At 72.8% G+C, this 226241-nt stretch carries 200 protein-coding genes, 2 tRNA genes, 2 pseudogenes and 2 riboswitches (2 of these 206 only partly in view); of the genes and pseudogenes, 127 read left to right on the forward strand and 77 right to left on the reverse strand.

The genetic code is table 11. The features are described from left to right. The 3 genes from ACIQU4_RS09885 to recQ all read left to right on the forward strand — a co-directional run. Window positions 1–1045, forward strand: the 3' portion of a protein-coding gene (locus tag ACIQU4_RS09885) for a phytoene desaturase family protein (RefSeq protein WP_403727842.1). 374 nt of this gene lie to the left of the window's left edge; only the last 1045 of its 1419 coding nucleotides appear in the window; the start codon falls outside the window, past its left edge; the stop codon is at window positions 1043–1045. After that, complete coding sequence (locus ACIQU4_RS09890) at window positions 1045–1557, forward strand: O-acetyl-ADP-ribose deacetylase (protein WP_403727844.1); 513 nt, start codon at window positions 1045–1047, stop codon at window positions 1555–1557. Before ACIQU4_RS09885 ends, ACIQU4_RS09890 begins: the two co-directional genes overlap by 1 nt. Window positions 1558–1632: 75 nt before the next feature. Next, the gene (gene recQ / locus ACIQU4_RS09895; protein WP_403727846.1) at window positions 1633–3642 is read left to right on the forward strand and encodes a DNA helicase RecQ; all 2010 of its coding nucleotides are present in this window, start codon (window positions 1633–1635) and stop codon (window positions 3640–3642) included. Window positions 3643–3675: 33 nt separating this feature from the next. Here recQ and ACIQU4_RS09900 read toward each other — a convergent pair whose 3' ends face one another. Then, a complete protein-coding gene (locus ACIQU4_RS09900; RefSeq protein WP_403727848.1) occupies window positions 3676–4587 on the reverse strand; it encodes a hypothetical protein in 912 nt (303 codons plus the stop codon). Window positions 4588–4720: 133 nt separating this feature from the next. Between ACIQU4_RS09900 and ACIQU4_RS09905 the strand changes: the two genes are divergently transcribed. The 22 genes from ACIQU4_RS09905 to ACIQU4_RS10010 all read left to right on the forward strand — a co-directional run bounded on the left by ACIQU4_RS09905 (window position 4721) and on the right by ACIQU4_RS10010 (window position 36341). Continuing rightward, window positions 4721–5317, forward strand: coding sequence for a DUF4255 domain-containing protein (locus ACIQU4_RS09905; RefSeq protein ID WP_403727850.1), 597 nt, complete (start codon window positions 4721–4723; stop codon window positions 5315–5317). Continuing rightward, window positions 5314–6207, forward strand: coding sequence for a hypothetical protein (locus ACIQU4_RS09910; RefSeq protein WP_403727851.1), 894 nt, complete (start codon window positions 5314–5316; stop codon window positions 6205–6207). Before ACIQU4_RS09905 ends, ACIQU4_RS09910 begins: the two co-directional genes overlap by 4 nt. A 23-nt stretch (window positions 6208–6230) precedes the next feature. Beyond that, a complete protein-coding gene (locus ACIQU4_RS09915; RefSeq protein ID WP_403727853.1) occupies window positions 6231–8105 on the forward strand; it encodes a phage tail sheath family protein in 1875 nt (624 codons plus the stop codon). 27 nt (window positions 8106–8132) lie between these two features. Further along, complete coding sequence (locus ACIQU4_RS09920) at window positions 8133–8588, forward strand: phage tail protein (protein WP_030155191.1); 456 nt, start codon at window positions 8133–8135, stop codon at window positions 8586–8588. Continuing rightward, the gene (locus ACIQU4_RS09925) at window positions 8585–10594 is read left to right on the forward strand and encodes a phage tail sheath subtilisin-like domain-containing protein (RefSeq protein WP_403727855.1); all 2010 of its coding nucleotides are present in this window, start codon (window positions 8585–8587) and stop codon (window positions 10592–10594) included. The genes ACIQU4_RS09920 and ACIQU4_RS09925 overlap by 4 nt, the downstream gene beginning before the upstream one ends. A 7-nt stretch (window positions 10595–10601) precedes the next feature. Further along, on the forward strand, window positions 10602–11195 hold the full coding sequence (locus ACIQU4_RS09930; protein ID WP_403727857.1) for a phage tail protein: 594 nt from the start codon (window positions 10602–10604) through the stop codon (window positions 11193–11195). Beyond that, window positions 11192–12526, forward strand: a complete 1335-nt coding sequence (locus ACIQU4_RS09935; RefSeq protein WP_403727859.1) for a hypothetical protein — start codon at window positions 11192–11194, stop codon at window positions 12524–12526. Before ACIQU4_RS09930 ends, ACIQU4_RS09935 begins: the two co-directional genes overlap by 4 nt. Next, window positions 12523–12705, forward strand: a complete 183-nt coding sequence (locus ACIQU4_RS09940; protein ID WP_030155182.1) for a hypothetical protein — start codon at window positions 12523–12525, stop codon at window positions 12703–12705. The genes ACIQU4_RS09935 and ACIQU4_RS09940 overlap by 4 nt, the downstream gene beginning before the upstream one ends. Next, window positions 12698–13783 (forward strand): phage late control D family protein, encoded by a 1086-nt coding sequence (locus ACIQU4_RS09945; RefSeq protein ID WP_403727862.1) that lies wholly within the window; start codon window positions 12698–12700, stop codon window positions 13781–13783. Before ACIQU4_RS09940 ends, ACIQU4_RS09945 begins: the two co-directional genes overlap by 8 nt. Beyond that, window positions 13783–14448, forward strand: coding sequence for a phage baseplate assembly protein V (locus ACIQU4_RS09950; RefSeq protein ID WP_403727863.1), 666 nt, complete (start codon window positions 13783–13785; stop codon window positions 14446–14448). The genes ACIQU4_RS09945 and ACIQU4_RS09950 overlap by 1 nt, the downstream gene beginning before the upstream one ends. Next, window positions 14445–16013 (forward strand): hypothetical protein, encoded by a 1569-nt coding sequence (locus ACIQU4_RS09955; RefSeq protein WP_403727865.1) that lies wholly within the window; start codon window positions 14445–14447, stop codon window positions 16011–16013. Before ACIQU4_RS09950 ends, ACIQU4_RS09955 begins: the two co-directional genes overlap by 4 nt. Before the next feature lies 1 nt (window position 16014). Beyond that, window positions 16015–18687, forward strand: a complete 2673-nt coding sequence (locus ACIQU4_RS09960) for a hypothetical protein (RefSeq protein ID WP_403727867.1) — start codon at window positions 16015–16017, stop codon at window positions 18685–18687. A gap of 68 nt (window positions 18688–18755) precedes the next feature. Next, on the forward strand, window positions 18756–19223 hold the full coding sequence (locus tag ACIQU4_RS09965) for a GPW/gp25 family protein (protein ID WP_403727869.1): 468 nt from the start codon (window positions 18756–18758) through the stop codon (window positions 19221–19223). 18 nt (window positions 19224–19241) lie between these two features. Next, window positions 19242–21416, forward strand: a complete 2175-nt coding sequence (locus ACIQU4_RS09970; RefSeq protein ID WP_403727870.1) for a putative baseplate assembly protein — start codon at window positions 19242–19244, stop codon at window positions 21414–21416. Beyond that, entirely contained in the window at window positions 21416–23557 is a 2142-nt protein-coding gene (locus ACIQU4_RS09975) for a phage tail protein (RefSeq protein ID WP_403727871.1), read from the forward strand. Before ACIQU4_RS09970 ends, ACIQU4_RS09975 begins: the two co-directional genes overlap by 1 nt. Beyond that, window positions 23554–25197 carry a hypothetical protein gene (locus tag ACIQU4_RS09980; RefSeq protein WP_403727873.1) on the forward strand — a complete coding sequence of 548 codons (1644 nt, stop codon included), beginning with the start codon at window positions 23554–23556 and terminating at the stop codon, window positions 25195–25197. Before ACIQU4_RS09975 ends, ACIQU4_RS09980 begins: the two co-directional genes overlap by 4 nt. Beyond that, window positions 25190–27289: an ATP-binding protein gene (locus ACIQU4_RS09985; protein WP_403727875.1), complete on the forward strand. Its 2100-nt coding sequence runs from the start codon at window positions 25190–25192 to the stop codon at window positions 27287–27289. Before ACIQU4_RS09980 ends, ACIQU4_RS09985 begins: the two co-directional genes overlap by 8 nt. Further along, entirely contained in the window at window positions 27286–28728 is a 1443-nt protein-coding gene (locus tag ACIQU4_RS09990; RefSeq protein WP_403727876.1) for a hypothetical protein, read from the forward strand. The genes ACIQU4_RS09985 and ACIQU4_RS09990 overlap by 4 nt, the downstream gene beginning before the upstream one ends. Further along, complete coding sequence (locus ACIQU4_RS09995) at window positions 28725–30062, forward strand: hypothetical protein (RefSeq protein WP_403727878.1); 1338 nt, start codon at window positions 28725–28727, stop codon at window positions 30060–30062. Before ACIQU4_RS09990 ends, ACIQU4_RS09995 begins: the two co-directional genes overlap by 4 nt. 98 nt (window positions 30063–30160) lie before the next feature. Beyond that, window positions 30161–30955, forward strand: a complete 795-nt coding sequence (locus tag ACIQU4_RS10000) for a BTAD domain-containing putative transcriptional regulator (protein WP_403727880.1) — start codon at window positions 30161–30163, stop codon at window positions 30953–30955. A 20-nt stretch (window positions 30956–30975) separates the two neighbouring features. Beyond that, entirely contained in the window at window positions 30976–34200 is a 3225-nt protein-coding gene (locus ACIQU4_RS10005; protein ID WP_403727882.1) for a DUF3376 domain-containing protein, read from the forward strand. A 74-nt stretch (window positions 34201–34274) separates the two neighbouring features. Then, window positions 34275–36341 carry a SpoIIE family protein phosphatase gene (locus tag ACIQU4_RS10010; RefSeq protein WP_403727884.1) on the forward strand — a complete coding sequence of 689 codons (2067 nt, stop codon included), beginning with the start codon at window positions 34275–34277 and terminating at the stop codon, window positions 36339–36341. A gap of 97 nt (window positions 36342–36438) precedes the next feature. On the opposite strand, the gene ACIQU4_RS10015 is transcribed toward ACIQU4_RS10010, so the two are convergent. Together ACIQU4_RS10015 and ACIQU4_RS10020 are read right to left on the reverse strand one after the other, a co-directional pair. Next, window positions 36439–39237 carry a SpoIIE family protein phosphatase gene (locus ACIQU4_RS10015; RefSeq protein ID WP_403727886.1) on the reverse strand — a complete coding sequence of 933 codons (2799 nt, stop codon included), beginning with the start codon at window positions 39235–39237 and terminating at the stop codon, window positions 36439–36441. Between the two features lie 18 nt (window positions 39238–39255). Further along, a complete protein-coding gene (locus ACIQU4_RS10020) occupies window positions 39256–40233 on the reverse strand; it encodes a GlxA family transcriptional regulator (protein ID WP_403727888.1) in 978 nt (325 codons plus the stop codon). 81 nt (window positions 40234–40314) lie between these two features. Between ACIQU4_RS10020 and ACIQU4_RS10025 the strand changes: the two genes are divergently transcribed. Beyond that, window positions 40315–40926, forward strand: a complete 612-nt coding sequence (locus tag ACIQU4_RS10025) for a cysteine hydrolase family protein (protein WP_403727890.1) — start codon at window positions 40315–40317, stop codon at window positions 40924–40926. Here ACIQU4_RS10025 and ACIQU4_RS10030 read toward each other — a convergent pair. After that, window positions 40881–41384: a GNAT family N-acetyltransferase gene (locus tag ACIQU4_RS10030; RefSeq protein ID WP_403727892.1), complete on the reverse strand. Its 504-nt coding sequence runs from the start codon at window positions 41382–41384 to the stop codon at window positions 40881–40883. The two genes, ACIQU4_RS10025 and ACIQU4_RS10030, sit on opposite strands and share 46 nt — an antisense overlap. A gap of 174 nt (window positions 41385–41558) precedes the next feature. Next, the gene (locus ACIQU4_RS10035; protein ID WP_403727894.1) at window positions 41559–42707 is read right to left on the reverse strand and encodes a glycerate kinase; all 1149 of its coding nucleotides are present in this window, start codon (window positions 42705–42707) and stop codon (window positions 41559–41561) included. 143 nt (window positions 42708–42850) lie between these two features. Here ACIQU4_RS10035 and ACIQU4_RS10040 point away from each other — a divergent pair, with 143 nt between their 5' ends. From ACIQU4_RS10040 to ACIQU4_RS10050, 3 genes are read left to right on the forward strand one after another with little or no spacing between them, the layout of a single operon-like run. After that, complete coding sequence (locus ACIQU4_RS10040; protein WP_403727895.1) at window positions 42851–44554, forward strand: BCCT family transporter; 1704 nt, start codon at window positions 42851–42853, stop codon at window positions 44552–44554. 32 nt (window positions 44555–44586) lie between these two features. Next, complete coding sequence (locus tag ACIQU4_RS10045) at window positions 44587–45087, forward strand: NUDIX domain-containing protein (RefSeq protein WP_403727896.1); 501 nt, start codon at window positions 44587–44589, stop codon at window positions 45085–45087. A gap of 35 nt (window positions 45088–45122) precedes the next feature. Further along, on the forward strand, window positions 45123–45551 hold the full coding sequence (locus tag ACIQU4_RS10050) for a hypothetical protein (protein WP_403727897.1): 429 nt from the start codon (window positions 45123–45125) through the stop codon (window positions 45549–45551). A gap of 1 nt (window position 45552) precedes the next feature. Here ACIQU4_RS10050 and ACIQU4_RS10055 read toward each other — a convergent pair whose 3' ends face one another. The 11 genes from ACIQU4_RS10055 to ACIQU4_RS10105 all read right to left on the reverse strand — a co-directional run bounded on the left by ACIQU4_RS10055 (window position 45553) and on the right by ACIQU4_RS10105 (window position 58759). Then, window positions 45553–46050 (reverse strand): methylated-DNA--[protein]-cysteine S-methyltransferase, encoded by a 498-nt coding sequence (locus tag ACIQU4_RS10055; protein WP_403727899.1) that lies wholly within the window; start codon window positions 46048–46050, stop codon window positions 45553–45555. Between the two features lie 15 nt (window positions 46051–46065). Next, the gene (locus ACIQU4_RS10060) at window positions 46066–47547 is read right to left on the reverse strand and encodes an AlkA N-terminal domain-containing protein (RefSeq protein WP_403727900.1); all 1482 of its coding nucleotides are present in this window, start codon (window positions 47545–47547) and stop codon (window positions 46066–46068) included. 131 nt (window positions 47548–47678) lie between these two features. Next, window positions 47679–48503 carry a CDP-diacylglycerol--serine O-phosphatidyltransferase gene (gene pssA, locus ACIQU4_RS10065; RefSeq protein WP_385586011.1) on the reverse strand — a complete coding sequence of 275 codons (825 nt, stop codon included), beginning with the start codon at window positions 48501–48503 and terminating at the stop codon, window positions 47679–47681. A 34-nt stretch (window positions 48504–48537) separates the two neighbouring features. Beyond that, window positions 48538–49194, reverse strand: a complete 657-nt coding sequence (locus tag ACIQU4_RS10070) for a phosphatidylserine decarboxylase (protein ID WP_030868027.1) — start codon at window positions 49192–49194, stop codon at window positions 48538–48540. Window positions 49195–49380: 186 nt separating this feature from the next. Then, a complete protein-coding gene (locus tag ACIQU4_RS10075) occupies window positions 49381–50586 on the reverse strand; it encodes an acyl-CoA dehydrogenase family protein (RefSeq protein WP_048476593.1) in 1206 nt (401 codons plus the stop codon). A 2-nt stretch (window positions 50587–50588) separates the two neighbouring features. Continuing rightward, the gene (locus ACIQU4_RS10080; protein ID WP_030155134.1) at window positions 50589–51101 is read right to left on the reverse strand and encodes a MaoC family dehydratase; all 513 of its coding nucleotides are present in this window, start codon (window positions 51099–51101) and stop codon (window positions 50589–50591) included. A gap of 5 nt (window positions 51102–51106) precedes the next feature. Beyond that, entirely contained in the window at window positions 51107–52099 is a 993-nt protein-coding gene (locus tag ACIQU4_RS10085) for an HpcH/HpaI aldolase/citrate lyase family protein (RefSeq protein WP_403727902.1), read from the reverse strand. Continuing rightward, on the reverse strand, window positions 52096–54147 hold the full coding sequence (locus tag ACIQU4_RS10090; RefSeq protein ID WP_403727903.1) for a protein meaA: 2052 nt from the start codon (window positions 54145–54147) through the stop codon (window positions 52096–52098). The genes ACIQU4_RS10085 and ACIQU4_RS10090 overlap by 4 nt, the downstream gene beginning before the upstream one ends. Before the next feature lie 49 nt (window positions 54148–54196). Next, window positions 54197–55534 (reverse strand): crotonyl-CoA carboxylase/reductase, encoded by a 1338-nt coding sequence (gene ccrA / locus ACIQU4_RS10095; protein ID WP_403727904.1) that lies wholly within the window; start codon window positions 55532–55534, stop codon window positions 54197–54199. 401 nt (window positions 55535–55935) lie between these two features. Next, on the reverse strand, window positions 55936–56757 hold the full coding sequence (locus ACIQU4_RS10100) for a TetR family transcriptional regulator (protein WP_403727905.1): 822 nt from the start codon (window positions 56755–56757) through the stop codon (window positions 55936–55938). A gap of 187 nt (window positions 56758–56944) precedes the next feature. Next, complete coding sequence (locus ACIQU4_RS10105; protein ID WP_403727907.1) at window positions 56945–58759, reverse strand: 3-hydroxyacyl-CoA dehydrogenase family protein; 1815 nt, start codon at window positions 58757–58759, stop codon at window positions 56945–56947. Between the two features lie 370 nt (window positions 58760–59129). Here ACIQU4_RS10105 and ACIQU4_RS10110 point away from each other — a divergent pair, with 370 nt between their 5' ends. Further along, entirely contained in the window at window positions 59130–59726 is a 597-nt protein-coding gene (locus ACIQU4_RS10110) for an adenylosuccinate lyase (RefSeq protein WP_403727909.1), read from the forward strand. A 23-nt stretch (window positions 59727–59749) separates the two neighbouring features. Here the strand turns inward: ACIQU4_RS10110 and ACIQU4_RS10115 are convergent, their stop codons facing one another. The 3 genes from ACIQU4_RS10115 to ACIQU4_RS10125 all read right to left on the reverse strand — a co-directional run bounded on the left by ACIQU4_RS10115 (window position 59750) and on the right by ACIQU4_RS10125 (window position 64004). Next, window positions 59750–61150: an acyltransferase family protein gene (locus tag ACIQU4_RS10115; protein ID WP_403727911.1), complete on the reverse strand. Its 1401-nt coding sequence runs from the start codon at window positions 61148–61150 to the stop codon at window positions 59750–59752. A gap of 108 nt (window positions 61151–61258) precedes the next feature. Further along, complete coding sequence (locus ACIQU4_RS10120; RefSeq protein ID WP_403727913.1) at window positions 61259–62851, reverse strand: alpha/beta hydrolase; 1593 nt, start codon at window positions 62849–62851, stop codon at window positions 61259–61261. Between the two features lie 112 nt (window positions 62852–62963). Beyond that, the gene (locus tag ACIQU4_RS10125) at window positions 62964–64004 is read right to left on the reverse strand and encodes an Rv2578c family radical SAM protein (RefSeq protein ID WP_403727914.1); all 1041 of its coding nucleotides are present in this window, start codon (window positions 64002–64004) and stop codon (window positions 62964–62966) included. A gap of 201 nt (window positions 64005–64205) precedes the next feature. Between ACIQU4_RS10125 and ACIQU4_RS10130 the strand changes: the two genes are divergently transcribed. The 4 genes from ACIQU4_RS10130 to ACIQU4_RS10145 all read left to right on the forward strand — a co-directional run bounded on the left by ACIQU4_RS10130 (window position 64206) and on the right by ACIQU4_RS10145 (window position 69154). Further along, the gene (locus tag ACIQU4_RS10130) at window positions 64206–64649 is read left to right on the forward strand and encodes an SRPBCC family protein (RefSeq protein ID WP_053689660.1); all 444 of its coding nucleotides are present in this window, start codon (window positions 64206–64208) and stop codon (window positions 64647–64649) included. Between the two features lie 237 nt (window positions 64650–64886). Next, on the forward strand, window positions 64887–65720 hold the full coding sequence (locus ACIQU4_RS10135) for a M55 family metallopeptidase (protein WP_385585889.1): 834 nt from the start codon (window positions 64887–64889) through the stop codon (window positions 65718–65720). Window position 65721: 1 nt separating this feature from the next. Beyond that, window positions 65722–67080, forward strand: a complete 1359-nt coding sequence (locus ACIQU4_RS10140) for a M20/M25/M40 family metallo-hydrolase (protein WP_403727917.1) — start codon at window positions 65722–65724, stop codon at window positions 67078–67080. A gap of 28 nt (window positions 67081–67108) precedes the next feature. After that, window positions 67109–69154, forward strand: coding sequence for a prolyl oligopeptidase family serine peptidase (locus ACIQU4_RS10145; protein ID WP_403727919.1), 2046 nt, complete (start codon window positions 67109–67111; stop codon window positions 69152–69154). On the opposite strand, the gene ACIQU4_RS10150 is transcribed toward ACIQU4_RS10145, so the two are convergent. Further along, window positions 69151–70467 carry a serine hydrolase domain-containing protein gene (locus ACIQU4_RS10150; protein ID WP_403727921.1) on the reverse strand — a complete coding sequence of 439 codons (1317 nt, stop codon included), beginning with the start codon at window positions 70465–70467 and terminating at the stop codon, window positions 69151–69153. The genes ACIQU4_RS10145 and ACIQU4_RS10150 overlap by 4 nt on opposite strands. A gap of 99 nt (window positions 70468–70566) precedes the next feature. Continuing rightward, entirely contained in the window at window positions 70567–71310 is a 744-nt protein-coding gene (locus ACIQU4_RS10155; protein WP_403727923.1) for a hypothetical protein, read from the reverse strand. A 35-nt stretch (window positions 71311–71345) separates the two neighbouring features. Here ACIQU4_RS10155 and ACIQU4_RS10160 point away from each other — a divergent pair, with 35 nt between their 5' ends. Together ACIQU4_RS10160 and ACIQU4_RS10165 are read left to right on the forward strand one after the other, a co-directional pair. Further along, window positions 71346–71903 (forward strand): GNAT family N-acetyltransferase, encoded by a 558-nt coding sequence (locus ACIQU4_RS10160; protein WP_403727925.1) that lies wholly within the window; start codon window positions 71346–71348, stop codon window positions 71901–71903. Window positions 71904–71992: 89 nt separating this feature from the next. Beyond that, window positions 71993–73960 (forward strand): DUF5107 domain-containing protein, encoded by a 1968-nt coding sequence (locus ACIQU4_RS10165; protein ID WP_403727927.1) that lies wholly within the window; start codon window positions 71993–71995, stop codon window positions 73958–73960. 93 nt (window positions 73961–74053) lie between these two features. On the opposite strand, the gene ACIQU4_RS10170 is transcribed toward ACIQU4_RS10165, so the two are convergent. Beyond that, window positions 74054–74881 (reverse strand): methyltransferase domain-containing protein, encoded by an 828-nt coding sequence (locus tag ACIQU4_RS10170; protein WP_403727929.1) that lies wholly within the window; start codon window positions 74879–74881, stop codon window positions 74054–74056. A 194-nt stretch (window positions 74882–75075) separates the two neighbouring features. Between ACIQU4_RS10170 and ACIQU4_RS10175 the strand changes: the two genes are divergently transcribed. The 3 genes from ACIQU4_RS10175 (at window position 75076) to ACIQU4_RS10185 (ending at window position 78251) form a co-directional block, all read left to right on the forward strand. Continuing rightward, entirely contained in the window at window positions 75076–75648 is a 573-nt protein-coding gene (locus ACIQU4_RS10175) for a TIGR03086 family metal-binding protein (RefSeq protein ID WP_403727931.1), read from the forward strand. A gap of 122 nt (window positions 75649–75770) precedes the next feature. Then, on the forward strand, window positions 75771–76988 hold the full coding sequence (locus ACIQU4_RS10180) for an aminotransferase class I/II-fold pyridoxal phosphate-dependent enzyme (protein WP_403727933.1): 1218 nt from the start codon (window positions 75771–75773) through the stop codon (window positions 76986–76988). A gap of 132 nt (window positions 76989–77120) precedes the next feature. Then, window positions 77121–78251 carry an MBL fold metallo-hydrolase gene (locus ACIQU4_RS10185; RefSeq protein WP_403727935.1) on the forward strand — a complete coding sequence of 377 codons (1131 nt, stop codon included), beginning with the start codon at window positions 77121–77123 and terminating at the stop codon, window positions 78249–78251. A 344-nt stretch (window positions 78252–78595) separates the two neighbouring features. Here ACIQU4_RS10185 and ACIQU4_RS10190 read toward each other — a convergent pair whose 3' ends face one another. After that, window positions 78596–79540, reverse strand: coding sequence for an alpha/beta hydrolase family protein (locus ACIQU4_RS10190; protein ID WP_403727937.1), 945 nt, complete (start codon window positions 79538–79540; stop codon window positions 78596–78598). A 162-nt stretch (window positions 79541–79702) separates the two neighbouring features. Between ACIQU4_RS10190 and ACIQU4_RS10195 the strand changes: the two genes are divergently transcribed. Beyond that, on the forward strand, window positions 79703–80293 hold the full coding sequence (locus ACIQU4_RS10195) for a TetR/AcrR family transcriptional regulator (RefSeq protein WP_403727938.1): 591 nt from the start codon (window positions 79703–79705) through the stop codon (window positions 80291–80293). A gap of 27 nt (window positions 80294–80320) precedes the next feature. Here the strand turns inward: ACIQU4_RS10195 and ACIQU4_RS10200 are convergent, their stop codons facing one another. Further along, window positions 80321–80938 (reverse strand): DedA family protein, encoded by a 618-nt coding sequence (locus ACIQU4_RS10200; protein WP_385586002.1) that lies wholly within the window; start codon window positions 80936–80938, stop codon window positions 80321–80323. A 47-nt stretch (window positions 80939–80985) separates the two neighbouring features. After that, window positions 80986–81762, reverse strand: a complete 777-nt coding sequence (locus ACIQU4_RS10205; RefSeq protein ID WP_403727940.1) for an MBL fold metallo-hydrolase — start codon at window positions 81760–81762, stop codon at window positions 80986–80988. Between the two features lie 319 nt (window positions 81763–82081). Between ACIQU4_RS10205 and ACIQU4_RS10210 the strand changes: the two genes are divergently transcribed. The 4 genes from ACIQU4_RS10210 to ACIQU4_RS10225 all read left to right on the forward strand — a co-directional run bounded on the left by ACIQU4_RS10210 (window position 82082) and on the right by ACIQU4_RS10225 (window position 86826). Continuing rightward, window positions 82082–82486, forward strand: a complete 405-nt coding sequence (locus ACIQU4_RS10210; protein WP_403727941.1) for a hypothetical protein — start codon at window positions 82082–82084, stop codon at window positions 82484–82486. Window positions 82487–82644: 158 nt separating this feature from the next. Further along, window positions 82645–84846 (forward strand): phage holin family protein, encoded by a 2202-nt coding sequence (locus ACIQU4_RS10215; protein WP_403727943.1) that lies wholly within the window; start codon window positions 82645–82647, stop codon window positions 84844–84846. Between the two features lie 76 nt (window positions 84847–84922). Further along, window positions 84923–86332: an amino acid permease gene (locus tag ACIQU4_RS10220; protein WP_403727944.1), complete on the forward strand. Its 1410-nt coding sequence runs from the start codon at window positions 84923–84925 to the stop codon at window positions 86330–86332. A gap of 53 nt (window positions 86333–86385) precedes the next feature. Then, entirely contained in the window at window positions 86386–86826 is a 441-nt protein-coding gene (locus ACIQU4_RS10225) for an SRPBCC family protein (protein ID WP_403727946.1), read from the forward strand. Window positions 86827–86892: 66 nt separating this feature from the next. On the opposite strand, the gene ACIQU4_RS10230 is transcribed toward ACIQU4_RS10225, so the two are convergent. Both ACIQU4_RS10230 and ACIQU4_RS10235 read right to left on the reverse strand, forming a co-directional pair. Continuing rightward, complete coding sequence (locus ACIQU4_RS10230) at window positions 86893–88485, reverse strand: RNA polymerase sigma factor (RefSeq protein WP_403727948.1); 1593 nt, start codon at window positions 88483–88485, stop codon at window positions 86893–86895. Window positions 88486–88711: 226 nt separating this feature from the next. After that, on the reverse strand, window positions 88712–89473 hold the full coding sequence (locus ACIQU4_RS10235; RefSeq protein ID WP_403727950.1) for a class I SAM-dependent methyltransferase: 762 nt from the start codon (window positions 89471–89473) through the stop codon (window positions 88712–88714). A gap of 108 nt (window positions 89474–89581) precedes the next feature. Beyond that, window positions 89582–89680: riboswitch (ZMP/ZTP riboswitch) on the forward strand. Between the two features lie 93 nt (window positions 89681–89773). Between ACIQU4_RS10235 and ACIQU4_RS10240 the strand changes: the two genes are divergently transcribed. Then, the gene (locus ACIQU4_RS10240) at window positions 89774–90619 is read left to right on the forward strand and encodes a bifunctional 5,10-methylenetetrahydrofolate dehydrogenase/5,10-methenyltetrahydrofolate cyclohydrolase (protein WP_403728514.1); all 846 of its coding nucleotides are present in this window, start codon (window positions 89774–89776) and stop codon (window positions 90617–90619) included. 193 nt (window positions 90620–90812) lie between these two features. Next, on the forward strand, window positions 90813–92066 hold the full coding sequence (locus ACIQU4_RS10245) for an NADH:flavin oxidoreductase/NADH oxidase family protein (RefSeq protein ID WP_403727952.1): 1254 nt from the start codon (window positions 90813–90815) through the stop codon (window positions 92064–92066). Between the two features lie 65 nt (window positions 92067–92131). Here the strand turns inward: ACIQU4_RS10245 and ACIQU4_RS10250 are convergent, their stop codons facing one another. The 4 genes from ACIQU4_RS10250 to ACIQU4_RS10265 all read right to left on the reverse strand — a co-directional run bounded on the left by ACIQU4_RS10250 (window position 92132) and on the right by ACIQU4_RS10265 (window position 96420). Beyond that, complete coding sequence (locus ACIQU4_RS10250) at window positions 92132–93292, reverse strand: MAB_1171c family putative transporter (RefSeq protein ID WP_403727954.1); 1161 nt, start codon at window positions 93290–93292, stop codon at window positions 92132–92134. Further along, a complete protein-coding gene (locus ACIQU4_RS10255; RefSeq protein ID WP_403727956.1) occupies window positions 93289–94731 on the reverse strand; it encodes an NAD(P)/FAD-dependent oxidoreductase in 1443 nt (480 codons plus the stop codon). Before ACIQU4_RS10255 ends, ACIQU4_RS10250 begins: the two co-directional genes overlap by 4 nt. 109 nt (window positions 94732–94840) lie before the next feature. Further along, window positions 94841–95404 (reverse strand): toxin-antitoxin system, toxin component, encoded by a 564-nt coding sequence (locus ACIQU4_RS10260; protein ID WP_403727958.1) that lies wholly within the window; start codon window positions 95402–95404, stop codon window positions 94841–94843. After that, window positions 95401–96420, reverse strand: a complete 1020-nt coding sequence (locus ACIQU4_RS10265) for a hypothetical protein (protein WP_403727959.1) — start codon at window positions 96418–96420, stop codon at window positions 95401–95403. The genes ACIQU4_RS10260 and ACIQU4_RS10265 overlap by 4 nt, the downstream gene beginning before the upstream one ends. Window positions 96421–96715: 295 nt before the next feature. Here ACIQU4_RS10265 and ACIQU4_RS10270 point away from each other — a divergent pair, with 295 nt between their 5' ends. Further along, window positions 96716–97141, forward strand: a complete 426-nt coding sequence (locus ACIQU4_RS10270) for a hypothetical protein (RefSeq protein WP_403727960.1) — start codon at window positions 96716–96718, stop codon at window positions 97139–97141. Here the strand turns inward: ACIQU4_RS10270 and ACIQU4_RS10275 are convergent. Both ACIQU4_RS10275 and ACIQU4_RS10280 read right to left on the reverse strand, forming a co-directional pair. After that, complete coding sequence (locus tag ACIQU4_RS10275; protein WP_403727961.1) at window positions 97127–97948, reverse strand: helix-turn-helix domain-containing protein; 822 nt, start codon at window positions 97946–97948, stop codon at window positions 97127–97129. The two genes, ACIQU4_RS10270 and ACIQU4_RS10275, sit on opposite strands and share 15 nt — an antisense overlap. A gap of 36 nt (window positions 97949–97984) precedes the next feature. Further along, complete coding sequence (locus ACIQU4_RS10280; protein WP_403727963.1) at window positions 97985–99793, reverse strand: FAD-dependent oxidoreductase; 1809 nt, start codon at window positions 99791–99793, stop codon at window positions 97985–97987. Between the two features lie 214 nt (window positions 99794–100007). Here ACIQU4_RS10280 and ACIQU4_RS10285 point away from each other — a divergent pair, with 214 nt between their 5' ends. After that, window positions 100008–100313, forward strand: coding sequence for a 4a-hydroxytetrahydrobiopterin dehydratase (locus tag ACIQU4_RS10285; RefSeq protein WP_385588755.1), 306 nt, complete (start codon window positions 100008–100010; stop codon window positions 100311–100313). A 30-nt stretch (window positions 100314–100343) separates the two neighbouring features. Here the strand turns inward: ACIQU4_RS10285 and ACIQU4_RS10290 are convergent, their stop codons facing one another. The 7 genes from ACIQU4_RS10290 to ACIQU4_RS10320 all read right to left on the reverse strand — a co-directional run bounded on the left by ACIQU4_RS10290 (window position 100344) and on the right by ACIQU4_RS10320 (window position 110512). Next, window positions 100344–100769: an RICIN domain-containing protein gene (locus tag ACIQU4_RS10290; RefSeq protein WP_403727965.1), complete on the reverse strand. Its 426-nt coding sequence runs from the start codon at window positions 100767–100769 to the stop codon at window positions 100344–100346. A gap of 7 nt (window positions 100770–100776) precedes the next feature. After that, complete coding sequence (locus ACIQU4_RS10295; protein WP_403727967.1) at window positions 100777–101625, reverse strand: aldo/keto reductase; 849 nt, start codon at window positions 101623–101625, stop codon at window positions 100777–100779. A gap of 196 nt (window positions 101626–101821) precedes the next feature. Continuing rightward, window positions 101822–102598, reverse strand: a complete 777-nt coding sequence (locus ACIQU4_RS10300) for an ABC transporter ATP-binding protein (protein ID WP_403727968.1) — start codon at window positions 102596–102598, stop codon at window positions 101822–101824. After that, window positions 102595–105492: an ATP-binding cassette domain-containing protein gene (locus tag ACIQU4_RS10305; protein WP_403727970.1), complete on the reverse strand. Its 2898-nt coding sequence runs from the start codon at window positions 105490–105492 to the stop codon at window positions 102595–102597. Before ACIQU4_RS10305 ends, ACIQU4_RS10300 begins: the two co-directional genes overlap by 4 nt. Before the next feature lie 10 nt (window positions 105493–105502). Then, complete coding sequence (locus tag ACIQU4_RS10310) at window positions 105503–106777, reverse strand: ABC transporter substrate-binding protein (RefSeq protein ID WP_403727972.1); 1275 nt, start codon at window positions 106775–106777, stop codon at window positions 105503–105505. 113 nt (window positions 106778–106890) lie between these two features. Further along, window positions 106891–108714, reverse strand: coding sequence for an AMP-dependent synthetase/ligase (locus tag ACIQU4_RS10315; protein WP_403727974.1), 1824 nt, complete (start codon window positions 108712–108714; stop codon window positions 106891–106893). Window positions 108715–108898: 184 nt separating this feature from the next. Beyond that, on the reverse strand, window positions 108899–110512 hold the full coding sequence (locus ACIQU4_RS10320) for a serine/threonine-protein kinase (protein WP_403727976.1): 1614 nt from the start codon (window positions 110510–110512) through the stop codon (window positions 108899–108901). A gap of 409 nt (window positions 110513–110921) precedes the next feature. Here ACIQU4_RS10320 and ACIQU4_RS10325 point away from each other — a divergent pair, with 409 nt between their 5' ends. The 8 genes from ACIQU4_RS10325 (at window position 110922) to ACIQU4_RS10360 (ending at window position 115769) form a co-directional block, all read left to right on the forward strand. After that, entirely contained in the window at window positions 110922–111119 is a 198-nt protein-coding gene (locus tag ACIQU4_RS10325) for a hypothetical protein (protein ID WP_403727978.1), read from the forward strand. Then, a complete protein-coding gene (locus tag ACIQU4_RS10330) occupies window positions 111103–111630 on the forward strand; it encodes a DUF6879 family protein (RefSeq protein WP_403727979.1) in 528 nt (175 codons plus the stop codon). The genes ACIQU4_RS10325 and ACIQU4_RS10330 overlap by 17 nt, the downstream gene beginning before the upstream one ends. Then, on the forward strand, window positions 111627–112457 hold the full coding sequence (locus ACIQU4_RS10335; protein WP_403727980.1) for a helix-turn-helix domain-containing protein: 831 nt from the start codon (window positions 111627–111629) through the stop codon (window positions 112455–112457). Before ACIQU4_RS10330 ends, ACIQU4_RS10335 begins: the two co-directional genes overlap by 4 nt. A 65-nt stretch (window positions 112458–112522) precedes the next feature. Further along, complete coding sequence (locus ACIQU4_RS10340) at window positions 112523–112735, forward strand: hypothetical protein (RefSeq protein WP_403727982.1); 213 nt, start codon at window positions 112523–112525, stop codon at window positions 112733–112735. A gap of 363 nt (window positions 112736–113098) precedes the next feature. Beyond that, entirely contained in the window at window positions 113099–113539 is a 441-nt protein-coding gene (locus ACIQU4_RS10345; RefSeq protein WP_403727984.1) for a hypothetical protein, read from the forward strand. A 121-nt stretch (window positions 113540–113660) separates the two neighbouring features. After that, window positions 113661–114032 carry a hypothetical protein gene (locus tag ACIQU4_RS10350; RefSeq protein ID WP_403727986.1) on the forward strand — a complete coding sequence of 124 codons (372 nt, stop codon included), beginning with the start codon at window positions 113661–113663 and terminating at the stop codon, window positions 114030–114032. 153 nt (window positions 114033–114185) lie between these two features. Next, entirely contained in the window at window positions 114186–114554 is a 369-nt protein-coding gene (locus tag ACIQU4_RS10355; RefSeq protein WP_403727988.1) for a hypothetical protein, read from the forward strand. Between the two features lie 273 nt (window positions 114555–114827). After that, window positions 114828–115769: a tyrosine-type recombinase/integrase gene (locus ACIQU4_RS10360; protein WP_403727989.1), complete on the forward strand. Its 942-nt coding sequence runs from the start codon at window positions 114828–114830 to the stop codon at window positions 115767–115769. Window positions 115770–115845: 76 nt separating this feature from the next. Here ACIQU4_RS10360 and ACIQU4_RS10365 read toward each other — a convergent pair. Together ACIQU4_RS10365 and ACIQU4_RS10370 are read right to left on the reverse strand one after the other, a co-directional pair. Beyond that, a tRNA-Leu gene (locus ACIQU4_RS10365) sits at window positions 115846–115933 on the reverse strand. A 144-nt stretch (window positions 115934–116077) separates the two neighbouring features. Then, the gene (locus ACIQU4_RS10370; protein WP_403727990.1) at window positions 116078–116539 is read right to left on the reverse strand and encodes a hypothetical protein; all 462 of its coding nucleotides are present in this window, start codon (window positions 116537–116539) and stop codon (window positions 116078–116080) included. Window positions 116540–116690: 151 nt separating this feature from the next. Here ACIQU4_RS10370 and ACIQU4_RS10375 point away from each other — a divergent pair, with 151 nt between their 5' ends. Further along, window positions 116691–117872, forward strand: a complete 1182-nt coding sequence (locus ACIQU4_RS10375; protein ID WP_403727992.1) for a low temperature requirement protein A — start codon at window positions 116691–116693, stop codon at window positions 117870–117872. Here ACIQU4_RS10375 and ACIQU4_RS10380 read toward each other — a convergent pair. Continuing rightward, the gene (locus tag ACIQU4_RS10380; RefSeq protein ID WP_387288149.1) at window positions 117856–118797 is read right to left on the reverse strand and encodes a beta-ketoacyl-ACP synthase III; all 942 of its coding nucleotides are present in this window, start codon (window positions 118795–118797) and stop codon (window positions 117856–117858) included. The genes ACIQU4_RS10375 and ACIQU4_RS10380 overlap by 17 nt on opposite strands. 217 nt (window positions 118798–119014) lie before the next feature. On the opposite strand from ACIQU4_RS10380, the gene fdhD reads away from it, so the two are divergent. After that, on the forward strand, window positions 119015–119851 hold the full coding sequence (fdhD, locus tag ACIQU4_RS10385) for a formate dehydrogenase accessory sulfurtransferase FdhD (RefSeq protein ID WP_403728516.1): 837 nt from the start codon (window positions 119015–119017) through the stop codon (window positions 119849–119851). 137 nt (window positions 119852–119988) lie between these two features. Here fdhD and ACIQU4_RS10390 read toward each other — a convergent pair whose 3' ends face one another. The 3 genes from ACIQU4_RS10390 to ACIQU4_RS10400 are packed head-to-tail and all read right to left on the reverse strand — an operon-like array spanning window position 119989 to window position 121906. Continuing rightward, window positions 119989–120399 carry a hypothetical protein gene (locus ACIQU4_RS10390; protein ID WP_403727994.1) on the reverse strand — a complete coding sequence of 137 codons (411 nt, stop codon included), beginning with the start codon at window positions 120397–120399 and terminating at the stop codon, window positions 119989–119991. Window position 120400: 1 nt separating this feature from the next. Next, entirely contained in the window at window positions 120401–120844 is a 444-nt protein-coding gene (locus tag ACIQU4_RS10395; RefSeq protein WP_403727996.1) for a (2Fe-2S) ferredoxin domain-containing protein, read from the reverse strand. A 9-nt stretch (window positions 120845–120853) separates the two neighbouring features. Beyond that, a complete protein-coding gene (locus ACIQU4_RS10400; protein ID WP_403727998.1) occupies window positions 120854–121906 on the reverse strand; it encodes a bile acid:sodium symporter family protein in 1053 nt (350 codons plus the stop codon). A 153-nt stretch (window positions 121907–122059) separates the two neighbouring features. Here ACIQU4_RS10400 and ACIQU4_RS10405 point away from each other — a divergent pair, with 153 nt between their 5' ends. Continuing rightward, window positions 122060–122911 carry a LysR substrate-binding domain-containing protein gene (locus ACIQU4_RS10405; protein WP_387288157.1) on the forward strand — a complete coding sequence of 284 codons (852 nt, stop codon included), beginning with the start codon at window positions 122060–122062 and terminating at the stop codon, window positions 122909–122911. A 527-nt stretch (window positions 122912–123438) separates the two neighbouring features. On the opposite strand, the pseudogene ACIQU4_RS10410 reads toward ACIQU4_RS10405, so the two are convergent. Beyond that, a pseudogene (locus tag ACIQU4_RS10410) lies at window positions 123439–124158 on the reverse strand (IclR family transcriptional regulator C-terminal domain-containing protein); the annotation flags it as partial. A gap of 773 nt (window positions 124159–124931) precedes the next feature. Further along, window positions 124932–125528 carry an RNA polymerase sigma factor gene (locus ACIQU4_RS10415; protein WP_403728000.1) on the reverse strand — a complete coding sequence of 199 codons (597 nt, stop codon included), beginning with the start codon at window positions 125526–125528 and terminating at the stop codon, window positions 124932–124934. 593 nt (window positions 125529–126121) lie between these two features. Between ACIQU4_RS10415 and metG the strand changes: the two genes are divergently transcribed. From metG to ACIQU4_RS10430, 3 genes are all read left to right on the forward strand, one after another. Further along, entirely contained in the window at window positions 126122–127837 is a 1716-nt protein-coding gene (gene metG / locus ACIQU4_RS10420) for a methionine--tRNA ligase (protein ID WP_403728002.1), read from the forward strand. Window positions 127838–128031: 194 nt separating this feature from the next. Next, on the forward strand, window positions 128032–128616 hold the full coding sequence (locus ACIQU4_RS10425) for a hypothetical protein (RefSeq protein ID WP_403728004.1): 585 nt from the start codon (window positions 128032–128034) through the stop codon (window positions 128614–128616). 82 nt (window positions 128617–128698) lie between these two features. Next, complete coding sequence (locus tag ACIQU4_RS10430; RefSeq protein ID WP_403728006.1) at window positions 128699–129478, forward strand: hypothetical protein; 780 nt, start codon at window positions 128699–128701, stop codon at window positions 129476–129478. Window positions 129479–129552: 74 nt separating this feature from the next. Here ACIQU4_RS10430 and ACIQU4_RS10435 read toward each other — a convergent pair whose 3' ends face one another. From ACIQU4_RS10435 to ACIQU4_RS10445, 3 genes are all read right to left on the reverse strand, one after another. Continuing rightward, window positions 129553–130740, reverse strand: coding sequence for an MAB_1171c family putative transporter (locus ACIQU4_RS10435; protein ID WP_403728008.1), 1188 nt, complete (start codon window positions 130738–130740; stop codon window positions 129553–129555). Further along, window positions 130737–131294, reverse strand: a complete 558-nt coding sequence (locus tag ACIQU4_RS10440) for a toxin-antitoxin system, toxin component (RefSeq protein WP_119094920.1) — start codon at window positions 131292–131294, stop codon at window positions 130737–130739. Before ACIQU4_RS10440 ends, ACIQU4_RS10435 begins: the two co-directional genes overlap by 4 nt. Window positions 131295–131361: 67 nt before the next feature. After that, window positions 131362–132027, reverse strand: a complete 666-nt coding sequence (locus ACIQU4_RS10445) for a helix-turn-helix transcriptional regulator (protein WP_030162198.1) — start codon at window positions 132025–132027, stop codon at window positions 131362–131364. Between the two features lie 335 nt (window positions 132028–132362). Between ACIQU4_RS10445 and ACIQU4_RS10450 the strand changes: the two genes are divergently transcribed. The 3 genes from ACIQU4_RS10450 to ACIQU4_RS10460 all read left to right on the forward strand — a co-directional run bounded on the left by ACIQU4_RS10450 (window position 132363) and on the right by ACIQU4_RS10460 (window position 136876). Then, window positions 132363–133235 carry a helix-turn-helix domain-containing protein gene (locus ACIQU4_RS10450; RefSeq protein WP_403728010.1) on the forward strand — a complete coding sequence of 291 codons (873 nt, stop codon included), beginning with the start codon at window positions 132363–132365 and terminating at the stop codon, window positions 133233–133235. Between the two features lie 119 nt (window positions 133236–133354). Further along, window positions 133355–134710, forward strand: coding sequence for a 6-phospho-beta-glucosidase (locus ACIQU4_RS10455; protein ID WP_403728012.1), 1356 nt, complete (start codon window positions 133355–133357; stop codon window positions 134708–134710). A gap of 51 nt (window positions 134711–134761) precedes the next feature. Then, window positions 134762–136876: an MDR family MFS transporter gene (locus tag ACIQU4_RS10460; RefSeq protein WP_403728013.1), complete on the forward strand. Its 2115-nt coding sequence runs from the start codon at window positions 134762–134764 to the stop codon at window positions 136874–136876. Window positions 136877–136889: 13 nt separating this feature from the next. Here the strand turns inward: ACIQU4_RS10460 and ACIQU4_RS10465 are convergent, their stop codons facing one another. Next, window positions 136890–137150: a hypothetical protein gene (locus tag ACIQU4_RS10465; protein ID WP_403728014.1), complete on the reverse strand. Its 261-nt coding sequence runs from the start codon at window positions 137148–137150 to the stop codon at window positions 136890–136892. Beyond that, window positions 137137–137409, reverse strand: coding sequence for a DUF6400 family protein (locus ACIQU4_RS10470; RefSeq protein ID WP_403728015.1), 273 nt, complete (start codon window positions 137407–137409; stop codon window positions 137137–137139). The genes ACIQU4_RS10465 and ACIQU4_RS10470 overlap by 14 nt, the downstream gene beginning before the upstream one ends. Before the next feature lie 146 nt (window positions 137410–137555). On the opposite strand from ACIQU4_RS10470, the gene ACIQU4_RS10475 reads away from it, so the two are divergent. Both ACIQU4_RS10475 and ACIQU4_RS10480 read left to right on the forward strand, forming a co-directional pair. After that, on the forward strand, window positions 137556–138566 hold the full coding sequence (locus ACIQU4_RS10475) for an NAD(P)/FAD-dependent oxidoreductase (protein ID WP_403728017.1): 1011 nt from the start codon (window positions 137556–137558) through the stop codon (window positions 138564–138566). A 104-nt stretch (window positions 138567–138670) separates the two neighbouring features. Beyond that, complete coding sequence (locus ACIQU4_RS10480) at window positions 138671–140098, forward strand: NAD(P)/FAD-dependent oxidoreductase (RefSeq protein ID WP_403728019.1); 1428 nt, start codon at window positions 138671–138673, stop codon at window positions 140096–140098. Here ACIQU4_RS10480 and ACIQU4_RS10485 read toward each other — a convergent pair. Further along, a complete protein-coding gene (locus ACIQU4_RS10485; RefSeq protein ID WP_403728021.1) occupies window positions 140056–141129 on the reverse strand; it encodes an ATP-dependent DNA ligase in 1074 nt (357 codons plus the stop codon). The genes ACIQU4_RS10480 and ACIQU4_RS10485 overlap by 43 nt on opposite strands. Before the next feature lie 75 nt (window positions 141130–141204). Between ACIQU4_RS10485 and ligD the strand changes: the two genes are divergently transcribed. The 3 genes from ligD (at window position 141205) to ACIQU4_RS10500 (ending at window position 143398) form a co-directional block, all read left to right on the forward strand. Beyond that, window positions 141205–142224: a non-homologous end-joining DNA ligase gene (gene ligD, locus ACIQU4_RS10490; protein WP_030162219.1), complete on the forward strand. Its 1020-nt coding sequence runs from the start codon at window positions 141205–141207 to the stop codon at window positions 142222–142224. Window positions 142225–142280: 56 nt separating this feature from the next. Next, complete coding sequence (locus ACIQU4_RS10495) at window positions 142281–143075, forward strand: VOC family protein (protein WP_403728023.1); 795 nt, start codon at window positions 142281–142283, stop codon at window positions 143073–143075. A 77-nt stretch (window positions 143076–143152) separates the two neighbouring features. Beyond that, window positions 143153–143398 (forward strand): WhiB family transcriptional regulator, encoded by a 246-nt coding sequence (locus tag ACIQU4_RS10500; protein ID WP_030162223.1) that lies wholly within the window; start codon window positions 143153–143155, stop codon window positions 143396–143398. Window positions 143399–143517: 119 nt separating this feature from the next. Here the strand turns inward: ACIQU4_RS10500 and ACIQU4_RS10505 are convergent, their stop codons facing one another. From ACIQU4_RS10505 to ACIQU4_RS10520, 4 genes are all read right to left on the reverse strand, one after another. After that, a complete protein-coding gene (locus tag ACIQU4_RS10505; RefSeq protein ID WP_403728025.1) occupies window positions 143518–144489 on the reverse strand; it encodes an acyl-ACP desaturase in 972 nt (323 codons plus the stop codon). Window positions 144490–144713: 224 nt separating this feature from the next. After that, the gene (locus tag ACIQU4_RS10510; RefSeq protein WP_403728026.1) at window positions 144714–146354 is read right to left on the reverse strand and encodes an ABC-F family ATP-binding cassette domain-containing protein; all 1641 of its coding nucleotides are present in this window, start codon (window positions 146352–146354) and stop codon (window positions 144714–144716) included. A 211-nt stretch (window positions 146355–146565) separates the two neighbouring features. After that, the gene (locus ACIQU4_RS10515; protein WP_403728028.1) at window positions 146566–146982 is read right to left on the reverse strand and encodes an SsgA family sporulation/cell division regulator; all 417 of its coding nucleotides are present in this window, start codon (window positions 146980–146982) and stop codon (window positions 146566–146568) included. 178 nt (window positions 146983–147160) lie between these two features. Further along, window positions 147161–147577, reverse strand: a complete 417-nt coding sequence (locus ACIQU4_RS10520) for a (4Fe-4S)-binding protein (RefSeq protein WP_387291416.1) — start codon at window positions 147575–147577, stop codon at window positions 147161–147163. A 95-nt stretch (window positions 147578–147672) separates the two neighbouring features. Here ACIQU4_RS10520 and ACIQU4_RS10525 point away from each other — a divergent pair, with 95 nt between their 5' ends. Next, entirely contained in the window at window positions 147673–148740 is a 1068-nt protein-coding gene (locus ACIQU4_RS10525; RefSeq protein ID WP_403728029.1) for a WD40/YVTN/BNR-like repeat-containing protein, read from the forward strand. Window positions 148741–149413: 673 nt separating this feature from the next. Continuing rightward, window positions 149414–149950, forward strand: a complete 537-nt coding sequence (locus ACIQU4_RS10530) for a DoxX family protein (protein ID WP_403728031.1) — start codon at window positions 149414–149416, stop codon at window positions 149948–149950. 578 nt (window positions 149951–150528) lie between these two features. Here the strand turns inward: ACIQU4_RS10530 and ACIQU4_RS10535 are convergent. Further along, entirely contained in the window at window positions 150529–150828 is a 300-nt protein-coding gene (locus ACIQU4_RS10535; protein WP_403728033.1) for a YciI family protein, read from the reverse strand. Window positions 150829–150854: 26 nt separating this feature from the next. On the opposite strand from ACIQU4_RS10535, the gene ACIQU4_RS10540 reads away from it, so the two are divergent. Continuing rightward, window positions 150855–151532, forward strand: a complete 678-nt coding sequence (locus ACIQU4_RS10540) for an endonuclease V (RefSeq protein ID WP_403728034.1) — start codon at window positions 150855–150857, stop codon at window positions 151530–151532. Window positions 151533–151544: 12 nt separating this feature from the next. Here ACIQU4_RS10540 and ACIQU4_RS10545 read toward each other — a convergent pair whose 3' ends face one another. Together ACIQU4_RS10545 and ACIQU4_RS10550 are read right to left on the reverse strand one after the other, a co-directional pair. Beyond that, window positions 151545–152816 carry a saccharopine dehydrogenase family protein gene (locus ACIQU4_RS10545; RefSeq protein ID WP_403728036.1) on the reverse strand — a complete coding sequence of 424 codons (1272 nt, stop codon included), beginning with the start codon at window positions 152814–152816 and terminating at the stop codon, window positions 151545–151547. 125 nt (window positions 152817–152941) lie between these two features. Beyond that, window positions 152942–154555, reverse strand: coding sequence for a PKD domain-containing protein (locus ACIQU4_RS10550; RefSeq protein ID WP_403728038.1), 1614 nt, complete (start codon window positions 154553–154555; stop codon window positions 152942–152944). Window positions 154556–155030: 475 nt separating this feature from the next. Here ACIQU4_RS10550 and ACIQU4_RS10555 point away from each other — a divergent pair, with 475 nt between their 5' ends. The 6 genes from ACIQU4_RS10555 to ACIQU4_RS10580 all read left to right on the forward strand — a co-directional run bounded on the left by ACIQU4_RS10555 (window position 155031) and on the right by ACIQU4_RS10580 (window position 162373). Further along, window positions 155031–155447: an MmcQ/YjbR family DNA-binding protein gene (locus ACIQU4_RS10555; protein ID WP_403728039.1), complete on the forward strand. Its 417-nt coding sequence runs from the start codon at window positions 155031–155033 to the stop codon at window positions 155445–155447. Between the two features lie 107 nt (window positions 155448–155554). Then, complete coding sequence (locus ACIQU4_RS10560; protein ID WP_403728041.1) at window positions 155555–156727, forward strand: CaiB/BaiF CoA transferase family protein; 1173 nt, start codon at window positions 155555–155557, stop codon at window positions 156725–156727. Beyond that, window positions 156727–157752, forward strand: a complete 1026-nt coding sequence (locus ACIQU4_RS10565; protein ID WP_403728043.1) for an LLM class F420-dependent oxidoreductase — start codon at window positions 156727–156729, stop codon at window positions 157750–157752. The genes ACIQU4_RS10560 and ACIQU4_RS10565 overlap by 1 nt, the downstream gene beginning before the upstream one ends. Before the next feature lie 9 nt (window positions 157753–157761). Further along, window positions 157762–158904 carry an acyl-CoA dehydrogenase family protein gene (locus tag ACIQU4_RS10570; protein WP_403728045.1) on the forward strand — a complete coding sequence of 381 codons (1143 nt, stop codon included), beginning with the start codon at window positions 157762–157764 and terminating at the stop codon, window positions 158902–158904. Between the two features lie 30 nt (window positions 158905–158934). Then, window positions 158935–160149 carry an acetyl-CoA C-acetyltransferase gene (locus ACIQU4_RS10575; protein ID WP_403728047.1) on the forward strand — a complete coding sequence of 405 codons (1215 nt, stop codon included), beginning with the start codon at window positions 158935–158937 and terminating at the stop codon, window positions 160147–160149. A 52-nt stretch (window positions 160150–160201) separates the two neighbouring features. Further along, a complete protein-coding gene (locus ACIQU4_RS10580; RefSeq protein ID WP_403728049.1) occupies window positions 160202–162373 on the forward strand; it encodes a 3-hydroxyacyl-CoA dehydrogenase NAD-binding domain-containing protein in 2172 nt (723 codons plus the stop codon). A 46-nt stretch (window positions 162374–162419) separates the two neighbouring features. Here ACIQU4_RS10580 and ACIQU4_RS10585 read toward each other — a convergent pair whose 3' ends face one another. Then, a complete protein-coding gene (locus ACIQU4_RS10585; protein ID WP_403728051.1) occupies window positions 162420–163157 on the reverse strand; it encodes a MerR family transcriptional regulator in 738 nt (245 codons plus the stop codon). Window positions 163158–163242: 85 nt separating this feature from the next. On the opposite strand from ACIQU4_RS10585, the gene ACIQU4_RS10590 reads away from it, so the two are divergent. Both ACIQU4_RS10590 and ACIQU4_RS10595 read left to right on the forward strand, forming a co-directional pair. After that, window positions 163243–165093 carry an AMP-dependent synthetase/ligase gene (locus ACIQU4_RS10590; protein WP_403728053.1) on the forward strand — a complete coding sequence of 617 codons (1851 nt, stop codon included), beginning with the start codon at window positions 163243–163245 and terminating at the stop codon, window positions 165091–165093. Between the two features lie 55 nt (window positions 165094–165148). Then, window positions 165149–166801 carry a bifunctional aspartate transaminase/aspartate 4-decarboxylase gene (locus tag ACIQU4_RS10595; RefSeq protein WP_403728054.1) on the forward strand — a complete coding sequence of 551 codons (1653 nt, stop codon included), beginning with the start codon at window positions 165149–165151 and terminating at the stop codon, window positions 166799–166801. Between the two features lie 125 nt (window positions 166802–166926). Here the strand turns inward: ACIQU4_RS10595 and ACIQU4_RS10600 are convergent, their stop codons facing one another. Further along, window positions 166927–169374, reverse strand: coding sequence for a Tex family protein (locus tag ACIQU4_RS10600; RefSeq protein WP_403728055.1), 2448 nt, complete (start codon window positions 169372–169374; stop codon window positions 166927–166929). Window positions 169375–169526: 152 nt separating this feature from the next. Next, entirely contained in the window at window positions 169527–170390 is an 864-nt protein-coding gene (locus ACIQU4_RS10605; RefSeq protein WP_403728057.1) for a hypothetical protein, read from the reverse strand. A 95-nt stretch (window positions 170391–170485) separates the two neighbouring features. Here ACIQU4_RS10605 and ACIQU4_RS10610 point away from each other — a divergent pair, with 95 nt between their 5' ends. Together ACIQU4_RS10610 and ACIQU4_RS10615 are read left to right on the forward strand one after the other, a co-directional pair. Further along, window positions 170486–170956, forward strand: a complete 471-nt coding sequence (locus tag ACIQU4_RS10610) for a hypothetical protein (protein ID WP_403728058.1) — start codon at window positions 170486–170488, stop codon at window positions 170954–170956. A 255-nt stretch (window positions 170957–171211) separates the two neighbouring features. After that, complete coding sequence (locus ACIQU4_RS10615; RefSeq protein WP_403728060.1) at window positions 171212–172717, forward strand: M1 family metallopeptidase; 1506 nt, start codon at window positions 171212–171214, stop codon at window positions 172715–172717. Between the two features lie 39 nt (window positions 172718–172756). Here the strand turns inward: ACIQU4_RS10615 and ACIQU4_RS10620 are convergent, their stop codons facing one another. Beyond that, window positions 172757–173650: an oxygenase MpaB family protein gene (locus ACIQU4_RS10620; protein WP_403728062.1), complete on the reverse strand. Its 894-nt coding sequence runs from the start codon at window positions 173648–173650 to the stop codon at window positions 172757–172759. Window positions 173651–173779: 129 nt separating this feature from the next. Here ACIQU4_RS10620 and sph point away from each other — a divergent pair, with 129 nt between their 5' ends. The 6 genes from sph to ACIQU4_RS10650 all read left to right on the forward strand — a co-directional run bounded on the left by sph (window position 173780) and on the right by ACIQU4_RS10650 (window position 178924). Beyond that, a complete protein-coding gene (gene sph / locus ACIQU4_RS10625; protein ID WP_403728064.1) occupies window positions 173780–174769 on the forward strand; it encodes a sphingomyelin phosphodiesterase in 990 nt (329 codons plus the stop codon). A 213-nt stretch (window positions 174770–174982) separates the two neighbouring features. Next, window positions 174983–175804, forward strand: coding sequence for a GAF domain-containing protein (locus ACIQU4_RS10630; RefSeq protein ID WP_403728065.1), 822 nt, complete (start codon window positions 174983–174985; stop codon window positions 175802–175804). 22 nt (window positions 175805–175826) lie between these two features. After that, the gene (locus tag ACIQU4_RS10635) at window positions 175827–176231 is read left to right on the forward strand and encodes a hypothetical protein (protein ID WP_403728067.1); all 405 of its coding nucleotides are present in this window, start codon (window positions 175827–175829) and stop codon (window positions 176229–176231) included. A 205-nt stretch (window positions 176232–176436) separates the two neighbouring features. Beyond that, window positions 176437–176940, forward strand: a complete 504-nt coding sequence (locus ACIQU4_RS10640) for a hypothetical protein (RefSeq protein ID WP_134069802.1) — start codon at window positions 176437–176439, stop codon at window positions 176938–176940. Then, window positions 176927–178126 (forward strand): MAB_1171c family putative transporter, encoded by a 1200-nt coding sequence (locus ACIQU4_RS10645; RefSeq protein ID WP_403728069.1) that lies wholly within the window; start codon window positions 176927–176929, stop codon window positions 178124–178126. The genes ACIQU4_RS10640 and ACIQU4_RS10645 overlap by 14 nt, the downstream gene beginning before the upstream one ends. Window positions 178127–178141: 15 nt before the next feature. Then, on the forward strand, window positions 178142–178924 hold the full coding sequence (locus ACIQU4_RS10650; protein WP_403728071.1) for an SDR family NAD(P)-dependent oxidoreductase: 783 nt from the start codon (window positions 178142–178144) through the stop codon (window positions 178922–178924). Window positions 178925–178938: 14 nt separating this feature from the next. On the opposite strand, the gene ACIQU4_RS10655 is transcribed toward ACIQU4_RS10650, so the two are convergent. After that, window positions 178939–180576, reverse strand: coding sequence for an ABC-F family ATP-binding cassette domain-containing protein (locus tag ACIQU4_RS10655; protein ID WP_403728073.1), 1638 nt, complete (start codon window positions 180574–180576; stop codon window positions 178939–178941). A 93-nt stretch (window positions 180577–180669) separates the two neighbouring features. On the opposite strand from ACIQU4_RS10655, the gene ACIQU4_RS10660 reads away from it, so the two are divergent. Both ACIQU4_RS10660 and ACIQU4_RS10665 read left to right on the forward strand, forming a co-directional pair. Further along, complete coding sequence (locus ACIQU4_RS10660) at window positions 180670–181641, forward strand: GlxA family transcriptional regulator (RefSeq protein ID WP_403728075.1); 972 nt, start codon at window positions 180670–180672, stop codon at window positions 181639–181641. A 78-nt stretch (window positions 181642–181719) separates the two neighbouring features. After that, window positions 181720–182358, forward strand: a complete 639-nt coding sequence (locus tag ACIQU4_RS10665) for a DJ-1/PfpI family protein (protein ID WP_403728077.1) — start codon at window positions 181720–181722, stop codon at window positions 182356–182358. On the opposite strand, the gene ACIQU4_RS10670 is transcribed toward ACIQU4_RS10665, so the two are convergent. Continuing rightward, window positions 182333–183115 carry an enoyl-CoA hydratase/isomerase family protein gene (locus tag ACIQU4_RS10670; protein WP_403728079.1) on the reverse strand — a complete coding sequence of 261 codons (783 nt, stop codon included), beginning with the start codon at window positions 183113–183115 and terminating at the stop codon, window positions 182333–182335. The genes ACIQU4_RS10665 and ACIQU4_RS10670 overlap by 26 nt on opposite strands. 78 nt (window positions 183116–183193) lie before the next feature. On the opposite strand from ACIQU4_RS10670, the gene ACIQU4_RS10675 reads away from it, so the two are divergent. Both ACIQU4_RS10675 and ACIQU4_RS10680 read left to right on the forward strand, forming a co-directional pair. Next, complete coding sequence (locus ACIQU4_RS10675) at window positions 183194–183895, forward strand: HdeD family acid-resistance protein (protein WP_403728081.1); 702 nt, start codon at window positions 183194–183196, stop codon at window positions 183893–183895. A gap of 130 nt (window positions 183896–184025) precedes the next feature. Then, window positions 184026–184514, forward strand: a complete 489-nt coding sequence (locus ACIQU4_RS10680) for an ATP-binding protein (protein WP_403728518.1) — start codon at window positions 184026–184028, stop codon at window positions 184512–184514. Between the two features lie 13 nt (window positions 184515–184527). Here ACIQU4_RS10680 and idi read toward each other — a convergent pair whose 3' ends face one another. Next, window positions 184528–185127: an isopentenyl-diphosphate Delta-isomerase gene (gene idi / locus ACIQU4_RS10685; protein ID WP_403728082.1), complete on the reverse strand. Its 600-nt coding sequence runs from the start codon at window positions 185125–185127 to the stop codon at window positions 184528–184530. A 317-nt stretch (window positions 185128–185444) separates the two neighbouring features. Here idi and ACIQU4_RS10690 point away from each other — a divergent pair, with 317 nt between their 5' ends. From ACIQU4_RS10690 to ACIQU4_RS10760, 15 genes are all read left to right on the forward strand, one after another. Continuing rightward, complete coding sequence (locus tag ACIQU4_RS10690) at window positions 185445–187226, forward strand: DUF5941 domain-containing protein (protein ID WP_403728519.1); 1782 nt, start codon at window positions 185445–185447, stop codon at window positions 187224–187226. Beyond that, the gene (locus ACIQU4_RS10695) at window positions 187223–187975 is read left to right on the forward strand and encodes a sugar phosphate nucleotidyltransferase (protein ID WP_403728084.1); all 753 of its coding nucleotides are present in this window, start codon (window positions 187223–187225) and stop codon (window positions 187973–187975) included. The genes ACIQU4_RS10690 and ACIQU4_RS10695 overlap by 4 nt, the downstream gene beginning before the upstream one ends. Beyond that, the gene (locus ACIQU4_RS10700) at window positions 187963–189024 is read left to right on the forward strand and encodes an iron-containing alcohol dehydrogenase family protein (RefSeq protein ID WP_403728085.1); all 1062 of its coding nucleotides are present in this window, start codon (window positions 187963–187965) and stop codon (window positions 189022–189024) included. The genes ACIQU4_RS10695 and ACIQU4_RS10700 overlap by 13 nt, the downstream gene beginning before the upstream one ends. Continuing rightward, window positions 189002–189781, forward strand: a complete 780-nt coding sequence (locus ACIQU4_RS10705) for a CDP-alcohol phosphatidyltransferase family protein (RefSeq protein WP_403728086.1) — start codon at window positions 189002–189004, stop codon at window positions 189779–189781. Before ACIQU4_RS10700 ends, ACIQU4_RS10705 begins: the two co-directional genes overlap by 23 nt. A gap of 8 nt (window positions 189782–189789) precedes the next feature. Beyond that, window positions 189790–190671: a glycosyltransferase family 2 protein gene (locus ACIQU4_RS10710; protein ID WP_403728521.1), complete on the forward strand. Its 882-nt coding sequence runs from the start codon at window positions 189790–189792 to the stop codon at window positions 190669–190671. Window positions 190672–190801: 130 nt separating this feature from the next. Then, window positions 190802–191737, forward strand: coding sequence for an ABC transporter permease (locus tag ACIQU4_RS10715; protein ID WP_403728088.1), 936 nt, complete (start codon window positions 190802–190804; stop codon window positions 191735–191737). Continuing rightward, on the forward strand, window positions 191730–192512 hold the full coding sequence (locus tag ACIQU4_RS10720) for an ABC transporter ATP-binding protein (protein WP_385580757.1): 783 nt from the start codon (window positions 191730–191732) through the stop codon (window positions 192510–192512). Before ACIQU4_RS10715 ends, ACIQU4_RS10720 begins: the two co-directional genes overlap by 8 nt. A 343-nt stretch (window positions 192513–192855) precedes the next feature. Further along, a complete protein-coding gene (gene hpnC, locus ACIQU4_RS10725) occupies window positions 192856–193800 on the forward strand; it encodes a squalene synthase HpnC (protein WP_403728523.1) in 945 nt (314 codons plus the stop codon). Further along, window positions 193797–194768: a presqualene diphosphate synthase HpnD gene (gene hpnD / locus ACIQU4_RS10730; protein ID WP_403728090.1), complete on the forward strand. Its 972-nt coding sequence runs from the start codon at window positions 193797–193799 to the stop codon at window positions 194766–194768. The genes hpnC and hpnD overlap by 4 nt, the downstream gene beginning before the upstream one ends. A 109-nt stretch (window positions 194769–194877) precedes the next feature. Further along, complete coding sequence (hpnE, locus tag ACIQU4_RS10735) at window positions 194878–196257, forward strand: hydroxysqualene dehydroxylase HpnE (protein ID WP_403728092.1); 1380 nt, start codon at window positions 194878–194880, stop codon at window positions 196255–196257. A 50-nt stretch (window positions 196258–196307) separates the two neighbouring features. Continuing rightward, complete coding sequence (locus ACIQU4_RS10740; RefSeq protein WP_403728094.1) at window positions 196308–197408, forward strand: polyprenyl synthetase family protein; 1101 nt, start codon at window positions 196308–196310, stop codon at window positions 197406–197408. Window positions 197409–197525: 117 nt separating this feature from the next. After that, complete coding sequence (shc, locus tag ACIQU4_RS10745; RefSeq protein WP_403728096.1) at window positions 197526–199496, forward strand: squalene--hopene cyclase; 1971 nt, start codon at window positions 197526–197528, stop codon at window positions 199494–199496. Next, complete coding sequence (locus ACIQU4_RS10750) at window positions 199496–200185, forward strand: 1-hydroxy-2-methyl-2-butenyl 4-diphosphate reductase (protein WP_403728098.1); 690 nt, start codon at window positions 199496–199498, stop codon at window positions 200183–200185. The genes shc and ACIQU4_RS10750 overlap by 1 nt, the downstream gene beginning before the upstream one ends. 5 nt (window positions 200186–200190) lie before the next feature. Further along, entirely contained in the window at window positions 200191–201219 is a 1029-nt protein-coding gene (hpnH, locus tag ACIQU4_RS10755; RefSeq protein WP_403728099.1) for an adenosyl-hopene transferase HpnH, read from the forward strand. Beyond that, window positions 201216–202598 carry an aspartate aminotransferase family protein gene (locus ACIQU4_RS10760; RefSeq protein ID WP_403728101.1) on the forward strand — a complete coding sequence of 461 codons (1383 nt, stop codon included), beginning with the start codon at window positions 201216–201218 and terminating at the stop codon, window positions 202596–202598. The genes hpnH and ACIQU4_RS10760 overlap by 4 nt, the downstream gene beginning before the upstream one ends. Window positions 202599–202626: 28 nt before the next feature. Here the strand turns inward: ACIQU4_RS10760 and ACIQU4_RS10765 are convergent, their stop codons facing one another. After that, window positions 202627–203445: a tyrosine-protein phosphatase gene (locus ACIQU4_RS10765; RefSeq protein ID WP_403728103.1), complete on the reverse strand. Its 819-nt coding sequence runs from the start codon at window positions 203443–203445 to the stop codon at window positions 202627–202629. 278 nt (window positions 203446–203723) lie between these two features. Further along, window positions 203724–203932: riboswitch (cyclic di-AMP (ydaO/yuaA leader) on the forward strand. A 4-nt stretch (window positions 203933–203936) separates the two neighbouring features. Between ACIQU4_RS10765 and ACIQU4_RS10770 the strand changes: the two genes are divergently transcribed. From ACIQU4_RS10770 to ACIQU4_RS10810, 9 genes are all read left to right on the forward strand, one after another. Then, window positions 203937–204947 carry a peptidoglycan DD-metalloendopeptidase family protein gene (locus tag ACIQU4_RS10770; protein ID WP_403728104.1) on the forward strand — a complete coding sequence of 337 codons (1011 nt, stop codon included), beginning with the start codon at window positions 203937–203939 and terminating at the stop codon, window positions 204945–204947. A 166-nt stretch (window positions 204948–205113) separates the two neighbouring features. After that, window positions 205114–205899: an SGNH/GDSL hydrolase family protein gene (locus ACIQU4_RS10775; RefSeq protein WP_385580785.1), complete on the forward strand. Its 786-nt coding sequence runs from the start codon at window positions 205114–205116 to the stop codon at window positions 205897–205899. A gap of 195 nt (window positions 205900–206094) precedes the next feature. Continuing rightward, window positions 206095–207294: an MBL fold metallo-hydrolase gene (locus tag ACIQU4_RS10780; RefSeq protein WP_403728106.1), complete on the forward strand. Its 1200-nt coding sequence runs from the start codon at window positions 206095–206097 to the stop codon at window positions 207292–207294. A gap of 240 nt (window positions 207295–207534) precedes the next feature. Then, the gene (locus ACIQU4_RS10785; protein ID WP_403728108.1) at window positions 207535–209463 is read left to right on the forward strand and encodes an ATP-binding protein; all 1929 of its coding nucleotides are present in this window, start codon (window positions 207535–207537) and stop codon (window positions 209461–209463) included. 35 nt (window positions 209464–209498) lie between these two features. Continuing rightward, the gene (locus ACIQU4_RS10790) at window positions 209499–209927 is read left to right on the forward strand and encodes a roadblock/LC7 domain-containing protein (RefSeq protein WP_403728525.1); all 429 of its coding nucleotides are present in this window, start codon (window positions 209499–209501) and stop codon (window positions 209925–209927) included. A 23-nt stretch (window positions 209928–209950) separates the two neighbouring features. After that, complete coding sequence (locus tag ACIQU4_RS10795) at window positions 209951–210340, forward strand: DUF742 domain-containing protein (protein WP_403728527.1); 390 nt, start codon at window positions 209951–209953, stop codon at window positions 210338–210340. Beyond that, a complete protein-coding gene (locus tag ACIQU4_RS10800) occupies window positions 210318–210950 on the forward strand; it encodes a GTP-binding protein (protein WP_403728110.1) in 633 nt (210 codons plus the stop codon). Before ACIQU4_RS10795 ends, ACIQU4_RS10800 begins: the two co-directional genes overlap by 23 nt. After that, window positions 210947–211498 (forward strand): GAF domain-containing protein, encoded by a 552-nt coding sequence (locus ACIQU4_RS10805; RefSeq protein WP_403728112.1) that lies wholly within the window; start codon window positions 210947–210949, stop codon window positions 211496–211498. Before ACIQU4_RS10800 ends, ACIQU4_RS10805 begins: the two co-directional genes overlap by 4 nt. An 84-nt stretch (window positions 211499–211582) precedes the next feature. Beyond that, window positions 211583–211939, forward strand: a complete 357-nt coding sequence (locus tag ACIQU4_RS10810) for an MmcQ/YjbR family DNA-binding protein (RefSeq protein WP_403728114.1) — start codon at window positions 211583–211585, stop codon at window positions 211937–211939. Here the strand turns inward: ACIQU4_RS10810 and ACIQU4_RS10815 are convergent. Next, window positions 211936–212844 (reverse strand): transketolase family protein, encoded by a 909-nt coding sequence (locus ACIQU4_RS10815; RefSeq protein ID WP_403728116.1) that lies wholly within the window; start codon window positions 212842–212844, stop codon window positions 211936–211938. The two genes, ACIQU4_RS10810 and ACIQU4_RS10815, sit on opposite strands and share 4 nt — an antisense overlap. Before the next feature lie 12 nt (window positions 212845–212856). After that, window positions 212857–213558, reverse strand: a complete 702-nt coding sequence (locus tag ACIQU4_RS10820; protein WP_403728118.1) for a transketolase — start codon at window positions 213556–213558, stop codon at window positions 212857–212859. A gap of 137 nt (window positions 213559–213695) precedes the next feature. On the opposite strand from ACIQU4_RS10820, the gene ACIQU4_RS10825 reads away from it, so the two are divergent. From ACIQU4_RS10825 to ACIQU4_RS10840, 4 genes and pseudogenes are all read left to right on the forward strand, one after another. Continuing rightward, window positions 213696–213772, forward strand: a tRNA-Pro gene (locus ACIQU4_RS10825). 340 nt (window positions 213773–214112) lie between these two features. After that, window positions 214113–214396, forward strand: a pseudogene (locus tag ACIQU4_RS10830) (ABC transporter permease); the annotation flags it as partial. Continuing rightward, window positions 214393–215445, forward strand: a complete 1053-nt coding sequence (locus ACIQU4_RS10835; RefSeq protein WP_403728120.1) for an ATP-binding cassette domain-containing protein — start codon at window positions 214393–214395, stop codon at window positions 215443–215445. The pseudogene ACIQU4_RS10830 and the gene ACIQU4_RS10835, both read left to right, overlap by 4 nt. Beyond that, on the forward strand, window positions 215406–215567 hold the full coding sequence (locus ACIQU4_RS10840; protein ID WP_403728122.1) for a hypothetical protein: 162 nt from the start codon (window positions 215406–215408) through the stop codon (window positions 215565–215567). The genes ACIQU4_RS10835 and ACIQU4_RS10840 overlap by 40 nt, the downstream gene beginning before the upstream one ends. A 15-nt stretch (window positions 215568–215582) precedes the next feature. Here ACIQU4_RS10840 and ACIQU4_RS10845 read toward each other — a convergent pair whose 3' ends face one another. Beyond that, complete coding sequence (locus ACIQU4_RS10845; protein WP_403728124.1) at window positions 215583–215711, reverse strand: hypothetical protein; 129 nt, start codon at window positions 215709–215711, stop codon at window positions 215583–215585. 154 nt (window positions 215712–215865) lie between these two features. On the opposite strand from ACIQU4_RS10845, the gene ACIQU4_RS10850 reads away from it, so the two are divergent. The 4 genes from ACIQU4_RS10850 (at window position 215866) to efeU (ending at window position 219355) form a co-directional block, all read left to right on the forward strand. Next, window positions 215866–216237 carry a BlaI/MecI/CopY family transcriptional regulator gene (locus ACIQU4_RS10850; RefSeq protein ID WP_403728126.1) on the forward strand — a complete coding sequence of 124 codons (372 nt, stop codon included), beginning with the start codon at window positions 215866–215868 and terminating at the stop codon, window positions 216235–216237. Next, the gene (locus tag ACIQU4_RS10855; protein ID WP_403728128.1) at window positions 216234–217175 is read left to right on the forward strand and encodes a M56 family metallopeptidase; all 942 of its coding nucleotides are present in this window, start codon (window positions 216234–216236) and stop codon (window positions 217173–217175) included. The genes ACIQU4_RS10850 and ACIQU4_RS10855 overlap by 4 nt, the downstream gene beginning before the upstream one ends. A gap of 161 nt (window positions 217176–217336) precedes the next feature. Continuing rightward, the gene (gene efeO, locus ACIQU4_RS10860) at window positions 217337–218488 is read left to right on the forward strand and encodes an iron uptake system protein EfeO (RefSeq protein ID WP_403728130.1); all 1152 of its coding nucleotides are present in this window, start codon (window positions 217337–217339) and stop codon (window positions 218486–218488) included. Between the two features lie 21 nt (window positions 218489–218509). Next, window positions 218510–219355, forward strand: a complete 846-nt coding sequence (gene efeU / locus ACIQU4_RS10865; RefSeq protein ID WP_403728132.1) for an iron uptake transporter permease EfeU — start codon at window positions 218510–218512, stop codon at window positions 219353–219355. Between the two features lie 397 nt (window positions 219356–219752). Here the strand turns inward: efeU and ACIQU4_RS10870 are convergent, their stop codons facing one another. Next, on the reverse strand, window positions 219753–220490 hold the full coding sequence (locus ACIQU4_RS10870) for a response regulator transcription factor (RefSeq protein WP_403728133.1): 738 nt from the start codon (window positions 220488–220490) through the stop codon (window positions 219753–219755). 22 nt (window positions 220491–220512) lie between these two features. Next, the gene (locus tag ACIQU4_RS10875; RefSeq protein ID WP_403728135.1) at window positions 220513–221364 is read right to left on the reverse strand and encodes an ABC transporter permease; all 852 of its coding nucleotides are present in this window, start codon (window positions 221362–221364) and stop codon (window positions 220513–220515) included. A 75-nt stretch (window positions 221365–221439) separates the two neighbouring features. On the opposite strand from ACIQU4_RS10875, the gene ACIQU4_RS10880 reads away from it, so the two are divergent. Further along, on the forward strand, window positions 221440–222738 hold the full coding sequence (locus ACIQU4_RS10880) for a histidine kinase dimerization/phospho-acceptor domain-containing protein (RefSeq protein ID WP_403728137.1): 1299 nt from the start codon (window positions 221440–221442) through the stop codon (window positions 222736–222738). On the opposite strand, the gene ACIQU4_RS10885 is transcribed toward ACIQU4_RS10880, so the two are convergent. Next, a complete protein-coding gene (locus tag ACIQU4_RS10885) occupies window positions 222704–223765 on the reverse strand; it encodes a sodium-dependent transporter (RefSeq protein ID WP_403728138.1) in 1062 nt (353 codons plus the stop codon). The genes ACIQU4_RS10880 and ACIQU4_RS10885 overlap by 35 nt on opposite strands. Before the next feature lie 104 nt (window positions 223766–223869). Between ACIQU4_RS10885 and ACIQU4_RS10890 the strand changes: the two genes are divergently transcribed. Continuing rightward, complete coding sequence (locus tag ACIQU4_RS10890) at window positions 223870–224685, forward strand: hypothetical protein (RefSeq protein ID WP_403728139.1); 816 nt, start codon at window positions 223870–223872, stop codon at window positions 224683–224685. Here the strand turns inward: ACIQU4_RS10890 and ACIQU4_RS10895 are convergent. Both ACIQU4_RS10895 and ACIQU4_RS10900 read right to left on the reverse strand, forming a co-directional pair. Further along, the gene (locus ACIQU4_RS10895; protein WP_403728140.1) at window positions 224666–226030 is read right to left on the reverse strand and encodes a sensor histidine kinase; all 1365 of its coding nucleotides are present in this window, start codon (window positions 226028–226030) and stop codon (window positions 224666–224668) included. The two genes, ACIQU4_RS10890 and ACIQU4_RS10895, sit on opposite strands and share 20 nt — an antisense overlap. Continuing rightward, window positions 226027–226241: the final stretch of a response regulator transcription factor gene (locus ACIQU4_RS10900; protein WP_403728529.1), read on the reverse strand. 457 nt of this gene lie beyond the right edge of the window; 215 of the gene's 672 nt are visible here — the last part of the coding sequence; its start codon lies off the right edge, out of view; the stop codon is at window positions 226027–226029. Before ACIQU4_RS10900 ends, ACIQU4_RS10895 begins: the two co-directional genes overlap by 4 nt.

A 226241-nucleotide genomic window follows, 5' to 3' on the forward strand; every position in this document is an offset into this window, starting at 1 on the left:
GGAGCCCTTCCTCGGCACATGGGACACCCTGGTCCGGGACTTCATGTCCCTGCCCTCGACCGCCCTGCCCCGGGACCCGCTCACCCTGGCCCGCTTCGGACTCGCCGGACTGCCGCCCTCCACCTGGCTGCTGAGCCGTTTCCACGAGGAGCGGGCGCGGGCGCTGTTCGCCGGGCTCGTCGCGCACGTCATCGCCCCGCTGGGCGGGATCGCCACGAGCGCCGTCGGCCTGGTTTTCGCCCTCGCCGCGCACGCCGGCGGCTGGCCCATGCCGCGCGGCGGCTCGCAGTCCATCTCGGACGCCCTCGCCGGGTACCTGCGCGACCTCGGCGGCACGATCCACACCGGCTTCGAGGTCAAGCGCCTCGACGACCTGCCGCCGGCCCGGGCGTACGTATTCGACACCTCGCCGACCGCGCTGGCCCGGATCGCCCGGCTGGGGCGCGCGTACGACGGCTACAAGTACGGCGCCGCCGCGTTCAAGCTCGACTACGCCCTCTCCGGCCCCGTGCCCTGGACCGCCGAGGCCCCGCGCCGGGCCGGCACCGTCCAGATCGGCCCGCGCGCCCGCGACATCGACGCCGCCCTCCAGCTGGCCACCGGTGGGCGGGCCCCCCGCAACCCCTTCCTGATCACCGCCCAGCCCAGCCTGGTGGACCCCGGCCGGGCGCCCGAGGGCAAGCACGTGTTCTGGGCGTACGGGCACGTCCCCGCGGGCTGGGGCGGCGACCTCACCGACGCCGTCGAGCGGCAGATCGAGCGCTTCGCCCCCGGCTTCCGCGACCTGGTGCTGGCCCGCGCCACCGCCGGACCGCCGGAACTGGCGGCCCGCAACCCCAACTACGTCGGCGGCGACATCGCCTGCGGCGCGGCCTCCGGGATCCAGCTCCTGCTGCGGCCCAAGCTGTCCCTGTTCCCGTACTCGACGGCCCACCCGGCCGTGTTCCTCTGCTCCTCCGCCACCCCGCCCGGCCCCGGAGTGCACGGCATGTCCGGGCACAACGCGGCCAAGGCGGTCTGGCGTCACCTGCGAAAGGCTTCCTGATGGTGCGCATCACCCTCGTCCGGGGCGACATCACGGCCGAGCACGCGGACGCGATCGTCAACGCGGCGAACTCCTCGCTGCTGGGCGGCGGGGGAGTGGACGGCGCCATCCACCGGCGCGGCGGCCCCGAGATCCTGGACGCCTGCCGGGCGCTGCGCGCCTCCCAGTACGGCAAGGGGCTGCCGACGGGCCGGGCCGTGGCCACGACGGCGGGCCGGCTCCCGGCCGAGTGGGTGATCCACACGGTGGGCCCGGTCTGGTCCCGGGACGAGGACCGCTCGGCGCTGCTGGCCTCCTGCTACCGCGAGTCCCTGCGGGTCGCGGCCGAGCTGGGGGCCCGTACGGTCGCCTTCCCGGCGATCTCCACCGGCATCTTCGGCTGGCCGATGGACGACGGCGCCCGCATCGCCGTGGAAACGGCCCGGGCGGCCGCCGCGGAGCCCGTGGAGGAGGTCCGCTTCGTCCTCTTCGACGAGAAGGCGTACGCGGCCTTCGAGGCGGCCCTGGGGTAGGCGTGCCCGGCCCCCGGGCCGGCGGATCCGGCAGATGTGGGCGGGGGTGTCCGTGGGGGTCGATAGGCTTCTGGGATGAGCCTTGTCGACGCCCCCACCGAGACCCCCGATGCCCTTGAGGTGCTGCACCGCGTCTTCGGATACGACTCCTTCCGCGGCGAGCAGCAGCAGATCATCGAGCACGTGGCCGGCGGCGGCGACGCGCTGGTCCTGATGCCCACGGGCGGCGGCAAATCGCTCTGCTACCAGATCCCGGCGCTGGTCAGAGCCGGTACGGGCGTGGTGATCTCGCCGCTGATCGCGCTCATGCAGGACCAGGTGGACGCCCTGACCGCCCTCGGGGTGCGGGCCGGGTTCCTCAACTCGACCCAGGACCGCTACGAGCGGCAGGCCGTCGAGCAGGCCTTCCTCGCCGGTGAGCTGGACCTGCTGTACCTGGCGCCGGAGCGGCTGCGCACCGAGGGCACCCAGCGGCTGCTCGACCGGGGCACGGTGTCGCTCTTCGCGATCGACGAGGCGCACTGCGTCGCCCAGTGGGGCCACGACTTCCGGCCCGACTACCTGGCGCTGTCGATGCTGCACGAGCGCTGGCCCAAGGTGCCGCGGATCGCGCTGACGGCGACGGCCACCGAGGCCACGCACGCCGAGATCGCGGCCCGGCTGGGCCTGGCGGAGGGGGAGGCCCGGCATTTCGTCGCCAGTTTCGACCGGCCCAACATCCAGTACCGGATCGCCCCGAAGAACACCCCGACCCGGCAGCTGCTGGAGCTGATCCGCACCGAGCACGACGGGGACGCCGGAGTCGTCTACTGCCTGTCGCGGGCCTCCGTGGAGAAGACCGCAGCCTTCCTGGTGGAGCACGGCATCGACGCGGTCGCGTACCACGCGGGCATGGACTCCCGTACGCGCGCGGCGAACCAGGCGCGCTTCCTGCGGGAGGACGGGGTCGTGGTGGTGGCCACGATCGCGTTCGGCATGGGCATCGACAAGCCGGACGTGCGGTTCGTGGCGCACCTGGACCTGCCGAAGTCGGTCGAGGGCTACTACCAGGAGACCGGCCGTGCCGGGCGTGACGGGGAGCCGGCCACGGCCTGGCTCGCGTACGGGCTCCAGGACGTGGTGCAGCAGCGCAAGATGATCGAGGGCTCCGAGGGCGACGAGGCGCACCGCCGCTCCCTGGCCGCGCACCTCGACGCGATGCTCGCGCTGTGCGAGACGGTCGAGTGCCGCCGGGTGCGGCTGCTCGCGTACTTCGGGCAGGCGGCCGCCGGGCCGTGCGGGAACTGCGACACCTGCCTGACCCCGGCCGAGTCCTGGGACGGCACGGTGGCCGCGCAGAAGCTGATGTCCACGGTGTGGCGGCTGGCGAAGGAGCGGCGGCAGAAGTTCGGCGCCGGCCAGATCATCGACATCCTCCAGGGCAAGAAGACGGCCAAGGTCATCCAGTTCGACCACGACGGGCTGTCGGTGTTCGGGATCGGCGCGGACCTGAGCACCGCGGAGTGGCGCGGGGTCGTACGGCAGCTGCTGGCCTCGGGGCTGCTGGCGGTGGAGGGCGACTACGGGACGCTGGTGCTCACGGATGCCAGCGGCGAGGTGCTGGGCGGGCGCCGCGGCGTGCCGATGCGCAAGGAGGCCGCGCCGGCCCCCGCGGCCCGCAAGTCCTCCGGCTCGGGCTCCGGCTCCGGGAAGGCCGGGCGGGTCCCGGTCGACCTGCCGGCGGCGGCCGTGCCGGTGTTCGAGGCCCTGCGCGCCTGGCGGGCCGCGACCGCGAAGGAGCAGGGCGTGCCGGCGTACGTGGTCTTCCACGACGCGACGCTGCGGGAGGTCGCGACCCGGCTGCCAGGCACGGTGGAGGAGCTGGGCACCATCAGCGGCGTCGGCGAGGCCAAGCTGGCCAAGTACGCCGAGGGGATCCTGGCCGCGCTGGCCGAGACGGGCGCCGCCGCGGCCCCGGCGCCCGCGGCCCTCGCGGCCCCGGTCCCGTCGCAGGCCGCGGCGCCGGAGCCCCCGGCCCCGTACACCGACGAGGAACCGCCCTTCGACTTCGACGACACGGACCCGCCCTGGGACGACTGGGAGTAGGCCGAACCGCGGGCCGGGAGGAGGTACGGGAGGTCAGGCCGCGTCGGCGGCGCGGTCCTCGTCCGGATCCTCCTCCTCGGCCCCGTCGGGGTGCGCGGTGCACGGCGGGCACAGGCGGGTGTACTCCGCCATCACCTCCTCGACCGTCTCCTTCTGCTTGCGCTCGCACGCCGCCTTCCGGGTCTCCTCCTTGCACAGCAGCTCGGCGCGGGCGCCCTCCAGTACGGCGATCGCCTGCCAGCCCTTGAGCACGCACAGCAGGGCCTTGCACAGGCAGTCGACGAACTCGCAGACGCCCGCGAACCCCCGCCAGGCCTCCGCGATACGGCGGAGCAGCACCAGCAGCCGCGCGTAGAGGCGTACGACGTCCTTGCCCAGGACCGCGTCGCAGACGTCCGCCAGCAGCTGGGCCGCGTCCGTCTTGATCTTCGCCGCGCGCTCCGGCAGCGCCGTGAGCTCCCCGTCCAGGTCGGTGAAGCAGGCCGCGGCCGTCAGGGTCTCCGCCGTGTACCGGGCGATGCGCGCCGAGAGCGTGGCGACCGTGTCCTCCCCGCCCACCGTGTCGTCGAAATCGCACCCGCAGTCGTCCGCGCAGCAGCCCCAGCCGCCCGCGCACCGGCGGATCTCGTCGAAGACCTTGTCGACGGCCTGGTGCAGACAGTGGCGCTGCTCGTGGGTGACCCGGCAGCGGATCTGCTCGCGGACCTTGGCGAGCGTCGCCGCCGCCTCGTCCAGATCGGTCTTCGCGGCCATCCGGGCCTTGGTGTACTCGGTCCGGGCGCTGTTGAACTTCTCCTGGAACTCCCGTAGTTGGGGCAGGTGCTGTTGGGTGACCTCGGCCCGGCGCTGGATGCCCGCGGCGACGCAGGCGAGTTCGTCGATCGCGCCGGGATCGCAGCCGCCCGTAGGGGTGCCGGCCGGGGGGTGGTGCGCGGTACTGCTCATGGTGGGCTCTCCTGGGTGAAGGGGCAGGCGCACCCGAGTGTGGGCCGGGCGGTGTCACCGGTTCGTCGCCCGGCCATCGCCGCCGCCGGCCCGCGCAACGCGCCCGTGACGGGAGGGGCCGCAGCATCGGCCCATGGCTGGATACCGGGCACTCGCCGCAGTGGGGCGCAGCGTCGTCGCGCTGCTCAACCGGCGCTTCGCCGAGGAGATCCCGGCGGGGCGCCGCCCGGAGGCCGTCCTCGCCGGACCCGTCGACTTCGACAAGGTGGACACCCCCGGCTCCGTCATCCGCAATCCGGCGGTGTCCGTCTACTGCTACCGCCTGAGCGTCGACCGCGAGACCCGGCCCGCGCTGGCGGCGATGGCCGCCCAGGACGGGCTGCCCCGGCTGCCGCTGCGGATGCACCTGATGATCGCCGCCTGGGACCAGTTCGTGGAGACGGAGCTCGAATGGCTGGGGCTGGTCGCCCGGATCCTGGAGAGCGAGGGCCTGCTCACCGGGCCGCTGCTGCACCCGAGCGGGGACTGGCTTGCCGGGGACTCGGTGCAGATCGTCCCCGACGAGCTGGCGATGGACTCGATGAGCGAGGCCTTCCAGGCGATGACCACCGACTACCGGCTCTGCCTGCCGTACGTCGCCCGGGTCATCCGGATCGACGGTCCGGCCGGCCCCGCCGCGGGCGAGGTCACCGTGGTCACCGCCGGGTCGTCGGCGGGGCCGCTCCGATGACGCCGGGGACCGGCGGCCGCGGCGGGCCGGACCGGCGGATCACCGTGGAGGCCGGTCCGGTCGACGTACTGCACCGCCTCGCGCTGGCCGTCCGGCCCCTCGACGCCAGGAGCCGCGCCGCCGCCGGGCCGGGGCTGCGCGTGGGCTGCGAGAGCAGCCCCCTACCGGGCCGCCGGCAGCGCCGCCCGGACGACCTGGTCCGCTCGCTCGAAGGGCACGGCGCCACGGGGTTCGTCTTGCGCCACGCCACCGCGGGCGGCCTGCCCGCCGCCGTCACCGTACGGGTCGACGACCCCGCCCGCCGCTGGATACCGCGCCGGTTCTCCATACCGCTGTGGACCCGCGCCGAACTCTCCGGCGCCGATGAGCGGCCGCCCACCGCCCCCCATGTCCCCGCCACCGCACGTCTGTTGATCCCCTGGCTGCTGCCCGGCCCCGCCTACCCGGTACCGCGGGGCACCACCGGCCTCCGGCTGCGCGTCGTACGCCCGGACGCCGCCGCCACCCCCGTGCGCTGGCCGCGGGTGGACGCCTTCGGGCCGGGCGGCGTCCCGCTCGGCTGGGCCCACGGCGACGAGCACGGCCAGGTGCTGCTGCTGATCGACGGGGTCGGGGTGCTCCCGTACCCGGCGCCCTCCCGGTTCCCCGTCGCCCTGCGCACCCACGCCCCCGAGCCCCTCGTGGATGCTCCCGCCGATCCGCGGGCCGACCTCGTCGCCGAGCCGATCGCCCGCAGCGCCAACCCGCCCCGCCCGCAGGACCTCGACAACGCGGTGCTGCGCGGCACCGCCCGCCCGGCCGGGTACCGCACCTGTGCCGCCGACACCGTCCGCGCCCTCACCGTCGGTCAGGTGGTCCACGCCGCCGACCTGCCGCACGATCCCGCCTGACCCGTGACCGAGGAGACCCGTACATGCCCGAGTACCTGACCCCCGGCGTCTACGTCGAGGAGACCAGCTTCCGCTCACGGTCGATCGAAGGTGTGCCGACCAGCACGTTCGGCATGGCGGGGCGCACCGAGTACGGACCGGTGCCGTACCTCCTGCCGGGCGGGCCCACCGTGCTGCCCGGACCGGCGCTGGTCACCAGCTTCACCGAGTACGAACGGGCATTCGGCGGGCTGAAGATCGGCGAGGAGGACTGTCAACTCGCCCTGGCCGCACGCGCCTTCTTCGCCAACGGCGGACGCCGCCTGTACGTTTCCCGGGTCTTCCCGTTCGTCCGTACGAGCGCCGCCGAGGACGCGCCCCCCGCCGTCGACGCCAACTTCGCCTCCCTGGCCGTCCCGGCGACGGGCACCCCGCTGCTGTACTGGCGGGCCCGCTGGCCGGGCTCCGCGGGCGCCAAGATCGCCGTCACGGTGACCTTCCGGCGCGGCAAGAACATCCTCATCGCCGGCAGCGACGGAGCGCCCCGGCTCACCGGCGTGCAGGCGGGCGCCGCCGTGGAGTTCGTCCAGCTGAGCGGCGGGAGCGTGCCCTCCCTCTCCGACGACACGCCGCCGGTGCCCGCCAACGTCAGGACCGTCGTCCGCCGCGCCGACGGGGTCCTCGGCTATCTGAAGGGCCAGGGCGAGTTCGAGCCCGTCGCAGCCGGAACGGCCGTCTTCCACCTCACGCTGGCCGTCACCGTACGCCTGGGCGAGCGCGTCGACGTGTACAACGAGCTGGAGCTCGACGACCGGCACCCGCGCTCGGTGGGCAACGTACTCCAGGCCGCCGATCCGGCCGACGAGTTCTCCCTCGTCTGGCTGGACCTCGTGAGGCCCGCCGCCGCAGCGCCCCCGCCCACCCCCGGCGCCCGGCTCGCCGCCCTGCTCACCCTCGGGCAGCCCGGCGCCCACCTGACCCGCGGCGGCGACGGGCTGGAACTGTCGGCGCAGGACCTGGGCGGCAAGGAGGCCAATCCCGACAGCCTCACCGACCCCGCCCGCGGGCTCGGCGCGCTGGCCGAGATCGACGACATCGCCATCGTCGCCCTCCCGGACACCGTGACCCTGGCCGCCGGAGAGCAGAAGACCGCCGTCGACCTCCTCATCGGGCACTGCGAGCGGCTGCGCTACCGGATGGCGATCGTCGACCCGCCCCGCGACAGCTCGATCTCCGAAGTGCGCGGGTTCCGCGCCCAGTTCGACACCAAGTACGCCGCGCTCTACTACCCCTGGGTCCGGATCACCGACCCGAGCCGGCGCCCCGACCCGGGCGCACCGCCGCCGGTGATCGACGTGCCGCCCTCCGGGTACGTCGCCGGCGTGTACGCCCGCAGTGACGTCGAGCGCGGGGTGCACAAGGCCCCGGCCAACGAAGTCCTCCTCGGCATCAACGACTTCACCGCCAACGTCACGTACGACCGGCAGTCCGTCCTCAACCCGGAGGGAGTCAACGCCCTGCGCTTCTTCGAGGGCCGGGCCCGGCGGGTGTGGGGCGCCCGGACGATGAGCTCGGACCCGGAGTGGAAATACGTCAACGTGCGCCGGCTCTTCATCTACCTGGAGCACTCCATCGAGAAGTCCACCCAGTGGGCGGTGTTCGAGCCGAACAACGAGCGGCTGTGGGCCTCCGTACGGCAGACCGTCGAGGACTTCCTGATCACCGTCTGGCGGACCGGAGCCCTGCTCGGCACCAAGCCCGAGGAGGCCTTCTTCGTCCGCTGCGACCGCACCACCATGACCCAGAACGACCTCGACAACGGGCGGCTGATCTGCCTGATCGGCGTGGCACCCACCTACCCCGCCGAGTTCGTCGTCTTCCGCATCGGACAGTTCACGGCCGACGCGCAGCGCAGCTGACGCCCCGCAGAACGGGAGGTACCCCCCATGGCCACGCGCAACAACCCCTACGGAGCCTTCAACTTCCTCGTCAAACTCGGTGACACCGGCGGCGAGGACCAGATCGCCGGCGGCTTCTCCGACTTCAGCGGAGCCGGCAACGAGGTGAAGTTCTCCGAGTACCGCAACGGCAACGACCCCGAGAACCACGTCCGCAAGATCGCCAACACCAATACGACCAACGACGTCACCCTCAAACGCGGCATCATCGGCGACCTGCGGCTCTTCAACTGGATCAAGGCCACCCGCGAGGGCGCCTACGACGCCCGCACCGTCACCGTCACCCTGCACGACGAGGGACGACAGCCCGTCTGCGCCTGGGTGCTGCGCGCCGCCCAGCCCAAGAAGTGGGTCGGCCCCACCCTCACGGGCAAGGGCGGCGGGGAGGTCGCGATGGAGGAGCTCCACCTCGTCGCCGAACGCATCGACTTCCAGTCGCTGTGAGCCCGCCCGGACTGCGGCTCGGGGCGCCCGGGGTCTACCGGGACGCCCGCCGGACGGCGCCCTCCTTCCGGCCGGTGCGCCTGGACATCGCGGGCTTCGTCGGCGTGGCACCCCGCGGGCCCGTCGACGAGCCGGTCGCCGTCGACCGCTGGACCGACTACCAGCGGTACTTCGGCGGCTTCGAGGGGCCCGGGCTGCTGCCGTACGCGGTACGGGCCTTCTTCGCCCAGGGCGGGGTACGGGCCCACGTGCTGCGGGTGGCTCCGCTGCCCCGCGCCCCGCACCCCGCCGCCGAGCAGGCCCGTGCCCTGCACCGCACCATGCTGGCCCGCGCGGACGCGCCCGGCGCCGACCCCGGCCGCGGGGCGCCCTGCGCGATCGGGCTGCGCGCCCGGGACGAGGGGAGCTGGGGCGGGCGGCTCTCGGTGCGCTGGGAGTTCACCGGCGCCGGGCAGTTCGAGGCCGCCGCGACCGGCCGGGAGCTGGCCCTGCCCGAGGGGCGCACCCCGCCGGCCGGTTCCGTGCTGCGAGTACGGGGGCCGGGGCTGCCGTCCGCCGGGAGCTTCTTCCGCGTCCTCGAACTGGCCGAACGGCAGGAGGCGTCCGGGCCGCGCACCCGGGTCGCGGTCCTGGACCGGCCGCCCGGCGGTGGCGGGGCGCCCGGCCGCGGCCCCCGCCCCTTGACCGTCGAGGCCGAGCCCGTCACCGCCACCGTCACCGTGGCCGACGGCGACCCGGTGCACCCCCGCCGGGAGCGGTTCGCGGAGCTCGGCCTGGGCCCCGCGCACCCCCGGTACGCCGCCTCCGTACTGGCCGCCGAATCCCTGCTGGTGACCCCGGACGGGCCGTGGCCGGGGGCACTGCTCCCGCCCGACGGATACCTCGGCTCCGCCCTCTCCCGCCCCGTCCGCCCCGGCGCCGACCGCTACGGGGCCATCGGCGCCGACAGCTTCCAGGGGCCTGTCCCCGTCGAACTGCTGCCCGTCGGCGGCGCCGAGAGCGCGGAGGAGTCCGGGTCCGGGCAGGTCGTGGGGATGGACCGGATGGCGCTGGTCCCCGAGGTCGCGCTGCTCTGCGTACCCGATCTGCTCTGGCAGTACGGCGAGTCCCTGCCCGCCACCGAGACCCCGCCCCGGGAGGTCGGCAGCCGCTTCGCGCCCTGCCCGCCGCCGCCCGCGCCCGTGACCCTGCACCCGGCCCGGCCGCGCGCCCTGCTCCTGGACGGAGCCGCCCAACTGCCCGAGATCCTGCGGCGCCAGCTGCGGCTCGTCGCCCTCGCGGAGCGCCAGCGGCGGTTCGTCGCCCTCCTCGACGTGCCGCCGGGGCTGCCGGTGCGCGCCGTCGCCCGCTGGCGGGCCGCCTTCGACAGCACGTACGCCGCCGCGTACCACCCCTGGCTCGGGGTCGTCGCGCCCGAGGACCCGGACCGGGTGGCCGTGCACGTCCCGCCCTGCGGGTTCGCCGCGGGGATCATCGCCGAGCGCGAGCGGAGCCTCGGACTGCCCTGGGGTCCGGCCAACGCCCTGGCCGCCGGCGCCGTGACCGCCGCGCAGCGGCTCGGCGACGCCGACTGCGACGAGCTGCACCTGCTCGGCATCGACGTGTTCCGCGCCGAGCGCGACGGGTACCGGCTCGCCTCGGCGCGCACCCTCTCCCGGGACCCCGACCACCGCCAGCTCAGCGTGCGCCGGCTGATGACCATGCTCCGGCTCGTGCTGGACCGGCAGGCGCAGGGGCTGGCCTTCGAACCGCACACCCCGCAGCTGCGGGACGCCTTGCGCGCAGCCGTCGTCCAGCTGCTGCGCGGGCTGTACCGCAGCGGCGCGTTCGCGGGCGACACCGAGGACGAGGCCTTCTTCGTACGGTGCGACGAGCGCCTCAACCCCGGCTGGTCGCAGGGGCTCGGACGGCTCGTCGCCGAGATCGGCGTGGCCCCCGCCCAGCCCCTGGAGTACCTCGTCCTGCGGATCGCGCAGGACGCCGACGGCGCCGTGGCGGTGACATGAGGTGAGCGTGCCCGAGCTCGTACAGACCTTCAGGTTCCGGGTGCGGCTCACCCGCAGCGCCGCGCCCGGCCGGACCGCCGCGCCCCCGCCCGACATCCCCCGCCCGCCGTCCGAGGCCGCTGCGGTGGGCCCCGCCGCGGTCGGCCCCGGCCCGGCCGGTCCCGGCGCCGCGGACGGGGCCCCCGACCGGCTCGGCGACGGGGGGTTCCAGGAGTGCGCCGGGCTGGCCCTGGAGGCCGACGTACGCGAGTACCTGCAAGGCGGCGCCAACGACGAAGTGGTGCGCCGGGTGGGGCGGGTCAGGCTCCAGCCGATCGTCCTCAAACGCGGCATGCTCATCGCCGCCGACGGCGGGAGCGCCGACACGGGCCTGTGGGACTGGCTGCACGGGACGGTCGCCGGCGGCGCCCCCGTACCCCGCTACGACGGCGACGTGGAGGTGCTCGACCCGGCCGGCCAACGGGTGGTCGCGCACTGGACGTTCGTCCGCGGACTGCCGCTGAAGATCACCGGACCGACGCTCAACGCCAGGACGGGGGAGATCGCCGTGGAGGAACTGCACATCGCCCACGAGGGCCTGCGGCTGGAGCGGACCCCGTGACGGCCCTGGTCCACGCCACCCTGCAGCGGCTCACGGTGACCGCCCAGCCGGGGAAGGACCGGCCGCCGCTGGTCAAAGAGGCCGAGGGCAGCGGGCCGCTGGCCGTGCAGTTCAACCCGGCCACGCTGCGGATCAGCCGCAACAACAACGTGGACCGGGGCGGGGCGACCACGAAGAACCAGAAGGTCCAGCATCCCGCCCAGGAGGGCTCGACCCTCACCTTCGACCTGGAGTTCGACACCGCCGAACAGCGCGGTGGCGGACAGTACGTCGACGTACGCCGCTGGACCGCCCTGGTACGGCAGTTCGTCGAACCCCCCGCGAAGACCTCCGACCCGCCGCCCGCCGTCCGCTTCGTCTGGGGCACCCTGCGCTACAACGGCATCGTCACGCAGGTCACCGAGGAGCTCGACCACTTCGCCCCCGACGGGACCCCGCTGCGGGCCAAGGTCGGGGTGACCGTCGTCGAGCAGAACTTCGCGTACCAGGCGCACGACGAGGGCCCCGGCACCCGCGACGCTCGCACCGCCACCGAGGCCGGCGACCAGCGCACCGGAGCCGCGCCCGGTACGGCCGGCACCAGCCGGCCCCGGCAGGTCGTCCAGGCCCGGGACGGGGAGTCCGCCCAGCAGCTGCTGTCCCGGCTCGGGCTGGACCCGGCGGCCTGGCGCGGCGCGATGAGCGGGCTCGACAGCCCGCTGACCCTGGCGGCGGGGGCCGCCGTCCAACTGGGCGCGGAGGTCTCGGCGGGGTTCGCGGCCGCGGCCGGGATCAGCCTCTCGGCGGGCTTCGCCGGGGACGCGGCCCCGACCTCGGCCGGCGGCCTGGCCGCCGCGCTGGGCGCCGGCGGCGCCGCGGGGGCGGATCCCGCACTCGCCGGATTCGTCCTCGGCGCGGCGGGCGGAATCGCCGCGTCGGCGGACATCGTGGCCGGCGCCGCCGCGGACCAGGCCACCGCACGGGCCCGGCAGAGCTTCGAGGTGCCGACCGCCCCGGCCGGCCCGCCCGTACGGGAACCGGCCCACCCCGCGGGACCGGCCGGGTACGCCCCGCCGCCGGCGCTCGACCGGCGCTCCCTCGGCTACGGCCGGGGCGTACCGCTGCGGGCCCGCGCCGACCCCGCGACCCTCGCCGAGGTCCGGGCCGGCGGCGCCCGCAGCCTCGCCGACCGGGCCCGGCGCGAGGAGATCCCGCCGCCCGACCCCGCAGCCGCCCCCTGGGAGCGGCTGCCGCCCGCCGCGCCCGGCCGGGCCGCCGCCGACTGCGAGCAACGCGGCCGTGACGCGGGCCCGACCACCCTGAGGTGGACACCGCGAGGAGGCCCGCCATGAGCGTGTACATCGGAGAGCTGCACACCGACGTCGTGCCGGCCGCGGGCGGCGCCGCACCGCCCGCCGCCGGAGCGGACCGGGCCGGCGGGCCGTGGGCGGCCGCCGAACACCACCGCGAAGCCTGCGAACGGGCCGCCTGGCTCGCCGCCCGCGTCGCGGCGGAGGGCTTCGATGACTGAGGCGGCCGTCGCGACCGTATCGCCCGTCTTCGAAGTCGCGGGCTCCCTGGTCAAGGACCTCGCGCGGGACTGCGTACGCCTGGAGGTCGCCGAAGGCGTCGAAGGACTGCGCACCCTGCGCGGGCACTTCCTCGCCGTCGGCGCCGGAGCCAAGGGCCCCCAGGACCGGCTGCGGCACCTCGACGGCTCCACGGTCGGCCTCGGCAGCGCCCTCAAAGTGGCCCTCGGCCCGCCCTCCCGCCAGCGGTACGTCTTCGAAGGCGTCGTCTCCGGCCTCGAACTCGTCCTCGGCGACGGCGAACCCCCGCTCGTCCTCGTCCACGCCGAGGACGCGCTGATGCGGCTGCGCATGACCCGCCGGATGCGCACGTACCACGACACCACCGACGCGGGAGTCGCCGAGGAGCTGGCGCGCGAGCACGGGCTCGCCGCCGACGCGGACGTCCCCGGGCCCCGCTACGACGTCCTGCAGCAGCTCAACCAGAGCGACCTCGCCTTCCTGCGGGAACGGGCCCGACTGGTCCAGGCCGAACTGTGGGCCAGCGGCCGCACCCTGCACTTCCGCCCCCGCGGCAGCCGCGGCACGACCCCGCAGACCCTCGTCTACGGCGGCGAGCTCATGGCGGTGCGGCTCTGCGCCGACCTCGCCCACCAGCGCAGCGAGGTCGTCGTCACCGGGTACGACGCCGACCGGCGCGAGATCGTCGACGAACGGGCCGGCCCCGAGGTCGTCGAGGCGGAAACGACCGGCGGCCGCACCGGAGCCGCGGTCCTGGCCCGGACCCTGGGACCCGGCACCGGCCTGCGCGTGCGGGAGGCCGCCCTGACCGCCGAGGAGGCCGGGACCTGGGCGCGCGCCGAAATGCTGCGCCGCGGACGCCGGTTCGTGACGGTCGCGGGCACCACCAACGGCAGCCCCGACCTCGTCGTCGGCGGACGCCTCGTGCTGCGCTCGGTCGGCGCCCCCTTCGAGGGCGAGGGGTACACCGTCACCCGGATCCGGCACACCTTCGACGCGGACCACGGCTTCCGCACCCGCTTCGACGCCGAACGCTCCAGCCTGAACGAGGTGGTGTGATGTCCCTGCCCGCGCCCGCGGACGGCTCCGCACCCGGATACTTCGGCGTCTACCCGGCGTTCGTCACCGACATCGTGGACGAGAAGCGGCTCGGCCGGGTCGAGGTCCGCTTCCCCTGGCTCGGCACCGACGGGGACCGCGACGTACGCGCCTGGGCCACGCTCTGCTCCCCGTACGCCGACGACGAGCAGGGCCTGCTCGTCCTGCCCGAGGTGGGCAGCCAGGTCGTCGTCGCCTTCGAGGCGGGCAACCCGCGCCGCCCGTACGTCCTCGGCGCGGCCTGGAACGGCCGCAGCGCCCTGCCGCACGAGCCGGAGGAAGCCAACAACCTGCGTGCCCTGCGGTCGAGGGCGGACAGCCGGCTGGAGTTCGACGACACCCGGGGCGCGGCCAAGGTGCGGATCACGATGGCCTCCGGCCACGAGGTGACCCTGGACGACGCCACCCAGCAGGTGACGATCCGGCACAGCGGCGGCTGCGTGGTGCGGCTGACGCCGACCGCGGTGGAGGTCCAGGCGAACGTGTCCGTCGACGTCAAGGCGCCCATGGTGGCGGTGAACGCCCCGCTGTCCACCTTCAGCGGCCTGGTGAAGTGCGGGACGCTGGTCACCGAGCAAGTGGTGATCTCCCCGGCCTACACCCCCGGCGCCGGGAACATCTGGTGACCGCGGCCGCCGCGGGCGGGCACGGCTTCAAGGTGCTCGCCCCCTGGTACGCCTGCGAGCGCGGGCACTTCGACCGCTTCGACCCCTCCGCGCACGCCCCGGCGCTCCAGAAGTACGCCTCCGCCGAGTTCGTACGGGCCCTCGTGGCCGATCCGCGCGACTCGCTGCAATTCGACCCCGAGGACGACGTCTGGTCGTACCCGGTGCCCGTCGCCCTCGCCGACCGCGGCCCGGGCCGGGCCCGGTTCGCCACCCACCAGCTGGTGCGGACCCGGCTGCGCAAGCTCTACCAGCCCAGCCACGAGCGGTTCTACGCGGTCGTCGTCGAGCTCTTCTGCGACCGGCCCGGGCTGCCGCGCCCGCAGTCCGCCGAAGGCCTGGAGGTCGGGTTCGTGATGCGCCGGCGCCACGTGGAGATGGACGCACCGCCCAAGGTGCTGCGTACGCTCTCCCGCAGGCTGACGGCGGAGCTGCTCGCGGTCAAGGGGCAGGGGGGTTCGGACACGGGCCCGTACCCGTCGGAGGCCCGGGACGTGCTGTGGGCCGAGCTCGCCCACCGCACGGCCTTCGAGGACGCGCACCGCGAACTCCTCGACCGGGTCGACCTGAAGAAGCGGACCCAGGCCTGGATGGCCGGGGCCGGGGCCGGGGCCGGGGCCGCGGGCGGCCAGTGGCGGGCGCTCGGCGAGCCCCCCGCACCCGGCCGACCCGAGGACCGGGAACAGGAGCTGCCGATGTGGCGGCTGCCCGCCCGCTCGGGTGACTGCGCGCACGCAGCGCCCCCGCCGGAGCGGTCGCTGTGGTTCGGGGTGGTGCCGACCGCCTCCGCCGACCACGACGACCGGGGCGCCCCCAAGCTGGACGACCGCTCCGTCTACGAACTGCGCTGCTTCGTACGCCGCGCCCCGCGGCCGGGCCACGAGCACTGCCCGCCGCAGATCTCCTGGAGCAAGCCCACCGAGCCCTTCCGGCTCGCGTCGTTCTACGACCCCGAGGGCACCAAGAACCGGAAGATCTCCATCACCATGCCCGACTTCCGGGCGGTGGCCGCCCGGGCCGCCGCACCGCCCGGCCCCGGCGGGGTCGCGATCACCAGCCCGCCCGGCTCGCAGCTGTCCTTCGACCCGGGCGGCGGCACGCCCGGCGGCGGCTCGGTGGGCGGCACCCTCCCGCGGACCTGCACCTTCGCCCTCGAAATCTTCATGATCGTGGCGTTCTTCGTGTTCAGCATGTTCCTGCCGATCGTGGTCTTCCTCTTCCAGCTGTGGTGGCTGCTCGCCCTGCGCTTCTGCCTTCCGCCCTCGCTGGACGCGGCCGCCGCGCTGAAGGCCTTCTTCGACGGCACCAAGACCCTTGCCGACATGGGGCAGGCGCAGACCGACGCGTTCGACGAACTCCTCGGGGCCAAGGGCGCGGGCGCCCGCCTCCGGGACACGAGCGACGCCTTCGCCCAGGACGACCTCGACGACCTGGTGGACCTGGTCACCCCGCCCGCCACCGCCCCGGCTCCGGTACCGCCCCGGCCGGAGCCGCCGGTGAACGACCCGCTGTGCGAGGGGGGATGACATGGCGGCTCCGGCCCCCGCGGCCCGGGAACCGGCCCGCGCGCCCGTCCCGGCCCCCGCCGTACCCGCACAGACCCCCACGGGCCCCGCCCCCGCCGCCCCCGGAAAGCTCGCGGACGAGCTGTCCCGCGTGGTCCTCGCGCCCGACGTCCCCAAGGAGGAACTGGCCCTGCAGGGCGGGGCGGCGCTCGCGGTGCCCGCGACGGTCGAGGAGTACCTGGACCGCAAGGGGGCCGCGGGCGGCCCCGTACGCGTCCGCCTGGGCCGGCTCGCGGCCGGCACCCTCCACCTCCGCAGGACCGGCCAGGGGATCGTCACCGGGCCCGGGAGCGAGTTCCAGCCGGTCCCTCTCCTGCACCCGCTGCTGCTGCCGCTGCGCACCGAGGGCATCGAGCCGGTGCTCGCCCTGCGCGTTCGCGACGGCGTACCGGAGGGGCACGCCTCGGCGAAGGTGAAGGGCGTACTGCTCGACGGCGCCCGGGGCCTGTTCGACACCCTGCAGGGCTCCGCCCGGGCACTGGGCCGGCACGGCGTGAGCGGTCTGCGGCTGGCGGGTGTGGAGAACGAACTGCGCGGAGCCACGCTCGTCGTGAGGGCCGCCGGGATGTCCTTCACACTGGCCGGCTTCCTGAGCGCCTCCGGGAGCCTCGGGCTCGCCAACGAGCTGGTCACCTTCGACGCCGTCGCGAAGGGCACGGTGGCGGGGCTCGGCCCGGTGGAGGTGCCGGTGGTCCGGGGGCCGGACGGGGAGCTGTCCGGGAAGGCGGTCGTGGACGTGGCGCTGCGCGGGTTCACCGGGCAGGTGACGGCCGCCTTCGCGGCCGGGCTCGTCGACGTACGGGGAACCGTGCGCTACGCCAACGACAGGTTCGACGGCCAGGTGACGCTGCTGGCCACCGATGCCGGGACGGCGAAGGAGCTGACGGAGAGCCGGCTCCCCGAGCAGGTCACGTCCGCGAAGGCGGTGACGGGGGAGGCGGCGGCCCCGGCACAGCCCGCGGGTCCGCGGCCCGGCCCCCGGGTGGTGGCCGGCTGGGGCACGGTCCGCGTCCGGCTGGCGGACTGGCTGAGCGGTGAGGCGCTGGTGGTCGTCGACCACCACGATGATGTGACGGTGGTCGGCAAGATCCTGCCGAAGATGGACAAGCCGCTCTTCGAGCAGAAGAACTACCTCAAGCAGCTCGCGAAGTTCGAGGTCCGTGCCCTCTACGGAGTCCCGCTGGTCGGCAACGTCTTCCTGTTCGCCGACATCGGCCTCGAAGCGGAGGCGAGGATCGGCCCCGCGACGCTCGACCGGATGGAGCTGACCGGCACCTGGTCGACCAGGCCCGAGGTGCTCAAGAGCTTCGGCCTGACCGGCACCCTCAACGTCTCCGCGTACGCGGGCCTGCGGCTCAGGGCCGAGGGCGGCGCGGGCGTCCAGCTCGTGGGCCACGACATCAAGGCGGGCATCGCGCTCATCGCGCTCGCCGGAGTGCGCGGGTACGTCGAGGCCACGCCGGTGATCGGCTACCGGGAGGTCGCCGACCCGAAGGCGGGCAAGCACGGGGAGTTCTTCCTGGCCGGGCACATGGAGATCGCGGCCCAGCCGTTCCTGGGGCTCGGCGGCGAGCTCTTCGTCGAACTGGACAGCCCGTGGTGGTCCCCGGCGCCGGACAAGCGCTGGAACTGGCCACTGGCCCAGCTGGAGTACCCGCTGCCGGGGGAGTTCGGCATCGGCGCGGACGTGGAACACGTCCTGGGCTCGGGAAAGGTTCCCGAGGTCACGTTCGGCGAAGTGGCGTTCAACCCGGACAAGTTCCTGACGGATCTGGTGGGCGACCACGTCCCGGCCAAGTCGGCCAAGGACGAACAGAAGAAGGGCGCGTGGAAGGACCCGGGCGCCGTGAGGCCCCCGGTCGTGAAGCCCCCGGCGCAGGCCCCCCGCGCCCCGTCCCCGTCCCCGTCCCCGGGCAAGCCGGTCGCGCCGGGGGCCGCGCCCCCGTCCCCGGCCGTCCAGCACCGATGGCTCGCCGGACTGCAGGCCCTCGGCGCACTCGCCGAGAAGTCCCACCGCGACCCGCAGGACGCGGCCGAACTGCGTGACGCCCTGGCCGGGATCAGGAGGACGTACGGGTTCAGCGCACTGGACGCCGAGTTGGCCGGCGGAAAATGGCAGGTCACGGCCGCCATGAACCCCACGACGAAGAAGATCCCCGCGATCGACGCCGATACCTCGGCCCCCGGGGACACCGGCGGCGTGGCGGGCGTCGACCGCCGCGATCCCAAGGAACTGCCCGCGTACCACGGCGGCCGCTACAGCGAGCTGAAGAACCCGAAGACCGGCCTCAACTACGCGGGTACCGAGATCAACCACATTCCGCCGCAAGGCGTCACCAAGAAGATCAGGAACCTCTCGGTGGGCCGCGGCCCCGCGATCCAGATGGACAAGCAGGACCACCGCGGACGCAAGGACTCCGAGGGCAACTGGACGGACCATCCACGGGTGTTGAGCACGGGCAAGTGGAAGGAGTCCGACGAGCACCGGGCCGGCCAGCTCGGTCTGATGCAGGCCGAGAAGTCCAAGGCCGCCGTCCAGATGGACATCAAGGACATCCGGTCCAAGTTCAACACCAAGTACGACGCCGCCATCAACGAGATGAAGCCCGCCCTCCGGGAGGAGGGCTGGTGGTAGCCGCACGAACTCCCGCGCATCCCACGGGGGAGACGGTGCGGTGACGGTCCCGGCGGAGCATGGACACCATGGCAGCATCTGACGCCCTGACGTCCGCCCCCGGCGGCCGCGGCCCGGCCGCCCTGTCCGCCGGCGAGGCCCGGCTCGGGACCGGGCTGCGGTTCCCGTTCCGGCCCGGAAACGGAAGCGGAAGCGGAAGCGGAAGCGGAGGCGGGCTCGGGTGGGTCGCCGGGGCCGCCGCGATCCGGCAGTCCATCGAGACCGTCCTCGACACCGAGCCCGGCGAGCGGATCATGCGCCCCACCTTCGGCTGTGGACTGCGCCGCCACCTCATGGCCCCCAACACCCCCGCCACCCGCACCGCGATCGCCGCCGAGATCGGCGAGGCGCTCACCGCCTGGGAGCCCCGGATCCGGGTCACCGAGGTCGCCGTGACCCCGGGGGAGGAGCCCACCCTCGTATGGATCGACATCGCCTACGTGCACCTGCTCGACCTGCGCCCGGACAACCTCGTCTACCCCTTCTACCTGCGGTAGGGGCCGGGTGACGACGGTATGCCGCTGATCGGCCCCATCCTCGACGACCGCACCTTCGAACAGCTCCGGGACGAGCTGGTCAAGCGGATCCCGGTCTACGCCCCCGAGTGGACCGACCACAACGCCGCGGACCCCGGCATCGCCCTGCTCGAACTCTTCGCGCACCTCGGCGAGTCCCTGCTCTTCCGCTTCAACCAGATCCCCGACGCCACCAAGGTCGCCTTCCTGCGGCTGCTCGGCGTCCGCCCGCGCCCCGCGCTCACCGCCCGCGCCCTCCTCGTCCTGCAGACCGAACGCCCCGAAGGGGTCCAGGTGCTGCGCGGCGCCGAGGCAAGGGCCGGCGCGGTCTCCTTCGAGACCGACAACGAGGTCGTCGCCTGGCCCCTGGAGACCCTCGCCGTCGGCAAGACGCCCGCCCCCGAGGCCCCCGGCCCCGCCGAGAGCCGGCGCCGGCAGAACGCGGTCGAGGCCCTGCCCAAGGGCGAGCGGGGGCGGGTGGCCTCCGGGGCGCCCGTCGCCTTCTACGTCACCACCGCCGTCCCCGCCGACCCGCTCGACCCCGACCGGCCGCCCCTGGACGTCAGCACCACCCTCGACCGCTCCCTGTGGATCGCCCTGCTGGCCAAGAACACCACCGACCCCCGCCTGCTGGCCGGCCGGACCCTCTTCGTCGGCGTGGTCCCCGACGAGCGACTCCCGCGCCCCTACGACCTGCGGGCCCGCGACACCCAGGACCCGACCCGGCTGCGGGCGGGCGACCTCGTGAGCGCCCCGCCCGGCTTCCTCTGGGAGCTGTGGAACGGCCCCGAAGCCCCCACCGCCTTCACCTCCCTCGCCGTGCTCGGCGACACCACCCGCGGACTGACCACCGCGGGCGTGGTCTCCGTCGAGCTGCCCGCCGCCTTCCCCGCCCACCCCCGGGGCGCCGCCGGCCCCGGCGGCCTGCACAGCCCGCCCCCGCTCGACGACGAGAAGGCGGCCGCCCGCGTCCTGGGCTGGCTGCGCGTGCGCCGCCCCGCCGACGAGAACGACGCCATCCACCGCATCCGCTGGGTCGGCGTCAACGCCGTCGGCGCCGTCCAGGCCCGCACCGCCGCACCCGAACTCCTCGGCACCGGCACCGCCGACGCCGGACAGGTCCTGCGCCTCACCCGCAGTCCCGTCCTCGCGGGCAGCGTCCGGCTGGAGGTCGAGGAAGCCGACGGCTGGCGGCCCTGGACCGAGGTCGAGGACTTCGCCGCCGGCGGCCCCTTCGACCGGCACTACACCCTCGACGCCGAAGCCGGACTCGTCCGCTTCGGCACCCGCTGCCGGCTGCCCCAGATCGGCGAGCGCATCCGCGTCCTCACGTACCGGTACGGCGGCGGCTCCGCCGGGAACGTCCCGGCGGGCGCGATCGGCGCGCTCACCGGCGTCGCCGCGGTCAAGGTCACCAACCCCCTCCCGGCGGCCGGCGGCGCCGACCCCGCCTCCCTCGCCGACGCCCTGGAGGCCCTGCCCGCCGAGGTGCACCGCCGCGACCGGGCCGTCACCTCCGACGACTTCCGCTCCCTCGCCCTCGAAGTCCCCGGCGTGCGCCGCGCCGAGCCCCTGCCCCTGCTGCACCCCGACACGCCCACCCAGCCCGCGGCCGGCGTCGTCAGCGTGCTCGTATTCCCCACCGAGGACCTGCGCGACCCCGGCGCCCCGCTGCCCGACCTCGCCCTGCTGCGCCAGGTGGCCGCGTACCTCGCCCCCCGGCGCCTGGTCACCACCGAGCTGTACGTCATCCCGCCCACCTACGTGGACATCGCCGTCTCCGCGGGCATCCGGACCCGGGACGGCTACCAGCCCGACGCGGTGCGCCGCTGGGTCGAGCTGATCCTGCGCCAGTACCTCGCCCCGCTCCCGCCGTACGGGCCCGAAGGCGCGGGCTGGCCGCTGGGCCGGGCCGTGCGCCGCGCCGAACTGGAGGCCGTCGCCGTACAGGTGGAGGGACTGGAGTACCTGGAGGACGAACTGCTGCTGGCCCGGCGCTCCGGTACGGGATGGACCCCGCTCCCGCTCGTCCCGCTGAACCCGTGGGAGGTGCCCCGGGTCGCCGCGATCACCGTCGTCACCGGCAGCCCGCTGCCCGTCGGCGCGGGATACGGCTCCCCGCCGCCGCCCCCCGGCGACCCCGTCGTCGTACCGCTCCCCCCGGAGGTGTGCTGATGCACGGCGACCGAGCCATCGGCGTCCTGGCCGACCCGGACCAGTGGGTGCGCTGCCGCCACGAGTCCACCGCCCACCTCGACGAGGGCGGGGTCTGCCTCGCCTGGGAACCCGAGCCGGAGACGGGGCCCGCCCCCGGGACGGCCGTTCACGGACCGGCCGGGCTGGCCTTCGACCGCTGGGGCCGCGCCTACCGCTCGTACCCGCGCGCCGGACGCGTGGAGGTCATCGCGCCCGGCGCCGGCGGTGAGGGCGCGCCCCGCCACCGGCCGGGCACCCTGTGCGTCCCGCGCGGCCTCGCCGTGGACGCCGCGCAGCGGCTGTTCATCGCCGAATCCGGGGCCGGAGCCGTCCAAGTCGTCGACCTGTGGGGCGAGCGGCTGCTGCGCCGGGTCCCCGTCCGCAGCGCGGCCCGGCCGCACCGCCGGCCCCTCGACGTCACCGCCCACTGCGGGGCGGTGGCCGTCCTGGTCACCCGGCCCGCCGGGATAGTGCTCCTCCAGGGCCGCCGCGGACCGCTGCGCGGGCCCGTACTGCGCCACCCGGCGGGGAGCGACGGCCTGCGCCCCACCCGGATCGCCGGCCACGCCGGGCACCTCCACGTGCTGTGGACCGGCTCGGCCGGCGGGCACGCCGTCGTGGCCCGGGCCGACGGCACCCGGCCCCTGGCCGTACCGGACGCCACCGACCTCGACCTGACCGCCGACGGGGCGCTGGTGGTGGCCCGGGGCCCCGGACAGCCGTTCCGGCGGTTCCGTACGGACGGCAGGGCCTGGGTGGAGATCGAGCCCCTGCGCGCCCCCGGCTACGACGGCGGCGCCATGACCGCCGGCCCCGACGGCCGCGTCGCGTTCACCACCGCCGACGGCCTCGCCCGGACCGCCGGGCCCGCCGCCCGCTACACGCCCGCCGGGACCGTCATCGGCTACCGCCTCGACGCGGGCGAGTACCGCACCCGCTGGGGCCGGCTGTTCCTCGACGCCTGCGTCCCGCCCGGCACCGAGGTCCGCGTCAGCTTCCTGACCACCGACGAGGACACCGTCCCCGACCCGCTGCCCTGGTCGCCGCCCGTGCGCGGACCGCGCTCCGTGCGCCACCCCGACCAGACCCCGCCGCTGCCCTCCCGCGCCCTCTACGCCGACCGGCTGCCGCCCTCCGCGCCCCTGTTCCGGCGCCCGACCGGCCGCGAACTGCCCTGGGCGCAGATCGACCCCGAGGACGGGTTCGAGACGTACGAGGCCCCCGTCGCGGCCCCGCCCGGCCGCTACCTGTGGATCGTGCTCCGGCTCGCCGGCACCCCGCGCGTGACCCCCCGCGTCCGGGGCCTGCGGGTGGAGCGGCCCGGACACCGGCTGCCCGCCGCGCTCCCCGGGGCCTGGAGCCGGGACGAGGCCGACGCCGCCTTCCTCCAGCGCTTCCTCGCCCCCGCCGAGGGACTCCTGCACGAACTGGACTCCCGCGCCGCCCTGCGCACTCTGCTGCTCGACCCCCGATCCACCCCGCAGGAGGCCCTCGGCTGGCTGGCCGGGCTGCTCGGCCTGGCCCTGGACCGGCGCTGGCCGCCGTCCGCCCGGCGCGAGCTGATCGCCCAGGCGTACGACCTGTTCCGCATCCGCGGCACCGTCGCCTGCCTCGAACGCATCCTGCGGCTCTACCTCCCGCTGCCCATCAGCGTCGTGGAGCACTGGCGGCTGCGCGGCCTCGGCGGAGCGGTGCTCGGCGCCGGGCCCGGCGGGGCCCCCGCACCGGCCGTCGGCGGCGCGGCGGCCACGGCCGGTGCGCTGGGCCGGTTCACCGTGGGCGGCACCCGGCCCGGGGAGGACGGCTACACCGCCGCCGCGCACCGGTTCAGCGTGCTCATCCCCGCCGATCCGAGCCCGGTCCAACTCGACGTGGTCCGCGCCATCGTGGAGGCCCACAAACCGGCCCACACCCTCGTCGACATCTGCCCGCTCGGCGCCGGCATGCGGATCGGCCGCACCCTGCACCTCGGGCTCACCTCCGTCGTCGGCCCCGGCGCGGCATGGGGTCCCGCGGTCGTCGGCCGGGTCCGGGTCGGCGAGGACGGCATCGTGGGCGTGCCCGCCGCCGGTTCCCGCGTCGGCGAGAGCACCATCACCGGGGCGGTGCGCGTCGGATGAGCGGCCCCACGGTGGTCATCGAGCGGCTGTCGGCGACCCTGCGCCACGATCCCGGCGCGCCGCCGCCCGCCACGGACCGGCTGCGCGGACCGCTGCGGCACGCGGTCGCCGGCCCGCTCGAAACGGCCCTGCGCGCCCTGGACCTGCCGCCAGGGCACTGGTGCCTGGCCCGGCTGGACCTGAGCCTCGGCCTCGACCTGGACCGCCCCGTTCCCGCGCTCGCCCGCGACTGGTCCGAGGCGGTCGCCGCCGCGATCGAACGGACCGTACGGGAGGGCCGCGCGGGCGCACCGGGCGCCCTCGTGCACTACCGGCACGACGTGGAACTGCTCGCCGACGCGGTGGCCGGGCTGGCCGCCGGGCGCCGCGAACGGCTGTGGGCCTGGCGGCAGACCGGGATCCTGCGCCCCGGTGACCCGGCCCCGCAGGCATCGCCCGGCCCGGCGCTGCTGGCCGCCCTGGAACGCCACCCGGAGCAGGCCGCGGCCGCCGTGCTCCGCGGCGCCGAGCAGTGCGGGCTCGCCGCGCTGGACCGGGCCTGGGGGCGGGACGGCTGGCAGCGCCTGGCCGCCCTCGTCACGGGTACGGGCCGCCCCGCGCCCGAGGAACCCCCGGCCGGGTGGCCGCCCGACCCCGAGACGCGGGCGCTCGCCCGGACCCTGCTCGCCGGATCGGGGCTGGCCCGGCTGATCCGCGCCTCCCGGCTGCGCCCCGCCGAACCGGTGCTCGCCGCCTGGGCGGTGCTCGTCCTCGCGGAAACCGATCCGGCCGCGCTGGAGCGGCCCGCCGCCCGGCCCGGGCTGCGCGGGCTGCTGGCGCAGGGGCTGCGGGTCCTGAGTGGCGGCGCCACCCGGCCGGAACCCGAACCGGGGTCATGGTTGCGGGAGTTGCCGGGCCGTGGAGCCGGCGGGAACGCCGGGGACGCCGAGCCCGCCGGGTCGGCATCGGCCGACGGCGGCGCCGAAGCCCCGCCCGGTCGGGACGCGCCGCCGCAGGGGCCTCCCGCCGCCGACCCGCCCCGCGCCGACGCGGGCGGCTCCGGGCCGGGCCCGGGCGGCCCCGCGGCCGGCGACACCGCCGCGCCGGCCCCCGTACGGCCCGTACCGCCGGAGCCGGCTCCCGATCCGGCGGACGGCGCCGCCACCGGCTGGGCCGGGCTGCTGTTCCTGCTCGCCACGGCTCCCGAAGCCGGGCTCCCGGACCGCGCACTCGACGAACCCGCACTGGCCGCCAGGCCGTTGCCCTGGGCGCTGCACGCCGCCGCCCGCGCCCTCGTCCCCGGCATCGTGCCCGGGGACCCGGCCGCCCTCGCCCTCGCCGGACTCGCCCCCGACCGCGCCGCCGCTCTCCTGCGCGCCCCGGCGGCGACCCCGCGCGAGCAGGACGCCGTGGACGCCCTCGCCGCCGACTGGGCGCGGGCCACCGCCGCCCGCCTCGGCGACGAGCGGTACGCGCAGGACCCGTTCGGCGCCGTCCTCGCGGTCGCCCGCCGCCCCGGGCGCATCACGGCCGAGACCGGCTGGATCGAGGCCGTCCTCGCCGTCGCCGACACCGACCCGGCGCTCCGCCGCGCCGGACTGGACCTCGACCCGGGGTGGCTGGGCTGGCTCGGCGCGGTCGTGAGGTACCGCTATGTCTGAGCGCATCAGCCGGGACCTTTCGGGCCGGGCCGCCGAAGTCGCCGTACGGGTGGCCGAGCTGCTGGAGACCCTGTGCAGCGAGGAGGCGGGCGGAGGGTCCGTGGCGTTCCTGCGCGACTGGGCCGCGAGCGCCGCAGACCGGGCCGCCGCCGCACCCGGCGTACGCCCTGCGGCCGACACCCCGCTCGACCGGCTCGTGCACCGGTTCGGGCTCGGCTCCCTGGAGACCGAGCTCGTCCTGTTCGCCGGGCTCCCCGAGGAACACGAGGGCCTGGCCCGCACGTTCCGCACCATGAACCCCGGCGGCGCCCCGCACCCCAGCGTGGGCCTGGCCGGCCTCCTGACCGAGTGCGCGGCCCGTACGGCGGCCCGGGGCGGCCCACGGGGGCAGGCGGCCGACCGGGTCGCCCTGCGCCGGCTGCTCCACGAGGGCCCGGCCGTACGGGCGGGCGTGCTCGCCCTCACCGGCGAAGGCCCCTTCCACGAACGCTCCCTGACCCTCGCCGACGGGCTGTGGGAGGCCCTCCACGGCCACCCCGCCTGGCCCGCCGTCCTTCAGGAGGCCGACCCCGGCCCGCCGGTCGCCGGACTCGACGGCTGGCTCGAACTCCCCGAGAGCGTCCGGGCCGTCGCCGCCCTGCGCTCCCGCGAACCCCGCGTCCTGCTGGTCGGCGCCCGGGACGAGACCGTGGGCCTCAGCCGCTGCGCGGCCCTCGCCCGCGCCGCCGGACTCGGCCTCCTCGCCGCCCGGACCCGCCCCGAAGACCCGCGCGCCATGGGACTGCTGGGTCTGCACGCCGCCGTACGGGACGCCGTGCCGCTGCTGGTGGTGGCGGCCCCGGCGAGCGGGGCGGCGGGCCCGGTCACCCCCGCCGTCGCCCGGATCCCCGGCCCGCTGCTGATCTGCGCGGCGCCGGGCACCGTACGCCCCGGGCCGCAGCGGCCCGTACTCACCGTGCCGGTCGGGCCGATCGGCACGGCGGACCGGCGCACCGCCTGGCGGGCGGCGCTGCCCGAAGCGCCGGAGCACGCCCCCGAACTGGCGGCGCGCCACCCGCTCGACCCGGCGCTCACCGCCCAGGTGGCCCTCGACGTGCACAGCCGCGCCGCACTGGCCCCGGGCGCCGAGGAGGACGGCGGCGGCCCGGACGTCCCCGGCGCCATCCGCGCCCGCGCCGGGGCGCTGCTGCCCCCGGGTGTCGACCTGGTCGGCCCGCAGGCCCGCTGGCCCCGGCTGGTCCTCGGCGGGGAGGCGGACGGCCAGCTGCGGGACGCCGTGGCCCGGCTGCGCCACCAGGCGCTCGTCCTGGACGACTGGCGGCTGCGCGAGGCCGCCCGGGCCGCCCGCGGCGTACGGCTGCTGCTCACAGGGCCGCCCGGCACCGGGAAATCCCTGGCCGCCGAGGTACTGGCGACCGAGGCGGGCCGGGACCTGCTGGTCGTCGACGGCTCCGAGCTGGTGTCGAAGTACATCGGCGAGACGGAGAAGAACCTCGCCGCCTGCTTCGAAGTGGCCGAGCGCACGCAGGCGGTGTTCCTCCTCGACGAGGCCGACGCCCTGTTCGCCACCCGTACGGAGGTCTCCGAGGCCAACGACCGGTTCGCGAACATGGAGACGGCCTATCTGCTCCAGCGCCTCGACCGCTTCGACGGGCTGGCCGTGCTGACGACCAACCTGCGGCAGAACATCGACGCCGCCTTCATCCGCCGCATGGACTTCGTCGTGGATTTCCCGCTCCCCGACGAGGCCGGCCGGTACCGGATGTGGGAGCTGCACCTGCCCCGGGCCCTGCTGCACGCCGACGTGGACCTGGCGGGGCTCGCGCGGCACTACCCGGTGCCGGGCGGCTGGATCCGCAACGCGGCGATCGGCGCGGCCTTCCGGGCGGCGGACGACGGGGGAGCGGTCCGCCAGGGCCACCTCGTCGACGCGATGCGGCGCGAGTACGGCAAGGCGGGCCGCCCGTTCCCGGGGGAGCCGGCCGGGCCGGGCGGCGCGGGCGCGGACCGGCGGGCGGCGCGGGCCCTGGACTCGGCGTACGACTTCCCCGCCCCGGTCATCGACCGGCGTACCCAGAAGGAGAGCTCATGACGGCGCTCGGCTCCGGCGGCACCCCGTGCGGCTGCGGCGGCGGGTCCGCCCCGGACCTGCCCACCGATCCCTCGTACGGAGGCGGGCCGTGCGGGCCCGGCCCCTGCGGCGGGGACGAGCTGCCCGTGAACCCCTTCCTCGCGCTGCGCGTGGCCTTCGGGATGCTGCTCGGCGAGGACGACTTCCGTGTCCTGATGGGCAATCCGCGCGGCAAGCTCATGCTGCACAACGCCTGGCTGCACGGCTCGGGGGTGCTCTGGGGGTTCGGAGTCGCCCGGGACGGCGACGAGCTCAGGGTGGATCCGGGGCTGGCCGTCGACGGGCTCGGCCGCGAGCTCACCCTCGAAGCGGCCTGGTGCGTCTCCCTGACCGCGTGGGCGAGGGACTGGATCGAAGCGCACCCGCCTCCGCCGCAGGAGGGACCGGCGGACGCCGAGCCCGGGCCACCCCGGCGGCGCACCGTCGAGGCCTGGATCCTCGCGGAGTTCGCGTCCTGCCCGGACCGGCCGGTGCCCGCCCTGGCCGACCCGTGCGACGTGACGCGCCGGCACGACGACTTCTCCCGGATCGTCGAGACCGCGCGGATCACCCTGCGCTCCGCCGCCCCCGCGCCCTGGCGCCCGTACCACCGCGTACGGGTCCTCCTCGGGCTCGACGAGGCCGCCCCGGGGGACACCGCCGGGCAGGAGGCGCTGCGGGAGGCCGCCGAGGTGGCCCGGGTCCCCGCGCACCGGCGGGCGCCGGCGCTGCTCGCCGCGTTCCGCCGGCTGGCCGCCGCGGACGCCACCGCTCTCGTGCCCGAGCGCGCGGAGGGCGACGTGTGCCCGCCGTGGGCGCCGGTCACGGAGGACCACGCCCCCGTCGTGCTGGCCCGCCTCACGGTCGAACTCAGCGAGTACGACGGGTGCGTACGGATCGAGGAGGTGCGCGCCGACCCGTCCGTCCGGACCGCGGTGCTGCCCACCACCACCGTCCAGGAGCTGGTCTGCGGCCTGGCACCCGGGATCATCGGCGCCGCCGCCGAGGCGGACGCCGGAGGCCCGCGCCTGATCCGCGGCTCCCTCGCCTGGAGCCGCGAGCACACCGTGCTGAGCTTCGAGGTCACCGCCCCGCTCGCGCCGGGCTGCGCCGAACCGGAGGGCATCGAGATCACCTCGCTCTCCGACTCCGGCCGGGGCTGGGCGAGCGACGAGGTCGCCGGGATCCGGGTGTCGGCCGACGGGCTCCGGGTGAAGGTGGACCTGGACCAGCGGCCCGCGTACGAGACGGTCCGCGTCCGCGTCCGCGGCACCGGGCCCAAGCCCCTGTACGGCGAGCACCCGCGCGCGCCCTTCGCGGGGCTGGAGGGCGGCCCGCCGGGCACCGCCGACGAGGGGAACGACGCCGTCGTCACCGTCCATCTGCCGCACCGGGCGGCACCCGGGAGGACCGAGGAATGACGATCAGCGAAGCCGCCCCCGCAGCCGCGAGCCCCGCCCCGCCCGCCACCCCCTCGGCGACCGCCGACGGCGGGATCGACCGGCTGAACGCCTTCGACGGGCTGTTCCTGCGCGCCGAACACCTGAGCCGCATCCAGGACTACGCCCGCGAACTCGCCCTGGCCGTCGGCGCGGCGGGCGGCCCCGGCGTGGTCGAGGGCTACGAGGTCAGCGTGAAGGACGGCACCCTCCGGGTCGGCGGCGGCCTCGCCGTCTCCCCGGAGGGCCGCCCGCTGCGCTCGCAGCGCCTCGTCACGCTCCCGCTCACCGGCCTCACACCCGGGCTCGACGGGTTCTGGTGGGTCGAAGTGGCGCCCGACTCCCGGCCCTACGGCGACGCCCCGGTGCAGGGCAGCTACTGCGACGACCCCTGCACCGGTACGGGCACCACCCGCCACCCGTACCTCGCCGAAGGGGTGCGGATCCAGCTGGTGGAGGGCACCGAACGGGGGCTCGACAACCAACTCCCGGCCTCCCGGCGCAACTTCCTCGCCTCGCGGATCTTCGGAGCCGAGCGCACCGAGCACTCCCCGTGGCCGTACGGGACCGGCCGCGCGCACCTGCCGCCGTCCTGGACCCCGCCGGCCGCGAGCCCCGGCCGGCCGAGGACCGTCCGGATCGCGGTGCTCCTGCGCGACCCGGGCAGGCCCGACGGGTGGGAGGTCGACATGTGGACGGCCCGCCGCGACCGGGCCGCGGCCCCGCCGCAGCGGTACTGGCAGTCACGGCTCGGCATGCGGCCCTGGGACGCGTACGCGGCCCAGATCCTCCAGTTCCAGGACCAGTTGGCGCAGGTGCTGGGCGTCGCGCAGCCGCCCGCCGCCGATCTGGGGCCGCTGCTGGAGCAGTTGGCCCTCATCGGCGAAGAGCAGTTCCTCAAGAGCCACACCAAGGACCAGCTGGGCCGGGAGGTGGCCCGGCTCGTCACGGGCATCGGCGAGGGCGCCCTGATCCGGCCGGCGCAGGCAGGACCGGGCCCGTACACCCTGCAGGAGCTGGGCATCGCGGAACTCCCGCCCGCCGGGTACCTGCCGTTCGCCCCCGAGCCGGAACCGAGCGCCGCCCCCGCCGGGATCCGGGCGCTCCTAGGCCCGCAGGTGGACCTGAGGTACTGCTCCTGCGCGCTCGCCGATGTCGCCCAGGCGGTGCAGGAGGCGCAGCACCGGGACCGCATCCGGCTCGACGAGCCCGTCGGCGTGGACATCCTGCTGCCCGTCGACGACCGGGAGGCGCCGGTCGGGGGCTGGGTCGCGTTCGTCAGGAGGGAGCGGCGCCACTGCTACGACCCCGGATGACTGTCACAATCCTGAATGAAATCATAGCACTCGGTGACTGATCGGTGACGGTGCGCGCATAGCATATGCGATCGGACTTCTATGCAGGAGGACCGCCTATGAACCAGCAGTTCCTCACGTCACCGGTCCGCGTCCCAGGGCAGGGGGAGCCACCGGCCCTCCACCTCCTGGGCGGCCCGCGCGTCATCCATCAGGGGAGATGGCTGGACGTGCCCGAAGGGGGCAAGCGGCTCCTGGCGTTCGTGGCGCTCAACGGCGGCCGGGTCGAGCGCCGGCACGCCGCGGGGACGCTGTGGCCGTCCGGTGACGACCTGCGGGCGGCGGGGAACCTGCGGTCCGCGCTCTGGCGGCTCAAGGCCGCCGGCATCGACCTGCTCGACTCCGACAAGTGCTCGCTCGCGGTGCGCGAGCACACGGTGGTGGACCTGTACGTCCTGTACGGCTGGGCCGGGCGGCTCATCGGCGGCACCGCCACCACCCAGGACCTGTCGGCGCTGAAATGGCGCACCGACGCGCTCGACCTGCTGCCGGGCTGGTACGACGACTGGGTGCTGCTGGAGCGCGAACGGGTCCGCCAGCGGCTGCTGCACGCGCTGGAGGCGCTGAGCCGCGAGCTGGCCCGGGTCGGCCGGCACGCCGAGGCGGTGGAGTCGGCGCTGCTCGCGGTCAGCGCCGAACCGCTGCGGGAGAGCGCCCAGCGGGCCCTGATCGAGGCCCACTTGGCGGAGGGCAACCTGATCGAGGCCATGCGCGCGTACGACACCTACCGTGACCTCGCCACACGCGAACTCGGGGTGGAACCGGGATGCGAACTCTCCGGCCTGATACGGAATTTCTGCCGCTCCGCGACCCGCTCCCGCGAGGTGGTGGCCGCCCGGGTGCGCCACGCCTGATCCGGGGTCAAGCTGGTGGCATGAGGGACGACCTGCCGGGTCGGCGCAGTACCGAACTGCGCCTGGCCCTCGCGATGCGCGGCGGGGTCAGCCTCGCCGTATGGATGGGCGGGGCCTGTTGCGAGACGGCGGCGCTGCGCGTGGCGGCCCAGGAGCCCGCCCCGGATGCGCAGGAGCCCGTCCCGGACGCGGGCCTCTACCCGGGGCTGCTGAACGTGTGCGGATACGAGGACGTCGACATCGACGTCCTCGTCGGGACCAGCGCCGGGGGGCTCAACGGCGTACTGCTGGCCTGCCACCTCGTGTACGGGATGCCCTTCGGGCCGGGCGTACGGGACGTGTGGCTGCGCCTGGGCGACCTCGAAGGACTGCTGCGCCGCTCGACCCCCTTCCACGTGCCCACCTCGCTGATGCGCGGGGACGAGGTCTTCTACACGGAGCTGCGCGGCGCGATGGGCCGGCTCATCAACGAGGCCCCGCCCAAGTGGAAGCGCCCCACCTCGCTTCGGCTGATCCTGACGGCCACCCGGCTGCGCCCGCGCCGGGACCGGGTGCGGCCCACCCTCGGCCGGCCGCTGCTGGTCGGCCGCTCGAACGCGTACTTCCGCTTCCGCCACCGCACCTCGCTGACGGACTTCCCCGTCGACGTCACCGGCGTGGCCCGGGAGGGGGCGCTGAACCGGCTGGCCTACGCGGCCCGTACCTCGTCCTCGTTCCCGGGAGCCTTCGAACCGGCCCGGGTGTACGTCGGGAACGGCGCGCAGCCGGTCGAGGACCCGCCCCGGGTGGACATGCGCGGGGTCAGCAGCGAGAGCGGCTACCCCGACGAGAACCTGAACGGCTGCGCCGAACTCATGGACGGCGGGCTGCTGGACAACATCCCCGTCGCCTGGGCCGTACGGGCCCTCGCCGGGGCCCCGGTCGCCCGCAAGGCCGACCGCTGGCTGCTGTTCCTCCAGCCCGTGCCGCCGTTCCCGCCGCCTTCCGAGCCGGGGACCAGCCGGCGCGTCACCCGGCTGGTGCGGATGGCGGTGAAATCCCTTGCGGTGAAGACCGGTTCCGAGTCCCTGCGCGACGACGACCTCGAACTGCGCGCCGCCGAGGCCGCGGCCCAGCAGAAGCGGGCCGCCACGGGGGTGCTGCCCCCGGCCTTCGTCCAGGCGGACGCCGCGGATCCGGCCCGGCTGGACGCGTACGCCCGTACGGTCGGCAAGGCGGAGGCGCTGCGGCTCATCCGGCTGCTGGAGGACCCGGCCGAGGTGACCGGCCCGGACGCGCTGCCCCTCCCCGCCGGCCCGGGGCCGCTGGAGGTGCTCGACGAGAGCGCGGGGCGCGGTTCGACGGCGCTCTTCACCCGACTGCGCAAGGTGTCCGACCGCCTGGCGGTGGGGCCCGGCATGCTGCCCGGACCCGGGTACTCCCCACTGGCTCTGGCGCGTGCAGTACGGCTGCTCATGGACTGGCTGGGCGCGTACGAGTCCGGCGCCGGGCCGGTGGACATGGAGCTGGTGAAGACGTACCGGAAGCGGCTGTTCGCCTGCCGCCTCGCCGTCGCCACGCTGACCGCCGCGCGGGACCGGCTGCTGCTCGACCGCTACCGGACCGCCCTGTCGCAGGGACTGATCCCCACAGACGTCACCACCCCGTTCCGCGAGGCGACCAGCCTGCTGGGCGCCCTCGTGCTGCCGACGCCCCTGCCCGGGGCCGCCCCCGCGCAGTGGGAGACCTGGGCGGCGGACCTCGCGACGGCCGTCACCGGAGGATCCCTTCCGCAGGCCCCCGCGCCCGGCCCCGGTCCGGCGGCCGTACCGGAGGGCTTCGGGCAGCTGTGGGACCGGCTGGCGGAACTGGGCCAGGAGATCGGCCTGGGCCTGGTTCCCGACGTCGCCGGCTACGAGGCGCTGCACGCGGCGGCAGCCGGCACGGGTCCGCCGATGGCCGATGCGCTCGCGTACGCCGAGGTGCTGCTCGGACCGCTGCGGCCGGACCCGCTGGCCGAGGCCCCCGACATCGACTTCCACACCGTCTCGGCGGCGAACACCAGCTGGGCCACCCGCAGGGTGCTGCCGGACGTGGTCCAGGACTCCCCGAAGGACATGGTCAGGGCCAAGCTCAGCGGCAACCAGCTCAACAACTTCGCCGCGTTCCTCAGCGCCCGATGGCGGATGAGCGACTGGACCTGGGGCCGCCTCGACGGGGCCGCCTCCCTCGTGTCGGTCGTTGCCACCGACGAGCGCCTGGAGGACGCGTTCGGCGCCGCCACCGACCTCACGGCGCTCGGCGAGGCGGTCGCCGCGGCCACGGGACTCGGCTCGGCGTTCATGGAGCTCTGGGCGCAGGAAGTCGCCGCGAACGCGGGCATGGACCGCTGGGACCGGGTACGGGACGTGCTCACCGCCGTACGCCAGCACGAGATCCTGCGCGAGGAGCTGCCGTTCCTCGCCGAACTGAACCGCAAGGGCTTCCGGGGCGGCAACAGGCCCCCGGACCCCCCGCTGCACCCGCCCGCCCTGGCCTCACGGGCCGAGTTCGACGCCGCGCTGGAGTCCTTCGGCAGGATCGGCGAGGAGGAGGTCGGACAGCTCATCCGGGCGCGGGACCCGCGCCGGGCGGCCCTGCGGACCGGGCTCCTCGCCTGGCCGGCGCTCCAGCCCACCGGCCGGGCCGGGGCCCGCGTGGTGCAGGGCGTCCTCGGCGTGCTGAAGCCCCTGGTCTACCTACCGCCCCTGGTCGGGGTGGTGGCCCCGCTGTGGGGTCTGATCGCGGCCGTGCTGTTGTGGACGGGCATCGCCTTCTCCACCGGCCACTGGTCCTCGCTGCTCGCCGACATCCCGGTCTGCCTGTACGCCATGATCGCCCTGGCGGCGCTGGTCCGGCAGTGGATCCGGCCGCCCGGGCTGCGCATCCCCCTCCTGCTGCTCGCGCTGGCCGGTCCGCCCGTCGCCCTCTGGCAGCTGCGCGGCCTGTACACCCCGGAGTCCGACGACGGCTGGCGCACGCTGATCGTCGGGGCCTGCTTCGCCCTCGCCGCCGCGGCCGTGCTGTACGTCGGCACCGACCGCTGGTTGCTGCTGCCGGGGGCGGCTTTGATCGCGGGAGTGATCGCGGGTCTGATCCAGATCGGCCGGCTCCGGGGAGGCGAACCCAACGGATGGTGGGCCGCCCTCGCCCTGTACGCCGTCCTGTTCTGGATCACCTTCGTCCTGCCCTGGCTGTATCCGAAGCCGCGGACCGGACCGACCTGACGGAGCGCCCCGTGCCGATGGCTCAGATAGGGTGAATCGGTAGGAATCGGACCCCCCGGGGTGAGGTCGGTGCGGTGGACACATACCAGTCGACGAGCGAAGTCCCGGACCAGCCGGCCGCGGCCGTCGGGTACGCGGGCGTGCTCAGCGAACTGCTGCCGATCGCGCTGTGGCGGGAGGACGCCGACGGAATCATCGTCGAATGGTCGCTCGCCGCCCAGGACCTGCTCGGCCACCGCCCCGAGGACATCCTCGGCCTCCCCGGCGCCTCCGTACTCGTCCCCGAGCCCAACCACGCGCTCGCCGACGACCTGACCCGGCGGGTCCAGGCGGGCGAGACGGTGGTCGGCACCCTCCCCGTACGCCACCGCGACGGGCACCGCGTCACCATGGAGATGTGGATCGTCCCCGCCGCCGACCCGCAGGGCCGCACCGGGGCCATGCTGATCGCCGTGGAGACCTCCGAGGTCCTGCGCATGCGGGACTCGCTCGCCGCCCTCCAGAGCCTGTTCACCCAGTCGCCCATCGGCCTCGCCACCCTCGGCCCCGACCTGCGCTTCCTGCGCGTCAACGACGCCCTGGCCCGGATGAACGGCGTCCCGGCCGCCGCGCACGTCGGCAAACGACTCACCGAGGTCGTCCCCGGAGTCAACGCCTCCGCGCTCGAAGCGACCATGCGGCAGGTCCTGGACCGGGGCACCGCCGTCGTCGACGTCCGCCGCACCGGCCGGACCCCGGCCGACCCCGAGCACGACCACACCTGGTCCTGCTCCTACGCCCCCCTCCTCGACGGCTCCGGCCGCCCGCTCGGCGTGATCGCCTCCCTGATCGACATCACCGACAGCCAGCAGGCGCAGGGCGAGGCCGAGCGGGCCCGCCACCGCTTCGCCGTCCTCGCCGAGGCCGGGACCCGCATCGGCACCACCCTCGACCTCAGCCAGACCGCCCGGGAGATCGTCGGGGTCCTCGTACCCCAGCTGGCCGACTCGGCCGACGTACAGCTGCTGGAGACCGTCCTCGCCCCCGACGACGCGGCGGCCACCCACGAGGGCGTGCTCCGCCGCATCGCCGTCGAGTTCCCCGACCCCGAGGCCCCCACCGCCCGGCTGGCACCCGGCCAGACCTTCCAGATCCCGCCCGACTCCGTCTACGAACGGGTCATCGCCGAGGGCCGGGCCATGAACCTGTACCGGTCCGACGTGCACGCGCTGCTCCCCGACCCGCGCGCCGCCGAGCTGCGCGACTACCTCGCCACCCTCGGCTCCGCCCGGCTGATCCCGCTCCTCGCCCGCGGCACCGTGCTCGGCGCGGTCACCGTGACCCGGATGAACGACCGCGAGCCCTTCGACGAGCAGGACGGCGTACTCATCGACGAGGTGGTCGCCCGCGCGGCCCTCAACATCGACAACGCCCGGATGTACACCAACCAGCGGCGGGCCGCCCTGACCCTCCAGCGCAGCCTCAGCAACAGCGCCCTCCCCGAGGTCACCGGCTTGGAGCTGACCGGCCGCTACCTGCCCGCCAGCGACCACGACGTCGGCGGCGACTGGTACGACGTCATCCAGCTGCCCGGCGGCCGCACCGGCCTGGTCATCGGCGACGTCATGGGCCACGGCATCCACGCCGCCGCCGTCATGGGACAGCTGCGCACCGCCGTACGCACCCTCGCCCGCCACGACGTCTCCCCGACCAGGCTGCTCCGCTCGCTCGACGAGGCCGTCGCCGACCTGGGCGAGGACGAGATGGCCACCTGCGTCTACGCCGTCCACGACCCGGCCACGGGCGGCTGCGTCATCGCCCGGGCCGGCCACCCGCCGCCGGCCGTGGTCACGGCCGGCGGGGAGGTCGCCTTCCTCGACGGCCCGCCCGGCACCCCGCTGGGCACGGGCGGACAGGAGTTCCGTACCGAGGAGGTCGCCCTGCCGCCCGGGAGCCTGCTCGTGCTGTACACCGACGGGCTCATCGAGTCCCGCGACCGCGACCTCGACCAGGGCATGGCCCAGCTCGGACGGGCGCTGCGCGACGCCGGGCAGCCCCTGGACGTGCTGTGCGACGACATCCTGGCGCGGCTGCTGCCCGAGGCCCCGCAGGACGACGTGGCGGTCCTGCTGGCCCGTACGACGGCCGCCCGGGGCCGCTGACCCCTCGGTGGGGCCCGGCTCGGTGGGGCCGGCTCGGTGAGGCCCGGCCGCGCGTCCCGGGCGCGGTCCCGGGCGAATCGTTACGCCGACGGCCCGGTCACCAGCCCAGTTCCTCCAGCGCCTCCAGGTCCGGTACGGGCGGGACCGGCTCCGGACCCCCGGTCAGCGGCAGCTCGGCCCAGATGACCTTGCCGCGCTGGGTGTAGCGGGTGCCCCAGCGCTCGGCGTACTGCGCGACCAGGAACAGGCCGCGGCCGCCCTCGTCGGTGGTGGCCGCGTACCGCAGGTGCGGCGAGGTGCTGCTGCCGTCGGAGACCTCGCAGATGAGGCTGCGGTCACGCAGCATCCGCACCCGGATGGGTGCGTTCCCGTACCGGATGGCGTTGGTGATGAGCTCGCTGAGGATGAGCTCGGCCGTGAACGCGATGTCCCCCAGACCCCAGTCGGCCAGCTGCGCCGAGCCCGAGCCCCGCACCCGGGAGACCGCCGCCGGATCGGGCGGCACCTCCCACTCGGCGATCCGGTCCGCCTCCAGCCGCCGGGTGTCGGCGATCAGCAGGGCGATGTCGTCGTTCGGCGCCGGGAACAGCAGCGTGGCCAGTACGTCGGCACAGGCCTGTTCGGGGCTGCGGCCGGGGCGGGAGAGGGTCTCGGCCAGCATGCCGAGGCCGGTGTCGAAATCCCGGTCGCGGTCCTCCAGCAAGCCGTCCGTGAACAGCACGAGCCGGCTCGACTCCGGCAGCCGCAGCTCCACGGCCTCGAAGGGCATGCCGCCCACCCCGAGCGGCAGCCCGGTGGGCAGCTGCGGGAACTCCACGGCGCCGTCCGGCCGGACCAGGGCCGGTCCGGGGTGCCCGGCGCTCGCCATCGCGCAGACCCCGGAGACCGGGTCGTACACCGCGTACAGGCAGGTGGCGCCGGTGACGCCGGCGGCCTCGCCCGCCCCCTCCGCGGGGTCCCCGGCGCCCCCGGACTCGTTCTGGTCGATCCGGTGGATCAGCTCGTCCAGGTGCCCGAGCAGTTCGTCCGGAGGCATGTCCAGGGAGGAGAAGTTGTGCACGGCGGTGCGCAGCCGGCCCATCGTGGCCGCCGCGTGCACCCCGTGCCCGACGACGTCGCCGACGACCAGCGCCACCCGGGCGCCGGCGAGCGGGATCACGTCGAACCAGTCCCCGCCCACCCCGGCCTTCGCCGGCAGGTACCGGAAGGCCACGTCCACGGCGGTCTGGTCCGGCAGCACCCGGGGCAGCAGGCTCCGCTGGAGGGCCACCGCAGTCGCGTGCTCCCGGGTGTAGCGGCGGGCGTTGTCGATGGAGACGGCCGCCCGGGCCCCCAGCTCCTCCGCGAACGACAGGTCCTCCTCGTCGAAGGCCTCCGGGGTGTCGGCGGCCCGCCAGAAGTTCGCCATGCCGAGGACCACCCCGCGGGCCTGCAGCGGCACCGAGATCAGCGAGTGCAGCCCGTACTCCAGGGCCTGGCGGGTGCCGGCCTCGTCCTGGGCCCGCCAGCCCATCGCGGCGTTCAGATCGGGTGCGAGCACCGCGTGCCCGGCGTCCAGGGCCGCCGCCATCGGCGCCGTCGGCACCACGAACCGGATGATGTCGCCGACCGGCTGCAGCGGCTGGTCGGTGCGCACCCCGCTCATCGCCGCCCGGCGCATCTCCGTGTAGACGCCGGCCGCCCGCGAGGGCTCCTCGCCCTTCAGCACCGGCTCCAGCAGCTCCACCGTCACGAAGTCGGCGAACCGGGGGACGGCCACCTCCGAGAGCTCCTCGGCGGTACGCGCCACGTCCAGGGTGCTGCCGATCCGCACCCCCGCGTCGTACAGCAGCTGGAGCCGCTCCCGGGCCACCTCGGCACGCCCGGAGAGCGCGGCGAGCTCGGTGGTGTCGCGCAGGGTCATGACGCTGCCGGACGGGTGCCCTCCGTACGGCTTGGTCGGGCGGACGTTGACGGCCAGGAGCCGGTCGCCGGCCAGGTGCACCTCGTCCGTGGCGACCCGCCCGGACACCAGCAGGGAGGTGGTCCGCGGATCGAGGCCGAGTTCGCCCACGTGGCGCTGCTCGGCGTCGGGCGGCAGGTTCAGCAGCCGCCGGGCCTCGTCGTTGGCGAGCAGCAGCCGCTGGTCGTCGCTGATGATCAGGACGCCCTCGCGCACCGCGTGCAGGACGGCCTCGTGGTGCTCGTTCATCCGGGCCATGTCGGCCGCGCCCAGGCCCCGGGTCTGGCGCCGCAGCCGCCGGCTGACCAAGGCGGCGCCGCCCGTGCCGAGCAGCAGCGCGCCGGCCGCCGCGCCGAGCAGCAGCGGCAGCTGACCGGCGACCGCGTCGGAGACGGTGGCGATCTCGATGCCGGTGCCGACCAGGCCGACGACCTTGCCGCTCGCGTCCCGTACGGGGACCACGGCGCGGACCGCGTCGCTCGGCGAGCCCGTGTACACCTCGGTGAAGGACTGCCCGGCCACGGCGCGCGAGAGGTCGCCGGAGGCCCGCTTGCCGATCAGGTCCGGCCGGGAGTCGGTGTAGCGCAGCCCGTCGGGCGTCATCACGGCGATGAAGTCGACGCCCGCGGCCCGCCGCGCGGCCTCGGCCAGGGGCTGCAGCTCGGCCGTCGGATTCGGGGATTTCAGGGCGGCGGGGAGGCCGGGGGCGTGGGCGAAGGCCTCGGCGGCCGCCAGCGAGCGGTGGCGCGCGTCGCGCTGGGTGCCGTACCGCTCCTGGAACACGAGGGCGAGCGCGGCCGCGGTGATCAGCAGGAGGACGATGAACGCCATGAGCGCGAAGACCTGACCGGCGACACTGCGGGCGCTCCGGGAGCGGCGCGCGAGCAGGCCCGGGTCCGGCCCGGTCGGCTGCCGGGGCGGGGATCCCCTGGGTCGACCCAAACGTCCGGTCATGAGCCATTTCTAACACTGTCACCGGGATTTGGGCGGGGCTGCCGATGTGGCGGTCGCCGCATTGCGGTACGCGCGGGGGCTGAGGCCGACGTACGAGGTGAAATGCTGGCGGAAGGTGACCTCGCTGGCGAAGCCGGCCCGCCGGGCCACCTCCGGCACCGGGTGGTCGGTGCGCTCCAGCAGCTTGCGGGCCGCGTCCAGGCGGTGGCCGAGGAGCCAGCGGTGCGGGGTGGTGCCGGTCGCGGCGACGAAATGGCGGGCGAAGGAGCGCGGCGACATCCCGGCCCAGCGGGCCAGCATGGCCACGGACAGTGGTTCGTGCAGATGGCGCAGGGCCCGCTCCCGTACGGCCGCCAGGGCCTCGGCGGTCCGGTCCGCCGCCGGGGTGGGCCGGTCCAGGTACTGGGCGTGGTCGCCGGTGCGGAACGGCCCGGTCACCATGGACCGGGCGATGGCGGCGGCGGCCTCCGCGCCGTGGGCCTGCCGTACGAGGTGCAGGCAGAGGTCGATCCCGGAGGCCACCCCGGCGGAGGTCCACAGCCCGGCGTCCTCCACGTACAGCGGGGCGTCCTCGACCAGTACGGACGGGTGGCGCGCGGCGAGCCGCGGAGCCAGCGACCAGTGGGTCACGGCCCGGCGGCCCGCGAGCAGCCCCGCCTCGGCGAGGATGAAGGCCCCGGCGCACAGCGCGGCCACCGCCGCGCCCCGGGCGTGCGCCTCGCGCAGGGCGGCGAGGACCGGCCCGGGCGTCGGGTCGGACGGCTCGGCCAGCGCCGGTACGACGACGAGATCGGCCTCGGTGAGCCAGTCGAGCCCCCGGTCGGGGGCCAGGGTGAGCCCGCCGGGCAGCGCGATCGGGTCGGCGTCGACGGCGCACCGGCGCAGCTCGAAGCGGGGGACGCCCAGCCGGCTGCGGTCGGGACCCCAGACCTCGGTGATGACGGCGAGGTCGAAGCTGCGGATGCCGGGCTGGACGACGATGGCGACACGATGCATGCTGCCATCCTGGCAGGATCCCATCGGTTCGGGTCCCGGTTGCCGCTGTCGGCGCGCCCGTCCGCCGAAGACCATGAACCCATGACGAAGAACGAGATCGCACTCGCCCCGAACGCTGCGCTGCTGGTCATCGACGTACAGAAGGGCTTCGACGACGCGTCGTACTGGGGCCCGCGCAACAACCCGGCCGCCGAGGCCAACATCGCCGCCCTGATGGACGCCTGGCAGCGGTCCGGCCGCCCGTTGGTCCTGGTCCAGCACGCCTCGCGGACCGCCGGCTCGGTCCTGGCCGCCGACCGGCCCGGCCACGCCTTCAAGGACTTCGTGGCGGACCGCGCGGGGAAGGAGTCCCTGCTGGTCACCAAGACGGTGAACTCCTCCTTCTACGGCACCCCCGACCTGGCCGAGTGGCTCACCGCCGAGGGCATCGGCCAGCTGGTGGTGTCCGGGATCCAGACCAACATGTGCGTCGAGACCACCGCGCGGATGGCCGGCAACCTCGGCTACGACGTCCTCGTCCCGCTCGACGCCACCCACACCTTCGACCTCGCCGGCCCGGAAGGACTCCGCCTGACGGCCGACCAGCTGGCCACGGCCACCGCCGTCAACCTCCAGGGCGGCGGCTTCGCCCGCGTGGTGAGCACGGCTCAGCTGCTCGCCGCCTCCGGGTCCCCGGCCCAGGTCACCGCGTAGTACCGCAGCCGCTCGTCCTCCCCGACGAGCCGCATCCCGGCCGCGGCCATGACCCGGTGCGAGGCGGCGTTCTCCCGGCCGGCGTCGCCCGCCGCCCCGGTCGCCCCGGCCGCACGGGCATGGCCGAGCAGCGCCCGCAGGGCCTCGGCGGCGTAGCCGCGGCCGCGGGCCGCCGGGATCAGCCCGTAACCGACGGTCACCACCCCGGCCGCGTCGGCCGGGCCGTGGAAGCCCGCACCGCCGATCGTCAGCCCGTCGGCGCGCCTGCGGATCTCGTACGCCCCGAACGGCGCCGGATCCCCGCTCTCGGCCAGCACCCGCAGATATCGCCGCGCCCCGGCCCGGTCCCCGTCGTCCGGATACCCGTCCCCCCAGCGGCACCCGTTCCCCGGCACGCCCGAGAGCACCGCCCGGGCCCGCCCCGCGTCCAGGGGCACCAGCACGATCCGTCCGCTCACCAGTTGATCCATGCCCCACGGACTACCACCCCGGCCGCCCGCCCCGCACGGGGTTTGCGGCCCCACGCGCGGGCGGGCCGGACGGTGAGGCCGGAAAACGCCGAGGCCCGGCGCCCCCGTTCGGGGGCGCCGGGCCCAGGTCGTGTCGTCGAAGGAGCGTCGGCCGACCGGAGGTCAGAGGACGTCGGCGGCGATGTTCTGCGCGACCTGCTCCAGCAGGGGACCCGCGTTCGGGATGGACTTGGCCGGGTCGGGCTCCAGGTCCGTCAGCGGGTACGCCTTGCGGATGCCGGCCGCCTCCAGGGCCTCCTGGCCCAGCAGCAGACGGCCGCAGACCGCCACGACCGGCTTGCCCGCCGCGCGCGCAGCGGCCGCGACACCGGCCGGGGCCTTGCCGTGCAGGGTCTGCTCGTCCAGCGAGCCCTCACCGGTGATCACCAGCGTGGCCCGCTCCAGCGCCGGCGCGAAGCCCAGCACCTCCAGCATCAGCTCGATCCCGGGCCGGAACGACGCGCCGAGCAGCAGCGCCCCGTACCCGATGCCGCCCGCGCCACCCGCACCCGGGGCGGCGGCCAGCCGGCCGGCCTTCTCGCCGATCGACTTCTCCAGCACCACCGCGAAGTGCGCCAGCGCCGAGTCCAGCGCCGCCACGTCCTCGGGCGACGCCCCCTTCTGCGGGCCGTAGACCGCGGGCGCGCCCTTCGGGCCCGTCAGCGGGTTGTCCACGTCGCTGGCCAGGACGAGGTCGACCTCCGCGAAGCGCGGGTCGATCCCGGACAGGTCCGCGGACGCCAGCGCGGCGAGCGCGCCGCCGCCCGGACCGACCGCTTCACCGTTCGCGTCCAGGAACACCGCACCCAGCGCGGCCAGCATCCCCGCACCGCCGTCGGTGGTGGCGCTGCCGCCCACGCCGAAGACGATCGAGCGCGCGCCCGCGTCCAGCGCGGCCTTCAGCAGCTCGCCCGAGCCGTACGTGGTCGCCGTCAGCGGGGCGAACACACCCGCCGGCAGCAGCTGGAGCCCGGAGGCCTCCGCCATCTCGACCACGGCGGTGCCCTCGCGGAGTGCGAAAGCGGCCGTCACCTGCTCGCCGAGCGGTCCGGTGACCCGTACCTCCCGGCGCTCGAACCCGGCCGCCACGGCGGCCGCGACCGTGCCGTCGCCGCCGTCCGCGACGGGGAGGGTCTCGATCTCCACGTCCGGTACGGCCTTGCGAAGGCCGGCCGTCACCCGCTCCGCGACCTGAACGGCCGTGAGCGAGCCCTTGAATTTGTCCGCGGCGATGAGCACGCGCGCGGTCTCAGTTACTGCTCCGTCCGTCACCTTGCTAATCCCTTGCTATCGAACAGTGCAGTCGCGCCTCCATGAGCCTATCCGGAGGATCCTCCTATGCCCATGGGTGGCCTGGGTCACACGCGGCGTGCCATCCCCCTAAATAGGGATATACGCCTGCATAGTGTGGCCGCATGAGCGCGGATTCACCGGAAGACGCACGTCCGCAGGGCTCGGACCCCGAACCGGACCGTGCCATCGTCACCATCGGGGTGATCGCCGTGCTGGTGGTCGTCGCGTGGGCGGCGCTCGGCAAGCAGTCCTTCGACACGGCGTCGAGCACCGCGCTGGCCTGGGTCCTGGCCAATTTCGCCTGGCTGTTCGTCATCGCCGCCGACGTCTTCCTGGTCATGTGCGTCGTCCTCGCCATCAGCCGCTTCGGCCGGATCCGGCTCGGCGCCGACGACTCCGAGCCCGAGTTCACCAACCTCGCGTGGATCGCGATGATGTTCAGCGCCGGCATGGGCATCGGCCTGATGTTCTACGGGGTCGGCGAGCCGCTCACGCACTACCTGCACCCGCCGCCCGCCTCCGGGGCCGCCCCCGGCTCGGGCGCCGCCGCCCGCGCGGCCCTCGACTACTCCTTCTTCCACTGGACGCTCACCCCCTGGGCGATCTACGGCATCGCCGGCCTCGCCCTCGCCTACGCCACCTTCCGCAAGGGCCGCGGCAACCGGCTCAGCGCCGCCTTCGTCCCGCTGATGGGGGAGGCGCGCGCCAACGGCCGGCCCGGCAAGGCCATCGACCTGCTCGCCGTCTTCGCCACCGTCTTCGGCACCGCGACCAGCCTCGGCCTCGGCGCGCTCCAAGTCGCCGAAGGGCTCCACATCACGGCCGGGATCGAGGACTCCACCGGCGTCGAGCTGATCATCATCGCCTCGCTCTCCGCGGCCTTCGTGCTCTCCGCCTTCTCCGGCCTGCACAAGGGCGTGAAATGGCTGAGCACGATCAACCTCGTGCTCGCCGCCGCCCTGATGCTCTTCGTCTTCCTCCTCGGCCCGACCGTCTACATCCTCGACGTGATCCCCGCCGGCGTCGGCAGCTACCTGCACGAACTGCTGCCCTTGGCCACCAGCACCGGCGCCTTCACCGACAGCGCCTGGCTCGGCACGTGGACGATCTTCTACTGGGCGTGGTGGCTGTCCTGGGCGCCGTTCGTCGGCACCTTCATCGCCCGCATCTCGCACGGGCGCACCATCCGCGAGTTCCTCATCGGCGTTCTGCTCGTGCCCAGCGGCGCCACGGTGGTCTGGTTCTGCGTGATGGGCGGCACCGCGATCCGCCTCGACTCCACCGGCGCCGCCGACCTCGCCGTCAAGGTCAAGGACGGGGCCGAGGCCTCTCTCTTCGCCATGCTGGACGCGCTCCCGCTGGGCACCGTCACCTCGTACGCGGCCATGGCCCTGGTCATGACGTACTTCGTCACCAGCGCCGACTCGGCCTCCCTGGTGATGGGCTCGCTCACCAGCCGCGGCTCGCTGAACCCGCCCATCTGGCTCGTCGTCACCTGGGGCGTGCTGATGGCTGCGGTGGCGGCCGTACTCCTGGTCGCGGGCGGCCTCAAATCCCTCCAGACCGCCACCATCCTCGTCGCGCTGCCCTTCGTGATCGTCATGCTGCTGCTCTGCTGGGCGCTGGTGAAGGAGCTCCGCGAGGACCCCGGCGCCGGCCCCGCCCGCCACCACGCCCTGCACGGGGTCCGCGACGCGGTCACGGCGATGGTCGGCGACGCCCTCACCGAAGCGGGCCCGACCCGCCACCCGCGCCTGCGCCGCCTGGCCGACTCCACCCGCCGGGACCGCGAGACCCCGCCCCCGCCGGACACCCCGGAGGCATGAGCCCGGTGGGGCGGCTGGGTAGGGTTGGCGACGTGACCACCACCGATGACTACGCCACGTACATCGCGAGCCTGCCCCGGGTGCTGGCCGGGGCCGCCGCGCTCTACCGGGACACCGACGGTCGGGTGCTGCTCGTCGAGCCCAACTACCGCGAGGGCTGGGCCCTGCCGGGCGGCACCGTCGAATCGGACCTCGGCGAGTCCCCGCGGGCGGCCGCCCGCCGCGAGAGCGCCGAGGAGATCGGCCTGGACCTGCCGCTCGGCCGGCTGCTCGCCGTCGACTGGACGCTCGGCGAGGGCCGTCCGCCGCTGGTCGCGTACCTCTACGACGGCGGCGTGCTCGACGCGGCGCAGCTCGCCTCGATCAAGCTCCAGGAGGCGGAACTGCTCTCCTGGCGGCTGGTCGAGCCCGCCGAACTCACCGCGTACCTCCCCGGATCGCTCGGCCGCCGCACCCAGGAGGCCTACCGGGTCCTGGAGTCCGGCGAGGGCACCGCGGAGCTGGAGAACGGCAGCCGCCCGGTCTCCTCGTGACACCGGGCTTACTTCGAGCAGGACAGAATCATCTGATGATCAAGATGTACGCCTGGCCCAGCACCGCCGACGGGCCGGACGCCCTCCCCATGGTCCACTTCACCACCGAGCAGCAGGAGGGCGGCGAGGTCACCCCCGAGGGGACGCCGGTGTGGCTGTTCGACACCGCGATACGCGAGGGCGGCTGGGCCTCGTTCACCGACTTCGAGGGCTGGTCCGCCCCCGCCGCCGGCTGGCAGGCCTTCTACCGCCGCGAGGACGACCTCCTCGCCGTCACCGGCCCGGGCGCCTGCGAGGGCTGGTACCAGGGCAACCTCGGCGCCGACGCCGACTGGGTGGAGGCGGCCACCGCCCAACAGAGCGTGGTCCTGCTCGCCGCCCCCGTCCAGCACCCGTCCCTGTACGCCTACGCGGTGGAGGCCGGCGCGGGGTTCGCCCTGCTCGTCCCCCTCGCGATGGTCTGATCTACAGCGCCGTCGCACCGGCCTCGAAGGCCAGCAGCCGCACCTTGCGCTCGACGCCGCCGCCGTAGCCGGTCATGCTCCCCGAGGCACCGATCACCCGGTGGCACGGAACGATGATGCTGACCGGGTTCTTCCCGTTGGCCAGGCCCACCGCGCGCGAGGCGCTCGGCTTGCCGAGCTCGGCCGCGAGCTCCCCGTACGACCAGGTCTCGCCGTACGGGATCCGTACCAGCTGGTCCCACACGCTGCGCTGGAACGCGGTGCCCTCCAGCCGGACGGGCACGTCGAACTCGGTGAGCTCCCCGGCGAAGTACGCGGCCAGCTGCCGCACGACCTCGGGGAAGGGCTCCTCGGTCGCGGCGACCCGCTCCCCGAAGGACTCCTCGGCCGGCCGGTGCCGCTGCCCGGTCATGTACAGGCCGCTGAGGACGCCGTCCGAGGCGACGAGGGTGAGCGGGCCGTACGGGCTCTCGACGACGGTGTGCTGCTTGGTGTTCATGACGGAACGCACTCCTCAGACGGGCAGGTGGTTGATGGGGTGGGCATCGGTGGCCCACAGGTACTGCACGGCGTACGCGCGCCAGGGCCGCCAGCCGGCCGCCCGGGCGGTGAGCGCCGCGGGCGTGGACGGCAGCCCGAGCTCCTTCGCGGCCCGCCGGACCCCGAGGTCGGACGGCAGGAAGGCGTCGGGATCGCCCAGCGCCCGCATCGCGATCACCTCGGTGGTCCACGGGCCGAACCCGGGCAGCGCGTTCAGCCGCGCGCGGGCCGCCTCCCAGTCGCTGTCGATGCCGAGCGGGAGCGAGCCGTCGGCCAGTGCGCCGACGAGGGTGGTGAGGGTGGTGCGCCGGCTCGCCGGGAGGGCCAGGGACCGCGGGTCCAGGGCAGCCAGCGCCTGAGGCGAGGGGAACAGGTGGGTCAGCCCGCCCTCGGGATCGGGATCGGCCACCGGCTCCCCGTACGAGGCGACCAGCCGGGCCGCGTGCGTACGGGCCGCCGCCGTGGACACCTGCTGGCCGAGCACGGCCCGTACGGCGAACTCCGCCGCGTCGACCGTACGCGGCACCCGGCGTCCCGGGGCCTTGTCCACGAGCGGGGCCAGCAGCGGGTCGGCGCGCAGCTGCTCGTCGACGGCCTCGGGATCGGCGTCGAGGTCGAGCATCCAGCGGCAGCGGCTGATGGCGATGGTGAGGTCGCGCAGGTCGGTGAGGGCCAGCTGGCAGCCGATGTGGTCGGGCCGCGGGCTGAGCGCGACGACCCCGGTGCCGTACGGGAGCCGCAGCGTCCGGCGGTAGGCGCCGGCCCGCCACTCCTCGACGCCGGGGACGGCGGTGGCGGCGAGGTGGCCGAAGAGGTTGTCGGGGTTGAGCGGGGCCCGGTACGGCAGGCGCAGGCTGATCGTCCCGGGCACCCTGGGGACGTGCCGGTTCGCCTTCTCGGCCCGCAGGCGCAGCTCGCCGGGGGCGAGGGCGAAGACCTCGCGGACGGTCTCGTTGAAGGTCCGGATGGAGGAGAACCCGGCGGCGAAGGCGATGTCGCCCATCGGCAGCTCGGAAGTCTCGATCAGCAGCCGGGCGGTCTGGGCGCGCTGGGCCCGGGCGAGCGCGAGGGGCCCGGCGCCGAGCTCGGCGTTCAGCTGCCGCTCCACCTGGCGCGTGGAGTACCCCAGCCGCACCGCCAGCCCCGGGACGCCCTCGCGGTCCACGACGCCGTCCTGGATGAGCCGCATGGCCCGGGCGACGGCGTCGGCGCGGGCGTTCCACTCGGGGGAGCCGGGGGAGGTGTCGGGCCGGCACCGCTTGCAGGCCCGGAACCCGGCCTGCTGGCAGGCGGCGGCACTCGGCAGGAAGGTCATGTTCTCGACCTTGGGGGGCACCGCGGGGCAGCTGGGCCGGCAGTAGATGCCGGTGGTCCGCACAGCGGTGAAGAACCATCCGTCGAAGCGGGCGTCCTTCGACTGCACGGCCCTCACGCAGCGGTCGGTGTCGGTGTACATGGCTCCAGCATCCCGGCCCAGCCCCTGCCGGGCTGGCGATTTTCCGACATCAAGCGTAGCCGCCGCCGCATGCGAAAGCCCCCGGCGCCTGACGGCGGCCGGGGGCCTCGTACGAACTGCGGCGGTCCGCTCTACGGGAGCTGCGACGCCGCTCGCGCCTCGCGGCGGTTGTTGCGGAAGGTGTTCGCGCGACGGGTCGTCGCGAACAGCGGGATGGTCGCCGCCAGGGCGATCTGGAGCGCGCAGCCCGCCTGGAGCAGCGCCTGACCGCCCGGGGCGTCGAACGCCCAGGCCGCCAGCAGGCCCATGGCCCCGACGATCCAGCTCAGCATCGCGACCGCGAGGACACCCCGCGGCTTCGGGTACTCGACCCGGCTCACCATCAGCCAGGCCACCCCGATGATCGCCAGCAGCGTCGGGACGAACGGGAGCTCCAGCAGCACGATCGAGACGACCGTCAGCGCGCCGAAGGGGCTCGGCATGCCCTGGAACATGCCGTCCTTCATGGTCACGCAGCTGAATCTCGCGAGTCTGAGCACCACGGCCAGCAGCACCACGATCGCGGCCAGCGCGGACATCTTCTGCACCGCGTCGTCGGCGACCATGCCGTAGACGAGCACGAAGTACGCTGGCGCCAGTCCGAAGCTGATCAGGTCGGACAGGTTGTCCAGCTCGGCGCCCATCGGTGAGCTGCGCAGCTTGCGGGCCACGATGCCGTCGAAGAGGTCGAAGACCGCCGCGAGCAGCATCAGTATCACTGCCGTCGCGGCGCTGTTACGGGCCATGCCCGACTCGCCGCTGCCGGTGAGGTGCGGGATGAGGATCCCGGTGGTGGTGAAGTACACCGCCATGAATCCGCACGTCGCGTTGCCGAGTGTGAGGGTGTCCGCTATCGACAGCCGCAGCGAGAGCGGCATGTCGTCCTCGGCGGACTCCTCCTCCGCGGCCTCGGGCACCCAGCCACCCGACGGTGTGGTGGGAGTCTCAGGGTCAGTCACGGTCAATTCGGGTCACCCCCGCGGTGGTGGCCTGTCCGACCTCGACCGCGACCTCGACACCCTCGGGGAGGTAGATGTCGACGCGGGAGCCGAAGCGGATCAGACCGATGCGTTCGCCCTGCTCCACCTTGGTACCGGCCGGCAGGTACGGGACGATGCGGCGTGCGACGGCGCCTGCGATCTGCACCATCTCGATGTCGCCGAGCTCGGTGTCGAAGTGCCAGACAACGCGCTCGTTGTTCTCGCTCTCCTTGTTGAACGCCGGGACGAACCCGCCCGGGATGTGCTCCACGGACGTCACCGTGCCCGCGAGGGGCGCGCGGTTGACGTGGACGTTCAGCGGGCTCATGAAGATCGCGACCCGGGTCCGTCCGTCCTTCCACGGCATGATGCTCTGCACCACACCGTCGGCGGGCGAGATGACCCGGCCCTGCGTGATCTCACGCTCGGGGTCGCGGAAGAACCACAGCATGCCCGCCGCGAGAGCGGTGGTGGGCACGGCCACCGCGGCCCAGCGGCCGGACTTGCGGGCCCGGGTCAGGCTGAGCGCAGCGGTGGCGACGGTCGGCAGGAGCCACGGCGATGCTCCGCGTGCGAGACGTCCACCGAGGATGCCGACGCGAGGTGCAGAGGTTTGGCTGTGGGGCATGGATGACCTTCGTAGCGGGTGATTGCCGCGCCGCAAACAGGGGGACGGGACGGCGGCTTTACTGGAATGCTATCGGTTGCACGCAACAACTGGGCAAGCCAGAAGCCGAGTCGATGGCCGCCGGCCAGTGACTGCCAGTGATTCTTTTGCGACGAACCCATGGAGGATCCGCCGCAAAAGGGACTTTCAGCCCTGGAGCCGGTACTCCTCGAGCAGGCGTCGACCGATGATCATTTTCTGGATCTCGGCCGTACCTTCACCGATCAGCAGCATCGGTGCCTCCCGGTAGAGGCGCTCGATCTCGTACTCCTTCGAGAATCCGTAGCCGCCATGGATACGGAAGGCGTCCTCGACTACCTCCTTGCAGTATTCGGAGGCGAGGTACTTCGCCATCCCTGCCTCGAGGTCGTTTCGTTCCCCGGAGTCCTTTTTGCGTGCTGCATTAACCATCATCGCATGGGCGGCCTCGACCTTGGTAGCCATCTCGGCCAGCTTGAACTGGATGGCCTGGTGCTCCGCGATCGCCTTGCCGAAAGTGTGACGTTGCTGGGCATAAGAGACACCCAGCTCGAACGCACGCTGTGCGACGCCGCAGCCACGCGCCGCCACGTTCACGCGGCCGACCTCGACCCCGTCCATCATTTGGTAAAACCCTCGGCCCGTCTGGCCTCCGAGGACCCGATTGGCCGGAATGCGCAGTCCGTCCATGATCAGCTCGGTGGTGTCGACGCCCTTGTAGCCCATCTTGTCGATCTTGCCCGGGATGGTCAGGCCCGGACGGACCTCACCGAAGCCCGGCTCCTTCTCGACGAGGAAGGTCGTCATCGACTTGTGCGGGGCCGTGCCCTCGGGGTGTCCTTCGTCACTGCGGACCAGCACGGCCACCAGGGTCGAGGAGCCGCCGTTCGTCAGCCACATCTTCTGGCCGTTCAGGACGTACTCCTCGCCGTCCTTCACCGCCTTGGACGTGATGGCCGACACGTCGGAGCCCAGCCCCGGCTCGGACATCGAGAACGCGCCGCGCACCTCGCCCAGCGCCATGCGGGGCAGGAAGTGGTCCTTCTGCTCCTGCGTGCCGTGCTGCTTGAGCATGTACGCCACGATGAAGTGGGTGTTGATGATGCCCGAGACGGACATCCAGCCCCGCGCTATTTCCTCCACGCACAGCGCGTAGGTGAGCAGCGACTCACCCAGGCCGCCGTACTCCTCCGGAATCATCAGGCCGAAGAGGCCGAGTTCCTTGAGGCCGTCGACGATCTGCTGCGGGTACTCGTCACGGTGTTCGAGCTCGGTCGCGACCGGGATGATCTCCTTGTCGACGAACTCCCGGACGGTCTTGAGGATCTCCCGCTGGACGTCGGTCAGCCCGGCGGTCTGGGCGAGTCGGGCCATGGCTACTTCCCCTGTTCCTTCAGCTGCGGGCGGCCGGGCTGCTCGCCGCCGCGCTCCTTGATGTACGTCTCGGTCGGGACCATCACCTTGCGCCGGAAGACGCAGACGAGGGTGCCGTCCTGCTTGTAGCCCTTGGTCTCCACGTAGACGATCCCGCGGTCGTTCTTCGACTTGGACGGGGTCTTGTCGAGGACCGTGGTCTCGCCGTAGATGGTGTCGCCGTGGAAGGTCGGCGCCACGTGCCGCAGCGACTCGATCTCCAGGTTGGCGATGGCCTTCCCGGAGACGTCCGGCACGGACATGCCGAGCAGCAGCGAGTAGATGTAGTTGCCCACGACCACGTTCTTGCCGAAGTCGGTCGTGTTCTCGGCGTAATTGCTGTCCATGTGGAGCGGGTGGTGATTCATGGTCAGCAGACAGAAGAGGTGGTCGTCGTACTCCGTGACCGTCTTCCCGGGCCAGTGCTTGTAGACCGCGCCGACCTCGAACTCCTCGTACGTACGTCCGAACTGCATGGGACTCAGGCCTCCGCCGTCTTCTCGATCGAGGGGTGTTCGAACTTGGTGGTGCGCTGCATTCCCGCCGCGCGGCCCTTGCCCGCGATGACCAGGGCCATCTTGCGGCTGGCCTCGTCGATCATCTCGTCGCCGAGCATGGCCGAGCCCTTCTTGCCGCCGGCCTCGGAGGTGCACCAGTCGTACGCGTCGAGGATCAGCTCGGAGTGGTCGTAGTCCTCCTGGGAGGGGGAGAAGACCTCGTTGGCCGCGTCGACCTGGCCCGGGTGCAGCACCCACTTGCCGTCGAAGCCCAGCGCCGCCGCCCGGCCCGCCACCTCGCGGTACGCGTCCACGTCGCGGATCTGGAGGAAGGGGCCGTCGATCGCCTGGAGGTTGTGCATGCGGGCCGCCATCAGGATCCGCATCAGGATGTAGTGGTAGGCGTCCGCCGGGTAGCCGGGCGGCTGCATGCCCACGACCAGCGACTTCATGTTGATCGAGGCCATGAAGTCGGCCGGGCCGAAGATGATGGTCTCCAGCCGCGGCGAGGCGGCCGCGATCTCGTCGACGTTGACCAGGCCCTTGGCGTTCTCGATCTGCGCCTCGATGCCGATCTTGCCGACCTCGAAGCCCATCGTCTTCTCGATCTGCGTCAGCAGCAGGTCCAGCGCCACGACCTGCTGGGCGTCCTGGACCTTCGGCAGCATGATGCAGTCGAGGTTCTGGCCCGCGCCCTCCACCACCGTGATGACGTCGCGGTACGTCCAGTGCGTGGTCCAGTCGTTGACGCGCACGACCCGGGTCTTGCCCGTCCAGTCGCCGTTGTTCAGCGCGTCCACGATCGTGTGGCGGGCGCCTTCCTTGGCGAGCGGGGCGCAGGCGTCCTCCAGGTCGAGGAAGACCTGGTCGGCCGGCAGGCCCTGGGCCTTCTCCAGGAACCGCGGGTTCGAACCCGGCACCGCGAGGCAGGAACGGCGCGGCCGAAGGCGGTTCACGGGAGACGTGGGCGTGGTCATGCGGGGACCTCCAGAGGGTCGAGCTTGTTCGCTTTCCGGATCTCGTCGACGATACGGCCGATGATCTCCGTGATACCGAAGTCCTTGGGTGTGAAGACGGCGGCCACTCCGGCCGCCTTGAGGGCGATGGCGTCGGCGTTCGGAATGATGCCGCCGAGGACGACCGGGATGTCACCCGCCCCCGCCGTACGGAGGCGTTCCAGCACGTCCGGCACGAGCGCGCTGTGCGATCCGGACAGGATGGACAGTCCCACGCAGTGCACGTCCTCGGCCAGCGCCGCGGAGGAGATCTCCTCGGGCGTCAGCCGGATGCCCTGGTAGACCACCTCGAATCCGGCGTCGCGGGCCCGTACGGCGATCTGCTCGGCGCCGTTGGAGTGCCCGTCCAGGCCGGGCTTGCCGACCAGCAGGCGCAGCCGGCCGGAGCCCAGGTCCTCGGCGGTCCGGGCGACCTTCTCGCGGACGAGGGCCATCGGAGTGCCCTTCTCGGCGGTGACCGCCACCGGGGCCGAGGAGACCCCGGTCGGGGCGCGGAACTCGCCGAACACCTCGCGCAGGGCGTTCGCCCACTCGCCGGTGGTGACACCGGCCCGGGCGCACTCCAGGGTGGCCTCCATCAGGTTCTCGGTCCCGGCCGCGGCCGCCTTGAGCCGGTCCAGGGCCTGCATCACGGTTGGGAAGACGAACGGGTCGCCGTTCCCCTGCCGGTCCGAGGACTCCTGCCGCTCGGCCCGCCAGCGGACGATCCGCTCCACGGTCAGCGCCTCGACGGCCGGGTCGACCGTCATGATGGCGCCGTCCAGGTCGGCCGTCAGCGGGTTCTCCTCGGTCTGCTCGAAGCAGTTGACGCCGACGATCTTGTCCTCGCCGGCCTCGATCCGGGCGCGCCGCTCGGCGTGCGAGGAGACCAGCTGGGACTTCAGGTACCCGGACTCGACGGCGGCCATCGCGCCGCCCATCTCCTGGATCCGGTCGATCTCGGCCAGGCAGTCGACGACCAGGGAGTCGACTTTGGTCTCGATGACGTGGGATCCGGCGAAGATGTCCTCGTACTCCAGCAGGTCGCTCTCGTGCGCCAGGACCTGCTGGATGCGCAGCGACCACTGCTGGTCCCAGGGCCGGGGCAGACCCAGCGCCTCGTTCCAGGCCGGCAGCTGCACGGCGCGGGCGCGGGCGTCCTTGGAGAGGGTGACCGCGAGCATCTCCAGCACGATGCGCTGGACGTTGTTCTCCGGCTGCGCCTCGGTCAGGCCGAGGGAGTTGACCTGGACGCCGTACCGGAAGCGGCGCTGCTTGGCGTTCTCGATGCCGTAGCGCTCGCGGGTGACCTGGTCCCAGATGCGGCCGAAGGCGCGCATCTTGCACATCTCCTCGATGAAGCGGACGCCCGCGTTCACGAAGAACGAGATACGGGCGACCACTTCGCCGAAACGATCCTCCGGAACCTGGCCCGAGTCGCGCACCGAGTCGAGCACGGCGATCGCCGTCGACATCGCGTACGAGATCTCCTGGACCGGGGTGGCCCCGGCCTCCTGGAGGTGGTACGAGCAGATGTTGATCGGGTTCCACTTCGGGATGTGGTTGACCGTGTACGCGATCATGTCCGTCGTCAGACGGAGCGAGGGCCCGGGCGGGAAGACGTGCGTCCCGCGCGAGAGGTACTCCTTGACGATGTCGTTCTGGGTGGTGCCCTGGAGCTGGGCGATGTCCGCGCCCTGCTCCTCGGCGGCCACCTGGTAGAGCGCCAGCAGCCACATGGCGGTGGCGTTGATCGTCATCGAGGTGTTCATCTGCTCCAGGGGGATGTCCTGGAACAGCCGCCGCATGTCGCCGAGATGGGAGACCGGGACCCCGACCCGGCCCACCTCGCCGCGGGCGAGGATGTGGTCGGGGTCGTAGCCGGTCTGCGTCGGGAGGTCGAACGCGACCGACAGGCCGGTCTGGCCCTTGGCGAGGTTGCGGCGGTACAGCTCGTTGGACGCCTCGGCCGTGGAGTGGCCGGCGTACGTCCGCATGAGCCACGGACGGTCTTTCTGGCGCTCTGTCATCTCAGGCGATCCTTATGGCCTTTGAGCCGACTCAGACGATTCAGACGGTTCAGATGTTGCGGAAGCGGTTGATCGCCTCGAGGTGCGTCGCACGCAGCTCGTGGTCGCGCACGCCCAGGCCCTCCTCGGGGGCCAGCGCCAGGACGCCGACCTTGCCCTGGTGGAGATTGCGGTGGACGTCGTACGCGGCCTGGCCGGTCTCCTCCAGGGAGTAGACCTTGGACAGCGTGGGGTGGATCTTGCCCTTGGCGATCAGGCGGTTGGCCTCCCACGCCTCGCGGTAGTTGGCGAAGTGCGAGCCGATGATCCGCTTGAGCGACATCCACAGGTAGCGGTTGTCGTACTCGTGCATGTAGCCCGAGGTGGAGGCGCAGGTGGTGATGGTGCCGCCCTTGCGCGTGACGTAGACGCTCGCGCCGAAGGTCTCCCGGCCGGGGTGCTCGAAGACGATGTCGATGTCCTCGCCGCCGGTCAGCTCGCGGATGCGCTTGCCGAAGCGCTTCCACTCCTTGGGGTCCTGGGTGTGCTCGTCCTTCCAGAACTTGTAGCCCTCGGCGCTGCGGTCGATGATCGCGGTCGCGCCCATCGCGCGGCAGATGTCCGCCTTCTGCGCGCTGGAGACCACGCAGATCGGGTTGGCGCCGCCGGCCAGCGCGAACTGGGTGGCGTACGAGCCGAGTCCGCCGCTGGCGCCCCAGATCAGGACGTTGTCGCCCTGCTTCATGCCGGCGCCGTTGCGGGAGACCAGCTGGCGGTAGGCGGTGGAGTTGACCAGGCCGGGGGAGGCGGCCTCCTCCCAGCTCAGGTGGCCGGGCTTCGGCATCAGCTGGTTGGACTTGACGAGGGCGATCTCCGCCAGCCCGCCGAAGTTGGTCTCGAAGCCCCAGATGCGCTGCTCGGGGTCGAGCATCGTGTCGTTGTGGCCGTCCGAGGACTCCAGCTCGACCGAGAGGCAGTGCGCGACGACCTCGTCGCCCGGCTTCCAGGAGTTGACGCCCGGGCCGGTGCGCAGCACGACGCCCGCGAGGTCGGAGCCGATGACGTGGTACGGGAGGTCGTGGCGCTTGCTCAGGTCGCTGAGCTTGCCGTAACGCTCCAGGAAGTTGAAGGTCGACACCGGCTCGAAGATCGACGTCCAGACCGAGTTGTAGTTGACCGACGAGGCCATGACGGCCACCAGGGCCTCGCCCGGGCCGAGCTCCGGCACCGGGACCTGGTCGAGGTGCAGGGACTTGCGCGGGTCCTTCTCACGGGTGGTGAGCCCCGCGAACATCTCCGCCTCGTCCTTGTGCACGGTGATCGCGCGGTACGAGTCGGGGAGCGGCAGGGCCGCGAAGTCGGCGGCCGTAGCGGCCTGCGACTGGATCGCGTCCAGGATGTCCTTCACGGTGTGCCTCCGGCGAGCGCTGAGGGTGCGCTGAGGGATACGCGGGTGCGTGGATCGGGTGTGGTGTGGGTGGTGCTGTGGTGCTGCGAATGCCGTCGGTCCGGCGGAGCTGTGGTGCTGGCGCGACGCCCGTGGTGGGGCGTGCGTGCGGCCTGGTGACGCAGGCATCCGGGGCGCGGTTCGTGCCGAGTGGGCGTGGACCGCGGGGACATCCGGACGAGATTCAACGTATGGCACCCCGTGTCACTCAGCAAGGCACCGCGTGCCAAAACTTTCTCTCATTTGCCTATTGACCTGCGCAGATGAGCGATGATCGATCAGAGTTACCGGTGAGTAGGGGCAAGTCGGACAAACGAAAGCGGCCGCCCCCGGAACGGGAGCGGCCGCTGTGACGTGCGTGACTACTGCTTGTTTCTCAGCGCTTCTTCGATGGTCCGCATGACCTCGTCGAGCGGGGCGTCCGTACGGGCCACCGCCACCAGCACCTCGCCCTGCGTGCGGACCTCCGCCGGCGCGGCCGGGGCCGGCGCGGTGCCCAGGGTGCGGCCCGCGCCGATCCCCGTGCCGAAGGTCTTCCGTACGATCGAGAAGGCGTGGTCCAGCTGCGCCTCCACGTCCCCCTGGCCCCCCGCCCGCAGCCAGCGCCGCAGCACGTGGTTGTGGGCCGTCACCACCGCCGAGGCGGCCACCTCCGCCAGCAGCGGGTCGTCATTGCCGTCGTGGTGGTCGGTCTCGTCGAAATGGGCCAGCAGATAGCGCGTGAACAGCCGCTCGTACCGGGCCACCGAGGCGATCTCCCGCTCCCGCAGCGCCGGCACCTCGCGGGTCAGCCGGTAGCGCTCCACCGACACCGCCGGTGACGCGGCGTACATCTTCATGACTTCCTTGATCCCGCGGCACACCGTGTCGAGCGGGTGCTCGTGCGCCGGGGCCACGTCCAGCACCGCCTCGGCCCTGGTCAGGGTGTCGTCGTGGTCCGGGAAGATCGCCTCTTCCTTGGACCGGAAGTGCCGGAAGAAGGTCCGGCGCGCCACCCCCGCGGTCGCGGCGATCTCGTCGACCGTCGTCGCCTCGTACCCCTTGGTCGCAAACAGCTCCATGGCGGCGGCGGCGAGCTCGCGGCGCATCTTGAGACGCTGGGCGGCCGCCTTGGTGCCGGCCGGGCTCTCCGTGCTGTCGGAGGCCGTGGCGGCGCGGGACGAGGTCTTGGCGGGCTGGGACATAGAGCGAAAGTACTTCATTTGCGCGGGGGAGCGCGCCTGAGGGGGGTGGTGCGGGGGTGGATGCGGGGGAGGGCCGGCACTGGGCACACAGTGCTCGTCGGGAGGGTTCGCCTGCCGTGAGGGTGCGGCAGGCCCGAGCAACCCTCCCCACGCATCCGGCTCTGGGGGCACCTGGCCGGGGCGCTGGTTACCGGCGGGCGTACTCACGGAATCCGCGGCCGGTCTTGCGGCCCAGGCAGCCCGCCGCCACCAGATGCTCCAGCAGCGGGGACGGGGCCAGGCCGGGGTCGCGGAACTCCTTGTGGAGCACCTTCTCGATCGCCAGGGAGACGTCCAGGCCGACGACGTCGAGGAGCTCGAAGGGCCCCATCGGGTAGCCGCCGCCCAGCTTCATCGCCGCGTCGATGTCGTCGAGGCTCGCGTAGTGCTGCTCGACCATCTTTACGGCGTTGTTCAAGTACGGGAACAGCAGCGCGTTCACGATGAAGCCGGCCCGGTCCCCGCAGTCCACCGGGTGCTTGCGCACCTTGACGCAGATCTCGCGGACCGTGGCGTGCACGTCGTCGGAGGTCAGGACGGTCCGGACCACCTCGACCAGCTTCATCGCCGGAGCCGGGTTGAAGAAGTGCATGCCGATCACGTCCTGCGGACGCGAGGTCGCACGGGCGATCGCGATCACCGGCAGCGAGGAGGTCGTGGTGGCCAGCACCGCGCCCGGCCTGCAGATCTTGTCGAGGGCCCCGAACAGCTCCTGCTTGACCGCCAGGTCCTCGGCGACGGCCTCCACGGCCAGGTCCACGTCGGCGAAGGCGTCCAGCGAGCCGGCCGGGGTGATCCGGCCCAGCGTCTGCGCCGCGTTCTCCTCGGTCAGCTTGCCCTTGGACACCGCACGGCCCAAGGACTTGCCGATCGCCGCCTTCGCGGCGTCCGCCTTTTCCTGGCTGCGGGCGGCGAGCACCACCGCGAAGCCGGCCTGCGCGAAGACCTGCGCGATACCGCTCGCCATGGTGCCCGAGCCGGCCACGCCGACCTTCGTGACCGGGCGGCCCTCGCCGAGCCGGGCCCCGTCCAGCGGGGTCTGCGCGTCCCGGACGACCGCGGAGCCGCCCGGCTCCCCGTACGTGTAGAAGCCGCGCCCGGACTTCTGCCCGGTCAGGCCGGCCTCGGCGAGGTGGCCCAGGATCGGTGCGGGGGCGTGCAGCCGGTCGCCGGAGGAGGCGTACATGGCCTCCAGGACGGTCCGGGCGGTGTCCACGCCGATCAGGTCGAGCAGGGCGAGCGGGCCCATGGGCAGACCGCAGCCGAGCCGCATCGCCGCGTCGATGTCCTCGCGGGAGGCGTACTTCGACTCGTACATCGCGGCGGCCTGGTTGAGGTACCCGAAGAGCAGGCCGTCCGCGACGAAGCCGGGGCGGTCGCCGACGGAGACGGGCTCCTTGCCGAGCTCGCGGGCCAGCGCGGTGACCGCCGCGACGGCCGGCGGGGCGGTGAGGACGCTGGAGACCACCTCGACCAGCTTCATCGCGGGGGCCGGGTTGAAGAAGTGCAGGCCGAGGACGCGCTCGGGGCGCTGCGACTCGGCTGCGAGCCGGGTCACCGAGAGGGCGTTGGTGCCGGTGGCCAGGATCGTGTCGGGGCGGACGATCGCGTCGAGCTCGCGGAAGAGGCGCTGCTTGAGCTCGTAGCTCTCCGGGACGACCTCGATGACGAGGTCGGCGTCGGCGGCTGCGGTCAGCTCGGTGAAGGTGCGGAAGCGGGCGAGCACGCCCTCCCGCTCCTGCTCGGTGAGGCGCTCGCGGGCCACCGAGCGGGCCGTGGCGGCCGCGAGGGCGGCGGTGGCCCGGCGGGTGGCGGCGTCGCTGATGTCGATGCCGATGACCTCGCGGCCGGCCTGGGCGAGGACCTCGGCGATGCCGGTGCCCATGGTGCCGAGGCCGATGACGGCGATGGTCTGGAAGGCGGACTGGCCGGTGGACTGACTGGACGTGGACGGAAGGTCCATCGCGGGACTCCAGTGGAAGAGGGTGACGACTGAGGGCGCCGCACGGCGCACGACGCGCGGCGGGAGATCCGGCCCGTGAGGAAGCACGGGGCGGAGAACGGCGGACCCTGTCCCGGGGCCGTGCCGTACACGAAAGGCAGCAGAGGTAGCTGATGCACGTGAGTCGTGGGAGCTACCGAACCGACTGATACGGGGCGGCTGCGTCACCAGGCCGGCCTCGTACGTTGAAAGGAGCGTAACCCGCGGGTAACTGCCGCGCCAGAGCGCGGAGATGTGACCTGTACCGCCCAAATGTACCGATCATCGATCATCGATCAGCCATCTGCGGAAACCCGGCGTGGCGGCGGCCGCGCCGCCCTAGGGTGGCCGGGTGAACGACGTGCTGGAGCGCCTGCGAACGGAAGCCGGGCAGTCGGGGGAGTCCGGGGAGTCCGGCGCGTCCGGGGAGTCCTCTCGGTACGAGGAACTGCTCGCGGCGGACCCCGACGCGCTGGCCGCCTCCCTGACCTCCGCGGGCCTGCCCCTGTGGGCCCGCGAACTGGCCGCGTACCGCCTCGGCCTGGCCGGCGACCGGCGGGCCTTCGAGCCGCTGGTGCTGCTCCTCAACCACCGGGACCCGCCGCGCTGCGCGGCCGCCGCCGAGGCGCTCGCCGCCCTGGGGGACCCGCGCACCGCCCGCGCGGCGGCGGCCCTGGCCACCAACACCCTGCGCACGGCCTACGCCCTGCAGCCCGTACGGCTCCTCACGACCCTGCGCGCCCCCGAATCGGCGCCGGTCCTGATGGCCACGCTGTCCCGGCTGCTGTCCCCGCACGAGCCGTACTGGCGGGTGGCCCTGGCGTGCGTCGAGGGCCTCGGCGCCCTCGCCGACCCGCGCGCCCGCGAGGTCCTCACCCGCGCCCAGTCCCACCCCCGCCTCGCGGTGGCGGCAACGGCGGCCCTGCGCAAACTACGCAGACCGCGCTGACCGCGCTGACCGCGCTGACCTGCTCAGCCGGAGGCCGAGGCCTTCCCGCCCGGTGTGTGGGCGGCCACGGGCTCGCGGCCCGCGGCGTCCTCCGGCTGCCGGCCCAGGACCACATCGGGCGCGGCGGCCGCAGCGGGCTCGGCGCCCGGGCGGCGGCGGTCCGCCGCCCGCTGGACCCGCTTGCCCAGGCGCTGCGCCGGCAGCTCGACCAGGCGGTACATCAGGTGGCTCGCGGCCAGCAGCACGGTGAGGAAGATCGCCGTCCAGGCGATCTTCCCGAGCGTCGACTCCGGCATCGGCGGAACCCCCAGCGGCGGGCCGACCGTGCGCAGCAGCGGGAAGTGCAGCAGGTACATCGAGAAGCTGATCGCGCCGAGCCAGGTCAGCGGCTTCGGGAAGCGCCGCCCCCGCAGCAGGAAGCAGACGCCGAACAGGACCCAGGCCGCGAGGTACGAGAGCGACCAGGCCTGCCAGCCCGAGGTCCAGGTGCTCTCCTGGACCCCGTTCCGGTTGTACAGCCACCCGACGAGCACGCCCGCGGTGACCACGAACCCGCAGGTGAGCAGAGCCGGGACCCGGCCGAGCCCGCCGTGCTGCGCCCGGTACACGGCGGTGCCGGCGAACATGGTCGCGAAGATCGTCAAGGTTTCGAACGCGACGGCCCGGCTGTTCAGCGTGATCAGCACCAGGCCGAGTCCGCCGAGCAGCAGTGCCCCCGCCGCGGTCGCCTTCCGGTTGCCGCTGAGCACGCCCCAGAAGCCCACGAGGACGATCGGCGTGACGATCAGCAGGAGCAGCCGGACCGAGCCGAGCCCCGTCAGCAGCAGCTGGGGGGCGAGGGCCGTGCCGATCGCCAGTGCGGCGCCGGCGAAGGCCACCGCGATCGGGGCGCTGTGCCGGTGCAGGCCCCGGGTGAACAGGGCGGTGACGAAGAAGTAGAAGACCATCTCGTAGCAGAGCGTCCAGGTGACGTTCATGCCGTTGGTGACGCCCAGCATGTCCTGGAGCATCAGGCCGTTCGCGACCAGCGAGGCGAGGTTGTCGCCGGTGCGCAGCAGCGCGACCGAGCCGTCTCCGGCCGGGAGCATCATGATCGCGGCGACGAAGGCGGCGATGACGGCCGGGTAGATCCGGAAGAGCCGGCCGATCCAGAAGGCGCGGACGTCGCCCCGGCGCTCCAGGGAGGCCGGGATGATGTAACCGCTGACGATGAAGAAGAGCATGACCCCGAACACGCCGAGGTCGAAGTTCCGCCAGACCGCCCCGCCGAAGGGCAGCATCCGCAGCACGTCGAAGTGGTGCAGGACCACGACCAGGGCGGCCATGCCGCGCAGTGCGTCCAGCCAGCCGAGCCGGGAGCCGGCGGCGGAGCCCGCGGCCGCGGCGGTCTTCCGTCGGGCGATCGGGGGTATCAGCTTCTTCACCGCAGGGACCCTAGCTCATGACCGTGCGTCCCGTCCCCGTTCACCGAGGTGCCGGGGACGGGGCGGGCGAAACACTGCAAACCGGCACATACGGCAGCGGTTTGCTCCTTACCCGCGGAAGCCCAGGAGGCCGTGGAGGGCCGTGCCGCCGGCGGTCGGGGGGACCGCGCGGGTGGACGTGGTCGGCTTCGGGGCCGGCGGGGCGGGGCAGGTGGCGTCCGAGGCCTGGCCCGTCCTCAGGTACGCCGCCACCTTCTCGTCCAGGCACTTGTTGCCGCTGAGCGCGACCCCGTGGTTGCCGCCGCCCTCCTCGACCACCAGCGCCGAGCCCTTCAGCTTCCCCTTCATGCTCAGCGCACCCTCGAACGGGGTGGCGGCGTCCTCCGTCGCCTGGAGCAGCAGGGCCGGCGGCAGGCCGGCATTGCTCACGTCCGGCGCCGCCAGCGGCTCCGTCCGCCAGAACGCGCACGGGGCGTTGTACCAGGCGTTGTTCCAGGTCATGAACGGAGCCTTCGCGTGGGTGCGCCACATGTCCGCACGCCACTGGTTCCAGTCCTTCGGCCAGGCCGAGTCCCGGCACTGGACCGCCGTGTACACGCTGTAGCCGTTGCTCGCGGACGGCTCCACCGCCCCGAACCGCTCGTACGCCGCCACCAGCGGCTTCGGGTCCTTCGCCACCTCGTACGCCGAGAAGGCCTCGGCGAGGACCGGCCAGTAGCCGTCGTAGTAGCCGCCCGGCATGTACGTGTCCTCCAGCTCCGCCGGGCCCACCTTGCCGCCCGCCGGGGCCCTGTGCAGGGCGTCGCGCATCGCGTACCAGCGCTCCTCGACCCCCGCCGGGTCGGTGCCCAGCCCGTACTTCTCGTCGTACTGGGCCACCCAGGCCAGGAAGGACTTGTGCCGGGCGTCGAACGCCTGGTCCTGCGCGAGGTTGTCCTCGTACCAGACCCCGCCCGGGTCGACCACGGAGTCCAGGACCAGGCGGTGCACCCGGTCCGGGTGGAGTTTGGCGTACACCGCGCCCAGGTAGGTCCCGTACGAGTAGCCGAAGTAGCTGAGCTTCGCCGCGCCCAGGGCCCCGCGCAGCACCTCGATGTCGCGGGCGGCCGAGACGGTGCCGATGTACGGGAGCACGTCCGCGTGCTTGGTCTGGCAGGACTCGGCGAAGGACTTCACCCGGTCCAGGTTGGCCTGCTCGGTCTGCGCGTCGAGCGGTACGGAGTCCGGGCGTACGGGGGTGAAGTGGCCCGGCCCGCAATCCAGGGTGGGCTCGCTCTTGCCGACGCCGCGGGGGTCGAAGCCGATCACGTCGTACTGGGCGGCCACGTCCTTCGGCAGCGCGGACGCGATGAACCCGGCCAGGGCCCGGCCGCTGCCGCCGGGGCCGCCGGGGTTGACCAGGAGCGGGCCCTGCGAGGTGGCGGCGGTGTGCGGGACCCTGGTCAGGGCCAGGGAGATCTGCCGCCCGGCCGGGTGGTCGTGGTCGAGCGGGACCTTGAGGGAGGCGCACTGCAGCGTCGGATAGCGCGGGGTCGCACAGCCGGTCCAGCGCAGCGCGGCGGGCGCGGCGACCGGCGCGGCGGCCGCCGGCACGGCGCCCGCCGGGCTCGTGACGACGGCGGCCACGGTCGCGGTGGCGACCGACAGCAGGACGGCGGCGCGCTTCGTCAGTGGGCCGCGCTTCTTCGCAGGGTGCAGCATGGGGCCTCCCAGCCGAGGGTTCTGGGCGGAATCGTCCCGGAAACCGTGCCCGGAAGGCGGGATTGGGCCGCTGATTGGCCCGATGTGATGAGCCTTCAGGGGCCGTACGAGGTCACAGGAGGCTGAGCTGGACCGGATCGGCGGGCGCGGCCCCGGCCGGGCGTCCGGGGGCGGGGATCGCGCGGGCCGCGCCCCGCCGGGAGGGCCCGATGCCGAATTCGGCGGCGAGTTCGTGGACTTGCCGGGTGATCTGGCGCTGGTACCAGGTGGGTGCGTACGAGCCGCCCGCGTACATCCGCTCGTACCGTTCGACGAGATGGGGGTGGTGGGCCCCCAGCCACGCCGTGAACCACTCGCGGGCGCCCGGCCGCAGATGGAGTACCAGGGGTGTCACGGAGGTCGCCCCGGACCCGGCGACGGCCCGGACGGTGGCCCGCAGCTGCTCGGGAGAGTCCCCGAGGAAGGGGATCACCGGGGCCATCAGCACCCCGCACTCGATCCCGGCGTCGGTGAGGGCGCGTACGGCTCCCAGCCGGGCGGCGGGGGAGGGCGTGCCGGGCTCGACGGTCCGCCACAGGGCGGTGTCGGTGAAGCCGACGGAGACGGAGATGCCGACCTCGGCCACCTCGGCGGCCCGCCGCAGGAGCGGGAGGTCGCGCAGGATCAGCGTCCCCTTGGTCAGGATGGAGAAGGGGTTGGCCCGCTCGAGCAGGGCCTCGATGATTCCGGGCATCAGCCGGTAGCGGCCCTCGGCGCGCTGGTAGCAGTCGACGTTGGTGCCCATGGCGACGTGCGCGCCGGTCCAGCGGCTCGACGCGAGTTCGCGGCGCAGCAGCTCGGGGGCGTTGGTCTTGACGACGATCTGCGAGTCGAAGCCGATCCCCGTGTCGAGGTCGAGGTAGCTGTGGGTCTTGCGGGCGAAGCAGTACACGCAGGCGTGGCTGCAGCCGCGGTACGGGTTGACCGTCCACTCGAACGGCATGCGCGAGGCTCCGGGCACCCGGTTGAGGACGGAGCGGGCGCGGACCTCGTGGAAGGTGATCCCGCGGAACTCGGGGGTGTCGAAGGTCCGCGTGACGACGGAGGCGGCGCCGAAGAGCGCTCCCGCCGCATCGGGGGCTCCGGGCCCGCCCGTCAGATTTTCCCAGCGCATGAGCGCCTCCCTCGGTGTCTCGGCCCCGAGAATAGAACAAATGTTCCCATGATCGTGCGGGCGGCCGGCCGGGAGGAGTCCGCCGCCGGGCAGAGCGCCGGGACGCCCGCCCGCGCTGCCGCGTCCGGCCCGGATTTGGGCGCTTGCCCCGGAGGTGGTTGGCTTGCCGCGACGACGGACACAACTGCTGGAGGAACAGCTATGGCGCAGGTCGAGGCCACCACGGAGCGGATCATCGCGGCCGACGCGGAGACCGTGTTCGACGCGCTGGCGGATTACACCGGGACCCGGGGGAAGCTGCTGCCCGAGCACTTCAGCGAGTACGAGGTGCGCGAGGGCGGCGACGGCGAGGGCACCCTCGTCCACTGGAAGCTCCAGGCCACCAGCAAGCGCGTACGCGACTGCCTGCTGGAGGTCACCGAGCCGACCGACGGCCAGCTCGTGGAGAAGGACCGCAACTCCACCATGGTCACCACCTGGGTCGTCACCCCGGCCGGCGAGGGCAAGTCCAAGGCCGTGGTCACCACCGTCTGGAACGGCGCCGGCGGCATCGGCGGCTTCTTCGAGCGCACCTTCGCCCCCAAGGGCCTCGGCCGTATCTACGACACCCTGCTGGCCAACCTGGCCGCCGAAGTCGAGGGCTGAGCAAGGCGGTTGCCATGCGGCGGCATCGCCGCCGGCGCCGGGCGGCTCACCGGTTCGGGTGGATTTCCCGGCCGATGTGAGCCCCCGGCCCTGGCGTGCCCCCGGCCCGGAGCGGGGCCCACGAGGCTAGGCTGGAACTCTGCGCGCGAGCAGCGTGGAGGCCTGCGCGGACGTCCTCGTCCGTGTCGGCCGCCCTGCGAGGACGCGCCGTGCGCAGCCGACCGCCCGGGGGGCCCGATGAAAATCCTCGTCTCCGCCGACATGGAAGGCGCCACGGGCGTCACCTGGCCCGCCGACGTCCTGCCCGGCACCCCCCAGTGGGAGCGCTGCCGCCCCATGTTCACCTCCGACGTGAACGCGGCCGTCCTCGGCTTCCTCGACGGCGGCGCCGACCAGGTCCTCATCAACGAGGCCCACTGGACCATGCGGAACCTGCTGCTCGAACAGCTCGACGAGCGGGCCGAGATGCTCACCGGCCGCCACAAGTCCCTCTCCATGGTCGAGGGCGTCCAGCACGGCGACGTCGACGGCGTCGCGTTCGTCGGCTACCACACCGGCGCCGGCTCCGAGGGAGTCCTCGCCCACACCTACCTCGCCAACTCCATCACCGGCGTCTGGCTGAACGGGACCCGCGCGAGCGAGGGGCTGCTGAACGCGCACGTCGTCGCCGAGTACGGAGTGCCCGTCATCCTCGTCACCGGCGACGACCTGACCTGCGCCGACGCCGACGGCTACGCGCCGGACGCGCTGAAGGTCGCCGTCAAGGACCACGTCTCCCGCTACGCCGCCGTCTGCCGCACTCCGGCCCGTACCGCCGCCGACATCCGGGCCGCCGCCAAGGAGGCCGCGGCCCTCGCCGTGCGCAGGGATCCCGTGCGCGGCGGCCCGTACACCGTGGAGCTGGAGTTCGACGCCGCGCACCTGGCGATGGCCGCCACCGTCGTCCCGGGCGCCGAACGCTTCGGGGAACGCAGGGTCGCGTACACCAGCGAGACGATGTACGAGGGGATCCGGACCTTCAAGGCGGTCACGACGGTCGTCTCGGCAGCCGTGGAGGAGCAGTATGGCTGACATGCCCGCAGTCACCCAGGAGTCCCCGGCCGACCAGCAGTCCCCGGTCGACCAGGTCGCGCTCGACGAAGCCGTCGCGTTCACCTCCGGCCTGATCCGCATCGACACCACGAACCGGGGCGGCGGCGACTGCCGCGAGCGCCCCGCCGCCGAGTACGTCGCCGAGCGGCTCGCGGCGGCCGGCCTGGAGCCGGTCCTGCTGGAGCGCACGCCCGGCCGCACCAACGTGGTGGCCCGGATCGAGGGCACCGACCCCGGCGCCGAGGCCCTCCTCGTCCACGGCCACCTCGACGTGGTGCCCGCCGAGGCCGCCGACTGGAGCGTGGACCCCTTCTCCGGGGAGATCCGCGACGGGGTGGTCTGGGGCCGCGGCGCCGTCGACATGAAGAACATGGACGCGATGGTGCTGGCCGTCGTACGGGCCTGGGCGCGGGCCGGTGTCAAGCCCCGCCGGGACATCGTGATCGCCTACACCGCGGACGAGGAGGACAGCGCGGTCGACGGCTCCGGATTCCTCGCCGACCAGTACGCGCACCTCTTCGAGGGCTGTACGGAGGGCCTGAGCGAATCCGGCGCCTTCACCGTGCACAACGGCCCCGGCCAGGCCCTCTACCCGATCGCCGCCGGTGAACGCGGCACCGCCTGGCTGAAGTTGACCGCCCACGGCACGGCGGGCCACGGCTCCAAGCCCAACCGGGCCAATGCCGTCAGCCGGCTCGCCGGCGCCGTGGCCCGGATCGGCGAGTACCGCTGGCCCGTGCGGCTCACCGGCACGGTGGCCGCCTGCATCACCGGGCTCGCGGCTCTCCAGGGCCTGTCGGTCGACCCCGGCGCCCGCGGCTTCGACCTCGACGCGGTCCTCGGCAAGCTCGGTCCGGCCGGTCTCCTCGTCGAGGCGACCGTGCGCAACAGCACCAACCCGACCATGTTCAGCGCCGGTTACAAGCTCAACGTCATCCCGGGCACGGCCACCGCGTACGTGGACGGCCGGATGCTGCCCGGCACCGAGGCGGAGTTCATCGCCACCCTCGACGAGCTCACCGGCCCCGACGTCACCTGGGAGTTCCACCACCGGGAGGTGGCCCTCGAAGCCCCCGTGGACGGGCGGGCGTTCGGGATCCTGCGCGAGTCCGTGGAGCGCTTCGACCCCGACGGGCACGTCGTGCCCTTCTGCATGGCGGGCGGCACCGACGCCAAGCAGTTCTCCCGGCTCGGGATCACCGGATACGGCTTCTCCCCGCTGAAGCTGCCGCCCGGCTTCGACTACTGGTCCCTCTTCCACGGCGTGGACGAGCGGGTCCCCGTCGACGCCCTGCACTTCGGCGTACGCGTCCTCGACCACGCCCTGCGGACCCTGTGATGGGTGACCCTGTGATGGTGAGCCGGTGATGGCGGTGCCGACCGGGGCCTACGGCAGCTGGCCCTCGCCCCTGGACGCGGCCGCCGCCGCCTCGCTCGACGGGCGCCCCGAGTACGTGGGCACCGTCGGCCCCGAGGTGTGGTGGACCGCGCCCCGCCCGGCCGAGGGCGGCCGCCGCACCCTGGTGCGCCGGCCCGCCGACGGTGGCCCCGAGGCCTCGGTGCTGCCGGCCCCGTGGAACGTCCGCAGCCGGGTCACCGAGTACGGCGGCCGACCCTGGGCGGGCACCGAACGGCCTTCGGGCGGGCCCCTGTTGGTGTTCGTCCACTTCGCCGACCAGCGGATGTACGCGTACGAGCCCGACGCGCCCGACGGCGGCTGCGCCCCGCGGCCCCTGACCCCCGTCTCCGCGGTCGGAGGCGGACTGCGCTGGGCGGATCCCGTTCTGCGCGACGGCGAAGTCTGGTGCGTGCTGGAGGAGTTCACCGGGCCGGCGCCGACCGACGTACGCCGGGTGCTGGCCGCCGTACCGCTGGACGGCTCGGCCGCCGAGGACCGGTCGCTCGTACGCGAACTCACCGACGACCGGCACCGGTTCACCACCGGGCCCCGGCTGTCCCCCGACGGACTGCAGGCGGCCTGGCTGGTGTGGGACCACCCCCGGATGCCGTGGGACGGCACCGAGGTACGGCTCGCCGAGATCAAGCCCGACGGGACGCTGACCGGGGCCCGCACCGTACTCGGCGGACCCGAGGAGTCCGTGGCCCAGGTGGAGTGGACCTCGGGCGGGGACCTCCTCGCGGTGAGCGACCGCAGCGGCTGGTGGAACCCGTACCGGGTGGATCCCGCGACCGGCGAGGCCGTCAACCTCTGCCCGCGCGAAGAGGAGTTCGGCGGCCCCCTGTGGAAACCCGGGCTGAGCTGGCTGGCCCCGCTCCCCGGGGGCACCTCCCATGCCGAGGGCCCCGGGGGAGGGCTCGTCGCCGTCCTGCACGGCCAGGGCTCCTCCGTGCTCGGTGTCCTCGACCCGGAGAGCGGCGATCTGGTGGACGCCGCCGGACCGTGGACGGCCTGGCAGCCGAGCCTCGCCGCGTACGGCAACCGCGTCTACGGGGTCGCGGCCAGCCCGCGCAGCGCCTACGAGGTCGTGGAGCTCGACGTCGACAGCGGGCACGCACGGGTGGTCGGCGCGGCCGGGGTGGACCCGGTGGACCCCTCGTACTACCCCGAACCGCAGAGCCGGACCTTCCTCGGCCCCGGCGGGCGGGAGATCCACGCCCACATCTACCCGCCGCACCACCCCGCGCGCCGGGCCCCCGCCGACGAGCTGCCCCCGTACGTGGTGTGGGCGCACGGCGGCCCCACCGACCACGTACCGCCCGTTCTCGACCTGCACATCGCGTACTTCACCTCGCGCGGCATCGGTGTGGCCGAAGTGAATTACGGCGGCTCCAGCGGCTACGGGCGCGCCTACCGGGAGCGGCTGCGCGAGCAGTGGGGCGTCGTCGACGTGGAGGACTGCGCGGCGGTCGCCCGGGCCCTGGCCGCCGAGGGCACCGCGGACCGGGCCCGGCTCGCGATCCGCGGCGGCAGCGCGGGCGGCTGGACGGCGGCGGCCTCGCTGGCGGCCACCGACCTGTACGCCTGCGGGACGGTCATCTACCCCGTGCTGGACCTGCTGGGCTTCGCGGAGGAGACCCACGACCTGGAGTCCCACTACATCGACGGCCTGGCCGGACCCCCGCAGACCCTGGCCGTACGGTGCCGCGAACGCTCGCCGCTGGCCCGGGCCGGGCGGATCACCGCACCCTTCGTACTGCTGCAGGGACTTCAGGACCCGGTCTGCCCGCCGGCCCAGGCGGAGCGGTTCCTGGCCGCGCTGCGGGGGCGGCCGGTACCGCACGCGTACGTCGCCTTCGAGGGCGAGGGCCACGGGTTCCGGCGGGCGGAGACCATGATCCGTGCGCTGGAGGCGGAACTCTCCCTGTACGCCCAGGTGTTCGGCATCGAGCGGACGGACGTCCCGCGCCTGGTCCTGGAGCCGAGCCCGGCCGCCGCCACCGAAGAGCCCTAGCCGGTCGGGAGGTTGAGCCCGGTGTAGATCTGGTTGAGCACGGTGGGCAGCAGGGCCTGGGCGGTGGTGCGGCCGTCCGGGGACAGGGTCAGGTTCGTCCAGATCACGAGCGTGACGTCGTTGGCCGGGTCGTGGCCGATGAAGGAGTTGAAGCCCGGGAGTTCGCCGCCGTGGTAATACATCGAGGAGTTCGGGCCGAAGCGCTGGTAGGTGATGCCGTAGCCGTACTTTTGCCCGTTGTGCGCGGCCGGGTCCTCGGCCTGCGGGCCGCGGAACCACTGCTGTTGGGATGCGGGGTCCAGAACCTTGCCCGTCACCAGGGACCGGATCCAGGTGGCCAGGTCGTCGGCGGTGGAGACGGCCCCGCCGGCGGCGGTGGCGTAGGAGGGGTTCTGCCGGGTGTAGTCGACGGGCCGGAGCTTCCCCGACTGCGCCGCCTCGCGCATCGCGGCGGGGTACGGGTCGTCGGCCAGGGCGTAGACCGAACCGCCGTACATGTAGCCGTGCGCGGCGGGCTCGGGCAGGGACCGGTCGTCGGCGGCCGGCAGCAGCGTCCCCTTCATCCCCAGCGGGGTGAACAGCCGGTCCCGGAACTGCTGGGCCAGGGGCCGGCCGCCGGCCTTCTCGGCGACCAGGCCCAACAGGGTGTAATTGGTGTTGGAGTACTCGTAGGACGCGTCGGGCGCGAAGTTCGGGGGGTGCCGGAAGGCGATGGCCAGGGCCTGCTGCGGGGTCCAGGCCTTGCCGGGGTCGGCGTCCAGCGTCGCCGCGAGTTCGGGTGCGGCGGTGTAGTCGTAGAGCCCGCTGCGCATCTTCAGCAGTTCGGCCAGGGTGATGTGCGCGCCGTTCGGCACCCCAGGGACGTACGCGGAAACCGGGTCGTTCAGCCGGAGCTTGCCGTCCTGGGCGAGGAGCATGATCAGCGCTGCCGTCATGGTCTTGGTGTTGGAGGCGATCCGGAAATGGTCGTTCGTGCCCGGCGGTCTGGCCTTGCCCAGCTCCGACGTGCCGACGACGGCCCGGTAGGTGCCCTGCGGGGTGCGCAGCAGCACCACCGCGCCGGGCACCATCAGCTTCTTCGCCGCGCGCTCGACGGTGGCCTGGAAGGCGGCCGGCTCGATCGGCTTCAGGGGCGGCGGGATACGGGTGGGGGCGGGAGCGGTCATCGTCGCCGCGGGAGCGGGTGTGGGCGACGGGTCGGCACGTGCCGTGGCGGCGGCCGCCGCGCCGGGCGCAATGCCGCCCCCTGCGATCAGGAGGGCGACGCAGGGCGCCAGCAAGACCGTACGCCGACGTGTTCGGGAGGTCCTCATGCACTCACCCCAGCCCGATTTGGGTAGAAACACCCAATTTTAACAGCGAGGCCGGGGGCGGGCCGCGCCGGCCCGCCCCCGGCCTCCCGCCGGGCCGCCCTACGCCGTGTGCAGCCAGACGCGGAGCGGGCCCAGCGGGGTGAAACCGTGGCGGAGGGCCGTGTCCAGGTCGGCCCCGGACTCGTAGCCGACGACCGGGAGGCCGGGCCAGAGGTCCGCGACCGCGGCGCGGGCGCCCGCCCAGGCCTCGTCGTCGGGGGTGCCGTCCGCAGTGAAGACGTTGGAGAGGCCCACGACCGAGCCCGTACGGTTGGCGGCGGCTCCGGCCAGGATGCGCCCGTCGGCCGCCCGTCCGGCGAGGAAGGCGATCTCCGGCGTGAGCAGCCCCGGGTGGAACAGGCCGGTGCTCTCCCCGCCGCCCCACGCCGCCTCCCAGGCGGCCAGCTCCCCGGCGTCGGCGACGCGGGCCCAGGCCAGGGCATGGGAGGCCGCGGCCGCGGCCGATGAAGCCGCAGCCGACGCCGCCGGAGCCGGCCCGTCCCCCGGCCGGTGGATCCACTCGGCGCCGAACAGCACCTCGAAGCCCGCCGGAGCCAGATCCAGCACGGCGAAGCTGTCCTTGACCGAGCAGCCGGGGGACTCGGTGTCCATTGCGGCCAGCAGTGCGTCCGCCGAGGCCTCCCGGGTCAGGGTCACGCCGTCGGGGTAGTACATCGGGGTGCGGCGCGCGCTGGTCCACGCGTCGGCCGCGAACGTGCCGCCGCCGCTGACCGCCGCGCACCACTCGGCGTTGTTGTGTACCGCCGCGCGCAGCAGTTCTTCGGTGTTCAGGTCGATGATCACGCGGAGAAGGGTGCCACAGCTCGTAGCCTGGGCGGATGTCATTTTCCGCGTACCTCCGCGAGGGGGAGCACGTCGGGCTGCGGCCCTTCCGGCTCGCCGACGGCCCCGAGTTCACCGCACGCGTGCACGAGAGCCGCCACCTCCACCACCCCTGGCTGTCCCCACCGGCGACGACCGAGGAGTACGAGGCGTACGCGACCCCGCTCATCGAGGGCGCCGGCCGGGTGGGATTCCTGGTCTGCGAGCGCGAGACCGGGGCCATCGCGGGCTTCGTCAACATCAACAACATCGTCTACGGGGCCTTCGACTGCGGTGCGCTCGGCTACGGAGCCTTCGCGCACGCCGCCGGGCGGGGCCTGTTCCGCGAGGCGCTGGGGCTCGTCGTGGCGCAGGCCTTCGCCCCCGGGGACGAGGGCGGCCTGGGGCTGCACCGGCTGGAGGCCAACATCCAGCCGGGCAACGCGGCCTCCCTCGCGCTGGTCCGCGGGGCCGGGTTCCGGCAGGAGGGGTTCTCGCCGGACTTCCTCTTCGTCGACGGCGCCTGGCGCGACCACGAACGCTGGGCGATCACCGCCGGCATGCCCGGCGCGTAGCGCTCCGGCCAGGGCTTTGCGTAATCCTGACCGGTGGTGATCCGCGGAACCCCTGTGCACCGGCCGCCCCGGCGTGTTCCATTTCCTGCATGGCCACCACCGTCCGCCGCGCCGTTCTGACCCTGCCCGCAGCCCCGTTGGGCCCCGAGAACCCCCTGCCCGTACTGCGCGCTCCCGCCGACGCGCACACGCTGGACGACCGCTCGCGCGAGGGACTGCCCCGCGACATGGCCCGGCAGATCGGGTACGAGACGCTGCGCTCGCTGCTGCCCGTACGACTGCGGGACGGGTACCAACGGCGCAGGCAGGAACGCGAGTTCGAAGCTGTCGTCATCGAGAACGCACACCTGCGGGTCACCGTGCTGCCCGCGCTCGGCGGTCGCGTCCACTCACTCGTGCACGTGCCCACCGGCCGTGAGCTCCTCTACCGCAACCCGGTGTTCCAGCCCGCCAACTTCGCCCTCAACGGCGCCTGGTTCTCGGGCGGCATCGAGTGGAACATCGGCGCCACCGGCCACACCGCCCTCTCCTGCGCCCCGCTGCACGCCGCGCTCGTACCGGCGCCCGACGGGGGCGTGATGGTGCGGCTCTGGGAGTGGGAGCGGCTGCGCGACCTGCCGTTCCAGGTGGACCTGTGGCTGCCGCAGGACTCGGAGTTCCTGTACGTCGGCGTCCGCGTCCGCAATCCGCACGAACGGGCCGTCCCCGTGTACTGGTGGTCCAACATCGCCGTCCCGGAGGACCCCGGCACCCGCGTGCTCGCCCCCGCCGACGAGGCCTGGCACTTCGGGTACGAGCGCGCGCTGCGCCGGATCCCCGTACCGCGGTGGGAGGACGAGGACCGTACGTACCCGCTGCGCAGCGAGTACCCGGCCGACTTCTTCTACGAGGTCCCGGACGGGGCCCGGCCGTGGATCGCCTCGCTGGACGCCGAGGGGCGCGGGCTCGTCCAGACCTCCACGGGCCGGCTGCGCGGACGCAAGCTGTTCGTCTGGGGCTCGGGGGAGGGCGGCCGGCGCTGGCAGGAGTGGCTGACCGAACCCGGCACCGGCGGCTACGCCGAGATCCAGGCCGGCCTCGCCCGGACCCAGCTGGAGCACGTACGGCTGGAGGCCGGGGCGGAGTTCAGCTGGCTGGAGGCGTACGGACCGCTGGCCGCGGACCCGGGAGCGGTGCACGGCCCCGACTGGGCGTCGGCCCGGTCCGCCGCGGAGACGGCCCTGGCGGGCGCCCTGCCCCCGGAGCGGGTCGAGGAGGCGTACGAGGCGTGGCGCGGGTCCGCCGACACCGAGCCCGGGGAGCGGCTGGCGGCGGGCTCGGGGTGGGGCGCGCTGGAGGTGCTGTGCGGCGGCCACAAGCTGCCCGGCACCCCCTTCCCGGAATCGGGGCTCGGCGAGGCCCAGGCGCCCTGGCTGGAACTGTGGCGCACCGGAGTCTTCCCCGCCCCCCGGCGGGTGGCGCCGCCGGGGCCCAGCCTGGTCGCCCCGCACTGGCGGGACATGCTGGAGACGGCCCCGGCGGATCCGCTGACCGAGTACCACCTCGGCGTGGCCCAGTGGCGCGCGGGCGATGTGGCGCAGGCGGTGCGCAGCTGGGAGCGCGGGCTGGCGCTGGCGCCCTCGCGGTGGCCGCTGCTGCGCTGCCTGGCGGTGGCGGACGCACTGGCCGGCGACCCGGCGCGGGCGGCCCAGCGGTACGCCGAGGCCTTCGAGGACCTGGCCGAGGAGAGCCGCGGCGGCGAGCCGTGGACGGCCGCGGAGTCGGCGCTGGGGCGGGAGGCGATGACGACGCTGCTGGCGGCCGACCGTCTCCCGGCGGCGCGGGCGGTGTGGGACCGGCTGCGGCCGGCGCTCCGCGAGGAGGGCCGGTTCCGCCTGCTGGCCGCGCGGCTGCTGGCGGCGGAGGGTCATGTGGGCGCGGCCCGCCGGGTGTTCGAGGACGGCTTCGAACTCCCGGACCTGCGCGAGGGCGACGAGATCCTGTCGGAGGTCTGGTCCCGCATAACGCACCGGCCGCTCCCCGCGTCGTACAACTTCCGCATGCGCCCGCCGACGTAGGGCCGCCCGGGGTCCGAGCGGCGGGGTCCGAGCCGCGGGGTCCGAGCCGCGGGGTCCGAGCGGCGGGGCCCGAGCCGCCGGGCCGGGCCCGGCTCAGGCCCGGGCCAGGATTTCGCCGTTCAGGACCGAGAACCAGGCGTCCGGGGATGCGCCCCAGCGGTGCCAGGCCTGGCCGATGGCGGTCAGGTCGGCCGGGGTGGCGTGGCCGGCGTCCGTCGCGAGGGACGCGTACGCCGAGGCCGTCGTGCGGTCCGCCCACAGGGAGGACCACCACAAGGTCTCCTCCGCGGTGGCGTAGCACCAGGCCGTCGCCGACGAGGCCACCTCCGTGAACCCCGCCGCCCTCGCCCACGACAGCAGGCGGCGTCCGGCGTCCGGTTCGCCGCCGTTCGCGCGGGCCACCCGGCGGTACAGGCCCAGCCACTCGTCCAGGCCCGGCTCGGCCGGGTACCAGGTCATCGCCGCGTAGTCGGCGTCCCGGGCGGCCACGATCCCGCCCGGCCGGCACACCCGCCGCATCTCGCGCAGGGCCTGGACCGGGTCGCCGACGTGCTGGAGCACCTGGTGGGCGTGGACCACGTCGAAGGAGTCGTCCGGGAAGTCCAGCGCGTGGACGTCCGCGGTGGCGAAGGTGACCGCGTCGGCCGGCCCGCGCTCCCGCACGTACTCCGCGGCCTGCTCCAGGACGTCCCGCGCCGCGTCGACCGCCGTGACCCGGCCGCCCGGCGCGACCAGTTCCGCCAGGTCAGCCGTGATGGTCCCCGGACCGCAGCCCACGTCCAGGACCGACATCCCCGGCCGCAGCTCGCCGATCAGGTACGCCGCCGAGTTCGCGGCGGTGCGCCAGCGGTGCGAGCGCAGTACGGATTCGTGGTGCCCGTGCGTGTAGACGGCGGTTTCCTTCGTCTCCCCGGTGCTCATGAGCCGACTCCTCCTCGTCGCTGAAGCGTTGTGATCACCGTAGAGGATCAGTTCGGTGGATGAGATATGCGTTTTGACATGTGGACACCATCCTTGTGTGGCAAGGGGAGCGGCCATGTCGGTGGCAGTGGGAGGGAGGCGCGAGGACAGTGGGCTCCAGAGATCCGGCCCCCTGGCAGAGGACGGTGAGAGCCATGCCGGACACGCTGCTCGAACAGCACGCCGAGGCCCTGCGGCTCTTCGGAGAGAGGGTGCGCGCCGTAGAGGACGGCCAATGGGGCGACCCCACCCCCTGTACGGAATGGACCGTCCGCGACCTGGTCAACCACGTCACCGGCGAACAGCTCTGGATCCCGCCGATGGTCACCGACGGGCGCACCGTCGAGGAGATCGGCGACGCGCTCTCCGGCGACGTGCTCGGCGAGGACCCGGCCGGCGCCTGGGAGCGGGCGTCGAGCGCCGCGCACGCCGCGTTCACCGCGCCCGGGGCGCTGGACCGCACGGTCAGGCTCTCGTACGGGCCCGCGCTGGGCCGGGCGTACTGCGCGGAACTGACCGCCGACTGCGTCGTGCACGCCTGGGACCTCTCGCGGGGCATCGGCGCCGACGACCGGCTCCCGGACGGGCTGGTCGAGTTCGCCCTCAAGGAGGTCATGCCGTACGCCGACGGGCTCGCGGCCAGCGGCTTGTTCGCCGCGCCCCTGGACGTGCCGGCGGGCGCGAACGCCCAGACCCGGCTGCTGGCCCTGGTGGGCAGGCAGGGCTGAGCCCTCCGCCGCCCGCCGGGGACGACAACAGGCGTACCCCCGTGAATCGCCGTATAAAGGGCATGGCTGATCGGGTCGGCGGTAGGCGTACGGAACGGGGAAGGCGGGGCGAGGTGTCCGGGATGCAGCGCACGGCGGAGGGCCGCGGTCCGGTCCGCTACGGGCCGCCCGCGCCCCAGCCCGGCCTGCCCGTGCTCCCCGAGCTCACCGCCGTGATCGCCGCGGCCGCCGAGCGGTCCGCCCCCGAACCCCCGGGCGGCGGCGAGCCCGTGCGCGAGGCCGCCTGCCGGCACTGGGGGCGGCGCGGCCTGCCCACCGCGCCGGAGAACGTGGCCGCCGGGCCCGGCGCGCCCGCCCTGCTGCTGGCGCTGCTCGGCGCGTACGGGGGCGATGTGATGCTGCCCCGGCCCTGTCCCGCATGGTGGACCCCGCAGGTCCGACTGCTGGGACGGCGGGCCTACCACGTGCCGACCCCGGCCGAGTGCGGCGGTATCCCGGACCCGTACGCCCTGCTGGAGACCGTACGGAGGGTGCGCGCCGAGGGCGGCGACCCGCGCGTGCTGCTGCTGTCGGTGGCCGACGACCCGACGGCGACCGTGCCCCCGCCCGAGATGCTGCGCGAGGCCTGCGAGGCCGCCGGGGACGCCGGATTGTTCGTCGTCAGCGACGAGAGCTGGCGCGACACCGTCCACCGGCCGCACGACACCCTCGTCCTGAGCCCGGCCGAGATGCTGCCCGACCAGGCCGCCGTACTCCTCGACCTGTCCGGAGCGCTGCTGCCCGCCGGGTGGCCGGCGGCCGTGGTCCGCTTCCCTGGCACCCCGCGCGGCACCTGGCTGCGGGCCCGCACCCTCGACATCCTCACCGCGACCGGGGCCATGGTCGCGGGGCCGGTCGCCGGGGCCGCGGCGTACGCGCTCGACGAACCGGACGCCGTCGCCGGGCGCGCCTACGCCGCGGCGACGCTGCACGGGGTGGTCGCCGCCGCGGCCCACCGTGAGCTGCTGGCCGTGGGCGCGCTCGCCCGTCCGCCGCAGGCCGGGCGCCACCTGTACGCCGACCTGACCCCGCTGCGCGCCGGGCTGGCCCGGCAGGGGGTCCGCGACGCGATGGAACTGGAGGACTACCTGGGCGGCCGGCTCGGCGCGCCCACCCCGGGCGGGCAGCGCTTCGCCGACGAGCTGGGCGCGCTGCGGGTCCGCCTGTCGACGGGCCCGCTGCTCGGCGCCACCCCGGAGGAGCGGCTCGCCGCGCTCACCGCGCGCGACCCCCTCGGCCTCCCGCACGTACGGGGCTCCCTGGACCTCCTCGGATCGGTCCTGGCCGCACTGAGCTCCTGACTTCCCGGCTTCCCGGCTTCCCGAATTCCCGGCTCCCCGGCCTCCCGGCCTCCCGGCTTCCTGACCTCCTGCCCTGTCCTGCACTTCCGCCCGACGCGACGAGCCCGCTGTGCGGTGAACGGAGAGCTCTTGATGAGGGATCAGACGGAAACCCCCGCACCCCCGGGCCCCGCACCCCCGGGCCTCGCGCCCGCCGACCTCGCCCACGCCGACCTCGCCCACGCCGCCCTGCCCGCTGCGGTCCGCCCGGGCACCGGCCGGCGCCGAGCAGCGCCGCGGCCGTTGGGGGAGGTACGCAGCTGGCCGCGCTCCTTCGCCGATCGGCTGACCACGCCGCTGCCCGGGGTGCGGGCCTTTGCCCGCCTCGCGCGCGAGGGCGCGTTCCGGCCCGGCCCCGACGGGCTGCGCGGCATCCCCGACCTCCCGTACGCCCCCGCCCCGCTGCCCGCGGCCGGCCCCGGGACGCTCTGCGCCACCTGGGCGGGCCACGCCAGCTGGGTGCTGCGGATCGGCGGGCTGACCGTACTGACCGACCCCGTCTGGTCACGGCGCATCCTCGGCACCCCGGCGCGGATGACCCCGGTCGGCGTGTGCTGGGAGGAACTGCCGCCGGTGGACGCGGTGGTGATCAGCCACAACCACTACGACCACCTCGACGCCCCCACCCTCAAGCGGCTGCCCCGGCACACCCCGCTCTTCGTCCCGGCCGGCTTGGCCCGCTGGTGCCGGCGCCGCGGCTTCAGCCGGGTCACCGAGCTCGACTGGTGGGAGTGCGCGGAACTGGGCGGCGTACGGTTCGACTTCGTCCCGGCGCACCACTGGTCGAAGCGGTCGCTGCTCGACACGTGCCGGACGCTGTGGGGCGGATGGGTGCTGAGCGATGTGCGGTCCGCGGAGACGCCGAGGAAGGTGTACTTCGCGGGGGACACCGGGTACGGGCACTGGTTCGGGGAGATCGGGCGGCGCCATCCGGGGATCGACCTGGCGCTGCTGCCGATCGGGGCGTACGCGCCGAGGTGGTGGCTGAGGGATGTCCACGCCGATCCGGAGGAGGCCGTTCAGGCCTGCCGGGACGTGGGGGCGCGGCGGATGGCGCCGATGCACTGGGGCACGTTCGTGCTGTCGGCGGAGCCGGTGACGGAGCCGCTGGAGCGGGTCTGGGCGGCATGGGCCCGGGCCGGGCTGTCCCGGGAGGACCTCTGGGACCTCCCGATCGGCGGCTCGCGCGCGCTGCGGCCCTGCGGGTCCGCTGTCACCGGGTGATGAGCTGCTCGGTTCTCGTTGCCCGCGCGCAGCCACGCGATGTGGTCGGCGGCGGCCCGCTCGGTGTCGTATCCGGCCCGGTATCCGGTGTCCTTCACGTAGCAGAGGTCCAGTCCGTCCTCGGCGAGGGCGGGCCCTACGACGTGGGAGATGTCCGGGGCGGTGCCGTGGGCGGCGGCGCGGATGAGGGCCGGCGCGGCGAAGAACGGATCGGCGTGGCCGAGCGGGCCCCAGATCCCGGAGATGCGGTGGTTGACGATGTCGATGCCCGTGGTGTCGTGCCGGTCGTACGGTGTGGGATCCGATGAAGCCGAGACCTCCGGTAACGCGGATCACGGCCCGTCCTACTTGCTCCGCAGGCTGCCGAGCGCGTCGGGGCCGTTCTCCAGGGCGGTGGCCGCCGTCTTCCAGCCGGTGTCCCCGGGGGAGAGGGCGCTGCGCAGGAAGGCCGTGGTGAGCCGCTGGACCAGGGCGACACGCGCGGGGCTCTCGTCGGTCGTCTCGGCGACCTCGTATCCGGGGATGCCGCCGAGCGAGTGCTCCGCGCCGAAGAGGGTGAGCAGGCTCTTGTCCGCCGGGCTGTGGGTGTAGGGGTCGGTGAACCAGTCCGGTCCGCGGGTGGACAGCGCGGAGTCGTCCTCGTCGCCGGCGACGACGAGGGCCGGAGTCGTCATGGTGTCGAAGGACGGCTTCATGAAGGGCAGGTTCTCGGCGGCGAACGGGGTGAGGCTGTCTCCCAGGCCGGGCAGGGCGAGCAGTACGCCCGCCGTGACGCGGGGATCGGACATGTCCTCGCCGGGAACGCCATCGGCGTCCAGGACGCGCGCGCCGAGGAGCGTGCTGACGGTCTGGGCCCCCCAGGAGTGGCCTGCCACGGCGATGCGGCTGTGGTCGACGCGGCCGCCGAGGCCGGGTACGGCGGCCTCCAGGACGTCGAGCCCGTCCAGTACCTGCTTGAGGTCTTCGACGCGGATCCGCCAGATCCGCGGCGTACGCGGGTCCTCGTGCGGGATGCCGAGCGTCCGGGAGTCGAGGTGGGTGGGCTGGATGACCACGAAGCCCTCGGCGGCCCAGTGGTCCGCGAGCGGGGCGTAGCCGTTCATCGACCAGCCGAAGCCGTGCGAGAAGACGATGACGGGCAGATCGCTGCCGGTGGCGGGGGCGGACACGCGGATCTGGAGATCCTCACCGCGGCCGCTCGGGGCGGGCAGGACGACCGGCTTGGCGGATACCACCGTGGTGGGCGCACCCGCGGACTGCGGCGCGCTCACGGAGATCGGGTCGGACATGGAAGTGCCTTCCTTCGGGTGTCTTCGCATGCGTGGTCCGGTGTGGGCGGCCTGGCAGGCGGCACGCCGGTCTGCCATCATGGGCCGAACCGGAACCTTGCTCCGCTAACGATACGGAGCGCTGTTCCGCTTTGCAAGGTCGGCGAGGGAAGGAGTGCCGCGGTGGACGACAGCGGCCAGAACGCGGGCGGCGCAGCCGCATCCAAGCGCAAGGACGCCCGGCGCAACCAGCAGACCCTGCTGGACGCGGCGGCGGCGGTCTTCGTCACCTCGGGAGTCGAGGCGCCCGTACGGGACATCGCGGCCAAGGCCGGCGTCGGCATGGGCACGATCTACCGGCACTTCCCCACCCGGGCGGACCTCGTCATCGCCGTCTACCGCCACCAGGTCGAGGCCTGCGCCGAGGCCGGACCGGCCCTGCTGGCGGCCGGCCCCACCCCCCACGCCGCCCTCGGGCAGTGGGTGCGGCTCTTCGTCGACTTCCTGGTCACCAAGCACGGGCTCGCGGCAGCGATGCAGGCCGACAACACCGGCTTCGAGGCGCTGCACGCCTACTTCCTCGACCGCCTCCTGCCGGTCTGCACCGAACTCCTCGACGCCGCCGTCGCGGCGGGCGAGATCCGCTCCGACCTCACCGCGTACCAATTCATGCGCGGCATCGGAAACCTCTGCATCGGCGCCGAGACCGACTCCCGTTACGACGCACGCCGACTGGTCGAACTCCTCGTCGCGGGACTGCGCCAACCACGCTGACCCGGACGGCCACGGGTCCGGGGTACGTCACCGGCTCCGCAGCCGGCGCCAGACCGACGGCGCCCCGCTGATCAGCAGCGTCACGGCCACCGCCAACGCCACGCCCTTCCACGGCTCCGGGAACAGGGAGCCGCCCAGGATCCCGATCAGGCAGTACGTCGCCGCCCAGGCGAGGCAGGCCGGGGCGTCGCCGCGGGCGAAGCGGCGCAGCGGGAGCCGGGCCAGCAGGCAGGCCAGCATCACCGGGATCCGGCCCGCCGGGACCAGCCGGGAGACCACCAGGACCAGTACCCCGTGCTCGTCCAGCTTCCGCTGCGCCTGGGCCAGCCGCTCGGGCGTCGCCCGCCCCCGTAGCGCCTCCAGCCACCGGGAGCCGCCCCGGGACCGCACCCCGCGCTGCCCCAGCCAGTAGAGGGCCAGGTCCCCGGCGAACGCGGCCACCGCCGCAACGCCGAACACCAGCAACACCCCGAACGGAAGCGACTGCTGGTGGAACGCCACCACCGCCGCCGTGCTCACCAGCGCCCCCGTCGGGATCACCGGTACCAGCGCCCCCAGTGCCACCAGCAGGAACAGCGCCGGGTACCCCACCGCCTGCCGGGTCGTCTCCGGCGGCACCTGGCCGACCGCCGCCGCCACCGCCACCCCGAGCCCGAGCCCGTGCCCGTGCCCGTGCCCGAACCCGTGCCCCGTCACGGCAGCCGCACCCGTTCGCCGTGGCCGGGCACCCGTACCGTCACCTTCGGTGCCAGCTGCCGGGCCCGCCGTACGAACTCCTCGCCCGGCGAATGGAATTCGTGCGGCCGCACCGCGTCCAGCCCGATCGGCCAGTACGTCCCGTAGTGCACCGGCACCGCCGCCGCCGGCGCCAGTTCGGCCAGCGCCCGCGCCGCCCCGCCCGGATCCAGATGCCCCGGCCCCAGGTACGGGCCCCAGCCGCCGACCGGCAGCAGGGCCACGTCCACCGGCCCGACCTCCTCGGCCATCGCCGCGAACAGCCCGGTGTCCCCGGCGAAGTACGTCCGCGCCGAGCCCTGGACCACGTACCCGAGCGCCGGCGCGAGCCGCGGCCCGAACGGCAGCCGCCGCCCGTCGTGCCGAGCGCTGACCGCCCGGACCCGTACGCCCGCCCTTACGCCGACCTCGTCGCCCGGGACCACCTCCGTGACGCGCAGCCCGCGCGCCGCCGCGACCCGCGCGAGCCCCGGCACGGCCCGGCGCGCCCCGCGGGGCACCAGCAGGCGGGTCCCGGGCGCCAGCCGGGCCAGCGACGGCAGGTGCAGATGGTCGGCATGGAGGTGCGACACCAGCACCACGTCCGCCTCGGCCGCCTCCGGCGGGGGCAGCGCCCCGCGCCGCCGCCGCAGATGGGCGAGCCGCCGGGCGAACAGCGGGTCCGTCAGCAGCCGCACCCCGGAGTCCTCGACCGTGCACGTGGCATGGCCCCACCAGGTGATCTCCACCGGCACCCGGCCTCCCCGTCGCTCGTGCGTCCCCCGGCCCCTCGAAGCCTAGGGGGTGTCTTACGGATCAGGCCGGGCTCGCGGCGTCCGGCACCGCGCCTCGAAGCGTTGTCCTCACTCGCCGACATCCCCCAGCTACCGCCGGGAGGTGCCCCCACCGCGTCGACTCCCTCGTCCGCCTTGCGATGCACGGCACCAGACGCCGCTCCCTGATCCGGCCTGATCCGTAAGACACCCCCCCTGGATCCTGCCCCGCCGATGCGGGCCGAACCGAAGGTCGCCACCCCCTCCTCCCGGGCGGCGGATCGGAGTAGGGTCGGGCGGCATGGATGAGCTGCGCGTGGCCGCTATCGCCAGCCTGGCCCCGCTCGAGGATCTGGACACCGACCCCTTCGCCGTCGACACCCGCAGTCAGCACGCCATGTGCGCACGCTGGGCAGCCGACCAGGGCTACGTCGTGACGAGGACGCTGCTGTTCTACGGGCTGCGGGCCAACCACTGCGGGCTCTGGTGCGACGTGGAGGCCGGGCAGGTCGACCTGTTCGTCGCCCCCAACCGCCGGGTCCTGGCCCGCGCGCTGCGCTCCGTCGAAGACTTCACCGCCGAGTGCGAGCGGCGCGGCGTACGGCTGGAGACCGCCGGGCTCGCCGAGCCGCAGTACACCTCCGCCATGAAGGCCGAGGTGCACCGCCGCCTGTCCATGCCGACCGCCGGCTACGACGGCACGTAGGGCTCGCGACACCGTCCCGCGCTCCCGGTCGACACGGTTCGTACCTCCGTGCGCCGCCCCTGTCATCCGGCCGGGTCCGCCGCCCTGTGCGACGCTGGGTGGTGCGGTCGGGACCGCGGGCGGGGCGCGGATCCGGGGGAGACACGAGGCGGTACGGCGTGTGGCGAGGACGGTGGCGGACCCTGGGCAGCGCCCTGGTACGGGTGATCCTCGTCTGGGCGGTGTCCACCCTCACGATGCTCGCGCTGGCCGGCGTCCTCCCCGACTTCCGGCTCCAGTCCGGCGACGGAGACAGCGTCACCGAGATCGGGCTGACCGCCGCTTGGGGCGCCGGGGCATTCGGCCTGCTGAGCGCGCTGGTGTGGCCGGTGCTGGTCCGGGCGCTGCTGCTGGTGCCCGCCCTGGTGCTCGGCCTGCTCGTCTTCTTCCTCAACGGCTCGCTGCTGCTGCTCGCCCTCAGCCTGATCCCCTCCGGGCGCGGCGAAGTCGCCCCGGAGACCGCCGTGGTGGTGGCCGCGGTCATGTCCGCCGTCGCCTCCGCGACCTCGACCGCGCTCGCCGTACGCGACGACGAGGCGTACCGGCGCCGGCTCTACCGGCTCGCCGACCGGCGCCGCCGCCGTACGCGGCACAAGGGCGCGCCCGGCGCCGGCCCGGCCGCCCCCGGCCTGGTCTTCCTCCAGCTCGACGGCGTCGGGTACGAGACGCTGCGCCGCGCGGCGGGCAGCGGCCTGATGCCCACGGTGGCCGGCTGGCTGGACGGCAGCCACCGCATCACGGCCTGGCGCACCGACTGGTCCAGCCAGACCGGCGCGAGCCAGCTCGGCATCCTGCACGGATCCACCTTCGACGTCCCCGCCTTCCGCTGGTACGAGAAGGACACCGGCGAGGTGGTCGTCTGCAACCGGCCCACCAGCGCCGCCGAACTCCAGCGCCGCGCCATCGCCCGCACCGGTGACGGCGGGCTGCTCACCCTCGACGGGGCGAGCCGGGGCAACCTGTTCAGCGGTGGCGCCGACCAACTGGCGCTCGTGCTGTCGGTCTCGGCGCGGCGGGGCCGGGCGAACCGTTCCCGCGCGGGCTACTTCGCGTACTTCTGCGACCCGGCCAACGCCGTCCGCACCGCGCTGTCCTTCGTCGCCGAGGTCGCCCGGGAGATCGGTCAGTCGCTGCGGGCCCGGCTGCGGGGAGAGCGGCCGCGGGTGGCCCGCGGCGGGCTGTACCCGCTGATCCGCGCCTTCGCGACGGTCGTCGAGCGGGACGTCGTCGTGGCGGCGGTGATCGGCGACATGCTCGCCGGGCGCGCCGCGATCTACGCGGACCTGGTCGCCTACGACGAGGTCGCCCACCATTCGGGCCCGCACGGCCGGGACACCGACCGGGTGCTGGCCCGGCTCGACCGGAGCCTCGCGCTGATCGCCCGCGTCGCCGAGCACGCACCCCGGGAGTACCGGATCGTGCTGCTCTCGGACCACGGCCAGAGCCCGGGGGAGACCTTCCTGGGCCGGTACGGGCTGACCCTGAAGGACCTGGTCCGCGCGGGCTGCGGACTGCCGGTCTCCCGCCGGGCCGGCCGCACCCGCAGCGGCGCCGAGGCCCGCACGGCGGTGCTCGCGGCCCTGCACCGGCCGGTGGAGGAGGGTGTGGAGGCCCACCCGGAGCGGGGTCCGGACCCGGTGGTGCTGGCCTCGGGCAACCTCGGGCTGATCTCCTTCCCGGCCCTGCCCGGGCGGGCCTCGCGGGAGCGGATCGAGCGGGCGCACCCGGCCCTGCTGGGGACCCTGGCCAACCATCCGGGCATCGGGTTCCTGCTGGTGGACGGGGAGGTACTGGGCCCGGGCGGGTGGGTGGCCCGCCTTGACGAGCCCGGCGCGGCGGAGGAGCTGCTGGCCCGGTTCGGACCGGGCGCGGCGCGGGCGGTCCGGCGGACCGACGCCTTCCCGCACGTGGCCGACGTCATGGTGAACTCGGCGTACGACCCGCTCACGGGCTCGGTGCACGCCTTCGAGGAGCAGATCGGCTCGCACGGCGGCCTGGGCGGGGAGCAGGGGCACCCGTTCCTGATGTGGCCGACGGAGCTGTCGGAGCCGGAGCGGGAGCGGGAGCCGGACCCGGAGCCGGACCCGGAGCCGGACCCGGAGCCGGAGCGGGAGCCGGACCTGGTGGGCGCGGAGGCGGTGCACCAGGTGCTGCGGCGCTGGCTGCGGGAGGCGGACGGCCCCCAGGTGCCGGTGGCTCCGCCGATGGGCGGGTCGGCGGCGGACCCCGCGGGGCAGCCGGTGGAGGAACCCCTGCCCGGGGGCGGAAACGGCGGAAGCCTTCCTTCCGCAGGGGTGCCCGCGCGGGACGAAATCCGCTGATTTTGTGGCGCCTGCGCGCTGGTCAACCATGTGTTGACCCTGCCCAGCATGTGAGACATCCAGAGGCGCACCACCGATGACCAGCACCGCAACCCTGCCCGCCGAGGCCGCCGCACCCCCCGAGGCCGCCGCACCCCCCGAGCAGGGCCCGGGCCCCCATGCCCGGCGCTTCGGCCTCCCGATCGCGACCTGCCTGGTCATGGGCAACATCATCGGCGGCGGGATCTTCCTGCTGCCCGCCTCGGTGGCGCCCTTCGGCACGATCAGTCTGGTCGCCTTCGGCGTGCTCACCGCCGGCGCGATCGCCCTCGCCCTGGTCTTCGGCCGGCTCTCGCAGCGGCTCCCGCAGACGGGTGGCCCGTACGTCTACGCCCGCGCCGCGTTCGGCGACTTCGCCGGGTTCCTCGCGGCCTGGAGCTACTGGATCACCGCCTGGGTCTCGAACGCGGCCCTCGCGGTCGCGGCCGTCGGCTACCTGACCGTGCTCTTCCCGGCCATCGGGGAGCACAAGGCGGCGATGTGCCTGGCCGCCCTCGCCGTGCAGTGGCTCCCGGCGCTCGCCAACCTGGCCGGCACCCGGTATGTCGGCGCCGTCCAACTGGTCGCCACCGTACTGAAGTTCGCCCCGCTGCTGCTGGTCGCCGTCGGCGGGCTGTTCTTCTTCGACCCGGCGAACCTCGGCCCCTTCCAGGCCACCGACCAGAGTCCCGTCGGGGCGGTCTCCGCCGCCGCGGCGATCCTGCTCTTCAGCTACCTCGGCGTGGAGTCCGCCGCCGTCAGCGCGGGCGAGGTCCGCGACCCCGCCCGCAACGTCGGCCGGGCCACGATCCTGGGCACCGCCGGCGCGGCCGCCGTCTACCTGCTGAGCACCCTCTCCGTCTTCGGACTGGTCCCCCACGACAAGCTGGTCGCCTCCCAGGCCCCGTTCACCGACGCCGTCAACGCCATGTTCTCCGTGGACGGAGGGGCCGGCGGCACCTGGGGCGGCACCGTCGTCGCCTGCGCGGCCGTGATCTCGATGCTCGGCGCCCTCAACGGCTGGACCCTGCTCAGCGCGCAGACCCCGTACGCCGCCGCCCGCGACGGGCTCTTCCCGAAGGTCTTCGAGAAGAAGAAGCGGGGCGTCCCGGTGGTCGGCGTGCTCGTCACCGTCGTCCTGGCCTCCGGCCTGACGATCTACAACTACACGGCGGGCTCGGACGGGGTCTTCGAGGTCCTCGTCCTGGTGACCACCTTCACGGCGACCGTCCCGTACCTGCTCTCCACCGCCGCGCAGATCTACTTCCTGCTCTCCGGGCAGTCCGAGCGCGTCCACCGCGGCCGCCTGGTCCGCGACGGGATCCTCGCCGGCCTGGCCTTCGGCTTCTCGATGTGGCTGGTCGCAGGCTCCGGCTACGCGGCCGTCTACCAGGGCGTCCTGTTCCTCTTCGCCGGTGTCCTCGTCTACGCCGCGATGTCCGCCCGCAAGCACCGGGCCACCGCCTGACCTGCGCGGTAGTTTGGAATGAGAGGACAAGCAGGGGGCACTAAGGGGTCGCCATGTCCGCGATCAGAGAAAGCATCGAGATTTCCCGCAGTCCCGAAGACGTCTTCGACTACGTGACGGACCCCACGCACCTGCCGGAGTGGCAGGACAGCGCCGTCTCCGCCCGCCCGCTCGACGGCGGACCCCTCCACGTCGGTTCGAGGGTCGTGATCACCCGGCGCATGGGCAGGCGGGAGTTCCCGATGGCCATGGAGGTCACGGAGCTCGACAAGCCGCGCAGCTGGCACATCCAAGGAGTCGACGGGCCCGTGCGCGGCGACGTGCGCGGCACCATCGAGTCCCTCGACGGCGGAAAACGCTCTCGCGTGACCCTCGACCTCGACTTCGAGGGTCACGGCATCGGCCGGGTGATAGCCCCGCTCGTCGTCAAGCCGTACGCCCGCAAGGAGATGCCGCGCAACGAGGAGAAGCTGAAGCACCTCCTGGAGAACTGAGGTGCTCCGGGGTACGCGGTGCGCCCGAACCGGGCGCGCCGCGTACCCCGCCGGAGACCTGACGGTTTAGTCGAGGTAGTCGCGCAGCACCTGCGAACGCGACGGGTGGCGCAGCTTCGACATGGTCTTGGACTCGATCTGGCGGATGCGCTCACGGGTGACCCCGTACACGCGGCCGATCTCGTCCAGGGTCTTCGGCTGGCCGTCGTTCAGGCCGTAGCGCATCGAGACGACGCCCGCCTCGCGCTCCGAGAGCGTGCCCAGGATCGACTGGAGCTGCTCCTGGAGGAACGTGAACGACACCGCGTCGGCCGGCACGACCGCCTCGGAGTCCTCGATGAGGTCACCGAACTCACTGTCGCCCTCCTCACCCAGCGGGGTGTGCAGGGAGATCGGCTCGCGGCCGTACTTCTGGACCTCGATGACCTTCTCGGGGGTCATGTCGAGTTCCTTGCCCAGCTCCTCCGGAGTGGGCTCCCGGCCGAGGTCCTGGAGCATCTGGCGCTGGACGCGCGCCAGCTTGTTGATGATCTCGACCATGTGGACGGGGATGCGGATCGTGCGCGACTGGTCGGCCATGGCACGCGTGATCGCCTGCCGGATCCACCAGGTCGCGTACGTGGAGAACTTGAAGCCCTTGGTGTAGTCGAACTTCTCCACGGCGCGGATCAGGCCGACGTTGCCCTCCTGGATCAGGTCCAGGAAGAGCATGCCGCGGCCCGTGTAGCGCTTGGCCAGCGAGACCACGAGGCGGAGGTTGGCCTCCAGCAGGTGGTTCTTGGCGCGGCGCCCGTCCTCGACGAGGATCTCCAGCTCGCGCTTGAACGCGGGCTTGTGGTCCTCCTCCTCTTCGAGCTTGTACTCGGAGAAGAGACCCGCCTCGATGCGCTTGGCGAGCTCGACCTCCTGCTCGGCGTTGAGGAGCGGCACCTTGCCGATCAGCTTCAGGTAGTCCTTGACGGGGTCGGCGGTGGCGCCGGCCACCATGACCGTCTGCGCCGGGGCGTCGTCCTCGTCGTCGTCGGACAGGACGAAGCCCTGGGAGCCACCGGCCTTGGGGGCCTCCTCCTCGGCCTCGTCGGCGAGGTCCTCGGCGGCCCAGTCCTCGCCCTCGGCGGCCGGGGTCTCGCCCTCGTCGGCGTCCTTGGCGCTGGTCTTCTTGGCCGCGGCGGCGGTCTTCTTCACCGCGGTCTTCTTCGCGGCGGTCTTCTTGACCGTCCGCTTCTTCGGCTCGGCGACGGCGTCGGCCGTCACCTCGTCCTCGGTGGCCGCGGCCGGCGAAGCGGATATCGCCGCCGCGGTGGCGGTGGCCGCGCTGGTGGCCGAGGCCTTGCGCGCGCCGATGGGGCGCGGCGCGGCGGCCGCCTTCTTGGTCACGGTGCGGGCAGGCGCGGCGGCCGCCTTGCGGGGCTTCTTCGCGGCGGCCTTCGTGGCGGGGGCGGCGCTGACGTGCAGCGCGACACCCTCCTCGTCCAGGACCTGGTTCAGGCTGCGCAGGACCCGCTTCCACTGGTCCACCGGGATGCGGCCGGCCTCGAAGGCCTGGCGCACGTCGTCACCGTTGATGTGACCCTGCTCGCGGCCGCGCTCGACGAGCGCGACGAGGGCCTCCGATTCGGCGATCTCCGGAGGGAACGTACGGGACGGGCTGAGCGACACAAGGAGCCTCTCGTTGCGAACAGATAGGGAGTGGGCGGGACATCATCGCGCGGACTCGGGAAACAGACCCGAGGGGGGTCTGTATTCCGGGGCCGCGCGAGGACACCTGTCGGTTCATCGCATGCCCGAGTCGATTCGTTACGCGCTGAATTGAGTGACCTGCGCCACGCTGTGGGCGCGCAACCATTCGGCCGTGGATCCGTCCGCGCCCGCGCCGCCCTTCCCGTCAGCCCGTTTTGCGGGCCTCAATGAGGAAACGGGCGGTGTGGGCCACGAACGGGCCGTCACGTTCGATCCGTTCGTGGAGCTCGCGCAACCGGTCCCGGTACTGCCCGACCGTGAAGCCGGGCACCATCCAGATCACCTTCCGGAGAAAGTAGATCACGGCTCCGATGTCGTGGAACTCCGTACGCAGTCTCTCGGAGCGAAGATCCACCACTTCGAGGCCGGCCTTGGCGGCGTCGGCGACCGCGTCGTCGGGGTGCCGGGAGCGGCGGATCTCCTCCGGCTGGGGCCCGAGGAAGTACTCGACGAGCTCGAAGACGCTCGCCGGCCCGACCTGCTGCGAGAGGTACGTACCGCCCGGGCGCAGGACCCGTGCGATCTCCTCCCACCAGATGGTCACCGGATGCCGGCTCGCGACCAGCTCGAAGGCCTCGTCGCCGAACGGCAGCGGCGGCTCGTCGGCGTCCGCGACCACGACCGCGCCCAGCGGGTGCAGGAGGCGGGTCGCCTTGTCGATGTTCGGCGGCCAGGACTCGGTGGCCGCCGTCAGCGGGGGCAGCGGCCCGGCCCCGGCGAGCACCTCCCCGCCGCCGGTCTGGATGTCGAGGGCGGAGCCGACCCGGGCGAGGCGCTCGCCGAGCAGCTGCTGGTAGCCCCAGGAGGGGCGCTGTTCGGTGGCCCGGCCGTCGAGCCAGGAGAAGTCCCAGCCGTCGACCGAAACGGACTCGGCTTCCGCGACGAGGTGGTCGAAAGTGCGCGTCATGTCTCGATCGTCCCAGGCGCGGCGCCGGTCATCCACCGGTTTGACCGGATCCCGTACATCGAGGGCCGCCGCGGACCACCGCACACGCGGGCGGGGTCCATTAGAGTGGAGGCGGGCCGTGACTGGCGTTCGGGTGGATCACCACCGGGGAGCGGCCCGGCGTACGGTCCGCACGTACGTCTCCTGCCGCGCGCCTGGGCGAACCGCGAACCCGCGAACCGCGATCCGCAGCGACGCTCAGGAGACCCCGTGACGACTGCCCAGACTGCCACTGTGACTGCCGCCGGCCGCGCCCGGCTGATGGACGGCACCGCCGTCGCCCGCCGCATCTCGGAGCAGACCGCCGCCCTCGCGGCGAAGATCACCGAGCGCACCGGCACCGCTCCCTGCCTCGCGACCGTACTGGTGGGCGAGGACCCGGCGTCCGTGACGTACGTGAAGATGAAGCAGAACCGCTGCGCCAAGGCCGGGATCACCTCCCGTCACGTGGAGCTGCCGGCCGAGACCACCACCGAGGAGCTCGTCGCCGCCCTCACCGCCCTCTCCGAGGACCCGGAGATCAGCGGCATCCTGCTCCAGCACCCGGTCCCGCACCACATCGACGAGCGCGCCGCCTTCGAGGCCATCGCCCCGGGCAAGGACGTCGACGGCGTCACCATGCACTCCTTCGCCGCCATGGGCTTCGGGCTGCCGGGCTTCGTGTCCTGCACCCCCGGCGGCATCATGCGGCTCCTCGCCGCGTACGACGTGGACCTGACCGGCAAGCACGCCGTGGTCGTCGGGCGCAGCGCGATCCTGGGCAAGCCGGCCGGCATGCTGCTGCTGGAGCAGAACGCCACCGTCACCTACTGCCACTCCCGCACCGTGGACCTGCCTTCGATCGTGCGCCAGGCCGACGTGCTGGTCGCCGCCGTGGGCAAGGCCGAGTTCATCCGCGGCGAGGACATCAAGCCGGGCGCCGTGGTCCTGGACGCCGGCTACAACGAGGGCAACGTCGGCGACGTCCACTTCGAGTCGGCCGCCGCCCGCGCCTCGCTGATCACCCCGGTCCCGGGCGGCGTCGGCCCGATGACCATCGCCGTCCTGCTGGAGCAGACCGTGCAGGCGGCCGCCGCCCAGGCCGGGCTGGAGCTCTCGGACCTCTGACCGCCGCGTCGCACCCCGCGTACGGGAACGCCGCCGTACGGGAACGCCCCGGGCCTTTCGGCCCGGGGCGTTCCGCGTTCCGGGGTGTCCGGAATCTTGCGGCCGGAGCCTGACGGGCGCCGGGGAGCGGGCGGTATCTTTTGCGCCGGGGCGCGCGATGACACGTGCAACACGTTTCCTGGGGAGACTGCTGATGGACCTGTTCACGCCACTGGAGCTGCCGGGCGGTGCCACCCTGCCGAACCGCCTGGCGAAGGCGGCCATGGAGGAGAGCCTCGCCGGGTCCGGCCAGCTGCCGGACGAGCGCATCGAGCGCCTCTACCGCCGCTGGGCGCGGGGCGGCGCCGGACTCCTGATCACCGGGAACGTGATGGTCGACCGCCGGGCGCTGACCGCGCCGGGCACCATCGTCCTCGACGCCCGCTCCCCGCTCGCACCCTTCCGCCGCTGGGCCGAGGCCGCGTCCGGCGGCGGCGGCCGGGTCTGGATGCAGATCAACCACCCCGGCCGACAGGTCGGCTCAGAGATGCCCGGCACGGCCTGGGCGCCCTCCGACATAGGGGTGAGCCTCGGCAAGCACACCAAGCGCTTCGCCCGCCCCACCGCGATGACCGAGGCCGACATCGAGGCCACCGTCGCCCGGTTCGCGGTCACGGCCCGACGGGCCGAGGAGGCCGGCTTCGACGGGGTGCAGATCCACGCCGCCCACGGCTACCTGCTCAGCCAGTTCCTCTCCCCGCTGGTCAACCGGCGCACCGACCGCTGGGGCGGCAGCCCGGAGAACCGGGTCCGGCTGCTCACCGAGGTCGTCCGGGCGGTCCGCGCGCAGGTCGGCCCCGGCTTCGCGGTCGGCGTCAAGCTCAACACCGCCGACTTCCAGCGCGGCGGCTTCGACACCGAGGACGCGGCGCAGGTCCTCGCGGCCCTCGGCGGCCTCGGCGTCGACCTGGTCGAACTGTCCGGCGGCAGCGTCGAGAGTCCCGCGACCCTGGGCCGCACCGCCGATCTGCGGACCCTCGGGCGGGAGGCGTACTTCCTCTCCTTCGCCGAGCAGTTCCTGGACGCGGCCACGATGCCGCTGATGCTGACCGGCGGGATAGGCCGACAGGAGACCGCGCAGAAGGTCCTGGCTCGCGGGGTGTCCGTCGTCGGGCTGGCCTCGGCGCTGGCGTTCCGCCCCGACCTGCCGGCCCGCTGGCGCGCCGGGGAGGACGTACGGGTGACCGTGGAGCAGCTGCGGTGGAAGGACCGGGACCTGGCCGGCGCCGGGCTGCTGGCCTTCGTACGGTTCCAGCTGCACCGGCTGGCGCGCGGGCTGGAGCCGCGCCCGGAGGCCTCCCCGCGGGCCACGTTCGCCCTCGACCAGCTCCAGCACTGGCGCCGGGTGCGGGCGTACGGGGCCTGGCTCGCCCGCAACCCCGAGCCCGAGGACGCCCTCGTCGGCTGAGGCTGCCGGTGCCCGCTGCCGGTGCCCGCTGCCGGCGCCCGCCGCCGGTGCGGCCGGCCGCGCGTTCAGAGCGCCGCCGGGTCCCGCCGTACGGCCGCCACGATGGGGGAGGTGCGGAACTCCCGTGCCAGTGCGACCAGCGGCCGGGAGTCCAGCCGGTACGGCTCGGGCAGCCCCTGGTCGGCCGCGGCGGCCTCCCGGCGCCGGCAGGCCGCGGCGAGCATGGCCGCGTCGGCCACGACCGAGGCCTGCGACTCGCACATGCCCTGGCCGAGGGCGACCTCGTACGCGGCGACCCGTACGGCCGGGTCGAACCAGCTGGCCAGGGCCAGGATCCCGTCGTCGATCACCGATTCGCGGTGGATCAGCCGGATCCCGATCGGCGACCACCAGGTCAGCGGCACCGTCGTCACGCTCGACGCGGCGAAGCCGCGCAGCGCCTTCCACAGCGGGTGCAGCCGCCGGTACCGGCTGAAGTCCCGCCAGGCCGCCGAGCCGCCGACCAGCGGGACGATGAACCCCGAGCCCACCATCAGGGCGGCGGCGGAGGCGAACGGCGGGGCCACGTCCGTGGACAGGCCGTCCCAGTCGCGGCCCGCCCAGCGGGCGCCCACCGCCGCCCACTTCGTGACCAGGTAGCCCAGGTCCAGCACCCCGCCGAGCACGATCAGGGCCAGTCCGGTGCGCAGCGGGCGCAGCGAGGGACGGACGCGCAGCAGCCACTTCCAGCACAGCAGGGTCAGAGTCGAACTGCCCACGGTGTGCGCGAGCAGGTAGCAGACGATCATCTCGCGCAGCCAGGGCGTGTTCGCGTAGTACGTGTCCAGGTCGCGCAGGCGCTCCACGGGCGCGTCGCCGATCGTGAACAGGACGACGATGAGCAGCGTGACGGCGCCGAACACGGCCGCCGTCAGCCGGGAGGCGCGGCGTACGACGGCGGGCGGGCCACCGCCCCACTGCAGGACCAGGACGATGCACGACCCGGAGAACGCGGTCAGCACGCTGTACACCAGCGGGGCCGAGAAGTTGACGATGCCGGTGAGCCGGTTGACCGCGGAGATCGTCGGCGGCGCCGCCAGGAACATGACGAGGCAGCCGACGACGAGCAGGGTGCAGACGGCCCGCATGAGCGGCTGGTCCCAGCCCCGGCGCAGGGTCGGCGCCTTGATCAGCAGCGCCAGGATCATCACCGACCCGGGAACGTAGAGGATGAGACCGTCGTTCATCGCGCCTGACCGACGGGACCCACGGGATCGACCGGTCCGGACCCCTGGTCGAGCCCCGCGACGGCCCGCTCCGCCGCGGTCAGCGGCGGCGCCTTCAGCGCACCCCGGTCCGAGGCGCGCAGCACGCGCCAGACCACCGAGGGGCGCAGCCAGTACGCGGGCGTGCTGCTCATGGTGATGACCTGGAGGAACGCGGCGGTCAGCGCCTCCCGGGTGGTGGCCCCGGTCATCAGCCGGTTGACGTACGCGTTGAGCAGCCCGACACCGGCCCGCGGCTTCATGCCGGTGGCCCCCGGATACAGGATGTCCTGCGAGGTGGCCAGCTCCCAGGCGGTGGACACCTGCGGGACGAGCGCGCGCTGTGCCTCGCGGCCGAAGGAGGGATGGGCGAGGCCCTGGGTGCGCAGCAGGGTCCGTACGGCCAGCAGCCCCTGCGCGGCGACGGTCATGCCCTGCCCGTACAGGGGGTTGAAGGTGGCGACGGAGTCGCCGACGGCGAAGAACCCGTCGGGCAGGTCCGCCTTCTCGAAGTAGACCCGGCGGTTGGCGGTGCCCTGGGTGACGGCTATGTCGGTCAGGGGCTTCCTGCCGTCGAGGAGATCGCCGACGATCGGGTCGCGCAGGCCCTTGGCGAACGGGATGAACCGCTCGGGGTCGCCGGTGGGCTGGCCGCCGCGGGTCCCGGACAGGGTGGCCTGCCACTGGCCGTTCTCGATGGGGACGATCGTCGCGGTCTGGCCGGGTACGTACGCCCGCGGATCGGACTGCACGTTGACGATCGGGAAGCCCATCTCGTGGGCCCCGGCGGGGGCTTCGAAGATCCGGGTCGCGTACACCAGGCCGGAGTCGACCTGGGCCTGTCTGATCCCGCCGACCCCCAGCTCCTGGAGCCAGGCCCGGGCCCGGGAGCCGCGCCCGCTCGCGTCGACGACGAGGTCGGCGGTCACCAGCCGGTTCTGCTCCCCGGGGGTGTCGACGCGGACGCCGGTGACGCGGGCCGCCGTCCCCTCCAGGGCCCGTACACGGCTCTGCTGGAGCGTGCTGACACCGCGCAGGCCGGTCACCCGGGCGCGGACCACCGCGTCGAGGAGGTCGCGGCTGCACGAGATGTTGAACTGCTTCTCCCCGCAGCGCGGGATCCAGCCCTGGGCGGTCAAGGTGACCAGGTCGGTGGGCAAGCTGCGGCGGATCGCGCCGGCCGCCGTCCACGCGTCGGTGATGCCCGGGAGTATCTTCTCGATGGCGCGCGCCCCGCCCGACCACATGACGTGGACGTGCCGGGCCTGCGGGAGCCCGCGCCGCGGCGCCGGGCTGTCGGGCAGCGTGTCGGCGTCGATGATCGTGACTGTCGCGTGCTCGGCGAGCACGGCCGCCGCGAGCAGGCCGGCCATGCTGCCGCCGATGACGACGGCGTGGCGGGGCGGGGAGGACTGGGTCATCGTGGTGCTCTCTGTCGGGGCCGTGCGGGGGCAACGGCGCGCGTGAGGTGCGTCGGGAGGGGAGGCGCCGGTCACCGGGGCGTCATCGGTACGCCGCGGGGGCGTGCACTCAACGGCCCCAGCCGAGCGAGGACTTGATGCGCTCGATCGCCTCGGGGAACCGCTCCTCGCGGGGCCCCGGCAAGTACGCCTTGAGGACTTGGCCGAAGTAGAGGCCGAACGTCTCGGCCCGGATCTCCGCCGGATCCTCCCGGTCGGCGCGAGCGGCCGCCTGCCGGACCACGCTGCCCAGTCCGGTCTCCGAGTGCAGCAGCTCCGCGAGGTCGCCCCGGTCTCCGGTGAGCCGGGCAGCCACGGCCATGCCCGGGCCGTGGCTGTCGCAGGTGCCCTCCTCCAGGTGCCATAACTCGTGGCAGGCGATCACGAGTTGGTGCTCGGGCCGGGTGCGCTCCTCGATGACGAGCAGGTCGCGCTCTTCCATCTCCAGCCACAGCCCGCTGGCCGTATCGGGTGGGAATCCGGCGAACCGGAACTCCACCGGCCGGCCGCCGCGCCTGCGGCCGTACGCGGCGCACAGGCTCCCGATGATCTCGGCGGCATCGGCCGGCCGCGCCAGGCGCGCTTCCGCCAGCAGATCTCCGCCGAGTTTCCGCATGGTCCGTGTGGTCCTCATGGCGCTCCCCCCTCGGCAGCCTTCCGGTCGTCCGGCACCGCCGTGCGGCCCGTGCTCTCGCGTGTCAGCTGTCCCTCGCGTGCCAGCAGGTCGTCGAGGTGGTCGGCCAGCGACTTCCAGCCCGCCGGGGAGAGCCGCCCGGCGCGCGTGACGATGCTCCGTACATCGTGCGCCCGCAGGACGGCCAGCATCGGGTTCTCCGCGCTGCGTTCGGCGGTTTCCAGCTGGTGCTCGATCCCGGCGAGGGCGGTGGCGAGCGCCTCGGTGTCGTCGGCCAGCAGGAAGCCGCCGTCGACCCCGTAGAAGCGCTGGATCCCGGCGGCCGCCGCGAGGTTGGGCAGGCCCTCGCCGCGCGCGAGGCGGGTCAGCGACTGCCCCGACGCGTAGAAGGAATGGGCTATGGCGGCGAGGGAGTGGGCCTGGCCGTCCGCGCGCGGCCGGGTGCGCCGCAGGTGCTCGAACCGCTGGCGGACCTGCTCCTTCAGCGGCAGCCGGGGCGGTGCGCCGTCGAGGGTGAGCCGGATGTCCTGCGGGGCCATGCCCGTCAGGTACGAGAGGTGCCCGAGGTCCGCCGAGGAGCCGGCGCCGGTGGTGGCGAGGGCGTGCTCCACGGCGCACTGGCTGTCCGCGAGGAGGAAGCCGGCGTAGACCCCGAAGAACCGCTGCACGCCCGCCGCGTGGCCCAGCCGGGGCAGTCCGTTGCCCGCGTTGAGGGGGCCGAGGGAGGCGCCGGGCGCCTGGAAGTCCTCCGCTATGGCGGCCAGCGACCACTCCCGGCCGTGCTTGTCACGGCGGGTGGCCCGCAGCCGCAGGAAGCGCCGGTGCACCCGCAGGCACAGGGGCACTTCGGGTGCGGTCCCGGCCACGACCTGCGGGATGCGCGCGGGTTCGACCCCGCACAGCCGGCTCAGCCGCTCCGGGCACAGCACCTCGGCCGGATCCCGGCCGCTCCGCTCGGCCAGTGCCGCGACGCGGGCCCAGGTGGAGGCCAGGTCGGGTCGGTCGGCGGCTGGCACCGTGAGGTTCTCCGTATGTCGAGAGGACGTTCGAGAGCTTCGGCTGGGTGCAGCGTAGCCCTCCGCCCGGCGCCGAAACAGGAGAATCCCAACGTTTCTTGCGATGCGAGTCAAAGAAGGTTGGGACGCCACGCACTGCCACGCCCACCTCAACCGGCATGACCTGGGAGGTAATCGACCGGGGCGGGGGACGGCGGCACAGTGGTGGGCAGCGGGACCCGGAGCCGCGCACTCGGCCCCGGGGCCCGTCTCCCGACTCCCCGCGTCCACGCATCCCGACGGAGGCTGATCCGCCATGTCCGCGACCCTGCTCGGCAGCATCGCCCGCACCACCGTCCCGCAGTCCGCGCTGCGCCGCTTCCTCGCCCTCGACGGCGTGGTCACCGCCGGGAACGGCCTCGCGTACGCCGCCTTCAGCGCCCCGCTCGGCCGGCTGCTCGGCGTCGGGCAGGGCGCCCTGCTCGGACTCGGCCTGTTCCTGACCCTCTACGGGGCCGGCGTCGGCATGCTGGCCTCCCGCCGCCGGCCGCCGGTCCTCGCGGTGAACGTCGTCATCGAGGCCAACTGGGCCTGGGCGGCCCTCAGCCTCGTCTCGCTCTTCCTCTGGGACGCCCCCACCACCGCCGGCCTGGTGTGGATCCCGGCCCAGGCCCTCGTCGTCGCCGCCTTCGCCTGCGTCCAGCGGATGGCGCTGCGGGCGGGGGCCTCAGGGCCCCAGTGAGCGCAGGTACTTCGCCGTCGCCGCGTCGGCCGGGAGCAGCGTCTCGATGGCCAGCTCGGCGACGGTCACGTCCATCGGCGTGTTGAACGTCGCGATCGAGGACACGAAGGAGAGCAGGTGCCCGTCGTGCTCGATCAGCAGCGGCAGCGCGATGTACGCGGCGCCCTCGCCGGGCTCGGGCTCGGGCTCGCCCCCGGCGCCGGCCCCCGCGTCCTGCGGCCCGGCTCCGGCGGGATACCCGGACACCTCCTCGTACAGCGCGCGCAGCGGCGCCGAGCGGGACAGCGCGATCTGCCGCTCCATCTGGGCCAGCAGGTGCCCGCGCCACTCCCGGAGGTTGCGGATCCGCGGGGCCAGGCCCTCCGGGTGCAGGGTGATCCGCATGGCGTTCAGCGGCGGGACCAGCAGGTGCTCGGGCAGCGCGTCGAGCAGCATCGCGATGCCGCGGTTGGCCGCGACGACGTCGTACACGGCGTTCACGATCAGCGCCGGATACGGCTCGTAGCCGGTCAGCAGCCGCTCCAGGCCCTCGCGCAGCGTCCCCATCGACGGGTCGTCCAGCGGGGTCTGCGCGTAGTGCGGGGCGTAACCCGCCGCGAGCAGCAGCGCGTTGCGCTCGCGGACCGGCACGTCGAGGTGGTCCGCGAGCCGCAGGACCATCTCCTTGCTCGGCCGGGACCGGCCGGTCTCGATGAAGCTGATGTGCCGGGACGAGGAGTCGGCGCGGCCCGCCAGCTCCAGCTGGCTGATGCCGCGCCGCTCCCGCCAGGTGCGCAGCAGGGCTCCGACGGACGGGGTCGAGGTCATGCGCACGACGTTAGCCGAGCGGGCGCACGCCGCGGCTCAGCCCAGGTCGAAGACGTTGCGCAGGCCGAGCCGGTACCGCCACAGGTCGTGCCGCCTGAAGGACTCCACCTCCGGGGCCCGGTACATCGGCAGGACCGCGCACCGCTGCGCCGTCGAACCGTCTTGCTCCAGCAGGGCGTTGACGGCGGCCCGGGCCGAGGCGTTGGCGCCCTCCATCGTCGCGAGGTCGATGGCGACGGCCACGTAGTCCCCGCTGAGGAAGAAGTTGGGGATGCGGGTGTCCGCACTCGGCCGGTTGTGGAAGGTGCCGGTGGGGTGGATCAGCAGCTGGTCCTGGTTGGTCGGGTTCGGGGTGCCGAGCCCGTCCACCCCCGGGTCCAGGAACCACGAGTGCAGGGTGCGGTCCGTCAGCAGGGTCTCCCCGGTGTCGTTGAGGGAGGCCTTCAGCTGCGCCCACACCTCGCGGGCGACCTCGTCGCGGGTGCACTGCTTGGCCGTCTTCCCGTACAGGATCCCCGGCTTGTCCCAGTCCGAGATGTCCACCGACAGGCAGTCCACGGCCACCCCGTCCCCGTAGTCGGCCGGGAAATCGCGGGCCGGCCAGTGCTCGGCCTGCTGGATCGCCGTCAACGACCACGGCGAGTCGATGCAGTTGAGGTGCCCGTGGACGAGGGGAGCGCGCTCGGTGAGATAGAACTGGATGCCGGTCATCCAGTCGGTCTCCAGCCGGTCGCAGCGGCCCAGCATCGGGTCCGCGGCCCGCAGCTTGGCACTCCAGGTGCGCCGGGCGTGTTCGACCGGCAGCGCGCTGACGTAGTGGTCGGCGGTGACGGTCTGCCGGACCCCGGCCGGGTCCAGGACCCCGACCCCGCTCACCCGGCCGTTCCCGTACCGCACCTCCTGCACCGTCCAGCCGATCCTGAACTCCACGCCGAGCGTGCGCAGATGGGCCTCCCAGGGGTCGATCCAGGCCTCGTTCGTCGGCAGGTTGAGGATCCGGTCCGGCGGCCCGTCCGCACCGCGCCCGAGGGCGTTGAAGACGAAGGCCTCGCCCAGGGTGCCGACGGTGCGGGTGGAGGCCTCCTCGGCCTTGGTCGCGACGATGTTGCGGGTGATGCCGACGGCGAGGATGCGCTGGTACTCGTTCGACATCTGCGCGGCCCGTACGAACTCCCACCAGGGGGTGTTCTCCCAGACCTCGTCGCGGCGCTCGTCGCAGCTGGTGAGGAAGACCAGCACGCGGTCGACGAAGTACGCGGTCTCGTGCGGCGGCAGCCGGACCAGCGACTGGAGGATGCCGGTCAGGGCGCGGCGGATCTCGTCGGGCGTCAGCGCGGCGGGGGAGTGGCCGGGCCAGGGGATGGGGGCGCGCAGGTCCTCGCGGCCGGCGGCCCGGGCGAACATCATCTCGGGCGGGGCGACGAGGTTGTCCCACACGCCGTGGGCGTTGCCGGGGAACGGGATGCGCCGCAGGGTGTCCGGCAGGTTGTGGTAGATACCCGGGATGAAGCGGAAGCCGTGCTCGGCGGGCAGCGGCCGGCGGCCGCCGCGGGCGCTGCCGGGGACGTCCATGCTGCGGGCCTTGCCGCCGAGCGCGCGGCGCTCGTACACGGTGACGGCGTAGCCGCGCTCGGCGAGTTCGTGGGCGGCGGTGAGTCCGGCGACCCCGCCGCCGAGGACGGCGACCCGGCGGCCGGCGGTTTCCGGGGTCCGGGGCTGGGCCTCGGCGGGGGTCTGGGCGTGGGCAGGGGCGGCCAGGGCCCCGGTGGCTCCCAGCGCCCCGGCGGTGGCCGCCGCTCCCGCGCCCGCGATGAACGTACGTCTCGAACTGCCCGTGCGCGTCATGAGGAAGCCCCCTCGTCCGGGACGTGTTCGTCCAGCTAGGCGTTACCGGCGGTAACAGTCACGTCCGGCGCAGGAGCATAGGTGCGCCACCCTCGACCCGGAAGGCGCGGAAGTACCCGCACGCACTATGGCGCGAAACCTTCCCTCCGGCGGGCGCTGTGGGAACCTTGACTCCACGTCAGAAGTCGGGTCCGAACGGTGAAGGAGCATGCCGATGGCAGACGAGCCGCTTTCGCAGAAGGAGATCGAGGACCGGTTGCGGGAGCTCCCCGGCTGGGCGTTCGAGGACGACCGGATCAACCGCACGTACCGGCTGGGCACCCACTTCGCGGCGAGCGCCCTCGTCGCCCACATCGCCGCGGTCCAGGAGGAGCTGAACCACCACTCCGACCTGACCCTCGGCTACAACACGGTCCGGCTGTCCGTGAACACGCACAGCGCGGGCGACGCCGTCACCGGCGCCGACTTCGCGCTCGCCGAACGCGTCGAGGCCCTCGCCCCCGCACACGGCGCGAGCTGACACATCCGCGCGGTGCGGTCCGCCACCTCCTCAGACGGGATCGAGCCGCCACCACTGGACGGGGGAGTCGGTGTCCTCGCACTGGCGGGCCCGGCCCTCCTCGTCCGCCTCCAGCGGCAGGCCGCTGATACAGGCGATCAGGGACACCACCCCGGGATCGTCGAGATGCTCCTCGACGATCCACTCCTGTGCCCCGAACGCGTTCGCCCGCCACACCTGGACCCGGGTGCCGCTCTCCGTCGCGGCGTTCGCGACGTCCAGCCGCTTGTCGTTGTGAACGCTGACGATGTGCACGATCCCGCCGCCGCTGTGGACCGGCGAGATCCGCCACTGCCGGGCCGCCGGCGGCGCGGGCGGGCCGTCCGGGCCCACCCCCACCCGGGTACTGCCCTCCAGCTGGAGCAGCAGGCCGCTGGCGACGTTCCGGATCCGGTAGACCCCGTCGGGCAGGTTCATCCGCGGCTCAGATGTCGAAGACGGCCGGGTCCGGCCCGATCCGCCCGGCCGTGGGACCCCGGCCCAGCGCGTTCAGGGAGGCGAGATCGGCGGAGTCCAGCTCGAAGCCGAACACGTCCAGGTTCTCCCGGATCCGCGCCGGGTTCACCGACTTCGGGATCACGACGTTCCCGAGCTGCAGGTGCCAGCGCAGCACCACCTGGGCGGCGGAGCGCCCGTGCCGGGCGGCGGTCTCGACGACGGCCGGGAGCGTCAGCAGCTCCTTGCCCTGGCCGAGCGGGGACCAGGCCTCGGTGGCGATGCCGAGCGTCGAGTGCAGGGCGCGCAGCTCGGCCTGCGGGAAGAGCGGGTGCAGCTCGATCTGGTTCACGGCCGGGACCAGCGCGCTCTGGGCGCCGAGCCGCTCCAGGTCGGCGGGGCGGAAGTTCGACACGCCGACGGAGCGGGCGCGGCCGCTCTCCGCGATCTCCTCGAACGTCTTCCAGATGGTGAGGAAGTCGTCGCGCATCGGGCGCGGCCAGTGGATCAGGTACAGGTCGAGGTGGTCGAGGCCCAGCTTGGCGAGGGAGTCGTCGAGCGCGCCCAGCACTTCGTCGCGCTGCCAGGTCCGGGAGCGGTCGTTCCACAGCTTGGTGGTGACGAACAGCTCCTCGCGCGGCACCCCGGAGGCGGCGATCGCCCGGCCGGTGCCCGCCTCGTTGCGGTAGGCGGCCGCCGTGTCGATGCTCCGGTACCCCGCCTCCAGCGCGGCCCCGACCGCCTGCGCGGCCTCGGAGTCCGGGACCTGGAAGACGCCGTACCCGAGCTGGGGCATGAGCGTGCCGTTGTTGAGCCGGATGGCGGGGACGTCGTTCACGTCTGGCTGTTCCCTCGGTTCGGCGGGCTGGGGGGTACGGGAGCGCGGGCGTGCAGGCGCGCGGGCGTGCAGGCGTACGGGCGTGTAGGCGTACGGGCGTGTAGGCGCACGGGCGTGCAGGCGTACGAGGGGCGACAATCGGCCGCCCCGGCGAGCGTATTGCGGCCAGGGCGGCGCAGACGGACCGGACACACCGTCAGGACGCCCCCAGGTAGGCCTCCCGGACCAGTGGATCGGCCCGGATCCCGGCCGGTGAGCCCTCGGCGAGGACGCTGCCGAGGTCCAGGACCACCACCCGCGTACAGAGCTCCATGACGAACGCCACGTCGTGCTCCACCAGCAGCACCGCGCACCCCTCCTCCTCGGCCAGCCGGCGGACGACCCCCGCGAGCTGCCCGCGCTCGGGCGCAGACAGACCGGACGCGGGCTCGTCCAGCAGCAGCACGCGCGGCGGGTCGGCCATCGCGCGGGCCAGCTCGGCCATGCGGGCCTGACCGACCGGCAGCCCGCCCGCGTACGCCGCCCCCAGTGCGCCGATCCCGCAGGACGCCAGCACCCGCTCGCCGCGCGCCCGTCGCTCCCGCTCCCGACGGCGCCGCGCCGGCGCCCCGAGGAGGTCGGCGGCGAGCCCGCCCCCGCCGCCGCGCCACTCCTGCGCGACCAGCAGGTTCTCGGCCACGCTGAGCTGCCCGAACAACTGCTGCCGCTGGAACGTCCGGCGCATCCCGTGCCGGGCCCGCCAGACCGGGGAGCGGCGGGTGATGTCCGCCCCGTCGAGCAGCATCCGCCCCCGGTCGGGCCGCCGGATCCCGGACAGGACGTCGAACAGGGTGGTCTTCCCGGCCCCGTTGGGTCCGATCAGCCCGCACACCTCCCCGGCCCGGACCCCGAGGTCCACCCCGGTCAGCGCCTTCACGCCACCGAACCGGACGCTGATGCCGGAACCCTCCAGTACGTACGGCGCCGCCGTCATGTCGCCCTCCCCAGATAGGCCGCGGTGAGCCGGTCGGCCTCCACCTCGCCGCGCGGCCCGCACCAGGTGACCCGGCCCCGGGAGAGGCACGCGACGGTGTCGGCGACCCCGAGGATCCCGGCGGCCTTCTCCTCGACCAGCAGCAGCGCGGTCCCGGCGTCCCGGAGCTCGGTGAGCAGCGCGTACACCTCCGCCACCACCCTCGGGGCCAGCCCCATCGACGGCTCGTCGGCGATCAGCACCTCGGGCGGCCGCTGCAGCAGCGGAGCGAGGGCCAGCATCTGCTGCTCTCCACCGGACAAGGCCCCGGCGGCCACCCCCCGCCGCTCGGCGAGCCGGGGGAAGCGGTCGTAGACGCAGGTCCGCGCGTCCGCCTCGCGGAGGTACAGCGCGAGGTTCTCCTCGACGGTCAGCGCCGGGAAGATCCCCCGCCCCTCGGGGGCCAGCAGCACCCCGCTGCGGGCCCGCCGCACGGGCCCGTCACGGGTCGCGTCCCGCCCCCGTACGAGGACCGCTCCGTCCTCGGCGGGCAGGAGTCCGGCGGCCACCCGGCAGGCGGTGCTCTTCCCGGCCCCGTTCGGCCCGAGCACGACGAGGATCTCACCCTTCCGGACGGCGAGATCGACCCCGTGCAGTACGAGCCCGCCGTCGTACCCGGCGGTGACGCCGCGCAGCTCCAGGGCGGGCCGGGCGGGGCCGTGCCCGGCGTCCGAGGCGCGGGGGCCCGGGGGCGGAGCGCCCGCAAGGGGTCCGCGCGCAGCCTCGCCACGCGGCGCAGCCGCATATCCGGCGGGCGCGGGAAGGGGCGGGGTGGGGGAAGGCACCGCCGGGCGGCCCGGCTCCGGCTCCGGCCCCGGCCCGGCAGCCCCCGTATCCCCGCCGGAGGCACTGGCACCCCCGCCGGCGGCCCCCGTATCCCCGCCGGAGGCACTGGTACCCCCGCCGGCGGCCCCCGTACCTCCGCCGCAGGCCCCGGCCCGCCGCCTCGCCCACCGCACCGGAACCGCGGCGCAGTACCCGTCCGGATCGTTGGCCAAGGCCAGCCCCGCCAGCCCGAACAGGATCACCGGCAGGTGCGCGGACTCCGTCACGTAGTCCGCCAGGACCCGCGGGGCCACCGCGAAGACCACCCCCGCCACCACCGCGTACTGCGGCCGCCGGACCCCCGCCGCCACCACCACCGCCAGCCACACCAGCCCCGTCATGGCCGTGAAGTCCGTCGCCGCGATCCGGGTGTTGTACGAAGCGACCAGCACGCCCCCGAACCCCGCCAGCCCCGCCGACACCGTGAACAGCAGCAGCTTCGTCCGCAGTACGGATACCCCCGAGGCCATCGCCGCCGCCGGCGCCGACCGCACGGCCAGCACCGCCCGCCCCGACGGCGAGTTCCGCAGCGCGCTCAGCCCGGCCCCGCACACCGCGACGACCACCACCAGCGCCACCCCCAGCGCCCGGTCGTCGCCGAGATCCACCGGCCCGAACACCGGCCGCGGAACGGACCACCCTGAGTCCCCGTTCCGCAGCCACCGCATCTGGAACAGCACCTGGTCCGCGAGGAACGCCAGCGCCAGCGTCGCCAGGGCCAGCGTCCGCCCGCCCAGCCGCAGCGCCGGCAGCGCGACCAGCGCCCCGAGCACCGCCGCCACGCAGGTGCCCACCGCCAGCGCCGCCACGAACGGCCAGCCCCGGCTCATCAGCAGCCCCGCCACCAGTGCGGCCCCGGTCACGAACGTGCCCTGCGCGAGCGAGACCATCGCCCCGAGCCCGGTCACCACGGTGAAGGACATGAATACCAGCCCGAGGGCCAGCCCTTGTGCGAGGAGCCCGCTCCAGAACGGCGTGGTCACGGTGTAGAAGGCCACGCCCAACGCCCCGGCGGCCACCGCCCACACCCCCCACCGGCGCCCCCACGAAGCCCCCGCCAGATGGTCCGCGGAAGCCGCGTCCGGGCCGCCCGCGTCCCCCGACGCGGTCCCCGCCGTCCGCCCCCGCCGGGCCAGCACCAGCAGCCCGCCGAACAGGATCAGGAACGGCACGGCCGTCCGGAACCCGGTGATCCCCTCGGCGAACGAGGCGTACCCGGCCACCAGGTTCTGCAGCACCCCCAGCCCCAGCCCGCCCGCGAACGCGAGAGGTACGGACGCGAACCGACCGATCACCGCCGCCGTCGCCGAGACGAACAGGAACAGGGTGAAGTCGTGAGCCGACAGCCCCAGCAGCGGCGTTGCCAGCACCCCCGCCAGCCCCGCCAGCGCGGACGAGATCATCCAGGCCACCGAAGACAGCCGGTCGGCGCTGATCCCGCGCAGCTCGGTCAGCGAGCGGTTGTCGACGGCCGCCCGCAGCTGCAGCCCCAGCCGCGTGTGCCCCATCAGCACCCACAGGCCCACCGCCACCACCGCCGTCACCACCCACGTGATCAGCTGGTCGGAGTCGACGCCCACCCCGTCGAGCAGCTGCCAGCTCCGGGCCGGGCTCGGCCCCACCCCCGGCAGCCCGAACTGGTTCTCGGCGGGTTTCACCGGCGCGCCCGCGTCCCCCAGCAGCTCCACGGCCCACAGCCCGGCCGCCGGCAGGGCCACCAGCAGCCCGATCGTGGCCACGATCTGCGCCGTCTCGCCGACCCGCGCGAGCCGCCGGAACATCAGCCGGTCCAGTCCCCACCCGAGCCCGGGGGCCAGTACGCACACCACCAGCAGGGCCGCCCAGGCCGCCGGCCAGCCCAGCCCGGAGTGCACCTCGTAGAAGGTCAGCGCGCACAGGTAGGCGGTGGCCCCGTGCGCGAAGTTGAACAGCCCGGACGCCGAGTACGACAGCACCAGCCCGGTGGCCAGCAGTGCGTACAGGGCGCCGGAGACCAGACCGCTCAGCACGAAGACGAGCAGATCTCCCATACCGTCGCCCCTACTTGAAGGGGACGGGCTGACGGCACGAGAAGGGTACGGAGACCTCGTAGGCCCCGCCGCGCAGCTGGACGAGCGCCCCGCAGCCGAAGCTGTCCTTCTGCCCCTTGGGCTCCGAGCGGTCGCCGACCAGCGTGCCGGTGTCGGAGAAGCCCTGTGCGGCGGCCTGGAAGGACTCGACGGTCAGCTCCTTGCCCGCCTTCTGCGCGATGGAGACGAACAGGTCGGCCGACATGTAGCCGGTCAGCATGTGCATGCTGAGCGGCACTTCCTGCCCGCCCGAGGCCGCCTTGATGTCGGCCTTGAACTGGGCCGTCTTCGGGTCCGCAGACTCGAACGGCTGGAACTGCAGCAGGACGTGCACCCCGTCGAGGGCCTGTTTGGTGGCGTCCTTGGCGAGCAGTCCGGGGTCGTAGTCGGTCGGGTCGGAGAGCAGCCCCTGGAAGCCGCTGCGCTTGAGCGCGGTGAACAGGCCGATGTTGTTCGGGGTCTGCATGACCGAGACGACGGCGTCGGGGGCCTTGCCGTCGTTGCTCTGAAGGATCTCCTTCACGTACGCCGACCAGTCGCTCGGCACCGCCGTCGCGGGTACGGAGGCCTTGGCGTAGGCGACCTTGAACCCGGCGGCGGCGAAGCCCTGCTGGAAGGTGCGGATGCCGAACTTCCCGGCGTCGCTGTCGTTGGCGATGACCGCGACGGACTTGCCCTGCGCGCCGCCGACGAGCCGGCCGATGCCCTCGGGCCAGGTCTGGTTGAGGGTGCCGCCGGGGGAGGGGACCAGGCAGCCGTTGAACCCGTAGATGTACTTGGGCCCGCAGAAGGAGGGCAGGGTGCCCCAGCCGAAGGTGGGGACCTTCTCCTGTTCCAGGAAGTCGGCGCCGGAGAAGGTGACCGAGCTCATCGGGGCGACCGCGAAGACCTTGTCCTGCTGGACGAGTTTGCGGGCGGCGGCCATGTTCTTGCCGGGGTCCTGCCCGTCGTCCTCCGCGCCCAGGTAGTCGATCTTGCGTCCGTTGATCCCGCCCTCGGCATTGGCCCTCAGGTACCGGGCCTTCGCACCGAGGTCGGTGTCCTTCTTGCTGTACCCGCCGGCGGAGGTCATGGAGACGATCCCGCCGACCTTGATCGAGTCGGCGGTCACGCCGCGGGAGTTCCCGGCGGACCCGGGCTTGCCGGGGGAGGCGCTGCTGGAGGTGCTGTTGGAGGCGGAGTTGCAGGCGGAGACGAGTGCGAGCGCCGCCGCCGCGGCGGCCAGGGTGCGGATCGGTCGCAGCATGTGTGGGATCCCCTCCGGTCGGAATCCCCGCATTCTGTGGGCGGCCTGACGACTCGTCAATATCGCTGACGAGAAGAGATGACGGTTCGTCAGTTAGTGGTCGCGGGGACCCGTCAGGGCTGGTAGAGGGCCGCCACCTCCTGCGCGTACGCCTTCTCGATCGCCCGCCGCTTCAGCTTCAACGAGGGCGTCAGCAGACCCCGTTCCTCCGTGAACTGCTCCGCCAGCACCCGGAAGGTGCGGATCGCCTCGGCCTGCGAGACCAGCGTGTTCGCGGCCACCACCGCCCGCCGCACCTCCGCCGTCAGATCCGGGTCGTGGACCAGCTGCGCCGCCGGCAGCTGCGGACGCCCGCGCATCGACAGCCAGTGCGCGATCCCCTCCATGTCCAGCGTGAGCAGGGCGGCCACGTACGGCCGGTCATTGCCGACCAGTACGCACTGCGCGACCAGCGGATGCGAACGCACCCGCTCCTCCAGGGCGGTCGGGGAGACGCTCTTGCCGTTGGAAGTCACCAGGATCTCCTTCTTGCGCCCGGTGATCGTGAGGTACCCGTCCTCGTCGAGGCGCCCCAGGTCCCCGGTCGCCAGCCAGCCGTCCCGCAGCACCGCCTCCGTGGAGCGCGGGTCGTTCAGGTACCCGGCGAACACATGGCTCCCGTGCAGCCACACCTCCCCGTCGTCGGCGATGTGCACCGTACTGCCCGGGATCGGCCGGCCGACCGTGCCGTACTTCGTCGCGCCCGGCGGGTTCGCGGTGGCCGCCGCGCAGGACTCGGTCAGGCCGTAGCCCTCGAACACCGTGATCCCGGCCCCGTCGAAGAACAGCCCGAGGCGGCGCGACATCGCCGACCCGCCCGACATGGCGTGCCGCACCCGGCCGCCCATCGCCTCGCGGACCTTCCCGTACACCAGCTTCTCGAAGAGCTGGTGTTCCATGCGCAGCCCCGCCGAGGGGCCCGGCCCGGTCCCGAACGCCTTCTGCTCGCGCGCCTCCGCGTACCGTACGGCCGTCTCGACCGCCCGGTCGAAGGGGCCCGTACGCCCCTCCGCCTCCGCCTTGCGGCGGGCCGCCGCGAAGACCTTCTCGAAGACGTACGGGACCCCCAGCACGAACGTCGGCCGGAAGGCGGCGAGGTCCGGCAGCAACTCGGCCGCCGCCAGCACCGGCTGGTGCCCCAGCTTCACCCGAGCCCGGACGGCCGCCACCTCCACCATCCGCCCGAAGACGTGGGCGAGCGGCAGGAACAGCAGGGTGGAGGGCTGCTCCCCGGGCCCCGCCTGGAAGACGGACTCCCAGCGGGCCACCATCGTGTCGGCCTCGTACATGAAATTGCCGTGCGTGAGCACGCAGCCCTTGGGGCGCCCGGTGGTGCCCGAGGTGTAGATGACGGTGGCGACGGCGTCGGGGGTGACCGCGGCGCGATGCCGGTGCACCAGGTCCTCGGAGACCCCGCGGCCGTCCGCGACGAGCGCGTCGACGGCTCCGGAGTCGAGCTGCCACAACCGCCGCAGGTGCGGCAGCCGCTCGATGACGGACCCGACGGTCATGGCCTGGTCCTCGTCCTCGACGACGCAGGCGGTGCAGTCGGAGTCCTGGAGGATCCAGTGCACCTGCTCGACGGAGGAGGTCGGGTAGACGGGTACGGGCTGGGCGCCGATCGCCCACAGGGCGAAGTCGAACAGGGTCCACTCGTACCGGGTCCGGGACATGACGGCGACCCGCTCCCCGAACCGGACCCCCTGGGCCAGCAGCCCCTTCGCCAGCGCGAGCACCTCGGCGGCGAGCTCCCCGGAGGTCACGTCCTGCCAGACCCCGTCGACCTTGCGCCCGAGCACCACCCGGCCGGGATCCTCCTGGGCATGGCGGAACACGGCGTCGGCGAGCCCGCCGACGGGCGCCGCAACAACGACTGGTGGGACGGTGATCTCGCGCATGCCCCGCTCCTCTCCGCGCAGCGCGGCGACGCTACCCCACACCTCACCAGGGTTGATCACCGAGCGAAGACCTCCACAAGACCTCCCCAGGGAGGTGTGCAGGCCCGGGGATAGGGAAACTCCCCGCCCCACCACCCCGGAAACACCGAACGCCGCCCCGATCCCGCGCCGGGCGGCGCACCCCCTAGGGGGTGCCCGGCGCGAAGGAGTCCAGCGCCGCGTCGAAGTGGCTCCGCGCCTCCGCGAGCCGGCCGACGGGCGCGGACACCCAGACGTCGTACATGCGCCCGCTCTCCTCCCAGCAGACGTCGAAGGTGTGCCGGGCGCCCTCGGCGGCGGTGAATCCGTTCCAGGTGAACTCCCACAGGGCGGCGGGCAGTCCGTTGTGCGTGGTCGGTACGACCGAGCCGTCGCGGTAGCCGGGGTTGGTGGCCGGGCCGCTCGCGTGCGAGAGCCGCATGACGGTGACCGGCCCTTCGGGGGTCGCGGGCTTCGTCTTGACGCCGATCCGGAAGGCCCCGTCCGGGGACACGTAGAAGACCCGCTGGTCGTCGGTGCTGCGCTGGAAGCCGTTCGGCACGGCGAGGCTGAAGCCCTCGGCGTCGGACACCGTCCGGTACCCGGCGGGCGCGGGCTTGGCGTCGACGCCGACGGCGGAGGCGGAGGAAGGGGAAGGGGAAGAGGAGGCCCGGGCCGGGGCGGACGCGGTGGCGGGCGCCGGCTCCCGTGCGCCGTCCGCCGACCGCTCGCCGAACCGCGAGGTGACGGCCACGGCGCAGGCGACCGCGACGGCGAACAGCGCGGCGATCAGCCCCGCCCGGAGAGCGGGCCGGGACCGCCGCGCCGGGACGGACGGCGGTACGACGTGCTCGGTGGGCGAGTAGCCGACGGCGGCGCCGGGGCCGCCCGCGCCGGACGCGGTCCCGGTCGCCGAGGCGCTCTCCGTGGCCGGCCCGGGCGCCCGGTCGGCCACGGCGGGGACCGCTCCGGTGCTCACGTAGGCCGACAGCAGCCGCTCGGCCTCAGCCGCTTCCATCCGCCGCTCCGGAAGGCGCTCCAGCAGGCCGCGGATGACCGGGGTCAGCGGCCCCGCCTGCGCCGGCGGCCGGATCTCGGCGTGCACGACGGCATGCAGCACCCCGCCGAGCGAATCACGGTGGAACGGCGACTTCCCGGTCAGCGCCGCGCACAGCAGGACCCCGAGCGACCACAGGTCGGATTCGGGACCCGCGGCCGCTCCCTGCATCCGCTCGGGCGAGGTGTACTCGGGCGAGCCGACGAACGCGCCGGTCTCGCTGATGGTGGTGGACCCGGCGAGCCGCGCGATGCCGAAGTCGGTCAGCACGACCCGCCCGGTCCCCGCCTCCAGGAGCACGTTGGCCGGCTTGACGTCCCGGTGGAGCACCCCGCGGGCGTGCGCCGCGCGCAGGGCGCCGAGCAGGGCCAGCCCCGTCCGCGCGGTCTCGACGGGACCCAGCGGCCCCTCGCCGGCGAGCCGGTCGGACAGCGAGCCGCCCTCGACGAGTTCCATGACGATGTGGGGGCGCCCGTCGTGCTCCACGACGTCGTGCACCACCACCACGTGCGGATGCCTGACCTGCGCGACGGTCCGGGCCTCCCGCAGCGCGCCCTTGGCCTCCGTGCCTCCGTCGACATGGAGCTCCTTGACGGCGACGAGACGCCCGAGGAGCTCGTCGGAGGCCTGCCAGACGGTCCCCATGCCGCCGCGCCCCAACCGCCTCTCCAGGCGGTACCGTCCGGCGATCACGATGCTGCGGTCCGGCCCGTCGTGCGACACGTTGCTTCCCCTCCGACCCCGTGCGCCCATGATGCCGCACCACCGGATCGGCCCCGGCGAACAAGCACCGGAAACGCAAAAGAACCCCACCGAAGTGGGGTTCCTGTCGGTGTCCGAGGGGGGACTTGAACTCTCCACTCGGGCACCAGCTTCATTACGTCCTGACCAGGGGAAACATGCCCTGTAGAGCGGCTTCTTGACGGCTGGGGTTGGTCATGCGTCCCATGCGTTTCGGCCCGTTCCGGACCGCTGTTGGTCATGCGTTGGTCACGTGGCCAACCCCAACACCGCTGGCCGACGCGATCCGGCCGACCGCAACGGTTTCCAGTAGTGGAAACCAGAACCCCTTGCCCCACCCTCACCAGCCCGACAGCATCGGACCGGACACCAGCGGCGACGAGGGGGAACAGTGGCAACCGAACTGACACGGCTGGTCGGCGACTGCGAAGACGGCGAGTGCCCCACCATCTACGCCACCGACCGGGGCACCCTCGCGTTTCAGGGCGAGGAGATCACCGACCACGGCCGGACCATCCGCGCCCACGAAACCATGGTCGAGATCCCGATCGAGCTGATCCGAAGGGCCATCCGTGACAACCTCATCTAAGTCCCTGGGGGACTGGTTCAAGGACTTCGAGCGGGAAGCGTTCCGCCTCGAAACGCTGGACGACTACAGCAAATCTGGCGGAGTCGACGCCTACCACCAATTCCTTGCCGGAAAGCCTCAGCCTGAGGAATTTAAGACGGCCGACTGGATCAACACGGTAAGCAATGCAACTCGGGCCGGTAAGCGCATGTACCGCGTCCACGTCGTCACCCGGCCGCTTACGGACTATCTCCGCTTCGAACTCGGGTGGGGATATCTCCGCAATATGACGGCCGGGGAAGAGTTCTTCATCCTCGACATCACCGAGCAGGCAAACCCTATCCCGGACGCGCCTGACTTCTGGATGTTCGACCAGCACATGGTCGGCGCCATGAGCTACGACGGCGAGGGTAAGTACCTGGGGACGGAATTCGTCAGGGAAGGCCAGGTGTCAGAGTTTCTGGCGTATCGGGAAGCGGCTCTGGCTGCGGCCGTTCCGTTTCCCGAATGGTGGGCACAGTACGGCGAGTGAACAGATCTAGTCTCGGGTCGGCGTTGCGGGCACTGCGGGAGTCCTCCGGAACGGAGGCCAAAGCGGTGGCCCGCAATGCTGCTATGTCCCGCTCCAAGCTCTCCAAGATTGAAAACGGCAACACGTCGCCCAGCGTCACCGACGTCGATTGCATCCTCACCGCCATAGGCGTCTCTGAGGAGGTCAAGGCCGAGTACATGGCAGCCGCGAGGGCGGAGGCCACAGAGGTGACCGCATGGCGCCTCGTCCGGCGCCTGGGCTACAGCCGTAAGCAGCAGCAGGTGCAAGCTGTAGAAGCCCAAACGAACCTTCTGCGCCTCTTTCAGCCCTCCCTCGTTCCGGGACTGCTCCAAACCCCGGAATACATTCGGGCCGTGTTCCTCCGGAAGAACGTCACAGAGGTACAGCTAGAGCGCACCATCAGTGCGAGGCTAGCCCGCCAAACCGTGCTTCACGCTGAGGGAAAAACGTTCCGGTTCATCATCACGGAATCCGTGCTTCGCTGGCGGATTGTCCCGCCACTGGTGATGGTTGGCCAACTCGACCGCATCGTGTCCGTCTCCCGGCTCCCCAACATCGATATCCGGGTTGTTCCGTTGGGCGCTCCGCAGACCGACTTTCCTGGGCACTCGTTCTCCATCAAGGATGATCGAACAGTAACCATCGAAATGGTTCACGCAGAGACTGTGGTAACCGATCCCCGGGACGTTGCCCCGTACATCGCCAAATTCGATGGGTTCGCCGGCATGGCGCTTTCCGGTGACGATATGCGTACCTTCGTCGAGTCGATCCGCGACGGGTTTTTGCGCGAACAGGAAACCGCCTAGAACGAAGCTTTTCGCTCGTACACCATTAGCGCCGATGCACGGGAACGGCAGCGAAGGGGTGCGGCATGGCGAGGGCGGAGAAGGCAGAGATTCCGGAGTTCGACCGGGACGGGTGGGAGTACCTGACCTATGCCCCGGGACGGACGTGCTCCGCGTGCTCCCGCAAGGTCAAGCCGTTGGAGCCCGTACGCCGACGCGTCGAGGACCGCACGTCCGGCGCCCCAGTCATCGTCTACCGGCACAACAAGTGCCCCAGCGCTCGGGCTGTGGCCGCCTGATGGAGATGCAGGCGCGGCGTGACGGCCTCGACAACCTCGGGCCGTGACGCCTGGACCCGACCCGGCAGACACCAGCACTCACCTGATCCCGGGCGTGACCTATTGCGGCACCTGCATGGGGCGTCGAACGGTCTGGTGTGACTACTGCTGCGGGTTCGACTTCGAGCAGTGCCGCATGTGCAAGCTCGGCCGCCGCAGTTGCCCTGACTGCGCCGGAGGGAACGCCCAGCGGATTCGCTGGTGATGCCTGACCGCGCCCGAAAGGAGGTGCAGCGATGACCGACCCCGGAGAGAAGTCCGGAGGCTCCGGCGGGGACCAGTTCCCGCCCCCGCCCGCTGCCTGATCCGAGAGGAGCACCACCTATGACGACGATGCTCGAAAGTCCGGTTGCCTTACGGCAAGGACGGGACCTCGTCAGTCCCGAGCTGTTCGAGAAGGTGTCCGCGTTCTGCGCGGAGGAGTACGGACACGAGCTGTCCACCGCCCGCCGGATCGTGGACCAGGCCCTTGCCTTCCTCAAGGTCATGGGCGACACCCGCGCGTTCGACATGACCCCGTCCGACGACGTCGACCCCGGCTGGCACTCGTTCGTACTCCACACGCAGGCATACGCCACGTGGTGCCAGGAGCAGTTCGGGTTCTTCCTCGGACACGAGCCCAAGGCCACCGTCCGCACCCGCCCGCTGATCGGTTCCGTGGTGGACCGGGTCAAGGCCGCTGGCTTCTACGTAGACGAGCGGCTGTGGGGCTCCGCGAAGGAGTGCAACCCGCCTGCCTGCTGCGGCGACGGCGACGGCTGCTGATCCATCTGAGAGATGAGCCCCGGACGCGGCCAATGCGTCCGGGGCTCACCCATGAACAGAGGTATACCGCATGCCAGTTGATGACACTCTCTCGGGACAGAGCAGGGTCACCGTGTTCCGCATGTTCGGCACGGTCTTCGGCTACGCAACCCACTCCCTTGATGACCGGGGCATTGGAGAAGTGGCCGTGGTCGGCCCCCTGACTCCTGGTGTCGAGTGGGGGCGCCTGTGGCGGATGGCCCGGACGATGTGCCGTCCGAACACGGGCGACGACGAGCACGCCCGCTGGATCATGGCGCAGGCGAACCGCTCGCTCACCTGCGGCAGCGACGTGGTCGTGAAGCTCGCCGTGGGCACGTGGAAGCTTCAGTGCGGCAAGCGCGCCAACCTGGGTGGGTACTGCCACCGCGACCATCTCTGGACGGGCGCCATGACCGTTCAGGAGGTTACGCCGGACCAGGTGGCTGCGTACGAGCCGATCTACAAGGCGTAGCAGCACCGCGGTGGGACTTTAGCCCTGCGGCCGGCACAGTGACGGCGAAAGTGGGACGCGGGGAAGCTCGTAGACCTGCACCTGTCCGTGAGTGCTGGCGGCGAGATCAGCAGGGCAGATCTTTCGCGGGCTCTTCTCCACATCGACGCCGACTTGGCCGCAGACGAAGGCGGAGTGCTTCGGCTCCCTGGACGCGGCGATACGCTCCCGCAGCCCACGCCCGAGGAGGCGGCGGCGCGTAGGGAGCGAGCCGACCAGTGGAAGCCCATTGCTGCCGAGTTGGCGACTGCCTTCGATGAAGGCAAGTCCTCGCCCGTCTACCTGGCCACCTTGGCCAAGGCCTATGCCTTCCTCAGCACCGGAGGCACGCGCATGGAAGGCGCCAGGCGGATGTCCATCGCGAACGCCATCGACCGAAAGACCAACACGGCCAAGATGCATTTGGTCGAAGCCCGGAAGGAGGGCTACCTGACTGACTCCGGCGAGATGACTGACAAGGCTCGACAAGTTCTCAGCAAGTAGCGCCGCGCTCCTGCCACGTGGCACGGCACAGGAAGACCAGCAAGCACAACATGAGCAAGCACGGTAACGGGCTCGGTGGTACGCCCGTGGAAGTCCCACGCAGGGGACGGCCGAACACCTGGGGCGTGCGCACGCCCCTCCACTTCAACAAGGCGACCGGGAAGCGAGAGTTACTGGACAGGCCGGGAGTACAAGACCAAGACCGAGGCGGAGAAGGCACTCCGCAAGTGGCACACCGACCACGACGCGGGCAAGACCGAAGCCCGCTCAGACATGAAGCTGGGCGACTGGCTCGACAAGTGGCACAGCAGCCTCAGGAAGGAGGGAACGACCGTGGCAGGGTACGAGACGAAGATCCGGCTGCACATCAAGCCACACATCGGTGCTGTGAAGCTGCGAGAGGTCACCGACGACACCCTTGACGACCTGTACCGGATGCTGGAGACCGTCCCTTGCCCGACCAACGCGGGCAAGCCTCTCGGGGCCAAGTCCGTGCGCCACGTTCACAACATCCTGTCGGGGGCACTCGGCGCGGCTGTACCGAAGCTGATGGCCGCCAATCCTGCGGCGACGGCGAACCCTCCCACCGGCCGCGGGATCCGGGCCCAGGAACGCGACTTCCCCACACTGGACGACGACCAGACCAGCCGGTTCCTGGGGTCGGGCAGTGAGGCCCTGGGCATGAAGTGGTCTCTGATCAACTGGGATGAGGGCTCCATCGAGCTTGGATGGGTCGTGGTCGAGGAGGGCAACACCTACCGGCTGCGGAAGCTCACCAAGGACGGCGACGCCGACGCCGTGATCTATGTGGATCAGTCCGTGATGAACGTCTTGAAGTGGCAGGGAGAGCGGCAGCAGGCGGAGCGGGAACGGCTCGGTCCGGCGTGGACCGATGACCTCGTGTTCGCCCGTGACGGCTTCAAGCTGTACCGGGGCCAGGCAGGCGGACCGCAGGACCCTGAGAAGGTCTCGGAGCGGTGGCGGACCCTCCGGACTCGGCTGCACCTGCCGGAGGACTTCCGGATTCACGACTGGAGGCACAGCAAGGTCACGAACGACCTGGAGGCCGGGGAGAACCCCGTAGAGGTCTCTGCGAACGTCCGGCATCACTCGCCGGGCTACACGATGGCTCGGTACGGGCACTCACGTAAGGACGGAGCGCGGAAGCTCGCCGCCTCCGGAGCGGACCGACTCGGCCTGTCGTCCCTGGTCTGACCTGGGGAATCTCTGGGCCGTTGGTCACGCCACAGCCTGGAAAAGCAAAAAACCCCACACGAAGTGGGGTCTCAGCTGGTGTCCGAGGGGGGACTTGAACCCCCACGCCCGATAAAGGGCACTAGCACCTCAAGCTAGCGCGTCTGCCATTCCGCCACCCGGACCAGGTGGTCGGCCCCGGTTTCCCGCGGCGACAAGGACAACAATAGCAAAGGATCGGCGTGCTTCCGACCAGGTATTCGGGCCGGGCCGCTCGCTGACCTGCACGCATGTCCCCGGCGGGTCGGCGAGACCCCGAGTCTCGCGGGTCAGCGGGCCGGTTCGGCCGGCCCGGCCCTCAGCCAGTCGTCGTTGTGCTGCCACGCGTAGAGGGTGGTGCCGTCCATGTACGCGTAGTAGAGGCCGCAGCGCGCGGTGGCCTTCGCCCGGGCGTCCTTCGGGAACCAGTCCTCCTCGAGCGGGACCTCCTGCGCCCTCGGCCGCGGCTCGGTCGTGCACTCGGCCGGGAGCCGGTCGTCCGGCAGGGTCGCCTTCAGGAGGCGGTCGCCGCCGGTCGTCCGCATCGCGTACCGCACCGACTCCGCCTCGTCCGCCAGCCAGCGCGGGACCGAGGCCCGGGCCGACTTCGCCTCGGCCCCCGTCGCGTACGCGTTCGTCTCCTGGTGGCGGTTCCCGTACCAGTCGGCCGCGGCCGGGAGGGCGACGACGATCGCGAGCCCCACGGCCGAGACGACTGCGGCGATGGTCAGGATGACGGACCTGCGGATCATGGGGCTTTCGCTTCCCTCGGCGGCGGGCTGACGGCGTTCCCCCATCCTGCGCCCGCGCCGGAGAGCGGCGCGTCCATCCACCGGGCGGGATCCGTGTACGCCTCAGGTCGGACGACCCCGACGGACACCCGGATGCTGGTATGAGTCGCGGATGGAAACCCAGCACCGTGTCAGCACGTTGGAGCTCTTCTTCGACCTGGTCTTCGTCTTCACCATCACCCAGCTGACGGTGCTGCTCGCGGACGACATCAGCTTCCGCGGCGCCGGCCAGGTGCTGGTGATCTTCACCGTGCTGTTCTGGATGTACGGGGGCTACGCGCACCTGACCAACCAGGTGCCGCCCGACCGCACCGTGCGCAGGCTGCTGCTCATCCTGGCCATGGGGGCGTTCCTGGTGTGCGCACTGGCGGTGCCGACGGCCTTCGGCGCGGGCGGGGTGGCCTTCGGGCTCGGGTACCTGTTCGTCGTCCTCGTGCACAGCGCGCTGTTCACTCAGGCGCACGGGTTCGGCGTCATCTGGTTCGCACTGCCCAACGTGCTGTGCGCGCTGGCGGTGCTGGCCGCCGGGTTCTTCGACGGGCCGCCCGCCTGGGCGCTGTGGATGCTCGCGCTGCTGATCCAGTTCGTCGTGCCGCAGCTGGTGCAGCGGGCCGCGGCGAGCGGGGAGCCGGCGCAGGCCGGGTCCGCCGATGACGTCACCACCGTCGGCGAGCAGCTCGGCGGCATGAGCGCCGAGCACCTCGTGGAGCGGCACGGACTGCTGCTGATCATCGTCTTCGGGGAGTCCGTGATCGCGATCGGCATCGGGGTCGGCCCGCTGCCGCTGACCGTGGGGATCGCCGCGGGCGCCTTCCTCGCCCTCGCCGTGGCCTCCGCGCTGTGGTGGACGTACTTCGTGCGCGATGAGGGCCGGGCCGAGCAGGTGTTCACCGAGGCCCAGGGGGAGCAGCGTTTCAAGCTGGCGATGCGCGCGTACTACTACGCCTTCCTGCCCATGCTCCTGGGCATCGCCGCCTTCGCGGCCGGCGTCAAGAAGACCATCGGGCACCTGGGCGAGCACGTGGCCACCGGCCCGGCGCTCGTCCTCGCCGGCGGGGTCGCCGTCTACCTGGCCGGGGACCTGGCCTTCCGGGCCGTGCTCGGGATCGGCCCGGCCCGCTTCCGGGCGGCGGCGACGGTGCTCGTACTGGCCACGGTCCCGCTCGGCGCGGTCACCGCCGGGCTCTGGCAGCTGCTCGCGCTGGTCGTCGTACTCCTGTGCGCGCTGGGGGCCGAGGCCCGCTGGGCCCCGGCCGCCGCGATGCGCCCGTCATCCCCTAGGGGCAGCGGATGACCTGGCCCGCGTACGAGAGGTTGCCGCCGAAGCCGAAGAGGAGGACCGGGGCGCCGGTCGGGATCTCGCCGCGCTGGACCAGCTTCGAAAGGGCCATCGGGATGCTCGCGGCCGAGGTGTTGCCGGAGTCCACGACATCGCGGGCGACGACGGCGTTCACGGCGCCGATCTTGGCGGCGAGCGGCTCGATGATCCGCAGGTTCGCCTGGTGCAGGACGACGGCGGCCAGCTCCTCGGGGGCGATCCCGGCCTTCTCGCACACCTTGCGCGCGAGCGCCGGGAGCTGGCTGGTGGTCCAGCGGTAGACGGACTGGCCCTCCTGGGCGAAGACCGGCGGGGAGCCCTCGATGCGGACCGCGTGGCCCATCTCCGGGACCGAACCCCACAGGACCGGGCCGATGCCGGGCTCCTCGCAGGCCTCGACCACGGCCGCGCCCGCACCGTCGCCGGTCAGCACGCAGGTGGTCCGGTCGGTCCAGTCGGTGATCTCGGTCATCTTGTCGGCGCCGATGACCAGGGCGCGGGTGGCCGAGCCGGCCCGGATCGCGTGGTCGGCGGTGGCCAGGGCATGGGTGAAGCCCGAGCAGACGACGTTGAGGTCCATGACGGCCGGGCTGCCGCCCATGCCCAGCTTGGCCGCCACGCGGGCGGCCATGTTGGGCGAACGGTCGATCGCGGTGGAGGTGGCCACCAGGACGAGGTCGATGTCGTCGGGGGTCAGCCCGGCGCCGGCGAGGGCCTTGCCCGCGGCGTGGAAGGCCAGCTCGTCCACCGGTTCGTCGGGGCCCGCCATGTGCCGGGTCTTGATGCCGACCCGGGAGCGGATCCACTCGTCGTTGGTGTCGACCATCGCCGCGAGGTCCTCGTTGGTGATCACTTTCGCGGGCTGGTAGTGCCCTAGCGCCACCACGCGTGAACCGGTCATAGGCGGGGTCCCCCTTATACGGAAGTCAGGATCACCCAGCTTGACCTGCTACTGATGGGTACGGGTGCACGTGACCCAACAGGATTACCGCCCCTGAATTTGGAGATTCCGGAGGATCTTCCTGCCGGGAGCGCCGCGCGACGGCGATCCGCGAGAATGGGCTCGTCAGCTGCACGACGGAGTGCGCGACGACGAAAGAACGGGCGGGCTGATCACCATGGGACGGGTCACCGAGCGCCGTCGTGTCATCCGGGTACGGAACGGGGAGGCCGGGGTCCGCCCGGACACGCTGGTCGCCGAGGAGCCGCTGGAGATACGGCTGAACGGCAAGCCGCTGGCCATCACGATGCGCACCCCCGGCGACGATTTCGCGCTGGCCGTGGGCTTCCTGGTGAGCGAGGGCGTCCTCGGCTCCGCGTCGGACGTACGGGCCGTGACCTACTGCGAGGGGGCCACCGAGGACGGCTCGAACACCTACAACGTGGTCAACGTGCAGCTCGCGCCCGACGTTCCGCTGCCCGACATCACGCTCGAACGCAACGTCTACACCACCTCCTCCTGCGGCCTGTGCGGAAAGGCCAGCCTGGACGCGGTGCGCACCGCGACCCGCTTCCCGCTCCAGCGGAGCGCGGCCGACGACGCCGTACGGATTCCCGCGCAGCTCCTCGGCGAGCTGCCGGACCGGCTCCGCGCGGCGCAGAAGGTGTTCGACCGCACCGGCGGGCTGCACGCGGCCGGGCTGTTCTCGCCGGAGGGCCGGCTGCTGGACGTACGGGAGGACGTCGGCCGGCACAACGCCGTGGACAAGATCGTCGGCCGGGCGTTCCAGGCCGGCCGCCTCCCGCTGGAGGGCGCGGTCCTGCTGGTGTCGGGCCGGGCCTCGTTCGAGCTGGCGCAGAAGGCGGTGATGGCGGGCATACCGGTCCTGGCCGCCGTCTCGGCCCCGTCCTCGCTGGCCGTGGACCTGGCCCTGGAGTCGGGCCTGACGCTGGTCGGCTTCCTGCGCGGGCCGAACATGAACATCTACGCGGGCGAGGAGCGGATCACCTTCTAGGGCTGTGGCCGTAGAGCCGCGGCCGGAAAAGGACGGTCCGGGCCGGCCTTGCGACCTGGGCCGTGTCTAGTCGGCGCTCTCCAGTCGGTAGGTGCCCTCCGTCTCCTGCCGGGTGGGGCCGGCGGTGAAGCGGCCCGTCAGGCGGCCGCCGGGGCGTCGACCACGAAGCGGGCGGTGCAGTGTCCGGTGCGTCCCCCGGTGAAATGCACGGTGAGGCTGCGGCCCTCGCGGGTGGCCGCGTCGGCATGGGGGTCGGGCAGGGAATCGGCGTCGTAGGTCCAGGCGCCCTCGGCGGAGAACGGGGTGCCGGGGTCCTCGGCGGCGCCTGCGGGGTGGCAGTCCCAGCCCGCCGCGTCGGTGATCCGTACCGTGCGGCCGCCCGCGCGGAGTTCCAGGGTCGAGCCGTCGGCGGCCCGCCAGGTCCCGGTGAGGTCCCCGGGGTCCGGGCCGAACGGGTCCGGCGCCCAGCGCATCCAGCCGATCACGCCGGCGATCAGGCCGAGGAAGACCATCCCCGCCGGCAGCGCCGGCCGTTCCCCCCGGGTCATCTCAGCGGCCCTGGCGGGCGCGTCGCTTGGCCGTCGACGTGGCCTTGGCTTTGGCCTCGGGCTTCGGCGGGTCGATGCGGTGGAGGTCCAGGGTCGCCGGGATCGGCGTGACGCCCGGACCGCCGGATTCCGCCCACGCGATGACCTCGTCGGTGGCGGTGTCGTCCAGCGCCCAGCCGAACCAGGCCGCGCGGGCGCCCCGGCGGCGCGCCTCGGTGGTGGGCTGGACCACGATGACATTGGCCTGGGCGCACGGCCCGAGGCAGTCGCTCGTACGGACTGCGAGCCGGCCCCCCGACGCCGCGGCGGCCTCGCGCAGCCGGGCCAGCTGGCCGGCGTGGTCCGAGCCGGGGTTCTTGCGGGGGTCCCCACAGCAGCAGCCGCGGCAGACCACCAGGGTGCAGGGGCGTTCGGCGTGGGCGGCGAGCGGGCGTATCCAGGTCACCGCCGCACGCTACCGGGCCTGCGGTGCGGGGTGTTGGGCCCTGGAGGAGACCTCCGCCACATGTCCGGCGGGCAGTTCGGCGCCCGCCGCGGACTCGGCGTCCCGGGCACGGCGGCGCGCCAGCACCGCGCACACCATCAACTGCATCTGGTGGAACAGCATCAGCGGCAGCACCGCGAGGCTCGCCTGGGCCCCGAACAGCACGCTGGCCATGGGCAGGCCGGCCGCGAGGCTCTTCTTCGACCCCGCGAACTGGATCGCGATCCGGTCCGCCCGGCCGAACCCGAGCCGCTTCGCCCCGTACCAGGTCACCAGCAGCATGACGGCGAGCAGTACGGCCTCCACCGCCATCAGCGCGCCCAGGCGCGCGGCGCTGACCTGGTGCCAGACCCCGGCGGCCACGCCCGCGCCGAAGGCGGCGTACACGACGAGCAGGATCGATCCGCGGTCGACGTAGCCGAGGACCTTCTTCCGCCGGACCAGGAAACCGCCGACCCAGGGGCGCAGGGCCTGGCCCAGCAGGAAGGGCAGCAGGAGCTGGAGGACGATCTTGAGGAGGGAGTCGAGGGAGAACCCGCCCCCGCTGCTGCCGAGCAGCCCGGCGGCGAGGAGCGGGGTGAGGACGATGCCGGCGAGGCTGGAGAAGGAGCCCGCGCAGATCGCGGCGGGCACGTTGCCGCGGGCGATCGAGGTGAAGGCGATCGAGGACTGGATCGTCGAGGGGACGAGGCAGAGGAAGAGCAGACCGCTGTAGAGCGGGGGCGTGAGGACCGTGGGGACCAGGCCCCGGGCGGCCAGGCCGAGCACCGGGAAGAGTACGAACGTACAGGCCAGCACGGTGAGGTGGAGCCGCCAGTGGCGCAGGCCGTCGAGGGCCTCGCGGGTCGAGAGCCGGGCGCCGTAGAGGAAGAAGAGCAGGGCCACGGCCCCGGTGGCGGCGCCCTCGGCGACGGAGGCGGCGAGGCCGCGGGCGGGCAGCAGGGCGGCGAGGCCGACGGTGCCGAGGAGGGCCAGGATCCACGGGTCCAGGGGCAGCCGGGCGGGTATGTGCGGGCGGCGCATGTACGGGGACTCTCCGGTCGGTGGGTCGTCTGGCGGGGCCCCTTCATCGTCGGGGGCGGAGCGGTGATCGGGAAACCTGCACACCACACTGACTGTCATTGCGCTTCGTGATGACATTGCGCCAGCATGGGAGGCATGGCAGGCATGGGAGCGATGTACGACCCGGTCCAGCTGCGCACCTTCCTCACGGTGGCCCAGACGCTCAGCTTCACGCAGGCCGCGGGCCGGCTGGGCGTCCGGCAGTCCACGGTCAGCCAGCACGTGCGGCGGCTGGAGGAGGCCACGGGCCGGCCGCTCTTCCTGCGGGACACGCACAGCGTGGAGCTCACGGAGGACGGTGAGGCGCTGCTCGGCTTCGCCCGGACCATCCTGGAGGCGCACGAGCGGGCGGCGGCCTATTTCACCGGGACCCGCCTGCGGGGGCGGCTGCGGTTCGGGGCGTCGGAGGACTTCGTGCTGACCCGGCTGCCGGAGATCCTGGAGGGCTTCCGGCACGAGCACCCCGAGGTGGACCTGGAGCTGTCGGTCGAGCTGTCCGGGACCCTGCACGAACGGCTCGACGCGGGGCGGCTCGACCTCGTCCTCGCGAAGCGGCGCGGTCCGGGGGACGAGCGGGGCCGGCTGGTGTGGCGGGACCGGATGGTGTGGATCGGGGCGGAGGGGCTGCGAGTGGACCCGGACCGGCCCGTTCCGCTGATCGTCTTCCCGCCGCCGGGGATCACCCGGGCCCGGGCGCTGGAGGTGCTGGAGCGGAACGGGCGGGGCTGGCGGATCGCCTGTACGAGCGGCAGCCTGAGCGGGCTGGTCGCGGCGGCCCGGGCGGGGCTCGGGGTGATGGCCCACACCCGTGGGCTCATCCCGCCGGGGCTGGTGCGGGTGGCGGGGCTGCCGGACCTCGGATCGGTGGAATTCGCGCTGCTGCGGGGCGGGCGGAGCTCGCCGGCGGCGGAGGCACTGGCCTCAGCGATCCTCTCGGGCGCGGACCGCCTGACCCGCCCCGCCTGACCGCCGGTCGGCTACCCCAGGGGGCACAGCAGTTCCGGACCGGAGCGGTTCGGGCAACAGGTCACCAGGGCGACCGAACGGAAGAGCGGGCCGTTCAGACAGTGCCCGGCGATTCCAAGTGTCCGTGCCGGGCCGTGGTGTGGCCCGGCACGGGCGGCTGCGGCAGCGGTTCGTTCACCGTCAAGCCCCGCCGGCGGGACGGGCGGGGGTCAGGTGCTCAGGACCACCAGGCCCTCGGCCGTGCGCAGGGTGCCCGGGGTGAGCGGGGCGAAGGTGAGCGGGAGGGACAGGCGGGGTGGGTCGGATTCCGGCAGGGGGTCGAAGAGGTACGCCGCCTCCGATGCCGTGTCGCTGACCAGGTGGGGGTCGGCCGGCGAGGCCGTGGAGCGGGTCAGCGGGGTGCGGAACAGCATGCGCAGGTGGCGCAGGGTTTCCGGGGTGACCCCGGACGGGTGCGGCGCGGGTGCGGTGGCCGGGGCGGCGGGGTCGTCCGCCGCGGCCGGGGCGTCCGGCGGGATGGCCCCCGACAGCAGCAGCGCCAGGAGCACCGGGACGGCCTTGCGGCGCAGGGCTTCCGTCGCCTCGTGCAGCCGGTGGGCATGCGTCGCGGGCAGCGACAGCGCGAGGCTCCCGGCGGCGTCGCCGGTCGCGATCGGGACCGCCGAGCACACCACGCCGGGGGAGTACTCGCGCAGGTCGTACACCGGCGCCCCCGGAGCCACCGCGTCGAGGGCGGTGAACAGGACCCGGCTGTCGGTGATCGTCTGCGGGGTGAGCCGGGCCGGCCGGTACCGGGCGACGTGGTCGCGGCGCCGGTCGGCATCGAGCTGGGTCAGCAGGCACTTGCCGACCGCGCTGGCGTGCGCGGCGGACTTGAAGTCCACCCACTCCTGCACCGGCGGCGCCCCCGGCCCGTCCGCCATCTGCGTGATCCTGACCTCCCCCTCGGCATACCGGCTCAGGTACACCGCCGCGCCCGCGCTGTCCCGGGCCAGGGCCAGCGTGCGCTGGAGCTGGCCCGCGAGCCCCCCGGCGCCGGCCGCGGCGAGCCGGTCGAGGGCGGGCCCGCGCGCGAAGACGCCCGCGCCCGGCCGGTACGCGTACTCCTCCTCGCACAGCATCGCCAGCAGCGGCCGCAGCTCCGCCTCGGCCAGGCCGGACTCCCGCCGCAACTGGGCGGCCCGTACCCCCAGCGGATGCTTTTCGAGGACCCGTACGACGGCCAGCGCGCGCCGCGCCTGCGCCATGGCCTCGCTCGTACCCGGGGAACGGACCGGCCCGGACACCGGTGCCACGCGCTGCCGCGGAACGGAGCGCTCCGGCTCCGTCGCCACCGGGGGCGTCGGCCGGAACGCGGCCAGCACCGACGGCAGTCCGGGCCGGGGCAGCGGCACCGGGCCCAGATCGGGATCGTCGAGCTGGTCGACGTACCGCAACACGGTGGCCTGCGCGCACAGCCGGACCTCGCGCAGATCCCGCCGGCCGTTCGGCCGGTAGCCGCGCCGGCCCAGTTCGCGTGCCCAGAACCGGGCGTCGTGGTGCTCGCCGCGCCGGGAGTGGTCGAGGAAGAGGCAGTACGCGGCCGACGCGGTCCGCGCCCGCCCGGAACCGGCGGCGAACTGCCACCAGAAGCGGGCGCCCTCGCGCAGTCCGGCCAGGTGCAGCAGGCAGCCGAAGACCACGGCCCCGGCCAGATCGGTGTGCCCGCTCTCGGTGAAGGCCGTGAGGTGCGCCTCCGCCTTCGGGCCGCACACGGCGGCCAGGCAGACGGCCTTGAGGTCGCGCCGGGCCCGTTCGGAGTCGAGCGGGCAGTCCCGCGCGGGATCGCTCCACCCGTACGCGGCCCGGCGCCGCGCGGGCGCCGCGGCGGCCCGGCCCCGGGAGGCGCGCAGCAGCCGGGCCTCGGCCGCGCCCAGGTCGTAGTGCGGGTACCGGTCGCGGACGCCGGCCCGGGTCAGGAACTCGGCCAGGGAGCGGCGGCCGGCCTCGCCGCCGCGCTCCGCCTTGCCCTCGCGGCGCCTCATGACTCGGGTGATTCGGCTGAGTCGGCGCCCTGCGCCGAGTCGGCCGGTTCGGCGGAGGCGTCGAGCATGCGCGCGAGCCGCCGGTGGGCCTGGCCGAGCTGCGAGCGGACGGTGGCCTCGTCGACGCCCATCACGGACGCGGCTTCCCCGGGGGTGCACTGGAGCCCGTAGCGCAGCAGCACGGCGTCGCGCTGGCGCTCGGCGAGCCGGGAGACGGCGGAGTAGAAGCGGATGGTGTCGGTCAGCACCTCGCACTGCCGATCGGCCCGGGCCTCCTTGAGGGCGGCCTCGAAGGCGCTGATGTCCATCGGTTCGGGCGCGGTCGGTTCGGGCGGCCAGGTGCCGCGCGCTCCGCGCCGCTGCTGCCGGTCGACCAGCCGCTGCTTGAGGATGGTCCAGGCGTAGGCGTCGAGCCGGTCCATGTGGAGCATGCGTAACCACTCGTTCATGATCGAGTCGAAGGCGGCGTCCACCGCGTCCTCGGCAGCCGCGTCGGAGCCCAGCTGCAGGTACGCGAAACGCATGTACGAGGGCCGCCGGTTGGCGTGGAAGGCCCAGTACGACAGGCGTGCCGTCGGGTCCCACTGGCTCATGGGCGTCGGCCGCCGCCGTCGGCTGGGCAGTGGCAGTCCCACGGCCCCACCGGACTCCTCTGGTCCGCCATCGCTCACCGTTCCACCTCACCTCGTCCCCTGTGCGCGGACAGCCTGGCAGTGCGGGCGCACCCGGGGAGCGCAGAAGAGAGACGTCGAGAGATTACGTTCGGTGATGATCGGCCGATGACCGACTTCGACCACGCGCGCGCCCAGTCCGTGCGTACGCATATGCCGGGGCCAAGCCGGGCCGCCATGCACCGGCGTGCGCCCCGCGGACGACCGGTCACACACGGGGTGACCGGCCGGTGACCGGCCGGTGACCGGCCGGGACGGCGACCGCGGCGGGCGCTGCGGCGGACTCCGCCGCCCGAACCCCGGACACCGGTCCGCGCTGATCCGGTCCGGCTGTAACATGGGCCCATTGCGAGGGCCGTGACGCAGAGGTCACCACCCTCGCTTTTGCGTTACACCCACCGACGTCCACCCCACGAAAATGCGGCACGTGGTCTTTCGGCGGTTCGATACGATGAACCGCATCACAATCCGTCACGTCACGTTGTCACCGCATATATGAAATGGAGCATCCGAGGATGGCTCGACACCTGATCACCAGCGCGCTTCCCTACATCAACGGGATCAAGCACCTGGGCAACATGGTCGGGTCGATGCTTCCGGCGGATGTGTACTCCCGGTACCTCCGCCAGCGCGGCCACGACGTCCTCTACATCTGCGCCACCGACGAGCACGGCACCCCCGCCGAGCTCGCCGCGAAGGAGGCCGGCCTCTCCGTCGCCGAGTTCTGCGCGCAGGCCCACGACGCCCAGAAGGCGGTCTACGACGGCTTCGAGCTGTCCTTCGACTACTTCGGCCGCAGCTCCTCGCAGCAGAACGCCGAGATCACCCAGCACTTCGCGCGGCAGCTGCAGAAGAACGGGTTCATCGAGGAGCGCGCGATCCGGCAGGTCTACTCGCCGGTCGACGGCCGCTTCCTGCCGGACCGCTACGTCGAGGGCACCTGTCCGCACTGCGGCTACGACAAGGCCCGCGGCGACCAGTGCGAGAACTGCACCCGCGTCCTGGACCCCACGGACCTGATCGAGCCCCGCTCGGCGATCTCCGGCTCCACCGAGCTGGAGGTACGCGAGACCAAGCACCTCTTCCTCCTCCAGTCCAAGCTGCAGCACGAGGTCGAGGCCTGGGTCGCGGAGCACGAGGAGGAGTGGCCGCAGCTGGCTTCCTCCATCGCCCGCAAGTGGCTGACCGAGGGCCTGCACGACCGCGCCATCACCCGCGACCTGGACTGGGGCGTGCCGGTACCGGCCGACACCTGGCCCGAACTGGCCGCCGACGGCAAGGTCTTCTACGTCTGGTTCGACGCGCCGATCGAGTACATCGCCTCCACCAAGGAGTGGGCGGACGCCGACCCGGCCAACCGCGACCACAAGGCGTGGTGGTACGAGGCCGAGGACGTGCGGTACACGCAGTTCATGGCCAAGGACAACGTCCCGTTCCACACGGTGATGTTCCCGGCCACCGAGATCGGCACCCGCGAGCCGTGGAAGAAGGTCGACTACGTCAAGGCCTTCAACTGGCTGACGTACTACGGCGGCAAGTTCTCCACCTCGCAGAAGCGCGGCGTCTTCACCGACCAGGCGCTGGAGATCCTCCCGGCCGACTTCTGGCGCTACTTCCTCATCGCCAACGCCCCCGAGTCCGACGACTCGTCCTTCACGTGGGAGCACTTCACCACCACGGTCAACAAGGACCTCGGCGGCACCCTCGGCAACTTCGTCAACCGCGTGCTGACCTTCTCCCGCAAGAAGTTCGGCGACGAGGTCCCGGCCGGCAGCCCGGCCGGCGAGGTCGAGGCCAAGTTGGGCGAGCAGATCGCCGAGCTGCTGGCCGAGTACGAGGGCCACATGGACTCCCTCCAGTACCGCAAGGCCGCGGCCGCGCTGCGTGCCCTGTGGTCCGCCGGCAACGCCTACCTCGACGAGAAGGCCCCCTGGCTGGAGGTCAAGACCGACCTGGACGGCGCGGCGCTCACGCTGCGCACCGCGATGAACCTGATCCACCTCTACTCGGTGGTCTCGGAGCCGTTCATCCCGGCCTCGGCGCGCACCATGCGCTCCTCGTTCGCGCTGGCCGACGACACGGCGACGTGGATCAGCCCGGAGCAGGCCAAGTCGCTGGACGCGGTCCCGGCGGGTACGCCGTTCACCGTGCCGCCGGTGCTCTTCGCGCGGATCGCCGAGGAGGACCTGGAGTCCTACCGCGAGCGCTTCGGCGGCACCGAAACCGCCTGACGCTCCCTGCCAGGGCCAAGGGGCGCGACCTTCCGGGGTCGCGCCCCTTCGTCATGTTCGATGTCGGCGCTCCCGTCCTCGGTACCGATGGCTTGAAGTCACCCCTCCCCCGAAGATCTTGACGCGTCTGCGGCGTATCGAAGCGCCGTTGTGATCGTTTCTTCAGCCGAAACCTCACAACGGGAGGACGCGCGGTGACGGCTTGGCAGTACCTCGCCGGAGCAGGCATGGTGGCGGCGCTGTGCCCGCTGTACGGCCATGTGGCCGTCGCGGACGACGGCACCGGCCCCGTCCCCCTCCGCGGCCACGGGGCCCGGCTCGACGTCTGCGTCCCGGCCGGGCAGCCGCGGCCGCCCGCCGCCGTACCCCCGCCCGCCGTGGAGCCCGCGGTCCGGCCTCCCGTACGGGTGCTCGTGCCCGGCGCCGAGCGGCCGACCGTGCACCACCCGGGGCGGGGGCCCGCACCGGCTGCCACGGCCCCCGGGGCGGAGCCGCCCGGGCCGACGGCGAAGGCCGGGGCCGGGGAGCCGCAGCCCGTGCCACCCGCGCCGGAGCCCGGGGCCGTTGCCGAGCCGGCCCCGGCCCAGGCGCCTGCCCCGCCCCGGGCCGCAGCCGCGGCCGCGCCCGCCGGCGCCTTCCACGTGCGCCCGTACCACTCGATCGCCCTGGAGCGGCGCCGCCCGGGCGGAATGTCCACCGTGATGCTCATGGTCGTCGTCACCACCCCGGCCGTGCTCGCCGCCGCCGCGCTGCGGCCGCGCTCCAAGAGCCGTCGCTGAGTCCGACCACCCCTGCACCGACCCACCGACCTACCGATCCACTGATCCACCGACCCACCGATCCACCAACGGGAGAACCCTCGTGTCCGAATGGCTGGTCCTGGCCGTCGCCATGGCGCTCGTCTGCGCCCTCGTCCTCGCCTGCACCGCGCTCCGGCACCGCCGGGTCGCGGAGGACGAGGACACCAGCGAAACCCCCGACGTCATCGAGTACATGACGATGATGGTGGGCGTGGTCTACGCGATCGTGCTCGGCCTGGCCATCGCCGGCGTCTGGGAGGCGCGCGGCGCCGCCGAGGACAGCGTGCGCCGCGAGGCCCAGTCGCTGTACGAGGTCACCCAGCGCGCCGACGTCTACGCGACCCCCGTCCGTGACCGGATCCGCGGCGAGGTCGACGCGTACGTCTCCCACACCGTCGCCGTGGACTGGCCGCTGCTCACCTCCGGCCAGGGCGCCTCGTCCCAGGGCGCCGACCTGCTCGGCAAGCTGCGCACCGACGTGACCCACCAGAGCCCGGCGAACGAGCTCCAGGCGCAGGCCTACCAGCCGCTGCTGGACCACATCGCGGCCGCCGACGACGCCCGGCACTCGCGCATGCAGGCCGACGAGTCCACCCTGCCGGGCGTGGTGTGGTTCGGGCTGCTGGTCGGCGGAGTGGTCACGGTGGGGCTGATCTTCACCCTGCAGATCCGCCGGTCGGGGCGGGAGCTGCTGCTGGCGGGGCTGTTCAGCGCGCTGATCGTGTTCCTGCTGTTCATGGTGTGGAGCTTCGACGCACCCTACGGCCGGGACGGAATCGATTCCGCGGGCCCGTTCCAGGACCTGTTCCCGAAGGTGGCGCTGGCCGCGGCCGAGCGCTGACCCCCTGAGGCCGCTGGCGGGCGCCAGCGGGGCGCGGGCGGGGCGCGGGCGGGGGGCGCCGGCGGACGGCCGGCTCAGGCCGGTCCGCTCCCCGACAGCGCCACCTGCCGCCGTACGGCCGCCACCACCGGCGAATGCCGCAGCGCGTGCGAGATCCGTACGAGGTCGCGCGGCCCTCCGAGGGTGTCGAGGACGCTCTCGTCGCTCGCCCCGATGACCGCGCCCTCGGGGTCCGCCGAGCGGGCCTGGACGGCGGCCGCGACCATCGCCGCGTCGGCGACCGCCCGCGCCGTCTCCTCCTCCGCCCCCGCCGCGAGGGCCCGCGCGTACGCGTCCTCGCGGCGGCCGGGGTCGAAGTACGGGCCGAGGTGCAGGAATCCGTCGTGGATGTCCGACTCGCGCTGGATCACCCGCAGTTCCGCCGGGGCCCACCAGGACATCTGCACGCAGGGCGTGCCGCTGGGGGCGCCGATCTGCACCTCGTGCCAGAGCGCGCCGAGGCGCCGGTACGTCGTCCAGGTCTGCCAGCTGTCGGACAGCCGCTGGCACAGCAGGGGCAGGACGAAGCCGATCGCGCTGATCAGCGCGCCGACGGAGGCGAGCGGCGGGGCGATGTAGGTGCTCAGGTCGTCGAGGTCGTGGCCGAGCCAGCGGGCGACGACCGCGGAGATCTTGGTGGCGTCGTAGCTGAGGTTGAAGACGTAGCCCGAGACGATGATCATCAGGCCGATCCGCAGCCAGCCGTGCACCTGGAGGGACCAGCGCCAGCACATGGCGACCATCACGACGGCCGCCACCAGGTGCGCCGTCAGGTAGAGGGCGATCATCTGCTGGATGTAGGGGGTGTTGGCGTAGTACGTGTCGAAGTCGCGCAGCCGTTCGACCGGGCTGTGGCCGAGCGCGAAGAGGACCACCAGCACCACGACGACCCCGCCGTAGCCGAGCATCCAGCGGCGCGAGATGCGCCGGGTCACTTCGGGCGGGCCACCGCGCCAGTTCACGATGAGCACCAGGCAGGCGGCGCTGAACAGGGTGATCAGGCAGTAGACGAGGGGGGCGGAGACGTTGGTGATGCCGGTCCACTCGTTGACCGCCTCGATGGTGGGCGGGGCGGCGAAGGTGAACACCGACCCGGCCAGGACCAGCAGGGCGCAGACCGACCGCAGGAGCGGGTCGCGCCAGTTGTGCCGTAGCGCCGGCAGCTTGAAGGCGAGTGAGACCGCCAGGGCGGCTGCCGGTATGTAGTAGTCCTGGCCGTTCAACGGTCGTTCCTGTGCCCCCGGTATCCGAGCGAGGCCTCGATGCGGCCCGCCAACTGATCACGCTGTGCGGGCGCCCGATGGCTCGCGGACCCGGCGAGCCAGGTCCGGCACCGGCTGCCCAGCAGTAAACCGAACGTCTCCGCCTCGGTCTCCTCCGAGACGTCGGCGCGCGTGCGCGCGGCGACGGACCGGACGGTCTCACCGAGGTCGGCCCCGTCGGACAGCAGCCGGGCGGCGACGGCGGCTCCGTCGACGTGGTGGCTGCAGTGGCCGGCCTTCATGTGCCACAGCTCGTGGCCCAGGATGACCAGCTGGTGGTCGGGTGCGGTGCGTTCCTCGATGACCACCAGATCGCGGTCCGCCATGTCGAGCCACAGGCCGCTGGCCGTCCCCGGCGGGAACGAGGCCATCCGGAAGTCCACCCGGCGGCCGCGGTGTCTGCTCATGCCCTCGCAGAGGGCGGCGTAGAGGTCCACGGGTTCCACGGGCGCGGTCAGCCGGAGCCCGGCCACCAGTTCGCCGCACAACCGGCGCTGCTCTCTGCCTATGCTCACCGTTCTCCCCGTCGGCGCGGATCCGGATCAGGACTCAAGGATCAGACCCAGACTCTCGACTGGGTCATCATTCATTCGGTTTGACGCTTTCGAGAAGCATGTCCAGCCATTCGGTCACCTTGTCCCGGTGTTTGTCGCTGGGCAGTTGGGCCGCGCGCCAGGCGATGCCGCGGACTCCGTGGTTCTGCAGGAGTCTTGCCAGCGGATCGCCGGTCGAAGCCGCCGGGGCGGGTACGGTTTCGCGCGTGCGGCCCGCGTAGTCCTGGAGCAGTTGCTGCTCGGTCCGCTGGAGGGCGTCGGTGAGGGCCTCGGCGTCGTGCGCGGTGAGGAAGCCGGCGTGGACGCCGAAGAAGCGCTGGATCGCGTCGCAGTGCTCCATGGTGGGCCGGCGGTCGCCGTTGATCAGGGCGCCCGCCTGCTGGCGCGACATGCCGGCGCCGTCCGCGATCTCCTGCTGCGTGTAGCGGCGTCCGTTCGGTTTCAGCCGGGTGCGCCGGAGCAGGTCGAGGCGCTGGAGGAAGCGCGTCTGCAGGCAGGGCTCGACTGCGGGCCGGCCGTCCAGCAGGGACCTGACCACGTCGGCGGGTACGCCGGAGGCCTCGGAGAGGCGACGCAGGTCGAAGACCTTGTTCAGGTCGTGGCCCATCTTGCCCGCGAGTTCGGCGACGCGCGTGACGGTGGCTGCCAGGGGCGCGTTGGCCACCGCGACGGGAGCCGGGAAGCCGTCTGTCACCAGTGGTTCTCCTAGATCGCGGCGGGTCGGTACGGGCACATGGTCGGCTTTTGGAATCTAGCCGAGGAGCCGCCGCAGGGCCAGAACTTGCCACAGCTGTGGCGGGAATGAGCTGTCAAGAGGCTGGAATTGCCACGATAGTTGACACTCGAATGAAGTCGGTAGCAGGATCGCCAGAGGAAATTGAAGATCCAGACCGTGAAGAGGGGGAGCTCTCGGTGCCACATCTCGCAGCGGTGGGCCCGTCCGATGGGCTTGCCCGAGCCGGTGAGGAGCGCCTTGCGGGCGAAGAGTCCGCACGCGGCGCAGTGCGGTCGGAGCGACGCAAGGAGATTTTGCGCCAGCGGCGCGAGGAACTGGGCCTGAGCCAGGAGGACCTCGCCGCCCGGCTGCGCATCAGCGTCCGCGCCTACGGCAACTGGGAACGCGGCCTGGTCAAGGAATGGACCGACCGCAAACTGCTCGCCCTGGCCGAGGCCTTGGAGATGAGCGAGCGGCAGTGCTTCTGGCTCTTCCGCGTCATGGTCGACCGGGACCCGCCGCCGACCTGGCGCGCGGCCGAGGAGAGCCGTCTGCCCCAGGACCCCGCCCAGCGCGACTACCTGTGCGACTACGCGGCGCTCATGGAGGCCGTGCCGTACCCGAGCTTCCTGGTGGACCACCGCTGGGACGTGGCGCTGACCAACTCGGCGTTCGACAAGCTCTTCCAGTCGGTGCGCCCGCATCCGACGGCCCTGCCGGACGACAACTTCCTGCGCTTCGTGCTGTTCCACCCGGACGCCGCGGCCGTACTGGAGGACCACGAACCGGCCTGGTGCGTACCGCTGCTGGCCCAGTTCGCCGGCGCGCTCGCAGCGGCCCCGCAGGACGAGGGCCTGAGCAGCATCCGCCAGGAGGTGGCCCGCGATCCGTTCATGGAGGCGGCCTACCGCTACGGGGTGCCGCACTGGCTGAGCACCCACGGGGCCGACGCCGCCGAGCGCGACGGGGCCGTGCGGACCGTCCGCCACTGGGACCCGCGCTGGGGCCACGTGCGCTGCCGGATGGTGGCCGAATCCAGCCGGATGCTCGACGGGATGGGCCTCACCCGGATCACCATGATCCTGTCGACCCCGCAGGGCGCGGAGACGGGCCCGGTCCGGGGCGGCGCGACCGCTCCGCTCCACCAGGGGCCCCGGCTGCGCGCCGTGCCGTCGCTGGAGGACTAGCCCCCGGGACCGGCCTCCGCGGGGGACACTGGAGGCCTCCAGCAGGGTCGATCGCGTGCCGCGGATCGGATGCCACGGATCGTGGCACCGACCGTGGCACGGGCGAAGGGCGGTAGGGCGTGCGGCTGACCATCCTCGGCGGGGGCGGATTCCGGGTTCCGCTCGTCTACGGTGCACTCCTCGGCGACCATGCCGAGGGCCGGGTGTCCCATGTGACCCTGTACGACGAGGACCCCGCCCGGCTCGGCGCCATGGCCCGGGTGCTCGCGGACCAGGCGGCCGCCTCCGCAGTGCCCGACGCCCCGGCCGTCACCGCCACCGGGGACCTCGACGAGGCCCTGCGCGGGGCCGACTTCGTTTTCTCCGCCATCCGCGTCGGCGGCCTCGAAGGGCGCGCCGCCGACGAGCGGGTCGCGCTGGCCGAGGGCGTGCTGGGCCAGGAGACGGTCGGCGCGGGCGGGATCGCGTACGGCCTGCGGACGGTGCCGGTCGCCCGGGAGATCGCCCGCCGGGTGGCCCGTATCGCCCCCGAGGCCTGGGTCATCAACTTCACCAACCCGGCCGGGCTGGTCACCGAGGCCATGGCCGAGCAGCTCGGCGACCGGGTGATCGGGATCTGCGATTCCCCGGTGGGGCTCGGCCGGCGCATCGCCCGGCTGCTCGGTGCCCGCCCCGAGGAGGCCTGGATCGACTACGTCGGCCTCAACCACCTGGGCTGGGTCCGCGGGCTGCGCATCGGCGGCCGCGACGAACTGCCGCGGCTGCTGGCCGACACCGAGGCGCTGGAGTCCTTCGAGGAGGGCCGGCTGTTCGGGGCCGAGTGGCTGCGCTCCCTCGGCGCGATCCCGAACGAGTACCTGCACTACTACTACTTCAACCGTGACACCGTACGGGCCTACACGGAGGCCAAGCAGACCCGCGGGGCGTTCCTGCGCGACCAGCAGCGCGGGTTCTACGCCGAGGCGGGCCGGGCGGACCAGGCGCCCGGGGCGGCGCTGGCCGCCTGGGACCGGACCCGGGCCGAGCGGGAGGCCACGTACATGGCCGAGAACCGCGAGGCGGCGGGCATGGGTGAACGCGACGAGAGCGATCTGGAGTCCGGCGGGTACGAGAAGGTGGCGCTCGCGCTGATGCGGGCCATCGCGCGGGACGAGCGGGCCACGCTGATCCTCAACGTGCCGGGCCGCGGCGTGCTGTCCGTGCTCGACGCGCAGGCGGTCATCGAGGTGCCGTGCCTGGTCGACGCGAACGGGGCGCACCCGATGGCCGTGGACCCGCTGCCGCTGCACGCGGTGGGCCTGGTGACCTCCGTCAAGGCGGTCGAGCGGGAGGTGCTCGCGGCCGCCGCGAGCGGCTCCCGGGCGGACGCCGTCAAGGCCTTCGCGCTGCACCCGCTGGTGGACTCGGTCGGGGTGGCCCGGCGGCTGCTGGACGGGTACGCGGCCGAGCACCCGGGCCTGGCCTACCTGCGCTGATCCCTGCCCGGCCGGCCCGCCGGGCAGGGTCCCCCGTACGGCCCGGTGGGCATGCGGCGCGGCAGGGGCGCTGTGAGAGTGCGAGATGTGACCACTGCCCCCGCCGAAGCCGCAGCCGCACCCGCAGCCGCGGCGCCTCCCGTGCTCGACCGGCGGCGGCGCAACATCATCTTCGGCACGATCATGCTCGGGGTGCTGCTCGCGGCCCTGGACCAGACGATCGTCGGCACCGCGCTGCCCACGATCGTGGCGGATCTCGGCGGCGGCGAGCACATGTCGTGGGTGGTGACCTCGTACCTGCTCGCGGAGACCGTCGCGACGGTGCTCGTGGGCAAGTTCGGTGACCTCTTCGGCCGGAAACTGATCTTCCAGATCTCGGCGATCGTCTTCATCACCGGCTCGTTCCTGTGCGGCCTGGCGAGCAACATGTCCCTGCTCATCCTGTGGCGGGGAGTCCAGGGCATCGGCGCCGGCGGCCTCATGGTCACCTCCATGGCCCTGATCGCCGACGTGATCCCGCTGCGCGAACGCGGCAAGTACCAGGGCGCGATCGGCGCCGTCTTCGGGGTCGCGACCGTCATCGGACCTCTGCTCGGCGGGCTGTTCACCGACCACCTCAGCTGGCGCTGGGCGTTCTACGTGAACGTCCCGATCGCGATCCTGGTGGTCGTCGCGGCGGCCCGGACGATCCCTTCGGTCCGCGCGCCCGGGGGCACCCGCATCGACTACCTGGGCATCGCCCTGGTCGCCGTGGGCTCCAGCGCCCTGATCCTGGCCACCAGCTGGGGCGGGAACGAGTACGCCTGGGGCTCCGCGAAGATCATCGGGCTGTTCATGCTCGGCGTACTGGCCCTGGCGCTGTTCTGCCTGGTGGAGACGCGGGCGGCGGAACCGATGCTGCCGATGCGGCTCTTCGGGAACCCGGTCTTCACGATCTGCTCGGTGCTCAGCTTCGTGGTCGGCTTCGCCATGCTCGGCGCGATGATCTTCCTGCCGACGTACCTGCAGTTCGTGGACGGGGATTCGGCCACGGTCTCGGGCGTACGGACCCTGCCGCTGGTGATCGGCCTGCTGATCGCGTCCGTCTTCAGCGGCAACGTCACCAGCCAGACCGGGCGGTACCGGATCTTCCCCATCGTCGGCTGCCTGGTGATGGGGATCGGACTGTACCTGCTGTCGCGGATGGGCCCGGGCACCAGCGCCTGGCTGGAATCGCTGTACATGTTCGTGCTCGGTGTCGGGATCGGCCTGTGCATGCAGGTCCTGACGATCGCCGTGCAGAACACCGTGGACTACGCCGACCTCGGCACCGCCACATCAGGTGTCACGTTCTTCCGTACGCTCGGCAGCTCGTTCGGCACCGCCGTGTTCGGGACCATCTACGCCAACACCCTGGGCCCCGCGCTGGAGAAGGCCGTCGCGGAGGCCGCACGGGCCACCGGGGCCGATCCGGAGCAGCTGGCGAAGGCGGCCCAGAGCCCCCAGGGCGTCCACGCGCTCGAACCGGCGGCGGCCGGCCCGATCGTCGAGGCCTACGCGCACGCGCTGCACACGGTGTTCCTGTGGACGGTGCCGGTGGCCGGGATCGGCTTCGTCGTCGCGCTCTTCCTCAAGGAGGTCCGGCTGCGCGACAGCGCCCGCGCGGCGTCGACGGACATGGGCGACGGCTTCGCCTCACCGGCCACGGCCTCCGGCGATTCGGCCAAACTGCTGGAGCTGGCGGTCGGGAAGCTCGTACGGAACATGGGACCGGAGACGGCGCGGGCGATCGTGAACGCCTCGGACACCCGGCTGGACATCGCGGGTGCGTGGGCGGTGATGCAGGTGGAGATCATGACCCGTACGGTCGGCCACGCGAGCCTCGGGCTCATCGCCTCGCGCCGCGCCCTGCCGCCGGAGGTCCTGGTGCCGGTCTTCGACCGGATGGAGCAGGAGGGGTACCTGACGCGCGAGGGCGCCTTCTTCACGCTGACGCCGGCGGGGCAGCGGGAGGCGGCGACCCTCTCGAAGGCGTGGGGGGACTGGCTCGGCGGCGAACTGGAGAAGGACCGTGGCCGCCCGCGGAGCGAGGAACTCCGGGCGGCGGCCGACGCGATCGCGAAGCGGCTGCTCGTGGAGGACCTGAGCGAGGGCTACTTCGGGCAGAAGGCCCCGGCGGGGCTGTGACCCGCGACCGCGGTCACAGTCCGGCCGACCGGCCGCTGGTGATGCGGCTCCACAGGGAACGCGTCGCGCCGAAGCCGCTCTCGTGCACCCAGACGTGGGTGCAGGACGGGCACTGCAGGTGCAGCAGGCTGCCGGTGTTGGTGAGCAGGTAGCGCCAGTGCGCGGAGCACGTGCGCTGCTCCTCGCAGGGCGCACAGCCGCGGGCGTCGTCGCAGCCCGGGCAGGCCACCCAGGCGCGTCGCCCGGGGTCCGCCTGCGGGTCAAGCGGCAGCATGGCCGTCCCCGCGCGGGGCGAGCACGCCGGCGGCGACCAGGCCGTCGTAGACGCGCTGCTGCTCGGCGTCGAGGCCGGAGTACAGCAGGTCGTACGCCGCCTCCTCACCGCGCAGAACCTCGATCGGGTCCCAGTCGGGGCCGAGGGCGGCCATGACCTGGGCCCGCCGGAGGACCTCCTGAGCGGTGAGGTCGACGGTGAAGTCGACCAGCTCGGGGGTGCCCGGTTCGGTGGGGGGTGTGGGATGGTGTGGGGCCATACGTCAGAACTTAGGTATGCCTTCCTTCCCGTGGCAAGAGGGGGTGGGAGATGTCACAGCCGGCCGTTCGGCGGGGGTCACCGTTCCCTTTGCCGGTTCGGCAACAGATTTTGCCGAGCGGCTGGGCGGGCCACACCCTCGGCGGTATGGACAACGCAAGGGACAACACGCTGACGAGCTCTTTCGACGTGGTGGTCGTGGGCGGCGGGACCGCCGGACTCGCGGGGGCGCTGACCCTGGCCCGGGCCCGCCGTTCGCTGCTGGTGCTGGATTCCGGCAGCCCGCGCAACGCTCCCGCCGCTCACCTGCACGGCTACCTGGGCCGGGACGGGGCGAGTCCTGCGGAGCTGCTGGCCGTGGGGCGGGCCGAGGTCACCGGGTACGGGGGCGAGATCCGTTCCGGGGCGGCCGGCACCGCGCTCGCCGCCGACCGGCTGCCCGGCGGCGGCTTCCTCGTGCGGTGCGCCGACGGGTCCGCGGTCCGGGCCGGCCGGCTGCTGATCGCCACCGGGCTGGTGGACGAGCTGCCGGAGCTGCCGGGGCTCCGGGAGCGCTGGGGGCGGGACGTGCTGCACTGCCCGTACTGCCACGGCTGGGAGGTCCGCGACGAGCCGGTCGCGGTGCTGGCCACCGGCCCGCTCGCCGTGCACCAGGCGCAGATGTGGCGGAACTGGACCGACCGCGTGACCCTGCTGACCCACACCCGGCGGCTCACCGACGAGGAGCGGGAGCTGCTGTCCGCACTCGGTGTCGCGGTGGCGGAGGGCGAGGTGACCGGCCTCGACATCGCCGACGACCGGCTGGCCGGGGTGGTCCTGGCCGGTGGCGCGGCCGTGGCGTGCACGGCGCTCGTGGTGGCCCCGAGGTTCACCGCCCGCGCCGGGGTTGCGGCCGGCCTCGGGCTGCCCGTCGCCACCGTGGAGCGGGCCGGAGCGGCGATCGGCACCTGTCTGGAGGCCGATCCGGTGAGCGGGGCCACCGCGCTGCGCGGCGTCTGGGCCGCCGGGAACGTGGCCGGCCCCATGGAGCAGCTGGCCGGGGCGGCCGCGGCCGGGGTCCGCGCGGCCGTGGCGATCAACACCGACCTGATCGAGGAGGAGGGCCGGCGGGCCCTCGAAGCCCACCGCGCCGCCCGGGGGAGCGCGGGCGGGGCGTAGCCCGTCGGACAGGTGTGCGGGTTTCGGTCAGGGCGGGCCCGTGCAGGCTCTGAGCAGTCTGATCTTCGTACCGTTCATCGGCTCAGAGGCTCGGGGGGCTTGCAATGGCACATGTGCTGGTCATCGGCGGAGGTGTCGGAGGGCTGGCGACCGCGCTGCTCGCGGCGCGGTACGGACACACCGCCGAACTGTTCGAGCGCGATACGCGCGCACCCGGTGCCGCGCTCGACCGGGACTTCTTCGGATGGCACCGGCCGGGCGTCCCGCAGGCCGCGCAGCCGCACGCCCTGCTCGGCGCGGCCCGTACCGTCCTGCGGCAGGAACTGCCCGACGTCCACGCGGAGATGCTGCGGCTCGGGGCCCGCGAGCGGCACGAGCTGGACTGGTTCGACGTACGCCCGCCGGAGCGGCCCGGCGACGAGGACCTGGTGATGCTCCAGGCCCGGCGCATCGTGCTGGAGAGTGCTCTGGCCACCGCGCTGCGCGCGGAACCGGGGGCCGTCATGCACCACGGGGAGCCGGTGACCGGGCTGCTGGCCGAGCCGAGGGGCTCCGCCGTACGCGTGCGGGGCGTGACCACGCAGGCCGGTGCGTACGCGGGGGACCTCGTCGTGGACGCGGGCGGGCGGCGCGGCGGCGTCGAGCGACTGCTGCCCGCGGCGGGCTGCCGGCCGGCCGTCGTGGAACGGCACCGCACGGGGCTGGCGTACTTCTGCCGCTGGTACCGGCTGCCAGAGGGGATGGAGGAGGGGCCGCGCCGGCCCTGGGCGGTGACCGGCGGCGCCTTCGCCGGGTGCGCCGTCTTCCCGGCCGACAACCGGCTGTTCGCCGTGACCCTGTTCGTCCACACCCAGGACACCACTCGCTCCGCGCTGCGCGATCCCGCCGTGTTCGAGGCCGCCGCGCGCGCCTTTCCGCCGGGTGCGGCCTGGCTGGAGCTGGGCGCCGAACCGCTGTCGGGCGTACTGGCCACGGCGAGCCTGGACAACCGGTGGAGCGCGCTGGTCGACGAGCGGGGGCCGGTGGCGACCGGACTGGTGCCGGTCGGGGACGCGATCGCGCACACCAACCCGACGCTGGGGCAGGGCACCTCGCTGGCGCTGTGGGCCGCGAGCCGGGTGGCCCGTACGGCGCACCAGGACGCGGGGTCGGTGCGGTTCGCCGCTGCGTACCACGCGTGGGCCGTGCGGACCCTGAAGCCGTGGTTCGACTTCCAGGTGGCGGCGGACGCGGCCATCGGCGAGCGGTTCGCGACGCGGGCCGGGCGGCGGACGGACTCGGCGCGCGTGGTGGCCGCGCTGTTCGAGTGCGCGCTGGAGGACCCCGAGGTGATGCGGGCCCGGGCGCGGGTGCGGCACCTGGCCGAGCCGCCGGAGCGGGCGTACGCGGACCCGCAGGTGCGAGCCCGGGTGGAGCGCTGGCTGGCGGCCCGGCCCGGGTACGCGCCGCACGCGGTGGGGCCGGACCGGGAGGAGTGGGAGAGGCTGATCTACGACCCGGCGGTCGGGCCGAGGACATCGGCGAGGTCGTAGCCGACGACCTCTTCGAGCTGGGCGTACGTACAGCTCTGCGGTTCGCGGTCGGGCCGCCAGCGGCGGAACTGGGCCGTGTGCCGGAAGCGGTCGCCCTCCATGTGGTCGTAGGCGACCTCGCAGACGCGCTCGGGGCGCAGCGGCACCCAGGAGAGGTCCTTCTTGCCGGTCCAGCGGCTCTGCGCGCCGGGCAGCCGGGCGCTCTCGTGCGCGGACTCCTCGGCCCAGGCGGCCCAGGGGTGCCCGGTGGTGTCGTCCATCCGCAGCGGTGCGAGCTCGTCCACCAGCTCGGCGCGGCGCTTCATCGGGAAGGCGGCGCAGACCCCCACGTGCTGGAGGGCGCCGTGGGCGTCGTACAGGCCCAGGAGCAGCGATCCGACAATCGGACCGCTCTTGTGGAAACGGAAACCCGCGATGACGAGGTCGGCCGTACGCTCGTGCTTGATCTTGAACATGAGACGGGCATCGGGCCGGTAGGGGAGATCGAGCGGTTTGGCGACCACCCCGTCGAGCCCGGCGCCCTCGAACCGCTCGAACCACTCCTGCGCGAGCGCGGGGTCGGTGGTCGCGGGCGCGAGGTGAACGGGGGGCCGAGCGGTGGACAGGGCTTCGGTGAGGGCGTTGCGGCGGTCGGCGAGCGGGGTGTCGAGGAGCCCCTCGTCGCCGAGCGCGAGCAGATCGAAGGCGACGAAGCTGGCGGGGGTCGTCCGCGCCAGCATGTCGACACGGGACTGCGCGGGATGGATCCGCTCGGTCAGCCGGTCGAAGTCCAGCCGCCCGCCGTGAACGATGACGATCTCACCGTCCACCACGCAGCGGGCCGGCAGGTTGTCCTTCAGCGCGGTCACCAGCTCGGGAAAGTACCGGGTCAGGGTCTTGCCGGTGCGGCTGCCGATCTCCACCTCGTCGCCGTCGCGGTGCACGATGGCCCGGAAGCCGTCCCATTTGGCCTCGTACTGCATGCCCGGTGGGATCTTGGCCACCGACTTGGCGAGCATCGGCTTCACGGGCGGCATCACGGGCAGATCCATGTCTTAGATTCTGCGGTGGTACGTCCCTGCCCGCCCGGTATGCGCACCAGGCGGGGGCCGCCTACCGTGGCGCACATGGGTGCATCCGGTAATGCCATCGAGCTGGACGCGGGCGGGCGCACCGTGCGGCTGTCCAGCCCGGACAAGGTCTACTTCCCCGAGCGGGGCCTGACGAAGCTGGACGTGGCGCAGTACTACCTGTCGGTGGCCGACGGGATCACGCGCGCCCTGCGCAACCGGCCCACCACCCTGGAGCGCTACCCCGAAGGGGTGGAGGGCGAGTCCTTCTTCCAGAAGCGGGCCCCGAAGAACCTGCCCGACTGGATCCCGACCGCCCACATCGAGTTCCCCAGCGGGCGGACGGCCGACGAGATCTGCCCGACCGAGCCGGCCGCCGTGCTGTGGGCCGCCAACCTGGGCTGCCTCACCTTCCACCCCTGGCCGGTGCGGCGCGAGGACACCGACCGTCCCGACGAACTGCGCATCGACCTGGACCCGCAGCCGGGCACCGACTACCACCACGCGGTGATCTGCGCCCACGAACTGCGCGACGTACTGGAGGACCTGGGCCTGCGCGGCTGGCCCAAGACCTCCGGCGGGCGCGGTCTGCACGTCTTCGTCCCGATCGAACCGCGCTGGACCTTCACCGAGGTCCGGCGCTGCGCGATCGCGATCGGCCGCGAGCTGGAACAGCGGATGCCCGGCAAGGTGACCACGGCGTGGTGGAAGGAGGAGCGCGGCGAGCGGATCTTCGTCGACTACAACCAGACCGCCCGCGACCGCACGATCGCCTCCGCGTACTCCGTACGCCCGCGCCCGCACGCCCCCGTCTCGGCCCCACTGCGCTGGGACGAGATCGACTCGGCCGAGCCCCGCGACTTCGACATCACCACGATGCCGGCGCGCTACGCCGAGCTCGGCGACCTGCACGCGGACATGGACGACCACGCCTTCACCCTGGATGCGGCCCTGGAACTGGCCGAGCGCCACGAACACGACCACGGCCTCGGCGACATGCCCTACCCGCCGGACTACCCGAAGATGCCGGGCGAACCCAAGCGCGTCCAGCCGAGCCGGGCGAAGCACGAGGACTGAGCGTGCTGTCGGTGGCGGGTGCCATGCTCGTAGGGAGGACGGAAGGAGTACGGGTCATGCTCACGACGGACTACACGGGCGGCTCACCGAACTGGGTCGACCTCGGCACGCCCGACCTCGACGGCGCGGCCGGGTTCTACACCGGACTGTTCGGCTGGGACTACCGGCCGGGCGGCGAGGAAGCCGGCGGATACGCGATGTTCCAGCTCGACGGCGAGACGGTGGCCGGCGGCATGGCCGTCGCGCCGGAGGAGGTCCGATCGGCCTGGACGCTGTACTTCCAGAGCCCCGACGCGGACGCCACGGCGGCTGCCGTGGTCAAGGCGGGCGGCACGGTGGCGGTCGAACCCCGGGACGTCATGGGCCTCGGCCGGATGGCGATCTTCGCCGACCCGGCGGGGGTCACGTTCTCGGTCTGGCAGCCCGGCAGGATCGAAGGCCTCGGCGCGGTGACCGACGTCGGCACCCTGTGCTGGACCGAGCTGTACACGGGTGATGTGCCGGCGGCCGCCGCCTTCTACGGCTCGGTCTTCGGGTGGGAGATCAGCGAGATGCCGTTCGAGGGCGGCTCGTACACGGTGGTCAAGGCGGCGGGCGCGTCCGACGAGGCGGCCTTCGGCGGCCTGGTCCCGATCGGGGCCGACCCGGTGGAGGACGCCGAACGCCCCTACTGGACCCCGTACTTCGAGGTCGCCGACTGCGACGTGACGGCGGCCAGGGCGGAGGAGTCGGGCGGCAAGGTCCGGCTGTCGCCGGTGTCCATGGAGGGCGTGGGCCGCTTCGCGAAGCTGGCGGACCCCTACGGCGCGCGGTTCGCGGTCATCGCCAGCGCCCCCGCGCCCGGGGCGTGAGAGCGCGCGGCCGGCAGCGAAGCGGTGTTGATCAGGCGTTGATCGGACGTCCATCGGCGGCGATGAGTATCTCCGGCATGTCGATGAACACCGCCACCACCACCGCAGCACCCGCCTGGTACGACCTCGCCCTGTGCGCCCAGACCGGCCCGGGCTTCTTCTTCCCGGAGCCCGGCTCGTCCCTGCGGGACGCGAAGCGGCTGTGCGGGGCCTGCGAGGGCCGCGCGGCATGCCTGGAGTACGCCCTGGCCAACGACGAGCGATTCGGCGTCTGGGGCGGCCTCTCGGAGTCGGAGCGCCTCGCCCTGCGCCCGCGCGGCTGACAGGGCCCGACCCGCCGGGCAGTGCCCGACACCGCCGGGGCAGCGCGAAACCCTGGCAGGGCGGGCCCGTGCCAGGGTTTCGAGGCGCTCTGGGGCGCTCTGGGGCGCCTCTGCGGCGGTCAGGCCTTGCGGGCCGCGATACGCGCCGCGCGGGCGGCCAGGCGCTCGTCGAACTTGCGGGCCTCGGAGTCCAGGCCGTTCATGAAGAGCCCGAGCTCCTCCTGGGCCTTCTGGCCCTCCGGGCCGAGACCGTCGATGTCCATGATCTTCAGGAAGCGGATCACCGGGCTCAGCACGTCGTCGTGGTGGATCCGCAGGTTGTAGACCTCGCCGATCGCCATCTGCGCGGCCATGCGCTCGAAGCCGGGCATGCCGTGCCCGGGCATCCGGAAGTTGACCACGACGTCCCGCACGGCCTGCATCGTCAGGTCCGGGGCGATCTCGAAGGCCGCGCCCAGCAGGTTGCGGTAGAAGATCATGTGCAGGTTCTCGTCCTGCGCGATACGGGCCAGCATCCGGTCGCAGACCGGGTCACCGGACTGGTGGCCGGTGTTGCGGTGCGAGATGCGGGTCGCGAGCTCCTGGAAGGCCACGTACGCCACCGAGTGCAGCATCGAGTGCCGGTTGTCGGACTCGAAGCCCTCCGACATGTGCTGCATGCGGAACGCTTCCAGCTTGTCCGGGTCCACGGCGCGCGAGGCCAGCAGGTAGTCGCGCATCACGATGCCGTGGCGGCCCTCCTCGGCCGTCCAGCGGTGCACCCAGGTGCCCCAGGCGCCGTTGCGGCCGAAGAGCGTGGCGATCTCGTGGTGGTAGCTGGGGAGGTTGTCCTCGGTCAGCAGGTTCACGACCAGCGCGATCTTGCCGATGTCGGTGACCTTGGACTGCTCCGGCTCCCACGCCTCGCCGTCCTCGAAGAAGCCCGGGAAGTTCCGGCCGTCGCTCCACGGGACGTACTCGTGGGGCATCCAGTCCTTGGTGACCTTCAGATGGCGGTTGAGTTCCTTCTCGACCACCTCTTCCAGCGCGTACAGCAGCTTGGCGTCGGTCCACGCCTCCGAGCTGCCGAGGTGGGGAGAGGTGATTGTCACGGGTGCTCCTGAGGACAAAGCGAAATACCTACGGTTCCGTAGCCTACGAATCCGTAGGTTAAGCGGAGCGTGAGGACCAGCCAAGCCCCAGGCGTTCATATGACCGGTTACATCCCGTTATCTGTGCAGTTTGAGGGCGCGCGGGAAGGACCCGCCCGAGCGAAAGTCGCCCCGGCAGGTGGCCCGCGACACCCGCCTTGACGGCGAGCATCGCGGCTGCGGAGTCACTCGTGCCAGAGGGCCTCGCGCACCTCCTCGGCCGTGGTCGGCTTCAGCTCGCCGTCGAGCAGCAGCCACCGGGTGATCCCGATCGACTCCAGGAACGGCACGTCGTGGCTGGCCACCAGCAGTGCGCCTTCGTACGACCCCAGCGCGTCCGTGAGCTGCCGTACGCTCGCCAGGTCCAGGTTGTTCGTCGGCTCGTCCAGCATCAGCAGCTGCGGAGCCGGCTCCGCCAGCAGCAGTGCCGCCAGCGCCGCCCGGAACCGCTCGCCGCCCGACAGGGTGCCGGCCGGCCGGTCCGCCCGGGCGCCCCGGAACAGGAAGTGCGCGAGCCGCGCCCGGATCAGGTTGTTCGAGGCCTGCGGGGCGAAGCGGGCCACGTTCTCCACCACCGACCGGCTCTCGTCGAGCACGTCCAGCCGCTGCGGCAGGAACCGCGTCGGCACATGCGTGATCGCCTCACCGGACGCCGGGGCGAGCGCGCCCGCGATCGTGCGCAGCAGGGTCGTCTTGCCGCTGCCGTTGCGGCCCACGAGCGCGATCCGCTCCGGACCGCGCAGCTCCCACTCGCCCTCGGCCCGGGCCCCGTGCGCCAGGTGCACGTTGCTCAGGGTCAGGACCCGGCGCCCCGGCGGGACCTGGGTGGCGGGCAGCTCGATCCGGATCTCGTCGTCGTCCCGGACCGCCTCCGCCGCCTGGTCCAGCCGCTCCTTCGCCTGCGCCAGCTTCTCGGTGTGCAGGATGCGGTGCTTGCCGGCCGACTCCTGCGCCGCGCGCTTGCGGGCGCCCATGACGATCTTCGGCTCGCGCTTCGTGTCGTACATCTTCTGGCCGTACCGCTTGCGCCGCGCCAACTTCAGGTGAGCGTCGGACAGTTCCCGCTTCTGCCGCTGCACGTCGGCCTCCGCGACCCGGACCATTCGCTCGGCCGCGTCCTGCTCGGCGGCGAGCTGCTCCTCGTACGCCGTGAAGTTCCCTCCGTACCAGCGGACTTCGCCGTCGTGCAGGTCGGCGATCTGGTCGACCCGCTCCAGCAGCTCCCGGTCGTGGCTGACCAGCAGCAGCACCCCGGACCAGGACTCGACCGCCGCGTACAGCCGGCGCCGGGCCCGCAGGTCCAGGTTGTTCGTCGGCTCGTCCAGCAGCAGGACGTCGGGGCGGGCGAGCAGCAGGGCGGCGAGGCGCAGCAACACGCATTCGCCGCCCGACAGTTCACCGACCGTACGGTCCAGGCCGATCCGGGCGAGCCCGAGCTGGTCGAGGGTGGCCAGGGCCCGTTCCTCGACGTCCCAGTCGTCGCCGACCGCGGCGAAGTTCGCCTCGGTGGCCTCGCCCGCCTCGATGGCGTGCAGGGCGGCACGGACGGTGTGGATGCCGAGCGCCTCGTCCACGCGCAGGGCGGTGTCGAGGGTGACGTTCTGCGGGAGGTGGCCGACCGTGCCGGCAACGGACAACTGGCCTTCGGACGGCGTCAGTTCACCCGCGATGAGCTTCAGCAGGGTGGACTTCCCGCAACCGTTGAGCCCGATCAGGCCGGTACGGCCGGGGCCGACGGCCAGCTGGAAGTCCTCGAAGGCGGGAGTGCCGTCGGGCCAGTCGAAGGACAGGGCGGAGCAGGTGATGAATGCAGGGGTATGGCTCATGGAGGCCTCCAGGTTGCGTGAGTGGTACGTGCAACGCGGGGAGACAGCCGACGGTGGGATCCGGTGGCGGATCGGTGGGATCGGTCGGTGTCTCGAACCTCAGAAGAGCAATGTCCTGCTCCGTTTCGACGGCAGTGGGGCGTCGACGAAGCTACGGGCGGCCGGAGCCGCCCGCAATCGAATTAACCGCGGGAGGGGGCGGGGCCGGGTCTCAGTGCGGGTCGCGCATCAGCTCGGCCAGGCTGTGGTCCATGTCGAGGTACAGGTGCTCCAGACCCGGCGGCACGACCGCCGCGGCCCGCTCCAGGAACCGGTGCAGCTCGGCCGTCAGCATCAGCACGATCGCCACGCCCTCGGGGGCGTGGAACTCGATCGTGGTCCGGTCGATGTCGTACGGCCGCACCCGCACGTCGCCGCACCCCGTCGGGCGGTCCAGCCCCGATTCGAGGAGCTCGCGGGCGAACGTCCACGAAACCTCGATGCCTTCCAGGGTGGCCGGAGCGGGGAAGGCCATGCGCACGGCGAAGGGATCGGCACGGTCGTAGCAGAGCGTGACGGGTACGGTCTCGACCTTCGGGGCGGTGGCGACCAGACGGGCCTGCACGGCCTGCTCGATAACAGTGATCAAGGCTCGCTCCCTTGCGGCGGATCTGCTGCCGGGCGTGGGGTGAAGCCCGACAACCGGATAGACGCCGGAATCGGCAAATCCGTGCATGCGAACTGACGTGAGCTGTGTCACCGATTGGCTGGAACGCGTCCGTTTGATCGCACAGAGTGACGGGGGGAGGGGCGCGGGTGAAGGGGCCTCAGTCGCTGCCGCACGCCCCGGAGTGGTCGCAGAACGGCTGGTTCCCGCTCACTCCACAGGCGCAAAGCATCGCCCTGGTCTCGCGTCGGACGGTCCCTTCGGGGGTCGTCACGCGCAGATCGCCGCGCATCACGAGCTGGCCGGCGGGCGACCGTACGACCGTGGTCGGCCGGTCCGGCTCCTCGGCCGGCCCGTCGTCGGCGAGCCGGTACTGGAGCGCACCCGAGGGGCACCGGCGGATCACCTCGGCGACCCGCTCCGGCTCGGCGCCGTCCGGCTGCACCCACGGACGCTTCCCCGAGTCGAACACCTCGGGGAGGCCGCGCACGCATTCGGCGGCGTGCAGGCACCGCCCGGTGTCGTAGGTGACGGTGATGCGCTTGCCGTCGTAGGCCTTGGGTTCCTTGGATGGCATGGCCTCAGCGTAGGAACGCGGCGGCACGGACGCACCCTGGACGCCGAATCCGGTCTGCATTAGCTTCCGGCGCCATGAGACTTCTTGGAGTTGGCATGTGCGCGGCGGCTCTGGCGGTGGGTCTGCTGGCCGCCCCGGCGCACGCGGAGAACCTGGACGACGTGCAGGGCTTACGGGACGGGCGCGCGGGCTGGGCGCTGAAGGACACCGGCAAGGACGCCCGGTTCCGCGGGCTGGCGGCGGTCAGCCGCTCCACGGCCTGGGTGGCCGGCTCCAAGGGCACGGTGCTGCGCACGGTGGACGGCGGCCGCAGCTGGCGTGACGTCTCACCGCCGGGCGCGGTCGCGGAGGGCCTGGAGCTGCGCGACATCGAGGCCTTCGACGCGCGGCGCGCGGTGGCCCTGTCCATCGGGGAGGGCGAAGCCTCGCGGGTGCTGCGCACCGAGGACGGCGGCGCCACCTGGACCGAGGCCTTCCGCAACCCCGACCCGCGGGCCTTCTACGACTGCCTCACCTTCTTCGACTCCCGCCACGGGCTGGCCATGAGCGACCCGGTGGACGGCAAGTTCCGGGTCCTGTCGACGGACGACGGCGGCCGCAACTGGGCGGTGCTGCCGAGCACGGGGATGCCCGACGCCCTGCCGGGCGAGGCGGGCTTCGCGGCCAGTGGCCAGTGCCTGGTGAACGCCGGGTCGCGCGACGTATGGCTGGCCACGGGCGGCGGCGCGGTCGCCCGGATCCTGCACTCGGCGGACCGCGGCCGCACCTGGCGGGTCGCCGAGTCGGGCATCCCGGCGGGAGACCCGGCCAAGGGGGTCTTCGCCCTGGCCTTCCGCGACCGTACGACGGGCCTCGCGGTCGGCGGCGACTACCGCACCGGCGAGGCCTCCCCGCAGGCAGCCGCGGTATCGGCGGACGCGGGTCGCACCTGGCACCCGGCTTCGACCCCGCCACCCGCCTACCGCTCGGGCGCGGCCTGGCTCCCGCACCTGCGCTCCGCGGCCCTGGCGGTGGGCCCGACGGGCACGGACGTGACGACGGACGGGGGCAGGACGTGGCGGGCATTGGCCGAGGGCTCGTTCGACACGGTCGACTGCGCGGGTGACGGCGGCTGCTGGGCGGCGGGGGAGAAGGGGAGGGTGGGGAGGCTGGAGGGGGTTTGAGGGGAGGCCGAGTAATTGGGGTCGGGCGAGGCCGGTCGGGGCTTCGGGGGCGGGTCCATGTGCTCGGGGCCGGTCGGGGTTTCGGGGGTCGGGCCCCTGTCGTTCGGGGTCGGGAGGGGCGGTCGGGGTTTCGGGGGTCGGGGCCCTGTCGTTCGGGGTCGGTGGTGTGTCCGGGGGCGTCCCGTCAGTCCACTGTCCTTCCGTGTCGGGTCGGTCCGTCAAGGGCGCTCACTTCGTTCGCGTCGCTTCGCGATGGCCTTCGGCCACCCTTGACCGACCGCCCCGCCCCGGAATGCCATAAGACTGCCGGGAAGCCCCCGAAGGAATGGCCGGGAGGTCAACCGACCAGGAGCGGCCGAGTCACAGATGCCGACCAGGACCTCCCTGTCCATCCGCACCCAGCCCACCAGGACCACAAAGCCCAGCCGGTGACGGGGCGCGGGGAGGGCCAACCTGCACCAGACAGCGATGAGATGACGATGTAGCCCCCGGGACGCGTCAGATCGCTACGCGCTCCTCATTTCTCAGCGTCCGACGACCGTCTGGGGCTGGGCGCGGTTGGTCTGCGGCCGAACGGGTCGACGACGGGGGCCGACGACGTTGCGGCCGGGTCATTGCAGCGGAGCGTCATAGGGTGGCCGTCGCTCGCAGGCGACGGAAGAAACGGACGTTCATGGCGTACGAACTACGGGACCGCGCGATCTTTGGTGCCACGTCCGCAACCACCGCCACCCACGACATCGGCCTGCTCGTGCTCCGGCTCGTCGTCGGCCTCACCATGGTCGGCCACGGCACGCAGAAGCTCTTCGGTTGGTTCAGCGGCCCCGGTTTCACCGCAACCGGCAAGGGTTTCTCGATGAGCGGCTACCCCGCCGGGAAGGCCATGGCCGCCATCGCCGGTCTCTCCGAGACCCTGGGTGGCCTGGGTCTCGCCCTCGGCCTGCTCACTCCGCTCGTCGGCGCGGCCTTGACCGGCACCTTCATCAACATCCTGGCAGTTCGGGGCTTGAGCGCCTTCTTCGCCCCCAAGGGTGTGGAACTCGAGTCCGTGCTCTTCGCCGCGGTCATCGCCCTCACCCTCACCGGGCCGGGCCGCTTCTCCGTCGACCACTTCCTCCCCGTCCTGCGCGAGTCGAGACCCCGCTACTCCGTTCTCGGACTGGCGCTGGGAGCCGTAGTGGGATTCGTCGTCCTTCTCATCCGTGACTGACCCACCTCCGTCCCGCCCGCTCGCCAAAACACCCCGAACGACCCGCAGTCGCGTCGTCGCGGAGTTCGTCCCGGTCGTGGGCGGCCTATGTCCAGCCCCGGACGGTCGTCGGACGCTGAGAAATGAGGAGCGCGTAGCGATCTGACGCGTCCTGGGGGCTGCATCGTCATCTCATCGCTGTCTGGTGCAGGTTGGCTCTCCCCGGGCCCCCGTCACCGGCTGGGCTTGGTGGTCCTGGTGGGCGGGGTGCGGATGGACAGGGGCGGGAGATCAGGATCTCTGACTCGGCCGCTCCTGGTCGGTTGACCTCCCGGCCATTCCTTCGGGGGCTTCCCGGCAGTCTTATGGCATTCCGGGGCGGGGCGGTCGGTCAAGGGTGGCCGAAGGCCATCGCGAAGCGACGCGAACGAAGTGAGCGCCCTTGACGGACCGACCCGACACGGAAGGACAGTGGACTGACGGGACGCCCCCGGACACACCACCGACCCCGAACGACAGGGCCCCGACCCCCGAAACCCCGACCGGCCCGCCCGACCCCGAAAAGACGGCCCCCGCCCCCGAAGCCCCCCACCCCACCCCTACGCCCCCGGGTTCTCCCGTACCGTCGCCAGGTCCGACGACGTCTTCGTCGCGATGAACTCCGTGATGCGGTACTCGCAGACGCCGGCCACGGTGAAGGGGTCCTCTGCCGCGATGCGCTCGACTTCCGCGCGGGAGACGCCCGCGGCGAGAATGATCCCGCCCTCGCGCGGGACCTTGCGGCCCGAGGCGAGGAAGACGCCCGAGGCGTAGTAGCCGTCCAGCCACGCGATGTGGGCGTCCAGCTCGTCTTCGACGGCCTCGATGGGTGCGGTGTAGGTGAGCTCCATGACGAACATGATCGTCAGGCTACTCTCGCACCATCATGACGAGTGTGAAGATCCCCGCCGGTGAGGCCGAGGCCCGGGCGATACAGGACGAACTGCGTAAGAGTGTGGTGCTCGACGAGGCCGGCCCGCCGCCCGGGCGCGGGCTGGTCGCTGGCGTGGACGTCGCCTACGACGACGAGCGCGACCTGGTCGCCGCCGCGGCAGTCGTCCTCGACGCCGCCACGCTGGAGGTCGTCGAGCAGGCGACCGCCGTCGGGCACGTCAGCTTCCCGTACGTGCCCGGGCTCCTCGCCTTCCGGGAGCTGCCCACCGTGCTGGCCGCGCTCGACTCCCTCACCGCCGCCCCCGACCTGGTCGTCTGCGACGGCTACGGGCTCGCCCACCCCCGCGGCTTCGGCCTCGCCTGCCACCTCGGGGTCGTCACCGGACTGCCGAGCATGGGCGTCGCGAAGAACCCCTTCACGTTCACGTACGAGGAGCCGGGGGACCGGCGCGGCGACGCGGCCCCGCTGGTCGCGGCCGACGGCGTCGTCGTCGGGCGGGCGCTGCGCACGCAGGACGGGATCAAGCCGGTGTACGTCTCCGTGGGCCACCGGATCTCGCTCGACACCGCCTGCGCCCACGCCCTCGCGCTGAGCCCGCGCTTCCGGATCCCCGAGTCCACCCGGCACGCCGACTCCCTCTGCCGACGCGCCCTGCGCGAAGCCTCCTGACCACCGGCCGGTTCAGCGAGCCGAGGCCACCCGGAACCGGATCCCCGCCTTCTGGAGCCGGTCCAGCAGAGCGTCGCCCATCGCCACCGCCGTGGTGAGCTGGCCGGCCCGCTCCGGCAGGGCGTCGTACGCGAGGCACAGCGCCGACTCCGCCAGCATCTTGGCGGTCTCCCCGTAGCCCGGGTCGCCGCCCGAGACCTCGGTGAACACCCGGCTGCCACCGCCCTCGCCCACGAAGCGGACCGTGAACCAGCTGCGCGCCCGCCGCTCCGCGTCCGGGCCCTGGCCCGCCTCCCAGCGGCTCATCAGCCACCGCCGCGCCGCCGGGAGCTGAGCCAGGGCCACCGCTCCGCCGACCGCCGCCGCACCGCCCACGGCTACCGGCAGGTGCTTCACCGAGGCGTACTGCCGATAGCGGAAGTCCGGCCCGTACCGCTCCAGCGCGGCTGCCGAGCGGGTCACGACGCGGTGGTCCAGGGTCGGCAGCGGCAGCGCCCACGTGCCGGTCTCCCGGCTGAACCGCGGCGCGCCCAGGGGGCTTCGTACGCGGCGCCCCGGCAGTCGGGGCTCGTGGAGGCGGCGCTCCTGCGCCGCGGCCAGGGTCTGCGGTCCGCGGCCCATGGCGGTCAGGGCGGAGGCCAGGGTTCCGCCGGAGAAGGTCGCATTGGAGCGCATGAACCCGTCCACCCGGAGCGGGACGCCCTCCGGCAGCTGCCCCACCGTGAAGTACGCGCCGAGGTCGGCCGGGATCGAGTCGAAGCCGCAGGCGTGCACGAGCCGCGCGCCGGTCTCCCGGGCCCGGGCGTCGTGCTCGACGTACATCCGGTCCACGAACTCCGGCTCGCCGGTGAGGTCCACGTAGTCCGTGCCCGCCGCGGCGCAGGCGGCGACCAGCTCCGCTCCGTACAGGACGTACGGTCCGACGGTCGTGGCCAGGACCCGGGTGGAGGCGGCCAGTTCCCGTACGGCCCGCGCGTCCCCGGCGTCCGCGCGCAGCAGGGGCAGCGACGCGCAGCCGGGGTCGAGCAGGGTCAGCCGCTCGCGCAGCCGCTCCAGCTTCCCGAGGTCGCGCCCCGCGAGGGCCCACCGGCAGTCGGCGGGGGCGTGCGCGGCGAGGTACTCGGCGGTCAGGGCCCCGACGAACCCGGTCGCCCCGAAGAGCACCACGTCGTAGGAACGTTCCCGATCCCGATCCCGTTCCCGTTCCCGTTCCCGATCCCGATCCCGGTCCCCGCCCCGTTCGCGCTCCGCAGCCTCGTCAGCCCGCCGAACCTCTTCGTCCATCACGGCTCCTCCCACTCCTGTCGGTGGCTGAGGCTAACCCCCGCGCCCCGTACGCAGAACAGCGCCCCGGGGGCGGCCTGGACGGCCGTTCCCGGGGCGCTGCGAGCGGCGCGGGGCGCGGTGGGTCAGTTCTCCTGGTACATCCCGAAGACGTCGACGATGAGGTCGGTGTCGCCGTCGCTCTGGTTCCAGAAGTCGACGAGGCCGGTGCCGCCGGTGCTCGCCTGGACCAGGTTCGGGACGGTCTTGCCGGTCGTCCAGTTCAGGGTGGAGGAGGTGGGCGGCGTCGGCTGGCTCGCCGCGTCGTTGTCGTACGCGTCCTGCGTGTTCGGGTCCGGGGAGACCGCGAGGAAGCCGCTGTCCCTGGTGTTGGTCACCGTGGTGTTGAGCACGAAGCCCGTGACGCCGTCACCGGGGTCGGACATCGCCGTGTAGATGTAGTCGCGGCCGGCCAGGGGGCCGTAGACCGGGTCCTGGGGGTCGCGGGTGTCGAGCATGCGCACCGGTGTGAACGGCAGGTACGAGCCCTTGCTCTGCGGGCTGTAGTAGCCGACGACGTCGACGATGATGTCGGCCGGGTTCCAGCCGCCGTTGCGGATGCTGATCTTGCCGTCGGGGCCGACCGGGACGATCACCGAGTTGGCGATGGTCTGACCGGTGGTGAAGTTCACGTTGGACGCGGTCGGGGCCTGCTGACCGCTCGGGTAGACGGTCAGGTGGCCGTCGCTGCGCGGGTTGGTGACGGTCACGTTGAGCGCCACGGCGGTGACGCCGGAGGCCGGCACCTGGCCCAGGCCGCTGATCTGGGTGCTGAAGGACCCGTACCCGGCGAGCTGGCCCTTGGCGGTGCCCGTGCCGCTGCGGGTGTCGACGAACCGCTGCGGCGCCAGCGGGGTGTAGCCGCTGGACGCCGTCTGCGTGAAGTAGCCGGTGACGTCGGCGATGAGGTCGACCGACTCCCAGCCGCCGTTGTACAGGTTGACGTAACCGTTCGGGCCGACCGGCACGATGACCAGGTTCGGGACCGTCTGGCCGGGGACGAAGTTGACGTTCGAGGTGCTCGGACGGTCGTCGCCGTCGGCGAAGGCGGTGACGTGGCCGCCGCTGGTGGTGCCGGTGACGGTGACGTTGAGGACCACTGCGGTCACGCCGGCGGGGATGGAGCCGTTCCCGCCGATCTTCAGGTGCGCGGAGGTGTACGCGGCGACCTTGGCGGCCTTCGGGGCGCCGGTGCCGTTGCGGGTGTCCAGCAGACGGGTCGGGCCGTACGGGGTGTAGTCCGAGCCCGCGGTCGTGAACGCCACCTCGTTGGTGACCGAGGTGTTGGCCGCCTTGTCCGTCACGGTGACCTTGACGGTGTAGGTGCCGAGCTCCGCGTAGGTGTGCTCGGAGTTCACGACCTGAGTGCCGGAGGCCGAGGCGGTGGTGGTGGCCCCGTCGCCCCAGGCGATGCTGATGTCGAGCGGGGTGGCCGCGCTGGTGACGGAGCTGTCCAGCGCGACCGTGTGCGCGGAAAGGGCGAACGCGTCCAGGCCGACCGCGAGGGTCGGGTTGGCGGCGCCGGCGGTCTCCGCCATGGGAGCGGCCGCGAGCTTGCCCGTGGGGACCGGTGCGCTCTGCCGGATCGACCGGTTCGCCGGGCTGGAGAACTTGGTGGTGTCCTTCAGCCCGTCCTGGGCCAGGTCGGGCTTGCTGATGCCCTGGGCATCGCCTGAGTCCGCGCCGGCCGCGTGGGCCATGCCCGGTATGAGAGAAATGCCGGCCGCGAAGACGGCCGCAGATGCTGCGAGTCGGCGGTAGGACACCGAGCCCCCTATGTTCCGTGAGCCCTTGGCCAGGGCTGAAAGCTCGCTCAGATTACATAGCTCCTGACCTTCCGCTTAAGGCCCCCCGCCTTAATTTCACGCGCCTTCGGGAACTACCTCGACAGCAGCCTGAAAATCGTATCCCGGCTGCTGTGATCAGGGGTTTCGTGTTCTCTGATCAGTTGTCCGGGTAGGCCCCGAAAAGGCCGACGGCGGGGCCGATGTCGCCGTCGTTCCGGTTCCGGTAGTCGATGGCGCGGGTCGGGAGGCCCGATGGCCCCGGCGGGAAAGGCCGTTGTCGGGTTCCCGGTGTCCGTTTCCCGGTTCCCGGCCCGTGTCAGGGGGCGGCGCTAGCGTGGAGAGGGACTGTCCGTGCGGGCGCGTATGAGCTGTGGTGAAGGAGGCGTCGATGAAGGCTGCGGTGCGCAAGTGGGAGGCGGTGCGGGAGTTTGCCCGGGGGCTGCCGGAGGCCGTGATGGAGTTTCCCTGGGGGCCCGAGGACTGCGTCGTGAAGGTCAACAAGAAGATCTTCGTGTTCCTGGGCGGCGTCGACGGCCCGCGGTCGCCCGGGTTCTCCGTGAAGCTCAAGGACGAGGCGCTGCACGGCCACGCCATGACCGCGCCGGGGGCGGAGCCGACCGGGTACGGGCTGGGGAGGGCCGGCTGGGTCTCCGTGCCCTTGGGGGAGAAGGGGGCGCCGCCCCTCGACGTGCTGTGCGAGTGGGTGGAGGAGAGCTACCGCACGGTCGCCCTCAAGCGGCACCTGAAGGAACTCGACGGGCGGCTCGACGCGAGCCCCGACGCGCGAAACGAGTCAACCGGCTAAGCGGTTGCTCTTGTGCTGAGTGGAACGCGTTCCTAGCATCTCTGGTGTTACATCAGTTGTGTCACACAATGGCGCGCGCCACGGATGCTACGGATGCTGGGGGCTCGATGGCAGTGACAGGGAACGTGCCCGGCAGGCCCACGACCACGGGGCCGGCGGCCGGCGGCGGCCCGCTCGCGGGCGTGCGCGTCGTCGAACTGGCGGGCATCGGCCCGGGCCCGTTCGCCGCCATGCTCCTCGCCGACCTGGGGGCCGACGTCGTACGGGTGGACCGGCCCGGCGGCGGCGGGCTCGCGGTCAACCCCGCGTACGACGTCACCAACCGCGGCAAACGCTCCGTCCTGGTCGACCTGAAGTCCGCCGAGGGCCCCGCCCGCGTACTGGACCTCGTCGAGCGGGCCGACGTGCTGATCGAGGGCTTCCGCCCCGGCGTCGCCGAGCGGCTCGGCGTCGGACCCGCCGACTGCCACGCCCGCAACCCGCAGCTCGTCTACGGCCGGATGACCGGCTGGGGCCAGGACGGCCCGCTCGCGCACACCGCCGGGCACGACATCGCGTACATCGCCGTCACCGGCGCACTCGGCATGATCGGGAATCCGGACGAGGCGCCGGCCGTCCCCGCCAACCTCGTCGGGGACTACGCGGGAGGCTCGCTCTACCTGGTGATCGGCGTGCTCGCGGCCCTCCAGCACGCCCGCACCCCCGGCGGCGCCGGCCAGGTCGTCGACGCGGCCATCGTCGACGGCACCGCCCACCTCACCGCCATGATCCACGGCATGATGGCGGCCGGCGGCTGGCAGGACCGGCGCGGGGCCAACCTCCTCGACGGCGGCTGCCCGTTCTACGGCACGTACGAGACCTCCGACGGCGGGTACATGGCGGTCGGCGCGCTGGAGCAGCAGTTCTACGACACCTTCGTCGAGCTGCTCGGCATCAGGGACGAGGCCCCGGCCCGCAAGGACCTGGCCCGCTGGGGCGAGCTCCGCGAGGCCGTCGCCGCCCGCTTCAAGTCCCGTACGCGCCAGGAGTGGACGGCGGTGTTCGAGGGCTCCGACGCGTGCGTGGCGCCCGTGCTCTCCCTGCGCGAGGCGCCGCAGCACCCGCACCTCGCCGCCCGCGCCACCTTCACCGACTTCGGCGGGATCACCCAGCCCGCCCCCGCGCCCCGGTTCTCGGCCACCCCGGCCGCGGTCACCGCGGGCCCCGCTCTGCCGGGCGCGCACACCGAATCCGTGGCCCGCGACTGGGACGTACCGGCCCTGCTCCCGAAAGAGGTCTGATGGAACTGTCCATGATGCTCGACTACGCCGGGGACCCGCGCCGGGCCGCCGACGAGGCGGCGGCGCTGGAAGCGGCCGGGCTCGACGCCGTGTGGGTCGCCGAGGCCTGGGGCTTCGACTCCCCGACGATCATGGGCTACCTCGCCGCCCGCACCGAGCGGATGAAGATCGGCTCGGCCATCCTCAACGTCTACTCGCGTACCCCGGCCCTCATCGCCCAGACGGCCGCCGGACTGGACGCGCTCTCCGGCGGCCGGGCGCTGCTGGGCCTCGGCGCCTCCGGCCCGCAGGTGGTCGAGGGCTGGCACGGGAAGCCGTACGACAAGCCGATCGGCCGGACCCGCGAGACCGTCGAGCTGTGCCGCCGGATCTGGCGCCGCGAGACGATCGACCACCACGGCATCACCGACATGCCGCTGCCCCCGGAAAGGGGCGGCCGGCACGGCAAGCCGCTGAAGATCCTCACCCGGCCGGTCCGCGAAGCGGTCCCCGTCTACATCGCCTCGCTCGGTCCCGCCAACGTGCGGATGACCGCCGAGATCGCCGACGGCTGGCTGCCCACGCTGTTCCTCCCCGAGAAGGCCCACGCGGTGTGGGGGAGCGCCCTCGCCGAGGGCGCGGCCCTGCGCGACCCGGAGCTCGGCCCGCTGCAGACCGTGGCCGGCGGGCTGCTCGCGATCGGCGAGGACGCCGCCGCCGTACGGGACCGCGCGCGCCCGCAGATCGCGCTGTACGTCGGCGGGATGGGCGCCGTCGGCAAGAACTTCTACAACGACCTCGCCGTCGCCTACGGGTACGGGGAGGAGGCCAGGAAGATCCAGGAGCTCTACCTCTCCGGCCGCAAGCGCGATGCGGCGGCCGCCGTACCGGACGAGTTCTGCGAGCTCATGACGCTGTGCGGGCCGGAGGGCTACGTACGCGAGCGGGTGGAGGCCTTCCGGGAGGCGGGCGTCACCATGCTCAACGTCACACCCGTCGGAGCCGAGCCGGCCCGGCTGATCGAAACCGTCAAGAGCTGGCTCTAGGGGGCCCCGATGCAACGCCGCATCTTCGACGCCGACCACGAGGCGTTCCGCGAAACGGTCCGCACCTTCCTCACCAAGGAGGTGCTGCCGCACTACGAGCAGTGGGAGAAGGACGGGATCGTCAGCCGCGAGGCCTGGCGGGCCGCGGGCCGGCAGGGCCTGCTGGGCCTGGCCGTCCCGGAGGAGTACGGGGGCGGCGGGAACACCGACTTCCGCTACGCCGCCGTGATCGCCGAGGAGTTCACCCGGGCGGGCGCGGCCGGGCTCGCGATCGGCCTGCACAACGACATCATCGGCCCGTACCTGACCTCGCTCGCCACCGAGGAGCAGAAGCGGCGCTGGCTGCCCGGGTTCTGCTCCGGCGAGACCATCACCGCCATCGCCATGACGGAGCCGGGCGCGGGCTCGGACCTCCAGGGGATCCGGACCGGTGCCGAGGACCGGGGCGACCACTGGGTGCTCAACGGCTCCAAGACCTTCATCTCCAACGGCATCCTGGCCGATCTGGTGATCGTGGTCGCGAAGACCGGCCCGGAGGGCGGGGCGCACGGCCTGTCGCTGCTCGTGGTCGAGCGGGGCACGGAGGGCTTCGAACGCGGCCGCAACCTCGACAAGATCGGCCAGAAGGCGCAGGACACCGCCGAGCTGTTCTTCCACGACGTACGCGTCCCCAAGGAGAACCTGCTCGGCGAGCTGAACGGGGCCTTCGTCCACCTGATGACCAATCTCGCGCAGGAGCGGATGGGCATCGCGATGGCCGGAATCGCCGCCGCCGAGCACCTGGTGGAGATCACCACCCAGTACGTTAAGGAGCGCGAGGCCTTCGGGCGGCCGCTCTCCAAGCTCCAGCACATCCGCTTCGAGATAGCGGAGATGGCCACCGAATGCGCCGTCACCCGCACCTTCCTGGACCGCTGCATCGTCGACCACTCCAACGGCGAGCTGGACCACGTGCACGCCTCGATGGCCAAGTGGTGGGCGACCGAGCTCCAGAAGCGGGTCGCCGACCGCTGCCTGCAACTGCACGGCGGGTACGGCTACATGAGCGAATACCGGGTCGCCCGGGCCTTCACCGACGGCCGCATCCAGACCATCTACGGCGGCACGACCGAGATCATGAAAGAGATCATCGGCCGCTCCCTCCTCGGCTGACGCACGACCTCTCCCCGAAAGGCTTTGACAGTGAGCACCGAAGCGTACGTATACGACGCGATCCGCACGCCGCGCGGCCGCGGCAAGGCCAACGGCGCCCTGCACGGCACCAAGCCGATCGACCTGGTCGTCGGCCTCATCAACGCCCTGCGCGAGCGCAACCCCGGCCTGGACCCCGCCACCATCGACGACATCGTCCTCGGCGTCGTCGGCCCGGTCGGCGACCAGGGCTCCGACATCGCCCGGATCGCGGCCATCGCCGCAGGACTCCCGGACACGGTGGCCGGCGTACAGGAGAACCGCTTCTGCGCCTCCGGCCTGGAGGCCGTCAACCTGGCCGCCGCCAAGGTCCGCTCCGGCTGGGAGGACCTCGTCCTCGCGGGCGGCGTGGAGTCCATGTCCCGCGTTCCGATGGCCTCCGACGGCGGCGCCTGGTTCAACGACCCCATGACCAACTGGGACACCGGCTTCGTCCCGCAGGGCATCGGCGCCGACCTCATCGCCACCATCGAGGGCTTCTCCCGGCGCGACGTCGACGAGTACGCCGCCCTCTCCCAGGAGCGGGCCGCCGCCGCCATCAAGGACGGCCGCTTCGCGAAGTCCGTCGTCCCGGTCACCGACCGCAACGGCCTGGTCGTCCTGGACCAGGAGGAGTTCGTCCGCCCCGGCACCACCGCCGAGACCCTCGCGAAGCTCAAGCCGTCCTTCGCGGACATCGGCGACCTCGGCGGCTTCGACGCCGTCGCCCTGCAGAAGTACCACTGGATCGAGAAGATCGACCACGTGCACCACGCGGGCAACTCCTCCGGCATCGTCGACGGCGCCTCGCTCGTCGCGATCGGCACCCGCGAGGCGGGTGAGCGCAACGGTCTGGCGCCCCGCGCCCGCATCGTCTCGGCCGCCGTCTCCGGCTCCGAGCCCACCATCATGCTCACCGGCCCCGCCCCGGCCACCCGCAAGGCCCTCGCCAAGGCCGGCCTGACCATCGACGACATCGATCTGATCGAGATGAACGAGGCCTTCGCCGGCGTCGTCCTGCGCTTCGTCAAGGACATGGGCGTCTCGCTCGACAAGGTCAACGTCAACGGCGGTTCCATCGCGCTCGGCCACCCGCTCGGCGCCACCGGCGCGATGCTGCTCGGCACCGTCATCGACGAACTGGAGCGCCAGGACAAGCGCTACGGGCTCGTCACCCTCTGCGTCGGCGGCGGCATGGGCGTCGCCACCATCGTCGAGCGCCTCTGAACCGCGTCCTGTATCCCCCAGACCTCCTCTCTGACACGGAAGTAGCGAGAACATGAGCGAGTCCACCACGATCCGCTGGGAACAGGACGAGACCGGCGTCGTCACCCTGATCCTCGACGACCCGGGCCAGTCCGCCAATACGATGAACCAGGCCTTCAAGGACTCCATCGCCGCGATCGCAGACCGCGCCGAGGCCGAGAAGGACTCCATCCGCGGCATCATCTACACCTCCGCCAAGAAGACCTTCTTCGCAGGCGGCGACCTCAAGGACATGATCCGGCTGCGCCCCGAGGACGCGGGCCTCGCCTTCGAGACCGGCACCGCCATCAAGCGCTCGCTGCGCCGCATCGAGACCCTCGGCAAGCCCGTCGTCGCCGCCATCAACGGAGCGGCCCTCGGCGGCGGTTACGAGATCTGCCTCGCCTCGCACCACCGCATCGCCCTCGACGCCCCCGGCTCCAAGATCGGCCTGCCCGAGGTCACCCTCGGCCTGCTCCCGGCCGGCGGCGGTGTCACCCGTACGGTGCGCCTCATGGGCATCGCCGACGCGCTGCTCAAGGTCCTGCTCCAGGGCACCCAGTACAACCCGCAGCGCGCCCTCGACAACGGCCTCGTCCACGAACTGGCCGCCACCCCGGAGGAGATGCTGGCCAAGGCCCGCGCCTTCATCGACGCCAACCCCGAGTCGAAGCAGCCCTGGGACGTCCCCGGCTACCGGATCCCGGGCGGCACGCCGTCGAACCCGAAGTTCGCGGCCAACCTCCCGGCCTTCCCGGCCAACCTGAAGAAGCAGCTGAACGGGGCCCCGTACCCGGCCCCGCGCAACATCCTGGCCTGCGCCGTCGAGGGCGCCCAGGTGGACTTCGAGACCGCGCTGACCATCGAGGCCCGCTACTTCACCGAGCTGGTCACCGGGCAGACCGCCAAGAACATGATCCAGGCGTTCTTCTTCGACCTCCAGGCCGTCAACGCCGGCCGCAGCCGCCCGCAGGGCATCGCGCCCCGCAAGGTCACCAAGGTCGCCGTCCTCGGCGCCGGCATGATGGGCGCGGGCATCGCGTACTCCTGCGCCCGCGCGGGCATCGAGGTGGTGCTGAAGGACGTCACCGCCGAGGCCGCCGCGAAGGGCAAGGCGTACTCCGAGAAGCTGCTCGACAAGGCCGTCTCCCGAGGCCGTACGACCGAGGCCCAGCGCGCCGAGCTGCTCGCCCGGATCACGCCGACCGCCGAAGCCGCCGACCTGGCCGGCTGCGACGCCGTCATCGAGGCCGTCTTCGAGGACACCTCCCTCAAGCACAAGGTGTTCCAGGAGATCCAGGACGCCATCGCCCCCGACGCGCTGCTCTGCTCCAACACGTCCACGCTGCCCATCACGGGCCTCGCGGAAGGGGTTTCGCGACCCGAGGACTTCATCGGACTGCACTTCTTCTCGCCCGTCGACAAGATGCCGCTCGTGGAGATCATCAAGGGCGAGCGCACCGGCGACGAGGCCATCGCCCGCGCCTTCGACCTCGTACGGCAGATCAACAAGACCCCGATCGTCGTCAACGACTCGCGCGGCTTCTTCACCTCGCGCGTCATCGGCCAGTTCATCAACGAGGGCGTGGCGATGGTCGGCGAGGGCGTCGAGCCCGCCTCCATCGAGCAGGCCGCGGCCCAGGCCGGCTACCCGGCCAAGGTGCTCTCCCTGATGGACGAGCTCACCCTCACCCTCCCGCGCAAGATCCGCAACGAGACCCGCAAGGCCTTCGAGGCCGAGGGCCGCTCGTGGAGCGCGCACCCCGCGGACACGGTCATCGACCGGATGGTCGACGAGTTCGGCCGCCCCGGCCGCAGCGGCGGGGCCGGCTTCTACGAGTACGACGAGAGCGGCAGGCGCGCCGGCATCTGGCCGGGCCTGCGCGAGCACTTCGCGAAGCCGGACGCGGACATCCCGTTCGAGGACATGAAGGAGCGGATGCTGTTCTCCGAGGCTCTGGACACCGTCCGCTGCCTCGACGAGGGAGTCCTGACCTCGATCGCCGACGCCAACATCGGCTCCATCATGGGCATCGGCTTCCCGGCCTGGACCGGCGGCGTGATCCAGTACATCAACGGCTACGAGGGCGGCCCGGCGGGCTTCGTCGCCCGCTCCCGTGAGCTGGCCGACCAGTACGGCGAGCGCTTCACCCCGCCGGCCTCGCTCGTCGCGAAGGCCGAGCGCGGCGAGACGTACGCCGACTGACCCGCGTAGCACCCGTAGGACCCGTAGCACCCGCCGCGGGCGGCGTTCACTCGGAGTCGGCGGACTCCGAGACGAACGCCGCCCGCAGTTCCTCCTTCAGCGACCGCTGGAACGCGGTCACCAGCGCCTGCACCACCATCGGCTGCATGTGCGCGGACAGCGCCTTCATCGACTCCACCCGCTCCGGATCGCTCTCGCCCCGGGTGAACGGCCCCCACACCTCGTCCCGGAAGAGCGCCGTCAGCTCGTGCGCCGCCGTCCGCGCGTGCTCCAGCAGCACCTCGCGCGCCACCAGGATCGTCTCGTGCGCGATCGGCACGTCCAGCAGGGCGACCCCCAGCCGCAGCAGCCCGACGTCCACCCGGAAGTCCTCCCCGGCCGGCGCCAGCACGTTCATCGCCGTCAGCCGCCGGACGTCGGCGTCCGACAGGTTCCGCCCCGCCCGCTTCTCCAGCTCCTCCCGCGACACCTCCTGCGGCGCGTCCGGAGCCCAACTGGACACCATCGCGCGGTGGATCGCCAGGTCGTGCGCGCTCAGGTCGTCGGGCAGCGCGTCCAGATAGCGCTCGATGGCGGACAAGGTCATGCCCTGGTGCTGGAGTTCCTCGATCAGCGCCAGCCGGGACAGGTGTTCCGGCCCGTAGTGCCCCACCCGACGAGGGCCGATCACGGGAGGGGGCAAAAGCCCGCGCGTGCTGTAGAAACGAACGGTGCGCACGGTGACGCCCGCCCTGGCCGCCAGCTCGTCGACGGTGAGCATCGGCTCGGGTGCCTGGTCGGCCATCGTCTGCGCCTCGCTCTCTGCTCCACAGCTTGGGTTCAACAGTATTGCTGTCGCACCAACGATGTGAAACGGCCAGGAGCTGCCCATGACCATGAAACTGCGACTGCCCGGACGACCCGAAGAGCTCACGATCCCCGCCCTGCTGGCGCGCAACGCCGCCGAGTACGGCGCTCTCCCCGCCCTCTCCTGGCGCGAGGGCGACGGCTGGACGACCCTCGACTGGACCGAGGTCCGCCGCAAGGTCGCCGTCCTCGCCTCCGGATACGCCGCCCTCGGCATAGAACGCGGCGAACACGTCCTGATCATGATGGGCAACCGCCCCGAGCACTGGCTGACCGACCTCGCCCTCGTCCACCTCGGCGCCGCCCCCGTCACCGTGTACGGGACCTCCGCGCCCGAGCAGATCGCCCACATCGCCCGGCACAGCCGGGCCCGGGTCGCCGTCCTCGAAGGCGCCCGCGAGCTGGCCCGCTGGGAACCGCTGCTCGCCGACGCCCAGGTGCCCCTGGAGCGGCTGGTCGTGGCCGAGGCCGCCGAGGCGGGTCCGCACCGTACGTACGGCTCCCTGCACGCGAGCGGCGCCCGTACGCACCGCCCCGACGCCTTCGAGAAGGCCTGGCGGGAGACCCGCCCCGAGGACCCGCTGACCGTCGTCTACACCTCCGGCACCACCGGAGACCCCAAGGGCGTGCGGCTGACCCACCGCAACATCATGCTGCAGGCCATCCGCATCGACGGGCGCACGGAGCTGCCCGAGCACGCCGAGCACATCTGCTACCTGCCGTTCGCGCACATCGCCGAGCGGATCCTCGGCATCTACCTGCCGCTGCTGCGGGCCGCGCACGTCCGGCTCGTCGCCGACCCGGCCGCCGTGGGGGCCGCCGTACGCGAGCTGCACCCGGTGCAGTTCTTCGGGGTGCCCCGGGTCTGGGAGAAGCTCGCCGCGTCCGTACGGGCCGTGCTGGCGCAGCTTCCGGCCGCCCAGCGGGAATCCATCGAGGCCGCGAACGAGCTCGCCCGCGCCCGGGCCGGCCACCGGGAGCGCGGCGAGCGGATCCCGGCCGCGCTCGAAGCCTCGTACGCCCGGGCGAAGGAGCAGGTGCTGGACCCGCTGCTGGGCCTGGCCGGGCTGGACCGGCTGGAGTGGACGGCCAGCGCCACCGCGCCGATGCCCATCGACGTGGTCAGGTTCTGGGCGGGCTGGGGGATCACCATCATGGACGCCTGGGGGCTCACCGAGACCTCGGGCGTGTGCACGATCAACAGCCCGGACGGCTTCCGGCTGGGCTCGGTGGGGCGGCCGATCGAGGGGCTGGAGCTGCGGCTCGCCGAGGACGGGGAGATCCTCACGCGGGGCGCGACCGTCTTCGCCGGCTACCTGCGGCCCGACGGGTCGGTGGAGAGCGCGCACGATGCCGAGGGCTGGTTCCCGACCGGGGACGTCGGCCGGCTCGACGAGGACGGGTTCCTCTGGCTGACCGACCGCAAGAAGGAACTCATCATCACCTCGAACGGCAAGAACGTCTCGCCGGCCCTGGTGGAGAACACCGTCAAGGAGCACCCGCTGATCGGCCAGGCCCTGGTGCACGGCGACGGCCGCTCCTACCTCGTCGCCCTGCTGGTGCTGGACGGGGAGGTGGCCCCGGCGTGGGCGGCGGCCCGCGGCATCGAGGCCGGCTCGCTCGCCGGGCTCGCGGAGCACCCGGCCGTCCGGGAGGAGATCGCCGCCGCGGTCGAGGCGGCCAACGTCCGGCTCAACCGGACCGAGCAGATCAAGCGGTACCGGCTGCTGACGCAGGAGTGGGGCCCCGCGTCCGGGGAGCTCACCCCGTCGCTGAAACTGCGCCGCCGGGTGGTCCGGGAGAAGTACGGCGCCCTCATCGACGCGCTGTACGCCGACCCGTACGAGGAACCGCGCCGGGCCGGGGTGCAGTAGCCCGAATGGTCCCGTCCGGTGGGCGCGCGGGCGCCCGCCGGACGAGGCTGGGAAGATGCCGGAGACCCGTTTCAGCCGCGAGGAGATCCAGTCCCTCGCACGGCTCAGCCCGTTCGAGCTGAAGGACAGGTTCATCCAGCTCGCCCAGGCGGCCCAGGCCGACCGGCCGGGCCAGAAGGACACCACCGCCCGCGCCATGCTGAACGCGGGCCGCGGCAACCCCAACTGGATCGCCACCGGCCCCCGCGAGGCCTTCCACGCCCTCGGCTACTTCGCCCTCGACGAGTCCCGCCGCGTGTGGACCGCCGACCACCTCGGCGGTATGCCGGAGCGCCGCGGGATCGGGAAGCGGTTCGACTCGTGGATCCGCCGCCACCCGGAGCTGCCCGGCACCGAGCTGCTCTCCGCGTGCGTCGCGTACGCCCTGTCGCGGTGGGGGTTCGACGAGGACGCCCTCGTGCACGAGCTGGCCGACGCCGTGATCGGCGACAACTACCCCGTGCCGGACCGGATGCTGGTGCACGCCGAGCAGATCGTCCGCGGCTACCTCGACTTCGAGATCTTCGGCGAACGGCCGGCCGTGGACCGTCTGTCGCTGTTCGCCACCGAGGGCGGCACGGCCGCGATGTGCTACGTCTTCGACTCGCTCGTCCAGAACGGGATCCTCCGCAAGGGCGACAAGATCGCCCTGATGACCCCGGTGTTCGCCCCGTACATCGAGATCCCCGGGCTCGACACCTTCGAGTTCGAGGTGGTCAACGTCAGCGCGAGCCTGTTCGCCGAGACGGGCGTGCGCCAGTGGCGCTACCCGCCGGAGGAGGTCGCCAAGCTGGCCGACCCGGAGGTCAAGCTGGTCTGCCTGGTCAATCCGAGCAACCCGCCCTCGCTCGCGCTGAGCGACCGGGTGGCGGGGCAGATCAAGGAGATCGTGGCCACCGCCAACCCGCGCCTGCTGATCGTCACCGACGACGTGTACGGCACGTTCGTGCCCGGCTTCCGCTCGCTCGCCGCCGAACTGCCGCGCAACACGCTGCTGGTGTACTCGTACTCCAAGCACTACGGGGCGACCGGCTGGCGGCTCGGCGTCATCGGCCTGCACGACGACAACGTCGTCGACGAGATGATCGCGGACCTCCCGCGGGAGGAGAAGGAGCGGCTCGCCCGGCGGTACGGTTCGCTCAGCCTGGAGCCGGCGGGGATCCGGTTCATCGACCGGATGGTGGCGGACTCCCGCTCGGTGGCGCTCAACCACACGGCGGGGCTCTCCCCGCCGCAGCAGGCGCTGATGGTGCTCTTCTCGCTGTTCGACCTGCTGGAGGAGGGCCAGGCGTACAAGGAGCGCATCCGCGGGATCGTCCGCAGGCGGCTCGGCCTGCTGCTGGAGGGCGCCGGAATGAAGATCGCCGAAGACGACCGGCGGGCCGGGTACTACGTCGAACTCGACCTGCTGGCCGAGGCGGAACGGGTCCACGGCAAGGAGTTCGCGCAGTTCCTGGAGAAGAACTACGAGCCCGTCGACCCCCTGTTGCGCCTCGCGGAACAGACCTCGGTGGTGCTGCTGAACGGCGGCGGCTTCGACGGCCCGCAGTGGTCGGTCCGGGTCTCCCTGGCCAACCTCGACGACCTCGACTACCTCAAGGTCGGCCACCACCTGAGGGAGATCTTCCAGGAGTACGCGGCGGAATGGCAGCGCGCCCAGGCCGACTAGCGGCGCCGGCGCGTCCCCCCGGGTGCCCGCCGTACGGCGGGCACCCGCGGGCCTTCGACAAGACCGCCACCATCCACCTCGCCGCCGCCTTCATCTGGTCAGCAAGGTGATCCCAAGGAAACTGCCTAGCGCTTGCGGCGCTCCTCGGGGGCGCCGGTGAGGCCGGCGCGGCGCAGGGCGTCCGCCATCGCGCTGTTGGCCGGGGCCGGGGAGGCGTTGCCGCCCTGGCGCTGCCCTCCCTGGCGCTGGCCGCCGCCGCCCTGACTCCGGCCCTGGCCCTGGCCGCCCTGGCCGCCGCCGCGCTGCTGCGGGGGACGGCCGCCGCCGCGCCGCTCCTGCCGCTCCTGCCGCTCCTGGCGGTCCTCGCGCTGGCGGGGAGCGCCGCCCGCCGAGCGGTCGGCCTCGTCCTCCAGCCGCAGCGTCAGCGAGATCCGCTTGCGCGGGATGTCCACGTCCAGGACCTTCACCCGGACGATGTCGCCCGGCTTGACCACGTGCCGCGGGTCCTTGACGAAGTTCTTCGACAGCGCCGAGACGTGGGCAAGCCCGTCCTGGTGGACGCCGATGTCGATGAAGGCTCCGAACGCGGCCACGTTCGTGACCACGCCCTCCAGGATCATCCCGGGCGCCAGGTCGCCGATCTTCTCGACGCCCTCCTTGAAGGTGGCCGTCTTGAACGCGGGCCGCGGGTCGCGGCCCGGCTTCTCCAGCTCGCGCAGGATGTCCGTCACGGTCGGCAGGCCGAAGGCCTCGGTGACGAACTGCTCCGGCCGCAGCGAGCGCAGCACGCCGGTGTTGCCGATCATCGCCGCCACGTCGCTGCCGGCCGTCTTGGCCATGCCCCGGACCAGCGGGTACGACTCGGGGTGCACGCTGGAGAAGTCCAGCGGGTCGTCCCCGCCGCGGATCCGCAGGAAGCCCGCGCACTGCTCGTACGCCTTCGGGCCGAGCCGTGCCACGTCCTTGAGCGCCTTGCGGCTGCGGAAGGGGCCGTTGTTGTCGCGGTGGGCCACGATGTTCTCGGCGAGCCCGCCGCTGATGCCCGACACCCGCGAGAGCAGCCGAGCGGAGGCGGTGTTGACGTCCACGCCGACGCCGTTCACGCAGTCCTCGACCACCGCGTCGAGCGAGCGCGAGAGCTTCACCTCGGAGAGGTCGTGCTGGTACTGGCCGACGCCGATCGACTTGGGGTCGATCTTGACGAGCTCGGCGAGCGGGTCCTGGAGGCGGCGGGCGATGGACACGGCGCCGCGCAGCGACACGTCCATGTCCGGGAGTTCCTGCGAGGCGAACGCGGAGGCCGAGTACACGGAGGCACCCGCCTCGGACACCATCACCTTGGTGAGCTTGAGCTCGGGGTGGCGGGTGATCAGGTCCCCGGCGAGCTTGTCGGTCTCGCGCGAGGCCGTGCCGTTGCCGATGGCGACCAGCTCGACCGCGTGCTCCTTGGCGAGGCGGGCCAGCTTGGCGAGGGACTCGTCCCACTTGTTGGCGGGCACGTGCGGGTAGATCACCTCCGTGGCGACGACCTTGCCGGTGGCGTCCACGACGGCGACCTTCACACCGGTGCGGAAGCCCGGATCGAGGCCGAGCGTGGCCCGGGTGCCGGCCGGGGCGGCGAGCAGCAGGTCGCGCAGGTTGGCGGCGAAGACCCGTACGGCCTCGTCCTCGGCGGCGGCGCGCAGCCGCATCCGCAGGTCGATGCCGAGGTGCACCTGGATCTTCGTGCGCCAGGCCCAGCGGACGGTGTCGGCCAGCCACTTGTCGCCGGGGCGGCCGCGGTCGGCGACGCCGAAGCGGCGGGCGACCATGCCCTCGTACGTGGACGGGCCGGGGGTGTCGCCCGGCTCCTCGGGCTCCAGGGTGAGGTCGAGGACGTCCTCCTTCTCCCCGCGCAGCATGGCGAGGACGCGGTGCGAGGGCAGCGCGGTGAAGGGCTCGGCGAAGTCGAAGTAGTCGGCGAACTTGGCGCCCGCCTCCTCCTTGCCCTCGCGGACCTTCGCGGCGAGCCGGCCGCGGCCCCACATGCGCTCGCGCAGCTCGCCGATCAGGTCGGCGTCCTCGCCGAAGCGTTCGGTCAGGATGGCGCGGGCGCCCTCCAGGGCCGCGGCCGGATCGGCGACGCCCTTGTCGGCGTCGACGAACGCGGCCGCGGCGGCGGCCGGTTCCACCGACGGGTCGGCCAGCAGGCCGTCGGCGAGCGGCTCCAGACCGGCCTCACGGGCGATCTGCGCCTTGGTGCGCCGCTTGGGCTTGAACGGGAGGTAGATGTCCTCCAGCCGGGCCTTGGTGTCGGCCGCGTTGATCCGGGCCTCCAGCTCGGCGTCGAGCTTGCCCTGCTCCCGTACGGAGTCCAGGATCGCCGCGCGCCGGTCCTCCAGCTCGCGCAGATACCGCAGCCGCTCCTCGAGGGTGCGCAGCTGGGCGTCGTCGAGCATCTCGGTCGCTTCCTTGCGGTAGCGCGCGATGAACGGCACGGTGGAGCCGCCGTCGAGCAGCTCGACGGCGGCCTTGACCTGCCGCTCCCGTACGCCGAGCTCCTCGGCGATCCTGCCTTCGATGGACATCGTCACGATCGGGTCCCGCCTGCCTTCGTTTGCACTGGAAGGCTGCCAATTGTGGCAGGTGGCGGTGACGGCGTCCGGGAGCCCCGCGCCCGGCCCTGTGCCCGGCCCTGTGCCTGGCCCCGCGCCCGGTCCCGTGCCCGGTCCCGTGCCCGGTCCCGTCAGGCCTTGCCGAAGGCGTCCGCGGGGAAGGCGCCGGCGGTGACGGCCTTGACGACGAATCCGCCGCCCAGCTCGGCCAGCCGGGCCAGGCCCTCGGCGCCGAGGTGCTCGTACGGGGCCGCGTCGAGGCGGTCGGTGTCGGCTTCGAGGCGCTCGCGTACGGCCGCGCCCTCCTCGGTGAGCTCGCCGTCGGCGTCGAGGATCCCGCGCTCGCGCAGCCGGTCGGCGGCGGCGTCGAGGTCGGACTGCTCCCAGCCGCGGATAACCTTGATCCACTTCGGGGTCATGCCGCGGCCGGTGGCGGTGTGGCTGACCAGGGCCTCCAGCGGGTCCAGTCCGGCGAGCAGCAGGGCGGCGAGATGGCCGTCGCCGCGGTGTTCGCGCAGCAGGGTGGTGGCGTACCAGAGGCGCAGGTGCGGCTCCTCGGGTACGGGGAGGTCGGCGTGGGCGGCGTAGAGGGGCCGGGCGTGCCGGGTGCAGCCCTCGGTGGCACGCAGGGCGAGGTCGGCGGTCTCGGCGAGCTCGGGGGATTCGATCGCCTCCTCGCCGAGCAGTCGGCGCAGGGTGCTGTCGGCGGCGCGCAGCCGGGCGTCGAGGGCCTGTTCGGGGGTGATGGTGTCCCAGACGGCGGGAAGGTGCCGGGCGACGAAGTCGTGGCGGTAGTTGTAGAAGGTGGCGGTGACCGTGCCGGGCCCGACGGCGCCCATGGCGGCGGACCGGGAGGCGAGGTTCACGGCGGGCCGCTCGGTGACGCCGAGGGCGGCGAACTCCTTGCCCAGGTCGGGAGAGAAGTAGATGGTGGCATGCAGCGGGTTGATCGCTGCATGCCAACAGTGACGGGCGGCGCGCGGAGGAATCGTCATGCCGGTCAGATTACCGACCGCTCAGTATGTCGGGTAGACCAAGTCCCGGCCGCCATGCATATGATCGAGCCGAAACCCAACGGGGAGGCGTGAACATGTCAGGAGACAGCGGCCAGGTGGCGGACCTTCAGGTCGGCATGCGCTTGAACCATGTGCCGGTCGAACCGAGCGAACCGACGGCTCCGGCGGGACCGGCCGCCCCGGGTGCGCCGAAGGGCCCGATGGGCCCGTTCGTCCCGGGCGGATCCGGGGACTTCGCGTCGACGCCGGCGCAGAAGAAGGACGCGGCGAACACGATCGAGACCGAGCTGGAGCCCAACACCAAGAAGGCCGCGCAGTACGCGGACGCCGACACCGGCACCGCCCAGAAGGGCTTCGACGGCTGGGAGACGGCCGCCGGCCTGAAGAAGGTGGCGGACACCTGGGACCAGCAGGTGAAGACCCTGATGGGCCGTCTGGCGGCGGAGAAGACCAGCCTGCGCGGCGCGTCGGGCCTCTTCACCAGCAACGACACCGGCCTCGGCTCCCAGTTCCTGGCGACCAAATCGAAGCTGAACGGCCTCTAAGCCGCCTCTTCCGCATCCGGACGACATCCGGTTTCCGGCCTTCTTCCGCCGTCCCCACGGCGGAGGAAGGCCGTTCGCGTACCCGAACACGGCTCTTCGGGGCGGTGGGCCCCCGGTCCGGCCCCCGGCCTGTGACGGCCGAATGGCGATCGTGTGACACCGGGAGCCATGGACATGACGTAGGGGGCCGGGCGTGAATACGGTCGGACGACAAGCCGTTGAACAGAACTGTCTCCCTACCACTTGGAGCTCTTCGTGCACCGCAAAGTCATCGCCCCGAGCGTGCTCGCCGCCTCCCTCCTGCTGGTGATCCCGGCCTCGGCGGCGAGTTCGGTCCAAGGGGCCCCGGGTATCGGCGATCCCTACTACCCGGCCAGCGGCAACAGCGGATACGACGTGTCCCACTACGACCTGCGCCTGCAGTACCAGCCGAAGACGGACCTGCTGGAGGGCACCGCCACCCTCCTGACCACCGCCAAGCAGGACCTCTCCCGCTTCAACCTGGACTTCGGCCTGAAGGTCGGCGAGATCCGGGTCAACGGCGCCAAGGCGAAGTTCGCCACGTCCGGGGAGCACGAGCTGGAGGTGACCCCCGCCCAGCCGCTGAAGAAGGACACGCCGGCCACGGTCGTCGTCAAGTACGCCGGAAAGCCCTCGGAGTTCAAGATCGACGGCTGGTCGGCCTGGCAGCGCACCCCGGACGGCGGCGTCGCCGCACAGGAGCCCGACTCGGCCGTCTGGTGGTTCCCGAGCAACGACCACCCGCTCGACAAGGCCACCTTCGACATCTCGGTCAACGTCCCCGACGGCACCCAGGCCATCAGCAACGGCGTGCTCCAGTCGCAGAGTTCCCGGCTCGGCTGGACCCGGTACAACTGGCGCTCGAACAAGCCGCAGGCCACGTACCTCGCCACTCTCGCCATCGGCAAGTTCGACGTCACCACCGACAAGACGGCGAGCGGTCTGCCGATCCTCAACGCGTACAGCAAGGACCTCGGCGACAACGCGGGCGCGGCGCGCGCGAGCGTGGAGCGGACCGGCGAGGTCGCCGAATGGCTGGAGGGGGTCTTCGGGCCGTACCCCTTCAACGCCCTGGGCGGGTACGTGCCCAACGTGCCGTCGAGCTTCGCGCTGGAGACGCAGACCCGGCCGTTCTACAGCCCGAAGCAGTTCGCGAACGGTGCGAACGTCTCGGTCGTCGTGCACGAGCTGGCCCACCAGTGGTACGGGGACAGCGTCTCCGTCGACGGCTGGAAGGACATCTGGATCAACGAGGGCTTCGCCCGCTACAGCCAGTGGCTGTGGTCGGAGAAGGAGGGCGAGGGCACCGCGCAGGAGCTCGCCGACTGGGCGTACGGGCTGCACCCGGCGGACGACCCGTTCTGGCAGGTCAAGCCGGGTGACCCGGGCCCGGACAACCAGTTCCACGGGGCCGTGTACGACCGCGGCGCGATCGCCCTGCAGGCGCTGCGCAACGAGGTCGGCGACGAGAAGTTCTTCAAGATCCTCAAGGGCTGGCCGACCGAGCGGGCCTACGGGAACGCCAAGGTCGGGGACTTCGTCCGGTACGCGGAGAAGGTGTCGAACAAGCCGCTGGCGCAGCTGTTCGAGACCTGGCTGTACACCCCGGGCAAGCCGGCCTTCGCCCCGCCGGCCGCCGCGGCCCCGGCCGCCCGGTCCCTCAAGGCCCCCGCCGCGAAGCCGGTGGAGCCGAAGTCCTGGAAGAAGATCGCCGAGACGAACACGATCCACGAGCACTGAGACCCGCAGCGCGTACGCGGCTCCGCGCGCCGGCGCCCCTCAGGGGGTGCCGGCGCGCCACCGGGCCCGGGCCGCGCGCGCGATGGGCAGGTACCGCAGGCGCTCCGGCAGCAGCGGTACGAGGAGCCGTACGGCCGTGCTGAACCGCCGGAGCCTGCGCTCCTGGGCCGGGCTCCACTCCAGCCCGATGGCGGCGCGGGCCTCGGGCGGCATGTACCCGACGGTGACGAAGGCCCGGAAGCGCAGGAACGCCGCCCGCAGCACCGGCCAGGTGAGCCGCAGCAGGAGCCGCACCGGCAGGGAGCCGCCCTCGGGCCTCGGCAGCGGCACGTCGGTGGCGATCAGCTCGCGGGCGACCTTGGTCGGCTCGATCTCCTCGGCCAGCATCCGGCGGTAGTAGACCCAGTACTCCTCGATGCTCTGGGGCATGTCCCGGTCCCGTATGCCGAGGATCCGGCCCACCTGGAGCCACTCCCGGTACAGTTGCCGCTCCTGCGCGGGGGTGAAGCGGCGCAGCAGGTACCGCCCGGCGTACAGGTAGATCGGGAAGCCGGTGGCGTGCACCCAGGAGTAGCAGGCGGGGTCGAGGGAGTGGTAGCGCCGTCCCCGGGTGTCGATTCCCTGGATCTCCTTGTGCAGGCGGCGCACCCGGCGGCCCTCCTCGGCGGCCTCCGCCCCGCCGTACACCCACAGCTGGACGGAGCGCAGGGAGCGCTCGCCGCGCCCCCAGGGGTCGGTACGGAACACCGAGTGCTCGTCGACGCCGGCGCCGATCGCGGGGTGGGCGACCTGCATGGTGAAGGCGGCGGGCAGCATCAGCAGGGCCCGGACGTCGCCGGAGATGGTCCAGAGCACCCCGCCGGGGGCCGGCGGCTCGGGATCGGGGCGGCGCGCGGCCGTCGGTCCGGGTGCGGGGAGCTCTGTTTCGTTCATGGTTCCAGTATGCGAGTGCCAGAAGTCCTCTCCCGGACAGAAAGTCTTGTCGCGGGTGTTACCCAGAGGTAACCGCGGCTGCTTGGATGACGGAGTCGATCTCCCCCCTGCAGGAATGATGGAGACCTCATGCTGCACACCAAGCTCAGCCGCAACCGCGCCGCCGCCACGGCCGTTGCGGCGATCGCCGTCGGCGCACTGGCCGCCACCAGTGCGCCGGCCGCCTCGGCCGCGGAGAGCGCCGCGGCCCCGCGGCTCAGCGTCCTCACGTACAACACGTTCCTGATGAGCAAGAACCTCTACCCCAACTGGGGTCAGGACCACCGGGCTTCGGAGATCCCCAAGGCGTCCTTCTTCCAGGGCCACGACGTGGTCGTGCTCCAGGAGGCCTTCGACAACGGCGCCTCGGACGCGCTGAAGTCCAATGCCTCGGCGCAGTACCCGTACCAGACCCCGATCGTCGGCCGCAGCACGAGCGGCTGGGACGCCACGGGCGGCGCGTACTCCTCGACCACCCCCGAGGACGGCGGCGTCACGATCCTCAGCAAGTGGCCGATCGTCCGCAAGGAGCAGGTCGTCTACAAGGACGCCTGCGGCGCCGACTGGTGGTCCAACAAGGGCTTCGCCTACGTCGTGCTGAACGTGGGCGGCACCAAGGTCCACGTGGTCGGCACCCACGCCCAGTCCACCGACCCGGGCTGCGGCTCGGGCGAGGCGGCGGACATGCGCGCCCGCCAGTTCAAGGCGATAGACGCCTTCCTGGACGGCAAGAACATCCCGGCGAACGAGCAGGTCATCGTCGCCGGTGACATGAACGTCGACTCGCGCTCCCCCGAGTTCGCGTCCATGCTCGCCAACGCCGACCTGGCCAACTCCGACTCGCGCACGGGCCACCCGTACTCGTTCGACACCGCGCTGAACTCCATCGCGAACTACCGCTACCCGACGGACCCGCGCGAGGACCTGGACTACGTCCTCTACCGCAAGGGCAACGCGCGCCCGGCGGGCTGGGAGAACAACGTGGTCAAGGAGGAGTCGGCGCCCTGGACCGTCTCCAGCTGGGGCACCTCGTACACGTACACCAACCTCTCCGACCACTACCCGCTGATCGGCCGCTAGTCCGCGGCCCAGTAGTTCAGGCAGCCCGCGGGGCACGTCACCGCACAGTCCAGCGCGGGAACGCACAATGCCCCCTCCCGGCCCAGGGCCGGGAGGGGGCGTTTTCCTCGCCGTGGGTCGACTTTCTGCAGATCGTCAACTCCGAGTCTCCGCACGGGAAATATGGGATTCTGCGATCCCAGACCTTCCACCCGCGGGGAGTGGCACGTACGGATGAAGCAATGGCTGGCCGAACGGGGCGTCCACTATCTGTTCCTGCTCTTCTCCGCAGCCCTCGGTGTGGCCGTCGCCGTCGTCTCCGTGTGGGCGGACGGGGCCACCGGGGCCGACAAGCAGCGCTGGGCCCTCATAGCCGGCGTAGCCGCCTGCGGTGTCGTCCTGATCACCCACTTCGAGAAGCGGTTCGCGGAGAACGGCGAGAAGCGGGCCAAGGACTATGCCAGCCAGACGAATGCGGAGGTCACGAAGCTTTACTCGAGCACGCTGGGCCCTCTGAGCGACAAGATCAGGGACCTGGCCGTGTTCTATGCGGACAAGGCCCGGGTTCCGTCCCCCTTGCCCCCGCAGACGGTCGACGATCTCAAGGACAAGCGCAAGGACATCCTCGACCAGGTCCTGGCCGGAGCGGTCGACCTCACCGCCCCGCCGTTGGAGCCGGGACTCCTGCCGCGGGCGCGGTGCAGTTTCTACCTGTACGACGCCGCCACCGACGGCTTCACCCTGGAGGGCACCTTTCCCGGGTACCGGCCGCCCAGGCCCGTCATCGACCCGGTCGGCGCGGCGCACATGAAGAACGAGATCCTTGGCGGCACCGGAACGACCTTCAGGATCGACGGCAAGCTCGTGACGCAGTCCTATCTCATCCCTGGGGGAACGGGATACGAAGCGGTCATCGCCGTCCCGGTGATCCACGGCACCGAGAAGATAGGCGTACTCTCCGTCGACGCGCCCCGCTTCGCCGACCTCGTCGACCGGCACGTCCCGCTCATGGAATCGCTGGCCAGCATCCTCGCGGCTTCGTACGCACTGAAGTAACCGGAGTAAGGGAGGCTTCTCGATGGCATCGTCGAGTGCACCGGGCGCAGGACGCGAACCGCGCGGGCGGCCCGACGAGGATTCCATGCCCCCGCACCTGGAGGGCGTCAGCACCCGGAACTGGCAGTTGCTGCAGGAGCACGAACGCGTCCGCCGAATGGCCCTCGACGTGGCACGCCGTCAGGTGGAGGCCGAGCTGGCCCGCCCCCGCGAGCGGAACCTGTCGAACCTCGGCGTCACCGTCGTCGCGTCCGTCGCGTTCGGCATCATCGCGGTCGCCCTGTTCACCATGGGGCTCGGGCCGTGGAGCCTCCTGGTGCTGGCCCTGCTGGTACCGGCGGTCCTGCTGGCCGTAGGCTACGGCCTGCTGGTGTTCAGCATCCGGCCGCGCACGCCGGAATCGGGGGACTCCGGGATGGCCGAATAGGCACCCCACCTGGGCACACACCTTGCGAACTCCCGTACAAGATCTGTAGGCATGGTGGAACGCCCGTTCGCCGAGTGGCGAACGGGCTTCCGTTTCTCCCCTCAGGACCCCACTCCCAGAGGCCGCCTTGAAGGCACAGGACGCCATGCCCACGCCCACGCACGCCTACCGACGCTGCCCGCGAAAGGGTCCGAAGAGGGATCACATGCCCCACTCGCAACCCAGCCTCCGGAAACGGTGCGAGAAGATTCTCGGCCATCTGGATCTGACACATCCTTTCTCCATCGAAGGGCTGTGCAACCGGATCGCCGAGCAGCGGGGCCGTCCCATCCACCTCCACCCGCTCCCCAAGGAGGCGGCGGAATCGGGGGTCTGCGGGCTGTGGGTGGGCACCGACAGCGTCGACTTCGTCTTCTACGAGGCCCAGACCACCGCGCTGCACCGCGAGCACATCGTGCTCCACGAGCTCGGGCACATCCTGTTCGGCCACAACTCCCTGGAGGCCGAGGACAACGACGGGCAGGTCCCGGTCGTCCTCGGGCGCACCAACTACACCACCAGCCAGGAGCAGGAGGCGGAAATGCTGGCCAGCATGATCCGCATCCGCACGACGGGCCCCTGCCCGCAGTCGGCCGCCGCACCCCGCGGCACCCTCGCCTGGCTGGAATCCGCCATGGGTTACGGGCGGGGGAACCATGGGCGCCGCTGATCTCACCGCCTTCGGCGACTCGCTCGCCGTGCCCAGCGTGCTCTGCCTCTGGATCGCGGTCCTGCTGCGCGCCCCCGCCGCCCTGCGCTCCCCGCAGCAGCGCGGGCTGTGGCTCGCCGTCGCCACCGCCGCCGCCGCGATGACCCTGAACCTCCCGGACGTCGTCACGTACGCGATGCGCGACCCGGACTACGCGCACACCGTCGGCCTCGTCCGCAACCTGATCGGCGTGCTCTCCGCGGGCACCGTGCTCTACTTCGTCGCCGCCGCCACCCGCGGCCGGGCCCTCCAACTCGCCTCCTGGGTGGGTACGGTGGTCTGGCTGACCACCCTCGTGGTGCTGGACACGGCCGCCCCCGCGCACACCGCGCACACCATCCCGCCGCAGGGCCATGCGGTGCCCTCCCTCGCCTACTGGCTGTTCCTGATCTCCGCGCACCTCGTCGCCAACATCACCTGCGTCTCCCTCTGCTGGCGCTACAGCCGCCGCACCGAGAGCCGGGGACTGGCCGCCGGGCTGCGGCTGTTCGGCCTCGGCACCGCGCTCGCCGGCCTGTTCTGGTTCGTGTACCTGCTCAAGGCCCTGTTCGCCAGTACCTGGGCGATGCCCGCCCTGCCGCTGATGATGAACCTGCACGGACTGCTGCGGGCCGCCGCGATCCTCGTGCCCACCCTGTTCACGCTGCGCCGCACGAGCGCCGACATCGCCACCGCCTGGCGGCTGTGGCCGCTCTGGCACGACCTGGTCCAGGCCGTCCCGCACGTCGCCCTCACCAAGCCGCGGGCCGGCCGGGTAGTGGAGCTGCTGTGGCCGCCCGTCCCGCGCAACCTGCTGGTGTACCGCAAGGTGATCGAGACCCGCGACGCGATCCTGATCCTCGGCGAGTACGTGGCCCCGGGCGTCCCGGAGCTCGCCCGCACCCATGTCACCGGGCGCGGGATCCCCGAGCAGCGGCGCACCGCGGCCGCGCTGGCCTGCGTACTGAAGGAGGCGCGGCAGGCGAAGCTCGCCGGACGGCCCGGGCAGCCGGGGGAGGACGCGGCGTGGGAGCTGCCCGCCGCGATGCAGACCTCCGCCGAGGGCGGCGACCTCGACGACGAGGCCCGGTTCCTGGTCGACGTGGCCCAGGCCTACGGATCGCCGTCGACCACGGACTTCACCCCGGAACGCCCGCACACCCCGTAAGGAAGTGACCCTCTCTTGACCACCGTTCTGATCACCGGGGCCAGTGCCGGACTCGGCGCCGCCTTCGCCCGCGGCTTCGCGGCCAAGGGCTGCGAGCTCGTCCTGGTCGCCCGCGACAAGGACCGCCTCGAAGCCGTGGCCCGGGAGCTCGGCCGGGAGTTCGGCACGGCCAGCGAGGTGCTGCCCGCCGATCTGCTGGACCCGGCGGACTGCACGGCCGTCGCCGAGCGGCTCGCCGACCGGGACCGGCCCGTGGACATCCTGGTCAACAATGCGGGCTTCGGGCTCCCCGCGCCGTTCCCGTACAGCCCGGTCGAAGACGAGGAGCGGCTGCTCGACCTGCTGGTGAGGGTCCCGCTGCGGCTCACCCACGCCATGCTGCCGGGGCTGCGCGCGCGCCGCCGGGGCGCGGTGGTGAACGTCTCCTCGGTGGCCGGGCTGCTGCCGACGGGGACGTACGGGGCCGCCAAGGCCTGGGTCACCGCGTTCAGCGAGTCCCTGCGGGTGGACATGGCGCCGTACGGGGTCCGGGTCCTGGCGGTGGTCCCGGGGTTCACCCGCACCGAGTTCCAGGCGCGCGCCGGGATGGACGTCAGCTCCCTGCGCGAGGCGGTGTGGCTGGACCCCGAGGCCGTGGTGGCCAAGGCCCTGCGGGACCTGGCCCTGCGCCGGCCGGTGAGCATCACCGGCCGGCGCTACCAGGCGTACGCGCTCGCCGTCCGGCACCTGCCGCGCGGCTTCGTGGCCGCCAGGCTCGCGCGCAAACGGCACGCGCCCGAGCAGTACCCCGAGCAGTAGCGGCCGGACGGCCCCTAGAGCTCGGTGACCTTGCCGTTCGCGACCTCCAGGCGGCGGGTCACGTGCACCGCGTCCAGCATCCGGCGGTCGTGCGTGACCAGCAGCAGGGTGCCCTCGTACGCGTCCAGGGCCGCCTCCAGCTGTTCGATCGCCGGGAGGTCCAGGTGGTTCGTGGGCTCGTCGAGCACCAGCAGGTTCACCCCGCGGCCCTGGAGCAGCGCCAGGGCCGCCCGGGTGCGCTCGCCGGGGGAGAGCGTGGCCGCCGGACGCAGTACGTGCGCCGCCTTCAGGCCGAACTTGGCCAGCAGGGTCCGCACTTCGGCCGGCTCGGTGTCCGGGACCGCCGCGCAGAAGGCCTCCATCAGCGGCTCGTCCCCGAGGAAGAGCCCGCGCGCCTGGTCCACCTCGCCGACCAGCACGCCCGAACCGAGCGTGGCCGCACCGGAGTCGGGCACCAGCCGGCCGAGCAGGACGGCGAGGAGCGTGGACTTGCCCGCGCCGTTGGCGCCGGTGATCGCCACCCGGTCCGCCCAGTCGATCTGCAGGCTGGCCGGGCCGAAGGAGAAGTCCCCGCGCCGCACGGACGCCTCGTTCAGGGTGGCGACGACCGAGCCGGAGCGCGGAGCCGCCGCGATCTCCATGCGCAGCTCCCACTCCTTGCGGGGCTCGTCGACGACTTCGAGCCGCTCGATGGCGCGCTGCGTCTGGCGGGCCTTGGAGGCCTGCTTCTCGCTCGCCTCGCTGCGGAACTTCTTGCCGATCTTGTCGTTGTCCGTGGCCTTGCGGCGGGCGTTCTTGACGCCCTTGTCCATCCAGCCGCGCTGCATCTGGGCCCGGCCTTCGAGCGCCGAGCGCTTGTCCGCGTACTCGTCGTACTCCTCGCGGGCGTGCGTACGGGCCCGCTCGCGCTCCTCCAGATAGGCGTCGTAGCCGCCGCCGTAGAGGTTGATCCGCTGCTGCGCCAGATCGAGTTCGAGGACCTTGGTGACGGTCCGGGTCAGGAACTCGCGGTCGTGGCTGATCACGACGGTGCCCGCGCGCAGGCCCTTCACGAACTGCTCCAGGCGCTCCAGACCCTCCAGGTCCAGGTCGTTGGTCGGCTCGTCGAGCAGGAAGACGTCGTAGCGGGAGAGCAGCAGCGAGGCGAGGCCGGCGCGGGCGGCCTGGCCGCCGGACAGCGCGGTCATCGGCAGGTCCAGGCTGACGGCCAGCCCGAGCTCGTCGGCGACCTCCTGGGCCCGCTCGTCGAGGTCGGCGCCGCCGAGGTTCAGCCACTGGTCCAGGGTCGTCGCGTACGCGTCGTCCGCGCCCGGGGTCCCGTCGACCAGGCCCTGGGTCGCCGCGTCCAGCGCCGCCTGGGCGGCGGCGACGCCCGTACGCCGGGCCAGGAAGTCCCGTACGGACTCTTCGGGGCGCCGCTCCGGCTCCTGGGGCAGATGGCCGACGGCGGCGGTGGGCGGGGAGAGCCGCAGCTCACCGGTCTCGGGAGTGTCCAGGCCGGCGAGCAGGCGCAGCAGGGTGGACTTTCCGGCGCCGTTGACGCCGACGAGGCCGATGACGTCGCCGGGGGCGACGACGAGGTCGAGATCGGCGAAGAGCGTGCGCTCACCGTGCGCGGCGGTGAGGTTCTTGGCGACGAGGGTTGCAGTCATGGTCCGTCGATCCTATCCGCGCGGCAGGGCATGGCCGTAAAGGTGGGATGAGCGTCATTGCGGCCACCGGCGGCCGCGTCACACCATGGGGTCATGTCGTTGCGAAACGTGCTCGTCGTCCTCTACGACGGCCTGCAGAGCCTGGACGTGACCGGACCCGTGGAGGTGTTCGCCGCGGTCGGCCGCTTCCCGGAGCGGGCGCGGGCCGGGTACGCGATCCGCACGGTCTCTCCCGGCGGGGCGCCCGTCCGGACGAACAGCGGGCTCACGCTGGTGCCTGACGGGGACCTGGAGAGCGCGCGGCCGGGGGCGGGCACCACGCTGCTGGTGCCGGGCGGCCAGTACCGGGGGGACTTCGAGCCCCGGCTGACCGAGTGGCTCCGCGCCTACGGGGGTGGCGCGGAGCGGCTGGTGTCCGTCTGCACGGGCGGGCTGCTGCTGGCCGAGGCCGGGCTGCTGGACGGGCGGCGGGCCACGACGCACTGGTACGTGTGCGAGCAGATGGCCCTGGACTACCCGAGGGTGACCGTCGAACCGGACCCGATCTACGTACGGGACGGCCCGGTGGCCACCTCGGCGGGGGTCACGGCCGGGATCGACCTCGCGCTGGCGCTGGTGGAGGAGGACCACGGGAGGGAGCTGGCGCTGCGCATCGCGCGGCACCTGGTGGTGTTCCTGCGCAGGCCCGGCAACCAGGCGCAGTTCAGCGCGCAGCTGGCGGCGCAGACCGCGCAACGGGAGCCGTTGCGGGAGGTGCAGCAGTGGATCACCGAGCATCCGGGTGCGGACCTGGGCGTGGAGGCCCTGGCGGCGCGCGCCCGGCTCTCGCCGCGGCACTTCGCCCGGGCCTTTCAGGCGGAGACGGGGGTGACGCCCGGCCGCTACGTGGAGCGCGTCCGGGTCGAGCACGCGCGGCGCCTCCTGGAGGACACGGGGGACGGGGTCGCCCAGATCTCCCGGGCCTGCGGCTACGGCACCCCGGAGGCGCTGCGCCGGGCCTTCGTGAAAACCCTGGGCCAGCCCCCGGCCGAGTACCGCCGCCGCTTCGGTCCCGACCCCGCGTAACCGACCCGATTCCTCACCACCCCGATTCCTCACCACCCGACTCTTCACCACACCGACTCTTACCACTCCGGAGGAAACATGCAGATCGCCGTACTGCTCTACGACCGGTTCACCGCGCTCGACGCCATCGGGCCCTTCGACACCCTCGGGCGGCTGCCCGACGCCGAGGTCGTGTTCGTCTCTCAGCGGCCCGGGCCGGTGCGGACCGACAGCGGGGCGCTCGCGCTCGTCGCCGACAAGGGGCTCGACGAGGTGACCCGGCCCGACATCGTCGTCGTACCCGGCGGGCCGCACCCCGAGCTGGAGATGGAGAACCCCGCCGTCGTCGACTGGCTGCGCACCGTCGACGCCACCACCACCTGGACCACCTCCGTCTGCACCGGCTCGCTCCTGCTGGCCGCCGCCGGGCTGCTCAAGGGGCGGCGCGCCGCAAGCCACTGGCTCTACCTGGACCGGCTGCCCGCCTTCGGCGCCGAGCCCACCGGCGAGCGCGTCGTGTACGACGGGAAGTACGTCACCGCCGCCGGGGTGTCCTCCGGCATCGACATGGGCCTCGGCCTCCTCGGCCGGATCGCCGGCGACGAGTACGCGCAGACCGTCCAGCTGATGACCGAGTACGACCCGCAGCCGCCCTACGACGCCGGCTCGCCGGACAAGGCCCCCGCCGAGATCGTGGCCCGGCTGCGCGCGCTCAGCGCCCGGCAGTCCGCCCGGTAGCGTCCCCGGTGGTCCAGCCGAACGACGGGGTACGGCGTTCCAGGAACGCGGCGACACCCTCCGCGGTGTCGCCGCTCGCGGCCGCCTGCTGCGCCCAGTACGCGTCCCGGTCCGTCCGCCCGTTCGCGAACTCCTTGGCCGCCGCCTGCGTCAGCCGGGAGCGGGTGGTCAGGACGCGGGCGAAGTCCGCCACGCGCTTGTCCAGTTGCCCGGCCGGCAGCAGCTCGTTCAGGAAGCCGGCCCGCAGCGCGTGCTCCGCGTCGATCAACTCTGCCGAGAAGAGCAGGTACTTGGCCACCGCCGGGCCGACCAGTGCGGCCAGCCGGCGGGTCGAGGACGCGGGGTAGACGATGCCCAGCTTCGCCGGGGTCACCCCGAACGACGCCCCCTCCTGCGCGAAGCGCAGGTCACAGGCCGCCGCCAGCTGGCTGCCGCCGCCCACGCAGAACCCGCGGATGGCCGCGAGCGTCGGCTTCGGGAAGGCGGCGAGGGCCTCCTCCGCCGCCACGGCCAGCGCCTGCGGGTCCTCGTCCCCGGTCAGCGAGGAGATGTCGGCCCCCGCGCAGAAGGTCGGTCCGGCCCCGGTCAGGACGAGCACCCGTACGGCCCGATCGGCGGCGAGCCCGTCCAGTACCTCCGGGAGTGCCCGCCACATCGCCGCGGTCATGGCGTTGCGCTTGGCGGGATGCGAGATGACGACCGTGGCGACCCCGTCGGCGACGGTGTGCAGGAGGGCTGCTTCCTGGGCTGCGTCCATGCGCCGGATGCTATCCCGGTCGGCCGATCCTATGATCAAGGGGAGTCCGTCCGGGGGGTGCTGAAAGGTGGCACGACCGTGGGCGCAGACCGTTCCGGGGCCGGGGCCGGGGCCTCAGCCGAGGCCGAAGGCAAGGGCAAGGACAAGGACAGGAAGCAGCTCAAGCGCCGTTTCGGGCTGCTGGCCGTGCTCGGGTTGCTCCTGGTGGTGGCCGGGCTGGTCGGTCTGTTCTACGCCGCCTTCGCCACGCTGACCACGGTGTTCCTCTTCGGCTGGCTGCTGCTGGCCGGCGGCCTGGTGGGCCTGGTTCAGGCGTTCCAGTCCCGCAAGAGCAACCACTTCTGGCTCGCCGTCGTCGTCGCCGCGATCAACATCGCCGCCGGCTTCGTGATCCTGCGCCGGCCCGAGGCGAGCGCCGAGGCGCTGACCATGTTCGCCGCGCTGTTCTTCCTCATCGGCGGGCTGTTCCGGCTGGTCGGCGGCCTGGTGGTGCGCGGGACGAACCTCTGGGTCAACCTGGTCCAGGGCGCCTTCGGGATCCTGCTGGGCTTCCTGGTCCTCGCCAACTGGCCCGGCAACAGTCTCTACGTGATCGGAACCTTCTTCTCGCTCGCCCTGCTGTTCGACGGGCTGAGCCTGGTCCTCCTGGGCATGAGCGCCCGGCGCATTCTGGGCTTGGTCAGGGAAGACGAGGTCCCGGCGGGCGAGGCCGCCGCGGCCGGGCCGGAGCGCGCGGCCGAGAAAGGTCCCACAGAAGACCAGGAACGGTCGCACAACTGACGCTGTCATACGCCAACGGTCAGAAAGCGTCCGATTGACGCTGACTTCTGGTCAGGGGTCCGGTCCGGACCGGTCCGCTCCCCACTCTTGACGCGTGGAGACGATCGAGCGTGAAGACGGGGGCCGGAAGATGGATGTCAGCGGGAGCGTCCCGCCAGCCAAGGAGGGGGAGCCGGCCGCCCCGGCCGACCCCCTCGCCTACGAAGGCGTGTGGCGGTTCACCGTGCCCGCTGTAGAAGAATCCGTTCCGCAGGCCCGCCGGGCCGTCCGCGACCTGCTGGGCCGCCAGGGCGTGCCCGCCGACCGGGACCTCGTGTACTCGCTGCTGCTGATCGTCTCCGAACTGGTGACGAACTCGGTCCGGCACGCGGCCCTGCTCTCGCCGGAGGTCGCGGTCGAGGTCGCCATCGGCCGGGACTGGGTACGGGTGGCGGTCGAGGACAACCACCCGTACCGCCCCAAGGCGCTGGAGGCGGATTTCGGCCAGACCGGCGGCCGGGGCCTGCTCCTGGTGCGCGAGGTCACGCGCGAGTCCGGCGGGGTCTGCGACGTCGAGCACACCTCGACGGGCGGCAAGGTCATCTGGGCGGCCCTGCCGCTCGCCGCACCCGTGGTCTGAGACGGCGTACGGGCTACCAGCCCGCGGCATCCCCGGTCAGTTCGCGGATCGCGGGCCGGGCCGCGTCCAGCACGGTCATGAACCAGGCGGAGAACGGCACCTCGGCATGCCGCTCGGCCAGCTCCTCGGCGGTCACGAACGAGGTGTCCCCGACCTCCTCCGGATCCGGCCGCAGCTGCGACTGCGCAAGTCCCACGAAAAGGTGGTTGTACTCCTGCTCCACCAGGCCCGACGCGGGGTCCGGGTGGTTGTAGCGCACGGTTCCCGCCTCCGCGAGCAGCGAGGGCGACAGGCCCAGCTCCTCGTGGGTCCGCCGGGCCGCCGCCGCGAACGGCGACTCCCCGGGGTAGGGGTGACCGCAGCAGGTGTTCGACCAGACGCCGGGGGAGTGGTACTTCCCGAGGGCCCGCTGCTGGAGCAGCAGGCGGCCCTGCTCGTCGAAGAGGAACACGGAGAAGGCCCGGTGCAGCAGACCGGGCGCCTGATGGGCGGAGAGCTTCTCCGCCGTGCCGATGGTGTTGCCGGACTCATCGACCAGTTCGAGCATGATCGGTTCCTGAGTGCCGGTGCCGGGGGACGCGGTGTTCGCGGCGGTGGCTGGTGTGGTCGGCATACCCATCCTTCGCTTCGGACTTCGACCTTCAGTCTGCCGTACAAAAGAGGCTTGTCCCCACTTCGGCCATCCGCGCATGTCCGCCCACGCAGCGTGGTAAGCGGCGGTGGCGGAGCACCCGTGCTCCCCGGGTTTGTGGTATCTCACCGCGATCGTCAATGATGATCGCGCCGGGGCCCCAAGCCCCGGAATCTTCGGCTTATCGGGGAGTAAACGGGTGGTGAACCCCTGCTTCCATCCATCCGATAGCCTCTGCCGACGTGCCGCCGCCCCCACGGGGGCGCCCGTCCAGTGTTCGCTGCAAGGAGTGAGTCCGTCTGTCGACCGTCATCCTCACCGGCCTGCCGGTACCCGGATCACCGCTCGCCGACGAGCTGCGCTCCCTCGGCTTCGACGTCCGCCCGGCCGCCGGTCCTGAAGCGACCGCCGCTGTGCTGGCCGGCGTATCCGCCGACCAGCGCGTCGCCGTCGTCGACAGCGCCTTCGTCGGGCACGTCCACGCCCTGCGGCTCGCGCTGACCGACCCGCGCTTCGACGCCTGCGGCGTGACCGGCGCCTTCGCCGTCCAGCCGGGCGCCCGCGCGGCCCTGGACAAGGCCGCGGCCCTCCCGGCGGAGGGTGACGGCCCGTACGCGGACCGGCTCGCCGCCGCCGTCGAGGCCGCCGGGACCCCCGTCCACCGCCCCGAGCTCGGCACCCTGGTCGCCGCGGTCCCCGCCACGGACGCCGAGCGCGCCGCGGCGGACGCCGCCGTAGCCTCCGTGGACGACGAGGCCGTACGGCTGCGTACCGCCGTGAAGTCCCGCGACGGGTTCTTCACCACCTTCTTCATCAGCCCGTACTCGCGCTACATCGCCCGCTGGTGCGCGCGCCGCGGCCTGACCCCGAACCAGGTCACCACCGCCTCGCTGATCACCGCGCTGATAGCGGCCGCCTGCGCCGCCACCGGCGAGCGCGGCGGCTACATCGCGGCCGGTGTGCTGCTCCTCGTCTCCTTCGTCCTGGACTGCACGGACGGGCAGCTCGCCCGCTACTCGCTCCAGTACTCGACGATGGGCGCCTGGCTCGACGCCACCTTCGACCGCGCGAAGGAGTACTCCTTCTACGCGGGCCTCGCGCTCGGCGCGGCCAGGAACGGCGACGACGTGTGGGCCCTCGCGCTCGGCGCGATGATCCTCATGACCTGCCGGCACGTCGTGGACTTCGCCTTCAACGAGGCCAACCACGACGCCACGGCGAACACCAGCCCCACGGCCGCCCTGTCCGACAAGCTCGACAGCGTCGGCTGGACGGTCTGGGTCCGGCGGATGATCATCCTGCCGATCGGCGAGCGCTGGGCCATGATCGCGGTGCTCACCGCGGCCACCACCCCCCGGATCGTCTTCTACGCCCTGCTCATCGGCTGCACCTTCGGCGCCCTCTACACCACCGCCGGCCGGGTGCTGCGCTCGCTGACCCGCAAGGCCGTCCGTACCGACCGGGCCGCCCAGGCGCTGGCCGATCTCGCCGACTCCGGGCCGGTCGCCGCCCTGGTCGCCCGGGTCGCGGCCGTGCCGGCGCGCTCCCTGCACCTGCCGTTCGCCGTGCTCGGCTCGGCGGCCCTGCTGGGCGCCGCCTGGTACGAGCCGTTCGGCTCCGTGACCGTCCTGGGCGCCGCCGTGCTGTACGCCGTGCTCGCCGGAGCGGCCGTCGCCCGCCCCCTCAAGGGCCCGCTGGACTGGCTGCTCCCGCCGCTCTTCCGGTGCGCCGAGTACGTGACCGTCCTCGCGCTCGCCGTCAAGGCGGACGTACCCGGGGCCCTTCCCGCGGCATTCGGACTGGTCGCGGCGGTCGCCTACCATCACTACGACACGGTCTACCGCATCCGCGGTGGATCGGGCGCGCCCCCGCGGTGGCTGGTGTGGACGATCGGCGGTCACGACGGCCGGGTCCTGCTGACCGCGGCCCTGGCCGCCGCCCTGGCGACGCGCGCCACGGACTTCCCCGTCGCGCTCACGGCCCTGGCCGTGTTCGTGGCACTGGTGGTGCTCGTGGAGAGCATCCGCTTCTGGGTCTCCTCCGGGGCACCCGCCGTACATGACGAAGGAGAACCAGCATGATCGGCCTTGTACTCGCTGCCGGTGCCGGACGCCGCCTGCGTCCCTACACCGACACCCTGCCCAAGGCCCTCGTGCCCGTCGGCCCCGAAGGCGCCGAGGACAGCCTGACCGTGCTGGACCTCACCCTCGGCAACTTCGCCGAGGTCGGCCTCACCGAGGTCGCGATCGTCGTCGGCTACCGCAAGGAGGCCGTGTACGAGCGCCGCGAGGCCCTGGAGGCCAAGTACGGGGTCAAGATCACGCTGATCGACAACGACAAGGCCGAGGAGTGGAACAACGCCTACTCCCTGTGGTGCGCCCGTGACGTCCTGAAGCAGGGTGTGATCCTCGCCAACGGCGACACCGTCCACCCGGTCTCCGTCGAGCGGACCCTGCTCGACGCCCGGGGCAACGGCCAGAAGATCATCCTCGCCCTGGACGCGGTCAAGAGCCTGGCCGACGAGGAGATGAAGGTCGTCGTCGACGGCGCCAAGGGCGTGCAGAAGATCACGAAGCTGATGGAGCCGTCCGACGCCACCGGCGAGTACATCGGCGTCACCCTCATCGAGCCGGAGGCCGCCGAGGCCCTCGCCGAGGCGCTGAAGACCACCTTCGAGCGCGACCCCGACCTGTACTACGAGGACGGCTACCAGCAGCTCGTCAACGACGGCTTCGTCATCGACGTGGCCCCCATCGGCGACGTCAAGTGGGTCGAGATCGACAACCACGACGACCTCGCCAAGGGCCGGACGATCGCATGCCAGTACTGACGAGGCTCATCCCCTCCCCGGTCGTCGTCGACATCTCCCGCGGCGCCATGGACGACCTGGCCGGCCTCCTGGCCGACCAGCGGATCTCGGCGTCCGGCAAGCTGGCGATCGCGATCAGCGGCGGCTCCGGCCAGCTGCTCCGCTCCAAGCTGGAGCCCGTACTGCCGCACGCCGACTGGTACCCGGTCGTCGACGGCACCATCGACTCCGCCGTCAAGCTGGCCGACGACATAAAGGGTCGCCGCTACGACGCCGTCGTCGGCCTGGGCGGCGGCAAGATCATCGACGTGGCCAAGTACGCCGCGGCGCGGGTCGGGCTGCCCATGGTGGCCGTCGCCACCAACCTGGCGCACGACGGCATCTGCTCGCCCGTGGCCACGCTGGACAACGACAACGGCCGCGGTTCCTACGGCGTGCCCACGCCGATCGCGATGGTCATCGACCTCGACGTGATCCGCGACGCCCCGGTGCGGTTCGTCCGCTCCGGCATCGGCGACGCGCTCTCCAACATCTCGGCCATCGCCGACTGGGAGCTCTCTCACAAGATCACCGGGGAGCCCGTGGACGGCCTGGCCGCGGCCATGGCCCGTACGGCCGGCGAAGCCGTCCTGCGCCACCCCGGCGGCTGCGGCGACGACACGTTCCTCACCGTGCTCGCCGAGGCCCTGGTGCTCACCGGCATCGCCATGTCGATCAGCGGGGACACCCGGCCGGCGTCCGGCGCCTGCCACGAGATCAGCCACGCCTTCGACCTGCTCTACCCGGGGCGCTCCGCGCTCCACGGCGAGCAGGTCGGCCTCGGCGCCGCCTTCGCGATGTTCCTGCGCGGCGCCGACGAACAGGCAGGGCTCTTCGTCGAGTCACTGCGCGGCCACGGACTGCCCGTGCTGCCCGCCGAGATCGGGTTCAGCGTGGACGAGTTCGTCGCGGCCGTCGAGTACGCCCCCCAGACCCGTCCGGGACGCTTCACGATCCTGGAGCACCTCAATCTGTCCGCAGCCGAGATCAGGGACGCTTACGCCGACTATGCCAAGACCATCCGTAGCTGAACTCCGGCCCGTCGTTCACCCGCCGGGCGTCAAGGACCGGCGCAGTGGCGAGCACTGGGGCGGTCGCCTGTACATGCGCGAGATCTCCCTGCGCATCACCCGCGTCCTGGTGAACACCAAGGTCACGCCCAACCAGCTGACCTACGTGATGACCCTCGCCGGTGTCCTGGCCGCCCCGGCACTGCTCGTGCCGGGCATCCTGGGCGCCGTCCTCGGCGTGGTCGCGGTGCAGATGTACCTGCTGCTCGACTGCGTCGACGGTGAGGTCGCCCGCTGGAAGAAGCAGTTCTCCCTCTCCGGGGTGTACCTGGACCGGGTCGGCGCCTACCTGTGCGACGCGGCGGTCCTCGTCGGCTTCGGCCTGCGCGCCTCCGACCTGTGGGGCACCGGCCGGATCGACTGGCTGTGGGCCTTCCTGGGCACCCTCGCGGCCCTCGGCGCCATCCTGATCAAGGCCGAGACCGACCTGGTCGGCGTCGCCCGGCACCAGACGGGCAAGGAGCCCGTCGCCGAGGCCGCCGCCGAGCCGCGCTCCTCCGGCATGGCGCTCGCCCGCCGGGCGGCGTCCGCGCTCAAGTTCCACCGGCTCGTCCTCGGCATCGAGGCCTCGCTGCTCATCCTGCTGCTGGCGATCCTGGACCAGATACGGGGCGACCTGTTCTTCACCCGGCTCGGCGTCGCCGTGCTGGCCGGCATCGCGATGCTCCAGACGGTGCTGCACCTGGTGTCGATCCTGGCCTCCAGCAGGCTCAAGTGACGACGCCGATGCGGCTGGGCGCCGTGATCATCACCATGGGCAACCGTCCCGACGAGCTCAAGGCGCTCCTCGACTCGGTGGCCCGCCAGGAGGGCGACCCGATCGAGGTCGTCGTCGTGGGCCAGGGCGTCCAGGTCACCGGGCTGGAGGGTTTGCTGCCGGGTCTGCGCACCGTCGAGCTGCCCGAGAACCTGGGCATCCCCGGCGGCCGCAACGTCGGCATCGAGGCCTTCGGCCCCGGCGGCAGCGAGGTCGACGCCCTGCTCTTCCTCGACGACGACGGGCTGCTGGAGCGCACCGACACCGCCGAGCTGTGCCGGCAGGCCTTCGCCGAGGACCCCCGGCTCGGGATCGTCAGCTTCCGGATCGCCGATCCGGAGTCCGGTGAGACCCAGCGCCGGCACGTGCCCCGGTTGCGCGCCTCGGACCCGATGCGCTCCTCCCGTGTGACCACCTTCCTGGGCGGCGCCAACGCCGTCCGCACGTCGGTGTTCAAGCAGGTCGGAGAGTTGCCGGGGGAGTTCTTCTACGCGCACGAGGAGACCGATCTGGCCTGGCGGGCGCTCGACGCAGGGTGGCTGATCGACTACCGGGCGGACATGGTGCTCCTGCATCCGACGACCGCCCCCTCCCGGCACGCGGTCTACCACCGTATGGTTGCCCGTAACCGGGTGTGGCTCGCCCGCCGTAACCTGCCCGCCCCGCTGGTCCCGGTCTACCTGGGCGTCTGGCTCCTGCTGACGCTCCTGCGCAAGCCGTCGGCACCGGCGCTCAAGGCCTGGTTCGGTGGGTTCAAAGAGGGATGGACCACCCCCTGCGGTCCCCGGCGCCCCATGAAGTGGCGTACGGTCTGGCGGCTGACCCGGCTGGGCCGACCGCCTGTCATCTGACACGCTCGCGTCTGAGAACATGACGCGGTCACGGAACATACGTGATCACGGAACATGCATGTTCTCGGGCCGAGCGCCCCAGGCCCGATGCCACCTTCTGCCGCATCTTGAAGACGGAAAGTTTCAACTTGTGAGTGACACAACCCAGGATGGCGCCCTCGCCACGAGCAAGCCGCCGTCCGAAGACGCGGGGCTGACCCCGGCGGAGCTCGCCAGGAAGTACAACCTGTCCGTCAGCGGTGCCCGGCCGACCCTGGCCGAGTACGTGCGGCAGCTGTGGGACCGGCGCCACTTCATCATGGCGTTCTCCCGGGCCAAGCTGATGGCCCAGTACAGCGAGGCGAGGCTCGGCCAGATCTGGCAGGTGGCCACCCCGCTGCTCAACGCGCTGGTGTACTACCTGATCTTCGGCCTGATCCTGAACGCGGGCCGGGGCATGGAGAAGGGGGTCTACATCCCCTTCCTGGTGACGGGCATCTTCGTCTTCACCTTCACCCAGAGCTCGCTGATGGCGGGAGTCCGGGCCATCCCCGGCAACCTCGGCCTGGTCCGCGCCCTGCACTTCCCGCGCGCCTCCCTGCCGATCTCCTTCTCGATGCAGCAGCTCCAGCAGCTGCTGTACTCGATGATCGTCGTGGTGGTCGTCACGGTCGGCTTCGGCAACTACCCGAGGCTGTCGTGGCTGCTGGTCATCCCGACCCTGGCGCTCCAGTTCGTCTTCAACACCGGCCTCGCGCTGGTCTTCGGGCGGATGGGTTCCAAGACCCCCGACCTCGCGCAGCTGATGCCGTTCATCACGCGTACGTGGATGTACGCCTCGGGCGTCATGTTCTCGATCAGCGGGGCGCTCAAGGAGAGGGACGTGCCCGCGTGGGTCTCGGACGTGCTCCAGTGGAACCCCGCGGCGATCTACATGGACCTGGTCCGGTTCGCGCTGATCGACGACTACGGCCCGGAGAACCTGCCGCCGCACGTCTGGGCCTTCGCCGTCGGCTGGGCCGTCGTGACCGGCCTCGGCGGTTTCGTGTACTTCTGGAAGGCTGAGGAGCGTTACGGCCGTGGCTGAGAACTACCGGGGCGACGTCCCCACCGTCATCGCCGACGACGTGCACATCGTCTACCGCGTCAACACCGGCAGCTCCGGCAGGGGCAGCGCCACCGCCGCGCTGAGCAAGATAATGCGCCGGGGCAAGGGCGATGCCCCGGGCGTCCGCCGGGTCCACGCCGTTCGCGGCGTCTCCTTCACGGCGTACCGCGGCGAGGCCATCGGCGTCATCGGCTCCAACGGCTCCGGCAAGTCCACCCTGCTGCGCGCCATCGCGGGCCTCCTGCCCTGCGAGTCCGGCAAGGTCTACACGGACGGCCAGCCCTCGCTGCTGGGTGTCAACGCCGCACTGATGAACGACCTCACCGGTGAGCGCAACGTGGTCCTCGGCGGTCTCGCGATGGGAATGAGCCGCGAGCAGATCCGGGAGCGCTACGACGACATCGTCGACTTCTCGGGCATCAACGACAAGGGCGATTTCATCTCCCTTCCGATGCGCACATACTCCTCCGGTATGGCGGCGCGCCTGCGCTTTTCCATTGCCGCGGCCAAGGACCACGACGTCCTGATGATCGACGAGGCCCTGGCCACCGGTGACCGCAAGTTCCAGGTGCGTTCCGAGGAGCGCATCCGCGAACTGCGCAAGCACGCCGGAACCGTTTTCCTGGTGAGCCACAACAACAAATCCATCCGCGACACCTGCAGCCGCGTGCTGTGGCTGGAGAAGGGTGAGCTGCTGATGGACGGGCCCACGGAAGAAGTCGTCTCGGCCTACGAGAAGGCGACCAGCGCCTGACCGCGGTCTTCGCCGGCCCCCGTCGCTCCGAGCGGTGGGGGCTTCGGCATGTCCGGGGCGCCCGGGGCCGACATTCGGTGGCGGAGTGAATACCCGAGAGGCTGCCGCGGCGTTGTACAGCGTAAGCTGGAGCAGTCCTGAATCACGCCAGAGGGGACGATTCCCCGCAGGTGAACGGCCTGGGGTACCCCGGGGAAAGTCCGGCGGCGTGTCCGAAATAGGATGTATTGGGTCGGCAGTGTAGAACGGGAGACGTGACGGCAATGGCTACGGGAATTCTCCGGCCCCCAGGCATTACGGCCGTCCCCCGCGCGGGCGGCGGGCGGTGACCCCCGGGCACGGTATCCGGCCACACCGGGACGCGGCCCCCACAGCCCCCGACGCCCGAGCCCACGCGTACGCCACCCTCGGCAAGGCGCGCTCGGAGAACTTCCCCGTCGCCCCGTCCTTCCTCCCGCGCGCCTGGCGCGAAGGCCTCATGGCGGTGTACGGGTACGCCCGCTTGGTCGACGACATCGGCGACGGCGACCTCGCCCCCGGCGGACACGACGCCGTACTCCTCGGCCTCGACCCGGCCGCGGCGGACGAACCGCTCGCCATGCTCGACGCCCTCGAAGCCGACCTGCACCGCGTGTTCGGCGGTCCCGGCGCCCCCGGCGGCGCGCCGCGCCATCCCCTCCTGCAGGCGCTGCGGCCCGTGGTCCGCGCCCACGGCCTCACTCCCGAGCCCTTCCTCGGGCTCATCGAGGCCAACCGCCAGGACCAGCGCGTCACGCGCTACGAGACGTACGGCGAACTCCTCGCGTACTGCGAGCTGTCCGCGAACCCCGTCGGCCGCCTCGTGCTGTCCCTCACCGGCACCAGCACCCCCGAGCGGATCCGCCGCTCCGACGCCGTCTGCACCGCCCTGCAGATCGTCGAACACGTACAGGACGTCACGGAGGACCTCCGCCGCGACCGGATCTACCTGCCGGCCGAGGACATGCGCCGCTTCCACGTGGCCGAAACCGACCTCAAGGCCCACCACGCCGGCGCCTCCGTGCGCTCCCTGGTCGCGTTCGAAGCAGAACGCGCCCGGGACCTCCTGAATGAAGGCACCCCGCTCGTGGGTAGCGTGCACGGCAGACTCCGGCTGCTGCTCGCGGGCTTCGTGGGAGGAGGGCGTGCCGCCCTGCGAGCCGTCACCGCCGCCGGCTTCGACGTACTTCCCGGCCCGCCCAAGCCCACCAGGAGCGGCCTGCTCCGCGAGGTGGCCGCCGTCCTGCGCACAGCGCCGAGAAAGGGGTGAGCCCGACCGTGGAGGGTTCCGCACACACGTCCGCACCGTCCGCAGCGGTCCTGGCGGCGTACAGCTACTGCGAGGCCGTCACCGGTTCCCAGGCGCGCAACTTCGCGTACGGCATCCGGCTGCTGCCCTCCGACAAGCGGCAGGCGATGTCCGCGCTGTACGCGTTCTCCCGGCGCGTCGACGACATCGGCGACGGCACGCTCGCCCCCGAGGCCAAGTTCGTCCGGCTGGAGGAGACCCGCGCCCTCCTCGGCCGGATCCGGGCCGAGGAGATCGACGAGGACGACACCGACCCGGTCGCCGTCGCCCTCTCCCATGCCGCCCGCCGCTTCCCGATCCCGCTCGGCGGCCTCGACGAGCTCATCGACGGCGTCCTCATGGACGTCCGCGGCGAGACCTACGAGACCTGGGACGACCTCAGGGCCTACTGCCGCTGCGTGGCCGGAGCCATCGGGCGGCTCTCCCTCGGCGTGTTCGGCACCGTGCACACCGGCGGCCTGGGCGCCGCCGACGCCGCGCGGGCCGGCGAGTACGCCGACACCCTCGGCCTCGCCCTCCAGCTCACCAACATCCTGCGCGACGTCCGCGAGGACGCCGGCAACGGACGCACCTACCTGCCGGCCGAGGACCTCGCCAAGTTCGGGTGCTCGGACGGGTTCGGAAGCGACCGGATGCCCGCCGGGGCCGACTTCGCCGGGCTCGTCCACCACGAAGTGCGGCGCGCCCGGGCCCTGTTCGTCGAGGGCTACCGGCTGCTGCCCATGCTCGACCGGCGCAGCGGCGCCTGCGTCGCCGCCATGGCCGGCATCTACCGGCGCCTGCTCGACCGCATCGAGCGCGAGCCCGAGGCCGTGCTCCGCGGCCGCGTCTCGCTGCCCCCGCACGAGAAGGCGTACGTCGCCGTGCGCGGCCTGTCCGGCCTCGACGCCCGGACCATCTCCCGCCAGAGCACGCGGAGGCGCGCGTGATCCGGCCGACGCCCCCGCCCGCCGCGCCCGTCGCGGCGGACGCAACCCCCTTCCGCACGGCCGCGTCCCTCCAGGCGTGCGCCGCAGGCCACGGCACCCGGGAGGGCTCATGAACGGCAGCGACGACCGCGCCGTCGTCATCGGTGGCGGGCTCGCCGGAGTGAGCGCCGCGCTCGAACTCGCCGACGCGGGCCTCGAGGTCACCCTGCTCGAAGGCCGCCCGCGGCTCGGCGGGCTCGCCTTCTCCTTCAAGCGCGGCGACCTCACCGTCGACAACGGCCAGCACGTCTACCTGCGCTGCTGCACCGCCTACCGGTGGTTCCTCGACCGCGTCGAGGGCGCCGCCCTCGCCCCCGTCCAGGACCGGCTCGACGTACCCGTACTCGACGTCGCCCACCCCGCCGGCCCCCGCCTGGGCCGGCTGCGCCGCAGCGCCCTGCCCGTACCCCTGCACCTCGCGGGCTCCCTCGCCCGCTACCCGCACCTCTCGCTCGCCGAGCGGCTGAGCGTCGGCCGCGCCGCCCTCGCGCTGCGCCGGCTCGACCCCGCCGACCCGGCGCTGGACGGCGTGGACTTCGCGACCTGGCTCGGCCGCTACGGCCAGAGCCCGCGCACCATCGAGGCCCTGTGGGACCTCGTCGGCATCGCCACCCTCAACGCCACCGCCGGACAGTGCTCGCTGGGCCTGGCCGCCATGGTCTTCAAGACCGGCCTGCTCTCCGAGAACGGCGCCGCCGACATCGGCTGGGCCACCGTCCCGCTCGGCGACCTGCACGACACCCTCGCCCGCAAGCAGCTCGACGCGGCCGGCGTACGCACCGAGCTGCGCACCCGCGTCACCTGCATCTCCCGTATTCAGGACGGGAACTGGCGGGTCGACACCGAGAGCGGGTCCCTCGACGCAGGCACCGTCGTCCTCGCGGTTCCGCAGCGGGAGGCGCACGCACTGCTGCCGCCCGGAGCCCTCGCCGACCCGGACAAGCTCCTCGACATCGGCACCGCGCCCATCCTCAACGTGCACGTCGTCTACGACCGCAAGGTGCTCAAGCAGCCCTTCTTCGCCGCGCTCGGCTCCCCGGTCCAGTGGGTGTTCGACCGCACCGACGCCTCCGGGCTGCCCGACGGCGGCCAGTACCTGGCGCTGTCCCAGTCGGCAGCCCAGGACGACATCGACGAGCCCGTCTCGGTGCTGCGCGCCAAGTACCTGCCCGAGCTGGAACGGCTGCTGCCGGCCGCGCGCGGCGCCAAGGTACGGGACTTCTTCGTGACCCGGGAGCGGACCGCCACGTTCGCCCCCACCCCCGGCGTCGGCCGGCTGCGCCCCGGGGCGCGGACCGACACGCCGGGCCTCTACCTCGCCGGTGCGTGGACCGCCACCGGTTGGCCCGCGACCATGGAGGGCGCTGTCCGCAGCGGACTGAGCGCGGCGCACGCCGCACTCGCCGCACTCGGCCGCCACCGGGAGCACCCCCTGCAGGAGGCGGCATGACGACCACCAGCACGACCGCAGCAGCACGTACAGGACACAGAGGAGAGCCAGTGAACCCGGGGAATCCGGCTGTCGAGAACACGGACGCCGGCAACGGCGCAGCCGCAGGGGGCGTCGAGAAGGCGGACACGCTCGCACTCCTGGAGCGCGGCCGCGCGCTGTCGACCCCCGTGCTCCGCGCCGCGGTCGACCGGCTCGCGGCGCCCATGGACACCGTCGCCGCGTACCACTTCGGCTGGATCGACGCCCAGGGCAACGCGGCGGACGGCGACGGCGGCAAGGCCGTGCGCCCCGCCCTCGCGCTGCTCTCCGCCGAGGCCGCGGGGGCCGCGGCCGAGGTCGGCATCCCGGGCGCCGTGGCCGTCGAGCTCGTCCACAACTTCTCGCTGCTCCACGACGACCTGATGGACGGCGACGAGCAGCGCCGCCACCGCGACACGGTGTGGAAGGTGCACGGCCCGGCGCTGGCGATCCTGGTCGGCGACGCGCTGTTCGCCCTCGCCAACGAGGTCCTGCTGGAACTCGGCACCGCCGAGGCCGGCCGCGCCGCGCGCCGCCTGACCACCGCCAGCCGCAAGCTCATCGACGGCCAGGCCCAGGACATCTCCTACGAGCACCGCGAGCGCGTCAGCGTCGAGGAGTGCCTGGAGATGGAGGGCAACAAGACCGGCGCCCTGCTCGCCTGCGCGGTCTCCATCGGCGCCGTGCTCGGCGGCGCGGACGACCGTACGGCCGACAAGCTGGAGGAGTACGGCTACCACCTCGGCCTCGCCTTCCAGGCCGTCGACGACCTCCTCGGCATCTGGGGCGACCCGGAGGCCACCGGCAAGCAGACCTGGAGCGACCTGCGCCAGCGCAAGAAGTCCCTGCCGGTCGTCGCCGCCCTCGCGGCGGGCGGGCCCGCCTGCGAGGAGCTCGCCGAGCTGCTCGCCGACGACGCCAAGAGCAACGACTTCGAGAACTTCTCGGAGGAGGAGTTCGCGGCGCGCGCCGCGCTCATCGAGGCCGCGGGCGGGCGCGAGTGGACCGCCGAGGAGGCGCGCCGCCAGCACGCGATCGCCATCCGCGCCCTGGAGGACGTGGACATGCCGCAGCGGGTGCGCGAACAGCTCGTCGCCCTCGCCGACTTCGTCGTCGTGCGCAAGAGGTGACCGCCACCCGAGCAGGGATATGACTCGCGAGTCGCCGGCCGGCGCCGCCTGACAGCAGCGCCCGGCCGACGGCATACCCCAGCACAGCAGAGGACCACTGCCACGTAAGGGGAAGCCATGACAGCGACGACCGACGGCGCCGGTACCCCCGGCGCCGACCCGGCTGACACCGCGCCCGCGCCCGGGCCCGCCACGCTGCGGGGGGCCCAGGAGGCCGCCGCGCGGGCGACCCGGCACCTGCTGGCCCGCCAGGACGCGGCCGGCTGGTGGAAGGGCGACCTGGAGACCAACGTCACCATGGACGCCGAGGACCTGCTGCTGCGGCAGTTCCTCGGGATCCGGGACGAGGCCACCACGCAGGCCGCCGCCCTCTTCATCCGCGGCGAACAGGGCGCGGACGGCACCTGGGCCACCTTCCACGGCGGACCGCCCGAACTCTCCGCCACCATCGAGGCGTACGTCGCCCTGCGGCTCGCCGGCGACGCGCCCGACGCCCCGCACATGGCCCGCGCCTCTGCCTGGATCCGGGCCCACGGCGGGATCGCCGCCGCCCGCGTCTTCACCCGGATCTGGCTGGCCCTCTTCGGCTGGTGGAGCTGGGACCACCTGCCCGAACTCCCGCCCGAGCTGGTCTTCCTGCCGCCGTGGGTGCCGCTGAACATCTACGACTTCGGCTGCTGGGCCCGCCAGACCATCGTCCCGCTGACCGTGGTCTCCGCGAAGCGGCCCGTCCGCCCGGCCCCGTTCGCCCTCGACGAACTGCACACCGACGCGCGGCGCCCGTACCCCGCCGCCAAGCGTCCGGCCCCGCTGGCCAGTTGGGAGGGCGCCTTCCAGCGGATGGACAAGGTCCTGCACGCCTACCGCAGGTTCGCCCCGCGCCAGCTGCGCAAGGCCGCGATGGACACCGCCGCCCGCTGGATCATCGAGCGGCAGGAGAACGACGGCTGCTGGGGCGGGATCCAGCCACCCGCCGTGTACTCCGTCATCGCCCTGCACCTCCTCGGGTACGACCTCGCCCACCCGGTGATGCGGGCCGGGCTGGAGTCCCTGGACCGGTTCGCGGTGTGGCGCGAGGACGGTGCCCGGATGATCGAGGCCTGCCAGTCCCCGGTCTGGGACACCTGCCTCGCCGCCATCGCCCTGGCCGACGCGGGCCTGGCGCCCGACCACCCGGCCCTGGTGAAGGCCGCCGACTGGATGCTCGGCGAGGAGATCGTCCGCACCGGCGACTGGGCGGTGCGCCGGCCCGGACTCGCCCCGGGCGGCTGGGCGTTCGAGTTCCACAACGACACCTACCCCGACATCGACGACACCGCCGAGGTGGTGCTCGCGCTGCGCCGGATCAGGCACCCGGAGCCGGCCCGGGTCGAGGCGGCCATCGCCCGCGGGGTGTCCTGGAACCTGGGGATGCAGTCGAAGAACGGCGCCTGGGGCGCCTTCGACGCCGACAACACCAGCCCCTTCCCGAACCGGCTGCCGTTCTGCGACTTCGGTGAGGTCATCGACCCGCCGTCGGCCGACGTCACCGCCCACGTGGTGGAGATGCTCGCCGTCGAGGGCAAGGCCGCCGACCCGCGGACCCGGCGCGGCATCGCCTGGCTGCTCGCCGAACAGGAGCCCACCGGCGCCTGGTTCGGCCGCTGGGGCACCAACTACGTGTACGGGACCGGGTCGGTGGTCCCGGCCCTGACCGCCGCGGGTCTGGCTCCGGCGCATCCCGCGATCAGGCGGGCCGTGCGCTGGCTGGAATCCGTACAGAACGAGGACGGCGGGTGGGGCGAGGACCAGCGCTCCTACAAGGACCCGGAGTGGGCCGGGAAGGGGGCCTCGACCCCCTCTCAGACGGCGTGGGCGCTGATGGCCCTGCTGTCGGCGGGGGAGCGGGACGGCAAGGCCGTCGAGCGCGGCATCGCCTACCTGGTGGAGACGCAGCGCGGGGACGGCTCCTGGGACGAGCCGTACTTCACCGGCACCGGGTTCCCGTGGGACTTCTCCATCAACTACCACCTGTACCGGCAGGTGTTCCCGCTCACCGCGCTCGGCCGCTATCTGTACGGGGACCCCTTCGCGCCCGGGGAGGCCTGATGGCCGGCGCCGCCCGGGCCGGCGGCCCCGTACCGTCCGAGCCGCCCGCACCGCTGCTGGTCGCCTGCGCGCTGCGCATCGAGCAGGCGGCCCTGCGCAGTGGCGGAGGCCGCGGCGCCGCCCGACCCGAACCGGGCTACGCCGTGCTCCGTACGGGCATGGGCCCGCGCGCCGCCGAGCGGGCCGTCGGCCGGGCGCTCGCCGAGCGCGGGCTGCGCCGGGCCCCCGTCCTCGCCACCGGGTTCTGCGCCGGGCTGGTCCCCGGTATGAGCCCCGGCGACCTGGTCGTCGCCGAGGAGACCCGGGATCCGCGGGGCAACGTCGCGTGCGCTGGCACCGCCCTGCTCGCCGAGGCACTGGCCCGGGCCGCTCCGGGCCGGACCGTGCACACCGGCGCACTGACCGGATCCGACCATGTCGTCCGCGGCCAGGAGCGCGCCGAGCTGCGCGCCACCGGCGCCATCGCGGTCGACATGGAGTCCGCGGCCACCCTGTGGACGGCCACCCGGGCCGCCGCGGATGGCTGGAACCGTCCGGTTGCGGCCGTCCGGGTGATCGTGGACGCTCCGGAGCATGAGCTCGTCCGCATCGGCACGTTCCGCGGTGGAATATCGGCCTTCCGCGTATTGCGTGTCGTACTGCCCGCGTTTTATGACTGGCACCGTTCTTTGCTGCTCCCCAGGAGGTGAGCCAGATGGCCATGCCGCTGCGACAGTCCATCAGGGTCGGGACGTATCTTCTCGAACAGAAGCTCCGCAAGCGTGAGAAGTTCCCGCTGATCGTCGAGCTGGAACCGCTCTACGCCTGCAATCTGGCGTGCGAGGGGTGTGGGAAGATCCAGCACCCGGCGGGCGTGCTCAAGCAGCGCATGCCGGTGGCCCAGGCGGTCGGCGCCGTCCTGGAGTCCGGCGCGCCGATGGTGTCCATCGCGGGCGGAGAGCCCCTGATGCACCCGCAGATCGACGAGATCGTCCGGCAGTTGGTGGCAAAGCGGAAGTACGTGTTCCTGTGCACCAACGCGATGCTGCTGCGCAAGAAGATCGAGAAGTTCACCCCGTCCCCGTACTTCGCCTTCGCGGTGCACATCGACGGACTGCGCGAACGCCACGACGAGTCCGTGGCCAAGGAAGGCGTCTTCGACGAGGCGGTCGCCGCCATCAAGGAGGCGAAGAAGCGCGGGTTCCGGGTCACCACCAACTCCACCTTCTTCAACACCGACACCCCGCAGACGATCATCGAGGTGCTCAACTACCTCAATGACGACCTCAAGGTCGACGAAATGATGATCTCGCCCGCCTACGCCTACGAAAAGGCCCCCGACCAGGAGCACTTCCTGGGGGTCGAGCAGACCCGGGAACTCTTCAAGAAGGCGTTCGCGGGCGGAAACCGGCGGCGCTGGCGGCTCAACCACTCCCCGCTGTTCCTGGACTTCCTGGAGGGCAAGGTGGATTTCCCCTGCACCGCCTGGGCCATTCCGAATTACTCCCTCTTCGGCTGGCAGCGCCCCTGCTATCTGATGAGCGACGGGTACGTGCCCACCTACCGGGAACTGATCGAGGAAACCGACTGGAGCAAGTACGGGCGCGGAAAGGACCCGCGCTGCGCGAACTGCATGGCGCACTGCGGCTACGAGCCCACCGCCGTCCTCGCCACCATGGGCTCCCTCAAGGAATCCCTGCGCGCCGCCCGCGAGACGGTCTCGGGGAACCGGGAGAAGCCGTGACCGGCTTCGACCTCCCCGCCCTGCTGGACGAGCGGGGCGGGGAACGGTACGAGCTCCACGCGCGCCACCTCAACCACCAGCTGCCCCGGATGCTGCACACGATCGGCTTCGACAAGGTCTACGTCCGGGCCGAGGGCGCGCACTTCTGGGACGCCGAGGGCAACGACTACCTGGACATGCTGGCCGGGTTCGGCGTGATGGGCCTGGGCCGGCACCACCCGGTGGTCCGCCGGGCCCTGCACGACGTCCTGGACGCGCAGCTGGCCGATCTGACCCGCTTCGACTGCCAGCCGCTGCCCGGGCTGCTGGCGGAGAAGCTGCTCTCGTACAGCCCGCACCTGGACCGGGTCTTCTTCGGCAACAGCGGCACCGAGGCGGTGGAGACGGCCCTCAAGTTCGCCCGGTACGCGACGGGGCGGACGAGGGTCCTCTACTGCGACCACGCCTTCCACGGGCTGACCACGGGCTCGCTGTCGGTCAACGGGGAGGGCGGCTTCCGGGACGGCTTCGCGCCGCTGCTGCCCGATACGAAGATCCCCCTCGGGGACCTGGCCGCCCTGGAGCGGGAGCTGAAGCGGGGCGACGTCGCCGCCTTCGTCGTCGAGCCGATCCAGGGCAAGGGCGTGCTCGCGGCCCCGCCCGGATTCCTGCGCGCGGCGCAGGAGCTGCTGCACCGGCACAAGGCCCTGCTGATCGCGGACGAGGTGCAGACGGGCCTCGGCCGGACCGGCGATTTCTACGCGTACCAGCACGAGCCGGGCGTGGAGCCGGACCTGGTGTGCGTGGCCAAGGCCCTTTCGGGCGGCTACGTGCCGGTGGGCGCGACCCTGGGCAAGGACTGGATCTTCAAACGCGTCTACTCGTCCATGGACCGGGTGCTGGTGCACTCCGCCAGCTTCGGCTCCAACGCGCAGGCGATGGCGGCCGGGCTGGCGGTGCTCTCCGTCATGGAGGACGAGTCGGTGGTCGCGAACGCGCGCGCGATGGGCGACCTGCTGCGCGGGCGGCTCGCCGCGCTCGTGGACGAGTACGAGCTGCTCCACGAGGTGCGCGGGCGCGGCCTGATGATCGGAATCGAGTTCGGGCGGCCGTCCTCGCTCGGGCTGCGCAGCCGGTGGGCCATGCTCCAGGCGGCCCGCAAGGGGCTCTTCGCGCAGATGGTGGTGGTGCCGCTGCTGCAGAAGCACCGGATCCTGACACAGGTGTCGGGCGACCATCTGGAGGTCATCAAGCTCATCCCGCCGCTGATCGTGGACGAGGGGGACGTCGACCGGTTCGTCGGGGCCTTCCGCGAGGTCATGGACGAGGCGCACGGCGGGGGCGCCCTGATGTGGGACTTCGGCAGGACGCTGGTGAAGCAGGCCGTCGGCGGCGGCTGACGGCCCGCTCCCCTTCGAGGGGGCCGGCTCAGTCGAGCAGCCGGTCCCGCAGCCGGCCGAGGGTCTCGGGCGTGAGTCCGAGGCCCTCGTCGAGGTACCGGTCGACCCCGCCCCAGTGCCCGTCGATGGCGTCGAAGGCGGCCGTCAGGTACTCGGCGCGGGCGTCGAAGAGCGGCGAGAGCAGCTCCATCACCTCGGGGGAGCGGGCCTCGGGCGCTTCGCTGCCGCGGCGCACCCGGTAGCGGCGGTGCGGGGCGTTGGACTCCAGGTAGTCCGCCACGATCGCCTCGCGCTCGACGCCCAGCGCGAGCAGGGTGACGGCGATCGACAGGCCGGCCCGGTCCTTGCCGGCCGCGCAGTGCATGAGCGCCGGAACGCTGTCTTCGGCGAGGGCGTGCACGACCCGGCTGTGCTCGGCGGTGCGGTTCTCGATCATCGCGCGGTACGAGTTGGCCATCCGCTCGGCGGCCTTCCCCTCGCCGAGGAGTCCGCGGAGCTGTTCGACGCCGCCGTCGCGGACCATCTTCCAGAACTCCTTGCCGTCGGCCGGATCCGACAGCGGGATGTTGACGTTCCGTACTCCGGGGAGCTCGACGTCGGGCCCCTCCAGGGCGTGGTCGGCGGCGTTGCGGAAGTCGAAGACGGTGTGCAGGCCGAGCGATGTGAGGAATTCTGTATCGGTTTCGGTGGCATGTGCCAGATGTCCGCTACGGAATAGTTTTCCCGGCTTGACCCTCCGCCCGTCGGTGGTCGGGAGGCCGCCCACGTCACGGAAGTTGCGCACTTCCGCGAGCTCGGGCTCCGGTACGGGCTCCGTCCGCGGGGGCCGGGGTATCTGCTGGGTCACGGGAACTCCTCCGCATCGTCGCGATCTGTCCGAATTACACTACTTGGGGCCAACTTGCCATAACCGGAGGCGAGATCGGGCGCGGCCCCGTGAGCCAGATCATACGGTGACCGTGAGTGCCTGATCGTCGAAGCGGAACGCCCCGGCCGGGGCGGTTGTTGGCGCCGGGGAATTGACGGAGGGTGACCGGAATTCCGGCGGATTCGGGCTTCTGTGAATCCGTCAGGAAATTCGTGGCTTGTTCGGTGCGGCTCAACTCGATTACCTTCGCGATCGATCCGGATGGACCGCCGAATCCTGCCGCCGTCCGGAAACCGCACCCGACTATTCACGCGCGCGGCAGGAGCGGGGGAACCAGGTAGGCCGCTGTTCCCGATCATTCGTATCGGAGCAGCTCGGGGTGAAGCCGTTCATGTTCTGTTCATGTACGGCCGGACATCTCCAGTCCGAACCCGACAGCTCACCTCGCAGGCGACGGAGAGGAATTCGCCATGCCTGCAAAGGGTAAGCACCGACGTCCCAAGTCCCGTTCCATGGCGCGCGGCTTCGCCGTCGCGGGCACCGGCGGTGCGGCCCTCGCGCTGCCGCTGCTGGGCGCCGCCGGCGCCCACGCGGCGGGCGCCCCGGCCGCCGCACCCGCAGCGGCTCCCGTGCAGGCACCGCGGCTTCCGGCGGCGCTCCAGGCCGCGCCCGCCGCCGCCGAGCAGGGCTCGCCGGCCGCTTCGGCCGTCTACACGGTCGTGCCGGGTGACTACCTCTCCAAGATCGCCCAGGACCGCCACCTCTCGGGCGGCTGGCAGCGGCTGTACGCCGACAACCGCGAGGCCGTCGGCGCCGACCCCTCGCTGATCCACCCCGGGTTGAGGCTGACCCTGACCCTCGGCGCGAAGGGCGAGGCGGCCCCGGCTCCCGCGGAGAAGGCGGCCCCGGCCCCGGCCCCGGCGAAGAAGTCCTCGGACTCGGGTGCGGACGCGGCCCCGGACTCCAAGGGCTCCGCGGATGCCAAGGGCTCCGCGGACGCCGCGCCGGCCCCCGCCGCCGCGCCCGCCAAGAAGAGCACCGCCGCCAAGTCCGCCGCCGGTGCGGTCAGCGCCGCCGGCTTCGTCGCCCCCGTCGGCGGTGGCGGGATATCCACCCAGTACAAGACCCCCGGCGCCATGTGGTCCAGCGGCTACCACACCGGTGTCGACTTCATCGCGAGCTCCGGCACCACCGTCCGCGCCGTCGGCGCGGGCACCGTCGTCTCCGCCGGCTGGGGCGGCGCGTACGGCAACGAGGTCGTCATCCGGCACACGGACGGCAAGTACTCCCAGTACGGCCACCTGTCCCAGCTCTCCGTCTCGGTCGGCCAGAGCGTCACCGGCGGCCAGACCATCGGCCTCTCCGGCTCCACCGGCAACTCGACCGGCCCGCACCTGCACTTCGAGATCCGCACCGGGCCGTCCTACGGCTCGGACATCGACCCGCTGGCCTACCTCCGCTCGAAGGGTGTGAGCATCTGACGGCTCCCGCCGTCGGAGAGGCAGCCGGACACGTGAGGCCGGGACCCGAGGGGGGTTCCGGCCTCACGCGCTGTTATTCCGTACCGACCGGGTGGTATAGATCACGGTCCGTCAACCCCTGCCTACGGTGGCGTAGGTCACGTGCCGGGGTGAAAGATGTGTCCTCGTGGCAGCGACGAAGACGACACTCAAGACCATCGGCTCGTACGCGGCGATCGGGGACAGCTTCACCGAGGGTGTGGGGGACCCGGGGCCCGGGGAGACCTTTCTCGGCTGGGCGGACCGGCTGGCCGTACTCCTGGCCGATCAGCGCGAGGAAAACGAATTCCGGTACGCGAACCTGGCCGTGCGGGGGCGCCTCCTCGACCAGATCGTGGCCGAACAGGTCCCAAGGGCCAAGGAGCTCGCACCCGACCTGGTGAGCTTCTGCGCGGGCGGCAACGACATCATCCGGCCCGGCAGTGACCCGGACGACGTGGCGGAGCGGTTCGAGGCGGCGGTCGCCGACCTCACCGGAGCCGTCGGGCAGGTCATGATCACCACGGGCTTCGACACCCGCGGCGTTCCGGTCCTCAAGCACCTCCGGGGCAAGGTGGCGACGTACAGCGCGCACGTGCGCGCCATCGCCGACCGCTACGACTGCCCGGTGCTCGACCTCTGGTCGCTGAAGTCCGTACAGGACCGGCGGGCTTGGGACGACGACCGGCTGCACCTGTCGCCCGAGGGACACACCCGGGTCGCGCTGCGCGCCGCCCAGGTGCTGGGGCTGGAGGTGCCGGCCGATCCCGACCAGCCGTGGCCGCCGCAGCAGCCGCGCGGCTCGGTGGACGTGACCCGGGACAACATCCAGTGGGCACGCGAGTACCTGGTGCCCTGGATCGGGCGGCGGCTGCGCGGGGAGTCCTCCGGGGACCACGTGGAGGCGAAGCGTCCGGACCTGCTGCCGTTGTAGGGCGGCGGGGCGGCGGGGCGGACGCGAGGGGGAAGGGGACGGAGGAGGGGAAGGGACGGGAGTGGAGGGAAGGGGGAGGGCGCGAGAACGCAGGCGCGCGGCGGAATCCTTCGGGACCGGTGCGCGTTGGCATGGTGGTAGACCGGTATTCCGTACGGCCTCACAACCATCCGCCCCACCCTCCCAGGAGGCGCTTTGACCGGCTCCCGTCCCCTGCGTCCTCGGCTGCGCGCCCTGAGGCCCGAAGCCTTCGGCGCGGATCCGTCCGGCGCCCGCCTGGAGCGGATCCGGCGCTCGCCGAACTTCGCCGACGGCGTCTTCCAGAACCCGGTCGGGGCCCGGACCAGGCCCTCGGGCTCCATGATGGAGTTCGCCAAGATCTACTTCCACAAGGAGCAGCGGACCCGGCGCAACCCGGGTGCGCCGATCCCGGTGTACCCGACGACGCTCGCCGAGCTGGCGAAACCGCCGGTGAGCGGGTTGCGCCTGACCTGGATGGGGCACTCGGGCGTGCTCGCGGAGATCGACGGGCGGCGGGTGCTGTTCGACCCCGTGTGGGGTGAGCGGTGCTCTCCGTTCCCGTTCGCCGGGCCCAAGCGGCTGCACCCCGTCCCCGTACCGCTGGCCTCGCTGGGGCCGGTCGACGCCGTGGTGATCTCGCACGACCACTACGACCACCTCGACCTGCCGACCATCAAGGAACTGGCCGGGACGGACACCGTCTTCGCCGTGCCGCTCGGCGTCGGCGCCCACCTGGAGCGCTGGGGCGTGTCGCCGGACCGGCTGCGCGAGCTCGACTGGAACGAGGCCACCGAGATCGCGGGGCTCTCGCTGACGGCGACCCCGGCGCGGCACTTCTGCGGGCGCGGCCTGCGCAACCAGCAGAACACCCTGTGGGCCTCGTGGGTGGTCGCGGGCGACGAGCACCGCATCTTCCACAGCGGTGACACGGGGTACTTCCCCGGGTTCGCGGAGATCGGCGCCGCGCACGGCCCCTTCGACGCCACGATGATCCAGATCGGTGCGTACTCGGAGTACTGGCCCGACATCCACATGACCCCCGAGGAGGGCATGCAGGCCCACCTCGACCTCCAGGGCGGGATCCCGCACGGCACGATGCTGCCGATCCACTGGGGCACCTTCAACCTGGCGCTGCACCCGTGGGACGAGCCGGGCGAGGGCACCGTGGCCGCCTCCGAGGCCACCGGGGCGGCCATCGCGCTGCCGATCCCGGGCCAGCCGTTCGAGCCGGGCGACGCGGGCGCCCCGAGCGAGCCGTGGTGGCGCCCGTTCGTGGCCTCGGCCCCGCCCGCCCCGGCGACGCCGTCCCGCCCGGTCGCGACGACCCGGCCCCCGGCCGCGGCGCACGAGGAACCGGAGGCCGTCGGCTCGTAGGGGGTGCTTCCGGCGCTGGGGGGTGTGCGTCTCGTACGGTCCTTGCAGAACGTGCGCCCCCGGCGGATTCGGGCTGTCGTACGAGCGCTCCATCGGGAGCGGGAAGCACCCCGGCGAAGTTCCCCAACTGGCTGTCAGGGGCGGGATCGTGCGGTCTAGCGTGGGTATCCGGTGATCAACACCGTGATCCACACCGGGCCCCGGAACCCTGGGGGCCCGGGCCCCACGTAGAGGACGCCGATGTCCGGACTCCGCGCCGCCCGCCACGCCCCGTCGAGATACGCCGTCACCGGTCCCGGCCGGCAGATACGGCCCCAGCTGGTCCGCACCGCCCTGCTGCCCACGCTCGCCGCCGGGCTCAGCGGCGCCGCCGCGGTGATCTTCACGCTGCAGCTCGGCGGGGGCGCGGGGGCGCGGGACGCACGGCTCTGGCCGATCCTGGCGGGCTGCGCCCTGCTCGTCATCGGCGCGCTGGCCGCCGCCCTGCTCGGAGCCCAGCGTTCCGCCAAGGCCGTCCGGGATCGCTGCGAGGCCCTGCGCCGCTCCAGCGTGCGCGGACGCCAGGAGCTGCGGACCGCCGCCGAGCGGCTGGAACGGGGTGAGCCCCCGGTCCGCCCGGTCCGCGGCGGACCGACGGCGCCGCCGCCCGGCACCGACCCGGCCCGCGTCGACGAGTTCTGGCTGCTCTCCCAGGAGCTGCGCGGCGCCCGCGAACACGCGCACACGACCCTCGTACGGCTGGCCGGCCCGGCCGCGCCGTCCGACAGCGACCGCAAGGTCGAGGTCTTCGTCAACCTCGCGCGCCGGCTCCAGTCCCTCGTGCACCGGGAGATCTCGCTGCTCGACGAGCTGGAGGACACGGTCGAGGATCCCGACCTCCTCAAGGAGCTCTTCCACGTCGACCACCTCGCCACCCGGATCCGCCGCCACGCCGAGAACCTGGCCGTGCTCGGTGGCGCCGCCTCCCGGCGCCAGTGGACCCGGCCCATCGACCTGAGCGAGGTGCTGCGCTCCTCCGTCGCGGAGGTCGAGCAGTACACGCGGGTCAAGGTGGTGCCCCCGGCGGGCGGCACCGTACGCGGCCATGCCGTCGCCGACGTCGTGCACCTGCTGGCCGAACTGGTCGAGAACGCCACGGTGTTCTCCGCCCCCGACACCGACGTGGTGGTGCGCGCCGAGCGGGTCACCGCCGGCATCGCCGTCGAGGTGGAGGACCGCGGGCTGGGCATGCCGACCGCGGAGCAGCACCGGATGAACGCCCTGCTCGTCGACCCCGACCAGATCAGCGTCCGGCACCTGCTGGCGGACGGGCGGATCGGCCTGTTCGTGGTGTCGGCGCTGGCCCGGAGGCACGGGATCGCCGTCGAGCTCAAGTCCAACATCTACGGCGGCGTGCTCGCGGTGCTGGTGCTGCCGCAGGAGCTGCTGGGGGCGGAGGCGCCGAGCGCCGCAGATGCGCTCGGGGGCTCCCGGGCCACGTCGTGGGGGACCGGGGACGGGGGCGCCGGCCTGCCTCCTCTGGAGCCCGTACGGGTGGCCGTGCCGCAGCCGCCACAGCCGAAGCCGCGGCCGCAGTCGAAGCCGAAGCCGGAACCGCGGCCGGAACCACCGCTTCGACGGGAGCCGGAGCCGGCGGCACCGACCTGGGCGGCGCCGCCCGCGCCGCGCCCGCAGACGCGTACGCGGCCGAGGTCGGCGTGGCACGAGACGGATCGCCGGGAGCCGAGGGAGGCGCCGGCCGTCGAGACGACCCTGGACCTGGGCCTCGACCTGGGGCTGGACGTGACCTCGCCGGGCCGGGCCCCGGACCGGACCCCGGGCGCGACTCCGGGCGCGACTCCGGGCGCGACTCCGGGCGGGGGAGCGGCCGTACGGTGGCCCGCGCGGCCGGTCGTACAGGAGCCGGCACCTCCGGTGCCCGCGCCCGCCCCCGCACCCGTGCCGGTGGCCCCGCCGACCATGGCGGTGGTCTCCGTACCGGCCGCCCGGACGGATCCCGACCGGCCGGCCCTGCCCCGCCGCCGGGCCCAGCACCACCTCGTCCCGCAGCTGCGGGACGCCCCCGCCCCGCGGCCGGCCGACACACCCGAACAACCCGTGCACGACCCGGGCCTGATGGCCGCCTTCCAACGGGGCTTCGGCCTCGCCCAGTCGGAGAACCAGCCATGACCCCGACCTCTCACCTCAGCAAGGAGCGCACCACCATGGGCGGCGAAGCGGCGACGAAGACCAGCCGGCTCTCGGACCTCGACTGGCTGCTCAGCGGCCTGGTCCAGCGGGTCCCCTACACGCGCAGCGCGGTCCTCCTCACCGCCGACGGCCTCGTCACCTGCGTCCACGGCCTCGACAACGACAGCGCCGACCACCTGGCGGCCCTGGCCTCCGGGCTCTACTCGCTCGGGCGGAGCGCCGGATCCCGCTTCGGGGACGGCGCGGAGGTCCGGCAGGTGGTGGTCGAGCTCGACACCGCGATCGTGTTCGTGTCGGCCGCCGGGGCGGGCACCTGCCTCGCGGTCCTGGCCGACCGGGAAGCCGATGCGGGCGTACTCGGCTACGAGATGGCGATGCTGGTCAAGAGCGTCCGACCGTACCTCGCGGCCCCGCCGCGGCGGCCCGTCGGCGACCCGGAGTGATGTGCGCCCGCGTCACGTACGGCATGGGGGCTGCGCGGGACACGCCCTGGCTCGACGATTCGGCGGGCCGGGTGATGCGCCCGTACACCGCCAGCGGCGGGCGGACCCGCCCGACCGCCGCACTCGACCTGCTGTCCCTGGTGACCGCGACGGGGGTGCGGCCGCGCGGCCCGCTCGGCGCGGAGCACACGCTGGCGCTGCGCCTGTGCGCGGGCTCCGCGGCCGTCACCGTCGCCGAGGTGGCCGGACAGCTGCGGCTGCCGGCGGTGGTGGTGAAGGTGCTGCTGTCCGACCTGATGGAATACGGGGCCGTCACGGCGCAGGCGCCGCGGTTCCCGGGTGGCGGATACGTCGCCGCCGACGACCAGAACCTGCTCCGGGCGGTGCTCGATGGCCTACGCCGACGACTGTGACACCCGCCTCGCCCCTGCCCTGCCCGCGACGCTGAAGATCCTGGTCGCGGGAGGGTTCGGGGCGGGCAAGACGACCTTCGTGGGCGCGGTGAGCGAGATCGAGCCGCTGTGCACGGAGGAGCTGCTCAGCGGGCTGAGCGAGGGCCCCGACCCGCTCGACGGGGTCGAGGCGAAGACGTCGACGACCGTCGCGCTCGACTTCGGCCGGATCACCCTGGACGAGCGGCACGTCCTGTACCTCTTCGGTACGCCGGGGCAGCAGCGCTTCTGGTTCCTGTGGGAGGAGCTGTGCGCGGGTGCGCTCGGCGCGGTGGTGCTCGCGGACACGCGCCGCCTCGCCGACTGCTTCCCGGCCGTGGACTTCTTCGAGCGGCGCGGCATCGGGTTCATCGTCGCCGTCAACGAGTTCGACGAGGGCCACCGCTACACCGCCGCCGAGGTCCGGGATGCGGTGGGACTCGGGCCCGAAGTGCCCGTCGTACGGTGCGACGCGCGGCTGACCAGCTCGGGTACGGGGGCGCTGGCCGCCCTGGTCCACCACTTGCTCTTCATGGCGGCGACAGACAAGTCAGCAAAATCATGGGATGGGGATGGGGGGAAACTGCGATGACGTACTACGAGTCGACCGGACACCTGCTGCTCACGCCGGTGGACCGGGAGGCGCCCGCGCGCGCCGTCCGGCTGCGCGAACTGGGCCTGGGGGAGCGGGCGGACACGGAGCTCGACGCCTTCGCCCGGCAGATCGCCGAGGTACTGGCGGCCCCGTACGCGGGGGTCAACTTCGTCGGTGAGGAGCGGCAGTTCTTCGCCGGGCTGCACCACGCGCCGGACGCCCCGGCGAGCGGGTACCCGGCGCGGGTGCTGCCGCGGGACCGTGGGTACTGCCCGCACGTGGTGGTGCGGCGCCGGGCGCTGGTGCTGGAGGACGTACGGGACTTCGCGCGCTTCGCGGGCAACGCGGTGGTGGACGAGAGCGGGGTCCGGTCGTACGTGGGCGCGCCGCTGATCGACCGGACGGGGGCCGTCCTGGGCACGGTCTGCGCGGTCGACGTGGAACCCCGCCGCTGGGGCCTGAAAGGCCTGGCCACGGCCAAATCCCTGGCGGCGGACCTCCTGGAGATCATCCACGCGCGCGAAGACACCCTCCGCACCGGCTGAGCCCCCGTCCGGGGGCGGTTGTCAGTGCCGGCCGTTACGGTCGACGACATCAGCCCGACCGGTGGTGGGGAGAGGAGTCGCGCGATGGCCGTGACCGCCGAGGACGTGCGTACGACCGCGCTGTCGCTGCCCGGCAGCAGCGAGAAGCTCGCATGGGGCATGCCCACGTTCCGGGTGGGCGGGAAGATATTCGCCGCGCTCGGCGAGGACGACGCCTCGATCGGGGTGAAGTGCCCGAAGGAGGACCGCGCCGAGCTGATCGCCGCCGAGCCGGAGAAGTTCTTCATCCGGGAGGGACACGACGACAACTACGCCTGGCTCCGGGTCCGGCTGGCGGCGCTGGAGGGCGCCGCCGAGCTGCGCGCGATCCTGATCGACTCCTGGCTCCAGGCGGCCCCCAAGCGCCTGGCCGCGGCCCACCCGGAACTGGACGGGCGCTAGCGCGGCTGGACGAAGGCGCCGATCCGCTCACGGAGGGAGTGCGGGTCGAGGCCGTGCGCGGCGGTGTGCTCCTCGATCGTGCCGTAGCGGCGGAGCTCGGCGCGGCCGACGCCGAGGCCGAGGATCCGGTGCGGGACCTCCGTCAGGGCCTGCGCCGCGGCCGCCGTGGAGGTGCCGGCCAGGTACGGCTCGACGAGGACCACGTCGGCCGTGCCCCGGCCGACGGCCCCGCGCAGGGCCGAATCGTCGAAGGGCCGCACGGTCGTGGCGTACAGCACGGTCACGTCCAGCCCCTCCGTCGCGGCGAGCACGTTGTCCAGCAGCGGGCCGACGGCGACGACGACGGCGGCGCCGGGGCCTGCCTCCCGTACGGTCAGGAAGCCCGCGCCGTTCACCGCGCGCGGGGCGGCGTTCGACTGCTGCGAGAGGCGCACGTAGACCTTGTCGTCCCCGGCGGCGTAGGCGTGGCGCAGCAGCGCCTCGGCCTCGTCCGGATGCCCCGGCACGTGGACCGTCCAGCCGTCGAGGGTGTCCATCAGCGCCACGTCCCCCGGTGCCATGTGCGTGAGCCCGCCGGCCGGCCAGTCGTAGCTGGCGCTCGCGCTGACCAGGACCCCGCCCGTGCCCTGGTGCCCGAAGTCCAGCTTGACCTGCTCGAACGGCCGCTCCACCAGGAAGCTGGCGAAGGTGTGCACGATCGGCCGCAGCCCGGTCAGGGCCAGCCCGCCGCCGACCCCGATCAGCAGCTGTTCCCTGATCCCGACGTTGATCACCCGCTCCGGATGGCGCTGCCGGCCGGGCCGGAACCCGTCCATGGTGATCTCGGCGAGCACGAGCGCCAGCCGCGGATCCTCGTCGAGCGCGCGCGAAGTGACGGAGACGAACCGCTCCCGCATGTTGTCCACGACCAAACCCCTCTACTGCTTCTTCTCGACACGGGCGATGACGGCGTGGGGCCGGCCCGGATGCGGTGTGGTGAATGCGGCGTGCAGCGCCGCGTGGTCCCGGCCGTCGACGGTCACCGCCGACCAGCCGGCGGCCTCGAAGCGGGAGGCGATCCCGCCGCGCCAGCCGTGGGTCGCGGAGTCGTTGTCGATCACGACGGTGTGCAGCCGCTCCAGCCCGGCGGCGCCGGCGTAGGCGATGGCCTCGTGGTTGCTGCCCTCGTCGAGCTCCGCGTCCCCGATCAGCACCCACACCGCCGGGTCGTCCAGCCCCTGAGCCCGCAGCCCGAGCGCGCTGCCGACGGCGAGCGGCAGCCCGTGCCCGAGCGAGCCGCTGCCGATCTCCACTCCGGGGATCAGCGTGCGGTCCGGGTGGTGCCCGAGGGGCGAGTCGTACGAGCCGAAACCGCGCAGCCAGTCCACCGGGAAGAACCCCTTGGCGGCGAGTACGGCGTAGTACGCCATCGGCCCGTGCCCCTTGGAGAGCAGGAACCGGTCGCGCCCGGCCTCCTCGGCCGCCTCGGGCTCCACGCGCAGCACCCGGTCGTAGAGCACCCACAGCACGTCGAGCGTGGAGTGAGCGGCGGGCCCGTGCTTCTCGGCCCCGGTCATGAGCGCGATGAGCCGGCCCAGATCCTCGTAGCGGAACCCCGTGTCCGCGGTTGCCTGTGTCATGCACCGATCGTGCAACCTCAAGTCTGCTTGAGGTCAAGCCCGCCCCGACCTGACGAAAGGTGCGCGCGACCACCCCGCGAAGTGCGGTATTGTTCTCCTGCGCGTTCGGCCAGGGAAAACCCCAGGTCAACGGGTATCGGGACGTGGCGCAGCTTGGTAGCGCACTTGACTGGGGGTCAAGGGGTCGCAGGTTCAAATCCTGTCGTCCCGACCATGCTTGATGCAGGTCGGAGGCCGTTCTCTCACACGTGAGAGAACGGCCTTTTCCATGCCCGGAATGCTGGTGGTCGCAGTGCGGTCGCACGCCCGCTCTGGGGTTGGTCGGCGGTGGGGTGGAAGCCGGTCGGGGCGGGGGAGCGGAGCCGGTTGAGGGCTTCGCGGAGGTGCTGGAGGTTGGTCGCGTGGTGGTCGCAGCCGTTCCGGCCAGGCCCGTCGGTCGTTTCGCTTCTGGGCTCGGGTGAGGGTGGCTGTGTACGCGAGTTGAGTTGCGACATCGTTTCGACACGCGATGTGGGAGTCGCACGCTCGCTGCGAACAGCCGATGTGCGCGGGAACGGGAGGCACTCCCGAACCTGCGGGCCACCGTCCTCGCCCTGTTCGGGCTCCGCTTCGTGGAAGCCGTGTACGTCATCTCCATGGCGGGGTTTCCCCAGATCGGACCCCAGCCCCCGGCAGCCGACTGGGCCCTGATGATCCGTGAGAACGCCCGGGCATCCTCCTCGACCCCTGGGCCGTACTCGCCCCCGGCCTGGCCATCGCCGTCCTGGCGATCAGCTTCAACCTGGCCTCCGCCTCCCTCGCCTCCCGCTCCGCACTCAAGGCGGTGACCACCTCGTGAGCGACACCGCACCCGCAGCGGAACACCCGTCCACCCCGACCACGGCGACCCCCTTCCGCGGCATCGTCGCCGAGACCGCCGGCGACCCGAGCGACGAAGCCGTGCCCGGGCTCCTGCGCGAGTGCCGCCTCCCGGTCGACGACGGCCTGCCCGACCGACGCCCCACCGCGATATCCGGCGGCCAGCAGCGCCGTGTGGCCCTTGCCCGGGCCCTGGCCCGCACCCCCGAGATCCTCCTCCTCGACGAACCCACCGCCGGACTCGACTCCGGCCTCCGCGATGAGATCGCCGAACTGCTCCGTGACCTGTCCACGAGCCGGGGCCTGGCCGTCGTCATGGCCTGCCACGACCCCGAACTCGTCGAGGCCTGCGCCCATCACGTCGTACGCCTCACCGCACCCGACGCCGGTCCCATGTCACCGGTTTCCAAGGAGGACGGGGAAGGGCTGCGCGCGCAGGGCATCCGCGTCGCCTTCAGCCACCGCGCCGGGCGCCAGCAGGCTCTCGACTCGGTCGACTTCGCCGCAGCTCCCGGCACCGCCACCGGAATCGTCGGGCCCTCGGGCTCCGGCAAGACCACTCTGCTCCGTGTGCTGGCGGGGCTCCACCCTGCGGACGCCGGCCGGCTCACTCTGGATGGTCACCCGCTCGCCTTCACCGCCCGCAAGCGCCGGCGCGAGCGCCATCGTCGAATTCAACTCGTGCCGCAGAACCCTCTCGATGCCCTGAACCCCTCCCGTACCGTCGGCGCCGCCCTCGCCAGACCCCTGCGCCTGCACAGCGGGCTGCCGCGGCCGCAGATCGCGGGAAACGTCGGCGAGCTCCTGGAGCAGGTTGAACTCCCGGCCGACTTCGCCGCCCGATACCCCGGCGAACTCTCCGGCGGCCAGCGTCAGCGCGCATCCGTCGCCCGAGCCCGAGCCCGAGCCCGAGCCCTCGCCACCGATCCCGGCTACCTGCTCTGCGACGAGATCACGTCCGCCCTCGACCCCGAGACCGCCGTCACGTCATGGAGCTGCCGGCCCGTCTGCGCACCGAACGCGGTCTGACCGTCGTGACGGTCTCCCACGAGCTCCACCTGATCGCCGCCCACACCGACACCGTGCACCTCCTGGAGACCGGCCGAGTGACCACCCGCGGGGTCACCGCCGAGCTCGTCCCCGGCGCGTGAGAGCCGGCCTCGGGCTCAGGGGTGCGGGATGGTCTCCCCAGCCACGGTTTTCAGTGCCTCGGCGAACACGGCGACGACGTCGCCGGGCATGGCGTAGCCGCGGATGCGTCGGTCTGCGGCCGCGGCGAGCTGTGCTGCGGGCATCGGAGCGGCCCCGTCGATAATGGTGGTCGGGGCGGACCTACCGCCGCAGGGACGAGGCCGCCGGACCGTATCGGATGCGGTCCACCTACTCTCTGTCTACAGAGCAGTAGTCGATCTGCCTCGCTGTAGACGATCTCCGTGAGAGGAAGGTGTCATGACGGGCAGCGCGAGCGAACGCCGGCCGGCCGGCGAGTTGGAGGCCAGCGTCCTGGCGGCGCTGTGGGCTGCGGGGAAGCCGCGGTCGGCGGCGCAGGTCAGGGAGGCGATACCGCAGCCGCTGGCCCGGACCACGGTGGCGACGCTGCTCGCCCGGCTGCACGAGAAGGGCGTCATCGACCGCAATCCCGACGGGCGGGGCTTCCTGTACTTCCCGGTGGAGGACGCGCACGGCCTCACCGCCCGCCGGATGCACCGCGAGCTCGATCAGGACGGTGACCGCAGCGTCGTCCTGGCCCGGTTCGTCGAAGGGCTCGGCTCCGACGACGAGGCGGAGCTCAGGCGGCTGCTGGAGGGAGGCGGGCAGTGATTGCGCTGCTGATCGTCCCCCTCCTCCTGCCCTGGCTCCTGCCGCCGCTCGCCCGGCGCACGGCGGGCCGGGTGCGTCCTGAGGTCGCGCTGTGGACGATCACCACCGCCACGGGAGCGCTGGCCCTCGGGGTCGTGGCGTGCCTGGGCGCCCTGCTGCTGCCCCTGGCCCTGACGATCCCGCCCCTGGCTGCCCTCGTGCACCTGATCCAGCCGTTCCAGGCCGGTCCGGCGCCGCTGGCGCTGGGCATCTCCGTGCTGTCCTCCGGGATCGTCGCGGCCATCGGCGTCACCGTGGCCCGATGCGGGCTGTCCGAGGCCAAGCACCTGCGTACCGCCCACGGCGACGTCGCCCACCTCCCGGCGGTCGGGGGGTTGTGCGTATTGTGCGACCCGCGCCCGGACGCCTACGCCCTTCCCGGTGGACTGCGGGGCGAGGGCCGGGTCGTGGTGACCACCGGCATGTTGCGCTCACTGGAGCCGCGCGAACGAGAAGCCCTCCTGGCCCACGAGCGCGCGCACCTCGCCTCGCGCCACCACCTCTTCCTCGCCGTCGCCCAGCTCGCCGGATGGTGTCACCCGGCGCTGGCCGCCGTCATCCCGCAGGTGTCGTTCGCCGCTGAACGGGCGGCGGACGAGTCCGCGGCCCGCACCACCGGCAGCCGGACGCTCACCGCGCATGCCGTGGGGCGCGCTGCGCTGGCCGTCACCCGTGGCGGCGAGCGGCCCGGGGGATCCGTGCTGGCGGCGGGAGCTGTCACCGGGCCGGTCCCCGCCCGGGTGAAGGCCCTGCTCACCCAGGCGCCGGCCCGGCGCATCGCCCCCGCGGTGCTGGCCATGGCCCTGCTGTGCACCGCGGCCGGCGCATCCTCCCTGGCCGGGGCCGTCTGGCTGCACCAAGGGGTCGAAATCGCCCAGGGCGAGCACCCCGCCGACTGATGTCCGGCAGGCCGTCGGGGCCTTGTCGGTCCCGGCTTCCGGTGCTCGCCGAATGTGCGCGTAAGGGCAGCCTTTCCTTACTGTCTACATGTGAGTAGACTCCGCGGCGGCCGGGCCTGATTTCCCGGTGCTTGCATACCCCCGCGTGAAACGAGGCCCCCATGCCCGCGAGATCCCGTCACCTGCTTGCCGGCGCCAGCGCCGTCATAGCGGCCGTCGTATCGCTTTCGGGCTGCTCGCAGAAATCCGCGAGCGGCGACGGTGCGATCAAGGTGACGGCCTCGGACTCTGCCTGCGAGGTCTCCAAGGCCGAATTCCCGGCCGGACACCTCACCCTGGACGTGGAGAACACCGGCTCCAAGGTCACCGAGGTGTATGTGCTGTTCCCGGACGACCGGATCGCGGCGGAACGCGAGAACATCGGCCCGGGCACCAAGACCTCGATCACCGCCGAGCTCAAGGCGGGCGACTACGAGATCTCCTGCAAGCCCGGCATGAAGGGTGACGGCATCCGCCAGAAGGTCACAGCCACCGGGCAGAACGCGGCTGCCAAGCGGAGCCCGGAGGCGGACGCCGCCGTCGCCGCCTACCGTTCGTACGTCCTCGAACAGGCACAGGAGACCCTCCCGAAGGCCAAGGAATTCGCCGACGCCGTCAAGGCCGGGGACCTAGAAACCGCGAAGAAGCTCTACGCACCCTCCCGCATCGGCTGGGAGCGCACCGAGCCGGTCGCCGAGTCCTTCGGCGACATCGACCCGAAGGTCGACGTACGCGAGGACGGTCTGGAGGCCGGGCAGGACCCGGCGAAGGACTGGACCGGCTGGCACCGCCTGGAGAAGGCGCTGTGGCAGGACGGCAAGATCGGCGACCGGGAGAAGGAACTCGCCGGCCAGCTCATGACCGACCTGAACGACTGGGTGACGAAGGTCGGCACCGCCGAGATCACACCCACCTCCATGGCGAACGGTGCCAAGGAGCTCCTCGACGAGGTCTCCCGCAACAAGATCACCGGTGAGGAGGACCGCTACTCCCACACCGACCTCGTGGACTTCAAGGGCAACCTCGAAGGGGCCCAGAAGGCGTACGAGCTCCTCAAGCCCGTCGCCGCCAAGAACGACCCCCAGCTGGTGAAGGACCTCGACGGCCAGTTCGCGGCCCTGGCCGCGCTGCTGGACAAGTACCGGATCGGCACGAGCGGATACGAGTACGCGTCCTACGGCACCATCGCCGAGCCGCAGCGCAAGGAGCTCTCCGACGGCGTGAACGCACTCGCCGAACCCCTGTCCAAGCTCGCCGCCGCCGTCGCAAAGTAGTCCGGAAGGACACCGCCACCCATGTTCGGCAACTTCCTGATCGGACTGCGCGAAGGCCTCGAAGCGAGCCTCGTCGTCTGCATCCTCGTCGCCTACCTCGTCAAGACCGGCAACCGCCGCCAGCTCCCGCCCCTGTGGGCCGGCGTCGGCATCGCGGTCGCCCTCAGCCTCGCCTTCGGGGCGCTCCTCCAGTTCGGCTCCTCCACCCTGACCTTCCAGGCCAAGGAAGCCCTCGGCGGAACCCTGTCCGTCCTGTCCGTCGCCCTGGTCACCTGGATGGTGTTCTGGATGCGGCGCACCGCCCGCCATCTCAAGAGCGAACTCCAGGACAAGCTGGACGCCGCCCTCGCCGTCGGCACCGGAGCCCTCGTGGTGACCTCCTTCTTCGCAGTCGGCCGCGAAGGCCTGGAAACCTCCCTGTTCATCTGGACCGCGGTCCAGGCCACCGGCGACGGCGTCCGCCCCCTCGTCGGCGCCCTCCTGGGACTCGCCACTTCCGTCGTCCTCGGCTGGCTCTTCTACAAGGGCGCCCTGCGCATCAACCTGGCCAAGTTCTTCCGCTGGACCGGCGCCATGCTCGTCGTCGTCGCCGCGGGCGTTCTCGCGTACGGCATCCACGACCTCCAGGAAGCCGACATCCTGCCCGGTCTGCACCGCCTGGCGTTCGACATCAGCGCGGCCGTGCCGCCGGACTCCTGGTACGGCACCCTCCTCAAGGGCGTCTTCAACTTCCAGTCCGACCCCACCGTGCTCCAGGTGACCGTCTGGGGCCTGTACCTGGCACCGGTCATGGCCTTCTTCCTCGCCCCGGAACGAACCCGGCCCGTCCCTCGGCCGAAGGCCACCGGGGCACCGGCAGCCGAGTAGGCGGCCTGCCGCCCGTCGCCGCCGCCCGGCCCGCCACGCTCCGCAAGGACCGGCCGGTCGGCGCTCGGTGGGCAGGGGAGCGACGGTGTACCACGGCACAAGAACGACACGGCGGCAGCGCGGGACAGCGCTGCCCGAGCGGACCCGCCGAGGGGTCCCTCGGCCCCGCGGCGATCCCCGGGGCGCTCAGCCCCTGCGAGTTGCGCGACGCATACTCATCGACGCCCACGACCCGCGGGGCCGGCACTTCCGGTTCGGGAAGGGCCGGCCGCGCGCGCGTCCACCGGACGCAGGACGGTACTGCGGCTGACGGACATACCCATGACGCGGGTCGAACGCCCGCCCGGCCTGCACTAAATCCCGGACTTGCGGCGCGCGCGGGCCGGAGCGGCTCCAATCACCGTCGCTCGTTCTCGAGGCGGTACCCGTAGCCGCGCAGGGTGGTGATGCTGGGGGCTTGCGCAGGCTGTCGGGAGTCGGGGGCGGACTGCTGGAGGCGCCGGCGGAGCGAGGCGAGGGTGACGTCCAGCGTTTTGGTCGGCCCGAACCAGTTCTCGTCCCACACCTGCGCCATCAGGTCTTCACGGGACACGGCAGCGCCGGCGTGTCGGGCCAGGACGGCGAGCAGGTCGAATTCCTTCGGCCGCAGGGGGACTTCGACGTCCCCGAGCAGGCATTTGTGGGCTCGGGTGTCCAAGGTGAGGTCGCCGATCCGGTACGTCGTCTCGCGCTCGCCGTGACCGGCCGGGAGGCGGCGCAGGTGGGCGCGGAGCCGGGCCAACAGCACGGACAGGGTGAAGGGCTTGACGAGGTAGTCGTCGGCTCCCGCGTCGAGGCCCGCGATGACGTCGATCTCCTCACTGCGGGCGGTCAGGATGACGAGCAGCAGGTAGGGATGGCGGCTGCGCAGCTCGCGGGCGATGTCGATGCCGTCGGCGTCGGGCAGTCCGAGGTCGAGCAGCACGACGTCAGGGGGCGTGGCGCGGGCGGCGGCGAGGCCGCCGCTGCCGGTGCGGCACCAGGTGGTGGCGTACCCCTGCGCCCGCAGTCCGGTGTCGAGGTGCCGTCCGATGGTGTCGTCGTCCTCGATGACCAGGAGGACGGGGGCGGGGCTGCGGTCCTGGGGCGCGGGCATGGTCAGAGCGTAGGCGTACGCCTCACAGTTCGCGCAGTTCCTCGACGGCCGGACGGGAGGAGCGCCGGGCGGCGTTCAGGGCGGCGGCGGCGGTGAGGACGAGGTAGGTCCATGGGACGGCGGTGGTGGCGGGCGGCGGGTCGAAGACGCCGGTGAGGACCTTGACGAGCATCTGCGACAGGGACCAGCCGATGAGGGAGCCGCCCGCGAGCCCTCCCGCGGTCAGGGCCGCCGCCTCGGTGAGGACGAGTCCGCGCAGCTGGCGCCGGGTGGCACCGAGGACGGTGGCGATCGCGAAGGTACGTCGCCGCTCGGCCAGGCCCAGGGCCAGGACGAGGCCGCCGGACGCGGCCGCCAGCAGGACGGCGAAGCCGAGTTCGATCCGGGTGAGTCCGGCCAGGTCCACGGAGGTGAGGCTGGAGCCGACGGTGGAGCGGGTCAGGGTGAGGTCCGTGACCGTGGCCGCGGTGCCCAGCTGACGGCGGAGGCCGGCGGCGATGCCGCCCTGATGCGTGCCGCCGGTGTCCAGGAGGAAGGCACCGACGGCGTCGTTGCCGGTACTGCGGGCAACGTAGTCGGCGTTGGCGACGAGGAAGCGGAGGTTCCCCGACTGGAGCAGGACGCCGATCCTGGCTGTCGGGGATGTCGCCGGCCGGGTTGGACTCCGCCGGAACCGGTGCGGCGGCTGTGCCGGGTGGCCGGGGAGCGGCGGGCTGGGAGGCGCCGCCGCATCCGGCCAGGACGGCGCCGGCCAGCGCGAGTGCGGCCAGAGGGAGGGCGGGAGTGCGTCGCATGATCCTCGCGTCCTTTGCGGAGGGCGGACTGCTCTGTCGACGACGTTAGGAAGAGGATGGTCGGCGCCCGGCCCGGGCACGGTGAGAGGACGGTAAAACCCGCCGTCGGTTGCGGAAGCCGTGCCCGGCGGCCACGCGCCCCCATGATGGGCGGCATGAGAGCGCGCGTGGTCCGCGTGGCCCTGGTGGCTGCGGCTGTGGCCCTTCTTCTGCTGGCCGTGCCGCTGGCCGTGGCCATCCGGTTCACGTTCTTCGCCGACGAGTACGGGGAGCTGGAGCGGGACGCCACGGCCGCTGTCGTACGGGTCGGGCCCGAGTTCACCTCCGGAGACCCCGTGGAGCTCCCCGGCAGGCGGGGCGAAGCGCGGCTGGGCGTCTATGACACCGCCGCCAGGCTGCGCTCCGGAGCGGGGCCGGCCGCGGGCGGCGACGCCGTCCGCCGAGCGCTGGCCGGGGGCGTGGCCCAGGAGCAGCCCGGTGGCGAACTCGTCGTTGCGGTACCCGTGTCCAGCGGTGAGCGGGTCATCGGGGTGATCCGTGCTTCGACCCTTGCCCGCAGCGTGTGGACACGGGTGCTGTGGGGCTGGGCCGCTCTGCTGGGACTCTGTCTGCTGGCGCTCGGCGCGGCCGTCGTCGTGGCCCGCAGGCAGGCGTCCGCCCTCAGCTCCCCGCTGGAGGCCCTCGCCCTTACCTCGCTCGCCATCGCCGATGGCGATCTGACGGCCAGGGCCCCTCGCAGCACGATCACCGAGATCGACGAGGTGGCGCGCGCCCACAACGCGATGGTCACCCGACTCGCACGGCTTCTGGAACGCGAACGGCACTTCACCGCCAATGCCTCCCACCAGCTGCGCACCCCCCTGACCGGAATGCAGCTCGGCCTGGAAGCGGCCTTGGCCGACCCGGACACGGATCCGCGCGCCGCGCTCGCGGAGGCGGCGGAGCAGTCACGGCACCTGGACCGCACCATCGACGAGGTGCTGCGGCTGGCCACGACGGATGCCTCTGCGCCTGTACCTGCCTCGGCGCAGCCGGTCGGTGATCTGCTGGAGGCGGCCGAGCGCCGGTGGCATGGCGTGCTGGCCCAAGACGGCCGCCGTCTGACCATGGGCTGGGAGTCGGCGGTGGGACAGTTGTCCGTGCCCGGCCGCACCACCGATCAGATCCTCGACATCCTCTTGGACAACGCCCACCGCCACGGCGGCGGAACCGTCACGCTGACCCTGCGCGACCTGGGAACGGCGCTCGCCCTGGACGTCGCCGACGAGGGAACCGCCGCCCTGGACGCTCGGATGATCTTCGAACGCGGTACCGGTACCGGTACCGGTACCGGCTCGGGCATCGGGCTGGCACTGGCGCGGGAGCTGGCCGAGGACGCCGGTGCCCGCCTGGGGCTGACCGGGCTCGCCCCCACCCGCTTCACCCTGCTGCTGCCGCTGGACGAAAGCGCGTGACCCGGTTCGCGGCGAGCTTCTGCAGCAGGCTGAACGCGAGCACGGGCAGCAGGATCTGCGGCCGGTCCGGCATCGCGGTGGTGATGAGCACGGCGCCCGCGCTGCTGTTGCTCATGCCGCAGGCCAGCGTGACGGACATGCCGGCGGGCGTTGTCAGACGCAGGGCGCGGGCGCAGCAGCGGCCCCAGCCGAAGGACAGGACGCAGACGACCACGGCGGTGCCGCCCGCCGCGAGGAGGAGCAGCGGGCGGGGGTGCATAAGGAACTGGCCCAGCGCGCCGCTGGCGTTGACGTAGGTGAGCAGGAGCGCGGCGAGGACCGCCGTGAGCGCGGCCAGGGGCAGCATGGTGCGCTCCGCGCGTTCGGGTAACAGGAGGCGGCAGCCGATGCCGGCGGCGCAGGGCAGTAGGACCCCGGTGAGAGCGAAGCCGCTGCCCGTGGCGTGTGCGGCGGCCGCCAGGGACTGCGCGTACTCGGAGCTGAGCAGTGGGGCCAGGGCGCCGATCGTGACCGGCACGGTCAGGGGGCTGACGAGAGCGGACGCGAGGACCAGGCCCAGTATGGCCGGTTCGTCACCCCGGCCCCCGCCGGTCCACACGGTGGCCCCGGCGGCCACCGGCATGGCGAGCGTCAGGATCATCGCGGCGACCATGCCGCTGCCGCCGTCGGAGTCGGGAGAGCAGCGCAGGGCCAGGACGACGACGGGGATGATCAGCAGCGGTGTGGTCAGGTGGAGGGCCAGTCCGGCCACCAGGACGCGGGGCCGGCGCAGCATGCGGGTCAGGCCTCGGGGGCAGGCCCGCAGCCCGGCCGCGAACAGGACGGCGGCGAGCAGGATCTGCGGGATGCTGACGCCGGCACGCATCGGTGCGCCCAGAGCCGCGGTATGCGCGTGGCTCAGCCACAGGCCCGGGGCGGGCAGGGCGGCGGCCGCGACGTAAGCCGCGCAGGAGGCCCGGCCGAGCCGTCTGCGCAGGAACGTCAGCGGCCCGGCGAGGAGATGTCCGGAAGGCGGCGCGGTCTGCATGGCGGGGAGCGTAGGCGCGGCGCGGTCCCGGGCCGCGGCATTCGGGCCGTCGCGGCCGAAAGCGCTCAGGATGTGTTCAGGCAGCAGCAGGCAGCGTCCGCGGTATGACATACGAGACTCAAGCGTCCTACGGCTCGCCCGCGCCCACCGTGGCCCGACGCAACAAGGTCCCCGAGATCACCGCCTACTTCTGGGTGATCAAGGTGCTGTGCACCACCGTGGGTGAGACCGCGGCCGACTTCTTGAACGCGCAGCTGGGCCTGGGCCTCACGGGCACCTCCCTCGTGATGGCGGCCCTGCTGGTGCTGGCCCTGATCGCGCAGTTCCGTACGGCCGCCTACCACCCCGGCGTCTACTGGCTGGTCGTGGTACTGGTCAGCATCGTCGGCACTTTGATCAGCGACAACCTCACGGACAACCTGGGCGTCGCGCTGGAGGTCACGACCGCTGTGTTCGCGCTGGCCCTGGCGGCCACCTTCGCCCTCTGGTTCAAGGCGGAGGGGACGCTGTCGATCTACCGCGTCGACTCGGTGCGCCGCGAGGGGTTCTACTGGGCGGCGGTGCTGTTCACCTTCGCGCTGGGCACCGCGGCCGGCGACCTCGTGGCGGAGCGGATGTCCCTGGGATACTGGGTCGCCGCAGTGCTCTTCGGCCTGGTCATCGCGGTAATCGCGCTCACGCACTACACCATGGGGCTGGGCACGGTGCTGAGCTTCTGGACCGTGTACGTCCTCACCCGCCCGCTCGGTGCCTCGGTGGGCGACTTCCTGTCGCAGCCCGCCGACGACGGCGGCCTGGGGCTCGGTACGGTGATCACCAGCGCGCTGTTCCTCGCGGTGATCCTGGCCCTCGTGGTGTTCCTCGCGGTGTCCCGGCGCGATGTGACGGACGGGGAACAGGTCACCCGGCCGGCAGTGTGACCACGAACCGCGTACCGGGCCCGTGGCGTTCGTCATGGTGGACGTCACCGCCCACGGAGCGGGCCAGGCGCCGCGCGAGCGGCAGCCCGAGGCCCGCTCCGGTGTGTCCGTCGCCGGGGTCTGCGCGCCGTCCCGGGAGGAAGAGCTCTGCGGTGAAGCGAGGCGGCACGCCCGGCCCGTCGTCGGTGATCTCGACGTGGATCCTCCCGTCCCGGCGGCAGGCGCTCAACAGGACGCGGGAGCGGGCGTGCCGCAGGGCATTGTCGAGCACGGGGCTCACGGCCCGTTCGAGGAGGGCCTGCGGGACGCCGGCGGTCAGGCCCTCGGCCGTGGCCGAGACCCGGACATCGACCGAGCCCGAGGGGGAGACCCTGCCGCTGAGCTGGATCAGCGCGGACCGGACGTCAGCGCTGCCGCGCCGGGTGGTGGCACTGCCACGGGCATCGTCGAGGAGGGTGTCGCAGATGGTGACCATGGAGTGTGCGGCGCCCTCGATGGCGGTGCAGGCGCGTTGCGTCTCGGAGGGGGAGCGCGGCCGGCTCTGCCACCAGTCGAGTTCGGCGATGACCCGGGCGAGCGGGTTGCGCAGCTCGTGGGACAGCTCCCGGGTGAGCTGTTGCTCGTGGCGCAGCCCCGACCGGATGCGGTCCAGCAGGGCGTCCAACGAGTTTCCGAGCCGGGCGAGTTCGTCGGGCCGTCGGGCGTCGCCGAACCGGTCGTCGCAAGCCGCCGCACTCCAGGCGGTGGCCTGTTCGGTCATGGTGCGCACGGGACGCAGCGCGCGGCCCACCGCGAGGTGGGTCAGCGCGTACGTGCAGGCCAGCACGGCCGCGTCCAGCGCGAGCGACGCGTACAGCACGGTGTCCGCGGAACCGCGGTAGGGGGCGAGACCGAGGGCGGTGACCACGGAGGCCGGTGCGGTCCCCTCGCCCGCGACCGACTGCACGCACAGCCGGACCGGCTCCCGGTCCCCGACGGTGGCGCAGCGTCGGCCTCCACCGGCTGCGAGGGCGTCGGCGGCCCGGCTGAGCGGTCCTTCGGCGGCTGCGCCGGGCGGGGTCTCCAGCCGCACGGGTCCCGCGTAGATCCAGACGTCGGCGTCGAGTACGTCGTCGTTGGGTACTTCCACGACGCGAGCCGCGGGTCCGGTGGTGTCCACCGTCGCGGCGATCGCTGCGGCCCGGGTGTGCAGGTGGTCGTCCGCCTGCTGCTGGAGCCGCTGGCGGACGACGGCGTTGAAGACGACGGTGAGCACGATCATCAGGAGTGACGCCGCCACGAGCGCGACCAGCGAGAGCCGACCGCGCAGGGTGCGGGGAAGCCGGCCGTGCTTCAGGAGGTTCATGACAGGCGGTGCCCCATCCCGCGGCTGGTGGTGAGCGTCCGTTCGCTGCCGGCGGTACGGAGCTTGCGGCGCAGCCGGCTCAGGTACTGGTCGAGGGTGTTGTCGCTGACCTGGGCGCCCTCGGGCCAGCCGGCCCGGATGAGCTCACGGCGAGCGACGAGGCCGCCCTCGGCGGCGATGAGCACCGCCAGCAGCCGGAACTCTGTCGGAG

It is taken from the genome of Streptomyces sp. NPDC090741, from assembly GCF_044769045.1.
In the GTDB taxonomy this organism is placed as follows: Bacteria; Actinomycetota; Actinomycetes; order Streptomycetales; family Streptomycetaceae; genus Streptomyces.

Excerpts from the sequence above, each read along its gene's own strand:
- ACIQU4_RS09890 (WP_403727844.1), top strand. The coding sequence starts at position 1,045 with ATGGTGCGCATCACCCTCGTCCGGGGCGACATCACGGCCGAGCACGCG.
- recQ (WP_403727846.1), top strand. The coding sequence starts at position 1,633 with ATGAGCCTTGTCGACGCCCCCACCGAGACCCCCGATGCCCTTGAGGTG.
- ACIQU4_RS09900 (WP_403727848.1), bottom strand. The coding sequence starts at position 4,587 with ATGAGCAGTACCGCGCACCACCCCCCGGCCGGCACCCCTACGGGCGGC.
- ACIQU4_RS09905 (WP_403727850.1), top strand. The coding sequence starts at position 4,721 with ATGGCTGGATACCGGGCACTCGCCGCAGTGGGGCGCAGCGTCGTCGCG.
- ACIQU4_RS09910 (WP_403727851.1), top strand. The coding sequence starts at position 5,314 with ATGACGCCGGGGACCGGCGGCCGCGGCGGGCCGGACCGGCGGATCACC.
- ACIQU4_RS09915 (WP_403727853.1), top strand. The coding sequence starts at position 6,231 with ATGCCCGAGTACCTGACCCCCGGCGTCTACGTCGAGGAGACCAGCTTC.
- ACIQU4_RS09920 (WP_030155191.1), top strand. The coding sequence starts at position 8,133 with ATGGCCACGCGCAACAACCCCTACGGAGCCTTCAACTTCCTCGTCAAA.
- ACIQU4_RS09940 (WP_030155182.1), top strand. The coding sequence starts at position 12,523 with ATGAGCGTGTACATCGGAGAGCTGCACACCGACGTCGTGCCGGCCGCG.
- ACIQU4_RS09945 (WP_403727862.1), top strand. The coding sequence starts at position 12,698 with ATGACTGAGGCGGCCGTCGCGACCGTATCGCCCGTCTTCGAAGTCGCG.
- ACIQU4_RS09950 (WP_403727863.1), top strand. The coding sequence starts at position 13,783 with ATGTCCCTGCCCGCGCCCGCGGACGGCTCCGCACCCGGATACTTCGGC.
- ACIQU4_RS09960 (WP_403727867.1), top strand. The coding sequence starts at position 16,015 with ATGGCGGCTCCGGCCCCCGCGGCCCGGGAACCGGCCCGCGCGCCCGTC.
- ACIQU4_RS09965 (WP_403727869.1), top strand. The coding sequence starts at position 18,756 with ATGGCAGCATCTGACGCCCTGACGTCCGCCCCCGGCGGCCGCGGCCCG.
- ACIQU4_RS09970 (WP_403727870.1), top strand. The coding sequence starts at position 19,242 with ATGCCGCTGATCGGCCCCATCCTCGACGACCGCACCTTCGAACAGCTC.
- ACIQU4_RS09975 (WP_403727871.1), top strand. The coding sequence starts at position 21,416 with ATGCACGGCGACCGAGCCATCGGCGTCCTGGCCGACCCGGACCAGTGG.
- ACIQU4_RS09980 (WP_403727873.1), top strand. The coding sequence starts at position 23,554 with ATGAGCGGCCCCACGGTGGTCATCGAGCGGCTGTCGGCGACCCTGCGC.
- ACIQU4_RS09985 (WP_403727875.1), top strand. The coding sequence starts at position 25,190 with ATGTCTGAGCGCATCAGCCGGGACCTTTCGGGCCGGGCCGCCGAAGTC.
- ACIQU4_RS09990 (WP_403727876.1), top strand. The coding sequence starts at position 27,286 with ATGACGGCGCTCGGCTCCGGCGGCACCCCGTGCGGCTGCGGCGGCGGG.
- ACIQU4_RS09995 (WP_403727878.1), top strand. The coding sequence starts at position 28,725 with ATGACGATCAGCGAAGCCGCCCCCGCAGCCGCGAGCCCCGCCCCGCCC.
- ACIQU4_RS10000 (WP_403727880.1), top strand. The coding sequence starts at position 30,161 with ATGAACCAGCAGTTCCTCACGTCACCGGTCCGCGTCCCAGGGCAGGGG.
- ACIQU4_RS10005 (WP_403727882.1), top strand. The coding sequence starts at position 30,976 with ATGAGGGACGACCTGCCGGGTCGGCGCAGTACCGAACTGCGCCTGGCC.
- ACIQU4_RS10015 (WP_403727886.1), bottom strand. The coding sequence starts at position 39,237 with ATGACCGGACGTTTGGGTCGACCCAGGGGATCCCCGCCCCGGCAGCCG.
- ACIQU4_RS10020 (WP_403727888.1), bottom strand. The coding sequence starts at position 40,233 with ATGCATCGTGTCGCCATCGTCGTCCAGCCCGGCATCCGCAGCTTCGAC.
- ACIQU4_RS10025 (WP_403727890.1), top strand. The coding sequence starts at position 40,315 with ATGACGAAGAACGAGATCGCACTCGCCCCGAACGCTGCGCTGCTGGTC.
- ACIQU4_RS10040 (WP_403727895.1), top strand. The coding sequence starts at position 42,851 with ATGAGCGCGGATTCACCGGAAGACGCACGTCCGCAGGGCTCGGACCCC.
- ACIQU4_RS10050 (WP_403727897.1), top strand. The coding sequence starts at position 45,123 with ATGATCAAGATGTACGCCTGGCCCAGCACCGCCGACGGGCCGGACGCC.
- ACIQU4_RS10055 (WP_403727899.1), bottom strand. The coding sequence starts at position 46,050 with ATGAACACCAAGCAGCACACCGTCGTCGAGAGCCCGTACGGCCCGCTC.
- ACIQU4_RS10060 (WP_403727900.1), bottom strand. The coding sequence starts at position 47,547 with ATGTACACCGACACCGACCGCTGCGTGAGGGCCGTGCAGTCGAAGGAC.
- ACIQU4_RS10070 (WP_030868027.1), bottom strand. The coding sequence starts at position 49,194 with ATGCCCCACAGCCAAACCTCTGCACCTCGCGTCGGCATCCTCGGTGGA.
- ACIQU4_RS10075 (WP_048476593.1), bottom strand. The coding sequence starts at position 50,586 with ATGGCCCGACTCGCCCAGACCGCCGGGCTGACCGACGTCCAGCGGGAG.
- ACIQU4_RS10080 (WP_030155134.1), bottom strand. The coding sequence starts at position 51,101 with ATGCAGTTCGGACGTACGTACGAGGAGTTCGAGGTCGGCGCGGTCTAC.
- ACIQU4_RS10085 (WP_403727902.1), bottom strand. The coding sequence starts at position 52,099 with ATGACCACGCCCACGTCTCCCGTGAACCGCCTTCGGCCGCGCCGTTCC.
- ACIQU4_RS10090 (WP_403727903.1), bottom strand. The coding sequence starts at position 54,147 with ATGACAGAGCGCCAGAAAGACCGTCCGTGGCTCATGCGGACGTACGCC.
- ACIQU4_RS10100 (WP_403727905.1), bottom strand. The coding sequence starts at position 56,757 with ATGTCCCAGCCCGCCAAGACCTCGTCCCGCGCCGCCACGGCCTCCGAC.
- ACIQU4_RS10105 (WP_403727907.1), bottom strand. The coding sequence starts at position 58,759 with ATGGACCTTCCGTCCACGTCCAGTCAGTCCACCGGCCAGTCCGCCTTC.
- ACIQU4_RS10120 (WP_403727913.1), bottom strand. The coding sequence starts at position 62,851 with ATGCTGCACCCTGCGAAGAAGCGCGGCCCACTGACGAAGCGCGCCGCC.
- ACIQU4_RS10125 (WP_403727914.1), bottom strand. The coding sequence starts at position 64,004 with ATGCGCTGGGAAAATCTGACGGGCGGGCCCGGAGCCCCCGATGCGGCG.
- ACIQU4_RS10130 (WP_053689660.1), top strand. The coding sequence starts at position 64,206 with ATGGCGCAGGTCGAGGCCACCACGGAGCGGATCATCGCGGCCGACGCG.
- ACIQU4_RS10135 (WP_385585889.1), top strand. The coding sequence starts at position 64,887 with ATGAAAATCCTCGTCTCCGCCGACATGGAAGGCGCCACGGGCGTCACC.
- ACIQU4_RS10140 (WP_403727917.1), top strand. The coding sequence starts at position 65,722 with ATGCCCGCAGTCACCCAGGAGTCCCCGGCCGACCAGCAGTCCCCGGTC.
- ACIQU4_RS10145 (WP_403727919.1), top strand. The coding sequence starts at position 67,109 with ATGGCGGTGCCGACCGGGGCCTACGGCAGCTGGCCCTCGCCCCTGGAC.
- ACIQU4_RS10150 (WP_403727921.1), bottom strand. The coding sequence starts at position 70,467 with ATGAGGACCTCCCGAACACGTCGGCGTACGGTCTTGCTGGCGCCCTGC.
- ACIQU4_RS10160 (WP_403727925.1), top strand. The coding sequence starts at position 71,346 with ATGTCATTTTCCGCGTACCTCCGCGAGGGGGAGCACGTCGGGCTGCGG.
- ACIQU4_RS10165 (WP_403727927.1), top strand. The coding sequence starts at position 71,993 with ATGGCCACCACCGTCCGCCGCGCCGTTCTGACCCTGCCCGCAGCCCCG.
- ACIQU4_RS10170 (WP_403727929.1), bottom strand. The coding sequence starts at position 74,881 with ATGAGCACCGGGGAGACGAAGGAAACCGCCGTCTACACGCACGGGCAC.
- ACIQU4_RS10175 (WP_403727931.1), top strand. The coding sequence starts at position 75,076 with ATGCCGGACACGCTGCTCGAACAGCACGCCGAGGCCCTGCGGCTCTTC.
- ACIQU4_RS10180 (WP_403727933.1), top strand. The coding sequence starts at position 75,771 with ATGCAGCGCACGGCGGAGGGCCGCGGTCCGGTCCGCTACGGGCCGCCC.
- ACIQU4_RS10185 (WP_403727935.1), top strand. The coding sequence starts at position 77,121 with ATGAGGGATCAGACGGAAACCCCCGCACCCCCGGGCCCCGCACCCCCG.
- ACIQU4_RS10190 (WP_403727937.1), bottom strand. The coding sequence starts at position 79,540 with ATGTCCGACCCGATCTCCGTGAGCGCGCCGCAGTCCGCGGGTGCGCCC.
- ACIQU4_RS10210 (WP_403727941.1), top strand. The coding sequence starts at position 82,082 with ATGGATGAGCTGCGCGTGGCCGCTATCGCCAGCCTGGCCCCGCTCGAG.
- ACIQU4_RS10220 (WP_403727944.1), top strand. The coding sequence starts at position 84,923 with ATGACCAGCACCGCAACCCTGCCCGCCGAGGCCGCCGCACCCCCCGAG.
- ACIQU4_RS10225 (WP_403727946.1), top strand. The coding sequence starts at position 86,386 with ATGTCCGCGATCAGAGAAAGCATCGAGATTTCCCGCAGTCCCGAAGAC.
- ACIQU4_RS10235 (WP_403727950.1), bottom strand. The coding sequence starts at position 89,473 with ATGACGCGCACTTTCGACCACCTCGTCGCGGAAGCCGAGTCCGTTTCG.
- ACIQU4_RS10240 (WP_403728514.1), top strand. The coding sequence starts at position 89,774 with ATGGACGGCACCGCCGTCGCCCGCCGCATCTCGGAGCAGACCGCCGCC.
- ACIQU4_RS10245 (WP_403727952.1), top strand. The coding sequence starts at position 90,813 with ATGGACCTGTTCACGCCACTGGAGCTGCCGGGCGGTGCCACCCTGCCG.
- ACIQU4_RS10250 (WP_403727954.1), bottom strand. The coding sequence starts at position 93,292 with ATGAACGACGGTCTCATCCTCTACGTTCCCGGGTCGGTGATGATCCTG.
- ACIQU4_RS10255 (WP_403727956.1), bottom strand. The coding sequence starts at position 94,731 with ATGACCCAGTCCTCCCCGCCCCGCCACGCCGTCGTCATCGGCGGCAGC.
- ACIQU4_RS10260 (WP_403727958.1), bottom strand. The coding sequence starts at position 95,404 with ATGAGGACCACACGGACCATGCGGAAACTCGGCGGAGATCTGCTGGCG.
- ACIQU4_RS10270 (WP_403727960.1), top strand. The coding sequence starts at position 96,716 with ATGTCCGCGACCCTGCTCGGCAGCATCGCCCGCACCACCGTCCCGCAG.
- ACIQU4_RS10275 (WP_403727961.1), bottom strand. The coding sequence starts at position 97,948 with ATGACCTCGACCCCGTCCGTCGGAGCCCTGCTGCGCACCTGGCGGGAG.
- ACIQU4_RS10280 (WP_403727963.1), bottom strand. The coding sequence starts at position 99,793 with ATGACGCGCACGGGCAGTTCGAGACGTACGTTCATCGCGGGCGCGGGA.
- ACIQU4_RS10285 (WP_385588755.1), top strand. The coding sequence starts at position 100,008 with ATGGCAGACGAGCCGCTTTCGCAGAAGGAGATCGAGGACCGGTTGCGG.
- ACIQU4_RS10290 (WP_403727965.1), bottom strand. The coding sequence starts at position 100,769 with ATGAACCTGCCCGACGGGGTCTACCGGATCCGGAACGTCGCCAGCGGC.
- ACIQU4_RS10300 (WP_403727968.1), bottom strand. The coding sequence starts at position 102,598 with ATGACGGCGGCGCCGTACGTACTGGAGGGTTCCGGCATCAGCGTCCGG.
- ACIQU4_RS10305 (WP_403727970.1), bottom strand. The coding sequence starts at position 105,492 with ATGGGAGATCTGCTCGTCTTCGTGCTGAGCGGTCTGGTCTCCGGCGCC.
- ACIQU4_RS10310 (WP_403727972.1), bottom strand. The coding sequence starts at position 106,777 with ATGCTGCGACCGATCCGCACCCTGGCCGCCGCGGCGGCGGCGCTCGCA.
- ACIQU4_RS10315 (WP_403727974.1), bottom strand. The coding sequence starts at position 108,714 with ATGCGCGAGATCACCGTCCCACCAGTCGTTGTTGCGGCGCCCGTCGGC.
- ACIQU4_RS10340 (WP_403727982.1), top strand. The coding sequence starts at position 112,523 with ATGGCGAGGGCGGAGAAGGCAGAGATTCCGGAGTTCGACCGGGACGGG.
- ACIQU4_RS10345 (WP_403727984.1), top strand. The coding sequence starts at position 113,099 with ATGACGACGATGCTCGAAAGTCCGGTTGCCTTACGGCAAGGACGGGAC.
- ACIQU4_RS10350 (WP_403727986.1), top strand. The coding sequence starts at position 113,661 with ATGTTCGGCACGGTCTTCGGCTACGCAACCCACTCCCTTGATGACCGG.
- ACIQU4_RS10360 (WP_403727989.1), top strand. The coding sequence starts at position 114,828 with ATGAAGCTGGGCGACTGGCTCGACAAGTGGCACAGCAGCCTCAGGAAG.
- ACIQU4_RS10370 (WP_403727990.1), bottom strand. The coding sequence starts at position 116,539 with ATGATCCGCAGGTCCGTCATCCTGACCATCGCCGCAGTCGTCTCGGCC.
- ACIQU4_RS10375 (WP_403727992.1), top strand. The coding sequence starts at position 116,691 with ATGGAAACCCAGCACCGTGTCAGCACGTTGGAGCTCTTCTTCGACCTG.
- ACIQU4_RS10380 (WP_387288149.1), bottom strand. The coding sequence starts at position 118,797 with ATGACCGGTTCACGCGTGGTGGCGCTAGGGCACTACCAGCCCGCGAAA.
- fdhD (WP_403728516.1), top strand. The coding sequence starts at position 119,015 with ATGGGACGGGTCACCGAGCGCCGTCGTGTCATCCGGGTACGGAACGGG.
- ACIQU4_RS10390 (WP_403727994.1), bottom strand. The coding sequence starts at position 120,399 with ATGACCCGGGGGGAACGGCCGGCGCTGCCGGCGGGGATGGTCTTCCTC.
- ACIQU4_RS10400 (WP_403727998.1), bottom strand. The coding sequence starts at position 121,906 with ATGCGCCGCCCGCACATACCCGCCCGGCTGCCCCTGGACCCGTGGATC.
- ACIQU4_RS10405 (WP_387288157.1), top strand. The coding sequence starts at position 122,060 with ATGTACGACCCGGTCCAGCTGCGCACCTTCCTCACGGTGGCCCAGACG.
- ACIQU4_RS10415 (WP_403728000.1), bottom strand. The coding sequence starts at position 125,528 with ATGAGCCAGTGGGACCCGACGGCACGCCTGTCGTACTGGGCCTTCCAC.
- metG (WP_403728002.1), top strand. The coding sequence starts at position 126,122 with ATGGCTCGACACCTGATCACCAGCGCGCTTCCCTACATCAACGGGATC.
- ACIQU4_RS10460 (WP_403728013.1), top strand. The coding sequence starts at position 134,762 with ATGCGGCGCGGCAGGGGCGCTGTGAGAGTGCGAGATGTGACCACTGCC.
- ACIQU4_RS10465 (WP_403728014.1), bottom strand. The coding sequence starts at position 137,150 with ATGCTGCCGCTTGACCCGCAGGCGGACCCCGGGCGACGCGCCTGGGTG.
- ACIQU4_RS10470 (WP_403728015.1), bottom strand. The coding sequence starts at position 137,409 with ATGGCCCCACACCATCCCACACCCCCCACCGAACCGGGCACCCCCGAG.
- ACIQU4_RS10475 (WP_403728017.1), top strand. The coding sequence starts at position 137,556 with ATGGACAACGCAAGGGACAACACGCTGACGAGCTCTTTCGACGTGGTG.
- ACIQU4_RS10480 (WP_403728019.1), top strand. The coding sequence starts at position 138,671 with ATGGCACATGTGCTGGTCATCGGCGGAGGTGTCGGAGGGCTGGCGACC.
- ACIQU4_RS10485 (WP_403728021.1), bottom strand. The coding sequence starts at position 141,129 with ATGGATCTGCCCGTGATGCCGCCCGTGAAGCCGATGCTCGCCAAGTCG.
- ligD (WP_030162219.1), top strand. The coding sequence starts at position 141,205 with ATGGGTGCATCCGGTAATGCCATCGAGCTGGACGCGGGCGGGCGCACC.
- ACIQU4_RS10495 (WP_403728023.1), top strand. The coding sequence starts at position 142,281 with ATGCTCACGACGGACTACACGGGCGGCTCACCGAACTGGGTCGACCTC.
- ACIQU4_RS10500 (WP_030162223.1), top strand. The coding sequence starts at position 143,153 with ATGTCGATGAACACCGCCACCACCACCGCAGCACCCGCCTGGTACGAC.
- ACIQU4_RS10510 (WP_403728026.1), bottom strand. The coding sequence starts at position 146,354 with ATGAGCCATACCCCTGCATTCATCACCTGCTCCGCCCTGTCCTTCGAC.
- ACIQU4_RS10520 (WP_387291416.1), bottom strand. The coding sequence starts at position 147,577 with ATGCCATCCAAGGAACCCAAGGCCTACGACGGCAAGCGCATCACCGTC.
- ACIQU4_RS10525 (WP_403728029.1), top strand. The coding sequence starts at position 147,673 with ATGTGCGCGGCGGCTCTGGCGGTGGGTCTGCTGGCCGCCCCGGCGCAC.
- ACIQU4_RS10530 (WP_403728031.1), top strand. The coding sequence starts at position 149,414 with ATGGCGTACGAACTACGGGACCGCGCGATCTTTGGTGCCACGTCCGCA.
- ACIQU4_RS10535 (WP_403728033.1), bottom strand. The coding sequence starts at position 150,828 with ATGTTCGTCATGGAGCTCACCTACACCGCACCCATCGAGGCCGTCGAA.
- ACIQU4_RS10540 (WP_403728034.1), top strand. The coding sequence starts at position 150,855 with ATGACGAGTGTGAAGATCCCCGCCGGTGAGGCCGAGGCCCGGGCGATA.
- ACIQU4_RS10545 (WP_403728036.1), bottom strand. The coding sequence starts at position 152,816 with ATGGACGAAGAGGTTCGGCGGGCTGACGAGGCTGCGGAGCGCGAACGG.
- ACIQU4_RS10550 (WP_403728038.1), bottom strand. The coding sequence starts at position 154,555 with ATGGCCCACGCGGCCGGCGCGGACTCAGGCGATGCCCAGGGCATCAGC.
- ACIQU4_RS10555 (WP_403728039.1), top strand. The coding sequence starts at position 155,031 with ATGAAGGCTGCGGTGCGCAAGTGGGAGGCGGTGCGGGAGTTTGCCCGG.
- ACIQU4_RS10560 (WP_403728041.1), top strand. The coding sequence starts at position 155,555 with ATGGCAGTGACAGGGAACGTGCCCGGCAGGCCCACGACCACGGGGCCG.
- ACIQU4_RS10565 (WP_403728043.1), top strand. The coding sequence starts at position 156,727 with ATGGAACTGTCCATGATGCTCGACTACGCCGGGGACCCGCGCCGGGCC.
- ACIQU4_RS10570 (WP_403728045.1), top strand. The coding sequence starts at position 157,762 with ATGCAACGCCGCATCTTCGACGCCGACCACGAGGCGTTCCGCGAAACG.
- ACIQU4_RS10580 (WP_403728049.1), top strand. The coding sequence starts at position 160,202 with ATGAGCGAGTCCACCACGATCCGCTGGGAACAGGACGAGACCGGCGTC.
- ACIQU4_RS10585 (WP_403728051.1), bottom strand. The coding sequence starts at position 163,157 with ATGGCCGACCAGGCACCCGAGCCGATGCTCACCGTCGACGAGCTGGCG.
- ACIQU4_RS10590 (WP_403728053.1), top strand. The coding sequence starts at position 163,243 with ATGACCATGAAACTGCGACTGCCCGGACGACCCGAAGAGCTCACGATC.
- ACIQU4_RS10595 (WP_403728054.1), top strand. The coding sequence starts at position 165,149 with ATGCCGGAGACCCGTTTCAGCCGCGAGGAGATCCAGTCCCTCGCACGG.
- ACIQU4_RS10605 (WP_403728057.1), bottom strand. The coding sequence starts at position 170,390 with ATGACGATTCCTCCGCGCGCCGCCCGTCACTGTTGGCATGCAGCGATC.
- ACIQU4_RS10610 (WP_403728058.1), top strand. The coding sequence starts at position 170,486 with ATGTCAGGAGACAGCGGCCAGGTGGCGGACCTTCAGGTCGGCATGCGC.
- ACIQU4_RS10620 (WP_403728062.1), bottom strand. The coding sequence starts at position 173,650 with ATGAACGAAACAGAGCTCCCCGCACCCGGACCGACGGCCGCGCGCCGC.
- sph (WP_403728064.1), top strand. The coding sequence starts at position 173,780 with ATGCTGCACACCAAGCTCAGCCGCAACCGCGCCGCCGCCACGGCCGTT.
- ACIQU4_RS10630 (WP_403728065.1), top strand. The coding sequence starts at position 174,983 with ATGAAGCAATGGCTGGCCGAACGGGGCGTCCACTATCTGTTCCTGCTC.
- ACIQU4_RS10635 (WP_403728067.1), top strand. The coding sequence starts at position 175,827 with ATGGCATCGTCGAGTGCACCGGGCGCAGGACGCGAACCGCGCGGGCGG.
- ACIQU4_RS10640 (WP_134069802.1), top strand. The coding sequence starts at position 176,437 with ATGCCCCACTCGCAACCCAGCCTCCGGAAACGGTGCGAGAAGATTCTC.
- ACIQU4_RS10645 (WP_403728069.1), top strand. The coding sequence starts at position 176,927 with ATGGGCGCCGCTGATCTCACCGCCTTCGGCGACTCGCTCGCCGTGCCC.
- ACIQU4_RS10655 (WP_403728073.1), bottom strand. The coding sequence starts at position 180,576 with ATGACTGCAACCCTCGTCGCCAAGAACCTCACCGCCGCGCACGGTGAG.
- ACIQU4_RS10660 (WP_403728075.1), top strand. The coding sequence starts at position 180,670 with ATGTCGTTGCGAAACGTGCTCGTCGTCCTCTACGACGGCCTGCAGAGC.
- ACIQU4_RS10665 (WP_403728077.1), top strand. The coding sequence starts at position 181,720 with ATGCAGATCGCCGTACTGCTCTACGACCGGTTCACCGCGCTCGACGCC.
- ACIQU4_RS10670 (WP_403728079.1), bottom strand. The coding sequence starts at position 183,115 with ATGGACGCAGCCCAGGAAGCAGCCCTCCTGCACACCGTCGCCGACGGG.
- ACIQU4_RS10680 (WP_403728518.1), top strand. The coding sequence starts at position 184,026 with ATGGATGTCAGCGGGAGCGTCCCGCCAGCCAAGGAGGGGGAGCCGGCC.
- idi (WP_403728082.1), bottom strand. The coding sequence starts at position 185,127 with ATGCCGACCACACCAGCCACCGCCGCGAACACCGCGTCCCCCGGCACC.
- ACIQU4_RS10695 (WP_403728084.1), top strand. The coding sequence starts at position 187,223 with ATGATCGGCCTTGTACTCGCTGCCGGTGCCGGACGCCGCCTGCGTCCC.
- ACIQU4_RS10700 (WP_403728085.1), top strand. The coding sequence starts at position 187,963 with ATGCCAGTACTGACGAGGCTCATCCCCTCCCCGGTCGTCGTCGACATC.
- ACIQU4_RS10705 (WP_403728086.1), top strand. The coding sequence starts at position 189,002 with ATGCCAAGACCATCCGTAGCTGAACTCCGGCCCGTCGTTCACCCGCCG.
- ACIQU4_RS10710 (WP_403728521.1), top strand. The coding sequence starts at position 189,790 with ATGCGGCTGGGCGCCGTGATCATCACCATGGGCAACCGTCCCGACGAG.
- hpnE (WP_403728092.1), top strand. The coding sequence starts at position 194,878 with ATGAACGGCAGCGACGACCGCGCCGTCGTCATCGGTGGCGGGCTCGCC.
- shc (WP_403728096.1), top strand. The coding sequence starts at position 197,526 with ATGACAGCGACGACCGACGGCGCCGGTACCCCCGGCGCCGACCCGGCT.
- ACIQU4_RS10750 (WP_403728098.1), top strand. The coding sequence starts at position 199,496 with ATGGCCGGCGCCGCCCGGGCCGGCGGCCCCGTACCGTCCGAGCCGCCC.
- hpnH (WP_403728099.1), top strand. The coding sequence starts at position 200,191 with ATGGCCATGCCGCTGCGACAGTCCATCAGGGTCGGGACGTATCTTCTC.
- ACIQU4_RS10770 (WP_403728104.1), top strand. The coding sequence starts at position 203,937 with ATGCCTGCAAAGGGTAAGCACCGACGTCCCAAGTCCCGTTCCATGGCG.
- ACIQU4_RS10785 (WP_403728108.1), top strand. The coding sequence starts at position 207,535 with ATGTCCGGACTCCGCGCCGCCCGCCACGCCCCGTCGAGATACGCCGTC.
- ACIQU4_RS10790 (WP_403728525.1), top strand. The coding sequence starts at position 209,499 with ATGGGCGGCGAAGCGGCGACGAAGACCAGCCGGCTCTCGGACCTCGAC.
- ACIQU4_RS10795 (WP_403728527.1), top strand. The coding sequence starts at position 209,951 with ATGGGGGCTGCGCGGGACACGCCCTGGCTCGACGATTCGGCGGGCCGG.
- ACIQU4_RS10800 (WP_403728110.1), top strand. The coding sequence starts at position 210,318 with ATGGCCTACGCCGACGACTGTGACACCCGCCTCGCCCCTGCCCTGCCC.
- ACIQU4_RS10805 (WP_403728112.1), top strand. The coding sequence starts at position 210,947 with ATGACGTACTACGAGTCGACCGGACACCTGCTGCTCACGCCGGTGGAC.
- ACIQU4_RS10810 (WP_403728114.1), top strand. The coding sequence starts at position 211,583 with ATGGCCGTGACCGCCGAGGACGTGCGTACGACCGCGCTGTCGCTGCCC.
- ACIQU4_RS10820 (WP_403728118.1), bottom strand. The coding sequence starts at position 213,558 with ATGACACAGGCAACCGCGGACACGGGGTTCCGCTACGAGGATCTGGGC.
- ACIQU4_RS10840 (WP_403728122.1), top strand. The coding sequence starts at position 215,406 with ATGGAGCTGCCGGCCCGTCTGCGCACCGAACGCGGTCTGACCGTCGTG.
- ACIQU4_RS10845 (WP_403728124.1), bottom strand. The coding sequence starts at position 215,711 with ATGCCCGCAGCACAGCTCGCCGCGGCCGCAGACCGACGCATCCGCGGC.
- ACIQU4_RS10850 (WP_403728126.1), top strand. The coding sequence starts at position 215,866 with ATGACGGGCAGCGCGAGCGAACGCCGGCCGGCCGGCGAGTTGGAGGCC.
- efeO (WP_403728130.1), top strand. The coding sequence starts at position 217,337 with ATGCCCGCGAGATCCCGTCACCTGCTTGCCGGCGCCAGCGCCGTCATA.
- efeU (WP_403728132.1), top strand. The coding sequence starts at position 218,510 with ATGTTCGGCAACTTCCTGATCGGACTGCGCGAAGGCCTCGAAGCGAGC.
- ACIQU4_RS10870 (WP_403728133.1), bottom strand. The coding sequence starts at position 220,490 with ATGCCCGCGCCCCAGGACCGCAGCCCCGCCCCCGTCCTCCTGGTCATC.
- ACIQU4_RS10880 (WP_403728137.1), top strand. The coding sequence starts at position 221,440 with ATGAGAGCGCGCGTGGTCCGCGTGGCCCTGGTGGCTGCGGCTGTGGCC.
- ACIQU4_RS10885 (WP_403728138.1), bottom strand. The coding sequence starts at position 223,765 with ATGCAGACCGCGCCGCCTTCCGGACATCTCCTCGCCGGGCCGCTGACG.
- ACIQU4_RS10890 (WP_403728139.1), top strand. The coding sequence starts at position 223,870 with ATGACATACGAGACTCAAGCGTCCTACGGCTCGCCCGCGCCCACCGTG.
- ACIQU4_RS10895 (WP_403728140.1), bottom strand. The coding sequence starts at position 226,030 with ATGAACCTCCTGAAGCACGGCCGGCTTCCCCGCACCCTGCGCGGTCGG.